The sequence below is a fragment of the Roseibium salinum genome, assembly GCF_026240905.1.
Lineage (GTDB): Bacteria > Pseudomonadota > Alphaproteobacteria > Rhizobiales > Stappiaceae > Roseibium > Roseibium salinum.
Genome location: NZ_JAPEVI010000003.1, coordinates 1 through 226129, shown reverse-complemented (window position 1 = coordinate 226129; position 226129 = coordinate 1). Strand labels below are relative to the sequence as shown.

Below are 226129 nucleotides of genomic sequence, written 5' to 3'. Positions count from 1 at the left end.
CGACGCTTCTGTCGGAACTGGGCCCTTTGATCTGGACAATCAGCGCGGCAGTCGGCGTCTTGTGCCTGGCGTCCTTCGCAATCGCGGCGATCATACTCTGGTTGGGGTACTACGATAAGGTCAGAACCAACCGGGACATTCACTATCTCGCCCATCACGACGCTCTGACCGGCCTTCCCAATCGCGCGGTCTTCAACGCCAGGCTGACGGAGGCACTGCGGCTGGCGCAGGCAAAGGCGTCCAACCTGGGCGTCATGCTGATCGACGTCGACAAGTTCAAGGAGATCAACGATACCCACGGTCACGGGATCGGCGATGTCTTTTTGCAGATCGTCAGTGAACGCCTGAAGGCCGTCTTCGACAACCATCTCGTGGCCCGCCTGTCGGGCGATGAATTCGCTGTCCTGATCACCACGATGTCCGATCCCGCGCGCATGACTCGATTGGCGGCGGATATGATCGCCGCGACGGGAGCTCCGTGCCTGATCGATGGAAGGGAAATCAAGCTTTCCCTATCCATCGGCATCGCCCGCGCCACGGACGGCTCCTGGCGCTCGTCCCGTTTGCTTCATTGCGCGGACCTTGCGCTCTACCGGGCAAAACACAGCGGCCGGTCGACCTTTTCCTGGTACACGCCGGAGCTGGACTCCGACGCCCAGAAGCGCAAGGAAGTGGAAGCCGGTCTGATCAAGGCCCTCAAATATGACCAGTTCAGGCTTCTCTACCAACCGCAATATTCCCTGAGAGACGGCGAACTGAAAGGGTACGAAGCGCTCATCCGCTGGGATCACCCGGAAAAGGGCACGATCAAGCCGGATGTCTTCATCCCGGTCGCGGAAGATACCGGACTTATTCAGGAGATCGGGACCTGGGTGCTTAACCGGGCCTGCCGGGAAGCGGCCATGTGGCAGGACCAGAACCGCCGTATTGCGGTAAATGTCTCGCCGGCACAATTCATCGCCGGCGAGACCCATAAACGGGTGGCCCAGGCGCTTCGCAATTCACGGCTCGACCCGGGACGCCTGGAGATCGAGATAACCGAAAGCCTGCTCATCTCCAACACGGAAGCCGTGATCGAAACGCTGCGCGAAATCCGCGACATGGGTGTCTCGATCGCGATGGATGACTTCGGAACCGGCTATTCTTCCCTGAGCTATCTGAGCCTCTTTCCCTTCGACAAGATCAAGATCGACAAATCATTCGTCCAGAACCTCGGCAAGGCCACGAGCACGGATGCGATCGTCACCTCGATCATCGGCCTTGGCCGCTCCCTCGATGTCACCATCACTGCGGAAGGCGTCGAAACGGAAGAACAGGCAATCCTCCTGAGAGCGGCAGGCTGTGATCTCGTACAGGGCTTCATGTTCGGCAGGCCCGACAGCGTCGAGAAACACGAGGCCAGCAGTCCGGTTTTCCCGTTTGACGGAACCGGCCGGAGCCGTATCTTGAGACCCCAGTCCCCCGACGCCTATCCGAAGAAGATAACGCTTTCACCGGAACTGGCCCGAAGCGCGCGAGCCATCGGCGCGCCCGCTCCTTCTTCAGATGAGTTGGCCGATATCCAGGATGAGGAGCAGGCGACCGTTCCTTATTCACAATATCCGTCGACAGGGTGAAAACCGCGAACCAACCCGGACGTCCGCCGGCTTGCCCCTGCCGTTGCCTCGCAACGAGCTCGCCCCGATGCCTCGGAGACTCCCTTGCCGGCGGAACTGCGCTCGGCGCCTGGATCGGGACCGGTGTCGAATTTAGCAACGAGCTCGCCCGCAGCGTCAGCTAGCAATGCTGCGGGCTGCTTCTGCCGGCAGCTGCTTTTCCCTTTCCGCCTTGCGCTCAGAATAACGGTCTACGAGATAATCCGAGCGCCCGCGCACAAGATAGGTGAACTTCATCAACTCCTCCATCACGTCAACGACGCGATCATAGTTCGGTGACGGCCTCATCCGGCCGTCGTCGTCGAACTCCTGATAGGCTCTCGGGACAGAGGACTGATTGGGGATCGTCACCATGCGCATCCAGCGCCCCAGAATGCGCATCTGATTGACCGCATTGAAGGATTGTGATCCGCCGGACACCTGCATCAGGGCGAGCGTCTTGCCCTGTGTGGGACGGATGGCGCCGACGCTCAAGGGAATCCAGTCGATTTGGGATTTCATGACCCCGGTCATGGCGCCGTGACGCTCGGGGGAACACCAGACCTGTGCCTCTGACCATGCGCACAGGTCCCTCAGTTCCACGACCTTGGGGTGATCAGACGGTTGGTCATCCGGTAGCGGCAGGCCGGACGGGTCGAAGATCCGGGTCTCGGCGCCAAAGGCCTGGAGCAAACGCTCGGCTTCCAGCGCCAGAAAGCGGCTGTAGGAGCGCTCCCGCAAGGATCCATAGAGCAACAGGACACGCGGCGGTGTTTGCAGCCGGTCGGCCGCGATGGGATTGAAGTCCTGCGCGCTCACATTGCGCAGGTCGTTTCCTGCGATATCCAGCTCAGCCATCCGATGCTCCGGAAGTCACCACTTCACCGTCTTCCTTGGTGAAGGATCCGATGTCGCCCCGCAGCAGATCAATGACCTCTTCGGAGGGCCGGCACAAGCGAACGCCTTTTTCCGATACGACGATCGGCCTGTTGATCAGGATAGGATGCTCGATCATGAAATCGATCAACTGATCGTCGGACCACTTGCCGTCCCCCAGGCCGAGTTCAACATAGGGTGTTCCCTTCTGGCGCAGAAGATCGCGGACCGGCACGTTCATCCGCTCGATCAACGAAACAAGCTCATCACGGCTCGGCGGAGTCTTCAGGTATTCGATGATCTGCGGCTCCACGCCGGATTTGCGGATCATTTCCAGCGTATTGCGGGACGTCCCGCATTTGGGATTGTGATAGATCGTGACGGTCATGGTTTGGAGTCCTGTCAAAGGCCTAGGTCTTGGTGAATTCGCCGCTGGCAAGATTGCAGACCGCGGGATTGCCGCCGCAGCAATCTTCCATCAGGAAGGTCAGGAGGTCCCTCATCCGTGCGTAATCGACCGCGTAGCGAATGTGCCGCCCTTCCCGCCGCGTGGTGAGCAGCCCCGCGCGCTCCAGCGCCGTCAGGTGAAAGGACATGCGGGTCGGTTGGATATTCAGCCGGTCGGCGATCGTTCCGGAAGGAAGCCCCAGCGGCCCCTCCATCATCAACAGGCGGAATGCGGCAAGGCGGTCCTCCTGAGCAAGCGCACCGAGCGCGGCAACGGCATCGTGATCCTTCATAATTCGATACTACAAGAAATTTTGCAATATTCAACACGAAACGGAGCAGGCCCCCTTGGCAATGCTCACATGGCGGCGGCGGCGCGGGCAGCCTGGTCGTAATTTCCGGAAACCAGCCGGAGCGTTGCTGCAAGACGGGAGAGCTCTCCCTCATCGAGGCCCAGCGCCTTCATGGGCTCCACGAGAAGGGCTTCACGCAGGCGCCTGTATTCAAGACAGGCCTTCTCGCCGCTGGCCGTGATCTCGGCCGTCTTTTCCTTGCGCCTGCGGCCGGACGAGATCAGCCCGGCCTTTTCCAGTTTCTTGAGGGCATAGGTCACCGTGTGGGTGTCTTCGATGTTCAGTACGAGGCAGATGTCTGATAATGTCTTTGCCCGGCCCCGGTGATTGACGGAATGCAGCACGAGCACATCCAACGGTCCCAGCCCTTCCGATCCGCTTGCCGCCATGCAGCGCACCATCCAGCGGTGATAGGCATTCACCATCATCGTGACCGCAAACTCGATCTCGGACAGAGCCGGCATCGCACCTGAAGCCAGGTGCGCCGCCGAGACGACCGGGCCGATGGGCGTCTCCGAATTCACGGGGGATTTCGGGTCAGGCTTTTCCGTCAATTCCAGACCTCCGGCACGGGCCACTCCATGGGCCCTGGGTTAATTGCTCAACATCGTCTGCGGCAGCCAAAGAGCCAAGCCGGGAAAGCTGACAATCAGGACAATAGCCAGGATCATCAACAGGAAGAACGGCAATGCCATCCGGGCCACCTTGAAGATATTGTGTCCGGTCATACCCTGGAGCACAAACAGGTTGAAGCCGACAGGTGGTGTGATCTGGCTCATCTCCACCACGAGCACCAGGTAAATTCCGAACCAGATAAGGTCAAGACCGGCCTGTTCCACCATGGGCAGGATCACGGAAGTCGTCAGAACGACAACTGAGATCCCGTCCAGAAAGCAGCCCAGCACGACAAAGAACAGCGTCAAGGCAACCAGGAGCGCATAAGGCGACAGGTTGAAGGAACCGATCCAGGCAGCCAATTCCCGGGGAATTCCCGTATATCCCATGGCGACCGTCAGAAACGAGGCGCCGGCCAGGATGAAGGCGATCATGCAGGACGTGCGGGTTGCCCCCATCAGCGCACTGGCGAAGCTGTCCCGGTTCAAGGTTCCCGAAACCCAGGACAGGACCAGCGACAGCATCACGCCGATGGCGGCAGCTTCGGTCGGCGACGCAAGCCCGGCATAGATGGAACCGATCACGCCGATGATGAGCCCGATAACCGGGAACAGCCGGCGGGTTGCCCTGAGCCGCTCAACGAAGGGGACCTCTTCCTCCTTCGGCGGCATCTTGTGCCGATTCAAAACCGCCCAGACAGCGACATACCCCATGAATAAAAGACACAGCATGGCACCGGGAAGAACGCCGGCCATGAACAGGCGCGCGATCGATTGTTCGGTCGCCGCGCCATAAACGATCAGGATGATGGAGGGCGGAATGAGAAGACCGAGCGTGCCCGAGCCAGCAAGCGTCCCGATCGCCATGCGCTCGTCATAGCCGCGCTGCTTCAACTCGGGCAACGACATGCGCCCGATCGTGGCGGTGGTCGCTGCGGAGGAACCGGAGACGGCGGCAAAAATTCCGCATCCCAGAATGTTCACATGCAGTATCCGGCCCGGCAAATTGCGCATCCAGGGCGACAGACCGGCAAACATGTCTTCCGACAGGCGCGAACGGAACAGGATCTCTCCCATCCAGATGAACATCGGCAGGGCGGTCAGGTCCCAGGAGTTTGCGGCTCCCCAGACCGTGGTCGCCAGGACCGGGCCGGTCGGAACGGAGACCAGCGCCATCATTGCGGCAAGAGCCATGGCAAACAGAGCGACGGCCACCCAGATGCCGGTGGCGAGCGCTGCCAGCATGCCAAGTCCGAGAACGAATGCGATCAACGAGAGATCCATTATTCCCTCCCCTCGATCGGATCGTCTTTGCTGGCGGTTTCAAAACTCGGTGCATCACCTGTCAACGCCGCGACCAGATCATCCAGAAGCGCGGCCGTGAATACCAGCAGTCCGAAGGTCATCACCGATTGCGGGAAGACAAGAGGGATCGGGATGATGCCGAAAGAGACTTCGTTGTAGAGATAGCTGTCATAGGCCAGCGCACCTGCATGCCAGGTGAAGTAGCCGGCAAGGGCCAGCGCCACGGCGATCGCCCAGACATTGAGATAGCGTGCAGCCCCTGGCGGGACCGCCTGCAGCAGGATGGATACCCGGATATGGTCGCCGTTGCGCAAGGTCCCGGCCAGCGCCAGGAACGAGGCCCCGACCAGCAGGAATCCGGCGATTTCGGCAAGTGATGGCACCAGCAGGCCAAGAGGTTCGAGGCCGATCATCTTTCTTGCCCCGTCGAGCATTCGCCCGAGCACCTGAAAGGCCACAAGACTTGCAATAACGACCAGACAACAGGCAGCCAGGACCGTTGACGCTTTATAAAGCGAATTAAGTGCCTTTCGCATCGGTTTCCCCTACCGGATATGCAGCTAGCTGAGCATGGAGCGCCGGGCGAACGAGCCCGGCGCCTTTGCTTTTTTAGTTCTTGTACGCTTCGAGAATAGCTGCGCCGGCGTCGCCGGCTTCCGCCTGCCATTCGGCGGCCATGGTCTCGCCGATAGCGGCCAGGCCCTGGATCAGTTCGCTGCTCGGCTCCACAACGGTTATGCCGTTTTCGGCAAGGACATCTGTCTGGGTCTTGGTTTCCACCTTGGAAGCCTCCCAGCCGCGCTGTTCAGCTTCGGCAGCAGCTTCCAGAACGGCCGTCTTCTCGGCGTCGCTCAGGGCGTCAAACGCGGTCTTGTTGACGAAGACCATGTTCTGCGGCAGCCAGGCCTCGGTGTCGTGATAATGGGTCAGGAAGTCCCAGGCCTTGGAATTTGCCCCGGTGGAGGGCGAGGTGATCATGGCTTCCACGCGGCCAGTGGAGAACGCGGTCGGGAGGTCCGGCACTTCGACCTGGGTCGGCACGGCACCGGCCAACTGGGCAAGCCGTTCCGTCGCGGCATTATACGCGCGGAATTTCAGGCCCTGCATGTCCTCGACCTTGGTGATTTCTTTCTTGGCATAGATCCCCTGCGGCGGCCACGGCACGGCGTAAAGCAGTTGCAGGCCCTGCTCGCCCAATTTTTCTTCCAACGCAGGTTTTGAAGCCTGATAGAGCTTCCAGGCCTGATCGTAGGACGGCGCCAGGAAGGGAACGGAGTCGACACCGAACACAGCATCTTCATTCGAAAGACGCGAGATCAGGATTTCGCCAATCGGCGCCAGGCCCTTGCGCACCGCATTCTTGATTTCCGGATGCTTAAAGAGTGACCCGGCAGAGTGGATCTGGATGGTAAGCGAACCATCGGTTCTCTCTTTCACATCTTCGGCAAAAGCGGCAATGTTCTGAGTGTGGAAGTTGCTGTCACCATAGGGCGTCGGCATATCCCACTTGGTTTGGGCGGAAACCGCGGTGAAACCGGCCACGCTGAAAGCGGCAGCGGCGGCCAGATGGAGTCCGGCCTTGGTCAGGAAACGAGATTGCAGCATGATTTGCTCCTCTTGGAAGGGGGATCTACCCCGTCGGGATGCGGCTTCGGGTAACGTTCTACGCGCACCATCTAAAAGCGCATCTGATCGACATTAGACTCAAAAATCAAAACATCAACATTTTGTCGATAAATTGTTATTTTAAGTCATCACGTAGAGCTTTAGAGGAATGACCGAACAGCACGTTATCGCACGCCATGGTGAGGTCCGGAGGTTCAGGCAACCTGCCGATCGGGATCGATTGGCCATTCAGCCACCTCGGGTCCACAATCGCTAATTTCAGCTATAAGGATTGAAACTCAACGCGTCAGAGACAATGCGAGAGGACAGGGACACGTGCAGCAAGACATCAGGCAAAGTAGCAGCGGCGAACTGGCACGGTTCGGTTTCTTGTTCATCATTCTTGCTGCGGCGACCCTTCTGCGTGCGTACGATCTGGACAGAACGAGCCTCTGGTACGACGAAGCGGTGACCTGGAGCCAGTCGACACGCTCATTCTCCGAAATGTTGTCCGCAGTTGCCCAGGACAACTATCCCCCGCTGCACAACATCATTTTATGGCTGAGCATACCGGTGTCAGGCGACAGCGAAGTCGCGCTTCGCCTTCCTTCCGTTCTTCTGGGTGTTGCCGCGGTGTGGCTGACCTATTTTGCAGGAAGCTTTCTGGGAGGAAGGTCTGCCGGCCTTCTTGCCGCCGCCCTGCTGGCCGTCTCTCCCTTCCACATCTGGTATTCCACCGAGGCTCGCATGTATGCGCTGCTGGCAGCCAGCGGTCTCGCCTTCCTGCTGTCCGTTTTCAAGGTTCTGGAAAAACCGTCCGGCATCCGATTGCTTGCGCTTGGCCTCAGCGGCACCCTATTCCTTTACAGCCATGTCTATGCGTTGCTCGGCTTCGCCGCCGTCGGGCTCGTCTGCGCCTTCTACGCCCTTGCCGATCTCGTCCGAACTAGAACTGTCCTGAAATCCAGCGCTGTCGCCGCCTGCCTCGCCATGAGCGTGAGCCTGATCCTGTTTGTGCCCTGGCTGATCATCCTGGCAATCCGGATCCGGTCCGTCGCCGCAACGGATTTCTGGATCGCCTATCCCGGTGCCGAGTTTCTGAAAGACATGGCGGGCAGCATGTCCGGTTCTCTTGCGCTCTTCTGGATATTGGCGGGCATGGCCCTGCTTTACGTGCTGCGACGCCTTGCCGGTTCTCTCCTGACTTCCGGGACGGCAACCATGACTATCCGTCGGGCAGCCGTGGTCTGCCTTGCCTATACGGCCGGACCGCTGGTGCTGGCCTATCTCTATTCCGTGTTCATGCAGCCGATCCTGTTCGACCGGTATCTGATCGCGGCCTGGACAGGCCTGCTCGTGCTCGCTTCCGCAAGCGCCAACTTGATCGTGCCGCGCGTCGGGCCGGCGATACTGTTCGTTGTAGCTCTGCTGCTAAGCTATCCTGAGCTGAAGTTCACGCTGCTGCACAAGACGAGACCGGAGTGGCGAAGCGTTGTTCAGGATTATTTGGCCGTCCGGTCATCTGACGATCGCCTGATTCTCTACAAGGGTTTTGCTGCGCCCGCGCTGGCCTATTATTTGCGGGAGCCTGGTGCCTTCAAAGCTGCCGAGAGCATCGAAGATCTGAACTCCCCGCCTCGTTTGCCGAATGACCGATGGCTGCTCCTCGTTCACAGCGGTCCACCGGAAATCAACGACGCTCTAAAAGCCTTTGGAGTTGATGGAACGGACCCCGTCGCCCAGCGCTTTGGCTGGGGAGCGAGCGGATTGAGCTTGTTTCGATCAGATCAAAGGTAATCGCCACGCCTCAATTGCTGTCGTCAGAAAAGGGCCGCCTTCCTCAGCGCAAGAAATGGACTGGAGAAATTGCAGGAATTTTTCTCCTCGACAATTTATCGATAAAATGTGAACATAAAATCACAGTACGCAGGAACGACACCGGCGATGAGTGGCGCTGCCGTTCGACGCTGTTACGACCAGAGGGAAGAAAATGACAGCCAAGTGGGATTTTTGGATCGACCGGGGTGGCACCTTCACCGACATCGTCGGCCGTGCGCCGGACGGAACGTTGCATCCGCATAAAGTCTTGTCGGAAAATCCGGAAGCTTATCGCGATGCGGCCATCCAGGGAATTCGCGAGTTGCTGGGCGTCGAAAAAGGCGCACCTATTCCCTCGGACAAGATCGCAACCGTGAAGATGGGCACCACGGTCGCCACCAACGCGCTGCTGGAGCGCAAAGGGGAACGCACGGCCCTGTTCATCACGAAGGGCTTTCGTGATGCTCTGGAAATCGGGTATCAGGCGCGCCCGAATATCTTCGCCAAGGAAATCATCAAGCCGGAACTGCTTTACGAGAGCGTTCACGAAATCTCGGAACGTGTCCGCGCAGACGGCACTCTGGAAACCGCTCTCGACGAGGCCCAGGCCCGCGGGGAGATGCAGGCCGCCTGGGATGCGGGCATCCGCTCCATCGCCATTGTTCTGATGCATGCCTACGCCTATCCGGCGCACGAGCAGGTCTTGAAGCAAATCGCCGAAGACGTCGGTTTTCCGCAGATCTCCGTCTCTCACGAAGTCTCGCCGCTGATGAAGCTGGTAGGGCGCGGTGACACGACAGTCGTCGACGCGTACCTGTCACCGATCCTGCGCCGATACGTCAGTCAAGTGCAGGAAGAGCTCGGCCTGGGGCCGCTGCTGATGTTCATGCAGTCCTCCGGAGGCCTTACGGCAGCGGATCTGTTCCAGGGCAAGGACGCAATCCTGTCCGGCCCTGCCGGCGGCGTTGTCGGCGCTGTGGAGACATCGCGCATGGCCGGGTTCGACAAGATCATCGGCTTCGACATGGGGGGCACGTCAACTGACGTGTGCCACTATGACGGCGACTATGAGCGTACCTTTGAAACCGAAGTCGCAGGCGTGCGCATGCGCGCACCGATGATGATGATTCACACGGTGGCGGCCGGCGGCGGCTCAATCCTTCACTATGCGGATGGTCGCTTTCAGGTCGGACCGGATTCGGCCGGCGCCAACCCGGGCCCGGCCTGTTACCGCCGGGGCGGACCGCTGACCGTGACCGATGCCAACCTGATGACGGGAAAGCTGGCACCGGACTTCTTCCCGAAGATCTTCGGCCCGAACCAGGACCAGCCGCTTGACGGCGACGTCGTTCGCCGGAAATTCGCGCAATTGGCTGAAAAAATCGGAGATGGCCGCACGCCGGAAGAGGTTGCCGACGGCTTCCTCAAGATCGCTGTCGAGAACATGGCCAACGCCATCAAGAAAATCTCGGTTCAGCGCGGCTATGACGTTACCGACTATGCACTGACCTGTTTCGGCGGCGCCGGCGGACAGACCGGTTGCCGCGTGGCGGACAGCCTCGGCATGAAGAAAGTCATCCTGCACCCGTTCTCAGGTATCTTGTCAGCCTATGGCATGGGCCTGGCGGACATCAGGGCAGACCGCCAGCAAGCGGTGGTCAAGACGCTGGACGAAGAACTGCTGCCGGAACTGAACGCCCTGCGCGACCAACTCGCCGAGCAGACGGAAGCGGAACTCGAAAAGCAGGACATTCCGGCGGAGGCCCGCCGGACCACCGCGACAGCCCATCTGCGTTTTGCAGGCACCGACACCCCGTTGCAGGTGCCGCTTGGCGGCGTCGCCGAAATGCGCGCCGCCTTCGAGGAAGCTCACCGCAAACAGTTCGGCTTTGCCTACGAAAACAAGCCGGTCGTCGTGGAAGCACTTGAAGTTGAAACCGGCGGCGGCGGTGCAGGACTGATTGAACCGGATTTGACGCTTTCCGCGGAAACCGCCGCCCCGGCAATCTCGACCCCGCTTTATTCCGAAGGCAACTGGCATGATGCGGGCATCTACAAGCGCGAGGCGCTCAGGCCGGGCATGAGGATTACGGGCCCTGCCATCATCATCGAACCCCATGCCACAATCGCCGTTGAAGACGGCTGGGCGGCGGAAATCAACGCCAAGGATCACGTCATCCTGAATCGGGTCGTTCCTCTGAACCGGGCAGAAGCCATCGGCACCCATGCCGACCCGGTGATGCTGGAAGTGTTCAATAATCTGTTCATGTCGATCGCCGAGCAGATGGGAGTGACGCTGCAGAACACAGCCTACTCGGTCAACATCAAGGAGCGGCTGGATTTCTCCTGTGCCGTTTTCGATGCCAATGGCGCCCTTGTCGCCAACGCTCCGCACATGCCGGTGCACCTGGGCTCGATGGACCGTTCCGTCGAGACCGTGATCAAACTCAACAAGGGCAAGATCAGACCGGGCGATGTCTTCGCGCTCAATGCGCCCTACAACGGTGGTACCCACCTGCCGGACATTACCGTCGTTTCCCCGGTCTTCGATGACGAGGGCAAGGAAATCCTGTTCTGGTCCGCCTCCCGCGGGCACCATGCGGATGTCGGCGGTTCGGCTCCGGGATCCATGACCCCGCGGGCCACCAATGTGGATGAGGAAGGCGTTCTGTTCGACAATTTCAAGATCGTCGATCAGGGGCGCTTCTGCGAGGAGGAACTTGTCAGCCTCCTGACCAACCATCCCTACCCGGCAAGAAATCCACACCAGAACGTCGCTGATCTCTCCGCGCAGATCGCCGCCAACGAAAAGGGTATCCAGGAACTGAGGAAAATGGTCGCCCATTTCGGACTGGATGTTGTCCAGGCCTATATGGGCCACGTTCAGGACAATGCAGAAGAAAGTGTACGCCGGGTCATCGAGGCTTTGAAGGATTCCCAGTACGAGTATCCGACGGACCAGGGATCGGTGATCAAGGTCAAGATTACGGTCGATAAGGAAAATCGCGAAGCCACCGTCGATTTCACCGGCACGTCCGACGTGAAGCCGAACAATTTCAACGCTCCCGAACCGGTGACCCGGGCTGCAATCCTTTATTGCTTCCGTGTCATGGTGGAAGGCGATATCCCGATGAATGCGGGTTGCCTGAAGCCGATCAAGATCATCATTCCGGACGGCTGTATGCTGCGGCCGTCTTATCCCGCGGCAGTCGTTGCCGGCAACGTTGAAACCTCACAGCATGTCACCAACGCTGTCTTTGCCGCGCTCGGGGCCATGGCCAATGCGCAAGGTACGATGAACAACCTGACCTTCGGCAATGACACTTACCAGTACTACGAGACCATCTGCTCCGGTTCACCGGCCGGGCCGGGTTTCAACGGTACCGATGGTGTGCACACCCACATGACCAATTCCCGCCTGACCGACCCGGAGGTGTTGGAATTCCGCTTCCCCGTTTTGCTGGAGGATTTCCACATCCGCAAGGAAACCGGCGGCAAAGGCAAATGGTCAGCGGGCGACGGCACCCGGCGAACGCTGCGCTTCCTTGAGAAAATGGACTGCGCCATTCTCTCCTCCCACCGCACGATTCCGCCGAAGGGTCTCGACGGAGGTGACGACGGCCAACTTGGCCGAACGGAAGTTCGCCGACTGGACGGAACCGTCCAGGTGCTAGAAGGCTGCGATCAGACAATCTTGGACGCGGGTGAAGCGGTTACCGTCATCACACCGACAGCTGGAGGCTGGGGTAAAGCCTGAGACCAGGCGCTGCAAACGGGACCAAGTGCCTTCGCTTCGCACCGGGTGTCCTGATCTGAAAAATGGCCGCTCAAGCGAGCGGCCATTTCGCAACACCTGTGACGCTGTTGTCGGCACCCAGAGCCTTGGGGCAACCGCTAGTCTGCTACGACAGGTTCTCTCCGCGGCCCGATCCGATCAACCGCCTGAGAATTCCCGAGGAGCCGCCTTCGTCTCTCGAGCTGAGTTCAACGGCGATTTCCGCCGGCAGCGGGCGTCTGACGACCTTGTCCGAAGCCTCTTGAACCCGAAACATTCCGTCCCGGAAGAGCCGGAGCACTTCTTTTCTGGGCAGCGCCAGGCCGTGCGCCAGCACCTGATCCAGACGAACGCGCGCGAGGTCCGGATTGCGAATGACAAGAAGGGTTTCCCCTGTGCAGGCCGGGCCTGTGCTGACGATCCGGGACATCAGTGAAAACGACCCGCAGTTGTCGGTTCGCCAACCACCAAGACTGCCACCTTCCCGGGCAAGTCTTTGGGCCAGAACCGGATCATTTTCCTGAAGTGCCTGCAACTGCCGGCGAGAAATGCTTTTGACGCGACGCCGCTCAAAAAGCGGTCTATTCCAACGAGCACCGCAAGCGCGACACCGATAGATCAGCCACGCATCCATGCGAGATCCGTTGGCGTTAAGCCGGAACTTGCCCGTGGAGGCAAAGGCGCCGATGGTTCTGCAGCCGCTACACGGCCGATAAACAGCGGGTTTTTCGTTGTATAAGACAGTCCATTCAATTTTCAGAAAAGACGACATTCCGCTGGTCTTCCTTTAAGGGAAGTCCGTCAACGGCTATCGGAACCGCCACGCGGCAGGGCCGCGGGCGCTCGGTCTGGCTAAGATAGAGATAAAGAACAGCAGCGTATCGGAAAGCTCAGATACGGTTTGGCAAAGCCACACCGGTCCCGATCCGCCACTTTGACGAACAAGTCAAACACTGAAGAGTGAAGAAGTGGGATCGAAGACCGGTTAGAACGTGGGCAAAGTAATCGTCCTGATTGCAGAATATGGAATGATCTATCGGTGCGCACCGGCAAGGACAAGTGCAATCCGGCCACAGTGTTGGAAGAATTCCCGCGGTGGCATCAGGCTTTGCGAGCCTTTTGCGCCAGTGTCACCAGAACCTGGCGCAGGTCCTGTGGGTCTTCCAGCAACTCGTCAAACCAAAGTCGCTCAACCCGGTCGCCGGCAACAAGATCCAACCCCTCCGGATCGAGGCAGGCCAACCGCCATTTTGCCTCTTCTGCCTTGCAAAGCACTTCTGCGTAGAGCTTTATCGCTTCCCGGTGATCCTCGTTCATGTGGGCAACAGCACTAACTTCCAATGCCGCCCAGCGCTCCGGATCGTCCACCGGCGACAACAGATCCTGCCGCGTGAGGTCAAAAGCCTTGCCGAAGCCGCCGTTCAGGCTGGCCCGGGCGAGGTCGAGCCTGAAAAAGGAAAAATCGCCAAAATCGACGTAGAGTTCCGCCTTGGGGTGACGGGCAAGATAGCGTGTCCGCAGGCGATCGTGCGCCGGATCGTCCCGCCCTATCCGAACGGCTTCGCAGAATAGCGAAATCCGTGGGTGCGCCAGTGGATCACCTTTGCCCGGCTCGCCGACAAGCAGCGAGCAGGATGGCGTTCCGAGAATGGCGGCGGTATGGCCGGAAAGCATGCTGGTCAGAATGACAGGTGTGCCGTCAAGATCAGTTGCAACGGCAACGCGGCTTGCGAGCGGATGACCGGTACCGGCTTCGAGCGCGGCAAGAGCGCCAAATCGCGATGTGCGGACAAGGCCTTTTGCAAGCAAACGCGCCTGGTCATCCGTTGGCCGGATGACAGGTTTCTCTTTCGCTGCTTCTACGCCCTTTTTCTTCATCTGACGTCCTTTTCCCGTCGAGCGTTGCGCCTGACAAACTACCGCCGTCTTTGTTGCCCAAACGCTTTAGCAGAAACCTGAACGCCAGATGAACAGGCACCTCAGAACAAGTTCAGGGCGTGTGTGTATTTTCTGATCATCAGCTACGGCGCCACTCAACAAAGGCGCGAGCGCTTGGAGAGAGATCGATGACTAACATGAGCAAACGCCTGATCGCCGCCGCCTTGGCGGGCACGCTCCTTCTGCCGACTGTGGTGACAGCGGAAGCCGGGTCGAGACACGGTTGGCGTGATTACCATAGCAACAATCACAGTTCCTACCGTAAGCACAAGCGCCACAGAAACAACGACAATGTTGGCGCAGCCGTCGCCGCCGGCGTAATCGGTCTTGCAGCTGGTGCGATTCTGCTGGGAACCACGAACCAGCCGCGCTACGCCGGTCCTCCGCCGGTCAACTATTACCGGCCGGCACCCTACCCCGGCCGTGTTCACGAAAACGTCAGCTATCAGCCCTGGAGTCCGGCCTGGTACCAGTACTGTTCCGCAAAATACCGGTCTTTCAATCCGTCTACCGGGACCTACACAACCTATCGCGGCGAGCAGCGTTTCTGCCAGTAAGGCGCATAACTCAATAAATTCCGGCTCTGGGCGAACCCACCGGCGTCAAACGATCCCAATCGTTCGCCCTTCGCCAGCGCCCGCCAACTTTCGGCGACAAGCGACAGGCCAGCCGAACTGGCCGCCCGCTTGTTGCCGTTTTTGTTTGAACGAACCTACCGTCTAATCCGCCATCGTCTCGATAGAGGCAAAGCTGTCCGGGGCGTCCCCTGCATCAAAGGGCGTACTGACTTCAATCACCTTGTCAGGATAAAAGCCGTTGAAGTGCGTCCGCAGCGACAGACTGTAGGCGCCGATATGGCCAATTTCTATCCAATCTCCCGTGTCCACGGTCTCGGGGAGCCAAAAGGGGCGGGAAAGAATATCGACGCTATCGCAGGTCGCACCGCACACCTTGAACGGCACGATCTTGTCCGCCTGGCCGGTCCGGGTTCTGCGGGCCGGGTCGGGAATGAACCGTGCCGGCAGAGTAATCTTGCCGGTCCAGCTGTCGGACAGCGAGGCCCAGATGCCGTCATTGATGTAAAGCCGCCGCCCCTTTTTCAGAAGCACTCTTACGATGAGGGAAATCGATCTGGCGACGATCACCCGACCAGGTTCAGCCACAAGCGGCAAATCGTCAAACTGCCATTCGACGATATCGGACTTGAGCTGTTCCATCAGTTCCACAAGCGAAGGCATTTCGGGAGCTTTCCTGCGCGGGTCATGGCCGTATACGGCTGGAAATCCGCCACCAACGTCAAGTTCGACGATCGGCACGCCGGCTCTCGACCTGATCCAGTCCGCTGAGGCCAGCGCCCTTTCATAGGTCTCCGGTTCTTCCACCTGACTGCCGACATGGAAACAGAGGCCGCATCTGAACCCGACCCTGTCGATACGCTGCAAAAGTTCAACCGCGTGACCGGGAGCCGCTCCGAATTTCTTGGAAAGCTCGTACGCTGCATGTCCCTTGGTGGCAATGCGGACAAACAGAGTGATCGTAGCAGGATCGATATCCAGGGCCCGCACAATGCGCAGAATCTTTGCGACTTCGTCCTCGTGGTCGAGGGAAAGAGTACGAATGCCATATTGTTCAAGTGCGAGCCGGATGTCGGACTGCGCCTTGACCGGATGCATGTAAAGCATCTCGGCCTCCGGCGCTGCCTGTCTGACTGCGGCAAACTCGGCGGGAGACGCAACGTCGAAACAGCCGATACCTGCTTTGGCGAGAGCCTCGAGCACAAAAGGCTCACCATTCGTCTTCACCGCATAGGCCGTTTTCCCCGGAAAAAGCGCTTGAAACTGCTGTGCATCCTCCCGAAGAACGTCAGGCCGGAAACAGTAGACCGGTTCATCGGGACGAAGTTGCAGGGCGGCGTCTACGGCAGTCTTGTATCGTTCCATGAGCGGTTCCAGCGTTGTATGTCTGCGATCTCAAGGGAACAAGCTTGCGGCGGATTTGCAAGCAGCGATTGGAGCCAGTGCTGTGAACTACTGGCAGATGACATAGGTACAAGCCTTGCCGTGGCATCCGATATCCAGATGAAAATGGGAACGGTGGCTGGAATCTGCGTCCGGGCCGAGTACGGTCGTAAAGCGTTCACACGCCGATGTATGGATCTCCTTCAGGAAACGGCCCTTCTTCGTTTCCGCTCCCCAGTCGTCTTCAATCGAGATCCGAGAGCCATCGTCCAGTTCGATGTGTGAAATATCGATCGCCATTCCCAGTGCGTGCTCAGATAATTTTCCATCCGGCAAATTGTTCCGGCGGCGGCATTGGTAGCCCGGCCCACTCGCGAGAACCGAGACCGGGCTGCCGAACTGTTCCTCTGCAGCAGGAAGGACATCGTCTCGCAGCCACTTTGTCAGGGTTTTGGCGAAGCGGCAGGAAACAGTCACAGGTGAAGGAAACTTGGCGGCGGCGGTTCCGACCACGACACCGTTCAGCCGGACCGGCTCAGCAATACCGCACGCCGCATCGCTGCCGGACTTTCCCGCAACCGGGTCGGCAAGTTTGATCAGTGCCCCGGGAACATCGCATTCGGTCAGTGGCTCCGGAGGGATTTCCACTGTCTCCTCCGCTGGCGCTGGAAGCGAAGGTTTCGCGGGTGGCGTGTCGACACCTTCAACGAACGGCTCGGAATCCTGTGCCACCAGCGGCTTTGCGTCCGGCACGGGATCCGATGCGGCGGGCGCTGGATGAACAATGAGAACCAGGCCGCAAAAGAAGCAACTCACGCTACCCACTATCCGCATTATCACGCATTCCGACACAACCATGACAGCAAGGTACATGATTGAACAACCCGCGCCAGTCATCTAAGTTCGCATACCTCATTCAGGATGGCGCCGATGACACTCGAACTCTATTTCGCCTATATTGTGGCCACGTTGATCGTGCTGGCCATACCCGGTCCAACGATCATGTTGGTCGTAAGCTACGCTCTGACCCACGGCCGCAAATCAGCATTCGCCACAGTGATGGGGGTCGGGCTGGGAGACGCAACGGCGGCGGCGGCTTCACTCATGGGACTGGGGGCGGTTCTGGCTGCATCAGCCACCGCATTTGCGGCGCTCAAGTGGGTCGGAGCAGTCTATCTGGTCTGGCTGGGTATTAAAATGTGGCGCAGCCGGCCCACTGCGCTCGGGCCCCATCAGGTCGCTGACGTTCCGGCTCGGAAAATCTTCTGGCACGCCTATCTTGTAACCGCGCTCAATCCGAAGGCCATTGTCTTCTTCATAGCGTTTCTGCCGCACTTTATAGCTCCAAGCGCACCCGTCGTGCCGCAGTTGGCAATACTCGGAACGACGTTCGTGGTGCTTGGCATTGTGAACGCAGCCGTCTATGCACTCGCGGCAGCCGCCGTGGGGCAGAAACTGCGCAGTCCGTCACTGCTGCGGCTTGTCAGCAAAATTGGCGGCGGCTTTCTGATTTCCGCTGCCGCCATGACCGCGTCCCTGCAGAGATCCGCCGGATAAAGCACCCGAGGCTTCAGCGGCTGGACGCAAAGGGTATATTTTTTTCGAACGCTTTTCCTCAGACGCAGTATCGACCTCGGTTTTCAACCCAAAAGCAGAGCCGGCCTGTTTCAGCGTCTCCAGCGACCGGCGGGCGCCCTCCTCGCTCAACGCTGCGTATCGCTGTATAGCTGCATTCAGCTCAAGACCGCCGATGCGCAGCCGCCGAGCCCGCATAGTGAGGATATCCTTGTAAGCGTCTGATGTGACCCCGTTGGCCTTGCAGAGAATGATCAACGGCTTGTCGCTGGCACTGAACAAGAGTTGGGAGACCGCACCGGGTGGAAGTCCGCTCACCCTGGCCAGCAGCATTCCCAGTTCCGCGGTCCGGTCGGCCCGTGCAAACAGGGTTACGGCATCATCGATCTTTGTTTTCTTGCTCACGACGTCCCTTATCAGCGCGTTCGACTGTTCACGGGCCTCATCAAGCTTCTGAGCACGGGCAGCAACTTCCGTGGCCGCCCGTTCCGCGAGCAACTGCACGAGGGTATTGTCTGCGCCCAGTGCCGTGATCCGCTCTTTCAGTTCCTCTGTCAAAAACGGCAACAGCGCCTGAGCTGCCTCCTCAGGCAGATCCGGACGCTTGATGAGAGCCGCCTGTATCGATACGTTGGACCGCGCTTTTTCGACCAGTTTCAGGAAGGCTGCATCGGCGAACTCGGCTCCCTGATTCTCGGCCACCTTGCTCAAGACCTTGGCGTCGCCGCGATCAACCAGTACGGAAGTGACGGCCTCATCCACCGACACGCGACCGGCGATCGCGCCCAGATGTTCCATTGAGGCCGTGGAAGCGATCGCGACGAGATCTTCCGACGTAAGCGCGGGTGAGTGCTCAAGTGCAGGTTCGGCCACAGCAATCGTATCCTGTGCCAGCCTCACCATCAGTTCATGCGGAGCAGCCTTTTCCCGGCACATCCTTTTGGAAAGAATGATGCGGGTTTCCTCCTCCAACTGTCCGAGAACCTTCAGAACGATATCGCCAAAAAGCAGACTGATCTGTTCATCGCGGTCATCGCCGGCACTTACAAAAAGGTCGGTCAGCGTCTTGATCAGGCTCTTGCGGCCCGCAGCGGTGTGATCTCTCGCCAGATCAGCAAGTTTCGCAAGATTGAACATTAGCACTCCGACGCAGTAATCGCGTTAAAGCGAAACTAGCAGGATCCTGTTAACATTACGCTACCTTCGGCCTTTCCGGTTCCCTCTGACTTGTCGGTCGACCGAATGACAGGCAAAGCCCGGGTTCAGGGACCTAACCGGAATTTTTTAGTACGGAGCCTGATACGGCCGACCGAAAGTGATCACGGATTGTTTCTTTTTCTTTCAATAGCTTAATTAACAATCCCTCAAGAGCAACAACCTTTAGGTGCAATTCCCACGTTGCAATGCAGCATCTTTTTTCTTCGTTTCCCATAACTGCTGTCTTAATATCGGCGGGTCAAACAGAGGTAATCGGGAGCGGACAGATGACCCTTGTACGGAACCTGAACATGATTGCCTTTCTCGCAGCTTTCGTTTTTTTGGCTGCCATCGTGGTTGGCGTAATCTAGTCCAACCATCGAAACCATAAACGAATAGAAGCCGCTAAACTGAAGTGCGGCCGGAAAACTCATCAGCGACAAAGAATAATAACAGCAGTTCGAGCTCGCCGCTCCAGAAGGTGCCGGCTGGTTTTCGGCTCAGTGTGACTGTTTGAGTTTACGGCAACTATAACAACTGGTTGGCAAGATAGCTGGCTACCAAAGGTAAATAGGGCTCGGCGCAACTGAGGAAGGAAGCACAATTTCTGATTGCGCCCAATCTCGTGCGAATCCTTTTTCATCGGAAAGTTGCGCGCGTAGGGAAGCTCGCTATCAACGCCGTCCCTTGATCCACGTGGTGTAAACCTTCGCCGCGATCTGAACGAGTAACCATAAGGTGCCGAGGATTGGCAAAACCAGCTGAGCCTCAGCAGCGATCCACTCAACAATCTTGTGAACCTGCGGCCAGGCAATAGCTCCCAGAGCAACAGGTGCCGTGACTATATCCTGTTTATTCATTCGGCCTCGCTTTCAAAACCGCTTTTGATTCTCTCATACCAACGGCTGCACCGCCGCACGCGGGCATTTGCGAGGCCAAGGGCCTGATCGGTCCGGATCAGGGCAACGTCCAATGGCTCCCCGATCCGGACACCGGATTTCTCTGTCTGCCGGCAGTCTTCCGGATAGTCCGGCAAGTATCGAGCCGCCTGCCTGAGCCCGGCCTGTGTTGCGGTCGCTTGCAGCCGATCATCAACGATTGTGCAGGCGGTCAATAAGGCCGGACCGCACAACGCAGCTATCCTCAACCGTCGAAACATAGCGTTCTAGCTCCTGCTCTGCGGCTTTGGCTTCCGCCTGAGCCTTCTGGACTTCGGAGTTGAAGTAGCCGCGGGCGGCATCTGCCACTGCCTGGCGGCGTCTGAGTTCTTCCAATTGGGCCCGCGTCGACGTCAGCTCCGCTTGGGTCACATAACCTTCCCGCGCGCGGCGGACCGCGCTGGATTTGTCGACCTTGTGCCAAACAAAAAAGCCGCCCAAAACGGCGGCAATGGCAAGAACCAAGGCAGCGGTTCGGCTGCGAAGAACAATATCAAGGAGTGCGATCATTCTGCCCCCTCGAGGCACAGCTTGTGCTCCGCAGAACGGCGGTTGACAAGGCCCTGACTTGTTCGGCCGCCGGCCTTGTCGAACCACCTCGCAGCATCGCAGGCGCCCCTGAGGTCTCCTCGATCGAGACGCTTCCGCGCCGTCGACCGGCAAAAAGCCCCTACCCCGATGTTATAGGTAAGGCTCACAAACGCGACATAGGAGCGAGTCGGAATGACATCCGGCCGTTTCAAGCATCGGCGCATGCCCGCCTCGTGCCTCCTCAGCGAAGCAAGCAGCTTTGCATCACATTCTTCCTTCGTGTACTGATCACCAAGCCTCACTCCATGCGTTTCGCCGAAGCAAACCGTCGGAACGCCGACGATGTCCGGATAAGCAACCAACCGGAGCCCTTCCCAGGCTCCAACCAGCGCAATCGCTGCGGCCCCCATGGCTCCGACCAGGCGGGTTCTATGTCTCATCTGCGAACATCCTTTTTTAAGAAGAAACGGGCGCCGAATGAGACCCAAGACGCCTCGGTGCACTGGAGGCTCCGGAAGGGCCTGGGCCACTTCAGCGCCGGATAGCAGCGCGGTAAGGAGCGGGAGGTTTACCCTCCAGGCAATAATTTGCAGGACCCGGCACCCGTTTCATGAAGGGCCATTCAGGTACAAAAAAGCCGCCTCTCGGGCGGCGCGTATTTCGGACTGCCGAAAGCCTCAGAGCTTCATGGCCTCCTGCCACAGCGTGTCAAATTCATCCTCTGTGAAACCGATCGAGGGTGCCAAGCTCACGACAAAGGGGGCCAGCCGCGAAAACTGAGTGGCATATTCCCATTCCACTAGGGCCCTGGCACGTTCGGTCTCATCTGAGATCGCGGCGATGGCGGCGTCAACCGCCTCGAGAGCACGGCTCGCATTGATCAGACCGAGACGAAACTGCCGTGCCGTCACAGGCGGCATTGCTTCACGCAGTTCTTTCAGTGTCGGAGGCGGCGGAGGTGTGTATATCCATGTGCCGTCGATCCATTCGTAATTGGCACCTGGCTTAATGGGGACCTCAACGGTTCCTGCTGGGTAGGACATCCTGATGGCGGCTGAGGGCTGGCTGACCGTCTGCCAATAACCGCGGTCTGGGTGAAAGAAACCTGTCTCCATTAGCATAGCTCCGACCAGTATGAGAAGTTACTGCTTACTTTGTAGTACCAATCGCTCGGGACTACGCCAGTGTGCGAGAGTATCTGATTAGCTCCAGCAGCCATCACTGTCACCCAAGTCGCGTTATCAGGCGAAACCTGCAGGTTGGATCCTTGTGCTCCCCTAACTGCTATGAAAATCGGCCTGCTGTTCGTATTGTGATACGCTGTGGCTAGCACCCGTAACCCCGTCACATCCTGCCACGTCTGACCGACGCCAATCAGTTGCGCTTCGGTTGCAGCAAGTTGGGCCTTCAGCGCTGCAATGTTGTTCTGCGCGGTAGCAAGGTCCTGCACCACCTGAACGGCGTTGAGTGTCACCTCATCGTCCATACCGTCGGCCACTTTGATAATCCAAGTACCGACGACCTCCTTGCCGCGTGTTTCATTCTCGGAGGTGCGAACGACGCGGGAAGCGTCGAATGCGATGCCGTCTGAAGGATCAGCGCCACTAGAGTTCGTGTAGTGCCACTTATTGCTGTCGTCCCTATAGAAGGCGCCGTGTTGAGTGTTGTTCTCCGTCCGATAACCAACCTCTCCCGTGATGTTCTGGATCGCATCCTCCTGCGTAATGCCGAGCACGCCGCCAGCGTCGACGTTGATCAGCGCCGACGGATCCCAACCGCGTATATAGCGGCCAGCAAGTTTCGGCAGGTTCGCCGTCGTGCTGCCGTCGCCGTTGCCATAGCGGAGCACCCTGCAGGTTGTTCCTGGTCCGGTCGCAACGGCGCTCAGCGTGACTTGCGTAGGACCATCAACGGAAAGGATCGTAGTGCCGTCCGGAATGTTCGTCCCCTCGACAGGCATACCGGGAGCAAGCCCCTGGTCAGAGCCAATCCCGGTGACCACTGCCAGGTTGCTCGTAATGGTAACGGTCCGTTCCGGTGCGAGTACATCAAGCAGCTGCGGGAACAGTGCCCGGCTGAACACCTGGTTCTGGTCCTTGATAATCAGCCAGTACTGGTTCGGCGCGACATCGCTGAACCACGGCATGATAGATCCTACCGGTATGCGGCCGGCGCCCACCACGGTCGCAGCATCCTCGGCCGCCTGCGCAGCAGCCGCCTCCGCATTCGCTTGAGCGGTTTCAGCCCCCGCCCGCGCGGTTTCCGTTGCTGTTTGTGCCTCTCCAGCCACCAGAGCTGCCGCCTCTGCCTCAGCCCTTACGTTTTCCGCAGTCGCCGCGTGCATTCCGGCGGTTGCTGCCGCAACTTGCGCACCCTCGTGCGCACCCTCCGCAGCCGCAACTGCGGTGGAAATCGCGGCGCTGTCAATGAGAGCCGGAACCAGCTGGTCTCCTTGGCGAACAAATCCGTAGCCGTCCGGGAGGTCCGGAACTTCCAGACTTGGCAATTGTCCTTCCAGGCTTGGCGACACCGAAAGGGACCGGCCCACCCGCGCGGCGATCGCCTGGACGGCAATGGCCGTCCGGTCCATCGCCCGTTCAAGCACGTCCGGGTCAATTTCCCCTCCGTCCAGCGTAAAAGGCTGCTCATAGGTGCTCACCAAGGTCACGGTGAGACGTTCGCCGGCCGACAGATCGGCGGCGGTGAAGAACACCGTTCCCGTGGCATAATCACCTCCTGTGAAATACCAATGTCCCGGCACCTGCTGATAAATCCATTTCGTATCGTTGCCGTTCGCATCGGTGTGAATCACCAGAAGGTCGTTTTGATCGACAAACTGAAATGGCAAGTCGACACGATCGGTTACGCCGTCACCCTGAACCTGGGCGCGGCCTTCCGTCAAGGCTGCTACTGTCATGAAATTTCCTGTTGGTTTTCAGCGCAATTATGCGCTGGATTGAGGTTAGATCTTCAGGAAATGCGTGTCTTCGTGGTTTTGCGCTCGCGTACCGGCACGGGTTTCCAGCTCCACACGGCTAAAGAAATAGCGTCGGCCGAATTCTCCAGGAGATCTCGGGCCGTGTCGGGAGACGATCTTCAAGAAGATGAACCCTGCACGGACAAAATCCGCGCTCTACCGACTACCGCCATACGCGGCGGCTGTCTCACACGGCGCCGTCAGGCAGAAACGGTATGATAGATCGGAGGACGCGAACTCAATTCAACGGACCAGGGCATCGGCGCAAAGAACAGGCCCGGGTGAAGACGCCAAGAACGCTGGAGCTTGCCCGCTTTTTCAGTCGTCCACGATCTCCGTCGCGGATGCGCACACACATTTGCCGTCTTCGAACCAGACTTCCAGAGCGAGATCGTCATACTCAAAGGGCGTCTGGACCGATCCGTCCTCATATTAGACGCTGGTGCCGATCTCATCAGGGTCTTGACCCATGTGAGCTATGAGTTCTTCTTCGGACATGCCGATCAGGTTTTTGCCTTTGTAACCCCAGAAATCATCACTTCGAACGCAAACAATTTTGCCTTCCTCAGTCCAGACTACCTTGTCTTCTCCCCCGATTTCGTATTCGCCACACCCGGTGATGCTGGAACCTTCCCGACGCACCAACTTCACGTCGTAGTGAGACATGTAGTCTTGGATAAGTGTCCCAAATCCGAACGGCCCCACGCCAACGCCTGGCGTCCAGTCCCACTCTGCACCGCTCATCGGGTCCCCTTTCCTCTTCTGCTATGATTCTCGCCGCGTTTCGCCTTTTTGTCCCTTACGTTCAACGTTTTCGATCTTCTTTTTCAATTTCTTTTTCTCCCGGCGGATCTTTTCTTCCGAAAGCTGGCATTCAATTCGTCGACTTGTTTTTCTGCTTTGGCTTTCGCCTTTCCACCATTTCCGTGTTGTTCATTCTTGCCGCTGTCAGAGGCTTTCTTGCCTCCTTGCTTTCCGCGTATTTCGTTAAACAGCACCGAGGAACGCGCTGCCGGATCCATCGGATTCAGCATCAGTCCCTGGTAGGGCTGTGCAGCGGCGGCGGCCTGATCGGGCGTATGCCCGCCGTAAAAGGCGGTGGGCTCGTCCGGATCAAGGCGTCCTATGATCGGCACGCCGCCGGGCCCTGAGACCGTTGACGCCGCCCGCCAACCTGATGTCGTCGTCTGGGCTGCGATGCAGGCGATCCCGGTCGATAAACTCGATACCACTTAGAAGTTCGTCTATGGGGACTTGGCCGTTGCGGTAGCCGAAACGCCAAGCCGGTCCAAAACCCACTCTTTGTCAATCTGCACCCCCTGCTTGCCGAACCGCCGGCTCCCCAGGCTCCGCTCAAGAGCCGTCCGCCGTTCAGTGTCATTGGCGATTGACAGTTTCTCGGCAGCTTCAGCCGGGCTCAACCCGTAATCGTCCGTGAGAACCCGCCATCTGGTGTTGGCTTTCTGCAGGTCCTGATCCTGCCTTCCCCACCGTTCTCCGCTTGAATTGACCAGATGAAGCGCGGACAGACTTAGATACGCCCTGCCAACTTCCCCAGGATCCTTGCTCTCCAGCCCCTTCCTGAGCGATTTGACATAAGCCCCCGGCAACACTCCTTTCGTGCGCAGGATCTCGCGCGCAATCACATCCCGATCGGCTTCGCCGTCAGTCAGATGAGAGAAGGCGCGGTTCGCCAGATCGCGATCCTCTGAGGAAGACGCGTCCCCCTTCTGCGGCGACAAAACCCAACTGACTGCCTCCAGGTTCTTGCTTTGTTCTTGCGTAGCATTTTTCAATGCGTTGATCAACTGCACCTTCTGGTGCGGGCCGAGAACCGGATTGCTCTCGATGTCCCTCGGATTGAACAGCCCGTGTGTATCTGCGATCCTGCCGGCAATTCGCTCGGCCTCCGCCGCGGCCGCTACAGTCTTTTTGCGCACGGCGCTGTCGTGAAGCCGTTTCAGCGTCGTGCCGGGCAGGAACTTGAGGTGATCAGCCATTCCTGCGGGATCCGGAGGATAGGCCTGCCTCTCGGCATCAGTGGCCGCGTCAGAAGCTTTTAAGTCTTTTTCCCGGAGCGCGCGCCCTTCGGTTTCCTTTGCAACCGCGCCCTCCGCGGCGGTGACACCTCCTGTCATACCCGCCGCCGGTGCAGTCCGGCCTGCTTCCGCCGCAGTCATTTCACGCCGTGCCAGCTCGCGTTCAAGAGCGGCAATCTGGTCGTCGACGGGACGGGTTTCCACAAAAGCTTCGGTAAGCTGCTCGTTCAGGGCCAGAAAGGCCTCCGCCTTTTCGTGCCGTGCCAACGGCATGGCTTCCAGAAGCGCCTCCCCCTCCCGCCGGGCCTCCAGGAGGCTATCGGGGTTGTCCCGGACTTCGGCGACGAGTTGCTCGGACGCTTCGAGAAACCCTTGCTGAAAGTATTTCCTGTTTTCAGCGTGCTCCTCTGCCGCAAAACGGCCGGCGTATTGGGGCCGCCTTGCCTCAACTTCGCGAGCGAATTCTGGACGTGCGGTTTCCGGCAGCTCCTTGAGAAGTTCGTTGCGCTCCTTTTCCAGTTTCGCCAGCATGGCTTCGGTATGGCCGATGGCCCCGGGTCGAAGCTTGTGCTGCTCTTCCGGTTGCATGCCAGTCAGCTTGCGCCGCAGCTTCAGGCCGGCGGCCACCACCGCAAATCGGTCCGCCTGTTCCTGTTGCTCACGCGCCAGGCGCGCCAGACGGGCTTGGCGCGCTTTGTGAGCGTCGTCGACCAGGCCTCCGATCTCGTCGGCCGATTGCCTTATCTGCCTGCCGAACCCTGCGGTTGCTGCACCCACCGCCGTATCCGCCACGACCTGCGGATTGCCGACACCCGGAAGGCTCTGGGCACCGCTGAATTTCTCAAGTCTTGCCATTTTCAAAGAACCGTATGTTCGCCAATAATCTAACGAGTACTTCCGCTGGGTGATCCTGCCGGATCCGCCATTTTGTAATAGGCGTTGCCGAGCGTCGTGAAGGCACTGGTTACGCCGCCGAGGATGGCGCCGGCAGCACCGATCCGCCCGGCCCTGCGGCTGGAACGGGCGCGTTCGCGGGCGCTGGCGGCCTCGAAGGTCAGATTGTCCCTCTGCCCTTCCGCCCGGTACCGGATCGCCTCGATCTGGTGAGCGGCCTCATAGGCATTGTCGTCCGCGACATCGCTGAGAGACCCTGTTTCCGACAGGCCCCGTTCCGCACCGGCGGCCCGGTTGTTGCCGAGCACCTTGTCGAGGCCTTCGAGCGTTCGCCGCCGCTCGAAGGATGCCTGCGTCTGATTGATTTCCTTCTGGCGGTCCGCAAGCTGCGCCCGGCGTTCTTCCGACTTTGCCTGGGCATCCGCCTGCTGGCGCATTCCCTGGGCTTGCACAACACCGCCGGCCAGCGACCCGACTGCGGAAACCGCTGCAAAAACTGCTGGATGACACATGGTTCAAGGCTCCGCGTCTCGGCCGAAATTAATGGCCAGGATGGTGCAGGGTTTGCCGCCGCCGGCTTCCAGCGTCAGCTGCCCCCCGTCTTCCCATCGGGTTTCGATTGCCTGGTCGAGCACACCGGTGCGCAGCGGCGCCGGCTTGCCTGCGGGATCGCCCGCCCGGTAGAAAATCAGCTCGTCCAGATAGGTCTCGTCGGATCCGGCCCTCAGCGTGCCGGTTTCCAGAACGGCGATGGAGCACCTGTCGACGCGCATCTTCCGGCCCATGGCCGAACCGTCCTGGGCATTCACTGGAAAGGGCAGCGTTTTCGCCCGCGCCTTCACGTCGAGACCGACCAGGATCCTGCTTGCCGTTTGCCCGTTCGGCAGGCTCACCTCCCCGCCCGTCACAACCGCCGGATAGTCCGTGCCGTCCGCATAGAGAACGACCTCCTCGCCTTCCAGGTAGTCGAGGCCGGAAAGCATGTTCGCCGGCGCGCCTTCATAGCGGGTCGCGCAATCCAGGTGCCAGGCATCCTCGATCGCGCCGCCCGCAAAGGGCCGCTGCATGATCTCGATGTAGCGTTTGGTCTGACCGTCGATGGTTCGCTTGACGATCATCCAGACCTCGTCCGACAGCGCTCCGGAGAGATCGGCCATGCATTCCACCTCTCCGCCGAAGTCGTGGCGCTGCATGCCGTAAACCTGCTGCTGGCGCTCATAGGTGAAGCCGATGCCCTGCCCCGTCCGGTCCCATTGCCAGATGATGCTGTCCGGATATTGCTGGTAGCAGGCGCCGGAAATGCCCTGCCGGAAAAGATGCGACTGCACCTCGCTCACCGATTGGGACTGGCGCCCGTCCGCGGCCAGGTCATAGGCCATCTCGCGCATGTCCGTGCCGTAGGACCCGAAATAGAGCAGGACGGACCCGACCTTGATCGGTTTCACGCTGTTGGCGCCGAAATTGGTTTCCGGCCGTTGGTCGACATTCTCCGGACCGTATGGATCCTGGTCCGTGGCCTTGCCGACCGCGCGCACGGCCCGTGTGGTTCCGACGATCAGATCGTTGTCGTCGACCAGCCACTGGATGCGGTTCACCTGACCGGAAAGAATGCCGGCCGTCACCGCGTCGGACGCCTGCAGCACATGCGAGACCGCGAAATTGGTGAAATCCTCCGTCCGGCTTTCCCAGATCTTCTGCGGTTCGTGCAGGGTTCCGGCAAAGGCGAGCCGGCTCTTGTGCCAGCCGATCGTCTCGGGCCAGCCGGTCGTGTCCGACCATGCGCCAAGCCGCCAGATGCTCTGCGCCTTGGTATTCTGCAGCGATTGCCCGAAAAGCTGGACCTTCACCACGGTTGCCGAGGAATAGCCGGTGATCTTGAACCAGCGCCAGAAACCGTCCGAGCCGCGAAAGCGGATATGGCGACCGACATCGGACGGCTTGAACCCGTCCCCGCCGTTGATCCCTGCGGTGTTCGATGCCGTCAGGTCGAACGGCGTCTGGTCCTGCCCGGCCTGATGAAAGACGATCTGCCCGATCGCCGAATTGTCGGAATTGGCCCCGCCGCCCTGGGTGAAGCTCAGCCTGTAGTACTGAAAGGCGGTCTCGTTATGGAAGGCATATTCGCGCCACTCGTTTGACGCCCAGGTGTCCTGCCCGTCCTGCGTGTCCAGTATCGTCCACGTCGAACCGTCATCCGAGGCCTCGATGTTCCATTGCCAGGGCATGTCGTCGTTCTGGCTGTTGTCGCTCGGCGCCTGCAGCATATAGCCGTCGATCACCACGGCACTCGGAAACTGATACTGCACCCAGCCGGATCCGCCGCCGGAAAGGACCGCCTTTCCCTCCGCCCGGTTGAACACCTGCCAGGCCGTCGAACTGCCGTTCGAGGCCGACACAGTCCCGCTCGGCGCCGTGTTGGACGTCATGTTCGGCACCGGGTTGCCGGTGCTGGCGGGCTTCAGATTGGTCGGCGAGATGTTGACGTCCAGATACGGCCCGTCCTTGAAGGACATCGGCTCCATCGTCCAGGAGGTTTCGCCAAGGCGTTTCAGGGCCTGCGGCGGCACACCGCCCCCGGTAATGAACAGCGTATCGGTCGACTGGACGAATTTCAGCTCCCCCAATACGGCTTGCGAATAGGGCGTCGCCACTTCCACACTGCCGACCCTCCCGCCACTGGTGAAGACGCGGAAATAGGCTTCCCCGAATTCCAGCATGTAATACTGGCCATTGCCGAACTCGAACGGGATCAGCCAGCCGCCGGTGGTACTGTTCTTCAGTTCGGCAATGAACTTGGTTCCGCCGCGCCGGCGCAGCCCGCCGCGCTTCAGCGTGATGAAATTCCGGCACTCCGCAAGCGACGACCGGAACAGCTCCAGGTCCGAACGGTAGACCAGCTCCGGGTCCAACTCGCCCCGGCTGAATGTGGCTTGAAGGTGATAGCTCATCGGTCCGTGATGATCTCGAGGTCAACCATTGGCAGGGGCGTTCCCTGCCTTGCGTCCAGACTTCCGGCCCTGTCGAAGGCCTCCCGTGCGGCCAGCCTCAGGGCCTCCGCCCGGCTGTTCTTGCCGGTGATGACATGGGCGCAGCCCGCCGCCAGGAACAGCGAGAAGCCGTGCACGAACAACGGTGCGAACTCCGCCTCCCGGGTCACCCGCCTGACGTAACGGAGTGGAAAAGGCGGCGGATGATCGGTCATGATGCGCTGGCCGACCACTTCGAACGAAATGATCCTGCCGCTCGCCTCGCCGTTCACGCTCTGCTGCGGGATGCGCAGGCAGTCCGCCGGTTTCATGTACTGGTAGGACCAGCGGAAGGGCGGCTTGCCCGCTTCCGCGGGAAGCCGCGTCAGCTGCGTGGCGAAGTCCCAGTCGTGCATGGCAAGATAGGCGTCGCGATGGGCCGCATAGTGGTTGCGGAACCAGCGCGAGGCGACGGAGGAGAAATCGAAATCGCGGATGGGAGCCTCTTTCAGATGCGCAAGCGCAAGGTTCGCCATCTCGACGGACGTATTGACCGTACCGGACATGAAATCTGCTTTCTTGGTAAGTTCACACCGGTCCGCTGTCGGGCCGGCAACCTGAAGGTGGAAATGGCCGTTTCAAGGTGCTGAAACGCTCTGCACGCAAGCAGCGCATGGCACAGTCTCACCGGAGCGACCCACAGTGAGAAGGCACGTGATGAAGAGACCTCTTGGAAAACATCCTTTGCGCAAGAGCCTCCTCACGAGGAAGCGCGCAGCGATTTGCCCTCGGCCGTCTGTGGCACGAGGCATCCGGTTCGCGCGCGTGTCTCGGCGAACACCGGCTGAAGCCTGTATCAGGCAGCCTCGCCGCCCTTGAGCCGCGCCTCATAGGCGGCAAGAGCTTTGACCGCCTCGTATTTGCTCGCCGCCTTGACGCCGGCATAATCCGCGGCAATCGCCTGCTGCGTCTTCCAGTGTTCCTTGCGCCAACCACTCGGAAGCGCTCTGGGCGGTACCGCAGAAACGGAAGTCTGGCGCTTGCCGTTCCAGTCGGCAGACAACGCGTCGGCCACCTCTTCCCGCCGCTTCTCCGCTTCCGCTGTGCCCACCCCGAGACGCTCCTGAAAGTCCTTTTCGTGGTTTTCCTCCAGCCACTGCAGATGCTTCAGGCGGCGCATGATGATTTCGTCCATGTCGGAACCTTTCTTCTCAAACAAAAAAGGGCGGCCAAAGCCACCCTCAAACTGATGACAAAGTCGCCCCTCTCCATCGCCATTCTGGCGCAGCGTCACACGCCGGGATCGGAGAGCCACAAGTCTCTGCCTTTCCGACAGACCCCGGCTCCCCAAGCCGGGATCTCCTCTGCGTACGCCAGGACAACCCGATGAATCGCGAATAGTCCTCTCAAACCCGTGAGATTACCGCCTGCCCCGTCGGCTTCGAAGTCGGCTTCGGGCTCGGCTTCGCCCGGGGCACCGGTATCGCCGCCCCCGTCTGCATTGCCCCTGTCTGCTTCGCCCCCGACAGCTTCGCCCTTGCCGCCGCAACCGGATCTTCAAAGCCGTAGTGCGCCGCCTGTTCACCGAGCGCCCGGTTATACGCATCCGTTTGCTTGAGGCGCGGTCCGCGTATGTCCGCCTGATAGCTGTCGGTTACGACGTGCTGCCCGCCGGTGTCGTCGTCATAGGCCAGGGTCATGCGCGGGCCATAGCCCTGATCGTCCATCCAGGCTTTCTTGCGGTCCCGGCCGGTCTTCTCGTTCGGGGTCAGATACCACCGGGCCGCCTTGATGCCTTGGGCTTCCAGGAAGGCTTCCACATCGCCGCGGATGTAGTCATGCCCGGCGTCCTCAAGCTCGGGATAGACCTTTTCCACCGGGTGCTTCAGCACCGTGCCTTCCGGCGCCTGCGCGAATGCCGACAGGCCCCAGTCGAAGGCGAACAGCCGCGCCGCAAGCAGCTGCGCCGCTTCCATGTCGCCGCCCATGTCCACATAGCTTTCCTTCACAAGCGCACGGAATTCCTCCACCGCCTGCGCCTCCTCCTCCGGCGTCAGGCCCAGGCGCCTGTAGGTGTCATAGGAGGTCCTGCGGGCGATGTATTCACTTTTTGTTCTTTCGGAAATTGCCTCGAACTCCAGCGTAGGGTCCTGACTTTCTGCAGCGGTTCTTCGGTGTTCGAACTCAACAGGTTCAGGATCTAGTCCTTGAGATCTCGACAGCGGGCTTGGCGGTGCGTGCGATTCCGCCGACAGATCGACGATACCGCCAGCCTTCCCTTCGAAGGACGCTTTCTTGTTTTGGTCGGGCACTACTCCAGGCTCGGGAAGGGTTTCGGCAGGCGGCCCGGACGGCTTTAGTTGCGGAGCGGGGGTGAGCTCCGGACCTAAAATTGGTGACGAACCAGGCACGGGCTGCAAGTTAGACAGTGGAACGTCGCTCGTTCCCGCCCACGCTGGCTCGAAACTGAGAACCGGAAACTCCTCCGGTTGCAGCCTGATACGGAGCTGTTTCGGCGAAAAGCTCAGGATGGGCGCAGCGTTTCCTGTTTCGTAAACAAAACCCTGTCCCTCGAACCAGGCTGGAGTGGGAAACTGCGATTGCTGAACGCTCAGCTCTACATCCTTCCCTTTCACTTGGACCTTGGGGTTCGTAGACCAAAATTGCGGGCTTGTTACCGCGATGGGAGGTATTACCAACTTCCCACCCTCAAGAACGATTTCCCCCTCCCGCGCTCTAAACGCATACGTCCGATTGAACCGAGAGGCATAATCATCGAAAGAACTTTCGCCGAACCATGAACCACTTTGAAGTTCCGTGTCTTGGTCAAACGCGATGCGAATGCCGTCGTCAGCACTGCGCCTCTTCCAGTTTTTGATCTGGTCGTAGTTGCCCTCGGTAAATGAGCCCACAATCGCAGCCCTCGAAAGTCTTACGATATCCTCCCAGCCACCCTTGTTGTCACGGACATGTTTTCCAATCTTCATGCCTATGGCGTTGTTCCACATGTCCAGACCATTGTCGGCCCCGCCCGTCTCATCGAGTTCATGATTGAACAAAATTCTGTAGGCCGCATCGGTCTCATAAAGTCGCACGAGTTCGGCTGCGAGCAATATATGCCTGTATGCATCTGCCGCACCGCCGTTTTGACGTCCGGGCAATTGGGAGGCTATCGATTCCCCGACAATTTTCTTCTCTACTTCTTCCTCAAATCTATCGGAACCATAGTAATCACCAATGAATTTTCTATCCCATACAGGTTTTCCATTCCTAATGTATTTTATAGTTCCTTTAAGATCCATCGGTATCTCTTTCCTCTTGCTTTGGAATAATCAGAGCCAATCAAAAATGTCATCACAGCCAGAATGACAACATGTGCAATCACCGTTTCCAAAATCGTTTCACCGAGCAGCTCACGCTCATCGATCGAAGAGACGAAAAATGGGGGAATCAAAAACAAAAGCTGCGCGGCAAGCACTGTGCAGACGAGAATAGTCGAGCGCAGATTTCCAAACACAACGACTTTCCTGAAGAAGAAGATCAAGAAAACTATGGGGCTTAGTGCAAAGACAAAAATCGCTGAAACATCATCAATGAAGCTGAGCAATGCATTTGCACCATAGTATGTTTCGGACCGTGCGAGCACACGTTCGAGTGGGACCCCTTGATCAAGTACTACAAAGGGCAAGACAAACAACAGAAGATACCGTGCCTGCGCCTGCAGATTTCGGCTCGGAAAACCCAGCCAACGCGACAACCTGCCTAGGTATCCAACATCAATTTTACCAAGACACCTGGCCCATACTCGTGCAAACCCGGCGCCTGTAGAACTGTCGTTTCTGTGGTTCTTTGCATTCCTATCAGCGGGAGTCCCGCCCCATTCCGGCAAGGTCAAACTGAACTTCTCGTTTCTTTTCGACTTCCAGACCCCCATAACGACAATGAACAGGGTCAGGCAGAGAACAAATTCGTTGCCAAATATTCTCTCCGGGCCGACGTGCTGCAGCGTGTCCCAGTAAAATATATATGACGCCTGAACGGATAAGATGTAGGAGGTCAGGTTAACAGCCAGAACATAAAATATTATTACATTTGAATACCAGTTTTTGAAAAGAACAACACTTCTGAAGAACAACAGAAATGCAAAAAGGATGTTTGTTTTGAACGCAACATCAAAAAAGAACTCCAAAATGACATAGGTCTGATAATCCGTAATCTGGTCGACACCGGAGAACAGCTCTGGCACGTCGCGATTCAAGGACCTGAGTGGAAAGGCCGTGAAAAACAGCAGAAAGAGGCAAAAGAGCCGTAGTTTCAAGACAAACACCTCGACAGGTAATTACTGGGTGAAAGTACACAGCCTCTGATCGCCTGTGACGGCCATGGCTCAAGTGCAAATCGCTTCGAATTGTTTTTCTTCCACTTTAGGTCGAAATTTTGTTCTCTAAATGTTCCACACCTGCATGCGACTTTCAACGGCTTTTTTTGCCACCGGCAATCCCGATCGTGACAGAGAGAGTCAGCGCCCGTTCCGGCGCTCCGGTCCTACTCCGCTGAACGATCTGCCTCAGAACGCCCCAATCAGGAATGATTATTTCCATCTATTCAAGTCGAACCCACAAACACATATTTTCAGTTTTCTGCTGATGAATTGACGGCTCCTTGGGAGCAATATCCTTGTTGTTCAGACAGGAAATTTCGAAAGGTTCCTTCTGATCAATCGCTTCATGGCCCCGCCCCGTTGTGCGTTTTCATGCGATCTTTATTCGCGCCGCCAAAGCTCCTCCCCGTTCGGGGAGGAGCAATCTGCGGAAAACCGCCGATAGCGGCCACAAGAAACCGAAATCAGATATTCACCTTCAGGCAGGCGAGTTTCACGTTCTTGCGGGTGTATTTGCGGTTCCAGTTGGCCGCATTGCGCAGCTCGGCCAGCGCGGCACCCTGGGATTTGGCCAGGGACGCCGCGGTGAAGTCCATGCCGGCCGGGTGGATCAGCTCGAAACGGCGGGTGGTCAGGTAGTCCGCGCCGCCGCCGTCGCCGATGTCCGGATCACGGGTGATTTCCGTGCCTTCGTTGCCGTAGATCGTCGTCCGGTTCGGCACCTCGTCGATATGCATGAAGGCGCCCGGGGCGAACAGGAAGCAGGAATATTCATCCGAATTGGTCCCGGCCGTCACCGGCATCATCTCCGAGTGCAGCACCATCATGCCTGCATAGTAAGGCACTTCGAACGGGGCTTCGGAGGGTTTCTTGAACTCGATCTTTTCATCGTCCAGCAGCGTGCCGTAGACGAAGCTGTGCATTGCAATGACGCGCAGGTCGTCCAGGTTCTCGCCCATGGTCAGCCGGGCGCGGTTGATCGCCTGGTAGCTGATGCGGTTTGCGGCCGTCGGCGAGCTGACGTCGGAATAGATCGAATAGACCATGTCGCCGCCGTCATTGGCCAGGTTGTCTGCGATAACGCCTTCCGCTGTCGCGATGATGCGCTCTTCCTTGCGCCGGCCCCAATAGGCGCCGATGCGCTCGGCCACCCGGTTCATGGCGCTGTCGCCCCGGCCGGTGGCGGCATAGCTCGCCACGGTCTTGGCACCGTATTTCTTGGCAAGGCGGTGCTTGTAGGCCTTCATGTCGCTGGCCGTGATCTTCGCGGCGCTGATCTTGTTGTCGCTGTCGTCGATCACCGTCGGTTCGGCATCATCGAGATCCTCCCAATAAGGCACCTCGATCTGGTTGCCGCCCGCCTTGAAGCGCTTGGCAATCTCGGGCGCGGGCGCCGCCAGGATGCCGGACTTTTCCAGCATGACCAGTTTCGCCGGCTTGTTCTCCGCCATATAGGGCGTGAAAACGCGCGGCACGACGATGTCGGAAATTGCAGAAGTCATTGATTGTCCTTTTGATTTTCGTGAAATTGATCCGGCGTGAAAGTGGATGTCGCTGACGGCACGCGCCGGTAGATGCGGCGCGTTGCTCCAATCGGTTTTTTCTGCCGGAAGGTCGCCTCTCTCTTTCAGGAGAGGCAGGAGCAATGCTCCGGGTAGGAAAGTGGAGAGCGGAGCGCTCCCCGCCGCCTCTCCCTCACCCAATCTCTCGCCTGACGGGAGAGAAATCGCTTGCGCGCTCATCGCGGCAGCCGCTCCGTTGAGGCGCCAGGCCAGCGCGCACGAAACATGTTGCCGAAGCGCGGGTCGCCCGGCGTCAATCTGGATTGATTTGGTGAGACGTCCCGGTCACCGACGTTGCCTACCCCACGGCAACGCTCCGAAAGGCCCTTTTGCCGCATTGATCGGAAAACCTGCCGCGTGCGTCCGGCTAGGCGAAGGCCTCTGAAAACCCGAACATCTCAGGGTCGCGTCCGGCCGCCAGAATAAGTTGCTTCGCCCTCACCGGATTGCGTTCCAGGAGAGTCGCCTGCTGTTTGAGATCGGGTTTGCGCGTGTCAAACGGATTGACGTGCTCCGGAACTTTCGGCTGAAGCAAAGAGCGGGTGCCATCGGGCTTGACCCTCGGTCAATACGGCCGATACCCCCGCGTGTTTTACTGCATTAAATTGATCCGGACTTAGCCGGAATCCTTTCGTGGCAGATCGAACGTCCCGCGTATAATCAGAGTTAAAACTACGAGGATCCAAATGAATATCTTTAGAACTTGCCATTCTAATTTGTTCCCCTTGACTTCAAGTATAAACTTCCATCTTCCCCGATTTTAGAAACGTAGATTTCTTCATCATTTTCCGCACACAAGTTGTTTCCGCTTTCTATGACGATCCAGCTTTCGTGTATTATTTCGACTTTCTCGGTTTCACCCTTCACAGTCCAAACTCGAAAATACTCTTCACTAAAATCCGGGTCCCACTTTTTCGTTGAAAACTTACTTATGAGAACCAAAGGGGAAATTATGCATAGTTTATCGTAGTTACTCGACGAAATTATACTGTTTCCAATCATAAATTCACCGTTCTTAATTCTATAAACAACGGGAGACGTGTCGTAGGCAGCCATTGTGTAGTAATCGTCGCAACCGCTTAAAAGAAATCCCAGAAACACGAATAGAACTATTCTTGAAGGCCCTGATGCTTTGATGCCCCCGGGAAAGCGGGCGCTTTGGCGACAGTCCTGTATTTGCGCAACGCTGCTCATCGGCAACCTCCACTCGAAGCCGGTGCCGAGTTTGCGAACACTCTGAAAATTCAAAACGCGGCGATCGGAACGGCAAAGTCAAAGACCCCGGCGCACGGCATGCATCCGCCGGGAACCGGCTTTCGGGTCAGTCTTCTACGATGGAGCCGTGCAGAAGCTTTCAATCATCCTTGCAGATTTTGCGCAGTCTGACAGGAGCCGGGAAACGAACCACTGCATGATGGAAAGCATGATTTGTCGATCCATACCTATTCGTCTGGCTTCCATACGCACCGCATCGACCAGTTCGTTCTGTTTAACTTTTAGAAGCTTGAATGCTCAAGATTGCAGTTGGAGTGATTTTGGGAGCGTCGGTGACTGCCGTTTAAACGAACCCAACGACGCCGCTTCCATGGTCTTCACTCATTCAGTTGCATTGCAATTTTCTTCGATAACCGGCGGCAACAGACATGTGAAAAGGGGAAAGCAGGACAACGCGGACCAGTCGTTTCTTCTGCCAACCTCGACAACGCCTGCTATACTCGTCGCATCAGGAACGTAGCGGTATTCCGTAAAAAACGGCGACCAATCCGCCTCAGTGCGCTTTTCGATTTCAAGCGGCCCGACCTGCCGCGAAAGTGCGGGACAATGTTCGGAAATATACTGAATGTCGTAATCTCGCATGTCTCGGTGAAGTCCGCCAAGAGCAAGGAAATAGATGACATAGACGGTACAAAGAGCCGGAACGACCAGAAATAAAAGCACCCGAATTCCCTTTAACATTCCGCCCCCTTCTAAAGATAACCAGACAGGGAAAACCTGAATCGTTTTCCTATCCTCATTTGCATTTCAAGCTCATGACTTCTTCAATTGGCGTCACTCTGGACACAAGGGAATCGATCCAAACTCGAAAATACTCTTCACTAAAATCCGGGTCCCACTTTTTCTTCGAGAATTCACTTATGAGGCCCGATGGAATGGCATTGATTGGCGACCGCGCGCACAGTACTGGGTTTCGAACGTCTAGACTAAAATCCGAACATTACGGGATCGCGCCCCACAGCCAGGATAAACTGCTTCGCCCTCGCCGGATTACGCTCCATAAGAGTGGCCTGCTGCTTGAGGTCGGGTTTTCTCACGTCAAACGGGTTGGCGTTTTTGAGAGCGTTCGGATCAAGTGAGCCACGCTTGTCTTCGACTTTCTGTTCATTGCCTGGAACTGTGTCCCGGCCTTCCCTTTTATGCTGCTCATGGAATGTAGGAGCTAAACGAGTGGGAGAAATCTCATTCTTGAGCAGCGACGGCGGTGTCTCTTGCTCGGTTTCTCTATTTTGATTCGGCTCTGCCGCTTGCCTGCCCACGTTCCCGAAGAGGCCAGCAAACACGTCCTTGTGATTGGAATAAGTCTCCTTTCCCCACAGGATCGGGGGCATTTTTGAGAATAGTTCTGGCTTGAATTCCGATGCGTTAACGCTGCCGGGTGAAACATATTTCTCACCCAACCGAGGTGCGTTTCCTCCGGACCATTGCACAATTCGGTCGACTAAGGTGTTGCTGTTGTTCGATCCCGCATTGTACTTGGTATTCTGCTCCGCAATTCCTTGCGCCATTCCCACCATTTTAAAAAATTTCCTGGAGAGATCAGGTCCTTCAAAAACAACTTCTCTTTGAACTTTTAAGGCTGCCTCTTCATTCTTCGGAGAAGACCTGAAAACACGAACTGACAAGTGGCCAAATTCTGCAAGGTCATTGGGTCCACTAGAGGCAAGTTCTTCGAATGGACTCCAGCCATAATCTCTCGAACCGTGACCATGGATCTGGAACGTCGTACCATCGGACCGCGTGTATAGAATGAACTTGTGATGCGCTAAATTACCAGTGACCGCGATAGGATTATAACCAACTTCTATTTTTTCCATATGACAACTCACTTCTTAAAGAAACCATTTCACGATAGAGGCGCCACCATATTTCAATTCACCATCTTTGAGCTCAAAGTAGATTGTAAGCTCCCGGTCAGGCAGTGGGAGCCTGGAAACGGCTCTTTCAAGATAGATCAAAGAACAACCACACTTTTCTTCCTTGCGAATTGAGATGTTGCTTGAAGAATTGGCGGCGATTTCAAACACTTTATAAGCGTCATCCGGCAGATGTCTTTTAACAAGCAAAGACACATCCTCCGGTGTGTTCATCAGAAGAGGTATTCGCTGCAGATCCGCAATATACGCCGGAGACGGGAGCATACTTCCCAGAAAATATCCAAGCATACACCCGCCCGCAGTAAGCAAAAGAGCCGTTGCTGCTTTTCCTGTTTGGAAAATCCTTTTCATAATCAACCTCACGGAGAATACAATTCTATTAAGGCAGCTCTCTGTGCAGAACGTTATGCACATTTTCGCAATTATTGCGCAGTTGAGCGGCGCAGCACAGGATGGACCTGCACTAACGACCGCTCATGCTGCTTCGTCGGTAGGGACGCTACGGGTCTGCGGGCATGGCGCAGTAGGTCCTGTGAAATACAACACCATAAAATCTGTCTTCACCGATGCGTATACTTTGTCCCACCGGCCATTGTTTGATCCTTATCTACATTTCGTCAGTCCAACCGCTTTTTTCGCAGTACCATCTGGGCTCTCGCACTTCTGCTGTGTCCGTCCGTTTCAGGATTAGACAGAGCCCGTCTGACCTGGACACCCTTTGTTCGGAATGCAGCGAAGGGAGGGGCGGGAAACTGGAAAGAAATCGAATTCATTCATCCGCCCATTCCTGATGAACCACAAAGTAAAAATCCTTCACCAAATCGCACTTCCTCATTATCTGGAAGTATTCCCAATACATTTTGGTAATATTTTTACTATATAAACTTATAATACTAACCTTCTTCTCACCGGCAAGCCTCTCCATGACGGCGCCCGGAGCGCAATTGTCAGCCATATGCACTCTTCCAGATGCACTGAACTGCTGGGATCGTTTGATGCGCAGGCGCTGAGAACCATTCCAATCAGCGCGGCGGCCACCTTTATCGCCCTCACGACTTCCTCCGTTCCAGCCATGTCGACCGAGAGTATGTTCCCCTTATGTTCCAATGCAACCAAAAAGTGAACAAGCTGCACTTGTTCTGCCGGCATGGCGGTTTCGCCGCCACACAAAGAAGAAGAAGGCGCTCTCAGCATGCCGCCGGCTCCTACAGCCGAAACAGCCTCGGATCCCGCCCCGCGGAGACGATCAGCTGCCGCGCTCGCGCCGGGTTGCTTTCCAGGAGCTCCGATTGCCTTTTCAGGTTGGGGTTGTCGGTGTCGAACGGATTGTCCCCGCCCGTCCCTTCATTCAGGCCGGAAAGGCCGTCCTCGGCAAAGGCCCTGTCGTGGATGAAGGCCAGCAGCTTGACTGCCGTCGGGTCCGCCACCTGCTGCAGGCCGCTGTCGTCCGCCGCCCTCAGGGCGCCCTTTCCGGCAAACCAGTCGGACAGGTCGACACCGGCGGCTTTCAGCCCGCTCAGGGCCCGGTCGGCCCTGGCCACCACGTTCTGGTAGCCGTCGCTTTCCGGCTCGCCATATTCCTTCACCAGCGCCCGGTGGGCCGCTTCCACGGCATCCGCCTGGCGCAAGGCACCCTCGCGGGAAGCCTCCTCGTGGGCGGCAAACTGCTCGGCCATCTTGCCGACCCACCTGTCATGCAGCTTTTGCGCCGCCTCCGGATGCAGGCCGGCCTCCTGAAACCAGCCGCCCGCCTCCCTGGCGAAGGCCTGGTCGTAGGGAAAGTTCTCCGGCAGGGCCTCCGGCATCTTGAACCGGTACCCGTCCTTGGGTGTCCAACTGCTTGAGACCTGCTCGTAGAAGGCCGCCTGTTCTTCCTCGCTGGCATTCCCGTCCGGGACGCTCACGGTCCCGGAAAGCTCCTGGCGGAGCGAGCGGTAGCTGTCCAGCACATTGTCCACCCCCTGCCAGCCGTTCTCCATCGCCAGCGCCCGGTCGTTGTCGCTCAAGGCGTTCCAGAAGCCGGCATCGCCGCCTCCCGCGCCATGGCTCCCGCCCAGGTCCTCGCCCTGCCCGTCAGCCCGTCCGTCAACCGGGCTGCTTGCGTCAAATTCGCTGTCCATCGTCAAAAGTCCTCGTCATTGTCAAAGTCGGGCAGGGTTTCCAGTCGCGCGGCCTCTTGAAGCGCGGCATGCTCTTCCGGCGGTATACGGATCATGGAAAGGATGCGGGCATAAAGCGCCTTGCGGCCGTCCAGATAGCCGCTCGCCCGCGGGCTGAGGTCCGCGGGCGGCGCCTGGTAGATCCCGCATTCGGCCGCTAGGTCGGCCAGCACGGTCTCGCCCTCGCCAGACAGGAAAACCGACCGATAGGCCCGTTCGATCGCCGCCGCCCTGTCCTTGCGCCGCCGCGCGGCGCGCTTCAGGCTATGCCACACCATCGAGGCCTCCCTGCCCGCCGATCGCCTTCAGAAGCGGCGCGCCGTCCTTGGCCATGCGGGCCATGCTTTCTCCGGCGGCAAGCTGCTGCTGCTGTTGTTGCTGCGCGGCCCGTTCGGCCCGCAGGGCCTCCACGTCCTCCGGCCGGCGCTTCAGCTTCGCCGGCAGGCCCAGGGCGCGGCGGGTCAGGTCGTATTCCGCCTCCCGGTCGTGCAGGTCGAGGATCGACGGATCGGCCCCGGCGGCAATGCCGAGGTAATCCTGGAAGCCCATGATCGCCTCGAAATGCCCGGCCTCGCGCATCTGGTCGATGGGCGCCGTCGACGTCAGGGTCACATCGCCGCCCAGCACGCTTTCCGGCGGCTCCAGGGGCGAGATCGGCGGCAAACGCGCCCCGGCGGCCCAGAATGCCGATTTCCCGTTCGAACAGCGCCTCGTTGCCCGCCATGATGTTGGTGGAGAACGGGCCGATCATGTCGGCCATTTCCTTGCGGCGGATATTGGCTTCCGTCGCCGTCCGTCCGTTGCCCTCAAGCAGCGTCTGCCACAGGTCGCCGTAAAGCCCGATCCGCAGTTTCTCGCGAATATTCTCGATCTGCGCATCCGCCGCGCCCGGATTGACGGTGTCGATCATCGGCCGGAACAGCGGCCGCCCCTGCTCGTCGATCAGGCCCGGGTTGGTCCGGCCCGGATTGAGATCGAGCTGCCGCTCTTCCCGGTGGGTGGCGATCGGCGGGCGCACCGCCTGGGAGCTGGCGATCAGCCCGTCCCTTGCAAGGCTCTGCAGACTCTTGATGTCGCTCATCAGCTTGGCCTGCGGCGGCGAACCATAGGGCGACAGGCCGTCACGATCCCAGCGGCTGATCACCAGCGGATATTCGAAGAACCCGCCCCTCCGGCAGATATGCTTGCTCTCGTCCTCGAAATGCAGGCTTTCATAGCGGGATTTTCGGATGTCACCGGCCTGCGGATGCCCGCCCTCGCGCAAGAAGCAGGCATGCACGAACTGGTGTTCGGCATTCTTGCGCTTCGGGTCGTCCGCTTCCTCCTTCACCTTTTCGGAAACGTTGCCGCCATATTCCTTCACCGCCTGCCACGCCTTCAGCGTGCGCACGCGGAAGAAACCGCAGTCGTTCCCCTGCGCATCCACGATCAGGTAGACCTCGTAGAGCGGCACATAGCGGTAATGGATCGGCGTGCGGATGTCGGCCAGGTTGCCGTCGTTTTCGACCGGAAACAGAACGCCGGTGCCGAGCTTGACGGTGGACAGCAGCCGCGAGCGGTTGGCGAGCGCAAAGCCCGACCGGCCGGAATAGCGCACGCGGAAGAGATGGTCGCGCACCAGCTCGAAGAATTCCTCGTCCGCCTGGGAGGGCTCGGGCGCAAAGGGGTCGCCGAAGCCGACCCCGTGCCAGTTGAAGCCCTCCGGCATGGTCAGCGAGCCGACGCCGGAGGCCAGCCTGTCGAGCAGCCACACCGCCGTCGGGTCGTAGAGCTTGCGCGAGCGTTCCCGCGCGGCGGACTGGCGCAAGGCGCTCATCCCGTCCGGCGCGCTCACCCCGCCCGGCCGGTTGAACGCCCGCTCCATGTCCGGCGCCGTATAGGTCACATAGTCCTGCCAGTCGGCTTCATACCACTGGCGCTCGGCCCTGGCGCTGTGCAGCTCGGATTTCAGATCGTCAACTATGCCCATCAGGCCCGCCCCAGAAGTGTGACGCCAGGCCGGGAGGCGCTGCCGTAATCGCTCACGCCCAGCGGACTGGTCAGGTTGGTTGCCCGCGTGCCATAGGCCGCGGCCCGGCGGCGCCGGTCGTTTTCCTGCAGGTTCTTCGCCTGCCGCTGCGGATCAGGTTCGCGCGGCGGCGGCGGCGTCGGTTCCGGAGCGGGCTGCTTCGAGCCCCCAAACATGCACATGGGTGGTCCCCTTTTCTTGAAATGTCTGAATTTCGGGAGGCGCGGCGGCACGCGGCGCAATTCGCGGCGACAAGCGCACACGCCCGCCGCTCCCGCCAGGCCGGAAGCCGGCTGTCATCGCCGCATTTTTTTGAAGAAGAAGAAGTCGCCGTTGGTCGTGCGGGTCCTGCCGGCGCCTGCCCGGATCAACCTGCATATGGAGCAAGCGGATCGCTACAGCCGCACTTTCCCAAGGTACCGTGATAGGACCTGTTTTAGCCTCGTTCTGACGAACGGTCCAGCACCCCGGGAACGTCTGAACTCATTGTTCAGACGCGACTTTTCGAAAACCGCTGGTTAATCAAGCGCTTCAGATCGGCGCGCCGTTGAGCGCTCTGGACACGAAAAATCGGCGGCCCCAGCGTACGGACCCGCCCGCTTCCCTGCCTGCGTCACATGCAGCGTTCCCCTGCAGGTGGCGGAAGGCAGACGCCTGGCGGTCCTGCCCGTCATCCCCCTTGGGGAGAAGGTCCGCCAAGCTCCTGGCCCAACGGCTTCGGGCTCGGATTCGCCCTGGGCACCGGCATCGCCGCCCCCGTCTGCTTTTCACCTGCCTGCTTTGCACCTGTCTGCTTCGCCCCCGACAGCTTCGCCCTTGCCGCCGCAACCGGATCGTCAAAGCCGTACGGCGCCGCCTGTTCACCGAGCGCCCGGTTATACGCATCCGTTTGCTTGAGGCGCGGCCCGCGTATGTCCGCCTGATAGCTGTCGGTCACGACGTGCTGCCGGCCCGTGTCGTCGTCATAGGCCAGGGTCATGCGCGGGCCATAGCCCTGATCGTCCATCCAGGCTTTCTTGCGGTCCCGGCCGGTCTTCTCGTTCGGGGTCAGATACCACCGGGCCGCCTTGATGCCTTGGGCCTCCAGGAAGGCTTCCACATCGCTGCGGATGTAGTCATGCCCGGCGCCTTCAAGCTCGGGATAGACCTTTTCCACCGGGTGCTTCAGCACCGTGCCTTCCGGCGCCTGCGCGAAGGCCGACAGGCCCCAGTCGAAGGCGAACAACCGCCCGGCAAGCAGCTGCGCCGCTTCCATGTCGCCGCCCATGTCCACATAGCTCTCCTTCACAAGCGCACGGAATTCCTCCACCGCCTGCGCCTCCTCCTCGGGCGTCAGGCCCAGGCGCCTGTAGGTGTCGTAGGAGGTCCTGCGGGCGAAAGGTTCTCTGTTTGTTCGCGCATCCACACCAGCGGAAGCCGGGGCTTGGGAACGTGCGCCATCCATCCGTCCGGCATCGGGGGAAAGACTGGCGGCGTCCGGCTGTGGCGCGCTCAGCGGTGTCTTTGCTGTTGCCATCGGCTCCGCCGACATAAGGCTGGACTGCACCGTGTCTCGCGTGAAGGACGGCTGCGGGAGCGGCGCCGATCCCGGCAGACCCGGCATGGCCGACATCGGAACGTGCTTTTCGTCCGAAAGAACCGTGTCGCCGGAAAGAGCGGCTGCATCCGGCCTTGGCGCGGTCAGTGGCGCATCGGCGGTTGCCGTCGGTTCCGCGGCGAACAGGCTTTGCTGCGCGGCCATGCGCTGCCGCAGGTCGAAGGTGAGCGTTTCGGCCAACTCCGCCTGCGTTGCGCCGCTATTGGCCGCCTGCTGCGCCGCGCCGCCTTCCTGCAGCGAGGCCCGCAGATGGGCCAGCGCCTCAGCGGTTTCTTCTTCGTCCCCGCTATCGCCCAGCATGCCGTCGATAACCCCGCCGACCGCTCCGGTCAGCGCATCGCGCCCGTAGACATAAGCTTTGAACGTCTCCGAGCCCTCGACGGTTGTCGCCAGTTCGGCCAGTTCCTGAATGACCGGGTTGTCCGGATAGGCCTCACCGTAAAGCTGCGTCACCGCAACGATATCGTCGATATTGCCCAGCACGTCCCAGGCCTTCTTGACGACGCCCACGGGCGTCAGCGACACCGCCAGATCGACCCCGACATCCGCCGCAAGCCCCTTCAGGTCGTCTTCGCTAAAGTCCAGCCCGAGTTCGCGTGCTGCCTGCGCAAACGGAATGCTCCTCTCCTCCGCCCGCGCCTTGACCATGCTGAAAACGGGCACGGCCGCAAGGCCGAGAACAAGCGCGGGAGCACCATTGCGAAAGAGCTTTGTGAACCGCTCTCCGACCTTGCGGTCTTGGGTGTCTTTTATGAATTTCTGTGCGTACTCGTAGTTTTTGGGGATCTCATACCGGTGCACCTCAAGCTCGTGCACTGCGCGCTCCGGAGACAAGTCGAATTTGCCAGCTTCGAGCCTGTTCGTCAGCGCCGTGAACTTGTCCCTTGGTAGCGGGACGTCCGGATGTGCGCTCAGCCACGTCAGTGCCGACCTCGTGCTCAATCTGTCGAACTTCAAGCCATTCAGCGGATGCCCTTCACCGACATTGTTATCCAGCAGATCGATGTCGCGGCCGATGACTTCGAATTCATACTTGACCCTGTTCACCCACATGAACTTGCGGATCGCCATATCCGCTCGCTCCTTTCCCCCACGGTTACTGTTCCGCTTTCCCTCGGGGTCGTAGAAATTCTCTTCTTTTTCACCTTCAACTGGATCAATTGACACGATGTGTTTGGAGTTATCTTCCAACCACTGCTGCAGACGTTGTCCCTTTTTACTTTCCCATTCTTGAGAGTCTATCAACTCTTGGGAGAAATCTTTGTTGAAGAAAAACTTGTCGCCCCGGTTTGTGAGGGCGTTCAGCCCTTGAAGCGGGTCAGATTTGGTGCCGGTTCTCTTAAGGATCGTCAGAATCTCGGAGGCGTCTAATATTATGACTTTTTCCATCATGAACGCCCCTAGTTAAGGAAGGCAATGTGCTTTGAATACTTTTTTCCCGCATAAGCTCTCGTCTCCGGAGCTGACAACGATGGAAGGGTACCGTTTGCCACTGCTTTAGCTAACGACGTTCCTGCGCCGTAATTGTTTTCGTCGTAGGGGAGCCGTACTTTCATCGCGTACCAACGCGCGAAGTCGTGGGTGGTTCTGTTATCCTCCCAGGGACAAAGCTCGTCGAAACCTTCGTCGTCCCGGCCGAAGTCCGGATTGGCGTCAAGATACGCCACCCACGCAGCTGATTTTTTCAGTGCTTCGTGAAGTTCAGGGTACTTGAAGTACAGCCCAGCCAGATGAATGGCCGTCTCGTAAGGCAGTTTAGGTGCCCTGTTTTTTGGGTCCCACGAACTATACTTGTTAAAAAAGGCCCTACCCTCATCTGTAGCCTCAAACGCCGCCAGCTCTTCCCGCCACCCTGTGATGTCTTCAAAATCTGCCATTGGCCCGCCCTCAGTTTCTCTCGATTTGTTCATGGATTGTTCCAGAATGCAACCAGCGTCATCGAGATTGCATTCAATCATCGAACCGAATTACCACCTGATCCCGCTCTTCGGATAAAGGTCAGAATTTCGGAGGCATCGGGGAGTATCACCTTCTCTCTCATTTCCCCTCCTCACCGGGAAACAGGATCTCCTTGGAGAATTCCTTTTCCGCATAGGCCCTGGTCTCCGGAGCTGTCAGAGACGGAAGCTCTCCGATCGCAACCTTGTAGGCCAGGCGCAGGCCTGGCCGAAGGTTCGAACTGTCATAAGGAACCTTGGTTTTCATTGCATACCAGTGCTCGAAGTAAAGCACGGTCTCGTTTTCCTCCCAGGGACAAAGTTCGTGGAAACCTTCGTCATCTCGTCCAAAGTCCGGATTGGCATTCAGATAATCGAGCCAGGCCTCTGACTTTTTCATCGCTTCAAGAATTTCCGGATGTCTGAAGTACAGTTCAGCAAATTGAATGACTGTTTCATAGGGCAGTTTGGGTGCCCTGCCTTTTGTGCGGTCCCACGAACTATACTTGTTAAAAAAGGCCCTACCCTCGTCTGTGGCCTCAAACGCCGCCAGCTCTTCCCGCCAGCCGGTAATGTCTTCAAAATCCGCCATTGGTCCCGCTCTCAGTCTCTCTCAAATTGTTCACGTATTGTTCTAACGCCGTTTCGCATCCGGTAAAAGCATCCTCCACGCAGTCCTGCTAAAATCTCTCGAGCCGGCACCTTCGCCTGGTTGCAATTTCCAGGCTACCGTGACAGCGCCCGTTTTAGCCTCGTTTTGGCGAAACGTCCAACGCGCGCACTTGTCTGCCCCCTGATCAGACGTGCCTTTTCGAAAACCTGCCTGCGTTCAAGGGCTTCACAGCCGGTCCCCGTTGAGCGCTTTGCTCCCGAAAATCCTGCTGCCCTGCGCGCTTGTCCAGACGCACTCGTGCTACTCCGGATGATGTCCCAGGAGGTGGTGTAGCTGGCGGGACGTCATCGCAATGCCTGTTCCAGCACACCTTCAGAACCCTGTCGAATAATTTGCGACAGGGCGCTCCAGTCCAGAATAATAGTTTCCATTCAATCGACACCGTAGAACCATGCAGAATCAATTAGTTTCCGCCGTATGAATTGCCGGGTTTCTTCAGAAGAAAGATCTTTGAGTTCTCCTTTCAGCATTGAAACAACAACCCTTTGAGCCAATTTCAGCGGCCCTATAAGCGGGCCGTCAGGATGCCCTTCAAAGCCTTGTTCTTTGCTAAATTCATAGCTGGCCCAATTCAGCTCGACTTGAATATCGCGAGCCCCCATCGGGTCGTCGTAGGCTATTTCCTCCTGCCGAAGCATCAGATTGCAAAGCTGCTCGTTACCGGCCAGCACCGTTGCATATTGGATGATCAGATCTTCCAGATCTTTGCCTTGAGGTATTTCTTTCATCTCGCAGTTCCTTTGAATGCTTCCGGAATGGAACCGGCGGCAAAGCTCTCGGCGGTTGGCCCCATCCAGCATCGAGGGCGTTCAGCCCCTGAACCGGATTGGCTTTGGTGCCTGTTCTCTTTATGATCGTTAGGATGCCAGAGGCGTCCAGGATTATGACTTTTTCCATCACAGGCGCCCCTCACCAGAGAAGCTGATGTCTTCCGAATGTTCTTTCTCCGCATAAGCTCTCGTTTCCGGAGCTGACAGCGAAGGAAGAACGCCGTTTACAACTGCTTTGGCCAACGCCGTTCCTGTGCCGTAATTGTTCCTGTCGTACGGGAACCGTACTTTCATCGCGTACCAGCGTGCAAAATCATGAATGGTTCTGTTGTCTTCCCAGGGACAAAGCTCGTCGAAACCTTCGTCGTCCCGGCCAAAGTCCGGGTTAGCATCCAGATACACGGACCAGGCAGCCGATTTTTTCAGTGCCTCGTGGATTTCAGGGTGTTTAAAATACAGTTCGGCCAGATGAATCGCTGTCTCGTAAGGCAGTTTAGGGGCCCTGTTTTTTGGGTCCCACGAACTGTATTTGTTGAAAAATGTATGGCCCTCTTCTGTGCGTTCAAACGCCGCCAGTTCTTCCCGCCAGCCGGTAATGTCTTCAAAATCCGCCATTGATCCCGGCCCCAGTTTTTTCAAGTGTTCATGGATTGTTCTAGCACCAACCTGCGGTTGGGAAAAGGGGTCCGTGTTGTGATCTGGAGAAACGGACCTGGCAGCCCCTGCTTGCGCTCCGCATGTCTGATACCAACCGTTCGCAGACAGGTTCACGAAAAGCCCTGTGCAACCAATCGATTTGCAGCGCTTGAACGTTTTCAGGCGGCTTTCCGGCAACTGGAAAGCCGCGCCGGCCATCGGTGGATCAGTATAGCCGGTACCGTTTGGCGATCTCGCGATCCCAGACCGGCTCGGGCGTCAAGCTCGCTGCCATGTGGTCGATCAGCTTCCTGACCCGCAGAGGCAGGGGCCGCGCCTCCGGGTAGACGAGGTAAGCCGCGTTGTCCGACCACACATGGTCGGCAAACAGGGGGACGAGACGGCCCTCAAGAATGCTCCTTGCGCTCAGAAAGGTCGGCTCCAGGCCGATGCCGAGGCCTGCTTGGACAAATTTCGTCAGAAGGTCGCCGTTGTTGCACAGCACCCGGCGTCCCGGCTGGACCCTGCCCTCCGTGCCGTCCGGCCGCAGGAAATTCCATTGGTTGCTTTGCTTCGTGGAGCGGTAGCGCAGGCAGGGAAAGCGGCCGAGATCCTCCGGGCTTTCCGGATGGCCCATCCGCTCCAGCAGCGCGCTGGCGGCGACCGGAACATGGCGGATCTTCGTCAGCCGCCGCGCCCGCAGGCTGGAATCGGGCAACTGGCCCAGGCGGAGCACGACGTCGTAGCCTTCTTCGATCACGTCGATCCGCCGGTCGTTCAGCTCGAGGTCCAGCTCCACACATGGGTAGCGTTCGAGGAATTCCGCCAGAATTCCGGAAAGATGCAGGTGTGTGAAGGAGACCGGCGCGCTCATCCGGATCCGGCCCTCAAGCTGCCGCGTCGTTTCCTTCAGCGACGTCTCGGCATCGTTCAGATCGGTCAGGATCTGACGGCACTGCAGATAGAAGTCGTGTCCGGGATCCGTCAGGCTGATCTTTCGCGTCGACCGGCGCACAAGCGTTGCTCCCAGGCGCTGCTCGAGCTCCTTGAGCCGCCTGCTGACGGCCGAAAGAGCAAGACCGGACCGGCGGGACGCCTCGCTCAGCGAGCCCGCCTCGATGATGGCGACGAATGTCTCGATTTCGCTGAGGCGCGACATACCTTCTCCAAACTGGAATAATCATTTGCTGTTCTAGCTCATTCCTCCTCCCAATGAGAAGCCTTATGTCAACTTTCATCTTGTCCAGGACAAAAAGGATCTGAAGACACATGAAAGTACTCCGCCTCGATACAAGCGCCCGGAAGGACAACTCGGTCTCACGCGCGCTCACCTCCCGCTTTCTCGCCGGGCTCCGGGCAGATGTTGAGATCATTCACCGCGACCTGTCCGACCCCGTGCCGCTCATCGGCGCCGACTGGGTCGCCGCCGCGTTCATGCCCGATACTGAGCGCACCGAGGCGCTGCGCGGCTCGCTCGCGGTTTCCGATGCACTGATCGAAGAACTGCAGGCGGCCGACCTGCTGGTCATCGGCCTTCCGGTCTACAATTTCACCATCCCGGCCAGCCTGAAGCTGTGGCTCGACCAGGTCTGCCGCGCCAACGTGACCTTCCGGCACACGGCTGACGGCCCGGTCGGCCTTCTGGAAGGCAAGCGCGCGGTCCTGATCTATGCCTCCGGCGGCACCCGGTTCGACTCGGAGGAGGACTTCGCCAGCGACTACATGCGCCACGTGCTTGGCTTCATCGGCATCGACGATGTGCGTTTTATCACGGACGAGAACCAGATTTCCGATGAAGCCGTGCTCGCAAGTGCCGAGGCTGACGCCGGCCGTCCCGGCCGTAACCTGGCCTCCGGCTCCTCTGCGGCCCTCGCCTCCTGAAGCCCGATTTCTCGTGCCGCGCGCTCCATGGCGCGCGGCCCGGGATCTCTCAACGTCCCGGCAACGGCGCCCGGAAAAGCCGCACGATCACACCGTCTGCAGATAGGTCTGCAATTTCGCCCGCTGCGGATAATCGACGTTGAGATTGCCGCTGTTCAGCTGAAGGGTCTCGCCGGGTATTCGCACGGTCCCGTCGCCGAAGAATTCGGCTGCGAACAGGAACGGCAGACCGGGTTTCTTCAGATTCCATTGCAGGAAACCGCCGCCGGCCGGATACTGGTCCTTCGGCGCCATGCCGCCGTCATGCGGCGTCGTCGGCAGGATCTTCACCAGCCGGTCACGGCCGGACACCTTGGTAACGCCCAGGCCGGCAGCCTGCAGCGCCGCATAACCCTCGGTTCCCCGGGTCGCCAGAACGTCATCATGGACGGCGCGCCGCATCCGGTCTTCCGCATCGCTTGCCGCGGGCAAACCGTATCGTCCGCCCGAACGCAGCGTCGTTCCCTGGAGTTCGAAATCATCCGGCTTCGGCAGGCTCTTCAAAAGCAGCAGCTTGAAGCCCTGCGACAGCCGTCCGGCGTGAAAGCCGACATTTCTCTCCGTGGCCCTGAAATCGGCCAGGATGACCGCTTTCAGCTGCGAAATATTGCCTGAAATCGCGGGTGTCATGGTGCCGAGCGTCAATGTCATGTCAAAAGGTCTCCGGTCGAAACTTTCCAAAACGCCTGCCGATCCGGTGAATCTATGGTCATGGCGCCGGATTGCAAAGTGTACCTTGCTGCTTGTTCGCCCCCAGTGCCCGCCGTCACAATCCTGCTGTTCCGTTTGACCGGATGCGATAGAACCCCAGAGCTTTGAGGGTGACGTGCCACTCCCGCAAACGGTTACCCCGGATGCAGCGAAGCGGAGATCCGGGGCCCACTCACTGGTCCGCTTGTCGAAGGGGAGAAACGTGCAAATGCGCATCCGAATTCGATCCCGACGTCTCTGGACATGAACAGGTCCCGGCTCGGCGCACCCAGGCATAGACGAAAAAATCCTCTCCGCCCCGGCCGTAGGAGCGCAAGAGCCCCTCGCGTTTTGCCCCCAGCGCCTCGATCCAGCCATGGGCAATGTCGTGGTCTTGGAGCGTGATGGCCTGCAGCCTGCGGCATTCCTGTTCGATCAGCGGGCGCAGGCTGGTGACATGGCGCGTGATCAGCGGCACGCAGCGCCGGAAGCGCTCCGTCCCGAACGCCCAGGCCTGCCAGTGGTCGGGATCGAAAGCCGAAGCCCGGCTGAAACCGTAGGCGGCCGCCGGCTGGCCGTCGTACCACACGGACCAGACCATCCCCGGCACCGCGGTTTCCATGGCGCAGACACCTAAGGCCCGCGTGTCCCAGTCCTTCCACAGGCAGGCGATCTCGCGGTGGTCCTCAGGGCGCATGTTGGCGGCGATGAAGCTGGCATCGCGCACGCACAGCTCCCGGATCAGAAGTCGCCGAGCGGATCGGCCAGGGCCGCCATCCGCCTCCGGCTTGTGGCCTGCACCACCTTCCTCAGCTCCGCTTTTTCCTTCCATCCCAATGCCTCGACAATCGCGTCCGCCTCGTCCGGGGACGAGCCGAGCCGTTCCTTGATCTCTTCCTTGCTCTCGATCAGGATCCTGCCGCCCTTCATCTTCCAGCGATGGGCCGTCAGCTGCGCCTTGACGCTCGCCGAGCGCCTGATCGCCAGACCCAGCCCGCTTTTCGGGTGCAGCGCTTCGCGCAGGCGCCAGTAGAGCTGCGCCCGCAGATTGTAGAAGGGGATCCTGCTGTCCTTCGCGCATTCCCCGGACTGGGCGGAGAACACGCATTTTTCCGCTGGGATGTTGTTTTCCCTGGTCAGGAAACCCACCGTGTCGCCGCCCCAGCCGCCGGTGCAGTCCACCACGATCAGCGCGTTGTCCCGCCGCTCGCGGATGATCAGCGAGCCGACATCCGAACCGTCCCGCGTGTCTGTGCCCCTGACGACGATGTTCTGTTCGAAGCGCCGTCCGTGCAGCGGTTGCAGGACCGTCCTGTCCTTGCCGCCCTGCGCCACGTCGACGCCCAGCACGCTCATCGGCTCGTCCCGGTCCACGCCCGCGTCATAGCGCTGGAAGGCCAGGTCCACCCATTCGGACGGGATCACCTGCCACTCGTGGTCCTGCCGTGCGGCCAGAAAGTCGCCGGTCTTCAGCGCCGTGCGCATCGGCTCCGGCATCTGGTCGAGCTGCGCATCGTAGTCCGCGCCCAGAAACCTGTTGTCCTGGCGCCTGGCGGGAATGAAGGTCCGGCTCTTGGGCGTGCGGATTTCGCCCTCGATCTCCACCGGCTCCGGCCCGTCCACCCACACGGTGCGGATGGCATCGCCGTCGTCGATGAATACCGCCCACAGCAGTTCCCCCGGCTTCACCCTGCCGTAAAGCGGGTGGAGCGGATCGAGCCAGGGCGCGAACCATTCGCTTAAAAAATCACCCTGCCCGCCGAGCGGCGGATTGGTGGCGATCAGCCCGCGGCAGCGCTGCCCCGCGCGCGTGGAGCGCAGCCAGCCCAGCACGAAGATGATCTTGCGCGGGTCCATCTGCGCGCCTTCATCGAAAGCCTTCAGGTCGTGGTCCCGCCCCTGCCAGTCCTCCTCCGATCCCGGCAGCCCCAGATGGCCGAACTCGATAATGCGCTCGTCCGGCCCCACCCATCGCGGCGGATTGCCGGAAATCTTGCCCATGCCCGCCTGGCGCATCAGCGTGTTCATCCGCTCGATCACGCCCTTGAGGGATTTCAGCGACTGGCGGAAGATCGCCGCCTTGTGGTGGGCAAAGAGCGCAAGGCCCGCGATCAGGTCCGTCTTGCCGCCCCCCGCCGCCCCGCCGTAAAGGGTGAGATCGGCCTCGGAAAAGTAGCCGTCCGTCTGCGGCCCCGGCTGCGGCCGCCAGACGCTGAACTGATCCAGCACGCCCGCTTCGTCCAGTTGCTTCTGCAGGGCGACACGCTCAGGTGCCGCCATCTTGTCGATATGCTCAATCAGCGTTTCGAGGGCCGTCGCCATCCTTGCGTGTGTCCTTTGCGGTCAGCAGCGCCATCACCCCCAGAGCGATTTCCTCCGAGCTGCGCGGCTTGAATTTCTCCAGTTTTTGCGCCTCGTCCGGTCCGCCCAGGATGCCCCAGGCCTCCACTTCCGACCGGTCGCGCCAGCCGGCGCGGTTCTTCATGTTGAAGGTCCAGGCGCTGGCATTGAACTTGGCGAGTTCGCCCCGCGCACCGTCCTTGCCGATCTTCTCCCACTCCAGCAGCCCGCGCCTTGCGGCCTCTTCCAGCTTTTCGGGCGGAAAGTCTTCTGGAAACTGTTCGGCGTAGTAGCGGATGGTCCTGCGGTCGGCGCCGGGAAAACTGTCGATCGAGTATCCGGCGGCCATATGCGCGCAAAGCGCCTCACACACCGCCTGCCGCGCCTTCCGCGTCTTCCACTTCAGCGCCTTTGCATCACTGCCCGTCAAAGACATGATGTGCCTTTCTGGTTTGATTGGATAAGGTCCGGGAGCCTGTCTGCCGCAAGCGAAATCACCGCCCAGCGGCCCTCCGTCGCGGCTCCTCGTCATCCCTGCACGTGCGGGGATCGGAAAACTTCTGAATTCATGATCGTTTCCAGCCGGTGACACTCGGAACACCGGCCCCCGAACCCCACCTCGCCGTTCCAGGCGTGGCTGGATCAGCCTGATGAAGAAAAATTTATGACTTCAGAGGTTTACCTACAAACACATCCTCATCCTGAGGAGGACCGTCAGGTCCGTCTCGAAGGATAGGCGACATCCTCCGGGCAAGCAGCCCATCCTTCGAGACGCCGCTTGCGCGGCTCCTCAGGATGAGGACGTGCGTGCGTCGTCACCGCCCAAAGCACTTCGAACGGATAAACGCGGATTAGATGCGCCCGGATACGACCTGACGGCGGTCAGGCAATGGACAAGTCGGAATTGGCACCGACTTCGTCTCCTCCTCTCGTCATCAAAGGGCTTGATCCATGACCCGTGCCGTTTCCCTCCGGAAATCGGCTAACTGGAGCGGGCACGGCGCGGTGCCGAGTGGCGAGGAAACCATGCCCAGACCGGGCCCGACCGGGTCGGCGATCCGGGCATCCAATCGGTTCCAGAGCAACTGCGTTCGAAACAACGCGTGCCGCAAATTCAGCCGCCGCTCCCTATCTGCCTGTCGGGCATCCCGGGGGCAGACCCTGCAAGCTCCCGCCCCAACGGCTTCGGGCTCGCCCTGGGCACCGGCATCGCCACCCCTGCCAGCTTCTCCCTTGCCGCCGCAACCGGATCTTCAAAGCCGTACTGCGCCGCCTCGTTCTCGAGCGCCCGGTTGTACGCTTCCGTTTGCTTGAGACGCGGCCCGCGTATGTCCGCCTGATAGCTGTCGGTCACGACGTGCTGCCGGCCCGTGTCGTCGTCATAGGCCAGGGTCATGCGCGGGCCGTAACCCTGATCGTCCATCCAGGCTTTCTTGCGGTCCCGGCCGGTCTTCTCGTTCGGGGTCAGATACCACCGGGCCGCCTTGATGTCCCGGGCCTCCAGGAAGGATTCCACGTCGCCGCGGATGTAGTCATGCCCGGCGCCTTCAAGCCCGGGATAGACCTTCTCCACCGGGTGCTTCAGCACGGTGCCTTCCGGCGCCTGCGCGAAGGCCGACAGGCCCCAGTCGAAGGCGAACAGCCGCGTCGCAAGCAGCTGCGCCGCTTCCATGTCGCCGCCCATGTCGAGATAGCTCTCCTTCACAAGCGCCTTGAACTCGTCCACCGCCTGCGCCTCTTCCTCCGGCGTCAGGCCCAGCTGACGGTAGGTGTCGTAGGAGGTCCTGCGGGCGAAGGGGGCGCCGCCACTCACCGCTCCGCCTGTGCCCAACGGATTGACCGAGGACGGCGCGCCGGCGGGATCGGGAACTGCATACCCCCGTGCCGGCCTGCAGCTCCGTCGTCGGGCTTGGGCGCAGGCACCGGGATCACACTTGCCGCAGCCGAGGGCCGTTCATCAGCCAGTGTGAAAGTGGGTGGCAGAGCCGGTGCGGAACCGGTTATTGCCGGCCAGTTGGACAGGGGAACGTCCTTGGCTCCTTCCAATGCACGCTCAGCGCTAAGAATTGCGAAATCCTCTGGCTGCAACTTGAAATCGAGCTGCGTCAGCGAAAAGGTAAGCTTAGGTGCAGCATTTCCAGTTTCGTAGTTAAAGCCCTTCCCCTCGAACCAGGCTGGCGTTGGAAACTGCGATTGCTGCACGCTCAGTTCCACGTCCTTACCCTTCACCTGGACCTTGGGGTTCTTTTTCCAATGTTGGGGGCTTGTTACCGCTATGGGAGGTATTTTTAGCTTTCCACCTTCGAGAACGATTTCACCCTCCCGCACTCTAAACGCATATTTCCGATTGAATTGATTGGCAAAATCAACAAACGAAAGCTTGCCGGACCTCGGAGGGTTGTGGATCGCTAAATGCTGCTCATATCCTATGCGAATGCCGTCGTCAGCGCTGCGCTTCTTCCAATTTCTGACTTGGCTGTAGTCGCCGACCGTGAACGAGCCCAACACAGCCATCCTCGCAAGTCGGACTACATCGTCCCAATCGCCGCCATTTTGACGGACATATTGTCCTATCTTCATTCCTACGGAGTTATTCCACATATCGAGGCCATTATCGGCCCCGCCAGACGATTCAAACTCGTGTTTTTCCAGAATGTGGTATGCTGGCCATACCCCGTAGTCCCGAACAAGTTCGGCAGAGAGCAGAACATGTCTATAGGCATCCGCCACGCCTCCGTCTTGGCGACCGGGTAGTTGGGACGCTATCGACTCGCCAATGGCCCTATCGGCAGCAGTAACAAGGTCGTTGGAAACTTTTGAATCTATTCCAAACTCAATAAATGCTTCTCCAAACCCAATAGCTGTTCCAATTGGGCCATCCTTTCCAAGCGGTTTTTTGAACTCATTTGTCACTATCCTCTTCTTTAGATCGAAAATAATTCGCTAGCAGAAGCAATGAAGTCAGGCTCACAACACTCAAATTCGACATAAACCTTGCAAGCTCGTTCCCAATAAACAAGTCCACATAATAATAACGAAGTGTGCTTATCGAAAGCAGCAGCCAAAGAACGTTCGGCATCAGAAGCAATGCAATAATGAGGTTTGAGTACCAGTTCCTGAAAAGAACAATTCTCCTCGAGAACACAACAGTGAGAAAAAGCACGTTGAATAACACTGTGACCTTTGAAAGAATACCCAATCCGAGCATATACATACCGCTGTTTGGCAATCTCGGAAGCAGTTCACCATTCACTGCATCTGCCCAGAGAGCCGCTGAAAACAGTGGAATCAGCACCACAATTCTAAAGTTCATCTCGCAGTCCCTGTGTTGCCTACTGAAAACCTGGACAAACGAAAGTCCTTATATTCAATCGATGCATCTCTGGCCTTCACTAAATGTTCTTCGCAACTTGAAGCCGGTCAAAACGTATTTCCAGGTTCGCGGCAACCAAGTTGTTCCCTTTTTGTTCCGAAGTCAATCCGAATGGCTCACCTCCTCGCGGACCCGATCGACAGCCACTAGGCGAATTGCGTTGTCTTTCAGCCACTGCTGGATAAGTTTTCCTTTTTTACTGTCCCATTCTTCAGCGCCTTCCAACTCTTCGATAAAATCATCGTTGAAGAAAAACTTGTCGCCCCGGTTGACGAGGGCGTTCAGTCCTTGAAGCGGGTGAGATTTGGAGCCGGTTCTCTTAAGGATCGTCAGGATCTCGGAGGCGTCTAAGAATAAGACTTTTTCCGTCATAGGCGCCCCTCACTAGAGAAGGAAAGATCTTTAGAAAATTTTCTTTCCGCATAAGCTCTCGTCTCCGGTGCGGAAAGCGAAGGAAGGATACCGTTCACGACTGCTTCGGCTAATGCTACACAGATGCCAAGTTTGGTTGCGTCGCACGGAATCCGCTTTTTCATCGCGTACCAGCGCGCAAAGTCATGACCGCTTCGATTGGCTTCCCAAGGACAAAGTTCCTCGAAGTCATCATCGTCCCGGCCAAAGTCTGGATTGGCATCCAGGTAGGCAACCCAGGCCGCTGATTTTTTCACTGCCTCGTGAATTTCAGGATGCTTGAAGTGCAGACCTGCCAGATGAATGGCCGTCTCGTAAGGCAGCTTCAGGGTCCTCGGTCCCACGCACTGTACTTGTTAAAAAGGCAGGCCTTCCTGTGTCCGCCTAAAAACCGCCAACTCTTCCCGCCATCCGGTAATATCTTCAAAATCAGCCACAGGTCTCGCCCTCGGTCTCTTTCAATCCGTTCATGTGTTGTTCTAACGCCGTTTCCCATCCGGTAAAAGCATCCTCCACGCGGTCCTGCTTAAACCTCTCGAACCGGCGCGTTCGCCTGGCTGCACTTTCCCAGGATATCGGAATAGCCCTGTTTTTAGCCGCGTTTTGGCGAAACGTCCAATGCGCCCGTTTGTCTGAATCCCTTGTTCAGACAAGGCTTTTCGAAAATTGGTTTGCAAACAACCGCTTCGCGGCACTTCGCCGTTGAGCGCTTCTGGACGGCCTGAAAAACCGGGCGACCGTCGCAAGGAAACCTGCTGGCAGCCGGACGGATTGGGGCATTGGCCTTTCCTCTGCAAGGGTGCAGGTTACATCCGCCAGCCCAGCAGCCGCCGCTCGATCAGGCCGATGACGCCGCTGACGATCACTCCCAGCAGCGACAGGATCACCACCCCGGCAAACAGCCGCTCCAGATCGTAGAGCGCCCCGGCCTCGAGGATATAGGCGCCGATGCCGTATTCCGCGCCGAGCATTTCCGCGGCCACCAGCAGGATGATGGCGATGGCAAGGCTGATGCGCAGGCCCGACAGAACGCCCGGCATCGCCCCCGGCAACACGATCTTGCGGACAATCGACAGCCAGGAAAGCCCGAAACTCTGCCCCATGCGGATCAGCGAGCGGTCGACGTTGTCCACCGCCCCATAGGTCGCGACCACCGTCGGCGTGAACGTTCCGAAGGCGATCAGCGCGTATTTCGAGGCTTCGTCGATGCCGAACCAGATCACGAACAGCGGCAGAAGCGCGATCTTGGGGATCGGGAAGAGCGCCGCCACCAGCGGCACCAGCCCGGCGCGCGCATAGGAGAACAGCCCGATCATCACCCCGGTGAATATGCCGAGGCTGACCCCGATCGCGGCGCCGACCACCAGCCGGGTCAGCGAGGGGTTGAGATGCTTGAACAGGAGCCCGCTTTGCCACAGCTCCCCGAACGTCGCCAGGACGTCCGTCGGTTTGGGCAGCGTCAGGGCTGAAATCCAGCCCGCTTCGGTGCCCCACTGGACCAGCGCGATCAGCAGGACGAAAACGACAACGCCCACCCAGCGCGGCGCTTTCGGCGCAAAGCCGCCGCCCCGGAACCGCACTTCGCTCGCGCCCGATGCGGTGGAAAGCTCCCTTTGCGATGCGGCGGTGTCAGCCATCGATCAGTTCCTCATCCGCGGCGCGCGCTTCCTCGCGCAGCAGTCCCCAAAGAAGGTCGTGTTTGTTCTGGCAGACCGGATCGCCCACGCTGCGCTCCTGGATCGGCGTGTCGATGGTGACGATCTCGCGGATTTTGCCCGGCCGGCGGGAGAGCACCACGATCTTGTGGCCCAGGCGCACGGCCTCGGCCAGGTTGTGGGTCACGTAGACGGCCGTGAACGGCTGGCGCGTCCACAGGCTAACGAGGTCGTCCATCAGAAGTTCGCGCGTCTGGCTGTCGAGCGCCGACAACGGCTCGTCCATCAGCATGACGGCCGGATTGACCGCCAGCGCCCGGGCGATCGCCACCCGCTGCTTCATGCCGCCGGACAGTTGCCTGGGCAGGGCGTCCGCGAAATCCGAGAGCCGGGTGCGCGCCAGCACGTCGTCGATGATGGCCCGTGCCTTCGCGCCGCCCATGCCGTGATCCTCCAGCACCAGCGAGACGTTGCCGCGCACGCTGCGCCAGGGCAGCAGGGCGAAATCCTGGAAGACGAAGGTCAGCGGATTGAGACAGCCTTCCGGCGCGCTGCCGAGCTGCAGCACGCGCCCCGTGTCCGGCCGCTCCAGGCCGCCGATGAACCTGAGAAGCGTCGACTTCCCGCAGCCCGACGGCCCGACCAGGCAGACGATCCGCCCGGCCGGAATGTCGAGCGAGATATCGCTGAGCACTTCGGTGTCGCCATATGAATGGCTGATCGAGTCCAGTCTTATGTCCATCGGGGGCTCTTGTCATTCATGGGAAACACCGAAGGCGGCAGCGCCCGCTTCCGGACGCTGCCGTGTCATCAGTGGCAAGCCGTCAAGGCAGCTCAGCCTTCGTAGGTCTCCACATAGCTGCTGTCGACCAGCGTATCGAGGGTCACGTCCTTGCTGACCAGGTCTTCGGCCTGGAACCATTCGAGCTGGTCGCGAATGGAGGCGATGTTCAGCTTCGCCCCTTCGTTCAGCCGCATGGTGCCGTTGATGATGCTGGGGGCGGCCTTTTCGCGCGGCTGGTCCGCGTAGACGTATTTGTGAATGAGGTCGACCATGGCGGCCTCGCCGTCATCGCCGCCGGTCTTCTCGATCATGGCGGCGTTGTAGTTCGCCACGCCCTTGCTGAAGGCCGTCAGGAAATCCTCCGTCTGCTGCCGCTCGTCCGTTGCGTTTTGCGTGGAGGTAAACACCGTCGTCACCTGATAGCCCGGCAGGTAGTCCGCGACATCGCCGATGATATGCACCGCGCCGGAACCGGCCAGCGGCTTGGCGATATGCGGCACGATCGTCCAGGCATCGATCTGCCCGGACTTCAGCGCCCCGATGACGGCGCCGACCTTCTGCAGGGGCTTGAACGTCATCTTGACGCCTTCGGCCTCTGCGATCTTGGAGCCCATGTAGTGGAAGGAGGAGCCGGCCGTGGTCATGCCGAAGGTCTTGCCGCCGAGCTGGGCCGGCGAGGTCAGCCCCGCCTGGAAGGCCGCGTCGGAGGCCAGGATCTTCTGCCCGTCAATGCCCTTTTCCTCCGTCAGGCCGCCGCCGATCACCTTGATCGCGCCCTTGTCGGCAAGCGAGATCAGCCCGCCGGAAATCGCGGTCACCGCATAGTCCACGTCGCCAGAGGCGATCGCGACCGCCATCGGCTGCGCCGCCTGGAAGAACTTCAGCTCCACGTCGAGGCCGGCATCGGCAAAATAGCCGCGCTCCACGGCCACGAAGCTGCCCGCATGCGAGGTGAAGCGCAGCGCGCCGACCACGATCTTCCTGTTCTGGGCGATGGCCGGGGCCGCAAGCGCCGAGGCGGCCGCGCCGCCCATCAGGCCGAGTGTCTGTCTTCTGCTCAGTTTCATCCTGTTGTCCTCCCTGAACGTCTTCTTCTTTGATAACTGCCCATGCGCGGATATCGGCCTGGCGGACCGGCGCACAGCCCGTGCGCCGAATTCTGTGCGGCCCTCCCGCTGGTCAATCGGCCCGAAGCGGCACGGCTGGCTCCAAACTCTGGACCCGTGTCTGGGGATATTGATTATTTTTCCGATCCTTGCACATCCCTTGTCAAGGCCGGACCGCAACGCAGCGGTCCCCGCCTTGCCCGCCCGGCGGCCTTCCGTTCAACTGCAAGAAGTTAACTTGACTATCATATTCATGTTAAATACGGTCCGCCAGCCGGAGCGCGCGGCGCCGGTTCGTCGCGCGGCCATCATGGCGGGAACCGCACCGGCGACAGCGGGAGGGAGCGTCATCCCTCACGCGACCATTCTTTTGACGCTGCATCGGAATAGATTTGATGACTTTGGAGACAGCCCCCCTCGCTGCCAATTTCGGGCTCAAGGACGAGATCTGCGACTACTGGTCCGGCCGCGCCGCCACCTTCGACGGCTCCGTTTCCCACCGGATCGAGAACCGCTTCGGCATGCCCGAGTGGCAGCGGCTGGTGCGTACGGCCTGCGGCGTCGGCAGGCATGACAGCCTCGAAGGATGGCAGGTTCTGGACATCGCCTGCGGCACGGGCGAGATCAGCCGCGTGCTCACCGGCCTCGGCGCCTCCGTCACGGGGCTGGACTTTTCCGAAACCATGCTGGCCCTGGCCCGCGCCAAGCTGGCGGGCCGGGACTGGCGCCCGGTCCTGAGCGATGCTCAATCGATGAGGCTTCTGGAAGATGCCGGCTTCGATTTCGCCATCACCCGGCACCTGGCCTGGACCCTCACCGATCCGCAGGCCGCCTACGGCGAATGGTTCCGGGTCCTCAAGCCCGGCGGGCGCCTCCTGATCGTCGACGGAGATTTCCGGGCTCCCAGGAGCGCGCTCCTGCGCCTGCGCCACTGGCTCGCCGACCGTCTCTCCGGACCGCAGCAGCCGCAAGGGGACCGGTCCCGCCACGAAGATATCCTCAGCCGCCTGCCCTATAGCGAAGGCCTCAGTGTGGAGCGGCTGATGTCGGACCTCAAGGCAGCCGGCTTCACCGGCTTCCACCAGCTTGCCGTCGCGCCGCTCTATGGCAGGGGCATGCGCGGCCACAGCCTCGCCGATCGCCTCCGCCAGAGCTCCGCCCACCGCTTTGCCCTGGCGGCGATCCGTCCCTGGGACTGAGCCCGGCACTGGACGTCCGGCCGAAACTGTGGTTTGAGCCCGATCAGAACAAGCTGCTGCCGGTTGACACGGATGACTCTGATTAGGGTATGGCCCCATAAAATGGAATGCACCGGGGCAGGATCCTTAGGAATACGCTTCGCTGCGAGTCAGACCTCATGCTGAGGAGGCGCGCAGCGCTGTCTCGAAGCATGGGCTCCATGCGCAGGAGCATGTCGTCCTCTTTCACGGCGCGCCCATGAGCAGCGCCGTCCTGGCTCTTTTCGGCGTCAGCTTCCTGGCCGCCACCCTGCTCCCGGCCCAGTCGGAACTCGGCCTCTCCGGCCTGATCTACCTGGGCGACGAGCCCGTGATCCTGCTGATCGCCGCCGCCAGTCTCGGCAACACGCTCGGATCCGTCGTGAACTGGGGGCTCGGCCGGGGAGCTGCGAAATTTTCCGAAGCCACGTGGTTTCCCGTCAGCGGCGACAAGCTGGAAAAGGCCACGACATGGTACCACCGCTACGGCCGCTGGAGCCTGCTGTTGAGCTGGGCGCCGATCATCGGCGATCCACTGACCCTGGCCGCCGGCGTCCTGAAGGAACCCTTCTGGAGCTTCCTGGTCCTCGTCGCCATCGCAAAGACCGGACGATACCTCATCGTCGCCCTCATCACCTTGAGCGCAATCTGACAGCTGCAACGGGCGCCGTTACCGGTGCCCTGTCAGGGCCGATGATGTCCGGCAGAGGCCACTCGCAAGGCTCAAAGGTGAACACGACCCCTCCCCCGCAACCAGGTTCGCAGGGCTGAAAAGACGGCAGCGGCAACCTGGTTGGCGGTAAAGACGGCTGGCAAGGCGTCCGGTCTGTCCTGATGAAGCTTCCGAGCGACAGCGCCCGCCAGGGCGGCTTCCAGTTTTTCACCGGTCGTGCCGAAAAGCAGCCGGCGCGCCTGGGGCCGGTGCTGCCAGATGTGATCGAGAACGGTTGTTACCTGGTTCTCCGCCGACGGACCGTCCGTTGTCTGCAGCAAGCCGTTCAGAACCCAGTCCATGTTGGCAAGCAGGATTGCATCCTTGTCGGGATAGTGCTGGTAGAGCGTTGACCGGCCGACATTGGCCACCGCCGCAATATCGGTCATGCGGATCTCGTCATACCGCTTCGAAAAAACCAGTTCGACAAAGGCTTCATGAATGGAGGCTTTGGTCTTTGCACTTTGCCGGCTCATTCTTCACCGTCCCCTTCGCTGCTGCGGACAATCGGCATTGATGTCCGAATGCGGACACATGGTCTCGAATGTCCGGGCCGCCGCCTTCCTCATTACATTAGCCTGCCCGCGGTTCAAACTACGAGGACACGGATATGGCAACCCTCAACGCACGCATCGGCGCGCTCGCATTGGCGACAGGCCCACTTGCGGGCCTCCTTCTGAGATTTCCTCCCGTCGATCTCATTGCCCTGAAACTTCTGGCATTGGGGATGACCACCTTTGGCGCCTGGGCCTTCGCGGATGAGATGGGGGTTTACAAGCCGCTCAACCGGGCGGGCCTCGTCTCGTTTGCGTTCGCGGCAATTGCGAGGATGATGGCGCTCTTGGCACCGGCGGGGCCCGAGCAGGCCCGCCTTCTGATCCTCTATGCTTTCGCCCTGCTTCTGGCCGTTCTGTTCTGGTCGGTCGCGTTCCTGCACAGAAGCGGTAATGTCAAAGTGATTGGCGCACTTGGAACGATCGGGACGGTTACACCGCTGCTAGCCCTGATCATCGGTCACCTCTTCCTTGGCGTTGGAGCCGCCCTCGGCGTAACTACGCTCTATGATCTTTCCACAACGTCGCGACCCGCCGACGCGGAAATTCTCACAGTTATTGAGTTTCTGCTGTTCGTCTGGGGGCTCCTGGCCGCAATACTTCTCTGGCGTGGCAACATCAGCTCAAGCGCTGCAGTGGGGCTCGAGATGTGATGATTCTGGAGTTCGTCCTGCCGGGCGCTTGAAACGGATCAGCGTTTTCCGACCGGTTGGCCCGTTCACTCCACGCCGTAGATCCGTTCGATATCCTGCAGCATCAGCCGGGCGGCGATGATGCCGCCGGCCGTGTTCCAGATCGCATCGCTGACCCGGTGGACATTGCCGGCCTTGACCGCCGACAGGGACTGCCACAGCGGATCGGACAGCACTTCCTCTTCCAGTGCGGACCCTTCGCCGTTCCCCGTCTCGTAGGTGAAATAGAAGATCCGGTCGCCGTCCATGTCCGGAATGCTTTCCTTGCCCGTGCGAATGGCGAATTCCTCGACATTCTGGTTCGCCGGACGGTTGAAGCCGATATCCTTCAGGAGAACGCCGGAAAAGCTGTCCAGCTGATAGATGCGGATCTGGCCCGGCACGAAGCGGATGACGGAGACTTCCTCGTTGAGATGGTCGCCGAGTTTTTCGCGCAGCGACGCGACGGCGGCGTCATAGTCGTCAATGGCCGCCTCGGCTTCCGCCTGCTTGCCGAGGGCTTCGGCATAAAGGCGGAAATTGATCTTCCAGTCGCCGCGCAGTTCCTGCGACATCACCGTCGGCGCAATGGCGGAAAGCTGGGCATGGATCTCCTCGTGGCGCTGCTTGTTGCCCAGGATCAGGTCCGGCTCGAGCGCCGCCACCATTTCCAGGTTCACCGCGCTTTCCTTGCCGACCGGCTCGGCCCCTTCCATCGCTTCGGAAATGTGATCCCACCAGGGATCGCCGTTCCAGGAATTGGCCGCGCCCACGGGCGTCACGCCCAAGGCCAGCAAGGCTTCCGTGCCTTCGTTCGTCAGCACGACAACGCGCTTGGGTTCATCGGGAACGGTCACGGTCCCCATGCTGTCGGTCACGTCCCGGGCGAGCGCGGGCGCGGCCCCCAGCATCGCGCAGAGCGGCAGAATACGCAGAACTTGCTTCAAGGCCTTCATTAGAACGACTCCAAAAAGTTGATAATTTGCCTCCACTATTAAACGCGTGTATGTGACGAAACCGGATCGATTGTCAAACCGGAGGGGAGATCGTTGGCGTGACGCGGCTGGTTATCGGACTTGGCGCTGCCCTTTGCGCTGCCGTCTTCCTGAGCCTTCATGCGGGACTGACGTTTTACAGCCCGCAAACGGTCTTCGCTGCGCTTGCCGGGGCTGAGGGAACCGATGCCCTCATCGTCACCACCCTGCGGCTGCCCAGGACCTTGATCGGGCTCTTTTGCGGCGCGGCCCTCGGCCTGTCCGGTCTCCTGATGCAATCCGTCACCCGCAATCCCCTGGCCGAGCCCGGCCTGCTCGGCCTCAATGCCGGCGCGGCGCTGTTCGTGACCCTCGGCATCACCGTCTTCGGTGTCTCGAGCCTTGCCGGGATCGGCGCCGCAGCCATCCTCGGCGCGCTGCTGACAACGGCTCTCGTCTTCTTCCTGTCGATCTCGGCCGGCGGCGCAGACAATCCGGCTACGACGCTACTGGCCGGTTTCACCGTCGCCTCACTGCTCGCCTCCTTCACGCAGACGCTTCTCCTGATTGACGAGTCGGCGCTCGAAACATTGCTGTTCTGGCTATCCGGCAGCTTCGCCAACCGGCCGCTCGATCTTCTGCTGCTCGGAATTCCGCTCCTCGTCGCCGGATGCGCGGGCAGCCTGTTCCTGGCCTCCTCGCTCGACGTCCTGCGCCTCGATGACGCCACGGCGCGCTCGGTCGGCGTCAATGTCGTCGCGGCGCGACTGGCAGCCCTCTTCTTCGCCGCGCTGCTGGCCGCCGGCGCGGTCGCCATGGCGGGGCCGGTGCTGTTCCTCGGTCTCGCCGCGCCGCATATCGCGCAGCGCCTCTCGGGCACGAACCTGCCGCCGACGCGCCAGCTCATCGTGGTGTCCATGCTCACCGGTGCAGTTATTGCAATTGCCGCGGACATTCTCGCCCGGATCATCGTTGCACCCGGAGAAGCCCCCATCAGCCCGGTTCTGGCGCTGGTCGGCGTCCCCCTGCTGATCCATCTCCTGCGGGAACGGAAGGGAGCTGCGATCCGATGAACGTCCTGTCCGCGTTGCCGAGGCTCGTTCCGCTGCTCGGCCTCCTGCTTCTGGTCACCATCGCCGCAACCGGCATCGGCTCCAGCTTCATGCCGCCGGAACGGGTGGTTTCCGCCCTTCTTGACCAGGGCGCGCGCATGGACGAGGTGATCGTCTGGACGCTCCGCCTGCCCCGCGTTACCCTTGCCATCCTGGCGGGCGCCGCCCTTGCGCTGGCCGGGGCAATGCTGCAGCGGGTCGTCCGCAACCCCATGGCCTCGCCGTCCGTGCTCGGCATTACCGACGGTGCGGCGGTCGGCGTGGTGCTGTTCCTGTGGCTGTTTTCCGACAGCGCCAACAACCTTCTGGTTTCCATCCACTGGCAACCGGTTGCCGCCGTCGCGGCCGCGGCGCTGTTCGGTTTCCTGGTCATGGCACTTGCGGCCGCGGACCGGGGCGGCAACAAGCCGCTGAAGATCATTCTCTACGGCATCGCCCTGGCCGCACTTGCCAAGGCCGCCGTCACGCTGCTGATCATCCTCGGTCCGGTCTACCGGGCCAATCAGGCGCTGACCTGGCTGACCGGCTCCATCGGCGCCGCCCACTGGCAGGATGTCTATGTCGTCGGCGCGGGTCTTGCCGCGATCACGCCCTTCCTGATGGCCCAGCGTCTGGCCGCACACCAGATGGCGCTCGACCCGCAAAGCGCCAGAACCACCGGGCTATCGCTGGAAAAGGCGCAATTCGCCCTGCTGGCCGCCGCGGTCTTCCTGACCGCCCTTGCCGCGGCCCATGTCGGCGCGATCGGCTTTGTCGGGCTGGTCGCCCCGCATGTGGCGCGGATCTTTCACGGCCAGTTCCGGCCGGGCTACCTGCTCTCCACCGCCCTCACCGGCAGCCTGATCGTTCTCCTGGCCGATACGCTCGCCCGAACGCTTGCACCGCCGCTGGAGCTTCCCGCCGGGGCCCTCACGGCCCTCGTCGGCGCTCCCTTGTTCCTGTACCTGCTGATCAAGGACGGCAACATCATGCCTGAACTCATGGCCCGCCTTGAAAACGTCACCGCGGCCTATGACGGCACGACCGCACTCGACGCGGTCTCCCTGAAGCTGCCCGACCACAAGATCATCGCCTTTTGCGGCCCGAACGGCAGCGGCAAGTCCACTGCGCTCAGAACCATGCGCGGCCTGCACAAGCCCCTCAGCGGGGAGGTCCGGATTGCCGGAAGACCGCTTCACGACTGGCCGGCGAAAGAACTTGCCCGCCAGGTGGCCATGCTGTCCCAGTCTCCCCACGCGCCGTCGGACCTCACCGTCGGCGACCTGGTGCTGATGGGCCGCTATTCCCATCGCGGCCGTTTCTCCGGCCCTTCGGCCGAGGACACCGCCGCCTGCGAAACCGCGCTTGCGATCACCGAAATGGCCGATCTCAGGGACCGCTCCCTCGCGCAGCTTTCCGGCGGTCAGCTTCAGCGTGCCTGGGTGGCGATGACGCTGGCCCAGAACGCGCCGCGCATCTTCCTGGACGAGCCGACCAATCACCTCGACATCGCCCATGCCTTCGAACTGCTCGACCTGATCAAGCACCTGAGCCGGGCGGAGAACCGGAGCTTCGTGATCGTCCTGCACGACCTCAACATGGCCATGCGCTACGCGGACCACGTCGTCCTGTTCGAACGGGGCCGCATTGCCGCGAGCGGGGCCACCGAGGAGGTGCTGACCGAGGAGAACGTCTCCAGCGTCTTCGGCATTTCCTGCCGGATCATGAAGCTGGAGGCACTGGAGCGTCCGGTGATCGTCTCCTGGGGAAAGGACACATCCCTGACGCCCTCCAGCACGGCCTGCCCGCCTTTCGAATTCGAAGATTGATTATCAGGGGCAGTGCCCCCAAGCCTTGCGTTTCGCCGGACTTGAGGGTCCGGCGAACGCTGTTCAGGCCGCGAGCGCCGGAATGGCGCCGATCGCGGTCAGGAGCTGCATCTCGTTGATCTGCAGCCAGGTCTCGGCAATCAGCCCGCGCTCCATCCGGTAGAGCACCATGCCGTCGAACGTGACCCGCCGGCCGTCCGCCTTCACCCCGGCAAAATCCCCGCTGAAGGTCGCGGTGATTTCCCAGCGGGCGCAGACATGGGTCTCGTCGGCGATCAGCGCATGCACCGTCCAGTCCATATCGGAAAAGGACTGCCGGAAGACCCGGAAAAAATTCTTGTAGCTCTCGTGATCCTCAATCACGAAGCCCGGGAACCCGTGGCAGGTGATCGTATCGGCAACGGTTTCATCGATGACGGCAACATCCTCGATGTTACGCGAATGGGTTCCGGTCAGGAACCGCTGGACGGTGCGGCGGTTGATGTCGGTTTGCGTGTGCATTTCAAGGTCCTTTCGTGGGTTGTCCGGCTTCCGCAGGCGAGGCTGCGGACAGACCGGGGGTGTTCCCGGCATCGCTTTCTGCCGGAAGGAAGCAGTCGCGGGACTGCGGATTTGTCGGGATTGGAGGCGCGCAGGCCGCTCAGCCGGCTTGCCTGTATCGGCGTCCGATTTCGCTGCGCGTGACGCCGATATCCTTCAGGAGATACTCGGGCATCCGCGCAAGCGCGAATTCATTGCGCCGGATCTCGGTCCGCCGGCGGAACTTCCGGGGGACGATCGTCAGTAAGCGATTCACGGTTCCATCCTTTTCCCAGAGCCGGTTTCCTCACGCGAAGGCGGCTTCGATATGCTCTATCGCGAGGGGATCGAGGTCTGAATTGGCGCCGCGGCAATAAGCGTTGGCGACATGATGCGTAAGCTGCCCCGCTCCCTTGCGGGCGAGCGGCAGGTGCCCTGAAAGAACGGCCTCCGGATCCAGCCGCTCGATGCTCTTTAAGGTGCGCCCGAGCGTTGCCTGGTCGACCGAAGTCAGCCAGGGCGCATCGATCGACGACCAGCCGACCAGTCCGTCCCGAAGGGTGTCGTCGGCAACCTCCCGGAGGTCGGCAACCGGTTCCGGCAGCAGGGCGCCGAAGGAATCGGCGGCAAAGAACATTCTGTCCCTGTCATCGAAGAAGCCGATCGTCTCCGGCGCATCGTAATAGGGCGGGCGAAGCGGCCTGAGCCTGCGGTCGGACAGCTCGAGACAGTCCCCAGGATTGAGCAGATGCACCCGCGAGACGTCCAGCCCGGCAAGGTTCATCTTGCCCATGCCGAGGAAATTCGTGACCACCTTCGCCTTCGGCGCAATCTCCAGGACGCGGGCGAGATTGCCGACATGGTCGGCATCCATGTGGCTCACCCAGATCCAGGAGAGCTCTTCGGGATCGATCTCGCTCTCCAGGGCCGTGACGAAAGCATCGCCCAGCATGCTAAGACCGGTATCGATGAGCAGTGGCTCGCTTCCCTTCAGGAGGAAGCTGTTGACGGGCAGGCCGCCCATGCCGGGCACGGGAAACCAGGAGGCAAGCACACTCCACTGGTCGCTGACGCGCTGCGCGCCGAGCATCGTGGGATGGTCAGACATGATGATGTCCTTTCATATTCAGTAAACAATCATGTTCATTTGAATTGAGTACCTAGACGCACGGAATTCTCTTGTCAACAATTAAGTGAACAGATATGTTTACTGAATGAAGAAAAACGGTCCTACAAGATGTCCGAGCGCGCGAAATCCCAGGCGGAAACGCGCCAGAAAATCGTTGAAGCGACGATGCACCTGCACGAGGAAATCGGGCCCAGAAACACCTCGATCAGCGCCATTGCGGAACGGGCCGGCGTGCAAAGGCTCACCGTCTACCGCCACTTTCCCGACGAGACGGCGGTCTTTCAGGCCTGCACCTCCCAGTGGCTGTCTCTCAATCCGCCGCCCGACCCGGCCGACTGGGCCGAAATCAGCGAACCGGTCGAGAAATTCCGCACGGCCGTCGCGGCGTTCTACGACTATTATTCCCGCACCCGGGCAATGTGGACGGTGTCCTTCCGGGACGTCTCGGAAGTGCCCGCCCTGCAGCAGCCGATGGCGGACGTCGCCGCCTTCCTGGGCACCATCGCAGACGACCTGATTGCGGCCTTCGACGATGCTGCCGACACGGACCACATCGGCCCGACCATCCGCCACGTTCTCCATTTTCCCACCTGGACGGATCTTGAGGACCAGGGCCTTTCCAATAAGCAGAAGCTGGATCTCGTGACCGGCTGGCTGCAGGCTTGAGCGCAATCAAGCACCAGTTTCGCCTCCCCACCCTCCTCATGCTGAGGAGGTCCGTCAGGACCGTCTCGAAGCATGGGCGGCATACTCGGAGCAAGCGGCCCATCCTTCGAGACGCGAGCAAGCTCGCTCCTCAGGATGAGGGTGGTTTTGCAGGACCGTATGAACTCCGCCTCTGGCTTGGATGTCCCTGACAAGACAAAAAAGCTTCCGGAATTCCTTGATCAGCCCTAAAAGTTTCCATAAACAGAAACTGTTTATTGACTCCCGCCTCCTGTCGAAATAGTTTCTGTCAACGGAAACCTTTTCTGATCAGAGGAAACCGCAGATGCTCGAACTCCACTACCACCCGCTCGCATCCTTCTGTCACAAGGTGCTCATCCCGCTCTATGAAGCCGGGACACCGTTCGAGGCGCATATCGTCGATCTGATGGATCCGGACGGCCGTGCGCGCTTCTACCAGCTCTGGCCGGTCGGCAAGATGCCGGTCCTGAAGGACCGCGAGCGCGGCAAGGTCGTTCCGGAAAGCTCGATCATTATCGAATATCTCGACCGCCATTATCCGGGAGCCACGCCGATGCTGCCCGACGACCCGGACATTTGCCTGGACGCCCGCCTGTGGGACAGGATCTTCGACCACTACGTCCAGGAGCATGTTCAGAAAATCGTGGTGGACCGGATCCGGCCGGAAGAAGCCCGCGATCCCGCCGGCGTGGAGGATGCCAGACGGCGGCTTGCCACCGCCTATGACATGATCGAGAAGCAGCTGGCGGGCGAGACCTGGATCACCGGCGAGGCATTCACCCTGGCCGATGCCGCCGCCGCCCCGGCTCTCTTCTATGCCGGCATCCTGGTGCCTTTTTCGGACCGGCACGGCAACCTTCAGGCCTATTTCGAGCGCCTGCTCGAACGCCCCTCCGTCCGCCGCGTGCTGATCGAGGCACGGCCCTATTTCGACATGTTCCCGTATCGCGATCAGATGCCTGCACGGTTCCTGGAGCTGAGCGATGCCTGATCTCGCCTCCTCTGCTGAGCCGGCCCGTCTCGATGCGATCTTCTTTGCCTTGTCGGACGCGCGCCGGCGGGACATGATCGAACGTCTGTCGGAGGGTGCACTGTCGGTCAAGGAAATCGCCGGGCCGCTTCACCTTGCCCTGCCCTCGGCGGTCAAACACCTCGGCGTGCTTGAGGACGCCCGCATCGTTCATTCGGAAAAGACCGGCCGGGTCAGGACCTTCCGTCTTTCCCCGACGGCCTTCCGGGATGTCGAGAAATGGGTGGCGGAGCGCAAGCGCGTCCTCAATCTGCAGTTCGACCGGCTGGACGAATTTCTTGCCAGGTCCGAAGGAGACGAAACGGAGGAACCGGATGCGCAGCGTTGACCATACCAGCTTCGTGATCCATCGGATGCTGAACGGCGAGCCGGCACGTTGCTTCCGTGCCTTCAGCCAGGCGGAGGCCAAACGGCAATGGTTCTCCTGTGACGAGCGTATGGAGACGGCCGAGTATTCTCTCGACTGCCGTCCCGGCGGATCGGAAATCAACCGCGTCCGCCTGCTCGGCGGCGAGGATCATCTCTACCTCGCCCACTATTTCGACGTCGTCCCCGATCACCGCATCCTCTTCGGCTACAGCATGCATGTCGGCGACAGGCGTCTGTCCGCGTCGCTCGTCACGATCACCTTTCAGCCGAGGGGCGAAAAGACCCTGATGACCTATACCGAACAGGTCGCCATGCTCGATGGCCTCCAGGAAGTCGAGGAACGCATCCGCGGCACGGAACTGGGCCTGGACAATTTGGAAAGGAAGCTGCCACAGCTCTGAGAGCCTCAGAATAAGCTGTTGGTCTTAAAAAGTTTTCTGTGAAGCCCTGATACCCACAACCCCTCATCCTGAGGAGGACCGCAAGGTCCGTCTCGAAGGATGGGCGGCATACTCAAGAGCAAGCGGCCCACCCTTCGAGAGAGCGCTCCGCGCTTCCTCAGGATGAGGGGGTGCCAGTGGCCAGGCGGCTCGGTCGCGTCTTTCTTCAGAACCGCTGAAAGCGCACCAATTCAGCGCTTACCGCCCGCGTCCACCCGCATTTCTGACGGCAAGAAAAACCGGCAGACCGTCCGTGCTGGACGGTCTGCCGGAAGGTGCCGCTCAAGCGGTCCGGGAGGATAACAGAGCCGGTTGATCGGCAAGCTGCTCGAAGAGGCGCGCAACGGCTTCGGCGCCCGGGTCGTTGTGGCCTGACAGGCTGGCCTCGGAGACGTAGGACGCCCTGCCCGCGCGCGCCCGGGTGATCCGGGCCGTGGCGTCGGCGCCCTGCCGGGCTTCCCGCGCCGCGGCCCCGATGCCATTTTCGAGGGCATTCAGCGCCGGCAGCAGGGCGTCGATCATGGTCCGGTCGCCCGGCTGGGCGCCGCCCACCTGCATGATCCGGTCAAGCCCGGCCTTGAGGGCGCCGATCGCATCCCGACCGCTGGACGAGGCATCGCCCGCGGCGGCAAAGAAGATTGCCAGCAGCACCCCGGACGATCCGCCCATGGTCTGGCTGAGTTCCAGGCCGATCGCCCGGTAAAGCTGGGTGAGATCGGCGAGCGGCAGACGGTCGAGGGCGCGGATCAGCGCACGCGCTGCCGTTGCCAGCGTGCTGCCGGTGTCCCCGTCCCCGGATTTCAGATCGAGCACATTCAGATCGTCTTCCGCCTCGATGAGGATGTTGCAACAGCGCTCGATGAAGGCGCGCGTCTCCGGGTCTTTCGACGGCAGCGGCCGGATCGGCGTCAGCCCGTCCGGCAGGGGCAGCACGGAGACCGGACCGAGCGCAAGGCAGCCTGGCCAGGCCCAGGGCGCCACCGGCGCCTGGAGGGCCGCCTCGTCCGCCTTGCTGACCGGCAACAGGGACACGGAGAAGCCGTGCATGTCGAGCGAGGTCATCAGCGCCGCCGGGCCGATCAGCCAGCGGATCCGCCCGCCGATCCGCGACAGGGTCAGTTCCTCGGCGAGCACCGCCATTTCCAGCGGCGTCGTGCCGCCGAGATTGTTGAGGATCGCCACATGGGGACCGGGTGAAAGATTCGGCTCTAGCCGGTCGACCACCATCGCCATGGCGGCCCGGGCATTGGAGAAGTCGACCTGCTCGACACCGGCCTCGCCGTGAATACCAAGGCCGAGTTCCGCCTTGCCCAGGCCGATCCGATCTTCCTTCGGTGCCCCCGGAATGGTGCAGGTGTCCAGCGACATGCCGATGGAAATCGCGCCGCCGATCACACGTTTGGCCGCTTCGGTGACGGTATCGAGATCCGCCCCCTGGTCGGCCAGCGCGCCGGCGATCTTGTGCACGAACAGCGTCCCGGCGACCCCGCGGGCCTGCGGCAGGTCCGGCAGGGCGACATCGTCATCGACGATCACCATGTTGACCTTCAGCCCGAAGGCCCGCGCCCGTTCCGCCGCCAGGCCGAAATTGAGCCGGTCGCCGGTGTAGTTCTTGACGATCAGCAGGCAGCCCGCCTTGCCCGTCACCGCCAGAATGCCGGCCAGCACCGCATCCACCGAAGGCGAGGCAAAGACCTCGCCGCACACGGCCGCCGTCAGCATGCCCTGGCCGACGAACCCGGCATGGCTCGGCTCGTGGCCGGAGCCGCCGCCGGAAACGAGGGCCACCTTCGATCTGTCCCAGTCGGCCCGGACGACCACCTTGATATGCGGATAGCCGTCGAGGCGCGCCAGCCGTCCGCCGGCGGTTCTCAGGGTTCCGTCGATCGCCTCGGTGACGAGTGTTTCCTTCGAATTGATGAACTGCTTCATGTCCCGTCTCCTCAGGCAATACGTGCGCCGGCGGCGTCGAAGAAAAGCGGATTGCGCGGCTGAATGGCGACCATGTCGCCCGGCTCGTAATCCTTGTTTGGGTCCGAAAATGTGACGATGTCATGTCCCTCCAGGGTCAGGTGCAGGCGGATCTGGTCGCCCAGGTGCTCCACCCGCTTCACAGTAGAGGACTTGCCCTCGCCTTGCGCGATATGTTCGGGCCGAAGGCCGATCGTCCTGGCACCGCCCGGCGCGCCGGCAAACATCTCCGCCGGCAGCACGTTGATGCGCGGTTGGCCGAGCCGGCCGGCCACATAGAGGTTGACCGGGTTCTCGTAGATCTCCCGCGGTGTGCCGAACTGTACCAGCCGGCCGTGATCGAGCACCCCGACATGGGTTGCCATGGTCATCGCCTCGATCTGGTCATGGGTGACATAGAGCAGCGTTGCGCCGAGACTTTCCTGTACGCGCTTCAGCTCGATGCGCAGGTCCGAGCGGAGTTTTGCATCCAGCGAACTCAGGGGCTCGTCCATCAGATAGATCGACGGATCGCGCACCAGGGCCCGGCCGATCGAAACCCGCTGCATCTCGCCGCCGGAAAGATTGGTCGCCTTGTTGTTGAGCTTGTGGGAAATCCTGAGGACTTCCGCGACCTCGTTCACCTTGCGCTCGATCTGCGCTTCCGGGGTTTTCAGCAAGGGCGAGCGCAGCGGAAAGGCCAGGTTGTCGCGCACGCTCATATGCGGATAGAGCGAATACTGCTGGAACACCATCGCCACGTTGCGCTGCGCCGGCGTCTCGTCGGCAACCGCCCGGCTGCCGATGAAGATCTCGCCCCGGTCGGCCTGCTCCAGCCCGGCGATCAGCCGCAGAATGGTGGTCTTGCCCGCCCCGGTCGGGCCGAGCAGCGTGACGAAAGCGCCGTTCGGGACGGTCATGCTCACCTCATCGACAGCAACGGTCTCCCCGAAGGTCCTGGTGAGATTGGACAGCCTGACCTCAGACATGCGCCAGCACTCCCATATTGAGGTCCGAGCGCAGGGCACGGCCCGATTGATTGTCGAACAGGGTGACTGCGGCGCCGTTGAATTCCAGGCCGACATGCTCGCCCGTGCGCACCGGCTGGTCCGACGGGATCCGGGCCTTGAGCTCGCCATTGCCGGCTTCCAGCGTGACGATCTGCGTGGTGCCGAGATATTCCGCCGCGATCACCTCGCCGCGGCAGGTGCCGCTGTCGCTCAGCGAAATATGCTCCGGCCGGATGCCGTAGACGAGGTCGCCCTCGAAGGGCTCCTGCTGCCGCGGCACGGCCAGGTCCTCATGATGCATTTTCACGCTGGTGGACCCGGGCTGGACCTGGCCATGGAACCTCAGGAAATTCATCGGCGGCGAGCCGATGAAGTCGGCGACGAACATGCTTGCCGGCTTGTCATAGATGTCCCGCGGCGTGCCGAACTGCTCGATCACGCCGTGGTTCATGACGACGATCTTGTCGCCCATCTGCATGGCTTCCAGCTGGTCATGGGTCACGTAGACGGTGGTTGCCCGCATCCGGTCGTGCAGGGCCCGCAGTTCCTCGGCCATGCGCTCGCGGAACTCCGCATCCAGCGCCCCCAGCGGCTCGTCCATCATGAAGGCCTTGGGGTCGCGGACGATCGCCCGTCCGAGCGCGACACGCTGCCGGTCTCCGCCCGAAAGCCCGCTGACCGGCCGGTCGAGAATGTCCCCGATGCCGAGAATGCGGGAAACCTCCTCGACCTTTTCCGCAACCTGCGCCCTGGGCATGCCCTGGCTGACCAGCGGATAGCTGATGTTCCTGCGCACGTTCATGTGCGGATAAAGGGCGAACATCTGGAAGACGAAGGCGATGTCGCGTTTGCTGGCCGGCTTCCGGCCGACCTCCTCGCCGTCGATATAGATCTCCCCCGAAGTGGGCAGTTCCAGCCCGGCGATCATGCGCAGGGTTGTCGTCTTTCCGCAGCCGGACGGACCGAGCAGCATGAAGAACTCGCCGTCCTCGATCTTGAAGGAGGAGGACTGCACGGCGGTGAAATCCCCGAACTCCTTCCTGAGGTTTCTGATTACGATCTCTGCCATGACAGTCACTCCGGAAAGTGGCTGACGACGATGAACATCACCGTTCCGGTCAGCGTGACGATGAAGGAATAGGTGTAGGCCCACAGGACCAGCGGCTGCATCAGCATGACCACGCCGACGGCGATCAGGATGGATGCCAGCATTTCCCAGGACCCGCGGCGGAGGTGGACAAGACCACTCAGGAACTCGCTCATTTGCGTACCGCTCCGAATGTGATGCCACGCAGAAGATGCTTGCGCAGCAGGATGGTGAAGACCATGACGGGCACGAGGAACAGCGTTGCGCCCGCCGCCACCGCCGGCCAGTCCTGGCCGCCGACGCCGATGATGGTCGGGATGAAGGGCGGCGCCGTCTGGGCCGTGCCGGATGTCAGCAGCACCGCGAACGCATATTCGTTCCACGAAAAGATCAGGCAGAAGATGGCGGTCGAGGCGATCCCCGTTGCCGCCTGCGGCAGCACGACCTTGTAGAAGGCCTGGAAGCGCGTGTAGCCGTCGATCAGCGCCGCTTCCTCGTATTCGCGCGGGATCTCGTCGATGAAGCCTTTCAAAAGCCAGACCGCCAGCGAGATGTTCACCGCCGTATAGAGCAGGATCATGCCGAGATGGGTGTCGGAAAGTCCCAGCGTGCGGAACATCAGGAAGATCGGGATGGCGACGGCGATTGGCGGCATCATCCGGGTGGAGAGGATGAAGAACAGTAGATCGTCCTTCAGCGGTATCTTGAACCTGGAAAAGGCATAGGCCGCCAGCGTTCCGAGGAAGACCGACAGGAAGGTGGAGCCGAAGCCGATGATCACGGAATTCAGGAACCGCTCGCCATAGCGCGACGGGCCGGCGATCACCATGTCGCGGTCGCGGACGATCTCTTCGTACCAGGTCGCCGGAGGCGGCAGGGCCTCGAGCTGCTCGGGCGTGACCCGTGTGCGCGTCGTAAAGAGGTTCACATAGCCTTCAAGCGAGGGCTCGAAAACGATTTTCGGCGGATAGGCGATGGCGTCGACCGGCGACTTGAAGCCGGTCGTCAGGATCCAGACCAGCGGCAGCAGGGTGATGACCGCATAGGCGATGACCAGCGTGCCGGCGGCCCATTTCTGCCGCGGAGACGGTTCGGTGATCGAATAACTGCTCATCTTTCTTTCACCTTGTTGAGGGCTTTGACGTAGATCGAGGCGAGGCCGAACACGGTCACGAACAGGACGATCGCGTAGGCCGAGGCATAGCCCGTACGCCACTTCTCGAATGCTTCCCGCTTGAGGTTGATGGAGGTGAGTTCGGTCACCGACCCCGGTCCGCCGCCGGTCAGCTGCACCACCAGGTCGAACATCTTGAAGTTCTCGATGCCGCGGAACAGGACGGCCAGCATCAGGAACGGCAGCACCATGGGCACGGTGATGGTCCAGAACTGGCGCCACTTGCTCGCCCGGTCGATCTCCGCGGCCTCGTAGATATAGTCCGGTATCGACCTCAGCCCGGCGAGGCAGATGAGCATCACGAAAGGCGTCCACATCCAGGTGTCGACGATGATGATCGCCCAGGGCGCCAGGTCGACATCGCCGATCATCTGGAAGGAGGACGGATCGATGCCGGTGAAAAAGGAAACGCCGTAATTGAACAGGCCGATCTGCGGCTGGTAGAGGAAGGTCCAGAAGTTGCCGACCACGGCCGGCGACAGCATCATCGGCAGCACGATCAGGGTGGTCCAAAGGTCGTTGCCCTTGAACTTCCGGTTGATCAGCCAGGCCAGCGTGAAACCGATCAGCACCTGCAGGACAATCGTCCAGAACAGGAAATGCGCCGTCGCCTGCATGGTCAGCCAGATGTCGCCGTCGGTCAGGATGCGCTGGTAGTTGCGCAAGCCGATATAGTCGACCTCGCGGCCCGGCCGGTTGGCGCGAAAATTGGTGAAGCTCAGGTTGATCGTCCAGAGCAGCGGAAAGATGTTCACCGCAAGCAGCAGGAAGATCGTCGGCGCGACGAAAAGCCAGGCGATCGTGCGATCGGAAAACCCTCGGATCTTCGCGGCCACGGAGGGCGGCGTCGCCTTTGCAACGCGGTCTATGGGGGTGTCGGACATGTGACGCTCTTTTGGAGAAACGGTTCCGGAAAGACGCGGGGCCAGGAGCCCGGGCCGGCCTTTCAGGGTGAGGCAGCCCGCCTGATGGACGGGCCGCCTGCTGTTTGCCGGTTGACCGGCTGCCTAGGGTACGGACCCTAGAGCTTGCCTTCGTCCTCGAAGACCTCGGTCCAGTCCTCGATCAGCTTGTCGAGCGCTTCCTGCGCCGTGCCCTGGTCGGCGACCACATAGTCATGCAGCCGTTTCTGCATCGCCAGCAGCAGCTCGGCATAGGCCGGCTCCTGCCAGAAATCCTTGACGTTCTCCATGGCCAGAAGGAAGTCGGGAGCGAAGGGGGCGCTCTCGGCAAAACCGGGATCGTTCAGCACGCTGAGGTGACAGGAATAGCCGCCGAGATCCCACCACTTCTTCTGAACCGAGGGCTGGGCGAACCACTTGACGTATTCCAGCGCCGCATCCTGCTTGTCGGAATAGGCGACCACCGAGATCCCCTGCCCGCCGAGCGTCGAGGCCGGCACGTTCTGCTCCGGATTGACGAAGAAACCGATCTTGTCGCCGCCGACATCCGGGTCGGCATAAAGGCCGGGGAAGAAGGCGAACCAGTTCATCGCCATGGCCACCTGGCCCGACTTGAACGCATCGAGCGACTGTTCCATGTAGCTGTCGGTGTAGCCGGGGGTGTCGCTGTCTTGTAGAGCTCCTTGTAGAACTCCAGGCCGGCCACGGCTTCCGCCGAGTTCACCGCGCCTTCCATGTCGTATTGGCCCGGCGTCATTTCGTATTTGAAGCCGAAGGGATACATGGCGCTGGTGGCGCCCATGGTGATGCCTTCCGAACCGCGCTCGGTGAAGATCGCCGCGCCGTAGCGGGTCTTGCCGTCGATCTCGCGGCCCTGGAAGAACTGGGCGACCTCAAGCAGCTCCGCCTGGGTCGTCGGCGGGGCGAGATCCCGGCCGTGCTTGTCCTTGAATTCCGCGCTCAGGTCCGGATTTTCGAACCAGTCCTTGCGGTAGAACCAGCCGTTCGCATCGCCCATGGCCGGCAATGCGTAATAGTTCGGCGATCCCTTCGGCCAGGTGGAATAGGCATGGACGGTCGCCGGGGCGAAATCGTCCATGCTGATGCCTTCCCTGTCGAAGAAGTCGTTCAGCTTGACATAATGGCCGTTTTCGGCGCCGCCGCCGATCCACTGGCTGTCGCCGATCAGAAGGTCGCACAGCTTGCCGCCGGAGTTCAGCTCGTTGAGCATGCGGGACGCAAAATTCGGCCAGGGCACGAATTCGAAATGCATCGTGTGGCCGGATTCGGCTTCAAATTCCTTGGACAGTTCAACCAGCGCATTGGCCGGATCCCAAGCGGCCCAGCACAGCGTCAGGTCGTCGGCCCGCGCATTCGACACGTTAAGTCCGCTCACCGCCACGAGAGCGGTTGCCGCGAGAAGTTTCGCAGTCTTCATGGGTGATTTCCTCCCGAAATGATCGCGCACCGGCGCCCGCCGGGCAGCAGCACTCCTCCAAGTGCAGGATCAACCTAATTGACATACGTATGTCTCGTCAATCCACAAATTGACATACGTATTTCTTTTTGAGAGTCAAAATTCTTACCAAAAAGCTGTGATCCAGCTTCAGGACATTGATTCAGATAGGAATTTACTGATTAACGTCTGTGCGAAACTTGTGCGAAAATCTGCTCAATAAAGGTTCTCGCGCAGGATGATCTCGATGCGGATCTGCTCCTGGGCCTCGAAAATGACCGTAGCGTCGCACTTGGCACGCATGACGCGCAGGGCGCTGCGGACGAGATGGCCGACATTCTGGGCGATCACCGCATCGATCTCGCCATCCGTGAGGCCCTGCCGCGTCACGGCGGTCAGGTCGTGGGCAATCACCACCAGGTCCTTCACATCCGCATTGTCCCGCAAGGCATCGAGCATCACCGCATTGCCCGAGCCCATGGAATAGACCGCCTTGAGGTCGGGATGGGCGGTGAGCGCATGCGCGAGGGTTTCCCGGATGCGCTGCGGGTCGTCGTAGAATTCGATCGTCGGCAGGGCTCTCAGGCGCGGGAAATCCCGTGACACCACCTCGTCCATACCATAGCGCCGCTCGATGCTGTCGCGGGCCACCATGGAATTGGTGACGACCAGGATGCTTCCGGTTTCGTTGCGCAGGAACTTTCCAAGCAGGGCTCCGGCCGTCTGCCCGGCGGAAAAGTTGTCGATGCCGACGAAGTGGTCGCATTTCGAGTTCGGAAGATCGGAGACGAAGGCGACGACGTGAATACCGGCTTCCCTGATATGCGCGATGGCATCGCGGACCTGCGGGGTTTCCGGCACCATGATCGCCACACCGTCCAGCGAGTGGAGATCGAGCGTTTGCAGGCGGGCGACGATCGCGTGCGGGTCGCCGGCATTGACGGGCATGATCGCCACATCCACCCTGTCGCTCGCCTGCGCATAGCCCGCCTCACGCACCGCGGCCACGATCGTCTCGACAAAATGATTGGGGCCCTCGGGAAGCACGAAGACGAATTTGTAACGCCGCTGCTTGGCGAGATTGGCGGCATGGGTGTCGCGCACATAGCCGAGCCTTTCGACCGCCGCCTTGACCCGTTCGGCATTCTTGGGCCTGACATCCGCCCGGCCGTTCAGGACCCTGTCGACCGTCGACAGGCTGACACCGGCCTCGCGCGCAATATCATGTACGGTCGGTTTGGCCATTCCACCTCCAGGGCAGGCTAATCTGCGCGGCGAACTGACATACGTCAATCAAAATGCAGCTCCCATCGCCCTCAAGCGAAATTTGTTCCAAGGATTTCAAGCGATTGAGAGTCAGTTTGCTCCAAGGCCGATGTAAGCCGATTCAGCAAAGGCCGCAACCGCCGAGGCAACGCACGGCGGCCGCTTGCAGTGTCGTCAGTCTTGTCCGAAGTGCTTTTCACCAAAGTTCAGGATTACATCACTTCCCGCGAAGGCGTGTGGCTGACGACAAGCGACGAAATCGCACAACGCGCCCACCAGTTGGGCAAACGCATAAAAAACCGGCACGGAGCGCGGCGGGATCCTTCCCGGGCAAGGCAAGGCGTTCAAATGCCAGCCGTTTACCCGGCGTCAGATGTCCCTCACCGGCATGGCACGATTATTGCGGATGACGGCCAAAACCAAAAACAGGGGATGACGCTTGTCCTTGCAGTTGAACTCATCCGGACGGCACCATGGCCGACCTTAGATTTTTCGAGATCTACCGTAATCATGAATATCTGTGGCTGCTCTTCAACGGAGCCCTGGTCAGCGCGGCGCTGACGGTCGGCGGCGGGCTGTTCGGATTTCTGTTCGCCGTCCTGATAGCCGCCGTGCGCCATCACAGGGTCCCGGTCCTGGCGCATGTGGCAACCGTCTATGTGGAACTCATCCGCAACACGCCGCTGATCGTGCAGATGTTCTTCGTCGCCTTCGGCCTGCCGCTGCTGCTGGGCTACCAGTGGCCGTTCTGGGCTCATGCGCTCCTGGCGCTGACGCTGAACTTTTCCGCCTATTTCGCGGAGATCCTGCGCGCCGGCCTTGCCTCCATCGGCTCCGGACAGACCGAGGCCGCCGACGCGCTCGGCCTGCCGCGCTGGCTCTGCTTCCTGAAGATCACCTTCCCGCAGGCAGCCGCCGCCATGTATCCCTCGCTCAACAGCCAGTTCATCTTTCTCTTCCTGACGACCGGCGTCATTTCGGAAATCAGCGTTACCGATCTCACCTGGGCTGGGCTCTTCATCGACAGCCGCAGCTTCCGTTCCTTCGAGGTATTCTTCACGCTGACGGTGATTTACGTTCTGATGTCGCTGACCTTCAAGACCGCCCTGGCGATGCTGCACGACCGGCTGTTCAAATGGAGGACCGTCCGGTGAAGGAGATCTTTACAGACGTTCTCGGCAAGCCCTTCGGCATCGTGCTGTTCCAGCTTCTGGAAGCCACGCAATTCACCATCTATCTGTCGCTGATCGCCTTTCTGGGCGGCGGTCTCATCGCCCTTGCCGTGACGGCCGCGCGGGTGTCGCCGCTCAAGCCGCTCAACCGGGCCTTTGCGGCCTATACCTGGCTGTTCCAGTCCGCCCCGCTCCTGATGCTGCTGTTCCTGTTCGGCCTCGGCGTGCCGCGGCTGTTCGACATCCAGGTCGACCCCTGGTACGCGGCCGGCATCGCGCTGACTCTCTATACCAGCGCCTATCTGGCGGAGGTCTGGCGCGGGGCGCTGACGGCGATTCCCGCCGGCCAGCATGAAGGCGGCAAGGCCCTGGGCCTCACCTTCGTGCAGATCATGGTCCTGATCATCCTGCCCCAGGCCGTCCGGCTGGCAATCGCGCCGACGGTCGGCTTCATGGTGCAGATCATCAAGGGAACGTCGCTGGCCTATATCATCGGCTTTCACGACCTGATGGCCATCGGCAAGCGCTGGGCGAATGCATCGGTCCCCGGCACGCAGCCCTTCATCATCTATCCGATCATGGCGATGATCTACTTTTCGCTCTGTTTCCCGTTGTCCGTGTGGTCCCGTCGCCTGGAAAAACGCCTCGGCTCCACATCGTCCAAGGGCCGCCCGACCGCGGCCGCCTGATTGTTCCCGTCTTTTGATGAAAGCAAGGAGTTAAGTGGAAATGTTCAAGAAAATAGCCGGTCTGGCGGGCGCGGCCCTGGCCGCCGCAATGCTGATGACCGCTCCGGCCTCGGCGGAACTCAAGGACATCCTGTCGGCAGGCAAGGTGCGCGTCGGCATCCCGGAAAACTTCCCGCCCTTCGGCTCGCTCGGCCCTGAGGGCGAATATGTCGGCTACGATGTCGACGTCGCCAAGATGATTGCCGAAGATCTCGGGGTCGAACTGGAACTCGTGCCGGTGACCTCCAAGCAGCGCATTCCGTTCCTGGAGACCGACCGGGTGGACCTCGTTGTCGCCACTCTCGGCGCCAATCCGGAGCGGGCCAAGTCCATCTGGTTCTCCCATGCCTATGCGCCGTTCTTCTCCGGCGCGTTTGCCAAGCCGGATGTCCTGGTCACCAGCATCGCGGATTTCGCCGGCAAGACCATCGCGGTGACCGGCGGCACGCTGGAAGACCTGGCCATCACCGATGACGCGCCTGAAGGCGCCGAAATCATCCGCTTCGGCGACAACGCGGCGACCATTGCCGCCTATGTCTCTGGCCAGGCGGATGTGATCGTCACCGGCAACATGGTGGCGCTGGGCATCACCAACGACAATCCGGACCTCAAGCTGGAAAACAAGTTCATCATTGCCAACTCGCCCTGCTATATCGGCGTGAAATCCGGCAACATCGACCTGCTCCAGTGGGTCAACGTCTTCGTTCTGCACAACAAGCTGAACGGCGCGCTGAACGGGTTGTCGGAAAAATGGCTGAACGCTCCCCTGACGCCCCTTCCGGCCCTGTAACGGTCATGCGCGCGGGCACCGGCCGCGCGCCGCCTAGGGTGCGCATCCTAGAGGTTCACGACAACCTTCCCGAACTGCGCGTTGCTCTCAAGATAGCGATGCGCCTCGATGATCTCTTCGAACCGGAAGGTCTTTGCGATGACGGGCCTCAAGGCTCCCGCTTCGACGGCGGCAAGAATGAACGCTTTCGCGGCCTGAAGTTTCTCAGGGTCGGCGATGATTTCGTGGACGAGATATCCCCGCATGGTCAGGCATTTGCTGAGCACGGCAAAAAGCGGAAATGGTGACGGCTCCGGACTGAGACCGCCATATCCGACAAGGATCCCGCCCCGGGACATGGCCCCGGTCAGGGGCTCCAGGATCGGGCCGCCGACTGCATCCAGCACCACCCGCACCTCGCCCGGACCGGCAATGTCCTTGAGCCGGGTCTCGACGTTTTCCTCGGCCGAAGCCACCACATAAGCAGCGCCTGCATCGTAGAGCGCCTGGCGTTTGCGCCCGGTGCGGGTGATGGCAACGGGGATTGCCCCGACATGGTTTGCGATCTGGATCGCCGCCAGGCCGACACTGCTGGATGCGGCGGTAATGGCGACGAACTCCCCTTTCGCGAGCCCGGCGAGATCGATCAGGCCGCCATAGGCCGTCAGGCCGGCCATCCAGAGCGCGGCGGCTTCCGTCCAGCCAAGCGACGGCGGATGCTTGACGATGTGACGGGCCGGAAAGGTGGCAAGGTCTCCATAGGCGGGATAACGCGCCATGGAGATCGGCGGAACGACGCTGACCGCATCGCCGGGCACCAGGCCCTCGACGCCGTCTCCAACGGCTTCGACGAGCCCCGCCGCCTCCAGCCCCAGGCCGGATGGCAGGTCCGGCGTTTCGATATAGGTTCCGGCCCGCATCAGCGCTTCCGCGCGGTTCAGGCCCAGCGCCCGGACGCGGATCCGGACCTCACCGGCACCGGGCGCTGGCATGTCCACTTCTTCCAGGCGCAAGACTTCCGGACCGCCATATTCATGAAAGCGAACCACACGTGTCATCGAGATCACTCCAAACCAGTTGAACTGAATGATCTATGACAGGCGCGGATTTGCTGATAAACACGCATAATCAGCAATCACTATAAACCAATGGTTTTGAATGGATCGTCTGACCAGCATGGCCGTCTTCGTCAAGGCTGCAGACCTTGGATCCTTCGCGGCCGCCGCGGAGGCGCTTGGACTGTCCGGGCCGATGGTCGGCAAGCATGTCCGCTTTCTGGAGGAGCGCCTGGGCGCGCGCCTGATCCATCGCACCACCCGGCGGCAGAGCCTGACAGAGTTCGGCAAGGCATATTACGAGCGCTGCCGGATCGTGCTTGCGGAAGCCGACGCCGCCGATGCGCTGGTCGCCGATCAGTTGAAGGAACCACGCGGCCGGCTGCGCGTCACCATGCCGATGCATTTCGGCCGCCGCTGCGTGACCCCGGTCCTGCTGGAGCTTGCAAGGCAACATCCCGGCCTCCAACTGGACCTGTCCTACAGCGACCGCATCGTCGACCTGGTTGAGGATGGCTACGATCTCGCCATCCGCACCGGCAGTCTCGATGACCGGGCGGGCGTAATCGCGCGCCGTGTCGCCCGCCAATGCATGACAGTCTGCGCCTCTCCGCAGTATATCGAACGGCATGGCGCGCCCGGTTCGCTCGACGATCTGGCTCGGCACCGCGCGGTTCTCTACCATCGCACCGGTCCCCAGCCGCCCTGGCTGTTTCCGCGGAAGGACGGGCCGCCCGCCCAGGTGTTCCCCGCCGCCGGATTGCGTGTCGATGACCTGGAAGCGGCCGCCGACGCCGCGGCCGCCGGAGCAGGCCCGGCCTGGCTTCCCTCCTGGCTGGTGCGCGACCGCATCCGTTCCGGCGAACTGGTCGAACTCCTCACCGGCACACCGGGCTATCTTTACGATGCCTTCGCCCTCTGGACGCAAACACCCTACATGCCGCCCAAACTGCGCGTTGCCATCGACGCGCTTGCGGCGCAGCTGCCCGGCTACATGATTTGCGACGAAACCGTTTTATCTGCCGCCGGCAGCGATTCAGATTAGCGAATTCCCAGACAATCCATGTAGCGCTCCACCTGCACCATGCAGGACTTCAAGGGCTCCGGGTCCTGGGCGGCCCTGGCCATTGCCATGGCACCGGAATAGGCCGAGACAATAAACATGGCGGCGTCCTCGGGGTCCGCCTTTCCAGCTGGCATGCCGTCGGACCGGATCTTCCTTGAGAGCGCGGCGCACCAGCGCTTGAAGATCCTGTCCACTTCGGTCCCAAAATCCGGGTCCATCAGAGCCATGTCACGGGCAAGATTGTTCAGCGGACATCCGGTGACGGACCCCTTGTCCTCAAGTGCGGCTATGATCGCGGCAAAGACGGCCAGGACCCCCACCCGCGCGGAGGGAGCGGATTGCACCGGCTTCATCCATGTTTCCTCGACAGCGCGGCTCACACGCTCGCGCAAAACCGACAGGCCGACATCTCTCTTGGCGGGGAAGTGATGGGCCAGCGCCCCGCCGGAAACGCCGCTCTTCTCGCGCAGATCCTGCATTGAGGTGGCGTGATAGCCATCGCTTACAAAGGCGTAAAAGGCGGCATCGATCACCTTGTCCCTCATCGCCTGGGGATCGTTCTTTCTGCCCGCTCGTCTGCTGCCGGGTGTCACGTTGGTAAATCCAGTTCCGCAAGGGTTTTGACATCCAAGAAATAGCATCTTGACAAAACAGGTCAATTATCCTGTTTATCGAAAACAGGATAATCGTCCTGTTTTAAGGAGCCATACCCATGAAAACCCAGACCATTGAACGGGAAGACTTCGCGCCGGCGGGCGTGATCGAACTGCGCCGCTATCGCCTTCAGCCGGGAACGCGGGAGACACTGATCAAGCTGTTCGATCGTGAATTCATCGAACCACAGGAAGAGGCCGGAATGCGGGTGATCGCCCAGTTCCGCGACCTCGACGACCCGGACTGTTTCGTCTGGCTGCGCGGATTTGAAGATATGGAAAAGCGCAGGAAGGCACTCGGTACTTTCTACGCAGGTCCGGTATGGGCCAGGCACAAGCACGAAGCCAACGGAACCATGGTGAACTCCGACAACGTTCTTTTGCTTCGCCCGGCATCTGCTCAGGCTACCTTGTTCCCGGTCCGGAAAACACGCCCACCCAGAACAGCCGGCGGTGATCGTACCGGACTGGTGATTGCCACCATCGCCTATCTCGCCCCGAGAAAAGAGGCCGATTTTGCCGGGTTTTTCCGTCAGTCGGTCGAACCGCTTCTTGCGGAAACCGGGGCCACGGTGCTCGCTGCCCTGGTTCCCGAGCGATCGGAAAACACCTTCCCGCGGCTTCCGGTCAGAGAAGGTGAAACCGTTTTCGTCTGGTTGTCGATCTTTCCCGATCAGGAACGATATGCCGACCATCTGGAAGCCTTGAACGCATCCCGAACCTGGATTGAAGACATCCGGCCGGAGTTGGACCGGCGGGTCTCGCGGCCCAACGAGGTTTCAAGGCTGGTGCCGACAGCCCGCTCACTCCTTCAGTGGGACTGATCCGAATTCAGACTTGACTCACCCATAACCGGATGGTTATCAGTTGAACCAATAACCAGGGAGTTATGAATTCAGATGCAGCACGCGCACGACATGCTTTTCAGGACGCTTGCCGACCCGACGCGGCGGGCGATTTTCGAGCGGCTGTGCAGCGAAGGGGAGCAGACGGTCGGCGCCCTGACGGCCCATGCCGGGGTGTCGCAGCCGGCAGTCTCCAAGCATCTTGGCGTACTCAAGCAGGCCGGCCTGGTGCGCGACCGGCATGAAGGACGCCGGACCCATTACAGCGCGCAAGTCGAGGCCCTGGCGCCTCTGACCGACTGGACGAAGCGGATGAACGGCTTCTGGCAGCGCCGCTTCGACGATCTCGAGGATCTGCTTAGAAGGATGGACCAATGACCGACACAGAGGCCGAAACGCTCTCCGTCATTGTCGAACGGGAAATAGCCTTTCCGCCGGAAAAGATCTGGCGCGCCCTCACCCAACCGCACCTGATCGAGGAGTGGCTCATGAAGAACGACTTCAGGCCCGTCATCGGCCACCAGTTCAACGTCAGCGCCGATTGGGGCATCGTCGACTGTGAGGTCCAGGCGATCGAGCCGCACAGGACGCTGTCCTACAGCTGGGACACCAAGGACCTGAGAAGCGTCGTCACCTGGACGCTGACGCCGACGGAAAACGGAACCGTCCTGCGCATGGAGCAGCAGGGCTTCCAGCCCCATCAGCAGCCGTATTACCGGGGCGCACAGGCCGGCTGGCCGCGGTTCCTGGACGCGATGGAAGACGTCCTGGCCAAGATGGACTGAACGCACCCGCAGGCGCCCCAAACGAAACCAGCACACGAGTTGCATGAACCATGAAGACTGCACCCGCACAAGCCCGGACGGACGCTCCGGGGCAGCAAGACCCGTCCCGTCTGATCGATGACAGGATCCGGGAACTGGGCGACTGGCGCGGCGAAACGCTTGCCCGCGTCCGCGCCATCATAAAAAAGGCAGAGCCCGAAGTGGTCGAGGAATGGAAATGGCGGGGCGTTCCCGTCTGGTCCTCCAACGGCATCATCTGCACGGGAGAGACCTACAAGAAGGCCGTGAAGATGACCTTTGCCAAGGGCGCCTCGCTTGACGACCCGAAGGGCCTCTTCAACGCCAGCCTCGAGGGCAACACCCGGCGGGCCATCGACATTCACGAAGGTGAGGCAATCGATGAAGAGGCGCTGACCGGGCTCGTCAGGGCCGCATCCGAGTTGAACGCGGCCACGGCGGCCCGAAGAGCCCAAAAGAAGAAGACGGCATCGCAAGCGAAAAGGAAAACATCATGAGCTTCAACGGATGGATACGGCAGATCCACCGCTGGCTGTCGATCGCCTTCACCCTGGCGGTGGTCGCAAATATCGTTGCCATGTTCACGCTCGGGGAAAGCGAGGCAGCGCTGTGGATCGGGTTTTCGGCCCTGATCCCGCTGATTCCCCTCCTGATCACCGGCCTCTACATGTTCGTGCAGCCCCATGCCGCCAGATGGCGCGGCACGCGCACGGCCGCCGCACGGGACTGATCCGCATTGACCGGACAGACGCTCCGGCTCTTCTAGAAACACCCTTGCAAGCGCTCACGACCGGACCTCATGCGCACCGGCCGGACATGCCGTTCCTTCGCCAAGGTGTGGCATTCAGGTTTCGGGGGAAGGAAAATTGTGCATGGCTCGAGTGTCGGGCTCAAAAACCTGGGTATCAGACTTCTGCAGGGGTTTTCACGTTTATTCTGTCCCGTTATGGTTCACCCGAACTTGGCGGATACGGCATCGTTCGGCGTAATACTCCTTACCGCTTTAAAACGAAAGCTTAGCGCTGGAAGAAGTGAGAGTTTAACTTCCGGTAGCATGAAGACGTGTGCGACATGGCATGCATCTTCAGAATATAAAGAGAGCGACATTGAAAGCGGTAATCTCTTTTTCCCTCGTTATAGGCTTGAGCCTCGGCTTTTACTCTCCGGTACATGCCGTCGGTGCCAGCAAATTCACGCCGCTCACACTGGACGACCGTCTGGTGAAATGGGGAAGCGCGAAGATCGGCACTCCTGCCCACGTGACCTATGCGTTTGTCGAGGGCCCGATCGTTCAACAGGACGCCCGCAATTGCCGGGCCATGGATAGCCTGGAGCGGATTGCGCGGCGCACCGGCCATTCGATCGACGAAATCAAGGCCGAGACCGCAGCGGCGTTTCAGCTCTGGGACGAAGTGAGCGGCATCACCTTCTCCGAAACCGAGAACGTGAGTGAGGCGGATATCCTGGTGGGCGCGCAATCCCTGCCAAGGGGCTACGCCTTCACCAACGTTCAATACGAGAAGGATGGGACAGACCTTCGCGAAAGAGCCGTGGGCGGCAATCGCGGTCTCAACAAGCCGGAACTGGAACCAGGCGAAATGCGAAGCAGGTCACAAGACCTCACCGTTGCGGGGATCACCCGCTCGGCCGTGTGCCTCAATCCGGCACATGACTGGAAGATCGGTTTCGACGGCAATCTGGACAACTACGATCTCCGGTACACCTTCGCCCACGAGATCGGACATGCGATCGGTTTCGACCACCATATACGGCACCGTTCGATCATGCATTTCAAGTACGCGGAAGGATTCCGCGGCCTTCAGCCGGGCGATATCGAAGGCGTCCAATGGCTTTATGGACCCGCGGCCGATTGACACCAATTCGACACGTTTATCGTGTATGGACGGCGTAATATTTTCGCGTAACTCGTTGATTTCTTTGCACCCATCGAAAGGTAGCCGAGTCCGGAAAAATCCTTTTTCGCGCCCTATGTAATTAGATGTGTCTCACTGAAGGAGCTCGTTTGCCCCTTGTAGGACGCAGATAACGAAGGGAGTGAATGATGACCAGCAAGTTTCTGACAACCGCTACTGCGGCCATTGCGCTGTCGTTAAGCCCCGCACTGGCACAGGAGGCAACCCAGCCTCAGACCGATGCCCCTCTCATCGAGGAAACGATGCCGGGCACTGAGGCTCCCGCCGAGATGGCGCCGGACACGTCCCAGAGCGACGAAATGACACCGGACGTGGCCCAGGGCGACCTTGAATTCCTGGCAACACAGAAAGACGGGACCTGGCTGACCAGCGACCTGATCGGTCAGGACGTCACCAACCCGGCCGGAGAATCCATCGGTGAAGTGGCTGCCCTCGAAATCGGCCAGGACGGCCGGATTACCACTCTCATCATCGACGCGGGCGGTTTCCTTGGCATCGGCGCCAAGCAGGTCGCCGTCCCCTTTGATGCCGTCGAGCATGTCAGGGAGGGTGCGGAAACTCAGAGCCTGGTGATCCAGGCTACGCTCGAGGAGGTTGAAAGCGCCCCGGAATACATGACGCTGCTGGACAAGCAGCGTGAAGAGGAAGCCGCACAGGCACAGATGGAAGCCGAACAATCGGTACCCTCGACAACCACTGAACCCATGACGGCTCAGTAAGCTCGACTAGGCCAGTGGCAGCCGCCGGCACCAGCCGGCGGCTCGCTCACGCGCAATTCCTTACCCGAAACTCTTCTCCTGATGCTCTGCGGCACGCTGCCGGCCATCGGCGGCGTCCGTCCGGCTTCGCAGTTCAAGATGGCGCTGACCGATCCCCTGTCCGGCCGTTCGATAGACTGGACATATTCAAGCTCGTCGCTTGAAATCGTTTCGTGATATCCCTCAGGTGAACCGTCTATTAAAGGGCCATACCAGAATGAGCGCACCGTTTCCCTGGAGTGTCGAAACCGTGGAAAGCCGGCTTGAAGATGCTCTTCAGCAAGCTTCCGGAGATCCGGCCGCAGCCGCCGTTTTCACCAGGCTTCTTGAACACAGGGCCAGGATCCAGGCCGGGGCGGCCGCAAATGCGGACAGCCCGCTGGCAGGTGCGCTTCTCAGCGTGAAGGCGCTTTTCGATGTCACCGGGATCACCACGACCTCGGCCACGAAGGTTCTGCGGGACGACCCGCCCGCACATGCCGATGCGCCGGCAATCGCCCGCCTTGATGCCGCGGGCGGTGTCTTTGTTGGCCTGACCAACATGTCCGAATTCGCCTATTCGGGCCTCGGGCTGAACCCGCATCACGGCACACCGCAAAACCCGGCTTATCCGGGCTGCACGCCCGGCGGCTCCACGAGCGGCGGCGCGGTCTCCGTCGCCCTCGGCCTGTGCGACATGGCCATCGGCAGCGACACGGGCGGGTCCCTGCGCATTCCGGCGGCCTTCACTGGCACCATCGGTTTTAAGCCGACCCAAGCCTCCGTTCCGCTCACCGGCGGCAAGCCCCTGTCGGACAGTCTCGACAGTTTCGGTCCGATCGCCAGAAGCGTCGCCGCCTGCGAACTGGTCTGGCAGGTCATGGCGGGTCTGCCGGCCATGGCCTCGCTGCCCGGCCCTGCCCGCCTTGTGGTTCCGGAGAATTTCGGCTTCGACGAGATCGATCCGCAAGTCGCCGCGGGCTTTTCCGCCCTCGTCCGCCATCTTCGCGCAAGCGGATATGAGGTGATCGAAAAGCACCTCGCTTCGCTTGATCTCTACAGCCACGTTCCCCCCTGGCACATGACCTCGGTGGAATCGCGCGCCCACTACGAACAGCATTTCCAGGCCTCGCCGGACCGGTTCGACCCGCGCGTTCACGCCCGCATGGCACGGGCAGACGAAATCACGGCCGTCGAATACCGCCAGACCCTGAACCGGCGGGCAGACTTCATCGCCGCCTTCCGCGAAGAACTCGGCGAGGACATGCTTCTACTGCCAACCACCCCGATCCTGCCGCCCGAGGTCAGCGCCCTGGCCGACGACGCCACCTTCAACCGGCTGAACCTGCTCGCCCTGCGCAATCCATCCCTCGCCAATGTCGCCGACGCCTGCAGCATCGCGCTTCCCTACCAGTACGAAGGCCTGCTCCTGAGCGTCATGCTGACCGCCGCCGGCGGGCGGGACAGCGCTCTGCTGGCCTGCGCGAAGACAATTGAGGAAGTACTGGGGGCTCTTTAGCCGGAGGAAACGGGACAAGCAGAACGACCGGCCGAGGGATCCGTCCATCCGGCCGGACGCTGTTGATAGCCGGACGTTTCGTGTATCTGTTATCCATTGGCGGATCGTCTTGGACCTTTTCCTGAAATGATTGACTTTTTCTTCGCAATGATCGGCAGCACTCCCATCGAATGGATTGCAGTGGCCTGCGGGTTATTCAATGTCATCCTGATCATTCGCCGATCGATCTGGAACTATCCGTTCGGTTTCGTGATGGTGTCGCTCTATTTCGTCATCTTCTGGGATTACAGGCTCTATAGCGACGCGCTGCTTCAGGTGTATTTTTTCCTGATTCAGATTTACGGCCTGCAGGTGTGGCTGAACGGCCGGGCCTCCGATGGGCGTGTTGTCGTGGCTCCTCTGTCGCAGCAGGCATTTCTGGGCTACCTCGCGGCCACCGCCGCGGCCTGGCTCGTTATCGGATGGTTCATGAGCACCTTTACCGACGCGGCCGCTCCCTACTGGGACGCTGCCGTGGCCGCCTTCAGCGTCACGGCACAGTTTCTCATGTCCCGTCGCTATCTGGAAAGCTGGATCCTGTGGATCTGCGTCGACCTGCTCGCGATCCAGCTCTTCTACAGCCGAGACCTCGCCCCGACGGCAGCGCTCTACACCGTTTTCCTGTGCCTTGCCATTGCGGGCCTGATGCAATGGTCCCGCGCACCGCGGGAAATGCGTGCACAATGACGAGAGGCTTTATCCTTGGCAAGTTCCTGCCGCCGCATGCAGGTCATCTGTTTGCCTGCGAGGTGGCGCGCAACCGTGTGGAAGAGCTGACGGTTCTCGTGTGCAGTCACGACGCCGAACCGATCCGGGGAGACCTGCGCGCCGAATGGATGCGGGAGTGCCTGCCTCAACCCGGTTGCCGTGTCGTCCACATGCACCGAGATATTCCACAAGAGCCGAAGGAGCACCCGGAGTTCTGGTCCATCTGGAAGAGCGCCATCCTTGAACATCACCCGGAGCCGATCGACTGGGTTTTCGGTTCGGAACCCTATATCCATCAACTCGCCGCAGAGCTGGGAGCCAAACCGTTTCTAGTGGACATCGAGCGGCATGCCGTTCCGGTGTCGGGAACCGATATTCGCAGCCGGCCTGACCGGCACTGGATGCATATCCCCCAGCCGGTTCGTCCCTATTACCAGACGCATGTGACGCTGCTCGGACCGGAAAGCGCCGGAAAATCGGTCCTTTGCACAGAGCTGGCAAACCACTTCGCCACCCTGGCCATTCCGGAATACGGCCGCGACTACGACGCTACCTTCAAACGCGGCGCGGACTGGACCACCGGGGATTTTCTGACCATAGCGGAAGGACAGAGATCACTGTCCCGTGCCATCAAAAGGCGGGCGGGGCCGGTGGTGTTCGAAGATACCGATCTCCTGCAGACCATCGTCTGGTCCGAAGCTCTGCTGGGCGCGGCTCCGCCCGGATTGGTGCAGCAACTGGAAATCCACTCGCTTCCGCAGTTATACTTGCTGCTCGGTCCCGAGATGGGCTGGGTGGATGACGGTACGCGGTATCACGCCGAGCCCGTGACAAGAACATGGTTCTTCAACCGGTTGCTGCATTGGCTGGAACGCATCGGAGCCGATTGGACGATTATCGCGGAAACGGCCTGGGACCAGCGTCGGCAACGGGCCACGCAAGCGGTCCGGGAGAGGCTGTCACAGGGACCGGACCACTCGTTCCGCCGAAAAACGGTACCGCAATCGGCATAGGCAACGCGGGCCGCCTTCCCGTTCTTCAGTCGTCACCCGTCAGCGTTCGAAACGCGTTCCGCCAGCCGCCTCAGCACCGCCCTGTTGCGGCTCGTCACCGTGGAGCGCTTCCAGCCGTATTTCTCGCAGACCCGGCTGAACCGGCCGCCGCCGGCCTTGCACATGACCTCGAATTGCAGCGCCCGCCGGGCGTCGGCATCCTCGATCAGCGAGAACCAGGTGATCGCCTCTTCCGCCCGGCTGATTTCGGCCGGCTGGAACACACGCCGTCGCCTGGCAAGCTGCCGCCGGTATTCCGGCCAGGCGGTCAGGATGGCGCGCGGTCCGTCGCCCTTGCCCGTAACTGCAATCACTTCAACGGCCTCGACCAGGCTGTTCATGATGTCTTCCGGCGTATCGGGAATCAATCGGAGCTCCTTTGAAACTCGTTCCGGATAATTTCGCACCGACGCGTTTTCAGGAAAGCCTGAAAACGCGTCGTTTCCGTTGCCGCGAGGCAAAGGCGAGCCGTCAAGCGGCACGTGCCTGCGCCCCGCCCTCCATCAGCCGGTCCAGCTCATAAGAGAGCAGGACCGACAGGGTGATCGTCGGGGCCGACGGGTTGATATGCCTGGCGCTCCTGAAAAGCCGGTCCAGGTCGACCCGGTCGAAAGTGTCCAGAAAGCCTGGGCGGTCCAGCCAGTCCGGCTTGCTGAGCACCAGCCACGACACCGCGGTCAGGCACGGCGCCGACCAGCTGCCGCGGTTGCGGGTGGAGTTGATCAACCCGAACACCAGCCGCAGGTGCTCCGGCCCGTGCTTCTTCAACAGCGTCTGGCAGGTCCGCCGTGCCTTGGACTGATGGCGCCCGTCGACCCGCCGGGTATGGCTGACAAAATGAACGCCGTATTCGGCGGCAATCCTGTCCAGGTTTGCGCCCGACGCCATCAGTCGTTTCCCTTCAGAGCTGGCGACGGCTCCTGCCGTGCAGGCTCGCGCTGGAGAGAGGAAAAGGCGGCCTCCGCCCGATCCCGTGCGGTCATCGATTTTTGTTCATGTTTTGTTCTGCTGACAGTTCCCGTTCGACGCGGGACGTCAGCGGAGCGCCCGACCCGCTGACCCGCCCCTGTCTGCCGGCTCGACGCCTGGATCGGCCCCTGGACCGGCACATGTTTACCTCCGCCGTTTTTCACCAGCCGCAGTTCCAGCGTAAGCAGCCGGTTGCGTGCCTTTTCCAGCGCGAACTCATCCTCCAGGCGTGCGCTCGGACGCTCCGCCCTGATCCGGTAATAGGCAACCTTCTCGCGCGCTTCCTCGATCTGATTCTTGAGCTCACTCATAAACGCTCTCCCTTGCGCTCGCCTCGCCGTTGCCATCTTGACCGAAGCACCCGGTCCCTCTTCCCTGCCGATGCTGCCCGCCGGCAGCCATTGCCGGGCCCGACAGGCGTTCAAGCTGTTCTGCAGCTCTGTCGCCCTGTTCCCCGGACATTGTTGCGTTTTCCATCAAATCTCCCGGTTTCAAACAATCACTTGCATTTTCGTACGCTTTATGCGTATGATTGTCAACGTGGAAATCATACGGACTTGTTGGTATCACGTATGCAAACAACAAACAGCACGGCTTGCACAGCATGGACGAGATCACACAATCTGCCGCATCCCGGCAACTTGCGGAACTGAAGGACCGTACGGGCCTGTCGATCCGCGCGATCGCGCGGGAGATGGGTTATCAGAACGCTTCCTCCATCCAGCGCTACTTCAGCCAGGACTATTCCAAACCCGCCCTTCCGTCGGATTTCGTCGCCAAGCTGCTGCCGGTTCTGGTGGGCAGGGGTGAACGGCCCGTGACGCGGGAAGAGGTGCTGGCTTTGGCCCCGGACTCCCTCACCGACCTGGAAGCGGCCGGCGTTCCGCAACGCGCCGCCACGCCGCTGGAAATCAAGGGTCAGGTGGCTGCCGGCCTCTGGATGGAAGCCGGCCTGTTCGAGACGGATGCCACCCGGGAAGCCACGCTGGCGGGCGATCTGCGTTATCCGGAAAAGTGCCAATACCTGTTGCAGATCAATGGCGAAAGCCTCAATCGCATTGCCCGCAACGGAGACTTCATTCTCTGCCTCGACTATCTGGAAGCCGGCATCGAGATCAAGTCCGGCGACCTGGTGGTGGTCGAACGCTCCCGGGACGGCGGGCACACGGTCGAGCGCACGGCCAAGCGCATCGTCCGTCGCAACGATGAAATTGAACTGCGTCCGGAATCCGACGACCCGCGCTTTCAGGAACCGGTGATTTTCAACGAGCATGATGAAGAGGCAACCGAGGTGCGCATCATCGCCAAAATCCTCACGGTGATCCGCCAGATCGACTGAACACCCCTGCCCTCGTCTTCACGATCACCCGGCGCCGGAGCCTGCCGGATGGCCGCCGCGCACCTGGGCGAAAGGCCGAAAAACTCGCGCCAATCGCGTTCCTGCCTCGCCTCTCCATACGTATGTCATTTGCGTACGACGGTGAACGATTGAGTTGACGCGTACGCATATTGCGTATACTCTTGATGCGTATTCAGGAGGGAACAACTTGATGCCATTGAACCTTGACGTGTCGTTCTTTTCAGTCGTTTGCGAGATGGGAAACAGCCTCTTTGTGCCGGAGACGGAATTGCAGGACATGGTCCTTGGCAGGATCATCGAGGATGTGCGCAACGGCCAGCTGGAAAATGTCCGGGCCGTCCTGGAGTTCAACCCCGCCGAAGGCTGGTGCACCGATGTCACCGGCGACGTCATGGCGGCAGCTTTCCCCGAAGAGGAGGGCCGCGAAGAGAGCGAAGACTGGTCCGACTACCGCAGCGAACGCCTGGATGGGCGCCTTGCCGGGGTTTCGGTGCGCGTGGCCGCGTAAGAATGCGCGGCCCGGCATCTTCTCTCGCAACAACCCTCCCGCCAGCTAGCGTCTGCCGTAGCGGGCGGAAGTCGAAGACAGTCTCGCCCCGGCGTCACCCCGGCCCGGCGCAGCGCAGAGCCGGGGCCTACTCGCTGGTCCACTCGGAAAAGCGTGTGAAGAGCTTGCGGGCATGTCTGGTGCACCAATATCAACCGCTCTGAAACCGAGCTGGTCCCGGGTCGCTCTTCGTTGGCCCGGAGTGACTCAGTGGTGTCATCGAGGCGCTCCGCCCGCGTCCGTTCATGCCGAACTCGGAAAACGAGCAAGCCCGGCGCCCCCCAATAGACAAGGACAACATCAAGCAGGAACTTCCGCTCGGAGACGCCCGATGTGACTTCCCCAACCTATCCCAGAACCAGTCTCGGAAAATAGAACGACACAACCCAGTTGGGCGCATCGACGATTTCCGAAATCCGCAGATCCCCGCACACCGATGACAGCATATATGCATCTTCGGCCGGCATTCCCGTCATGTGCGACAGCAGGTCGATCATGGCGCTGACGCTGTCCCGGGACGCCTGCATCAGGTCGTCGCCTATGCCGGTCGTGACAATGTAGCCTTTGCCGTCCAGGTGCCGCGAGCTGGAGCCGTCGGTAACGAAGCGCGGCGTCCTGGGGGCGGCATTCTTGATCACCTCCAGGCAGACCACCATGTCCATGGCGCTCTCGATCGCCGTGCCGCACACCTCGCCGTCGCCCTGCGCCGCGTGGGTGTCTCCGATGGAAAGCAGCGCTCCGGGAACTTCCACCGGCAGATAGAGCACGGCGCCGGCCGTCAGGTCGCGGATATCCATGTTGCCGCCGACCCGGCGCGGCGGGATCACCGAATGGCATTCCGGGGCCGCCGGCGCCACACCGATCGTGCCGACAAACGGCCTCAGCGGTACTTCCGCCATGTCGGAAAAGACGGCGGGTATCTTGCCGGAAGGCTCATAGGACCACAGTTTGAGGGCCGGTTCCTGAAACTGATCGGCCAGCAGCCCGAAGCCCGGAAGGATCGCGGTCCAGCCGAAGCCCGACGGGATGAATTCCTCGATCCGGATCTTGAGCGCGTCCCCCGGCTCGGCCCCTTCCACATAGACGGGCCCGGTGACCGGGTTCGCCGCATCCGGGTCCATCCGGGCAATGTCCGCCGTGGTGCTGTCTTTGTCGAAATGGCCTCCGGCCGCGTCGCGGCACTCGAACAACAGCCTATCGCCGCTCTTGGCGACCTGCACCGGCTCGATCGTCCTGTCCCAGCCAAGATGCGTGTGAGCCTTGTGGATGGTGTGGGCCAGATGCAGATGTTCGCTCATGGTTTCAGGTCTCCGGTTTGAGCCCCCGCCGCACCGCGCGTGCGCATGGCAGCCCGCTCCAGCATGTATTTCTCCGCGTCGGCCATGTGATCGCGCATGATCGTGCGGCAAAGCTCCGCATCGCCCGCCTTGATCGCTCTCAAGAGGCGCACCTGATAATGCAGGCCGGTTTCCCTTAAGGCAGGGTTTGGCTCCTTGTAGATCGACCGGCAGACGGTCATGTCCCGCAGGAGACTGAGCAGAAACGAACAGGTGAAGGCCAGCAGCGGATTGGCGCATTGGCGGGCAAGCTCTTCGTGAAAGTCGAGCTCGGCAAGGCGCTGCGCATATTCTTCCTCGGCCGTTTTCGGTTCGTCTTCATAGAGACGGATGCAGCCCTGCAGCACCTGAAAGGCCGTGACGCTGAGCCTGCCCGCGACGGAGGCCGCAAGCTCCGGCTCAAGTTGTTTGCGCAATGCATAGATGTCGGCGATCGACGGCGGGTCGAACAGGAAGAGGTTGTCCAGCAGCCGGATCGCTGCCCCCGGCTCGACCGACGCGACGAAGACGCCGCCGCCCGGGCCGCTTTTCGTGGAGATCAGCCCCTGGTATTCCAGAACCTTCAGGGCCTCGCGCAAGGTCCCGCGCGCGACCTTCACGGTTTCCGGCATCAGCCAGTCGTTCGGCACCCGGTTTCCCGGCTGAAGCCCGGCCTCGACGATCTGCTCGCGGATCTGCTGGGCCACCATGTCGGTACGCCGCAGGCGTTTGCGGGTCTGGGGATCGGTGGCGCCTTCTGGAATTCTCATAGCCGGATTTTCTTCAAGGATTTCAATCCGCCAGCCTATGCCTGCGCCAGCGGATGATAGCAAGCCGCGCAATGGGTCGCGCCCCGGCCCTGCGCTTCGTCCGGGGCCGGCCTCACCGCGACACAGATTTCCGTTTTCCGCGGGCAGCGCGCCGCAAACGCGCAGCCCACCGGCGGGTTATAAGGGTCGGGCAGTTCGGCCGACGCGTCCTCGGACATCAGGTCGTGACGCCCGGGCGCCGGCGCCGAGCGCATCAGCAGCTCCGTATAGGGGTGCAGCGGGCTCTTGAAGATCTCCCGCGCCGGACCGAGCTCGGCCATGCGTCCGAAATACATCACCGCCACGCGGTCGCTGACGCTCTCCACCACGGACAGATCGTGGCTGATGAAGATATAGGTCAGGCCGAACTGGTCCTTCAGCCGGTCCAGCAGATTGAGGACCTGCGCCTGAACGGAAACGTCCAGTGCCGAGACCGGCTCGTCCAGCACGATCAGCTCGGGACCGGCCGCCAGCGCCCGGGCAATGCCGATACGCTGGGCCTGACCGCCGGAAAACTCGTGCGGATAGCGCTCCAGGAATTCCGGCGCCAGATTGACGGCCTGCAGCAGCTCCTGCAGGCGCCGCTCCCGGCCCTTGGCATCGAGATCCGTCAGATGCTTCAGCGGGGCTTCCAGGATGGTGCGGATGGTCTTGCGCGGATTGAGCGAGGCAACCGGGTCCTGAAAAACATACTGAACCTTGCGCGAAAGGGCGTTGCGGTCTTTCCTGGCCAGCGCCGTCAGGTCCTCTCCCTCGAAGGTGATCGTGCCCGAGGTCGGCAGGTCGAGACCGACGACGAGGCGCGCCAGGGTGGACTTTCCGCAGCCGGATTCCCCGACGACGCCCAGCGTTTCGCCTTTGCGGACATCGAGGGTCAGGCTCTGCACCGCGTGGACGGCCGGTGTCCTGCCGCCGAAAAGCTTGCGCTCGCCGCCAAAAATCCGTTCCACCTCGGCAATGGACAACAGGACGTCGTCGCCCTGGCGCTGCGTCGCCATCTCGTTCATGGGGTCTCTCCCGTTTTGAGCGGATAAAGACAGCGCACGCCCCGCTCCTTCGACGACATCATCAGTTCGATTTCGCCCGAACGGCAGTTCGGCTGTACCCGGGGGCAACGGTCGGCGAAGGCGCATCCCTCCGGCAGATTGTTGACGACCGGCGGTCTGCCCTCGATCGCATCGAGCCGCCTTTCGGGCTCGCCCAGCACCGGCACGCATTCGATCAGCTTGGCCGTATAGGGATGCTGAGGATTGGCAAGCACCTCGTCGGTCCTGCCGGTTTCCACGATGCGGCCCGCATACATCACTCCCACCCGGTCGCAGAGCGCGGAGACCACGCCGAAATCATGGGTGATGAACAGGATCGCCGTATTCCGCTGCCGGCGCAGGCCGTTCATCAGCGTCAGGATCTGCGACTGCACGGTGACATCCAGCGCGGTCGTCGGCTCGTCGGCAATCAGCACCTTGGCGTCATTGGCCAGCGCCATGGCGATGCAGACCCGCTGGCGCATGCCCCCGGAAAGCTCGTGCGGATAGGCCGACAGTCTTTCCCTCGGATTGGGTATGCGCACCAGCGACAGGAGTTCGATCGCCCTTTCGCGAACCTGGGCCGAGGAAAGCGGCTGGTGGGTGCTGATGGCCTCCTTCAACTGGTACCCGACCGTGAACAGGGGATGCAGCGTCGACAAGGGGTCCTGGAACACATAGGCGACGACCCCGCCGCGCAGGTCGCGGATCCGCCGGTCGCTGGCGGCAAAGAGATCCTCGCCTTCCAGATAGGCGGCGCCCCCGGCGATCCGGCCCGGCGGCGTCGGCACCAGTCCCATGATCGACATGGCGGTGACGGATTTGCCCGACCCGGATTCGCCGACAATGCCGAGGCACTCGCCCTCCGCGAGATTGAGATCGACGCCGCCGACGGCCTTGTAGACCGCTCCGCCGATCCGGAACTCGGTGCGCATGTCCCGGACATCCAGCACGCCGTCGTCCTCGGAAGGCGGCGGAATGTCGGCCGGATCGCGCTCCACTGCGGTGCGGGCGACGGGACGCGTCAGCGAACCGGCGCGCAGGCGCGGGTCGAGAACGTCGCGGACGCCGTCGCCGAAGAGATTGATGCTCATCACCAGGACGAAGATCATCAGGCCCGGAATGATGGAAACATGCGGCGCGGTGAACAGGATCTTGCGCCCCTCTCCGAGCATGGACCCGAGGTCCGCCTGCGGCGGCTGTGCGCCGAGCCCGAGGAAGGACAGGCCTGCCGTTTCCAGGATCATCCAGCCGACGGTGGTCGACATGGTAATCACGATGACGGGCAGAACGTTAGGCAGGACCTCGATGAAGAGAATCTGCACCGGCGTCTTGCCGGACAGCCGGGCCGCATCCACGAATTCCCGGCGCGACAGGCCCAGCGTGATGCCGCGAATGTTGCGTGCAAAGAACGGGATGTTCACCAGGGCGATGGCGTAAAGCGCGTTCAGCAGCCCCGGCCCGAGCACGGCCACGATAGCCAGCGCCAGCAGGATATAGGGAAAGGCCATTACCATATCGATGCCGCGCATGATCAACGTATCGACCCGCCCGCCGGCATATCCGGCAACCAGCCCGAGCAGCGACCCGAAAAACGCGGCAATCGCGGTCGCCGAAAGTCCGACCGCCAGGGAGACACGGGTTCCCCAGATCAAACGGGACAGCAGATCCCGGCCGAGATGATCGGTGCCCAGAAGATGACCTTCGCTGAGAGCCGGCATCAGCCGGTCGGCGGGTGCGGTGACATCCGGGTTGGCAAGCGGCAGGATCGGAGCCGCAAGCGCAATCAGGCATATGGCGGCAAGAACGACCAGACCGCCCGTCGCCAGCGAGTTGTTGAGGAGCAGGGCCATGGTGCCCGGCCGTGCGGATTTCTGCTTCGGCTTGGCCGGTGCGTTGAGTGTCGTCTCCGCCATCAGCGCAACCTCGGGTCAAGAAGCGTCTGCATCACATCGGCAAACAGATTGAACAGCACATAGGCGGCGGCCACCACCAGCACCCCGCCCTGCACCAGGAGAAGATCGCGGGTGGAAATCGCCGTGACCAGCATGGTGCCGATACCGGGCCACTGGAAGACGGTCTCGATATAGACCGCGCCGCCGATGACGAACCCCGCCTGAATGCCGATCACCGGAACGACGCTGACCAGCGCGGATTTGAAGGCGTGCTTGTAGATCACCTTGCGCTCGGAAACCCCCTTGGCCCGCGCGGTGCGGATATAGTCCTGACGCAGCACTTCCAGCATCGCGGTGCGCGTCAGCCGGGCGATCACCCCGGTCGCGACCACCGACAGCGTCAGCGCCGGCAGCGTCAGGTGATGGATCAGATCCATCAGGTCGCCGCCGCCATAGATCGCGTACATGCCCGAGGCCGGGAACAGGCGCAGGTTGACCGCAAAGACCAGGATCAGCAGCAGCCCGAGCCAGAAGGACGGGGTGGAAATGCCGATCAGGACCAGCAGCGTGATGACCTTGTCCGCCCAGCCATACTGGCGCACGGCGGACACGATCCCGGCAAGCAGGCCGAAGATGGAGCACAGAACGAGAGAGGTGCCGGCCAGAATGAGCGTTGCGGAAAAGCGCTCCAGCACCTCGTCGAGCACCGGCCGGTTGAGCGTATAGGACCGGCCGAGATCGCCCTGGAGCAGGTTTCCGATCCAGATGAAATATTGCTCGACCAGGGTCTTGTCGAGACCCAGCTGCTTGTTGAGGCGTTCAACATTTTCCGGTGTGGCGTAGGAGCCGAGGATGGCCGTTGCCGGATCGCCCGGGATCATGGCCATGATCAGGAAGACGATGATCGTCAGTCCGAACAGGACCGGGATGGCGGCCAGCAGACGCTTGGCGATATAGGCGGCCATTGTTCTCTCCCTCCTTCATACGCAGCGCCTGGATCAGCTGGCGGTCAGGCGGGGTTGCCTGACCTTGCTTCCCTCCACGACCTCATCCTGAGGAGCGAGCTTGCTCGCGTCTCGAAGGATGGGCGGCACGTTCCGAGCAACCGGCACATCCTTCGAGGCAGCGCTTCGCGCTTCCTCGGGATGAGGTCGCCGTTGCAGCAAGCCTGCTCATCTGAGCCGTCCCCAGAGCAGACTGACGCGGTACGCCTCCAAGGCCTTTCATCCGGTCCGAACGGACAGTTGTCTCCAAACCCGCACCCGGGCCAGAAACGAAAACCCCGGCAGGCCGGACGGCCCGCCGGGGCGGTGTCTTTTGTTACTGGGGCTTCTTGACGTTCTGAAGCATCAGGAAGAAGGACGGCTGCAGCTTGAAGCCTTCCACCGATGCCTTGGTGACGGCATTCTGCTTCCAGTTGGCGACGAAGACCCAGGGCGCGTCCTCGTGGACGATTTCCTGCATCTCCTTGTAGAGCTCGGCGCGTTCGCCCTGGTCGGTCGCCTCACGGGCCTTTTCCAGCAGCTCATCCACCTTGGGGTTGGAATAGTAGCCGGAATTGAAGCCACCCTTGTCCGGCATGGCGTCCGTGCGCAGGGTCAGGAACGGCAGCGTGTCCGGATCGTTGGTCATCCAGGCCATTTCCGCCATGTCCGCCTTGCCTTCCAGGCCCGGGTTCACCTTGCCGAGGAAAGTGTTCCACTCGTAGGTCTCGATCTTGACGTTCATGCCGACTTCCTGAAGGTCCGCCTGAATGGCGGTGCCCATGGCCACGGGATCGAGCATGCCCGAACCGCCTTCGGTCACATAGAAGGTGAGCTCTTCACCGTCGTAGCCGGCTTCCTTCAACAGCTCCTTGGCCTTTTCCGGATCATGGGGATAAGGCTCCAGGCCCTCGTTGTGAGCCCAGGCAAAGGCCGGCGGCGTGGGGCCTGCGGCGACTTCCGCCGTGCCTTGCAGGATGTTCTCAACCAGCGCCTTCTTGTCGATGGCGTAGTTGGCGGCCTGACGGGCGGCCTTGTTGTCGAACGGCGCTTCCTTCGCGTTCAGGATCAGGAACCAGACGTGGGGCCCGGCCTGTTCCAGAACCTTGAAATCGTCGCCCGTGAACTGCTGCAGGCTGTCGGGCGGCACCTCGACCATCACGTCCAGCCCGCCGGCAAGCATTTCGGCGATACGCGTGTTGCCGTCGGTGATCGGACGGAAGACAACCGCTTCCAGTGCCGGTGCGCCGTCCCAGTAATCCTCGTTTCGGGTCACGACGACCTTGGCATTGGCTTCCCATTCCGCGAACTTGTAGGCACCGGTGCCCGAAGGCTGGCGGCCGAAATCCTTGCCGTGCTGCGTCACCGCTTCCGGCGAAACGATCAGGCCGGTCGGATAAGCAAGGTTGGACAGGAACGGCGCATAGGGCGCGCTCAGTTCGAACGTGACGGTCGTCTCGTCTTCCGCGATCACGTTGTCAACGGTGGAAAAGAAGAAGGACAGCGGGAACGGACCGGTGTCGTGATAGGGGTGCTCCTCGTTCAGCATGCGGTCGAAATTGAACTTCACCGCCTCCGCGTTGAACGGCGAGCCGTCATGGAATGTGACGCCCTCGCGTAGCTTGAACGTATAGGTCTTGCCGTCTTCGGAGATCGTCCAGCTTTCCGCCAGACCCGGCTCGACTTCCAGCGTGCCGTCCTTGTAGCGAACCAGCCCGTCATAGACGTTCATCAGGATACGGAAGTCGTTGACCGCCGTGACGGCATGCGGATCGAGCGATTTCGGCTCCGCGATCTGGCCGACGACCAGCACATTGGGTGGCGTTTGCGCCTGCGCCTGCGGTGCAAACGTCAAAAAGGCCGAGGCAAATGCCGCGGCTAGGAATTTTTTCATGACCATTCCCCTCGTTGTATTCTGAAAACAATTAATCATGATTAATTGCAATCCATCAACAATTATTTCATATTTATTTTCGCCTGCGGGTTGCAATCCCGGAGGCGGACACACGCTTACGTACTGATATTCAGGGAGAAATTCAGATGCCGCAGCCTGCTGCCAGCATCAATCCGGAGCGCCTGAAAACGCTCCTGGAAGGGGTCAACCGCTTCGGCTTCAATCCGGAGACGGGCGGTTACAACCGGCCGGGCTTCTCACGGGAGGACCTGGACTGCAGGGCCTGGTTCGCCGCCCAGATGCTGGACGACGGGCTGTCCGTCTGGAACGACGGCGCCCTCAACATCTTCGGCCGCTTCGGGCCGAGGGAGGGCCCGTGCATCATGGCCGGCTCTCACCTGGACACGGTCGTCAATGGCGGGGCCTTTGACGGATCGCTCGGCACTTGCGTGGCCCTGGAATGTGTCCGGGCGATGAAGGACGCCGGCCTCACCCCCCAAAAAGCCATCGAAGTCGCGGCGACCTCGGAAGAAGAAGGCCGCTTCGGCGGGATGCTGGGCTCGCAGGCGATCACCGGCGCCGTGACGGCGGACTGGATCGCACAGGCAACCGATGCCGAAGGCGTGCTCCTGACACAGGCCATGCGCTCTCACGGGCTCAATCCCACCGGCATTCTGGACGCCTCGCGCGCGGCAGGCTCGATCGCCGCCTTCCTGGAACTGCATATCGAACAGGGGCCGGTGCTCGAAGCCGAGCAGATCCCGATCGGTATCGCCGACCGGGTGTCCGGGGTCTGTTATCTGGAACTGGACTTTACCGGCACGGCGAACCATTCCGGCACGACACCGATGAACCTGCGGGCGGACGCCTTTGCCGGCCTGGCGGACCTGGCCGCGACGATCCCGGATCTCATCGGCGCCCACGGCACCGACCAGAGCCGGATCACAATCGGGCACGTCACCCTGACGCCCAACCATCCGCACACCATCCCCGGCGGCGCCAATTTCTCCGTGATCATCCGGGACACTTCGGAAGAGGTGATGCGCACGCTGCGCGAAGCGTTCCTGAAGAACGCACAAGCCGCCGCGGGCAGAAACGACCTCGAAACCGCCGTCACCGAACGCAGCTGGCTGTCTCCCGTCCTGCTCGACAGCGGACTTGCCGACCTTCTGGAAAACCTCGCCGGGCAGCACGGCCTTCCCGCCAGGCGCATGCCCTCGGGCGCCGGACACGACGCCCAGACCATGCAGGCCTTCTGCCCGTCCGCCCTGATCTTCGTCCCGAGCCGCGGCGGCATCAGCCATGCGCCGCAAGAGCACAGCGACTGGTCCGACATCGAAAAGGGCGCCAACCTGATGCTTCAGGCGATGATCGAGCTGTCGGGAGCAACGGGCTGACCGCGATTAAGGGTCGTTGCCGAGTACCGCACCCGCATCGGGGTGCGGTACTCGGTATTCCTACCTCCCAGTGATCCCCGGGAATGCGATCAGGATGATCACCGCGAGGATCTGCATGGCGATGAACGGCAGCAGCGAGCGGAAGATCGTCGCAAGGGAGATGCCCGGAGGCGCCACGCTCTTCAGGTAGAATGCGGCAGGCCCGAAGGGCGGCGACAGGAACGACACCTGCATGTTCATGCAGAACAGGACGCCGAACCAGACCGGATCGTAGCCGAGGGTTTTGATGATCGGCACGAAGATCGGCATGGTCAGGAGGGCGATCCCGACCCAGTCGAGGAACATGCCGAGCACGAACAGGATCAGCATCATGAACAAGAGGATGATGGTCGGGTTTTCCGAGATGCCGGAAATGAGTTCCGAGACGAAGTCGATGCCGCCCATCAGGTTGAAGACGCCGACCAGGGCGCTGGCACCGATGCCGATCCACACGATCATGCCGACGGTCTGCAGGGTCTGCAGGGCCGCCCCCTTCAGAAGGCCGAGCGTGAACTCGCGCCGCACGATCGTGGAAAGAAGCACACCGGCAACGCCGACCGCCGAGGCCTCCGTCACGCTGGCGATGCCTCCATAGATCGAGCCGAGCACGCCCGCCACGACCATAAGCGGCAGGATCAGCCCCTTCAGCAGCCTGACCTTTTCCGCGGTGGGAACATCGTCCTCCTCGGGCACCGGCGCCAGGGCCGGATTGAGATGGGCGCGGATAAGGACATAGGCCACGTAGAAGCCGGCCAGCATCAGGCCCGGCAGGAAAGCCGCCGTGAACAGGTCGCCCACCGAGACATTCGCCGTCAGGCCGTAGATGATCAGCACGATCGACGGCGGCACCATGGTGCCCAGCGCGCCGCCGGCACACACGACGCCGATCGCAAGATGCTTGTCGTAACCGAGCCGCAGCATCTGCGGCAGGGCGACCAGGCCGAGCAGAACCACCTCCCCGCCGATGATGCCGCTCATGGCCGCCAGAATGACCGCGACGGCGATCGTCTGAATGGCAACCCCGCCGCGCAGCCGGCCGCCGAGCAGGCGCATGGCGTCGAACAGGTCCCGCGCAATTCCCGACCGGTCCAGGATGGCGGCCATCAGCACGAACATCGGAACGGAGACGAAGACGAAGGAGGAGACGAAGGAATAGACGCGGCTGGTGATCAGCGGCACGACCATGGGGCCGAACCAGCCCAGGGCGAAGATCAGCGCAACCAGCAGCGTGACGAAGGCGAGCGGAATGCCGGTGACCAGAAGGCCGAGCAGCATGACGAACATGAGCAGAGTGCCGCTCTCGATGCCGAGCGCCTGAAAAGATCCGAAAAACTCAGTCACTTGCGCCCCCGGGCATAATTGTAGGCCAGTATCAGGAACTGGACGGCCATCACGGCCAGCACACAAAGAAGGAACACCTTGACGAGGCCCGGGAAAACCGGGTCCCAGGCGCTGCCCGAGCGTTCCAGCCGGAAGCTGCCGTCCGGGCGGAAAGCGGCGCGCTCGACCATCAGCCAGGCGGCCCAGGCGAAAATGGCGCTGGACAGGGCACAGATGATCGAGATGACGATGTCGAAGGCGCGCCTTACGGAGCGCGGCAAGGCGTCATAGATGAGCACGACGCGGATATGCCGGTCACGGGCGGCGCAATAAAGGCCGCCATAGATGAAGGCGATGCCGCACAGGAAAATGGTGGTTTCGTGCGCCCAGATCGTCGGCGCATTGAAGATGTAGCGAAGCAGCACCTCGTTGAGCAGAACCAGCATCGACACGACGATGCCGGCAGCAAATACCAGTCCGGTACGGTCGATCCACCGGCCGAGCAGGCCTGCTTGCGGGATGGCTCCCGGGGTCTCTTCCACCGGGGCGGTTTCTTTCAGGTCCGGCATGCGTCCTCCCTTCTTAAAAAACGGGCGCTGACGCGCCCGTTTCCTTTATCGGTTCGTTTCTGGCTGGCCAGGTTACTGCACAAGCCCCTGTTCCTTAAGGTAGGATGTCAGGACGTCGTAGACGCGCTGGGCGTTTTCGGACCGCTCGGCCACCTTTTCCCATTCACCCATGGCGATGGTTCTGAACTTGGCGCGCTCTTCCGCCGGCCAGTCGATCACGGTGATCTTGCCGCCGGCCTTGGCTTCTTCCACCGCCTTCAGGTCGTTCTCGGCGAGAGCTTCCACCTGGCTGCGGGAGAACTCGGCAACGCTTTCTTCAAGGACGGTCTGCAGTTCCGGCGGCAGGCTTTCCCACTTGTCCTTGTTCATCGAAATTTCGACGAGCGGCATGGAGTGGAAGCCAGGATAGACCGGGTACGGCGCAACGTCGTGCAGGCCCTGGGCATGGTTGGTCGAGAAGACGGAGTAGTCCGCCGCATCGATCACGCCCTTGTCGAGCCCGGTGAAGACTTCCGAGCCGGGGAGATTGACCGGCGCGGCGCCCGCCGCGGCAAAGACCTGCTGGACAAGACCTTCCGGCGCCCGCAGCTTCAGCCCGTTCAGGTCGTCGACGCCCTTTAGCTCGACCTTGGAGACGAAGGCTTCCAGGCCCGGCGTGGTCGCGCCGATGAAGTGCAGTCCATACGGCTCCAGAAGCTCGTTCATGAGTTCCTTGCCGCCGCCATCTGCCATGAAGTCGAACATTTCATCCGGCGACGACCAGGCACCGACCGGGTTCGCGATCAGGCCGAAGGCCGGGTCCTTGCCCGCGAAATAGGATGTATCGGTGATGTGGCCGTCGAGGATGCCGCCGGCAATCGCGTCCTGGGTTTCGTTATGGGCCACGATGGATCTCGACCGGCAACAGGTTGATCTCGACACGCCCGTCGGTCTTTTCCTTCACACTTTCGGCCCAGCCCTGCTGCAACTCGAAATTCGGGTTGCCGGACGGATCAGACGATTGAAAGCGGAACGAAAATTCCTGTGCGGCCGCAGAGGCCATCAGGCCGCCGACTGCGACGGCCGCCAGGGCGGTTCTGGTAAGAGTTTTCAGCATGGTGTCCTCCCATCAAGGTGTTATTCGCCGTCCGTGACGGTGACGGCGTCTTCCGCGGCCAGTTGATACTGCCGCAATTGATCCATTGCCTTTTGAACAAGCACGCCGACAGGCAATGAGATATCGAGCGTGAAGCCGGCCTCCCCCTTCTCGAGTGGCTCAAGGGTTTTCAGCTGGCTTTCGAGCAAGGCCTTGCCGACGAAGTGATCCTGCCGGTTGGCCAGGCGTTGCTCGATCAGGTATTTCGGTCCGGCCAGGTGAATGAAGACGCAGGACCTGAGCCCGGCGCGAAGCCGGTCGCGATAGTCCCGGCGCAGGGCCGAACAGGCGACGACGGCGCCACCGGTTTGCGCCACTTGCCGCTCGGCCGCGGCGGCAACCGCATCCAGCCACGGCCGCCTGTCGTCTTCGCTGAGCGCTATTCCGGCCGCCATCTTGCGCCTGTTTTCCTCGCTGTGGAAATCATCGGCCTCAACCATGCCGGTTCCGAGTGCGTCCGATAGTTGTCCGGCGAGCAGAGTTTTGCCGACGCCGCACACACCCATGACGACGATGGCCGTGCCTGCACCGATCTCTGCCTTTCGCGGTCCCATGTCCGTCCTCAACGCGTCTCCGATTGGCTGCATTCAATATGGTAGCGCTAACATTTGTCAACCCGATTTTTCTGGGTTATGATCTCCGAAACCACCAAATCCGGAGCAACTACCTGTAATGGCTTTATAATTTGCGACCAACACTTTCCGATGTGGCCCGCATTGCGGGTGTTAGCGCTATGACCGTTTCTAGGGCGTTGCGAAATCCTGACAAGGTGTCCGCCAAAACCCTCGACAAGATCCGGGAGGTGGTCGACAGGCTCGGCTATGTGCCCGACCCGGCGGCAAGCGCCCTGGCGGCGGGCAAGACCAACGTCATCGGCGTCATCGTCCCGTCCGTGACCAACAACGTTTTTTCCGACGTCATGCGCGGCATCTACGAGCGCTCGGAAGGGCTGAAATGGCAGATCCAGCTCGGCAATTCCCGCTATTCGCCGCTGGAGGAAGAGCGGCTGGTGCGCACGTTCCTGAGCCAGAAGCCGGCCGGATTGATCGTCTCCGGCCTGGACCAGTCGGAGACAACGGCAGCGCTCCTGACGGCCGCCGATTGCCGGATCGTGCAGATCATGGAATGCGGCCCCTCCCCCTACGACCTGATGATCGGCTTTTCCCATTCCGACGCTTCCGGGGCGGCCACACGCCACCTGCTGGAAGCCGGCTATCGCAGGCCGGGCTATATCGCCGCCCGGCTCGACCCGCGCAGCCAGCGCCGCCTGCAGGGCTTTCGCGACGCCGCCCGGCAGGCCGGCGTTCTCGATCCCGCCCGCATCGTCACCACCCCCGGCCTTCCACGGTCACGCTCGGCTGCGAACTGCTGGCCGATCTCCTGTCCAGGGCCCCGGACACGGATTCCATCCTGTGCAACAACGACGACCTGGCGCTGGGCGCCATGTTCGAATGCCGGCGGCGCGGACTGAACATCCCGCAGGACATCGGCATCTGCGGCTTCAATGATCTTGAAATGATGGCCGCCGCCAGCCCCTCGATCACCAGCGTCAGGACCTATCGCCTGGAGATGGGCCGCCAGTCCATGCAGATGATGCTGGATGCCCTGGCGGGGAGCGAACCGGACCGGCCGGTGATCGACCTCGGCTTCGAAGTCATTGCGCGTGAGAGCACCAGGCGGAGCGTGGGCTGAGGTTGCCGGGCCCTCGGACGCGGGCTCGCAAGCGGCGCCCCCTGACGCTGCCCATACACAGGATTGCGCCCGCGGCCCGGTTGCGATGAACCAGGTCAGCGGGTTTCAGGATCGGGCGCGAAAACACAACCACCTGGATTGTCACCAGGTGGCTGTCTTCCGGTTCAGTATTCGTCGTGCAGCCGGACCCAGTTCATGGTGCCGCCGGTCTCGTTGCGGCCCTTGGGCGTGAGGTCGAGCCAGTTGAATGCCCCCATCAGCAGTTCATTGCCGCGGTGGTAGGTCGAGTAGGTGTGGAATATATTGCCCTCCCCGTCCTTTGCAAAAATGCTGGTGCCGAACATGTCAGCGGCTTTCTCGATCACGGTCTTGCCGTAGTTGTAGGTTGCCCGGCCGGCGGCGCGGTCTTCCGGCGTGAACGACACGCCGAAATCGTAGTTGAAGTCGCTATCGCCGGAGGAAACCCAGGGAAACGTCCAGCCCATCCGCTTCTTCACGTCCTCGATCCGCTCAACCGGCGCGCGCGAGACCGCCGCGAAGGCGAGATCCGCATGCTCGAAATGCTGCCGCGCCGCGTCGATATTGTCGGCGATGAACGAGCAGCCAGGGCAGACATGGTCCGAGCCCGGTGCCAGCATGAAATGATAGATGGCAAGCTGGCTGCGGTCGCCGAACAGGTCGCCCAGCGAACATTTCCCCTCAGGACCTTCGAAGACATAGTCCTTCTCGATCCTGACCCAGGGCAACTGCCGGCGCTCGGCGCGAAGCGCATCGAGCTCGTGAGTGAGGGAAAGCTCTCTGGCAAGAAGCGCCTTGCGGGCGGCAAGCCATTCTTCGCGGGATACGACGGAGTGTGTCATGGTTGGTCTCCTTGAGTTTGGGGTTCGGTTTGGGTTGTGGGGTATTTGAACTGCCGCGGATGAGCGAAAGCGAGCTTCAGCCAGGGTGTGGCATGGAAAAGGCTCATCAGCAGGTACATCCAGGTCATGCCGTCAATCGGCAGGATGTCCGAAGCCGGAGAGCAGATGTGGAGTTGCGAAGCATCGTTCCAGGACATCCACGCCATCAGCGCGAATGTCGGAGAGGCCGCAAGACCCAGCCAGCCGGCCGCTCCCGGCGACTGCCGGGCCCGCCCATTCCATTTTCCGGTTTTGAATGACATGGTCATTTTCGGCTATCCGTTCGTTGTTGACCGCTTCCGGTCGCTGCAGAACCGAACCAAGATGTAAGGCGAGGAAAAAAGAAGCGTGAGTTACAAACGTGACGGGATTTGAATGGACTCGCTGATCACGGCGGCCGCGCGCGCCCTTGCGGCGGGCGAACCGCTTGCCGCGTTGAAACGGGTGGCGTTGCGCGACGACGCCCCGGCCCTGGCGCTGCGCGGCCTTGCGATGGCGCAGCTTGGCGACCTGGCGCGCGCCAGGGAACTGCTGCGGGCCGCAACGCGGGCATTCGGTCCGAAGGAACCTGTGGCCCGGGCGCGCTGCCAGGTCGCTGAAGCGGAGATCGCGCTCGTATTGCGCGATCTCGGCCGGCCCATGCAGATGCTCGATACCGCGCGGACAATGCTTGAAGCGCACGGCGACCGGACGAACGCGGCCCATGCGGGCTATCTCGATGCCCGGCGGCTTCTCCTCATCGGCCGGCTCGACCAGGCCGAACGGATGCTCGACGGTCTCGATACCGACGCGTTGCCACCGACGTCCAGAGCCGGATACTGGCTGGTGGCGGCAGGGATCGCGATGCGGCGCATCCGGACGCAACCGGCCAAGGCAGCGATTGACCAGGCAGCGCGCGCGGCACGCGAAACAGGAATCCCTTCACTGGCGGTCGAAGTCGATCGCGCATCGCAGGCACTGGCCGCCCCCGCCGCGCGTCTCACCGGGCGAAACGGCGAACAACTCCTGCCACTCGCCGAGGTCGAGGCGGTGCTGGCCTCGGATGCCCTGATCGTCGATGCCTGCCGCAATGCCGTACGAGCCGGTCCAACCGTCATTCCGCTCGTCAGCCGACCGGTGCTGTTCGCGCTCGCCCGTGTACTCGCCGAGGCATGGCCCGGGGATGCGGCGCGAGAAACGCTTCTCATCCGGGCCTTCGGCGCAAGGCACGCCGACGAGTCGCACCGCGCGCGCTTGCGCGTCGAGATCGGCCGGCTCCGCGTGGCGATCAGGCCCCTGGCCGGTTTGACGGCGACGAAACGGGGCTTCGCCCTGGAGCCTCGAGACGCAGGCTCGGTTGCCATCCTCCTTCCCCCCGAAGAGGATGATCATGCCGAGGTACTTGCCCTCTTGGCCGATGGCGAGGCCTGGTCAAGTTCCGCATTAGCACTGGCCCTCGGCGTCAGTTCGCGAACGGTGCAAAGGGCGCTTGACGCGCTTGCGGAAGGCGGCAAGGTCGAGTCCTTCGGCCGCGGCAGGGCTTGCCGCTGGATCGCGCGCAAGGAGCCGGGATTCCCGACAAGTTTGTTACTCCCCGCGCCGACGATTACGGGTTAGATTCAAACCATGAAACACGCACCCGCCGAAATCCTCCGTGAATATGGCCCCTTTCCCGGAGTAGATGGCGTCCACGGGGTCAGCTTCGACGGAAACCTGGTCTGGTTCGCAACCGGCGAACGGCTGAACGCGCTCGATCCCGAGACCGGGGAGACCATGAGATTGCTCGACGTCACCGCGGACGCGGGCACGGCGTTCGACGGGACCTATCTCTACCAGATCGCGGAAACCGTCATCCGCAAGATCGATCGCGAAACGGGCGACGTGATCGGCTCGATCCCGGCGCCCGGCAATGGCGGGGATTCAGGACTTGCCTGGGCGGAAGGATCGCTCTGGGTCGGCCAGCACCGCGACCGCAAGATCCATCAGGTCGATCCCGAGACGGGCGAGGTTCTCCGCACCCTTCAATCCGAACGGTTCGTCACCGGTGTCACCTGGATCGAGGGTGAATTCTGGCACGGCACCTGGCAGGACGACCAAAGTGACCTCCGGCGTATCGATCCCCAGACCGGAGAGGTTCTGGCAATTCTGGACATGCCGCCGGGAACGGGAGTCTCGGGCCTTGAGTCCGACGGCCGCGGCCGCTTTTTCTGCGGCGGCGGAAACAGCGGAACCGTGAGAGTCGTCCGCCGTCCCGGGACGCCTCCCCGGTCCTGACGATGACCGGCGCTGAGTGTCACTCGGTCTCGGAGAGCGCTTGGAAGCTCTGGCCGCGATAGTCCGTCGGCGTGACGCCGGTGAACCGGCGAAAGGCGCGCGTGAAGTGTTGCGGGCTCTCGTAGCCCGCCATCATCGCGACATCTATGACCTTTAGCGTAGGATCGTCGAGGCTCGTGCAGGCAAGCTCGAAGCGGGCCTCCTGAAGGATCTGCGAATAGGAACTTCCGCACAGCTTGAGCCGTCGCTGCAGTGTGCGCGTGCTGATCCCGGCCATCTCGGCGGCAAAGGCGACATCGATGCGACCGTCGTTCAGATAGGGCTGAACCATCTTTCGCAGCAACCCGACAAACTGCCACTCGTCCGCTCGGCCCTTTTGCTGATCTCCCGAAGCCACCGACGCGTTCGTCGACCGTGCGAGATATGCACGCTCGACGACAACAGATGTATGCGGTCGGCCCACCAGTATGCGCGTATTTGGAAACGCCTTGTGGACGGCCTCGGGCAGACGATGGGAAGATACGAAGCACAACTCGCTTGGGCACCACAACGGCCCCGCGACACTGCGCACCACCGAAATGACGGCCTGCAGGTTCAGCCATTCTGCAAAACACAGATGAGGATGGCCTGCAAATCCCGCCATGTCGCAGATAACGCGAACATCTTCCGCCTCCTGCCGGACGCTCATTTCAAGGACACTGTCCTCGGAGCGCGACAAGGCGACCAGCGCCTCCAGACGCCTCAGGCCGGTTTGCGCCGTCATGATGACGGCCTGCTGGACGGGACGCAAAGACGACAGAGAGGCATTACGTGCGCCGAGCAACCCCAGTTCCATGGGGTGAAGGTCGTGACCGGTGCGCGCGACCCACTCCATGGCGACGCGGACACTGACATATAGGTCCGGCGTCTCTTCAACATGTCTCGGCAGTTTCGAGTGCGCAAGGTCACGGTCGACTGGAGCGCCCACGGTGCGCAGTGCCGATATGTAGTTGATCAGGTGAGTCGCCCGGACGAGCGCAAGCCTGCTTTCCAAACGCAATCCTCTCGGCTCGCCCGCCTGAAATTTGGCGCGCAATGGTCTGAATTCATATTCCGAATAGGTCAAAGTGGTCAATGCGACAACCTTCAACTCAGGGTAACACGGATGCCCCGCCGAACGAAGGATTCCGAACAGGAGCTTGCCAGGATCAGCTCGGTGATCGCCGGGCTTGCTCTGACGGGCACGATATCACTCAAGTCGGCGGCAAATCATCTCGAAGTGAGCCCGCGAACGCTTCAGCGCAGATTGAACAGGTTTGGCATCAACTTCTGGGCACTCGTCGAACAAAGCCGTTTCCGGATTGCCGGTGCATTGCTGCGCGAAACGGACCTGCAGGTCCGGGAAATTGCCGCCAGCCTGGGCTACGGCACGCCGAGCACCTTCGGCCGAGCTTTCACCAAGTGGGCGGGCCGTTCGCCAAATGCCTACAGGAAAGCTCACACGGACGGGGCTCTCCGGAGCGGAACAATGGCGCGAAATGGGCAGCAGCGACACGTGACTGAGCGTAACCTTCGACGCTGAACGGGACCTGCCCAAAAGGAAACAACGGATGATACGCCTGACCGCCATGAGCGCTTTCGCACTCGCCGTCGCCATAACGCCAGCGACGGGGCAGGTCACGCCTGCTGAACTTGGTGCGATATCCATACCCGACAAGGTCGAAACATCAATCGGCACGCTCGAGTTCTTCGATGGCGTCCCCAGGGACGCGACAATTTCCAAGGTCTACGACAATCTCGACCGCATGCGCGGTATGGAGGTGTTTCTCGACAATATTGGCGCCGTGTCGATGTACAGCGTGCGCTTGGGTCTGGCCAATGCCGGAGCCAAGGGGGCCAACAAGATCGCCCTCTTCGAACAGTTGATGGATCTCGCAGACGCTGGTAGTTACGGCCAACACCTCCACGCTTTACGCCTATACCTACACGGATCTCGCCAAGGACGGTCCGACGGTAATCGAAGTGCCGCCCGGCATGCTCGGCTTTCTCAACGACGCCTGGCAGCGCTTTGCCGGCAATATGGGGGTCACCGGACCCGACAAGGGCAAGGGCGGGAAATATCTGGTGGTGCCGCCTGGCTACACGGGAGATGTCCCCGATGGATATTTTCTGCTCAAGCCGTCCACGAACAGGAACTTCATGTTCCTGCGTGGCTCCATCAAGAAGGGGCTGAAGCCCGCTGTAGAAAACATCACGTCGAAGCTGAGGGTCTACCCGCTGAAAGACGCAGCCAATCCCGCAATAACCGAATTCGTCAACGTGTCGAACAAGGCCTTCAACACCGTCTTCCCAAGCGATTTCAGCTATTTCGAGAACCTCGACGAGGTCATTCAGGAAGAGCCGCTCGACGCCATTAGCCCCGAAGTACGCGGTGAGATTGCCGCCATCGGCATCGTCAAGGGCAAGCCTTTCGCACCGGACGAGCGCATGAAGAAGCTGCTCACCGAGGCGGCAACGCTTGGAAACGCGACGTCCAGGGTCATCACTTACCAACCACGTATCGATGGCGTGAGGATTTACCCGGACGATCCCCAAAGCGTCTGGTCCACGGCCTTTGCCAACAAGAACACCAGTTTTGAGGCAGACGGCACGATGGGCCTCGACGCACGGGTCCTCTATTACTTCAACGCGGGTGGGGTCACTCCGGCCATGGCCGCCACACATCCGGGCCAGGGATCGGATTACGGGCTGGCGGTTCTCGATGCCAACCAGCAACCCTTCGATGGCTCGAATACCTACAGGCTGCACCTGCCCAAGGATGTTCCGGTGAACGATTTCTGGGCGCTCACGCTCTACGACACTCAGACCCGGTCTCAGCTTCAGACCGGGCAGAACTTCCCGACCGTCGGTAGCCAGAGCAAAGGCATGACCCAAAACGCCGACGGCTCCTATGACGTTTACTTTGCGCCCGAAGCGCCCGCAGGCAAGGAAGGCAACTGGCTGCAGACCGTTCCGGACAAGAGCTGGTTTACCATCCTGCGCATGTACGGCCCGCTGGAGCCATGGATCAACAAAACCTGGCGGCCGGGCGAAATCGAGCTGGTGAAATAGGGTTTTGGGAGAGGTCGCAGCACGACCGCGTAGCTAGTTATTGCAGGAAAAAGGAAATATATCATGCATCGGCTTTCAACGAGTTGGGGATTGGTTCTGGCCCTGTCGCTGTCTGGCACCTCACATGCCGAGGTCGCCAAGGAGGTCGTCCAGTCGCTCGGCGCGCCCGACCGCATCGAAACGAGCATCGGAACGCTGGACTTCCAGGATGGTGCACCGAGCGCCGAGACCGCGCAGAAGGTCTTCGATGCGCTGGACTTCACCCGCGCGCTGAATGTCTACAACAACAGTTTTCGCGGCGCCTCGGCGCTCGGCTTCCACAAGGGTTTCCAGAGCATCGGCGCCGACTACAACGACGTGATCATCACCTCCAAGCTTCTGGACTCCAAGTCGCTGTTCCTCACCGGCAATGCCGACACGGTCTATTACCTGTCCGTGGTCGACCTTTCCAAGGGGCCAATGGTAATCGAGCAGCCTTCCGACGGCGTGGGCACCATCAACGACATGTGGTTCTCGTGGATCATCGACGTCGGCGGTCCGGGACCGGATCGCGGCATGGGCGGCAGTTACCTGATCGTCGGCCCCGGCTACGACGGCCCGCTGCCTGAAGGCGGTTACTTCGTCGCCCACTCCAAGACGAACCGCATTCTCTATGCCTCGCGCGCCTACCTGGTCGACAACGATCCCAAGCCTGCTGTCGAGAACATCAAGACAAACCTCAAGATCTATCCCTACGCGGAGGGTGGCTACGGGACCAGCATTGCCCAGGCGCTGACTGGTGCGGTCCGCCTCGGGGCGAATGCCAAGATATCCGAAACAACCTTCGTCGAAGCAAGCGACCTGTCGTTCAACACCATCCCGCCAAGTGATTTCGGTTTCTACGAATGGATCAACGAGAACGTCCAGGCCGAACCCGCGACCAGCTATGACGTGGAACTTGCCGGACAGCTTGCCGCGATCGGCATTGTCAAGGGCAAGGAGTTCGCCCCGGACGATCGGATGAAGAAGATCCTTACCGATGCGGCCGCGGTCGGGCAGGCAGCAGGCCGAGTGCTGAACTGGCGCCCCTACAGCGTGCATCCGGACTGGGCCTACTACCCGGATTCCATGTGGGGCAGCATGCTCTGGGAAGGCGGCGCCTTCTTCGAGACCCCGCCGCCTGCCTTCAAGGACGGCATGTTCAAGCCGCTGCCGGCGACCGGCGCCCGCACGCTGGATTCGCGCACGGCCTTCTACTACGGCTACACGCTCGACAGCCCCGGCATGATCATGAACATCCCCGGTGTCGGATCGCAGTACCTGATGGGCTTCCTGGACTCAAGGGGGACCCGTATGATGGCGCGAAGACCTACAAGGTGACGCTGCCCAAGGACATTCCGGCGAAGGCCTTCTGGTCCTTCACCCTCTACGACAACCAGACCCGCTCGATGTTGCAGACGCCGCAGAAATATCCGCGCGCCGGATCCCAGAGCTATCCCTCGCCGGCAGCGACGGTCGCCGAGGACGGCTCCACAACGGTCTGGTTCAGCCCCGAGCAGCCCAATGGTGTCGATCGGGGCAACTGGATCCAGACCGACCCGGAAAAGGGCTGGTTTACCATCCTGCGCCTCTACAGCCCGCTGCCGTCCTTCTTCGACAAATCCTGGCAGCCGAGCGAGATCGAACTGGCGAAATAGGATTGCCCGGGAAGCACCGGCTCAACGCCGGTGCCTCTCATGTCCAGATTGATCAATAGGAACCAACCGGAATAAAACCTCGCTCCTCGTTTTCGCTGGTGGCAGCGATGGTAACTGCGGCCGGACGCTGGTGCGGTGCCCTTTGTCATAATTCCATAGCATTGATAACTTGTAGTTGACGATGCCGGGGAGTACCGTCCAGGTGTGCTTTGAAATTATTACGCTGATTGCAAGTGAACTGACGCAGGGTTTCCTTGAACCTTGAAACCACGTCGAACAGTCTGTGGCGGCACAGTCTGCATTGCGAAGCCGCTGGACGGCAGATCAAGACAGATTGCAAACCGCGGCTCGCGCGGCGTTTTGGAAGTGACCCTGTTCAGCAGGAGCTGAACATTTCGGGAGGACTATGCAGTGCGGAAATCAATTGGAAAATGGACGGCTGCATTTGCAGTGCTGTCGCTCGGGCTGGTTGCCGAGGTATCGGTGGAGCCGACGCCGGCGGCAAGCCAGCTCGCCCTGGTTCTGACCACCGGCCAGGCCTATGCCGCTCCACGGAATGTTGCGCGGCGAACGAGCCGCAGAACCACACGGCGCGTCGTGAACCGCACATCCGTCGCGGGCTGCAACGCTTACCGGGCCTATTACAATTGCGGCGGCGTCTACTACCAGCCTGTCGTTCAAAACGGCACGACAGTCTATGTCGTTGTCAACCCTTAGACCCTGGAAGGACGGCTGCCATGTTCTCTCATAGATTTGCGAAACTGACCGCAATTGCAATCACCGGCTTCCTGCTGTCGGTTCTCGGCTCCGCGTCACCGCAGGCTCAGGGTGTGCTGGAGGACTGCGCCTCTGACATCACCACCTATTGCGCCGAAGTCGAACCGGGCCACGGGCGCGTGCTCTCCTGCCTCTACGCCTACGAGGACAAGATTTCCGAGGCCTGTTACGCGGCAACAATCGACTTTCACGACGTCATGGATTTCATGTTTGCCTCGGTTCGCGACGCGCTGGCATCCTGTGCGGGGGACATCGACAAGCACTGCTCCGGAACCGAATTCGGGCACGGCCGCATACTGACATGCCTTTCGGAAACCAAGGCCGAAATAGCACCCGCATGCAAGCAGGTCGTCAACGGATTTGAGCAGGGGCTTGCTGCTTCCGAATGAATGCCTTCCCAAAGCAAAACCCCAAGACAGTTTCAAAAGTGCCGCAGAAAAGAGCACTGTTTTTCTCTTCATTACCAGCCCGCTCAAGGAACAAGAGTACTTAAAGCCAAAGGAGAAGTTGTATGAGATTTGCCGGTCTGCGAACGCTGTTCGCCATTGTTATCGTCGCCGGATTACCCCAGGTCGCGTCCGCACAAACCGTCGGTTTTGCCGACGCTATCAAGATCCTGGCCGCGAGCTGCGGCAAGGACATCACCGCCCATTGCGAATCTGCTTCTCTGGCGAATAACGGCATCATGCAATGCCTGGACCAGAACCAGGCGAAGGTCTCCCAGCAATGCAATGCCGACCGGGCTGTGGTCGCCGGGCTGATCCAGGCACGCCTTGCCGCCCAGGCGGAGGCGCCGAAGGTCTGTCAGCGCGATGCCGCCCAATACTGCAAGGGCGTCAAACCCGGTGCCGGGCACATTCTGCGCTGCCTGCTCAAGGCGGAGCCTTCGGTCAGCAAGAAATGCAACACGGCCATCGATCTGGCTGGCTACCGCTAATTCCGGTTTGGGAGATTTTCAATGAACAAGTTCATTCTGGCCGGTGTTTCGGCCGCGCTCGTGATGAGTGCTGCCGCCGGCAGCCAGGCCCAGACAAAACTGAGCCGCAACGAGATCATCAATTCGCTTCAGGGCGCCCAGCAGGAGGTCGACATCAATGCCGACCAGATCCAGAAGGCCGCGATCGAGAATATCGAGAAATATCCGGGAGCAAATTCGCCGCAAAGCCTGCCGCTGGCGGACAAGCTTGCCTCCCTGCGGCAGTTCAACATCGAAATCACATTCCATTTCGACTCCGCCACGATCGCTCCCGAATCCTATGAAGCCGTCGGCCTGATCGCGGATGCGCTTCACACGCCCTACCTGCAGGGACAGACCTTCGTCATCGTCGGTCACACCGATGCCAAAGGTGCCCGCGACTACAATCTGGAACTCTCCATCAAGCGGGCACAGGCCGTTCGCGAGGCGCTCGCCACCACCTTCCGCGTGCCGGGCGAGACCTTGGCCTCGGTCGGGCTCGGCGAAGAACAGCTCCGCGATCCGGCAAGTCCGGATGCCGCCGTCAACCGCCGCGTTCAGTTGATCAATCTCGGATACAAGTGATCAGTGAGGTCAGCCCTAAACAATTCCGTTCCCGGCGCGCTTGCCGGGAACGGCATTCCTGGCGCATGAACGCGCCTTGATCCTGTCTCAGAACTGCAATTTCAGCCCGAGCATCGGTCCCTGCTGGACCACATCGAACTCGAACCCGTCATTGCTGTAATCGACACCCAGGGCCCGGTATCCGGCAACCGCGGAAAACGTGTCGTTGAACGCGTATCCGACCGCGCCCGCGACATCCCAGTCCAGATCGGCCCCGCCCGCGCCGACGAAGCCCCAGCCGGTGAGAAAAATCCGGGGTGTGATCATGTACTCGCCGCGCAGGCCGATCAACGCGTCGGCCCATGTCGCGCCGTCGCTGCGTGACACGCCGTCCAGCGCGCCCCCGCTGAAGGACAGGTCGGTGTCGACCGACCACACCCTGACGCCGCCGCTGAGGTCGAGGCGCCCGGAAGGCGTGTTTATGATCGCATAGCCTGCGCCGGCCAGGCCCGCGAATGTTTGCGTCGTCACGTCGACACCGGTTGCAAGAATGCCCCTGGGTGTCGCGGACCCGACCGAGATCTTCGTATACATGAGATCGCCGAAGACGCTGAAGCGGTCGTAGCGCGCCTCCCCCATCGCCATGGCGGCAAAATCGAGATTGTTGAGGATATCGCCGAAATCGGCGTCAATTTCCGCAGCCGGCAATCCGAATGATGCGACGTCGCCAGACAGTCCGGCGCCCCAGAAATACGGGGCAACGGCAAATGTCCAGCCGCTCGCCGTCTCGACCTGCTCAACAATGGGCGTGATCGGCGAATAGATGTCAGCCGCCTCCGCGCCACCTGCAATCGCAAGACTTCCCGCAAGAACGAGGCCGGAAAAGGGTTTCAGTTTCATCGAATTCTCCGCTGTACGGAATGACATGTTTGGTTCATAGTATCCAAACCTTTTGAGAAAGACATCAATAAACAATTTTTTCGGAGGCACCTGTAGCCGCCGTAGAGGAATTTTTGCGCCTTCGTACCAACCACCTGCAAATTCGATACCGATCAGAGCTCCGAGCGCAAACCGTCACAGGCGGTAACAGCTTGTCTCAACAGCAGACCAGATCGGCGAATTACAGGCAAGATCATTTTGGGGAGATACTTATGTTCAGGACGTTTTTGAAACTGACGATGGTGTCGGGTCTGGCGCTTGGCCTGGGGTTGCCGGCGGTGGCGCAGGATACAGGGAGCCCCAGCGCCGAGGAGGCTGCAAAGCTGTATCCGGACAAGCCGATCTACTCGCGTTATGCCGGGCGCAACTTCCCGACACAGCCGTATTTCGGCGACACGCATCTTCATACATCGTTTTCGATGGATGCCGGTGCTTTCGGAACGCGGCTCGGACCGCGCGACGCCTACCGGTTCGCGCGTGGCGAGCAGGTGATTTCGAACACCGGTCAACCGGTAAAACTCTCCCGCCCGCTCGATTTCCTGGTGGTTGCCGACCATTCGGACAACATGGGTTTCTTTCCCGATCTGCTGGCCGGCAAGCCAAATCTGCTTGCCGATCCTACCGGCAAGAAATGGTACGATGAGATCCAGTCGGGAAAGGGCGCGAATGCCGCTATGGAGATCATTGTTGCCTTTTCGCACAATACATTTCCGAAGGATCTCATGTATTTCCCGGGGTCGCGTCCCTACAAGGGTGCCTGGCAGGAAACGATTGCGGCTGCAGAGGAATTCAACGATCCGGGACGGTTCACGGCATTCATCGGCTATGAATGGACGTCGAACACCGGAGGCAACAACCTGCACCGGAACGTGATTTTCCGGGACAATGGCGACAAGGCCAGCCAGGTCGAGCCGTTTACCGTTTACCCGCCGTACGGCAGCGACAATCCCGCCGACCTGTGGAAATGGATGGAATCTTATGAGCAGAAGACCGGCGGCAATGTGCTGGCCATCGCTCACAACGGCAATCTCAGCAACGGTCTGATGTTCCCGGTCGTCGAATCCTTCGGCAAGAAGCTCGACAGCGACTACGTCGAGACACGCGCGAAGTGGGAACGGCTCTACGAGGTGTCCCAGACGAAGGGAACCGGCGAGGCGCACCCCTACCTGTCGCCGAACGACGAGTTCGCGGATTTCGAACTCTGGGACAAAGGCAATCTCGACGGCAGCGTGGCCAAGAAAAACGAGATGCTCGAATTCGAATATTCCCGTGCCGCCCACAAGAACGGCCTGAAGCTGGAACAGGAGCTCGGCACCAACCCTTACAAGTTCGGCCTCGTCGGAAGCAGTGACGCGCATACGGCCCTGGCTGCGATGGAGGAAGACAATTTCTTCGGCAAGACCGCGCCGCAGGAACCGAGCGCGGAGCGCTTGTCGGCAGCCTTTATCGACAACAAGGAAACCGGCGTCACGGTCATGGACTGGGAAGTCGGCGCATCCGGCTATGCCGCCGTATGGGCAACGGACAACTCCCGTCATGCGCTCTGGGACGCCATGCAGCGCAAGGAGACCTACGCGACCACCGGCCCGCGGATGATGGTCCGCTTCTTTGGTGGCTGGGATTTCCAGAAGGCCGATGCCGAGGATCGGTTGCCCGCCCATATCGGCTACACAAAGGGCGTGCCGATGGGCGGTGACCTGAATGCGCCGCCGGAGGGCAAGGCACCGACCTTCCTGGTGGCGGCCCTGAAAGATCCCATCGGCGCCAACCTGGACCGCTATCAGATCGTCAAGGGCTGGCTGGACGCAAGCGGCGCGTTGCACGAGCAGGTCTACGACGTTGCATGGTCGGGCGAACGCACGCCGGACGCAAACGGCAAGGTTCCGGCGGTCGGCAATACGGTGGACATCGAAAACGCGAACTGGACCAATACCATCGGCGCTCCGGAACTGATTGCGGTCTGGAGCGATCCCGAATTCGACCCCGCGCAGCCGGCCTTCTACTATGGCCGCGTGATCGAAATTCCGACACCGCGCTGGACGGCCTATGATGCCAGGTTCTACGGCACAAAGCCTGAGCCGGACACGAGGATGACGGTGCAGGAACGCGCCTATACGTCGCCCATCTGGTACAATCCGGCGAAATAGGACGGCCCGCGAAACAAGGTCGAATGGGTGGTCGTGCGCCGGCCGGGGATGATTGCACTGGCCGCTCCCGACGTTGATTTCACATCTGTAACTGCAAAAGGTTCGGCATGAATGTCATGCGCCGTATCCTCGGCGAGCCGCTGGTCCAGTTCCTGCTGATCGGTCTTGCCGTTTTCGGAGTCTATGGTTTTGCTGCCGGCTGGCCGCAATCGTCGGATCCGGACGAACGCACGATCGAAGTCGGTCCCGGCCGGGTCTCGCAATTGCACGATACGTTCGAACGAACGCGCCAGAGGCCGCCGACGCGCGAGGAATTGAACGGCCTGATCGAGGCCTTCGTCCGTGAGGAGGTTTATTATCGCGAAGGCCGAAAGATCGGCCTTGATCATGACGATACCCTTCTTCGCCGCCGCATGCAGCAGAAGATGGAGTTCCTGATTGAGCCGAGCGCTGCAGAACTCAGCCCCTCGGACGCGGAACTTGAGGCCCATTTGCAGCAGAACGCCGCGGACTTCCGCGTTCCGGCAGCAATCGCCTTTCGCCAGGTTTTTCTCGACCCCGCGAAACACGGCGCGGACTTCCAAAAGGATGCCGCCGAACTGCTCGCGCGCCTTGAAGAAGGAACAAGCCCGGAGGAAGCCGGCGACCCGACCTTGCTTCCTCCCGGCCTGCCGATGACTTCCGTCGACCGGATCGCGCGTCATTTCGGCCCCGAGTTTGCCGAAGCGCTCGCGGATGCGGAGACTGGACGTTGGATCGGCCCGATTCCATCGGCTTTCGGCTCGCATCTGGTGCTGATCGAAGAGCGGCAGGAGACCCATGATCCGAAGCTGACGGACGTGCGCGACACCGTCTTCGAGCACTGGCTGTCGGCAAAGCGGCGGAACCTCATCGAAGAACGGTACCGCGCATTGCGCGATCTTTACGAGATATCGGTTCTCATGCCCGAGCCTGCGCCCGAGCTTTCGAAGCCTGCGGGCGAAGCGCTGGCAAAATGAAGCGCTCGGCTCTTGCAATTGTCCTGCTGTTCTGGTGTCTCACGGGCGCCACCGCCCACGAATTGCGACCGGCCTATCTCGAAATGACGGAGGGGCCCGGCGAGACGTTCAAGGTCCTGTGGAAGGTGCCGGCGCGGGGCGAGTTCAACCTCTCTCTCCATGTGCGGCTGCCCGGCAACTGCAGGAACGTGTCCGAGCCGGTTTCCCTGCCACAGGATGACTCGCTCCTGCGCCACTGGCAGGTTCAGTGTCCGGGAGGGCTTGCCGGTGGGACGATTTCGGTCGACGGCCTCGTGAGTACCTATACCGACGTCCTGGTGCGCGTCGAACGCCAGGACGGTACAGTACAGACGAGCCTGCTGACCCCGGACGCTCCGGCGTTTCAGGTGACGGCGTCGCCGACGACATTGGAGACCGCCTCGACCTATTTGGGCCTGGGCGTCGAGCATATCCTGCTCGGGATCGATCACCTCCTGTTCGTGTTGGCGCTGCTTCTTCTCATCGGCAACTGGCGCATGCTGATCGCCACGATAACGGCCTTCACGCTCGCACACTCCATAACCTTGGCCTTTGCAACGCTCGGCCTCATCTCCATCCCGCAACCGCCCATAGAAGCGCTGATTGCGCTCAGTATCGTGTTCGTCGCGGCCGAGGTTGTCCGCAAGCAGCAGGGTCGCAGTGACCTCTCCAGCCGCTATCCGTGGATCATCGCCTTTCTTTTCGGTCTTCTGCACGGGTTCGGCTTCGGCGGAGCGCTGCGGGATATCGGCCTGCCGCAGAAGGACGTGCCGCTGGCGCTGCTCACCTTCAATCTCGGCGTTGAAGCAGGGCAATTGATCTTCATAGCGCTCGTGCTTTTGAGTGTCTTGGCCCTCAAGCCGCTGGCATGGTCCACTCGGCCACAGGTGCCTGCCGCCTATTTCATCGGGTCGCTTTCGGCGTTCTGGTTCATTGAGCGCATGACGGCTTTTTGACGCGATAGGCGGCGGTTGTTGGCAGCTTCAAGGCGAGCTTCATGGATGCGGATGGATTGGTGGGTGAGGTCGTGCGGGGAACCGAAGCCGGCCGCGTGCCCGGCTTCGACGAACGCAAACAAGAGCCTTGGCCGGACTGACGCCCCCGCAACCGGTCGGGTTCGGCCGGCTGGTCTCAAACCCCTTCCGCACGCACTGCAATGTACCCAGGGATGTCATGACGCCTTGCGCCAGAGCTCCCCGCGCACGAACTCGATCAATTTGGCGGACGGCATCGGAGCCGCAAAGGCATATCCCTGCAGCGCGTCGCAGCCGAGGTCGCGCAGGATCGCCGCGTGCTCCATCGTTTCCACGCCTTCGGCGAGAACCTTGATGCCGAGCGACTGACCGATCTCGATGATAGAGGCAACCAGGCGGCGCTGGCTTTCGGAATGGGTGATCGGAATGACAAGCTGGCGATCGATCTTCAAGCGTGCCGGACGAAGATGGATGAGGCTGACGATGGACGCGTAACCGGTTCCGAAATCGTCGATCTCGATGTCGATCCCCAGCTCCCTCAGGCGCTCGAAATTGGCAGCGATGACTTGGTTCTGGTCGTCAAGGAAGATCGACTCCAGCAGTTCGAACGACAGAGAGCCCGGCTCGAAGGAAAGGCCGTCGAGGCTCTGTATCAGGTCGGCGTCGTTCAGCCGGCCCGCCGACACGTTGACCGACACTTTGGGAATCGCGATTCCCGCTGCCTTCCAGCGCGTGAACTGCCAAAGCGTCTGTTCCAGGATGATGCGGTCGATCAGCGGAACAACGTTGAGTTCATCGGCTGTCCTGAGGAAGATATCCGGCGTCAGGATACCCTCGTCGGGATGGTTCCAACGCGCCAAGGCTTCGACGCCAGTGATCTCCAGGGTCCTGGCGTCGAACTGGGGCTGGAAGAAGGGCAGGAATTCCTGCCGCTCCAGTCCGCTCAGGATGTCGTCCGCGACACGCTTGTTGCGGATGATCTCGGATTTGAGCGTGTCGGAAAAGAACTCGAAGCGATTGCGGCCATTGCTTTTGGCGCGGTAGAGCGCAATGTCGGCATCGACGAGGAGATGCCGGCCGTAATCACTCAAGGTGGTGTCGGCCATGGCAATGCCGATGCTGACGCCGATCCGGCACTGGTGGCTCTCGAAGGGAACCGGCTGGCGCATCTGCTCGATGATCCGGCCGGCCAGTCCGGCAAGCTTCGTCTCGTCCGTCGGCTCCGTGACGGCAATGACGAATTCATCGCCGCCGATGCGCGCGACGAAGTCGTCGGGACCGGCATTTTCCTGCAACACCGAGGCCGCGTGCGTGAGCATGCTGTCGCCCGCGGCATGGCCGAGCGTATCGTTGATGTGCTTGAAACGGTCGAGGTCGATATGCAAGAGGGCCGTCGGTTTTTGGGGGGACTGCTCTTCCAGAAGCTGCCGGTCAAGGAAGCGCCGGTTCGGCAGGCCGGTGAGACTGTCGTGAAGCGAATGGTGTTCCATCAGCGCACGCGCGTCTTCCAGCTCGCGGTTCCTTTCCTCGGCGTTCTGCTTGGCGTTCAGCAGCCGGGTTTTCAGCCGGATATCCGTCGATACGTCCCAGTTGACGCCGAGAATGTAGCGCTGGCCGCGGAGATTGGTGTGCACGGCGCCAATGGCCCTGATCCATCGCGTCGTGCCGTCCTGCAGGATCACCCGGAAGTCGGAATGATACGTGCCGCCGGTGTTAATGGCGTCCCAGTATTCCTTCTCGGCACGCTTCAGGTCTTCCGGATGCAGGGATTCGGCCCATACATCGTATTGCGATGTATCGCGCCCCGCCGGGATGTCGTACAGCTCGCACATGCGCTCGTCCCAGGTCAATTCCCCGGTACCGAGATTGAGTTCCCAGATACCGATCTTCGACGTGTCCAGTGCCAGCTTCAGGCGCTGCGACAGGCTTTCCATCTGGAGCTGGCGCCGCTTCAGTTCGCGAATATGCTCCCGGCGTTGATCGTAAAGCTGACCGGCAATGAATATCGGCAGCAGGACGAGCAGCCCGCCGGCCAGAAACAGCAGCCTGACCTGCCAGGTGTTGCCGGGCATGGCCGACCAGCCGCCGCGCGGGATGGCAGCGATCTGCCAGCGCCCGGTCGGCAGAACGACTTCCGACAGGACCGGGTTTTTGGAAAGGATTCTATCCTCGCCGAAGAAGAGGGTCTTGTCCTTCATCGTCGCATCGCGGCCGGAGAGTGCGATTTCGATCGGAAGATCCGGATCGAGAAGGCCGCTGTCGGCATAAAGGCGCTCGGCATCGACCACCGCCGCAACGAGGCCCCACAGGCCCCTGGTGCCATCGGCATTTTCCGTGAAGACGGGAAACCGTCCAACGAAGCCCGTGCCGCCCTGCAGCAGATTGACCGGCCCGGCCAGCACCATCTGCCCGGATCTGACCGCCCGCAGGGCCGCATCGCGTTGCTGTTCGTTCTTGCGGTAATCGAGCCCGATGGCCTTTTCGTTGCCCGCCATGGGATACATCAGGCTGACGACGAGATCCGGAGCCCCGGCAACATTGCGCAGTTGCGAGTGGTTGCCGATGAGACTGCTGGAAATGCGGCCGAACTGGTCCTGGTCGATGTCCGGCTGCGTGGCGATCAGCGCCACCAGGCCGCGCACCAATTGCAGATTGCTGTTGACGTTGCCCTCGAGCCGGGCCCGGACCATGCCCAGTTGTTCGCCGACATTCGTGCGCGCGCGTTGCAGATGAACCGACCGGTTCTGCACTTCCGCAAATACCCCCGCAACGACGGTTACCGCGAACGCGATACCGACGGCGGCAACGCTGACCAAACTCGGCCGCGTCAGGATATGGCTGGCGCCAAATCGGGAAAAGAATGACTTCGGCATTGCATCTCGCGGTCGAGAAATCTCCAACAACCCTCAGCTAAGGCGATCACGCCCTCGGGTTGAGCTCACAGTACCGGTCAAAACGAAACAAATGCCTAAAGGTCATCCTGCCGATTAGTCAATAGAACCTGCGCTGCAGCTACAACTCTCCCGACGGCAAACCAAGCGAGACAAAAATAGGAAAAAATGCAGGAAAATCAACACCCCGAAAGTGGAGTGGTGGGCCTGGAGGGACTCGAACCCCCAACCAATCCGTTATGAGCGGACGGCTCTAACCAGTTGAGCTACAGGCCCACGAACGGCGACCGTCGGATGAGACCGCCGTTGCTGCAGGTCTCCCTATACCATAGCGGCTTCCCGGAGCAAGTGCTTTGCAGATTCAGGCTCAAAATCGTATGGAAAAGCGGGTGGCCGGCCGGCGGCGGCACGTCGGCGAACCGGCAAAGGCAGTCGTTCGCGCCCGCCGGTTTCACCCGCCTGCGGCGTCCGGCAGGCCGGCTTGGCCGATCAGGCGGGTCGCAATCGTCGAGCATTGGTATAAGCTCCGGGCGACGTGAATTCTGCATATGTCATCTGCCGGAGCCTCCATGCGATCACCGCTTCTATCCGTCACGCTGAGCGTTCTGCTCGTTTGCCTGATCGGCTGGCTGCTGGTCGTCGGCCGCTCGCTGCTGCTGCCCTTCGTCATAGCGCTCATCGTCTGGTACATGATCAACGCGCTGTCGCATCTCTTCGCGCGGATCCCGATCGGCCGCTGGCGACTGCCGGGTTTTGTCAGCTTTTCGCTGGCGCTCCTGACGATTTTCGTGGTGAGCACAGTCGTTCTGGACATCGTCATGGCCAATCTCACGCAACTTGCCCAGGACGCCCCGACGTACCAGCGCCGCCTCGAAGAGCTGTTCGCCCAGATATCCACCCTTCTGCACCTGAACGATCCGATCGAACTGCGGGACCTTCTGCCGGACTCGATCGTGCCGCGCATGGTGACCGCCGGTGCCAGCCTGGTCACCACGATCGCGGGCTCGGCGAGCCTGGTCTTCATCTATGTGCTGTTCCTGATTCTGGAACAATCCACCTTCGACCGCAAGTTCGAGCGCCTGTTCGCCAGCCCGGCGCAGGCGGAGGCGGCCTTTGCGATTCGAGAGGAGATCAACCGCTCGATCATGCATTATTTCTCGATCAAGACCGCCGTCTCGGTTGTCACCGGCGTGCTGACCAGCCTGGTGCTGATCGCCATCGGCCTGCCCTATGCGGCGCTCTTCGGCTTCATCGCCTTTCTGCTGAATTACATTCCCACTATCGGCTCGATGATCAGCGTCGTCTTTCCAAGCGTTCTCGCCGCCGTCTATTACGACACCCTGGGGCCTTTCCTCGCCATTGCCAGCGGTCTCGGCGCCATCCAGTTCACGATCGGAAATTTCATCGAGCCGCGACTGATGGGCTCCAATCTCAACCTGTCGGGCCTGGTGATCATGCTGTCGCTGGCCTTCTGGGGAGCCATATGGGGCGTTGTCGGCGCGGTTCTGTGCGTGCCGCTGACGGTGATGATCGTCCTCGTCTGCGCCCGGTTCGAAAGCTCCCGGCCGATCGCGGTGCTGCTGTCGCAAACCGGCGAGGTCGGGTTGCCGCGGACGGGGCTCCAGGCGGAGCTGAAGTGACCCGCGTATCTCCTGCAAGCCCTTGAAAAATGAACGGAAGCTGAACCGGAAAGCCTTAACGCTGCCGCAATGGCAGATGATGTTGCGCCGGAAAAGCTGATTTCAAAAAAGGAACTGTCTCATGAAAACTTTGCCCGACCTCCTGCCCCGGCGCGGCCTGACGATTGTCCGCAACGCCGCGCTTGCCGCCGGCCTCACCGCGGCGCTCGCAATCACGGTACCGGCCGTGGCCCAGGAGGCCGCCCCGGCCGGCACGATCACCATGGAAGGTGAGGGAACGGTTGCCGTTGCCCCGGACATGGCCGTGATCACCGCCAGCGTGGTCACGACCGCCAAGACGGCGTCCGGCGCCCTGGCCGACAACTCGGCGGCCATTGCAAAGGCCATCGAGGCGATCAAGAGCCATGGCATCGAGCCAAAGGACATTCAGACACGCGGCTTCAACATTTCTCCGCGTTACGAGCGCAACGACAACGGCGGCGATCGCCAGCCGAACATTATCGGCTACGAGGTGCGCAACGGCGTGGAAGTCAATGTCCGCGATCTTGCCAGGCTCGGAGACCTGCTGACCCTGGTGGTCGAAAGCGGCGCGAATTCCGTCGACGGCATCCGGTTCGAAGTCAGCGATCCGGAAGAAAAGCTGGATGAAGCGCGCACGAAAGCCGTCGAGGCCGCCCGCCACAAGGCGGAGGTTTTCGCCGCGGCCGCCGGTGTGGACCTCGGCAATATCGACTCCATCATTGAGACCGGCATCCGGATGCCGCGGCCGCTGGGCATGCGCGCCGAAGGCATGATGATGGCCAGGGCCGACGCGGTCCCGATCGAGGCCGGCGAACAGTCCATCAGCGCCACCGTCACGATCCGCTGGACGTTGAAGTAACGCCCCTGCCCCGCTTTCCGGGCGCCCCGGCCGACCAGCCGGGGCGGGCCTCTCAAAGAGACCGGAACCAGACCTGCATCGGCTTTTCGGTTTCCCGCGTATCCCCGACATCCTTCCAGGGAAACCGCACGATCAGCCCGTCGAGTTTCTCGTAGCCGCGCTTGCGCCAGAACGTGTCGAGCGGCCGGTAGCTCTGTGGCCTGAGCGGGTGGTCGTCCGGCCTGACGACCGCGCAAAAGGCGGCCTTGCCGAAGCCGAGCTGTCTTGCATGGGCCTCGCGCGCGTCAAAGAAGCGGTGGCCGATGCCCTGCCCGCGCCAGGCCGGGTCGAGAACCGATTCCGCCATGTAAAAGATATCGCCGCAGGAAAACCCGCGCGCTTCGAACGGGGCGCGGAAGGCTTCCAGTTCCTTGCGGAGCGGTTCGCCGGTGGCGGCGCCGACAAGCTTTCCCCCGTCATAGGCGCCGACGATCACAGCGCCGTCGCTCTGCGCGTAGCGCTGAAGATACTTCGCCTCGTAGTCGGCAGAGCCGTCGTAAAGATAGGGCCAGTCCCGGAAGACCGATATCCTCAGATGAGCGAGATCGGCCAGCGCCGTTTTGAGCTCCTCTCCCGTCAAGGTCCTGATTTCGACGGCCATCGCTAACCCCCTCTTTTGGCGGAATGATTTGCTTTCAAGGCACAGCAGTCTCCGGTGCGGTAGGCATGGGGGCGATATTGCCAGAAAAAATTCGTGAAGTTACCCATTGAGATCAAAAAGCAATTTCTGTATGGAGGGCGCTCCGGAAAATCACCGGGTACATCTGCTGGTTTGGGAGAGCGATATGAAAGCCAACGCCCTCTTCGAACTGGGGATGGACTTGGAGGCTCGTGTAGCAGAAGGCGCAGGTTGCGTTGCCGAGCCAAGAAGCACCACCCAGAAGGAAGAAAACAATTCGGCCGCTGCATCTGTTTTTGCAGACGACCGCCTGGATCACTTCATCCAGAAGGAAGGGATCCACTGCGCTGGTGCGCATCTGATCATTGATCTTTACGACGCCGAGCGGCTCGACGATCTGCCCTATGTCGAACAGACATTGCGCACATGCGTCGAGGAAGCCGGGGCAACGCTGCTGCATATTCACCTTCACCCGTTCGAACCGAAAGGCGTGTCGGGCGTGGCCGTGCTGGCGGAGAGCCACATTTCCGTCCACACCTGGCCGGAAGCCGGCTATGCGGCCTTCGACGTGTTCATGTGCGGCGACGCGCGGCCCGAGAAATGCGTGGACGTTCTGCGCAAGGCGTTCAACCCGGGCAAGACGGCGGTTTCCGAACTGCTGCGAGGCCGGGAAGTCGCCTCTCAGCTGTCCAAACCGCATGCGATGGAAGCAGCGGAATGAGCGACGGCCTGCACTTCAACGAAACCCTCTATCCGGGGGTGCAGGTCAGCTACACCTGCGACGAGATCCTTTATCAGGAAAAAACGGAGCACCAGGATCTGGTGCTCTTTTCCAATCCGGTCTTCGGAAAGGTGCTGATGCTGGACGGCGTCACCCAGGTCACGACCGCGGACGAATTCATCTATCACGAGATGATGTCCCATGTGCCGATCCTCGCCCATGGCGCGGCCCGGGACGTGCTGATCGTCGGCGGCGGCGACTGCGGCCTTGCCGAAGAGGTGCTGAAGCATGCATCCGTCGACAAGCTGGTGCAGGTGGAAATCGACGGCTCGGTCGTCGATTTCTCCAGGGAGCATTTCGGCGACTTCAACCAGGGCGTCCTGGATGATCCGCGCTTCGAGCTGGTGATTGCCGACGGCATAAAGTTCTCCGCTGAAACGGAGCGCCGCTTCGACGTCGTGATCGTCGACAGCACCGACCCGCACGGGCCGGGCGCCGTGCTGTTCTCAGAAGCGTTCTATCGCAACATCCACCGCCTGCTGACACCGGGCGGCGTTCTGGTGACGCAGAACGGCGTGCCGTTCCTGCAAAAGCAGGAACTCGTCACCAGCATCGAGCGCTTCTCGCGGATCTTCAAGGATGCCGCTGCCTATGTCGCCGCGATCCCGACCTATTTCGGCGGCCACATGGCGCTGGGCTGGGCGAGCGACAATCCGGACCTGCGCCGGCAGGTCGTTTCGGTTCTGGAGGAACGCTTCAGGGCAGCCGATTTCACGACGCAATATTACACGCCGGACGTTCACGCGGCCGCCTTTGCGCTGCCGCGCTTCATTCTGGATGCGGTCGAGGAAGGCCGGGCGAAAGCCTGACCTTTCCTACTCCCTGTCGAGAGTGGCTGGCACGGACCGCCCCCAACCCCGGCCTTACCGGCTGATACCCGTGGTTACAAATCATTACATTAATCAGCTAGTTTCGAATCTGTGAATATGGCAGATTAATCCTGCGTTTTCCGTCACTTGTGGAGACCAGACCAGCCATGTCCAGGACAAATCCAGCTTCCTACAGCCCCCTTCATATCGCTCTTCACTGGCTTATCGCAGCCGCGATCCTGTTTCAGCTCATCTTCGGCGAGCGCATCAAGGATCTCGGACGAGCCCTGAAAGACGGCGGCACGCCGGATGCGATTACCGTTTTCATGGGCAACGCGCATATCTGGGTGGGCATCGCGGTTCTCGCGCTCACGATCGTCCGCCTGCTCGTGCGCGCCAGATACGGCGTCCCTGCGCCGCTGCCCTCGTCAAGGCCGCAGGAGCTTGCCGCCCGGGCTGTTCACGGCCTGCTTTACATCGCCATGGTATTGGTACCGATCACTGGCCTGGTGGCCTGGTACGGCGGAGTTCACACTGCCGGGGAAATCCACGAGCTTGCCAAGCCCTTGTTCATCATCCTGACAGCCCTGCACGTCCTTGGCGCCCTCTACCACCAGATTGCACTGAGGGACGGTGGTCTCATGAGAATGTTCTCGGCCCGTTGATGACGGGCAGGTGGCAGAAGGAGAACTGCGGACGACGAACCGCCGTTCGCTTCCTCAACTTGTGACGGTCCCGGTTCAATCCCTCGCTTCCAGCCATATGCGCGCGCGCTCGAAATCCTTTGAGACGACGCCCTCGGCCAGCTTCTGCCCGACCACCGCGCCGAACTTGTAGCCATGGCCGGAGCAGGCGGAGACGATGGTGGCCTTGTCTTGCGTGGTCGCAAAGAAATGCTCGTCGGATGTGAAGGTGTAGGCGCAAGTGACCACATCGTCGACGCGGTATTCTTCGATCCGCGCGAAGGGCGGCGAGAAGTGGTTGCGGAGCGTTTCCCCTTCGCCCGGTGCAGGCGTCCTGTCGCGGTTCGGCGGCGCCTTGTATTTGTGAATGCCGGCGCCGAACTTCAGGCCCGTTCCCGCGACGGGAGGAAGGACATAGCCGTCGATCGGACCGCCCGGATCCAGAATGGCGGGACAGCGCTCCCACGCTTCGCGCAGGTCTTCCGGCGGGGTAAGATAGACGACGGCCGTGCGATAGGTGGTTAGGCTCTGCGCGAGCCCGGGAAAGAGCCCCAGCGTCCAGGCACCCGCCGTCACCACCACATGATCGCCGGTCAGCGTGCTGCCGTCCGCCAGCGTGACGGCCCCGGCCGCGGCATCGACGGACGTAACCTCTGCGTTTTCCCGTACGTTCGCGCCATTGGCGATCAGCCAGTCGCGCAGATCGGCGGCGATTTTCTGGCAGAGAAGCACGCCGCCCTCCTGGCTGACCGCGCCATAGCGGATGGTCGCCGGATCGATGAACGGATAGCGCTGCGCCGTTTCGGCCGGAGAAAGCTCCTCGAAGGGATAACCGCCCACCGCAAGGCCGTCCCGATAGACCTCGCCGCCGTCGCCCGGCTGCTGGGACAGCAGCATGAATCCCGTCTCGACCAGGTGCTTTCGGCCAATGTCGTCCCACATTTCGTCCCAGGCGGCATAGGCATCGCCGATGCGGCGCTGATATCCGCCCTGCCCGCCATAGGCGCGGCGGATAATGCGGTGCTGATCGCCGGAGGCCGACAGGGGATTGGGAATCGGCCCCTGTTCCAGAAGCGTGACCGGAATGCCGCGTTTCGTCAGCGCCCAGGCGGTTGAAAGACCGGAAATGCCGGCCCCGGCAATGAGTATCGTCATGAGAATTATCCTGCGGTGTGGAGCGCCAGATTAACGTCGCCATTGCCGGGCGCAAGGGACGATCTGCCGCAAAGCGTACATGCCGGATATGTGTTTCCAGCCGGGCTGGTTTGTGAGCAGGTGCTAAAAATTAGGCTTGAGTTCCGACCTTGCGAAATCCGCACCTGCGCAGGAGGGAAGGCTGCGACTGTGACAACTCAGTTGCGCGGCTTTACGCTGCCGCCGCCTCCTGACTGATTTCACGCCGGATGGTGATCGCCGCCTTATCCAGCCCGTTCTCCGAAACCCACAGCGGTTCGGCCATCAGCTTTTCGCCGGACAGGCCGAGTTCGGGAAACGCGAGCCCCATGGAATGCGCGACGGCCACCCGGTCACCCGGCTTCGGGTTCAATCCGCAACGGATCGTGCGGGTGCCCATCTTCAGGTGATGGGCAATGTCCCATTCCAGCACCACGCCGTCATGGCGGGTCACCACCCAGCAATGCATGTCGTCGCAGCCGCCGTTCTTTTCTTCCGGAAAGAAATACCCGGTGATGTAGCCCGCCTCGAAACCGGCGGCTCTCAGAGAGGCGATCAGATAGGTGTTGATGTCGACACAGGAACCTTCCGTGAGACCGCAGGAAAGGTGAGGGATCTCCTCGCAGCCGTCGGTGAACCGCGCGTCCGGATGGGCGTAGCGGAATTTCTCCGCCGCCGCGTTGACGAGGGCCTGGATGGCGGCATGCCCGTCGGGCGAGTCCCCGGAAATTCGGATTGCATCTTCCGCAAGCGCATGGGCGGCCCGGGTGAAACGGTTGAGGCGCGGGGTGAAGGCGGCATCGGGATAACCCGGTCCGCCGTCCCGGTATCTGTAGCGGACCGTGATCGGCTGCCCGCGCTCCGGCGTCACAAGGGCCGGCATCTGCCCCGTGGCGCATTCCCCGGTGAGGCAGAACGCCCCGCCGGAAATCTCGAACCGTACCGGCATCTGGTGCGGGGTCGGGATGCCGGTCGGGACCAGCAGCTTCCGGCAAGCATCCGGATGCGGCGCAACCGTTACCGTGACCTGGGTCTGCATTGAGGGAACCTGCCTAGATGACGAGTTGGAACAGAAGGCCGGAAAGCACGGCGCCGAAAAAGCCCAGCCCGAGATAGACGGCAAAGACCTGCGGCCTGACAAGCGACCAGACCGCCGCCATTGCCGGAATGGAACTGACGGCGCCGGCAATCATGAAGGCCATGGCGGCACCTGCGCTCATGCCCTGGTCCATGAGACCGGCAAGCAGCGGCGGTGCTACATAGCTGTTGAGATAGGCCGGCATGCCGACCAGAGCGGAAATGACGATGGCGCCAATCCCGTCGCCCCCGACGGCACTTGCGATCATGTCCGCCGGCACATAGGTGACCAGGGCCGCCTCCAGGACGTAAGCGAGCGCCAGCCACTTGACGAGAAAGCCGGCATTGGCCCTCAGTTCGGCAACGAACTTCTCCCGGCGTGTCCCCTCGTGCCAGAACTGCCAGACCGGACGCCCGGTCTGCGGTGACGCCCCGCAGCCGCTGCCGCCGGCAGAGGACGGTACCTTGACCGGATTGGCAAAGGCACCTGCCCGCATGGCCAGGGCAACCGCGGTGCCGCCCAGGAGCCCCAGCGTGACGGCGAAGGCCGCCTTGCCGATCGCGAAGGACCAGCCCAGAGCCCCCGCGGTAATCAAAAGCGTCGGCGGATCGATCAGCGGCGAGGACAGCCAGAAAGCCATGATGGCGGAAAGCGGCGCGCCGACTGCAAGCAATCCCGCAATGAAGGGGATGACCTCGCAGGAGCAGAACGGCGCGAGCCCGCCGAAGAGAGCCGCAAGGACGATCGCCTGCCTCTCCCGCCCCGCGAACGCCCTGCCGACATAGGCTTCCGCCCCGGCGGCCTTCAGCCAGGCGATCAGGGCAACCGCGAAGGCGATATAGGGAAGCGTACCGGCAAAGGCCTTGACGGCGAAGGTGACGAAATTCAGCGCTTCCGGCCGGTCGAAGATCAACACCAGCAGCGGTCCACCAAGCACGGTCGCCCAAGTCGAGAACAGATACTTGCGTCCCGGGATCGTCTTCCACCACGACGGTCCGGACGCGGGCGCCGCGCAGCAGGCGGACTTGGGCGCGCAGCAACTCGCCTCACCGGCTCCACCCGACGGGCTGAGCGTTTCCAGTGCATCAGTCATTTGCAATCTCCCTTTCCACGCCGGCCGCACCACTGGTATCCGTGCAGGTCTTCTCCTCGGCACAGCATTCCTTCAGGATGTAGCCGGCAAGGCTTTCCAGGTGATCGAAGGCGGCCCGGTTGATCACCGTCCGCCCGTCCTTTTCCTGGCTCACCAGCCCCGCGGACGACAGGAACCTCAGGTGATGCGCGAGCGTCGAGGCGGCCATGCCGGTGCGCGACTGGATGTCTCCGACCGTCAGCCCCTTCTGCCCCGCCTTCACCAGCGTCAGCACCACTTGCAGGCGGGCCTCCGAGCCCAGCGCGGCGAACCCTTGTGCGGCTTCTTCCAGATCCATTGTCGCCTCGAGTATAATATAACTATATTTCTGGTTATATAGTTATTTAGTGACGTGTCAATGCCGCAACCGGCCGCGCTTTTCGGGAGAGCGGAAAAAGGCACCGACACGTCGGATGAATGTGGTTGGAAACGCGGTCAGGAAGTCCGCGCTGTTGCGGCTACCGGCTTTGGCAAACCGGATCTGAGGCGATCAAGTCAGCGACAGCATTGAGTTCGCGCACCGGCTCCGCAACACCCGCCTTCGCTCCCCGCCGCAGCCTGTTCCAGGGCCGGTTTGCAACGGGCACGCCCTTCAGCGAGATGAACGGCGACGACACCTTCTTCCAGCCGCGGTCCGGACAACTGGTATATGCGCAACCCGCTGTTGCCATGGGCGAATTCGACATGCATCGGGCACTCGGCCAGAGCCTTTACCCGGCGGATGCTTTGCCGGACGATCGCGGAAAACTTGCCGACGGCCATGTGCTCCTCGCCCTGGCCGTCCAGCAGCTGAAGCGAAGCCTCGTCCCACTGGGCAACACGCGCGCCGCAGTCGATGCTGGTGATCCGGGCGTGCTTGAGCTCCGTTACGTGGTAGCCGTCACCGATAGGCCCTGCCTCGGTGTGAAAAACCAGCGGGGCGTCCGCAGGGAGCGCATTCAGGGATTCAAGAAGCTGATTCGGGGTCATGACCCTCTCCTTTCATTTCAATGATTCTTGAAATATACGAGATGACACAGAACGCAAGACATTTCAAGAAAGTTTGAAATATGAACGAAGCAGAAGCCCTGGCGGCCTTTTCGTCTCTCTCCAGCGCAACGCGATTGCGAATCCTCAAGCGCCTTGTGGCGGCCGGACCGGAGGGTCTGCCTGCCGGGGAAATCGCCGAGGCCGTGGGGGCAACGCCCTCGCGCACCTCGTTCCACCTGTCCAACATGGCCGAGGCCGGCCTGGTCATTGCCAGCCGGCAGTCGCGCCAGATCAGTTACCGCGTGGATTTTACTGCCATCGGCACCCTTGTCCGCTACCTCATGCAGGACTGCTGCAACAACAACGAGATCGTCCGCTCGTGCTGCCTGTCAGGCTCGGGATGTTAAGTTACGGGCTCATAAAATCGGATGCACTCGCGGCTCTGGAGCCGACTGTATTCAAGGCGCGAAGGCGCCGGAAGCCGGGCAGAACCTGCCCGGGAAGAGGTCGCACGGAAGCCGATAGTTGGTATGTCCTAAACTGAAGCTTCTGGGTAAAACACAGACTAATTCGCCTCACGCCCACGCCACAAAACGAACAACCACAAGAATCACAAATATCTGCATCACTACCAGTAAGAAAATCCGGAGAAAAACTTCAATTTTAAGAATAAACTGGATATAATTTTCATTGCGCTTACAAACGCTTCCCGCACTGCAGCGCACTGAAGATTGCCGCGGCATTCGCGTTGTCAGAAAAATTTTGCAAAAAAATTTTCCATGTTCTTACAATTGCTTACGGCATATCCTGCGCGCAAAGCACCGTCTTTCCCGCGGCAGCTGTTGAAATGAACCTGCCTTTTGTTAAGGTTGCGCCACTTTCAGGCATGAGGGTGTGCGCCGATCACGGCGGTCCGGTGAGGCTTTAAAATCGATTTACCGGCCCCTTTGATAGCCATCGGCTATCGCTTGCACATCTGCTGCCTGGTCCGGCACCCGGCCCCGTTCATTGGGCGCCGTAGTTTCCACCCCCGTGCACCTCGCACGATCGCCGGACTCAAAACGAGACAAGATCAGTTTTTCGCCGCCCCCACCGGGCGGTGTGAGAGCGTGCGCGTTCGGTTGGGGCTACCCAAGGGGCCCTTTGAAATCCGGTTGACGCTGCGCCGAACAACTAAAGGAGAAGCATGCCATGCAGGCAAAGCACGCGTCTGTTAACGCCGAGTTGCAGTTGGACGAGCAGGCCTATGGTCAGGACCCGATCGCGAACCGTGAAACGGACCTTTATCGCGGTGAGTACATCATGTCCTTCGTCGAGAAGTGGGATGAACTGATCGACTGGGACGCGCGTGCCGACAGCGAGGGCCAGTTTTTCATTGATATCCTGCGCGCCCGCGGCAAGGAGACCGTTCTCGACGTTGCCACAGGCACCGGCTTCCACTCCGTGCGCCTCACCCGCGCCGGCTTCAACGTCACCTCCGCGGACGGTTCGGCGGCAATGCTCGCCAAGGCTTTTGAAAACGGCCAGAAGCGCAGCATGATCCTGAAGACCGTTCAGGCCGACTGGCGCTGGCTCAACCGGGACATTCAGGGCAAATACGACGCCATTATCTGCCTCGGCAACTCCTTCACGCACCTGCATGACGAAAAGGACCGTCGCCGGGCACTTGCCGAATTCTACGCCGCCCTGAAGCATGACGGCATCCTGATCCTCGATCAGCGCAACTACGATTCCATGTTGGATCATGGCTATTCGAACAAGCACAAGTATTATTATGCCGGCGAAAAGGTGAAAGCCGAGCCGACCTATATCGACGAAGGTCTCGCCCGGTTCAATTACAGCTTTCCGGACGGCTCCGAATACACTCTCAACATGTGCCCGATCCGCAAGAACTACATGCGCCGGCTTCTGTCGGAGGCCGGTTTCGAGCGGGTGCGCACCTATGGTGACTTCCAGGAGAGCTACGCCGAAAGCGAGCCGGATTTCTTCATCCACATCGCGGAAAAATCCAGCCTGCACCTTGTGCGCTGGGGTGGTGCGACGACGGAAGACGGCAAGCAGGACATCCGGGAAGTCGCAGAAACCTATTATGACAGCGATGATGCGGACACGTTCTACAGCCACGTGTGGGGCGGACAGGACCTGCATATCGGTCTCTATGACGACTCTACCGACATCCGCACCGCGTCCGATCTCACGATCGACGAAATGGTGAAGATGCTTCCCAACCTCAACCAAAACGCCACCGTGCTGGACATCGGCTCGGGCTATGGCGGGGCCATGCGCAAGGTCGTGCGTGAAACCGGCTGCTCGGCCGTCTGCCTGAACATTTCCGACGTTCAGAACGACACCAACCGGCACCGGAACATTCAGCAGGGCTTTGCGGACAAGATCCGCGTCGTGCATGGCGCCTTTGAGGATGTTCCGGAAGAGGCGGCGAAATTCGAGGTCGTCTGGAGCCAGGACGCGATCCTGCACTCCGACCAGCGCCAGAAGGTGCTGGAAGAGGTGTACCGCGTGCTGAAACCGGGTGGGTACTTCATCTTCACCGACCCGATGCAGGCCGACGATGCGGATCCGGCTGCCCTCAAGCCGGTGTACGACCGCCTGCAGCTCAACAGCCTCGGCTCCATGCGCTTCTACCGGGAAGCCGCGCAGACGCTTGGCTTTGAAGTTGTCGAGCAGCGGGAAATGACCCATCAGCTGCGCACGCACTATTTCCGGGTGCGTGAGGGCCTTCTTGCCCAATACGACAAGCTGCGCAGCGAAGGCGCTTCGGCGGAGTATCTCGACAAGATGTCCCAGGGCCTTCTGAACTGGGTCGAAGCGGCCGATGCCGGCCAGCTCTCCTGGGGAATCCAGATGTTCAAGAAGCCGGACTGATCCACCTTCATTCACCTCACGTCCGACAGAGCGCGGCGGCCACCGGCCGCCGTGTCCGGACGTACAATTTCCACCAACAAGGAACGTGCAATGACACAAAGAACCTGGCTGTTCACCAGTGAATCGGTCTCCGAAGGCCATCCCGACAAGGTCTGCGACCGTATTTCCGACACCATCCTGGACGCCTTTCTGGCGGAAGATCCCCAGGCACGCGTGGCCTGCGAAACCCTGACGACGACCAATCACGTCACCATCGCCGGGGAAGTGCGCGGCCCGCAGAAAGTCATGGACGGAGTTGAAGACCTGGTCCGCGCCGCGGTGCGCGACATCGGCTACGAGCAGGACGGATTTCACTGGAAGACGATGGAAGTCGTCAACCGCCTGCACCAGCAGTCCGCCGACATCGCCATGGGCGTCGACGAAGGCGACAAGGGCGAGGAAGGCGCAGGCGACCAGGGCATCATGTTCGGCTATGCCTGCAACGAGACCGAAGAGCTGATGCCGGCACCGATCCTGCTGTCGCACAAGATCCTGCGGACCATGGCCGAAGCGCGCAAATCCGGCGCTGAGCCCGGCCTTGGACCCGACTCCAAGAGCCAGGTCACGCTGAAATACGAAAACGGCCGCCCGGCCGGCATCGACGCGGTTGTCGTCTCGACCCAGCACGGGGAAGACGTCACCCAGGACAACGTGCGCGAGATCGTCCTGCCCTTCATCCAGAACGCCCTGCCAGCCGGCTGGACGGTTCCGGAGGACCGGATCTACATCAACCCGACCGGCCGCTTCGTCATCGGCGGACCTGACGGCGATGCCGGCCTGACCGGCCGCAAGATCATCGTCGACACCTACGGCGGCGCAGCGCCCCACGGTGGCGGTGCATTCTCCGGGAAAGACCCGACCAAGGTCGACCGCTCGGCAGCCTATGCGTCCCGCTATCTCGCCAAGAACGTGGTCGCCGCCGGCCTTGCCGACAAATGCCTGATCCAGCTCGCCTACGCCATCGGCGTTCCCGAGCCGGTTGCCGTCTATGTGGACACGCAAGGCACAGGCAAGGTGGATGAGGTCGCACTGGGCGAAACTTTGCGGGAGATGGTTCGCCTGACGCCGCGCGGCATCCGCGAGCAGCTTGACCTGTCCAGGCCGATCTACGCCCGCACCGCCGCTTACGGCCATTTCGGCCGTGAGCCGGAAAAGGACGGTGGTTTCGGCTGGGAACGCACGGACATCGCCGACGACCTTGCCCGCCACTTCGGCGCCCGGGCGGACGCTGCAGAGTAAGCGCCTGTCCGTGAAAAATAACAAAGCGGCCTGTATCTGCAGGCCGCTTTTTTTGTCTTGTGCTAGGTGCCCGCACACCCCGCCGATACCGGTCGTTATTGCGCGGCGAAAATCTTGGAGACGGCGCCGAACTCAGCCGCTCTCGGAAACGGCCTGGGCGCCACCGTTCACCTGATCAATCCAGTCCTGCAGGTTGTAGTAGGTGGTGATGCGGGCGATCTTTCCGTCGCGGATTTCGAAGAAACTCCCGGCGGGAACCTTGTAGGTCTGGCCGTTTGCGGGCGGCAGGCCCTCGTCCGTGGTCAGATAGGTGCCGTGAACCACGTATTCCGCCGCGGCGCGCGTGCCGTCTTCATTGACGAACAGCACGATGTCGGACAGCCGCTCCTTGTAGCAGCGCGACATGTGCACGTTGAAGGACCAGAACTTGTCCTTGCCGACCCGGCGCCTGCCCTGATTGACATCGTGGACGAGGTCCTCGGCCACCAGGCTTTCCATCTTCTTGGTGTCGCCTGCATTGAAGGCCGCAAGATAAGTATCGATCAGGAAGCGTGACTGTTTGCCGGGCATGGTAACTCGCTGGTACGGGACACGTTTTTCACGCCCGAGTTTGCCTTCACGTTGTGTGCGACGCAAGGGCCATGCCTGAACTGGTTTTGGGAACGTCACCGGAACGCGGGCAGTAACCGCTCTCTCAACAAGACCTGTATACTGCAGCCCGAACTGTTGCAGAAACGCAACGAACTGTAACCCAAAAACAACAAATCGGCACGGAACGGGAATTTCCGGTTGCCACGACCGCACGGCTTGACGTATTAGCTCCGCCACCGATCGCTATACCGGCGCAGACATCAACGGCTCGGCTGTTTTCTGCCGCCCACATGATCCGGCCCTGCCGACTTCATGTACGGATGCTGCACGGCAAGATCGGATGCCAGCGCATGAAGTTCAAAGGTTGAACGCCGGATATATTGCCCGGAGGCAACAGGTTCGAGTCCTGTCATGTGCACCATTGGATAGCTCAATTGGGTAGAGCATCGGACATTTAATCCGAGGGTCGCGGGTTCGATCCCCGCTCCATCGTGCCGGCCGTCAAACGCCGGTAAGGCCTGTAAAGCCGCCAGCTTTGGGAGCTGTTTCAATTGGGGATCTGAAGAGGCTTGCGGAAGCCGGTTGAGCTGCAAGGCGTTTGCCATGCGCTCGTCCTGCCGACGTCGGGCGCTCTTGCCCGGTCTTATGCCAAGGCCGCACCGCTGACCTGCCGGAGCCGCCGGTTTTCGAACGGGCGCAACCTGCCTGTCCGCCGTAACGCCCTCTGGTTCAGGACCCGGCCTGAGCACTTGTGCTCTCTTCAGGTCTCACTGTTTTCGCCCCGCTCGCTCCGCAAGTGAGCGGATTTCTCCGACCCCCAACCGACATCAACCACGAAAGGAAAATCCAAGTGCATTAGCGCAATGGAAGGAACATCGAAATGAAGACTTTTCTCGACAAGATCCGCGGGCGCACCCGCGTGCTGATTTCTGAAAACGAACGGGCGGTTCACCTGGCCAAGGGTGAACTCCAGGGTATCCTCGGACCAGGTGAACACAGCCTCGCGACCATGCGCGGCACACTGGTGATCGAGCGTCACAACCTGGCACAGCCGCAGTTCCGGTCCGATTACGAGAAGGCTCTTTTCGACAAGCTGCCCGAAGTTGCGGAAAGGCACCTGACGGTCGTGCGGACGAAGCCGGGCGAAGTCGCCGTGCTGGAACGGGACAACCGCGTTCACACGGTCCTTGGGCCGGATGAGCGGCTTGTCCTGTGGCGTGAAGCCGGCCCGTGGACCTGGGAGCTGTTCGACACGGAGGCGGACCCGGAGCTGTCGCCGAAGCTGATGCGCCGGCTGGGCGATGCCCGGCAGACGCAGCAGTTCGTGATCGTTCCGGTTACCGAGGGCAGCGTGGCGCTCCTTCACATGGACGGCGTGCTGACCAAGGTGCTGGAGGCCGGCCTCCACGCCTACTGGAAGGCGGGCCGGACCGTGACGCAGCGGATCATCGACCTGAAGCGGCAGAGCCTGGACGTCACCGGTCAGGAAGTGCTGACCCTCGACCGTGTCACGATCCGGATCAACCTGTCCGCGGAGTACCGCGTGGCTGATCCGGTGAAGGCCGCAACCGAGGTCAAGGACTTCGCCGACACGCTGTACCGGGCGCTGCAGCTGGTGTTCCGGCAGCACCTTGGCGCGCTGAAGCTCGACCAGATCCTTGAACGCAAGGGCGAGGTCAACGCCGAAGCCGCCGACAAGATCAGGGCCGACATGGCCATGATCGGTGTCGAGGTGTCCGACATCGTCCTGAAGGATGTCATCCTGCCGGGCGAAATGCGGGAAATCCTCAACAAGGTGGTCACGGCGGAAAAGGAAGCCGAAGCCAACGTGATCCGGCGCCGGGAAGAAACGAACGCAACCCGTTCGCTTCTGAACACGGCAAAGGTCATGGCCGAAAACCCGGTCATGCTCCGGCTGAAGGAACTGGAAGCGCTTGAATCCATCGCCGCAAAGGTGGATCGCCTGACGATCCACAACGGAACCGGCGGCCTGATGAACGACCTCGTCAGGCTGCGGGACGAAAGCGCGGCCTGAACAAGAACCGGACGGCGCGGACACCCTCCGCGCCGTTCACCTTTCTGGGCGGCAACATCCGCCACGGGAGCTTTGACGAATGGTCTTGTCAGGAGCGCGCCCTTGCTGGGTGCCCGACTGCCCAGCTCATCGCTTGAGCGCCTGTCCGAAGTATTTTTTAAGAACTGATGACCTTATGAAAACAGACATTTCCAAACGCATGTCTTTCTGGCTCCGCCACCGGCCGGAGGACGCCGGGATTGAACTCACGAAAGACGGCTGGGCCGACGTTGGCGAGCTATTGCGCGCTTTCAGGGAGACGGGTCTTGCCTGCCGCCGCGAACACCTTGAGCGGGTGGTCGAGACCAACGACAAGCAGAGATTCGAATTTTCAAAGGACGGCACGATGATCCGCGCGCGGCAGGGACATTCCGTCCGGATCGACCTCGGGTTGGAGCCTTCCGAGCCCCCCGCCCGCCTGTTCCATGGAACGGCTCACCGGGCTCTACCGCTCATCCTGAAGGAGGGTCTCAAACCCATGAACCGGCACCATGTGCATCTGTCGTCCGATTTCGAAACCGCAGTCAAGGTAGGAGCCCGGCACGGAAAACCCGTCGTTCTGCAAATCGCGACGTGCCCCATGGGGCTCGCCGGCCATGTCTTCTACCGAACGGAGAACGGCGTCTGGCTGACGGATGCCGTGCCGGCAAAGTATCTCACTCCCGCGCCGGAATGACGGCATTTGGGGCGCGACCGGAGCCAGCAGTCCGCCGGGCGGATCAGCCCCAGGACCGGCCCGCCGTTTTTTCCTTGCCGAAGAGCAGCCGCTCCAGGCTCAGCGGACCGGGGCCGGCCGCGGCCAGGAAGAGAAAGATGAAGCAATAGAGAATGGCTTCCGCACCGCCATTGAGCAGCGGATGGAAGCCTTGCGGTGCGTGGGCGAGGAAATAGGCGGCAGCCATGGTTCCGGATGCCAGGAACGCCGCGGGCCGCGTCAACAGGCCGACCGCGATCAGGGCTCCGGCGACCAGTTCGACCAGCCCGGCAACACCACCCATGCTCATCACGGAAGTCCCGGCAAAGTCGCTGGGCGGAAAACCCAGATACTTGGCCGTCCCGTGTTCGAGAAACAGAAGACCGCTCACAATGCGCAAAAGGCTTTGAAGGTAAGGTGCCACCTTGTTGTAAAAGCTCATTCTTTTCCTCGATCAAACTTATGGACAAGCCGCTTCGGATCACCACTTCAGATTGAAGAAGTTCGCCCACACTATACAAATCGTCATTGCTGACAAGACCATATACCTTCCCCGAGACACGCTTCCTGAGGGCCGAGCCAGCCTGGAACGGTCGCTCGCTCCTATCGGGAAACGCGAAAAGTGTGACGTAACAGCATTGACTAAAATTGCCCCACCCGTGAAGATTTTGCCCAGTGTTTCACAGGAGTTGGTCTTTCCATGAAGTTCCCTGCCGCCCGACTGACCGATATGCATACCTGCCCAAGCTGTGCGGGTGTGCCTGCGCCGATTGCTTACAAATGTGCCTATTCCGTGCTGACGGGCAAGATGCCTCAAGCCCGCGTCACCGACTTGTGCGTTTGTCTCGGCCCCCCGCCGCCGGTCGGCGGCGACCCGATCGTTACAGGAGCCTGGACCGTGCTGGTCGAAAAGCTGCCGGCGGCCCGCATGACTGACCTGACACTGAAGGGCGGGGCAATCGTTAGTGGATTTCCGACAGTGCTGATCGGAACATCCGGCTGAGGTGGCGCAGGTGCCGGTGGGCGGCCCGGCTGCCGGAGGCGGGCCAGCAACTCATTCGCGCAAAACCTGGGGCCCTACTATGGATCGGCGCCGGGTCCGGTCCGGCCTGCCATGTATCGACCTCACAAGCGCGCTTAAGAAGAGGCAGCTGCAATGTCATCGGTCACCAGTCAGAACAATGACATCACACTTACGGCACGGTTCACCGGGGAAGGCCATTCGCTCCTGCTCTCCTATCGGGTAACGAACGATACCGGCGGGACGGTCTACCTCTTCGACATGGTGCACGCGGACTATGACGGATCGGTTTATCCGCTGGTCGATCCGTGCTATGCCACGATCGAAGGCGGTCAGCTGGTTCTCAGCCGTCAAGTCATTCCCGTGCCCGACGGCATGCGGGTCGAGACGGTCAATATTCCCTTCGTAACCGCCATCAAGCCGGGCCATTCCGTCGACAAGACCGTCAGGCAAGTGCAGCCGGTTTTTCCCTGGACGCCCTACACCGACACTGACAACATCCCGCCGGCCCGGGGCACGCAACCCATGAACGCGTATTTCCGGATCGGCTATTTCGTCGGAGCGGACGGCACAAGCGCACTGGCAAAACCGGTCCCCACGGACCAGGGAACCCTTGCCTCGTTCGATTCCTTCCCCTTCGAATCCCAGAAAACCCTGATTACCGGCCCCCTCGGGACGCTTGACATCTATGATATGCCGTGAACAAGGGTTCGGTTTCTCCTTCCAGGTGAGCCGGACACCTCAGACGTCCGGTCAGAACCCCGACAGACCCCGCTCCGCCCATTCGCCGGGCGGGATCGGCTGTCCGATCCTGAAATCGAACTTCTGAACCCTGGTCACATCTCTGTCCGTCTCGCAGCGGAAGGCGACATCGTACCATCTGCCGCCGGAGCGGAACGCGGCCCTGGCCGGTTCCAGCACATTGCCGTTTCTCGGGCGGAAGGTCGGCAGGAGTTCGGGCGGTTGCGGACTGGTCACCGTCAGCTGCGCGCGCAGTTCCGTCATGCACAACAGGTTCAGCCTCTCGCCGGGCGGCATTCCCCTCATGGCGGTTTGCGCCCGTGGGTCACTCAGAATGTTCTCGGAAAAGAGTTCGCGCGCCGAGAGCATGCCTGCCGCCGCTCCGCCGCCACCCGGGCTTGCCGCTTCTTCAGTGGCCGGAGGCGCTGACGGCCGGGCGGGTTTCGGAGCAGGCCGGACCGCCGTCACGATCGGACCGACGGTGCCGAAATCCTGTGCCGGCGCCTCCCCATCCACGGGCCCCTCCTCCACCTGCTCGTCGGCAGTGTCCGCCTCTGCTTCCGTCTCCGCGCCGGATTGAAGCTCAGGGTTTTCCTCGGGTTCAGACACTTCGTCGGCAACGGCGACGTCCTGCCCGTCCGGCCGTGCCGGGTCAGGTTCTTGCGGGGCCGGTTCATCGGAAGTATCGGGCACAGCCTCCGCGATCACCTCTTCTTCGGCGGCCGGCACTTCCTCCGCCGTCTCTTCTTCGACCGTCTCTTCTTCGGGGGCCTGCGGTCCGGTGTCCTCTTCGCCGAACTCTTCCACCGGCTGCATCACCGGTGCCTCGCTTGGGGCCGGCGGCTCCTGAGCTTCGGCTTGCTCGGCCGGCGGGGGCGCCGGCACGGGTGCCTCCGGTTCGGCCTCTTCGGGCTGAACTTCTTCCGGCTCCGGGATTTCGGTCTCCTCGGTCCGCGGTTCCGTGTCGGGCACCAGTTCCACTTCGATCGGGTCGACCGGCGGCTCGGGCACCGAGAGCTGGAAATTGGTCACCAGCACCACGGCGACGAGGACGTGGAGCAACAGCGAGACGGCGAGACCCGCTGCCAGAAACCGCCGTTCGGAATAACGCGCCTCTTCCATCGGCTCTTGCTTAGCTGCGATTAGTGCCAAAATGGAGGCCTTGAATCTGAAAACGCCTGCCGTTCTAGAACAACAGGCCCCAATAAAAAACCCGGCAGAGGCGCCGGGTTTAACTTGCTGACGAAGGACTTCCTCTCCCTCTTCATCCCGGCCAAGCGCAGCGCGAGCCGGGATCGGAGAGCCAGGAAGTCTTCCTCTTCCATCTGACAGACCTCAGCTCACCGGTCCCGGATCTCCCGTCCGGAATGACGACCTGAAGGTTTCTAAGTAGCCTGAACCCGGCACTGGAGCCGGGTTCATTCTGTTTCTGTCTTGGCGTCCGGTCAGCGGCTTAGCTGTCCAAGAAGGAGCGCAGTTTGCGCGACCGGCTCGGGTGCTTCAGCTTCCTGAGCGCCTTGGCCTCGATCTGGCGGATACGTTCGCGCGTGACCGAGAACTGCTGGCCGACTTCCTCCAGCGTGTGGTCGGTGTTCATGCCGATGCCGAACCGCATTCTGAGGACACGTTCCTCGCGCGGGGTCAGCGATGCAAGCACGCGCGTCGTCGTCTCGCGCAGGTTCGACTGGATGGCCGCATCGATCGGCAGGACAGCGTTCTTGTCCTCGATGAAGTCGCCCAGGTGCGAATCCTCCTCGTCGCCGATCGGCGTTTCCAGGGAGATCGGCTCCTTGGCGATCTTCAGGACCTTGCGGACCTTTTCCAGCGGCATCTGCAGCTTTTCGGCCAGCTCTTCCGGGGTCGGCTCGCGGCCGATCTCGTGCAGCATCTGGCGCGAGGTACGCACGATCTTGTTGATCGTCTCTATCATGTGCACCGGAATGCGGATCGTGCGGGCCTGGTCGGCGATCGAACGGGTGATCGCCTGCCGGATCCACCACGTCGCATAGGTGGAGAACTTATAGCCGCGCCGGTACTCGAACTTGTCCACCGCCTTCATCAGGCCGATATTGCCTTCCTGGATGAGATCCAGGAACTGCAGGCCGCGGTTGGTGTATTTCTTGGCAATGGAGATCACGAGACGCAGGTTCGCCTCGACCATTTCCTTCTTGGCGATGCGCGCTTCGCGCTCGCCCTTCTGCACCATCGCGACGATGCGGCGGAACTCGGTGATTTCAAGGCCCGTCTCGGTCGCCAGCGTCTGGATGTCCTGACGCAGCTCGCGGACGGTTTCCTTTTCCTTGGCAATGAAGTTCTTCCACCCGCGGGTGGACAGGTTCGCCACCTTGCGCAGCCAGTTCGGGTCGAGTTCGGCCCCCTGATACTGCTTCAGGAAGTCGGTACGGTCGACATTGTAACTGTCGGCAAGACGCAGGAGACGGCCCTCATAGCCCATCAGCCGCTTGTTGATGTCATAGAGCTGGGCCACCAGAGCGTCGATACGATTCTGGTTGAGCGACAGGCTCTTCACATCGACGATGATGTCTTCCTTCAGCTTCTTGTAGCGGCGCTCCTGGCTGGGCGACAGCGTCTTGTTCGCCAGCTTGTTCTCCACCAGCTGGTCCTGCAGGCGGCGCAGCTTCTTGTAGTTGTCGGCGATATTGTCGAAGGTCAGCAGAACGCCCGGCTTCAGCTCGGCTTCCATGGCAGACAGCGAAACGTTGGATTCGAACTCGTCGTCATCCTCATCGTCCCCGTCCTCGGAGCTCTCGCTTTCATCCGGCATGTCGCTTGCCGCAGGCTCGGCGCGGGTGCCCGGCGCCACGTCGTCATTGGCAACGGCCGGGCCTGCCTTGGCATCGGGACCGGCATAGGTCGCCTCAAGGTCGATAATGTCGCGCAGCAGCACCTGTCCGTCATTCAGCTCGTCGCGCCAGATGATGATTGCCTGGAAGGTCAGCGGGCTTTCGCAGAGACCCGCGATCATCGCTTCGCGGCCGGCTTCGATCCGCTTGGCGATCGCGATCTCGCCCTCGCGGGAGAGCAGCTCGACGGAGCCCATCTCGCGCAGATACATGCGCACCGGATCATCGGTCCGGTCCGCCGGCTCCTTGGTGGTCGTGGTCTTGGCCACCGCGCTGGGGCTTGCCGCGACCAGCTCGCCGCCGTCGACCTCGTCCGGAACCTCATCGGCGTCTTCGGAATCGATCACGTTGATGCCCATGTCGGAGAGCATCGACATGGTGTCCTCGATCTTCTCGGAGGACACCTGTTCGGAGGGCAGAACTTCGTTCAACTCGTCATAGGTGACATAGCCGCGCTTCTTGGCGACCTTGATCATCTTCTTGACAGCGGCATCCGACAGGTCCAGCAGCGGACCATCCGGACCGTCCGCGCTCTGCTCCTGAGTGTCGTCTGCTTGTGTCGCTTTGGCTACCATTTCGTGCTCCAGTTCGCGGCCCGTGCGGCCGCGCAGCGCCCCTGATTTAGCTTCAATCCAATTCGATCCCGGCGCCCCGGCATCGCTTTCGCGGCGGCGTCCGAAAGAATCAACTTGCGATTGGTTTGTAAGCCGTGTCCCTTAAGTCCCAATTAACCGTACTCGAGTCGATATCGTGATTTTCAGCATCGACGAAGCACGCGGTCATTCTCATTCCCATTCGAAAAGCGAATACGGAAGCGATATTCAAACGGGTTCGCAGCTCTTTTTAGACTATTGGCCGCTAGCAGGCTTAAAGGCTACGGCGCGCGAGGCTGCAAACCTCCTATTTAGCTCGACGCCCACGATTCGCAAGAGCGATTCGTGATTGGTCAATTGGAAAACGCACTTTTTACCAGCCTGAGCACAGTTTAATCGTAAAAAATCCGGATGCTCAAGCTTTTCCGCCGATCCTGCGCGCCTGTTCGCGGTGAGAATTAAGCCTCTGGCGAAAAAAGGATCTCCGGTTTTGCCCGTAGCCCCCGCGATCTCAATGCACCGCGGCCGCCGCAGGCGGTGCCGTTCTGATCTTCTTTGCCCGTTCCGCAAGCTCGGCCTCGTCGCGCGCGCATTCCTCGCGCCGTCTGCTGAGGTCCTGCGTCAGCGCCTGAATGCGCCGCCATGAATGCTCGTCAAGCTGCTCATCGGCGCTGGCAAGCTCGGTGGAAAGCTCGGCCTCGAGCGCGTTCAATTCTAGAAGATCGAGAAAATGCAGGAAGGCCGCCTCGACGAAATCCTCCGGCGGATTGGACTTCAACAGCGGAAACCGGTGGTTCAGCACAAAGAACTCGGCTTTCTTCTGCTCCTGAAGGCCGATCGTTTCCAGCAGCATCTCATGCATGATGTCGCGCAGCGGCTCATCGAGGGAACTCGTCAGGTCGGCGACCGGCGTCGCTTCCAGGTCGTCGACGATCCGGCACAGCACGTCGCGCAGGCGCAGATGCAGTTCGTTGCCAAAGGGCAGCCTGGAAAAACGTTCGAAATTCCGGTCAAGCAGATGCGGATAACGCACGCTGAGACCGAGCAGCAGCCGCTCCATGCCGAAATCATCGCTCGCCGCGACCCGTTCGCGGGCGGTGCCGGGGAACGAAAGGTTTTCCGAGCCCTTTCTGCCGTCCCGCCTGGAAGACCGCGCCTGCTCGAAGAAGAGGTTCGACAGCTTGAAGCGCAGGTCGAGCTGATAGCGCCGGCGCACCCGTTCGTCGCGGATGGTGCCGATCAGATCGTCAAAGCGCTTTTCAAGAGCCGCCTTGCGTTCCGGCGTATCGAGCCGGGAAACGGAGATTTCCCGGTCCCACACCACGGCGAACAGCGACTGCGCCCTGCCAACCTCGGCGTGGAACCCCTCCAGCCCGCGCTGCCTGACGAGGTCGTCCGGATCCATGCCGTCCGGCAAAAAACAGAACTGGAAGGAATAGCCGCTCTTGAGGACCGGAAAGATCCGGTCGATTGACCGATGCGCCGCCGAAACACCCGCCGCGTCACCGTCGAAGCAGATCACCGGTTCGGGAGCGAATTTCCACAGCCGGACGACCTGCTCTTCGGTAAAGGCCGTGCCGAGCGAGGCGACCACATGGCGAATGCCCGCCTGCCACAGGGCAATGGCATCGAGATAGCCTTCCACGATGACCGCCTCACCGGTCTTGAAGGCAGGCTCCCGCGCCCGGTGGGCGTTGAACACCATGGCCCCCTTGTGAAACAGCGGCGTTTCCGGGGAGTTGAGGTATTTCGGCTGCCCGTCCGGCAGAAGCGTGCGCCCGCCGAAGGCCACCACCCTCCCCTTGTCGTCTTGAATCGGGATCATCAGCCGGCCGCGGAACCGGTCATAGGAGGGACGGCCGTCATCCGGCTTGATGAGGAGCCCTGCCTCGATCATTCCCGCTTCCGTCACATCCCTTGCGGCCAGATAGGATTTCAGGGCGTCCCGGCTGTCGGGCGCAAAGCCGAAGCGGAATTCGCCAAGGGTTTCCGGATCAAGTCCGCGCTTTGCGGCATAGGCCCGCGCCTCCGCCCCGCGCGGCCCGGCAAATTCGGCCTGAAAGAACCGCGCGGCCATTTCGCAGATCTCCGCGAGGCCGGCACGCCTTTTCTCCCGCCGCGCAGCTTGTGGATCCGGCGCCGGCAGCGCAACGCCCGCCTGCTCGGCAAGCCTTTCCACCGCTTCGGGGAAGCTCAGGCCTTCGGTTTCGCACACAAAGGTGAAATGGTCGCCGGAAGCACCGCAACCGAAGCACTTGTAGCGGTTGCGCCGGTCGTCGACGTGAAAACTCGGGCTCTTTTCCTGGTGAAACGGGCAGCAGGCCCAGAAATCGCCCTTGCCCGGTTGCGTCTTTCGCCGGTCCCAGTTTACCCGTCGGCCGACGATGTCCGACAGGGAGAGCCGGGCGCGGATTTCATCGAGAAGGCGCGGTTCGAAACGCATGGAACGCGGATGGCCCTTGATACTTCAGTGAATGGACAGATCACCTCGCAGCGTCGCCGCCGCCAGGAAGATCCGACAAAATAGAGCCTCTTGTCGGTCGGCGCCAGTCTCTCTCACCGGGCGAACCGCGATTGCCGCAAGACCTGTCAGGAAAGGTGGGCTGGCGCCGAAGCTCAACCCTTGCCCGCGTCGTCCGATCCCTCGGCGGACGGTCCGGCGCCTTCGCTGCGCAGCATGTCCTTGAGGAAGCAGGAAGCCTGGACAAAGTCCATTTGCCCCGGATAGCGCGTCTTCAGTTCACTCATGCACCGGCCGATATCGCGCAGGCCCCGGGCATTGATGTCGTTGACCGTCGCCTCGCAAATGGCCTTGGTTTCGTCCTCGCTGAACTGCGCCGGCAGGAACTCGCGGATGATTTCCTGTTCGGCACGTTCCTGTTCGGCCAGGTCGAGCTGGCCGCCGCTTTCGAACTCGATGGCGGAGCTTTCCCGTTGACGAACCATTTTCTGAAGGATTTCGACGACTTCGATTTCGTTGACGCCGTCCTTGCCGTTTTCCCTGGCAGCGGATTCACGATCCTTCACGGCGGTCTGGACCAGGCGCAATGTCGCGCACCGGCGCTTGTCGCCTTCATCCTGCGCCGCCTTCAAGGCAGCATTGATTTTCTCGCGCATAGCTTCGCGCATGATTATACTACCCCCTGCCGCACTGAGGCATGATGCACTGGGCACCTGTAGCTATCTCTCAGCCAAGCCATTGAATTTTAAAGAGCTTTTTTAAGCGGATCAATATTGACGATCCCAGTCGCTTCCCATAGAGTCCCGCGCTTGATGCAGACGGCCAATTGCGGGTTCATTCGCCCCGATCCAGGCGCCTTTCTGCAGCGCATGATGTCACCAACAAACTCTGGAAACAAGACATGACGACTGCAGACGCATGGTCACAGCCCCCGGCGACCGCCCTGCTTGTGCTCTCCGATGGCAGTATTATCGAGGGGCAAGGCCTCGGCGCCACCGGTCAAGCTGTTGGTGAGATTTGCTTCAACACCGCCATGACGGGCTATCAGGAGATCCTGACCGACCCGTCCTATTGCGGCCAGATCATTACGTTCACTTTTCCTCATATAGGCAATGTGGGCACCAATGACGAGGACATCGAAACCGTCAATATGGCTGCGGACAGCGGTATCCGCGGCGTGGTTCTGGCGGCAGAGATCACCGATCCGGCCAACTACCGGGCCGCGAAACATTTCGACGTCTGGCTGAAAAGCCGCAACATGATCGGCATCAGCGGCGTGGACACGCGCGCCCTGACCGCCCTGATCCGTGAGAAGGGTGTGCCCAACGGCGTGATCGCGCATGCGCCGGACGGCAAGTTTGATGTGGATAGCCTCAAAACGGCTGCCGCCAACTGGCCCGGGCTCGTGGGAATGGACCTCGCCAGGGAGGTCTCCACCACCCAGTCCTTTCCCTGGACGCAGACCACGTGGAAATGGGACCAGGGCTTCGCAGAGCAAACGGGCGGCAAATACAAGGTCGTCGCGATCGACTACGGCATCAAGCGCAACATCCTGCGCCTGCTGACGGAAGCCGGCTGCGATGTTACCGTACTTCCCGCCACCGCCACGGCCGAGGAAGTGCTGGGGCACAAGCCCGACGGCGTGTTCCTGTCCAACGGTCCGGGCGACCCGGCCGCAACGGGCGCCTATTCGGTCGGCACGATCCGCAAGGTCGTCGAGACCGGCGTGCCGACCTTCGGCATCTGCCTCGGCCATCAGATGCTGGCCCTGGCCCTTGGCGGCAAGACCGTCAAGATGCACCAGGGGCACCATGGCGCCAATCATCCGGTTTTCGACCACACGACCGGCAAGGTCGAGATCACCTCGATGAACCACGGTTTCGCCGTCGATGCCGACAGCCTTCCGGAAAATGTCCAGCAGACCCATGTCTCGCTGTTCGACGGGTCCAATTGCGGCCTCGCGATGAAGGACAAGCCGGTCTTTTCCGTTCAGTACCACCCGGAAGCCTCTCCGGGGCCGCGGGATAGCCATTACCTGTTCAAGCGGTTCACCGACATGATGGAGTCTGCCGACGCGGCCTGACGTGTTCCGCTGCAATAAAAGAAACCCCGGACTGCGGCCTGCAGTCCGGGGTTTCTTTTACGCTGTCCGTCTTTTCTGCTGATCAGCCGATCAGTTCATCGAAGTCCGACAGGATGTTTTCCACTTCCGCGAGTTGTTCGTCCAGCATCTGCTTTTGTTCAACAAGGATTTCCTGCTGACTTCTGCAGATTTCCTGGATTTCCCTGAACTGGTCCTGGCGATTTGCATTGCTTTCCACCAGTTTTATGACCCTGCGGATCTCCGCCAGCGTCAGGCCGATCTTCTTGGCCTGCAGGATGACGCGCATTCGCGAAACGTCCCGGGCGCCGTAGAAACGGCGAGCGCCTTTGCGCACGGGATTGAGGAGACCCTTCTCCTCATAGAAACGCAAGGTCCGCAGGGTTACATCGAACCGCTCGGACATTTCGGAAATCGCAAGAGCGCGATCATCCAGCACAACGTTCTGTCCCGGGCCGGCAATATCCGGCACCGCGACAATTTTGGCAGCTGTATTGTTCATGCTTTTAAGCCCGATCTTATCTTTATTTACTCCAAATCTGGCGTGTATTCTTGCGACGCTTCCAACGTCCTGGTCCCACTACCAGGCCGTCAGGTCCCACTAGCTCCGCAAAGCGACCTCTGTAGCTTCAAGCATAGTGCTCACGACTGCAGAAGCCCCGAACGCCAAACTCACATTGACACTAAGCGCTAGACTAATACACCGAATTGACAGTTAAAATCTACGCCAAAAACGGAATTATTATCCAGATTACGCAGAAGTTTGAGGTCCTATGAGCCGAAAACTCGAGAATCAGCAGCAAGATCGCACAACTATAAATAACTTTCGCAAGGCATTTACAATACACTCTTCTAGTAAGATTGATTATCGATAATTCAAGGCGAACAAATAGACTTGTAAAAAACACGCAATCGGTCAGCGGATTTTCCTATTCCGACAATATCGCTTGTTTTTCCTCCGACAGTTCCTGAAACTTATTGCAGAGCCTGCAAGGTCTATACGTCCCAGGTGTCACGGAGCACCTCAAATACTTTTCTCATGTTCATTTAAGTAGATAGAAAGCACCCCGGGAATTACACGCACTGCGTGTATCCGCCTTGCGCTAACCATGAGTCCGCATTTGGTTAAATCCACAGGCTGAAACCGGCCTGCAGACACGGACGTGAACACCGGGGCAAGACCGCCGACGCAACTATCGCACAAAAAGAGCACATTGTGCACTTCCCGATTGACAATCGGACATTCAGGTTATTTGTGTCTGGATCGTCGACGGGTGCTCTCCCGACCCGAACTGAAGGGAACCAAGGTATTCCGGAACAATAGTAAATGGCCGAATCAAAACCAAAGAACTCCGGGTCCGCCATGACCCCGCAGCAGTTTCGCCACTGGCGCCGGAAACTCGGATTGAAACAGAAGGACGCCGCCGAACAACTCGGATTGAAGAAGCGCATGATCCAGTATTATGAGAAGGGCAATCGCGACGGCCGGCCCGTCGAAATACCCAAGTCCGTGCGCCTGGCCTGCTATGCTCTGACCGAGGGCGTGGGCGATTTCGACGGTCAGACCACGATGCCGCTGGCCCTCGAATCGCCCGATAAGGAATAAACTGCGCATTGCGGCCAATAAAAACGCCGCCATGATGTCCGCCCGGGGTTTCCTAGCGCTTCGCTTTTCCCTATAAGACGCGCTCAGCCAATACTGTCATTCACTTCAACACCAGAGCCAAACCGAATAGCGGCCCCCGCTTATCCGGATTGGCCGCTGCGAGCCGCGAGCCGAGATGCCAAAACGCACAGATATCTCTTCCATATTGATCATTGGTGCCGGTCCGATTGTCATCGGCCAGGCCTGCGAGTTCGACTATTCCGGCACCCAGGCCTGCAAAGCTCTGCGCGAAGAAGGTTATCGCATCATCCTGGTGAACTCCAACCCGGCAACCATCATGACGGACCCGGAGCTCGCCGACGCCACATACATCGAACCGATCACGCCCGAACTCGTGGCGAAGATCATCGAAAAGGAACGCCCGGACGCCCTGCTGCCGACCATGGGCGGACAGACGGCGCTCAACTGCGCGCTCGATCTGCAGGAGATGGGCGTCCTGGAAGAGTTCGGTGTCGAGATGATCGGCGCGCGGGCCGACGCAATCGAAAAGGCCGAGGACCGGGAAAAATTCCGCGCCGCCATGGACGCGATCGGCCTGGAAAACCCGCGCGCCTTGATCGCCGCCTCACCACCCATCCGCGGCGCGAACGGCAAGATCACCGGCTACGACCGGAACGCGGGCTACCTGGAGGCCATGCGCGCCCTCGATGAGATCGGCCTGCCGGCCATCATCCGCCCGGCCTTCACGCTCGGCGGCACCGGCGGCGGCGTTGCCTACAACCGGGAAGAATACGAAACCATCGTCCGCTCCGGTATCGACGCCTCACCGGTCGGCCAGGTGCTGATCGACGAGAGCCTGCTCGGCTGGAAGGAATACGAGATGGAAGTGGTCCGCGACAAGGCGGACAACTGCATCATCATCTGCTCGATCGAAAACATCGATCCGATGGGTGTCCATACGGGCGATTCCATCACCGTCGCGCCGGCCCTGACGCTGACGGACAAGGAATACCAGATGATGCGCGACGCCTCGATTGCGGTGCTGCGCGAAATCGGCGTCGAAACCGGCGGATCGAACGTCCAGTTCGCGGTCAATCCGGAGACCGGCCGCCTCGTCGTGATCGAAATGAACCCGCGCGTCTCGCGCTCGTCGGCGCTCGCCTCCAAGGCGACCGGCTTCCCGATCGCCAAGATCGCGGCCAAGCTTGCCGTCGGCTATACGCTGGACGAGCTGGAAAACGACATTACCGGCGGCGCCACACCGGCCTCCTTCGAGCCGACCATCGACTATGTGGTCACCAAGATCCCGCGCTTTGCCTTCGAGAAATTCCCGGGCTCCGAAGCGACGCTGACCACTGCCATGAAGTCGGTCGGCGAAGTCATGGCCATCGGACGCACGTTCAAGGAAAGCCTGCAAAAGGCGCTGCGCGGCCTGGAAACCGGCCTCAACGGCCTCGACGAGACCGAGATCCCGGGCCTCGACCAGGGCGACGACAGGAACGCGTTGCGCGCCGCCGTGGCCATCCCGACGCCCACCCGTCTGCTCAACGTCGCCCAGGCCATGCGCCTTGGCATGAGCGTGGAGGAAATCAACCAGGCCAGCGGCATCAACACCTGGTTCCTGGATCAGATCGCCGATATCGTGGCCACGGAAGCCAAGGTGCGCAAGATCGGCCTGCCGCAGGATGCGGTAAACCTGCGCAAGCTGAAGGCCATGGGCTTTTCCGACGAACGCCTGGGAAGCCTCGCCGGCGTGGATGCGAACCATGTGGTCAAGCTGCGCAAGGAACTGGATGTTCATCCTGTCTACAAGCGCATCGACACCTGCGCCGCCGAATTCGCCTCCCCGACCGCCTACATGTATTCCACCTATGAAGCCCCCTTCATGGGCAAGCCCGCCTGCGAGGCCAATCCTTCCGACAGGAAGAAGGTCGTCATCCTGGGCGGCGGTCCCAACCGGATCGGCCAGGGCATCGAGTTCGACTATTGCTGCTGCCATGCCGCCTTCGCCCTCGAAGACGCCGGGTTCGAGACCATCATGGTCAACTGCAATCCGGAAACTGTTTCGACCGACTACGACACGTCCGACCGGCTCTATTTCGAGCCGCTGACGCCCGAAGACGTCCTGGAAATCATCCGCAAGGAAAACGAAAACGGCACGCTTCACGGCGTCATCGTGCAGTTCGGCGGCCAGACGCCGCTCAAGCTGGCCCAGGCCCTCGTCAAGGCCAACGTCCCGATCCTCGGCACCTCGCCGGACATGATCGACCTTGCCGAAGACCGCGACCGGTTCGCGAAACTGCTGGACAAGCTCGGCCTGAAGCAGCCGGAAAACGGCATTGCCTATTCGGTCGAACAGGGCCGCCTGATCGCCGGTCAGCTGGGTCTGCCGCTTGTTGTCCGCCCGTCCTACGTTCTGGGCGGCCGCGCCATGCAGATCATCCGCGACGAAGAAGGGCTGAACTCCTATCTGCTCGGCACCCTGCCGGAACTTGTTCCCGGCGAAGTGCGGGCCAAGTACCCGAACGACAAGACCGGCCAGATCAACACGGTCCTGGGCACCAATCCGCTGCTCTTCGACCGGTACCTGGAAGGCGCGATCGAGGTTGACGTCGACGCGCTCAGCGACGGCAAGGACGTTTTTGTCTGCGGCATCATGGAGCACATCGAGGAAGCCGGCATCCACTCCGGTGACAGCGCCTGTTCCCTGCCGCCCTTTTCGCTTTCCGAAGACCTGATCGAGGAACTCAGGCTCCAGACGAAGGCTCTGGCGCTGGCGCTGGAAGTCGGCGGTCTGATGAATGTGCAGTATGCCATCAAGGGCGGCGAGATCTATGTCCTTGAAGTGAACCCGCGCGCCTCCCGGACCGTGCCGTTTGTCGCCAAGACCATCGGCGCGCCGGTCGCCAAGATCGCGAGCCGGATCATGGCCGGGGAAAGCCTCGCTTCGTTCAATCTGTCGGAGAAGAAGCTGGACCACATCGCGGTCAAGGAAGCCGTCTTCCCGTTCGCGCGCTTCCCCGGCGTCGATACGATCCTCGGCCCGGAAATGCGCTCCACCGGCGAAGTGATGGGCCTCGACACCGCCTTCGGCAAGGCCTTTGCAAAGGCGCAGCTCGGGGCCGGTGTCAGTGTCCCGGACCACGGGACGGTCTTCGTCTCCATGCGCGACCATGACAAGGCCGGCGTGGTGGAGGCGGTGCGCAACCTGGAAGCCGCCGGTTTCAAGATCATCGCCACCGGCGGCACGCAGGAATTCCTCAAACAGAACGGCATTGCGGCAGAGAAAATCAACAAGGTGCTTGAAGGGCGCCCGCATATCGTCGATGCTATCAAGAACGGTGACGTCCAGCTTGTCTTCAACACGACGGAAGGCGCGCAGGCCATTGCCGATAGCCGGTCGATGCGTCGTGCAGCACTCCTCAACAAGGTGCCGTATTACACGACCCTTGCAGGATCTGTCGCCGCAGCAAAAGGTATCGCCGCACATAAGGCGGGGAGCCTTGAAGTAAGACCTTTACAATCCTACTTCGGCTAGGGCTATTATACACCTGACCGGCCGGGAAAGGGCGTCCTTTCCCGGTTGGTTTGTTTTTTGCAAAAGCGCGGTCCCAAAAAGGAGGACCCAATAAGCTGAAGGTCTGAGACCCATGGAAAAAGTTCCGATGACCTCCGCCGGTTACAAAATGCTTCAGGACGAACTGAAGACACGTACCACGGTTGAGCGTCCGCGCATCGTTGATGCCATTGCTGAAGCACGTGCGCATGGCGATCTGTCGGAAAACGCCGAATACCATGCCGCGAAGGAAGCCCAAAGCCTGAACGAGGGCCGTATTGCGGAACTCGAGGACAAGCTGTCGCGTGCTGAAGTCATCGACGTGACCAAACTGTCGGGCGACATTATCAAGTTCGGCGCCACCGTGCACCTGATCGATGAGGACACGGAAGAAGAAAAGCACTACACAATCGTCGGCGACGTCGAGTCCGATGTGAAGCAGAACAAGGTCTCAATCTCTTCACCAATCGCTCGCGCCCTGATCGGAAAGACCGTCGGTGACAGCGTCGAAGTGACCGCACCAGGCGGGGCCCGCTCCTACGAGATCGTGGCAGTCAAGTTCAACTGACTCCGGCCTGAGCATCCTTTCAAGCTTCAATCAGATGAGGCGCCTGCCTTCGTTTTCGCGACGAAGGCAGGGCAATTTCGTTCAGGCGATCGGCACCGCCGGCTCGTCCTTCGTCCGCCGGATGGTCAGCGCCGTGCGCACGCTGTCGACATTCTGCGCGGCGGTAAGTTCGCGGATGATGAAGTTCTGGAAGGTCTGCAGGTCGGGAGCGACGCATTTCAGGAGGAAGTCGACCTCGCCGGAAAGCATGTAGCTCTCCCGCACCAGCGGCCACTTTTGAACGGTCTCTTCGAAAGCAATCAGGTCCGCTTCGGTCTGGCTGTGCAGGCCGACCATGGCAAAGGCCGTGACGTCATAACCCAGCTGCTTCTCGTCCAGCAGCGTCCGGTATCCCAGAATAAGCCCGGCTTCTTCCAGTGCCCGCACGCGGCGCAGGCACGGGGGCGCGGAGATCCCGACCCGGCGGGCCAGCTCAACATTGGTCATCCGGCCGTCGTCCTGCAATTCCTTCAGGATCTGCCAGTCAATGGCATCAAGGCGCGCTTTCAAACCTGTCTCCTTCGAGCTTCGCCGACCGTCTCTTGATGGGGATGATTGCCACCGAACGGGGTATGGCGTCTTGCGGGACGGGGAAGTCCCGCGCTAACGTATCTGTCCGGTGCCGGATTATGATTTTTTGCGCGTTTGTGCAAGACTATAACAAAAATGCGCACTAATTCGAAAGATTGCGACAAGGGACTCTCCTCAAATGCATAGCCCGCTGGAGACGTTCCCCTCGTCGATCTGGATTCTCACGGACGGCAAAGCCGGTGATGTTGCCCAGTGCGTCGGCGTCGCACAGGCTTTGGACTGCCCGTATGAGACCCGCCAGGTCGCGCCCCGCGCGCCCTTTTCCTGGTGGCTGCCCTTTGGCCCGACCGACCCGGGGGAATGGGAAACGCGGCCCGGCAGCCCCATCGCCCCGCCCTATCCGGATATCGCCATCGCCTCCGGCCGCCGGGCGGCTGCCTACCTGCGCAGGATCAAGCGGCTCTCCGGGGGAGACACCTTTACCGTTTTTCTGAAGGACCCGCGCACGGGACCGGACGCGGCCGACCTCATCTGGGTGCCCGAACACGACAAGTTGCGGGGCCGCAACGTGCTCGTGACGCCAACCTCGCCGCACCGCTTCTCCGCAAGCAGGCTTGCTGAACTCAGAGGCGAGAAGGTGCCCGAGATCGACAGGCTGGCCCATCCCCGGGTTGCGGTGCTCGTGGGAGGCGACAGCCGCCACCACAAGTTTACCGAGGACGACCAGAGCCGGTTTCTCGCCGGCCTGCGCCGGATGGTGCGGGAGGACGGCGCGAAGCTCCTGATCACCGCCTCGCGGCGCACACCGGCGGGCCTGGCCTATTCTCTGTCCAGCCTCGCCAAGGCCGGCGGTCATCTCTACTGGACGGGCGCAGCGCCAAACCCGCTCGGGCTCTACCTGGCCAAGGCCGATGCGATCGTCGCAACGGCGGACTCGACCAACATGATCGGTGAGGCCACGGTGACCGGGAAACCGGTGCACGTCTTCAAACCCAGCGGCGGACATGACAAGATCACCCGGTTTTTGGGGAATTTGGAACACCTGGGTGTCATTCACCCCTTCCCAGGCCCGTTGAAAACCACTACCTACGAGCCGATAGACGCCACACCCATCATTGCGGAACGTATTTTGACGGATTTCAGAGCACACAGGCAGCGAGGTAGAAAGCCTTGAACGGTTGAACCGGGATCTTCCGCCCGCGACAGGTCGCGGACAAGATGCCCGCTACGCTGAGAACGGTCAGCTTCTCCGCATCCAGGTGGCCTTTGCCTGAATGCAGAAAATCTGATCTGGCAAATAGAAAAAGGTGCGCTTCATGAGCACGGAACACAGCAAGCTTTTGATCATCGGATCCGGTCCAGCCGGTTATACCGCGGCAATCTATGCCGCCCGGGCGATGATCGAGCCGACGCTGGTGGCCGGTATTCAGCCGGGCGGTCAGCTGACGATCACCACCGACGTTGAGAACTATCCCGGGTTTGCCGACCCGATCATGGGCCCGTGGCTCATGGAGCAGATGCAGAAGCAGGCGGAAAACGTCGGCACGAAGATCGTCTACGACACGATCGTCAAGGCCGACCTGTCGCAGCGTCCCTTCCGTCTGGAAGCCGACAGCGGCACCGTCTTCACGGCCGACACCCTCGTCATCGCCACCGGCGCCCAGGCCCGTTGGCTGGGGCTGTCGTCCGAGACCGATTTCATGGGCGCCGGCGTTTCCGCCTGCGCGACCTGTGACGGGTTCTTCTACCGCAACAAGGAAGTCGTCGTGGTAGGCGGCGGCAACACCGCCGTTGAAGAGGCGCTTTACCTGGCAAATATTGCCAGCAAGGTGACCCTGGTCCACCGGCGCGACAGCTTGCGGGCCGAAAAGATCCTCCAGGACCGCCTGTTCCAGAACCCGAAAATCGAGGTCATCTGGGACCATCAGGTCGACGAGATCCTCGGCGGCGGCGTTCCGAAGGCCGTCACCGGCATCCGCCTGAAAAACACCCAGACCGGCGTCATGCAGGACATTTCCACAGATGGCGTGTTCATCGCCATCGGCCATGCGCCGTCCGTCGAACTGTTCAAGGATCAGCTGGAGCTGAAATCGAACGGCTATATGGTCACCGCGCCGGACTCGACCAGAACATCCATCCCCGGCGTCTTTGCGGCCGGCGATGTTACGGACGACATCTACCGCCAGGCCGTCACGGCCGCGGGCATGGGCTGCATGGCCGCCCTCGAAGCCGAAAAGTTCCTGGCCGAACAGGAAACCACATCCACCCGGCAGGCGGCTGAATAAAGCCGTCTGACCGTCCTGCGGAGGGGCACCCATGGACTGGGACAAGTTGCGCATCTTTCATGCGGCCGCTCAGGCAGGCAGTTTCACCCATGCCGGCGACAGCCTGCACATGAGCCAGTCAGCGGTCAGCCGCCAGGTCAGCTCGCTGGAACACGATCTGGGCGTTCCCCTCTTCCACCGCCACGCCCGCGGCCTGCTTTTGACCGAACAGGGCGAATTGCTCTATCGCACGGCCAGCGATGTCCTGATGAAGCTGGATGCGGTACAGTCCAACCTTACGGACAGCAAGGACAAACCGTCCGGCATCTTGCGCGTGACGACCACGGTCGGGCTGGGTTCCACATGGCTGACCTCCCGCATCAAGAATTTCGTCGAACTTTATCCCGACGTGGATCTGCATCTGATATTCGATGATGACGAGCTCGACCTCGGCATGCGCGAAGCCGATGTCGCCATCCGGCTGCGCCAGCCGACCCAGCCGGATCTCATCCAGCGCAAACTGTTCACGGTGCATTTTCACGTTTACGCGGCGCCGGAATATCTGGAGCGCTTCGGCGCGCCGGTCGCGATCGACGATCTCGACAATCACCGCATCATCACCTTCGGCGAACAGACGCCCGCCTATCTGCGCTCGATGAACTGGCTCGAAACGGCGGGGCGCGCGCCCACCAATCCGCGACGCTCAGTCCTGAAGGTCAACAATCTTGTCGCCATCAAGCGCGCGGTACAGACCGGCGTCGGCATTGCCATGCTGCCCGACTACATCATCGATCCGGCTTCCAAGATCGTACCCGTGATGACCGACCAGGAAGACAAGGTGCCTTCCTTCGGCACATACTTCGTCTATCCCTCCGAACTCAAGAACACGGCCCGCGTCACCGCTTTCCGTGAATTTCTGCTGACCTACGCGGAAAAATGGGTCTATTAGAGTACGGCCTCTTAGCATTGACCGCGTGATTTCGCGCGCCGGCTGCCGGTTCCCGATCTGAAAAGCCTGCATCGCCGGACCCGCCCTGCCCGGCTGGACCAGGCAGGCAGCCCCTTCCCGAAAAGAAACGGAACAGCCGAAGACCCCTGTTCGTTCCCGCACGGTAACGATGCCCGTCGCCGCTGCTTGCGAGCCCGCTTCACGCCGGAACGCTGCCGCATGGCACGGCTCGCTCACAGTGCGGGCAGTCAATCGAAACGCCGAACACGGAGGTTCTAACCATGACGCCCAGGATCACACAATACGTGATCGCCCCCCTGGCCCTTGCCCTGGCGGCAGCTCCCGTCGCGTCTCCTGCCCAGGCCGTGCCGCAAGACTTCACCGAAATCGTGGAGAACATGAGCCCGGCCGTTGTAGCCATCACCGCCGAACGCCCGGTGGAAACGCAAAGGTCTCTGCAGGAAATGATCCCGCCAGAGCTCCGCGACCTGCTTCCCGAGCGATTTGGCTCGCCGGGCGAGCCCGACAGCCGGGCGCCACACCGGGGAAGCGCCCTCGGGTCCGGATTTTTCATCAGTGACGAGGGACACGTGGTCACGAACAACCACGTGGTCGAGGGCGCTGAGGAAATCGAGGTGCTGATGTCCGACCGGACCAGTTATACCGCAGAACTGGTCGGAGCCGACCCGGCGACGGATCTGGCCGTGCTGAAAATCGATCCGCCCGAGGATCTCACGATCGCCCGGTGGGGAGATTCCGCTGCGCTGCGGCCCGGCGCATGGACCATCGCCATCGGCAGCCCCTTCGGCCTCGGAGGCACCGTGACCGTAGGCGTGCTCTCGGCCCGCTCCCGCGATATCCGCTCCGGCCCCTATGACAACTTCCTCCAGACCGATGCCTCCATCAATCGGGGCAACTCGGGCGGGCCGCTGTTCAACGCGTCGGGAAAGGTCGTCGGCGTCAACACCGCGATCATCTCTCCCAGCGGCGCCAATATCGGCATCGGCTTTGCCGTGCCGTCCAGCACGGCCCGCGACGTGGTTTCCCAACTGGTCCAGACAGGAAAGGTCGAACGGGGCTTCATCGGCGTCAATCTGCAGCCCATCACCGATCTCGATGGCAAGGGCACTGCAGCTTGACTCCACCGACGGAGCCCTGGTGAGCGAGGTCCGGCCGAATACCCCGGCGTCCGAGGCGGGGCTTGAGCCCGGCGACGTGATTGTCGGGTTCGCTGGCGAGAAGGTCGAGGATCCGCGCCAGCTTTCCCGGGCCGTGGCCGCCCGTTCCCCGGGTGAAGACGTCTCGCTCTCGGTCCACCGTGACGGAAAGGACATCTCCATGGAGCTGACGCTTGCCACGCGGCAAATGCCTCAGGAAACCGCCGAAGTGCAGCGCGATGGTGCCGACGACGACCAGCGCCCGATGGGTCTCGCCGTAACCGAACTTCCCGAACCGGTCAGGCGAGAACTCGGATTGCGGGACGACCGGGGCGTGCTGGTTCAGGACGTCCAGCCCGGCTCTGCCGCGGAGGCCGGTATCCGGGAGGGCGATGTTATCCTGGAGGCGGGCGGCAACCCAGTCGAAGCGGAGGAAGATCTGTCGCGTGCATGGGACCAGGCCCGTGAGGAAAAACGGCCGCTGTTGCTGCGCGTCACCCGGAACGACTCGTCCCTGTTCATGGCAGTCGAGCCCGGTCAAGGATGATTCGACACCGGGACGGCCCGTGAAAGACGCAATCGCGGGCCGCCCGGACCGCAAGCATTCTGCGCTGCCGGCATTGTCCCAGGCCCGAAACTGTGACCAGGAGGACATTGGGCCGCAGGTTCAGGACGGTCTGTCTTCCGGGTCTGCGGCACGCCGGCATCCCGCAAGGCAAAAATTTAGCCGCCACTGCATCAAGCCGATGATTTTCATTGGCTTTTTGCCCCTGAAACTCGACCCGCAATGACACACACCGCGCAGAAGATTAACTTTTAGGCAGAAAAATATCTGAACTGATTTTGTGCGCTGGATGGTTCCAATTTGCGTTCCAAAATTTTTTTGAGCCCTGAAATAAAACTTTTCGCCACGGAAACCAACGAAGGCGCCGCACCTAACAGATTGTGATCAAAAGAACATCGTCCTGGCGTATGACCTCGTGGTCAAGCTTTGCGGTTTTTGCATAGCAGATCTGCACCCCTGCCTCTTGTTTATGCAGCTTGTGCACTGCATATAAGCAGCACTGTTGGTCGCCGGACATTGCATCCTCCTCCCAGCGATGTCCTGACCAGCTGTTCCCCTCTGGAAGGTGATTCCACTGTTTTCAGTGAATCAAACAAACTGCCGGGTCCATCAGGACCCGGCTTTTTTTCGAATAACCGAACTGCCAGGGGCGTTACATGAATAACGGTTCGTCGGTCAGGTCCTTGTACATTCCGGCAACCTGTTCCGCATAGCCGTTGTACAGCAGCGTATCGCGGCGCTCATCCGTACCGAGCACCTGTTCCGTCGATTGCGGCCACCGCTTGTGGGGAACCTCCGGGTTCACGTTTGCCCAGAAGCCGTACTCGCTCGACTGGATCTCCTCCCAGAAGCTGACCGGCCGCTGATCGGTGAACGAGATCTTGACGATCGACTTGATCGATTTGAAGCCGTATTTCCACGGCGTCACCAGTCGGATCGGCGCTCCGAACTGCTTTGCCAGCGGCTTGCCGTAGACACCGGTGGCAATGAACGCGAGCTCGTTGGTGGCTTCTTCCAAGGTCAGGCCTTCCACGTAAGGCCAAGGATACCAGCTCTGCTTCTGGCCGCTTGCGACGGAAGGATCAAGGAAGGTCTCGAAGCGCAGGTATTTGGCGCCCGCCTGCGGCCCCGCCAGCTTGACCAGCTCCGCCAGCGGGAAGCCGGACCAGGGCACCGCCATCGACCAGGCCTCGACGCAGCGGTGCCGGTAAAGCCGCTCTTCCAGAGGCATCCTGGCCAACAGATCGTCAATACCGAGCGTCTGCGGATTATCGATCATCCCTTCCAGCGCGACGGTCCAGGGCCGAATCTCGAGCTTCTGCGCCGCCGGCCAGATCTGCTTGTGCGATCCGAATTCATAGAAATTGTTGTATTTGGAAGCTATCTCTTCCTTTGTAATCTCGCGGTCCAGTTTGTAGGCTTCGTTGCGCGGCACCGGATACAGCCCGGCGCTCGGGTTCTCTTCGGCAAAGGCCGGCCGCATCCCCAGACCGCTGCCAATCAGCGCGCCGCTGCCGGCAAGCCCTGCCAGTATCTGGCGGCGGTTGAAAAACACATGTTCCGGCGTGGCCTCGCGCTCGGGAATTTCCCAGCTGCGCCTCTTCAAGATCTTCATCGCGTATCTCCCATGTCGCCTGAGAGAAGCCGAAAAGGTCTTCAATGGCAAATAACGCCCTGGTGACCACGCACACGCAAACCGTGATGGGCAACTGCCCGGCAAGGCACCGCCGTTCCTGCAGGTCGTTTTGCACTGTCTTCCAGATGTCCGGCGAGCCCACAAGAGGGGCACAAGTGCCCCTCCCTGCCCATGTGCCGGAACCGGCAGCCCGGCCTCAGGCGGCCTGCTGTTTCCCCGAACGCTGCATCGCCAGATCGGCAGCCTTGCCGGACAATTCCGCCATGTGGTCGAACTCGGACGTGTAGCTCGCCACACCGGCCGTCGCCGAGCGCAGCTCGATGATCAGATCGCCGATTTCCGCCTCGGGCATCAAGGCCTGCACCTCGTCCCAGCCCGGCCAGTCCGGCCGCGCATCGAAGCCGAGCAGCTGCCCGCGCCGTGTCGAGACGATGGCATTGACCTTGGCCGTGGTATCGCTCGGACAGGCAATCACGACCTTGTCGATCGGTTCGAGCAGCACCGGCTTGCACTCGGACAACCCGTCACGGATAGCCAGGATGCCGGCCATCTTGAAAGCCTGGTCGGAACTGTCGACTGAATGATAGGAACCGTCCGTCAGGCACACCGACACGTCCACGACCGGGAAGCCGAGCGGTCCGCGCTGCAGGGCGTCCATGACGCCGTCCCTGACAGAGGGAATATACTGCTTGGGAACGACGCCGCCCGTGATCGTATCGCTGAACTGGACGCCTTCGCCGCGCGGCAGCGGCGCGATTTCCAGAACGACATCCCCGAACTGGCCATGTCCGCCCGACTGCTTCTTGTGACGCCCGCGCACCCTGGTGCCGGAGCGAATGGTTTCAGCATAAGGCAGATGCGGCGTGTGGGCCGCGATATCAAGCCCGTATTTCCCCGAAAGCCGTTCCTGGGCAACCCGCAAATGCATTTCCCCCTGTCCGGCAAGCAGCGTCTCTGCCGTCACCTGGTTCTGGCTGATGGTGAGGGAGGGATCCTCTTCGGCAACTTTCGCGAGCGCGGCGGACAGACGGACCTCGTCCTTGCGCTGCGCGGCGGCAATGGCGGTCGCCAGAACCGGAGGCCGGGGTTCGGGAGTGTAGAGGCTCTTCATTTCGCCGGTATCCTGGGCGAGCAGATCTCCGGTCTGGACGCTGTCCAGCCGCCCGAGAGCCACCAGATCTCCCTTTCCCGCCGTGGCGATCTTGTTCGCCTGCTGGCCGAATATCGAGAACAGGCCGGAGACCTTGACCTCTTCGACGCCGTTGCGGAACAGGCTGTCCCCGTCGGATACCTGTCCTTCAAGGATGCGCGCAATCGAAAGCTTGCCGCCGTGCTGGGTGTGCAGCGTCTTGATCACCTGCAGCGACTGCCGTTCCTGAGAACCCAGCAGCCGCTGTGCAAGCCGGTCCACCTGCGGCACTTCGTGGCGCAGGGCCTTCAGCAGACGGCTGACACCGTTGCCATGCTCCGCGGAGCCGAAGAAGACGGGGCAGATCAGTCCGTCCTGCATTTCATTGACGAGATCGGCAAACACCCGGTCCCGGTCCGGCGCGATATCCTCCAGCAGTGCTTCCATCAGATCATCGTCATGATCGGCCAGATGCTCCAGCATGGTGAAGCGGGCTTCATGTTCGCGCGCCCGGTCCTCGTCGGACATGTCGATCTGCGTGCTCGGCTCCTTCTCGTGGTAGACATGGGCCCGTTCCAGGGCGAGATCGATAAATCCGGTCGCCTGGCCGCCTTCCCAGATGGGAATTTGGCGGAGGACCAGCGGCACGGCGGAAGCCGGCTGCAAAAGGCCCAGCACATCGCGCACCCGGCGGGTGCTCTTGTCGATCTTGTTCAAAAACAAAACCCGCGGAATGGCGCGGGCTTCAAGAGCTTTCAGGATCAGCTGCAAGGCCGGGACCTTACGCTCATCATCCTCAGCCACGACAACAGCCAGGTCTACTCCACTGAGGGCGCCGTCCATCTCGCTCAGGAATTCCACGGAGCCCGGGCAATCGACGAATACAAACCGGTCCCCCAGATAGGTCGCGTCCGCAATATTGAGTTCCACACTCATGCCATGGGCGCGCGCTTCCGGCGAAGCATCGCCAACCGTGTTGCCGTCCCCAACGCTTCCCTGGCGGGCCACTGTGTCCGTTCGCGCCAGCAAGGATTCCAGAAGACTGGTCTTGCCGCTGCCGAACGGACCGACTAGAGCGATGCAGCGCGGAGCACCGTCCGCGGCCGATCCCTTTCCGTTTGTACTGATTGCCATAGTGCGTCTCCCGTTTGTTCGAGGAATACCCCCGTAACAACGCGGCGCGGCCGGCGACAAACGACGCGGGCCTGCCGCGTCTCGCCCAGGATGGGATCGAGAGCCAAAAACCCGGCACTCTCAGGCGCCAGTCACCCAACTGCATGGCCCATCGACCAGGGGCGGTATGTCATCGTCGCGCCGAAAAAGGCCCCGACGCAAGGAATTCTTACGCCGCACCGCAGCAATTCTGTTCCTCCTGCGCTATGGCACGCAGGACAACATACGCTATGTTCTTTCATGGGAAGCAGGATTGCCTGCAACCGACGAAAGGCCGTCAAATGCAGACCAAGCGAACGCGCCCGACCTGCAGACGTCAGGCGGCAGGGGCGGCAGCAGCGGCAGCCGCGCTTCTGCTCATGTTGCCGCAAGCGTCCGCCGCGCAGACCAACCAGCTCCGCGGCATGCCGGAATCCGGCCGCTCCCGCCTGCCCTCCGCCGAGCAGCAGTTGCGGCAGAACCTCAACCGCCAGCAACAGGGTTTTTCCGTTCAGCAGCGGATCGAAGAAAGCAACCGTCTCAACCGGACGAACCGGATCAACCGCCAGAACATGCAACCGGACACCACGCCCGGCCCGTGCGCCGGGGCGAACACCAGCTGCCCGGAAAAGGAGGACTGAGCCCGGCAGCTTCAAGCACTTCTTCTCCACCTCGTCCTCCCGGACGGAGCGAAGCGGCGATCCGGGATCGGGGTGCCGGAGCCTGGCGCGTTGAGCGCGACGGCTTGCGGCGCATGACCGCTAGAGATGTTGGAGAGAAGTGGCCTGACAGCAGAAAGGGCGGCATATGCCGCCCTTCCCTGATTCCCCTGGGCTTTCCCGGCCTTATTTCAGATTGCCGCAGAACCGCTGAATGCGCGTGCAGGCTTCTTCCAGGGCGTCCGTGGAGGTCGCGTAGGAGATGCGGAAGTTGGGACCGAGGCCGAAGGCCGAGCCCTGCACCACGGCGACGCCCTCGGTCTCCAGAAGCTCGGTCACGAAATCCGTATCGTTTCCGATGACATTGCCGGAGGGGGCCGTACGGCCGATCGTGCCAGCGCAGGACGGAAACACGTAAAACGCGCCCTCGGGCACCGGGCAGGAGATGCCCTTGGCCTGATTGAGCATCGAGACCACCAGGTCGCGGCGCGCCTTGAAGATCTCGTTGTTTTTCGGAATGAAATCCTGCGGCCCGTTCAGCGCTTCGACCGCCGCCCACTGCGCGATGGAGCAGGGATTGGAGGTCGATTGGGACTGGACCTTGGCCATGGCCTTGATCAACTCCGCCGGGCCGCCTGCATAGCCGATGCGCCAGCCGGTCATCGCATAGGCCTTTGAGACGCCGTTCACCGTCAGCGTGCGCTCAAAGAGGCTCGGATTCACCTGGGCGGGCGTCGTGAACTTGAAGTCGTCATAGACCAGGTGCTCGTACATGTCGTCGGTCATGACCCAGACATGCGGATGCTTGGCCAGAACGTCGCACAGCGCCCTCAGCTCGCCGTCGGTATAGGCGGCGCCGGAGAGGTTGGACGGAGAGTTGAAGATCAGCCACTTGGTGCGCGAGGTGATGGCCGCATCGAGCGATTCCGGCGTGATCTTGAACGTGGTCTTGTCGGCTTCCACGATGACCGGCTGACCGCCGGCCATGAGCACCATATCCGGATAGCTCACCCAGTAGGGGGTCGGAATGATAACCTCGTCACCGGGGTTCAGCGTCGCCACAAGTGCATTGTAAAGCACCTGCTTGCCGCCCGTACCGACCGTGATCTGGTTGACGTCGTAGGCAAGGCCGTTTTCCCGTTCGAATTTCCGCGCGATCGCGGCCTTCAGCTCGGGAATACCGTCAACGGCGGTATATTTGGTCTTGCCCTCATTGATGGCCTTGATGGCTGCCGCCTTGATGTTCTCCGGCGTGTCGAAATCGGGCTCGCCAGCACCGAGGCCGATCACATCACGGCCTGCGGCTTTCAGCTCGCGAGCCTTGTTGGTGACGGCGATGGTCGCAGAAGGTTTAACACGCGCCAATGCGTCAGCAATAAAGCCCATAATGTCCTCCAGGGGAAACGGGAATAACAGCGCGCGGACCCTAGAACCGTGCGCCTTGGAAGACAAGTCCCTAGAGCGCCGGCAAGGCGGTTTTCTCGCGCCCTTGGGCCGCTGCTGCGCCGATCAGGCGTCGGGTGGCCGAGACTGCACTCAGGTCCGCGTTTCCAGGATCAGCTTCGGTTCTTTCTTGTCGGTGTCGAGCAGGCTGCATTTGAACCGCTTCTTCTTGGTCTGGCCGTTCAGCAGATTGACCGGAACGGAGACCGGAAGATCGGAGCCCTGCTCGGCTGCCTCCATCAACGAGGTGAAGCTGTTGGGATGCAGCAGCGTTTCGGAAATCGACTTGTTGTCGAGAATTTCAGCCGTCAGGTGAAAGGATTTCATGGCCGCGTTGTTGGCGGCAACGATGACCCGGGACTTTGCGTTCACGATCAGGATCGGCGCGCTGCAGATCTCGAATACCTTGGCGAAGTCGACATCTCCGCCCGCATGGCCTGCGGAGAACAGGACGCCGCCGACCGTGCCGCCAATGCGGAAATACATGGCGTCATAGCTGAGCTCGAGACTGTCGTTGCTGGCAAGCAGGAACTTGCCGCGCCCCGTCGCGCTCGCCCTGCGGGTCAGGGCGGCCAGGGCGAGCGAAACGATCGTCCGGCCGACCCTTTTCTGGATATGCGCGATATTGCGTCCGATGATCAGACGGGCATCCTCGATCTGGAAGGACTTGACGAAGCCTTCGCTGGCAAAGCGAACATAGCCGAAATTGTCCACCAGCAGCACCACCCGGTTGGAGGAGGCGACGAAGTGCTGGAGAATGGGCGCCAGCCCGAGGATGACACGGCCCGGATTGTCGTCATCCTCACCGATGGAAGGGAAACAGATCGCAATGATGCGGCCGTCCGGGAGCTCGTAACGGTGGGCGACGATCGGGATACCCGGAATGCGGTGATCCACGCCTCCACCCACATCGAACGGCCCTGCCCTTCCTTCGCGAATGGCACCTTGCACAAGATGAAGGATGGTTTTCCGGTCTTCCGGCGACAGGTGGCGCAAGGCCTCGTTGGAGGGCGCTTCCTGAAGGTCCTTGACCTCGCTGTTGAAACTCTGCGACCCGATCTCGTGCCAGAGAATTGTCTTCCGGCTGATATCGGCGATAAAGAACTGAAGTCCGGCCAGGGAAAGAGCCGGCGCTTCACCCTCTTTCTTTTGCGGCGCCTCTGTTTCCCGAGCCTCTGTTTGCGGCGCCTCTGAAGGCTTCACAGGTTCCAGTGGATGTGCGGCCATCGTGCTTTGCGCTGCGTTGCTTGTCATTCCGTGCCCGACCTGTCTTTCAAGAACTCATCCATTGCGAGCTCGCGACCGAATGTGCCCGCCAAAAGCAAACAAACATTAAAACCCTACTGTAAAATCAATGCAGACCGGAAAAACCTGCAAGTTTAAACGAGTGTATTTACCCATTTCATAGATACTTCATTGCTAATTTTACGTGCGGTTAATTATGCAAATGCTGATGCCGGCGCGATCCCGCTTGCCGCGGCAGGCAACCCGGGAAATCTGCTGCCGCACGACCGCCGGAAGTCGAGACGGGGCACAGATCTCTAAACCCAGAATTGTATCACTTAAACAGCAGCGTATTGCGTGCATTCCGTCCTCAAAGGAAGCCCGTGCAGGCCTGTCCGGAGCCTTGGAAATGTCCTGCATTTCCGGCCATTCGAACCGCCGCAAAAAAGTCACGAAAACACACGGCGGAAGCCTGAATCGCGTCTGCGTGATGGCGCAATTTTCCCGAAGAGTGGCAGCTATCGAGGATGACGGAGGCACCCATGCAGTCACCATATTCGCACGCCGTGTCCCAACGGACACTTGGCTCAAGCCTGCCGTCGGCATTGCTTTATATGCTGGCGAGCGGCGCTTTGATCCTGATGCTGCTTGCCCTGGAACCGGCGCTCGCGCTGCCGCTTACCGCTTTCGTCGCAATGGCAACGCTGACCTGCCGGCTCGGTCTGCGCGTGTTTGGAGATCTGTCCCGCGCGACAGGCCGCAACAACCGGATCACTCCGCTTTTCCCTGGCAACTCCTGAAATCAAACGCCTTGATCCAACCCTTAATGCCCTAACCGGACCTGCCATAGGTTTTACCGATTGTCGTTGAACATGCCCCGATTTGGAAAACAGAATAACCGCGCACCCGGTCCCTACAGGAGCGACTTGCGTGAAGCCCGCCCGCTTTTGCAGGCGATCTTTTTCGGCATGCTGCTTGCCACCGCTCTCGTCGTCGCCGCAGCCATGGCCAACCCCAACGATGAGAACGACTCCGGCCGCCGGATACGCCCGGGCACGGAAAAATCGATCCCGCATCCCGACCCCGCGTCGAACCTGCGCCAGCGCGCCGTCCCCGGAGAGCTGGACTGAACCTGTCGGCATGGCACCGGCAGGCTTCCCCCTTTTGAGGGTCTTCGACGCGCAATCGGGTCGTGATCCGCCCCGGCATCGCAAAAACCTGCGTTCCATGATGCCGGGCAGCCAAAATACCGCCTCAGGAAGACTCCCTTTCACTGCCTGAGCTTTTGCGCACTTCCTCTTCGTAGGCGGATTGCAGTTCCGCCAGAACCGACCGGCTGCCCGCGGACCGCTTCTTGCCGAGATGGATCTCGCGGAGCTCGCCCATGAAATCCTCCCACATCTCAGGTCCGCCAGCCGCCAGCACTTTCGCGCGGATCGCCAGTTCCGGCGACGGCGTCAGATACTGCACGCCCCAGACGCCGAGCTGCGCCATCACCGGCACGAGAGCGATGGCTTTTTCCGTCAGGCTGTAGACCTTGCGCTGCTTGTGCAGCGGATCCGATGCGATCGTCACCAGCCCTTCCGCCTGCAGATGTTTCAGCCTGGCCGCCAGAATGTTCGTGGCGATCCCTTCGAGCGAATTCGTCAGAAGCTCCCGGTAGCTGCGGAAATTGCCGAACATGATGTCCCGCAAGACGATGAAGCTCCAGCGATCCCCAAGGATCTCGATTGACTGATTGATCGGGCACCCGGAACGGCGGTCCATATGATACTCCCAAAAATTCTGCTTGCACTATGCACGCAGATCAGACAACAATTCAACCAGTTGCAAACTACAAGCGGATTGAGAGATGCGAAAACTTGTCATCTCGATGTTTCAGAGCCTGGACGGTTTCATCAATGTTGCCGGAGGCGAGTTCATCGGCCCGGACTGGTCGTCCGATCTCGATGAATGGACGGACCGGATGCCCGAAGCCTTCGACACGCTGATTTTAGGCCGGACGTCCTGGGAAAAGCTGGCCGAGTTCTGGTCCGCGGCCGGCATGAACGAAGACCTGCCCGCACCGATCAGGCGGGTCGCCCGTTTCATGAACACGAGCCGCAAGATCGTCTTCTCGCGGACCGTGCAGGATGTCTCGGGCTGGGAAAACTCGTTCCTCGCGGATGCGCCGCTGGAAGACCTGATTGCGCGCGAGAAACAGCGGCCGGGCAAGGACATTGTCCTCTTTGCCGGAGCCATCACCGCCCAATCAGCCCTGCGCAGCGGCCTTGTCGACGAAATGTGGCTGCTGACGCTGCCCGAGCTCTTCGGTCATGGATGCAGACTGTTCGAAGGCCATGCGCTCAAGACGAAATTGAAGCTTCTGGAGGTCAAGCCGATGGACACCGGAGCGGTTCTGACCCGCTACGCCTTCGGCTGACAGGAAGGTGACTATCACCGCCTGATTTCCTGCTTTGGCATCCGCGCCCGGCTTGTCTGCGCGGGGGCACGTTGACGGGCCTCCACAGGCCCCGTGAAACGAGGCCCGGCCTCATATGGTGTGTATGAGGCCGGGCCTCAGGTGCCCGGTCCGCCGCCGGTGAAAGAGGTCTGCCCACAGTTGCCCGGACGATATGACCTGCCAGCCGGAGCACAGGCAGACTGCTGCATTGACGTCGATGCCGGCCGCCGGCTCAGGCATCGGAAAACCAACGAATTCCCGGCCTTCAAATGACACCAGATGAAAGCCGGTTGATCCGGGTCAAGGACAGGAAGTGGTGCGTGCGACAAGTAAAGCGACAGGCCTCATCGATCGCAAGGTTGTTGATGCCTGACGACATGGAAAGCCGGTCGATTAACCCAAGCGCCGTTGATCGAACAAGAATACCGGGGAAAACCCCTGTCAAGACTTGAGCCGCGCGGAAACAGGATTTCGCATCATGACCATTGCCAATGACGCAAAGTGGATCGATAAAGAAACAACAGGTTTGTCGGAGGCAGCCATGGACGTCAACCTCACACTATCGGCAGACACGATCCGCCTGCTGGCGCAGAAAGCCCGCTCGGTCGCGTCCTCCCTTCAGGATGCGTTTGAAGACGGCCACGAAGGCGACGTGGAATTCGATGCCGATGCGCTGGAGCAGAGCCACAATCACGGCGGCCTTGCCGAAGAGGAAAACGACGACCTGTCCGACGAAGAGCTGCGCGAATTGATAGAGGATCTCAACGTGGACGAGGCGGCTGAACTGGTCGCGGTGACGTGGATCGGCAGAGGCGATTTCGACCCCGAGGATTTCGAGCAGGCCGTCGACGAAGCCCGTGAACGGGCGGTCGGCTCCACAGCCAAATACCTGCTCGGCATGCCGCTGCTGCCGGATCATCTGGAAGCGGGCCTCGACGCGCTGGATCTGTAGAGCATTTCATCGCTTTGCCAGTGCCAACCGGACGAAACCGGCGTTTTCCAGCGAGCCGCCGGCGCGCCCGGTGGAAGCCGGCGCGGTGCAATTAAAGGGCGAGATACTCCGCCCCCACAGCTTTTTTACCTAAAGTTCCAACAGGTTCGGCCCGTCAATACCCTATGGGCGACTTCACCGGCTACTCCACAACTTGATGATTTTCTTGGGAAAACGGGTTAAGAATTGATTTACCATCTTTTCGTTACACCCTGGTTGCAGCACTCTTTGCCAAATGATGGTGGGACCTATGGAGATTAGGGCATGCTGCAAGACCCGGCGAACCGCGATGTGTTTTCCGTCCACCGGCCATCCCCATGGCCATTCGTCGGCATCATGGTCGCCGCCACGGCACTGATCACCACACTGGTTGTCGCCTTCAGCAACTAGGGTCCGCACCCTATCCTTCCGCCGGGGCCGGCCGGTTCTCATCCGCCCCGGCGCAAAAAAGCCATTCAAATCAATTCTCATTGACTATTGACCCATCCGGCCGGGATGTCCGATCGTTCGGCGCCGCGCGCCGATGGGATAACGGTCAGGAAACGGAACGACGTCCATGAGAATTGATGCAATGCCGTCAGCACGTTTGGCCGTGCTTGACTTCGCCCGCGGCTTCGCCGTCGTGACCATGGCCGTCTATCACCTGTCATGGGACCTCTCCTGGTTCGGCTTTGTCGACTGGCAGGTGGCGCAGGGCATCGGCTGGCGCACATTCGCTGCCGCAATTGCCGGCAGCTTCCTTTTCCTTGCGGGCATCAGCCTGGACCTGGCCCACCACAAGGGCATCCGCTGGAAAGCCTTCCTGCGCCGGCTGGCGATCATCGTTGCCGCGGCCGGAGCCGTTTCTCTCGCCACCTATTTCACGTTCGGCGACAGTTTCGTCCGCTTCGGCATCCTGCATTCCATCGCCGCCTCCAGCCTGGTTGCCCTGCCCTTCGTCCGTGCACAGGCCTGGATCGCCGCGGCGGCGGCGGCCTTCGTCCTCACCCTGCCGCTCTGGGCGCGTTCCTTCGTTTTCAACGGCCAGCTCTGGCTCTGGACGGGCCTTGGCACCCCCGACTACGGCAGCGTCGATTACGTGCCGCTCACCCCTTGGGCCGGGGTTACGCTTGCCGGTCTTGCCGTGTCAAAGCTGTTTCGAACCTCAGGCATCTGGCAAAGGCTGTCGGTCTTCCAGCTGAGCGACCCGTTCGGCCGCTTCACCAGACTGGTCGGGCGCCATTCCCTGTCGATCTATCTGCTGCACCAGCCGGTGCTTTACGGACTTGTCTGGTCGGCAACGCTGGTAACGCCGGAGTTGGACCGGGCCGAGCGCGCCTTTTTCCGCAATTGCAAGGTCGCGTGCCAGGACAGTCTTGGCTCACCGGATATCTGTGAAGCCGCCTGCACCTGCACCCTCGCCCAACTCAAGGCCGACGACCTGTGGACCTCGCTCAACGAGGAGCCCGAGAACCAGGCCCTGCTCAGCCGCATGCGCACAGCCTATACTCAGTGCCTGGCGGACCCCGAGACGAGGCCCGGCACCGTCAATTGACCGCCTTGATCCGCGCAAGGGCCCGATCGCGGCGCCCCTGCGCGAAGGACAGGAACAGGTCCGCATCCCTCCCCCTTGCCGCCTGCGCGAAGGCCCAGAGCGCCGACACGGCATCGCATTTGGCCTTCATGGCTTCGAGCCGATCAGGCGGGGGGCATAGCGAAGCTGCCGCCGGGGTGGCGCGGCGATAGGCGCCGAGGAAGGCTCGCTCCTGCGCCTTTGAGAAACCATGTTCGAGAACGGCATAGGCCAGGTCCCAGGCGGGTTCCGCCATGGCCGAATATTCCCAGTCGATCAGCCGGATTCCGCCGGGTACGGCAAGACAGTTCCCCGGCGAGAGATCGCCATGGCTCGGCACGAGCCGCTCGGCGGAACCGCTGTTCGCGCCGCTCGCGCTCCACCGAAAGACCTGTTCGAGAAGATCGATCTCATCCCGGTACAGCTGATCCAGACCCTCCCGCTCAGCACGGAAGACCTTGTCCGCATGAAGCTCGCCGGCAAACGCGGCGCCCGAGGAATGAAGTCTTCCCAGGAGAGTACCAAGTTGCTGCGGCAGATCGGCAGGTGTCTCGGCCAGCACCTCCACCGCCCGGGTGACAAGGATACCAGTCTCGCGGTCAATGTAGACCGGTGGCAGCGCCAGACCGAGAGCCGCTGCCAGGGCAAGGTTCCGCGCTTCGGCTTGCCGGTCGATGCTGTCGGCGGTTTGTGCGCGCGGCAGGCGCAGATAATAGTCGCCGTTTCCGGCTTCCAGCCGGTAGACCTGATTTGTCAGGCCCGCCTGCGGAACCGCGTGCCGCGGCGGGCCGCAGATTGCCCGCAGGTCCGGATGGTCCCGGAAGGCTTCGCGAATGCGGATCGGCAAGTCGTCTGGAAAAGGGTCGGGTGATTGTGGCACAAGCGCAGGAGTTTGAAATGAGGAGCCAGGCGGCATGACGAGCGTTCCCACCCCCATATCATCATCACCTATTGCCGCCAATGCAATTGGCTGCTGCGCTCGGCATGGATGGCCCAGGAAATCCTGTCCAGTTTTTCGCAAGAAACCGGCGCAGTCACGCTGGTTCCGGGGACGGGCGGCATCTTTACCATCACCTGCGACGGTCAGCCGGTCTGGGACCGCAAGACGGACGGCGGCTTTCCCGAAGCCAAGGTCCTGAAACAGCGTCTGCGCGATCTGCTCTGGCCGGACAGGGATCTCGGTCACTCCGACCGGCCGGGAGGCTGAATAGATTTTACGCCAAACAAGATACCTTTCTTAAACACACGGGCTCTAGGGTCTGTGGACATATAGGATTCCCAGATCGTCATTTTTGTGATTCAAGCTTCCTTTTGAGGAGGCTCTCATGCGCAGCGAACGTTTTGTCATCTCGGATCGGAGCTGGGCGATCATAGAACCGTTGCTGCCCGGCAGTATCCGGGATCGAGGCCGGACAGCAAGGGACAACCGATTGTTTCTGGAAGCAGTGCTCTGGAAGGTGCGCGTTGGTGGCCCGTGGCGAGATCTCCCACCTGGGTTTGGCGAATGGAACAGTGTGTTTCGGCGTTTCCGCCGATGGGCCCAACGCGGTGTATTTCAGCGACTTTTCGAAGCTGTATCGGGCGATCCCGACTTTGAATATGTTCTTGTCGATGGCACGATCATCAGCGTCCATCAGAAAGCGAGTGGCGCAAAAGGGGGACTCTCAATCAGGCCATCGGGCGCTCGAAAGGCGGATTAACCACCAAGGTTCTGGCCCTCACCGATGCGTTAGGCAATCTGGTGCGCTTCAAGCTGCTGCCCGGCCAGCGCAGTGAAATCGTTGGTGTGCCAGACCTGATCGACAGTTTGGATTTTGGCGCCATGCTTGCCGACAAAGCATTCGATGCCAATTCTTTGCGTGAAAACCTCGATACTCGCGAAGCACAAGCCATCATTCCGGCAAAAACAAATCGTCGCGTCCACATCCCCCACGATGAAGAAACCTACAAGTGGCGTCATCTGATCGAAAACTATTTCAGCAAAATCAAAGAGTTCAGAGGGATCAATACAAGATACGACAAGACCGATGCCAGCTATCAAGCCTCATGGAACCTGGCAGCAACAATCATCGCATTGCGCTAAATGTCCACAGACCCTAGGGTACGGGCCAATAAAATTGAATGCACTGGCGTCAAAACGGCAAGGAGCGGGGAGGAAAAGTCCGCAGGTCGATGCTTGTGCATCGGCCAAGGGCTTTGACGCTGCCGCTCACAGCCGTTTTGCCGTCCTTCGGATCGCTCTGGGACGGACCGTCTCCTGCGTTGCGAAGTCTTGAATACCGGCCGGGTTTCCTGCGCCTTCGCGCCTTGAATACGGTCCGCCCCAGAGCGACCAGTGCACTAAATTTTATGGGTCCGTACCCTACGGTCTCCAAGAAGAAGAGAAGATTCCGGACGAAGCAACGTCGAAGAAAGGCGAACAGAACTTTCATGCGCATTCTCAAATACGTAGTTTTGACAGGAGCGCTGTTCTGCTCAGGCGTCCTTTTCCTAGCCCCGGCAAGGGCGGCACAACCGGAACTCGTTATCTACACGGAAAACTACAAGCCCTTCTATCATCTCGACGACAGCGGCCGGATTTCGGGCCGTGTCACCGATCTGGTCCGGAAACTTGCGGAAGATGCCGGTATCTCGATCGAACTGCGCCTGTGGCCGTTCAGGCGTGGCCTCATGAACGTGCGCAGCCATGCCGGCAGCTGCTTCATGGCGCTGTGGCGCACGACGGCCCGCGAGCCGGACTTCACCTGGGTCGGACCCCTGCAGATCGACGGCTTTGCGTTTTTCGCCCTGAAGGAAAGCAATATTTCCATCTCGTCGATGCAAGACAGCTTCAGGTTTCCCACCGGTGCAGTGGGCGGCTGGACCAGCACGCAGGAAGTGCAGAATGCCGGTCATCCCGCACTCGTGCTGGTGGACGATGATGACCTGAACCTGAAAGTGCTCAAGTCCGGCAACACCCGCTTGTGGCTGGGCGGACTGCTGTCCGCCCCCTATGTGGCGAAGCAGGAGGGCGTCGAGATCGAAAACGTCTACACGATCCGAGAAATCGACCTCTCCCTTGCCTGCAATCCGGCCACCGACAAGTCCGTAACCGGCCGCCTCCAGTCCGCGCTCGACAGCCATTTGTCCACCGTGGCAGGCAGGACGCCGGAGAGAAATCCCATGCACCTCACGCAGTAACGGCGGCATGTATCCGGGCAGGTGAATCTGCTCATCGGAATGGCGCCACTCAAGCGTATGCCCAATATTTCGGCTTGCCGCACAGGATTTCTCGGAAACCGCACAATATCTGGCCGTTTTTCTTGGCACCCCGTGCAACCTTTGATGCTTTCCTTTGGGAGTTCTTAAGCCTTCGACGTCATCATGCCTGCGGAAGAACAACGTCCGGAGAAGGCAAAAGATGAAGTTTCCAAAACTTCCTCTCGGAAAACGAGCAACTGCAAACCCAGGACCGGAAGCCGCCCGCAGGAGCGAGGCTTCACGCCAGCGATTTTTCTTCGACTGGCCGGTCAAGACCCAGTTGCGCATCGGCTTCGGCGCAATGCTGCTCTGCGCTGCCGGTGTCGGCGCCAGCGGATTGACGGCCGCTTCCAAAGTGCAGGACTCGGTCACGATCGCCAAAGCCGCGAATGAGCTTCTCGGCAACATTCCGGAGCTTCTGACCGACGCGCAGACCTTCAGCCGCGATGCTACGGGCGACGCGGCCGACGCCGTTCGTGCGGAGATTGCATCGATTTCTGAGGGAACACGCCGCCTTGCAAAAGAACGGCACGAGACCGGCGGGCCCCTGGCCGCCATCGTTGCCGATCTCGACACCAGTTTTGCCACTCTCGTGCAGCATCGCCGCGACCGTGACGGCGCGGTTGCCGGCCTTGACGAACTCACGGCGGGCCTTGTCGACACGACCAACAAGGCGTTCCAGGACTACAAGGCCCTTACCGCCTACCGCTCCGCGATTGCGATGACCAATGAAGGCAAGATGAACGAGCTTTCCAAGGTCGCTCCGCGGCTCAGCAACATGCATATCGCGGCGACCGTCCTGGATCAGGAAGCCCAAGCATTTGCCGCCAAGCCGGACGAGGCACAGGCAGAGAAGCTGAGCAAGAGGATCGACGCGCTGGACAAGGATGCGAAAGCCGTCCGGCGCGCGGTCAAGAACGACACGATCAAGGACGGTGTCAAGGATCTGGGCAAGGCCTCCAAGGCCTTCGAGAAACTCATCAAGGCCCACCTGAAGTCCGGTACCCCGGATGACACCGGCAAGGCCTGGGAAACCCTTTTCCAGCCCGCCGTTCAGGAACTGACCGGTCTTGCAAGCACCATCGTGAATGCCGCTGAAGCCCCGATTGTGGAGTTGCAGGACGAGCTGCGAAGCTTCGATCAGGCCACCACCGACATCGCGCTTCTGTCCAACTACACGCAAAGCGTCGCGCGAAGCGTTCTGGGCGTGCGCAGCGCCTATTCCGACTACCTGAACACGACCTCCGAAAAGGCTGCAGCGACGTTCCAGGTGTATCTGTCGGAAGCACAGGCGCAGCTCGCCGATCTCGACAAGATCAGGGTATCGGCCGCCAAATATACGTCCGACAAGGCGCTGGCGGACCTTCTGAACGGACCGCTGAAGACCCTCGTCTCCGCAGGCCATGACGCCTTGCCGAAGCTGGACACCACATTTGCGGATGTCGTCTCCACGACGGCGGAGCTGCGTGCCAGCGAGACCGCCTTCGCGCTTGCCGCCGAAGCATTGACGGAGGAGGCCGAAACCATCAGCGCGACTTCGGGTGAAACGGCTGTCCTCAGCGGCGAAGCGGCTCAGACGCAGATCGTCGTCACCTTCGGTCTCGCCCTTCTTCTGGGCATCGCCTTCGTGGTGCTGCTCTCCGGCGCGATCATCCGCCCGATCAAGGACCTGACCGACGCCATGCTCAAGTTGAAGGATGGCGACACCGATCTCTCCCTCCCCGCCGCGCGGCGCAAGGACGAGCTTGGTCAAATGGCGAAGGCGGTGGCGACTTTCTGCGACCGCGAACGCGAACGCCTGCGCCTCGAGGAAGAGACGCGGGCGGGCGAGGAACAGGTCCGCCGGCGGCAGCAGCAGGTCGACGCGCTTGTCGCCGAATTCCGCGAGGATATCGAAACCGCCCTTTCCAGCGTCACCGGCAACATGCAGCAGCTTGACCGGACCGCCGAACAACTGTCGCAGATCGCCAGGACGACGACGGGCAAGAGCGAGGACGTCAGCACCGCCTCCGGGCATGCCAGCCAGAACGTCCAGACCATCGCCGCGGCGACCGAAGAGCTTTCCGCTTCCGTGCGGGAGGTCGGCCGGCAGGTGAACGACACGCTGACCCGGGTTGAGGAGGCCGCGGATGCGACACGCACCTCAAACGATCAGATCAAGGGCCTGTCCGCCGCGGCCGAGCGCATCGGTGCGGTCGTCCAGTTGATCCAGGACATTGCCGAACAGACCAACCTGCTCGCCCTCAATGCCACCATCGAAGCGGCCCGGGCCGGCGAGGCGGGCAAGGGCTTTGCGGTTGTCGCCGGCGAAGTCAAATCGCTCGCCGGCCAGACGGCCAAGGCGACCGAGGAAATCTCCAGCCAGGTTTCCGAGATCCAGAACGCGACCAACGGCGCCGTCAACGCGATCAGCGCCATCATGGAAATGATGGAAGCCGTCAACGAGACCGCCGCCTCCATGGCCGCCTCGGTGGATCAGCAAACGGCGGCCACCTCCGAGATTTCGCTCGGCGTATCGCAGGCGGCCGGCCAGACGGCCAGTGTGACGGAAAACATCGGCGATCTCTCCAGAGGCTCCAGCGAGACCAGCCAGTCGGCCAGGGAACTCGAAGACATTACCGATGCCGCCACCCGGCAACTCTCCGATGTCACAACGCGGATCGACCGCTTCCTGCAGGATGTCGCCGCCGCCTGACCGGCACCGGTGTTGAAAAAAGCCCGATGACGGGGATCTTCCCCATCATCGGGCTTTCCCGTTCAGGCGGCCATATCCAGCGCCGAAAATACCTCGCGCGCGGCATTCAGCCCGTTGATCGCGGCCGGCAGGCCGCCATAGACCGCCATCTGCCAGATCGCCTCGATGATCTCTTCCCGGCCCGCCCCGGCGGCAAGCGTGTGCTCGATATTGACCTTCAGCTGCGGCCCGGTCTGCCCGCCCAGAACCGTCAGGGCCGCGATGGTGCAAAGCTGCCGCGTCTTCAGGTCCAGCCCCGGCCGGGCGTAGTGCCGGCCATAGGCCCACTCGATCAGGCTTTCGGCAAAATCGGGGAGCAGATCGTCATAGCGCTCGCTCAGAACCGTTTCCAGGTCGGGATTAAGCTTCCGTGTCAGGGCGCGTCCGCGCTCCAGTGCTGTACTCATGGATTGGACTTCCAGAACTTGGCGGCACACCGTGTTCGGTCCGGGCGCAGCTTTCGAGGGCCGGATCGACGGGTTCGCCCGCTTCCATCCTTCTGTAGAGATCGATCTTTTCGTCCAGAACATCCAGCGTCTCGGCAAGCCGGGCCAGATCGCCCGCCACCTTGACCCGGTGCACTTCCAGCAATTTCCTCCGTTCCGTCAGGGAGGAGTTCCCCTTTGAGCGCAGGTGCGCATAGCGCAGCCGGTCCCTGATGCCCATGCCGGTTGCCTTGAGGCGGTCCAGGAATTCAATCCACCTGAGGACGGCCGCGTCATAGACCCGCCGCCCGCCGCCGTCACGCAACGGGCGCGGGATCAGGCCGATTTTCTCGTAGTAGCGCAGCGTGTCGGCCGAAAGTCCCGACTTTTGCGCCAGTTCACCAATTCGCATGACTGTCTCCGAACAGGGCGATTTCCTTCACCTACAGGTTGGAGTGCACTCCAGGTCAAGAGGCAATTTCCACTGCCTCTCCGTCGTCCTCCCGGACGAAGCGAAGCGGAGATCCGGGATCGGGGAGCCGAGACCTCCCGGACAAAATGGAAAGCCCTGTGGCTCTCCGATCCCGGCTCGCGCTACGCTTGGCCGGGATGACGAAAAGGGTTGCCACATGACTGAGGGACCCGCAAAGCCGCGCCTCCCTCTGAGTTGCCGACAATGCACTACCCTTCCATCGTCCTCCCGGACGAAGCGAAGCGGAGATCCGGGATCGGGGGCGAGACCTCCCGGACAAAATGGAAAGCCCCGTGGCTCTCCGGTCCCGGCGCGCGCTGCGCTTGGCCGGGAGGACGAGGAGAAGGTCTGCCAAATGACGAAGGGGCGCGCAAAGCTGCACGCCCCTCTGATTTGAACGTCGATGTGACCGGGCGTCTCGCCTGTTACGCGAACCACCAGCGCTCAATGGCGCGGAAGCCGTCGAGGGTCCAGTTGGCGCCGACGGTTTCGGGATGCTGGACCTTGTCGTTGAGAGCCATCACGTAGCTGGCGAACATCGGAACGACCACGCCGCCCTCGGTGCGCACCAGGTTCTGCATCTCCCGGTACATCTCCGCGCGCTTGGCCTCGTCGAGTTCCGAGCGGGCCTTGATGAGAAGCTCGTTGAAGCGCTCGTGCTCCCAGAATGTGTCGTTCCAGGGCGCGCCCGAGGCGTAGGCGACGGAGAACATCCAGTCTTCCGTCGGCCGCCCGCCCCAGTAGACGGCGCTGAACGGCTTCTTCATCCACACGTCCGACCAGTAGCCGTCATTCGGCTCGCGCACCGGCTGGATTTCAATTCCGGCAGCTTCCGCGCTGCTGGAATAAAGCACCGCCGCGTCGACCGCGCCGCCGAAGGCCGCTTCGGCCGCCGACAGTTTCACCTTCAGCGAGTCGAGGCCGGCCTGCTTCAGATAGTATTTCGCCTTGTCCGGATCGTAGCTGGTCTGCTCCAGGTCTTCCGCATAGAAGCGGTTCGACGGGCTGATCGGGTGATCGTTGCCGATCGAGCCGTAGCCGAACAGGATCTTGTCGAGCAGTTCCTGGCGGTTGACCGCGTGCTTCAGGGCCATGCGGACGTTGTTGTCGTTGAAGGGCGCTGCGCGTGTGTCCATCGCGAACGTGTAATGCTGGGTGCCCGTGGTCGACAGGATCCTGACATTCGGCGACCGCTCGAACAGGCTGACGGTCTTCAGGTCGACCTGGTCGATGACGTCGACATTGCCGGTGAGAAGGGCCGACTGGCGCGCCGCGGGGTCGACGATGGTCAGAAGCTTGACGGCGTCGAAATGGGCCCGGTCCGTCTTCCAGTAATTGGGGTTGCGGGTCAGTTCGGCGATCACCCCCGGCTCGTAGTTCGTGACCTGGTAGGGGCCGCAGCCGTCGCTGCTCGTCGGGTCGATCTTGCCGTCCTGGGACTTCATGATCGGCAGGTGATAGTCGCTGACCACGTAGGGGAAGTCGGCATTGCCCGCTTCCAGCGTGACCACGACCGTTTCACCGTCAGCCTTGATGTCGGTGATCGGGCTGACGAAGGGCTTGGCGGCCGAGGTGCTCTGGTCGCCGCGGTGGTGGTTGATCGAGGCCACCACGTCGTCCGGCGTCACCGTGCCGCCGCTGTGATATTCGACACCCTGGCGGATCTTGAAGGTCCATTCCTTGGCGTCGGGAGAAGCCTCCCAGCTTTCCGCAACTTCGCCGACCAGCGAGCCGTCCGCGGCTATTTCCACCAGATAGCCGTGGCGGGCGGTGGCGAAGACCTGGACATAGACGTTGTCCCAGGTGCCCGGATCATAGTTCTCGTTGGTGTTTCCGGCGGCGATCCCGACGCGCAGGGTCCCGCCCTTTTTGGGCTGCGCCGCAGCCGGGCCCACCGCGAACGGACCTGCGAAGGCAGCGGCCCCGAGAGCCGTCGCGCCCTGCAGGATGCTGCGCCGGCTTATACCGGACTGTCTGGTTGGATGATGAAGAATGCTCATTTCCCTGTTCCCCTTCTTGTGGCTTCGCGTGTTGTGGCTTCGCGTGTGCTGAGGCTACGTCGCGTAAATTTATTGGCGGACAAAAAGATTATGCGTCCTCCTTGATGCCCGGCAACTGAAAACCTGATTTAACATAATGATTTTGATTGATTGCTCAATCAAAAAAAATACTCGTTGCCGCGAACAGTGGCCTGCCGGCACGATGAGGCACTCGTGATCGCACCGGAACACTCGCATCTTCTTGGGGAGCAACTGGGCGGAACTTGCGTCCGGACGGCCGGACAGACTGTCTTCATGTTCTTGACTTAAGGAACACTTTCGCCGCCCGGCCCGGTTCGGGTTATCGCCCGGCTTCGCCGCCCGCCCTGCGGCGGCAGGTCCGCAGGGGCAAGGTCGCATAAGCACCGGTTATACCTTGCATAACGAACTCTCTATGGAAAAGGCTGGTTTCCTGCGCGATGGCTACTGACAAACCGGCCTCTGCGCCTGGCCGGGCACAACTGAGGAAGGCCTCCATGACCAACCCGAAAAACATCCTGATCCTGATGGTGGACCAGTTGAACGGGACCCTGTTTCCCGACGGTCCGGCGGATTTTCTTCACGCACCCAACCTGAAGAAACTGGCGGACCGTTCGGTGAGGTTCGAGAACACCTACACGGCCTCGCCCCTGTGCGCGCCGGGTCGGGCGAGCTTCATGTCCGGCCAGTTGCCGCGCCGCACGGGCGTCTACGACAACGCGGCCGAGTTCGCCTCGGACATTCCCACCTATGCCCACCACCTGCGCCGCGCCGGCTACGCCACCTGCCTGTCCGGCAAGATGCATTTCGTCGGCCCGGACCAGTTGCACGGCCTCGAGGAACGCCTGACTACAGATATCTACCCCGCCGATTTCGGCTGGACGCCGGACTATCGCAAGCCGGGCGAGCGCATCGACTGGTGGTACCACAACATGGGCTCGGTCACCGGGGCCGGCGTCGCCGAAATCTCCAACCAGATGGAATATGACGACGACGTCGCCTTCCAGGCGGTGCGCAAGATCCACGATTACGGCCGGGGCAAATATGACCGGCCCTTCTGCCTGACCGTCAGCTTCACCCATCCGCACGATCCTTATGTGGCCCGCAAGCGGTACTGGGATCTCTACGAGGACTGCGAGCACCTGCTGCCTCAGGTTCCGGCTATGGACTATGAGGAGCACGACCCGCATTCGAAACGCATCTTCGACGCCAATGACTGGCGCAAGTTCAACATCACCGACGAGGACATCCGCGGCTCGCGCCGCGCCTATTTCGCCAACATCACCTATCTCGACGAAAAGATCGGCGAGATCCTGCATGCACTCGAGGCCATGGACCTTGCGGACGACACCACCATCCTGTTCGTGTCCGACCACGGCGACATGCTCGGCGAGCGCGGCCTGTGGTTCAAGATGAACTTCTTCGAGGGCTCCGCCCGCGTGCCGCTGATGGTCGCCGACAAGGACCTGGCGCCCGCGCATATCGCCACTCCCGTCAGTACGCTCGACGTGCTGCCGACCGTCTGCGACCTTGCCGGCATCGACATGAGCGAGATCATGCCCTGGACCGATGGCGAAAGCCTGGTGCCGCTGGCACGGGGCGAGGCGCGCGCCTCCCCGTCCTGATGGAATACGCGGCGGAAGCCTCCTACGCGCCGCTGGTCGGCATCCGCGAAGGCGACTGGAAGTACATCCATTGCGAACTCGACCCGCCGCTGCTTTTCAACCTGGCGGACGACCCGCACGAACTCACCAATCTCGCCGCCGACCAGGCCCATGCAGGGGTCGCCGCGCGCTTTGCCGATGCCGTCGCCGGCAAATGGGACATGGCCGGTTTCGACGCGGAGGTCCGACAGTCCCAGGCCCGCCGCTGGGTCGTCTACGAGGCGCTTCGAAACGGTGCCTATTTCCCCTGGGACTACCAGCCCCTGCAAAAGGCCTCCGAACGCTACATGCGCAACCACATGGACCTGAACGAGGTCGAGGCGAGCCAGCGATATCCGCGCGGGGAGTGAGCGGACGGCGGCTTTGGCAAGGGGTCATCCCGGGCGAACGAAGTGAGGCCCGGGACCCACTCGTTTCCAGAGCGCCGGTCTTTGAAAAGACGGCTCAACAATGAGTCCATCAGCGCCTGTCCGGAGTGACACATTGGTGAGCGCCTGGGAGTTAAGGTCCCACCCCGGCAGCCAACAGCCTCGGATCGGCACTCATCCCCGTCACGCGAACCCGGCGAACCGCTCCGCGAATTTCGCGCCGTTGCCGCTGGCGACGGTCAGGAAATAGCCGCGATTGCTGGTCGCTTCGTGGGGAATGGCCTTCACAAGGGTCCCGCGCTCGATGAGGCCGTCGACCAGCCCGTGCCAGCCGAGGGCCACGCCGATGCCCTCCGTGGCGGCCTGGATGACCAGGTCGTAGGTGTCCAGGCTGGTGACTTCCGTCGTCGCCCGGCCGCCGACACCGAAACCGGCAAGCCACTCCTTCCAGTTGAACCAGTTGGCATTGGCCGGCGCCTTCAGGGTCAGGAGCGGCACCTTGAGCAGGTCCTCCGGCCCCCTCAGATCCGGATGGCGCCTGAGGAAATCCGGGCTGCAGACCGCTGACACCGTTTCGTCGAACAGCTTGATGGACCGCGTGCCTTCGCTGCCTGCCTCGCCCATCCGGATGATCAGGTCGGCGTCGCGGGAGTTCTGTTCCGTCGGGTTCTGGGACGTGAGAACCGAAATGTCGAGGGGATGAAACGCTTCCCGCAGTTTTGCGATGCGCGGCAGCAGCCAGAAGGCGGCAAACGCGTAGTCCACCGAAACCAGCAGGCTGGGACTGGCCTTGCGGTGCTGGAACTCCTCGAATGCCTCGGCGAGCTGCGTGAGCGGCGGCGCGACGCTGGCGTAGAGATCCGCCCCGACCTCCGTCAGTTCCACGCCCCTGTGCACCCGCCTGAAGAGATCGGCGCCAAGCGATATTTCAAGGTTCCTGATCCGCTGGCTGAGGCCCGGCTGGGAAAGGTTCAGCGCCCTGGCCGCCGACGACAGCTGACCGTGCCTGGCAACCAGCACGAAGGCGCAAAGCTCGACGCTGTAGCGGCGCAGAGCTGCATAAGCTTTGCTTATGTCTTCCATGACATTGATCCCCGGGAACCATGGATTTTCCCGGCAAGTGATAGCCGATCCCCCAAGATAAGTGAATGGCTGGGCAAAAAGGCCCCCTGCCCCGGCAATCCGGACCCGTCTCAAGGCCGGACGGGATTTGCAGCCCGCGTCCCGTCCGCCCGGCCACGCAGCCGTTTTCCGCCCGCGCCCGCCGCACTTCCTGACAACCTTGTGTCAGGAGACTGACAGGAAGTGGCAAAAAGCGGAACAAAGCCGCAACCGGCCCCTTTCCTCGCGCGCGGAACCGGACCATATTGCGCCCATGAGCAAACGCCCCATCAGACAAGATCCCGACGACACCAGCACCGCAGACGGGTTCGGCGAAGCGCCGCAACGGCCGCTTTCCGGCACGCCGCTCACCGGCTCGATCAGCGACTGGGCGGCGGAGATCGCCGACGAGGCGGAGAAGCCCGCTGGTCAAGAGGGCGGCAAGGGAAAGGGCACTGCGAAGGCGCGTGCGGGCGCCGCCGCCAAAAAGGAAAAACCGGCCAGATCCGCCCGCGGCACGTCCATCGGCAAGGCGGACAGCGCCCGCGAACGCGCGGCCGGCGGGCTGAACCCGGTGGCCGGGCTCGACCTCTCGCTGGAGCAGGCGGAAAAGCTCGAGCAGCACCTGAAGGAAAACCGCAAGAAGAAGAAGACGGAAAGCAAGTTCGGCGAACTGACCGGCGATCAGGGCGCAACCGCGACTGTCGAGGCCCTGGCCGCGCTGATCGAATCCGGCAATCCGCTGCACAAGAACGGCGAATTGTGGGTGCCGCACCGGCCGGACCGGCCGGAAAAGTCCGAAGGCGGCGTGCCCATCAACCTGAAATCCGAATACGAACCCAAGGGCGACCAGCCGACCGCCATCGCCGAACTGGTCGAGGGTATCAACACGGGCGAGCAGACCCAGGTGCTGCTCGGCGTCACCGGATCGGGCAAGACCTACACCATGGCGCAGGTGATCTCGCGCACGCAGCGCCCCGCCCTGATCCTGGCCCCCAACAAGACCCTCGCCGCCCAGCTCTACGGCGAGTTCAAGTCGTTCTTCCCGGACAACGCGGTCGAGTATTTCGTGTCCTACTACGACTATTACCAGCCGGAAGCCTATGTGCCGCGCACGGACACCTATATCGAGAAGGAAAGCTCGATCAACGAGCAGATCGACAGGATGCGCCACTCCGCCACCCGCTCGCTGCTGGAGCGGGACGACGTCATCATCGTCGCCTCGGTGTCGTGCATCTACGGTATCGGCTCGGTGGAAACCTACACCGCCATGACTTTCGCCATCGAAGTCGGCGAGCGCATCGACCAGCGACAGCTGATCGCCGACCTGGTGGCCCTGCAATACAAGCGCAACGATGCCGCCTTCCAGCGCGGCACCTTTCGCGTCCGCGGCGATACGATTGAACTGTTTCCCGCCCACTACGAGGACACCGCCTGGCGCATTTCGCTGTTCGGCGACGAAATCGAGTCCATCACCGAGTTCGACCCGCTGACGGGCCAGAAATCCGGCGAGCTCAAAAGCGTCAAAGTCTACGCCAACTCGCACTATGTCACGCCCAAGCCGACGCTGAACCAGGCGATCAAGTCGATCAAGACCGAGCTCAAGCAGCGGCTCGAGGAACTGCACCAGCACGGCCGCCTGCTGGAGGCGCAGCGGCTGGAACAGCGCACCATGTTCGACCTGGAGATGCTGGAGGCCACCGGCTCCTGCGCCGGCATCGAAAACTATTCGCGCTACCTCACCGGCCGCAAGCCGGGCGAGCCGCCCCCCACTCTGTTCGAATACCTGCCGGACAACGCCATCGTCTTCGCCGACGAGAGCCACGTCACCATTCCGCAGATCGGCGCCATGTACCGGGGCGACTTCCGCCGCAAGGCGACTCTGGCCGAATACGGCTTCCGCCTGCCCTCCTGCATGGACAACCGCCCGCTGCGCTTCGAGGAATGGAACGCCATGCGGCCGCAATCCATCGCGGTCTCCGCCACCCCCGGCTCGTGGGAAATGGAGGAGGCCGGCGGCGTCTTCGCCGAACAGGTCATCCGCCCGACCGGCCTGATCGATCCGCCGGTGGAAATCCGCCCGGCCACGAGCCAGGTCGACGATCTGCTGGGCGAAGTCCGCGAGGTGGCGCAGAAGGGCTACCGCACGCTGGTGACCACGCTGACCAAGCGCATGGCCGAGGACCTGACCGAATACCTGCACGAAAACGGCGTGCGCGTGCGCTACATGCATTCCGACATCGACACGCTGGAGCGCATCGAGATCCTGCGCGACCTGCGCCTGGGCGCCTTCGACGTGCTGGTCGGCATCAACCTGCTGCGCGAGGGCCTCGACATTCCCGAATGCGCGCTGGTCGCCATCCTGGATGCGGACAAGGAGGGCTTCCTGCGCTCGGAAACCTCGCTGATCCAGACCATCGGCCGCGCCGCCCGCAACATCGACGGCAAGGTGCTGCTCTATGCCGACCGCATGACCGGCTCCATGGACCGCGCGATCGCCGAGACCAACCGCCGCCGCGAGAAGCAGCTCGCCTATAACGAGGAACACGGTATCACCCCGGAAACCGTCCGGCGGTCCATCGGCGACATCCTGCAAAGCGTCTACGAACAGGACCACGTCACCATCGATGCCGGCTTCGCGGAGGAAGGCAACCTCGTCGGCCACAATCTCAAGAGCCATATCGAGGACATGGAACGCCGCATGCGCGACGCCGCCGCCGATCTCGACTTCGAAACCGCCGCCCGCCTGCGCGACGAGATCAAACGCCTCCAGGAAACCGAACTCGCCGTCGCCGACGACGCCATGGCCCGCCAGACCGACGTCGACGGCCGCACCGGCGGCTATCGCGGCGACAAGAAATTCGGCGCCGGCGGCTCGAAGGAAGGCGCCAGCGGCATCTCAAAGCCGAAGAAAGGCTCCCACGGCCGTCCCGCAACCGCCATGCCGGCCCCGAGCGCGAAAGTGCGCAAGAACACGCTCGACGAAATGACCGTCGGCCGCACGGAAGTGCCGCTCGGCCGCGGCGACGATCCGGTCAAGCCGGTTGCCCGCAAGAAGATCGGCGCAGGGTCCTATGAGGATCCGGCGGAGGAGAAGCGCCAGCGAGGGCGGCCAAAGAAGAGCGGGCGGCCGGGGCGGTAAAGAAGCTCGTTTGCTCACGTCTCCTGACCGGGTTCGCGCGGGATGACCGCTTTCCGGGCAGGTTCGACCCTGCCTTAGTACGTCCGCTCTGGAAACGATCAGATGCCACGTCACGTCCGCGATGACCACCGGACATGTGGCACGGCCTCCCCCTCCGGTGTCATCCCGACTTGATCGGGGATCTAATCCACCCTTTCCACCGGCAGGAAGGCTAACCTGTGGCAGACCGTCCGGCCCTGCTCCCCTTCACCGGCTCTGGAATCCAATGGGTCCCCGATCGCGCTCCGCTTGTCGGGGATGACTGCTTCGGGGTTGGGTCGGCCGTGCCTTTGTACATCCGCTCTGGGAAACGATCAGATGCCGCGTAACGCCCTCCATGACCACAGGACATGCGGCACGGCCCCACCTCCGCTCCGGAGTCATCCCCGACTTGATCGGGGATCTAATCCACGCAACAAAACGATATGACGTTCTTTGTCTATATTCTGGCCAGCCGGCAACGGGGAACGCTGTATACCGGCGTGACCAATGATCTCGCCCGGCGGATTCATGAGCATCGTGAGAAGACCGCAAGCGGGTTCACCCGGCGGTATGATGTGACCCGGCTGGTTTACTACGAAAGCTTCGAGGCCCCCGACCTCGCCATTGCACGCGAAAAGCGCCTGAAACGCTGGCGGAGAGAATGGAAGATCCAGGCGATTGAAGAGTTCAATCCCGATTGGCGGGACTTGTACGAAGATCTTAACCGGTAGCTGTTTGCGGAAAAGTGGTTTGGATCTCCGATCGCGTTGCGCTGGTCGGGGATAACCGTTTCGGGGATGGTCGGGCTGTGCCTTAGTATGCGTCCACGCTGGTAGCGATGTGGCCGCGGAACTGGCCCCGGGATGTCCGCCCGCGTTTGTGACACAGCCTCGCGTATCCGCTTCCTCGAATTCCCGTTGCAGGCTACTCTCCCCAAAGGCACTTTTGCCGGGGAGGCTGTCATGCGGGTGGTTTGGGCTATTCTGGGTGCGGTCGCCGGGTTGGTGATCGGCTATATCGGCTCCGTGGTGGTTATCTACCCGATCGTCGTGGCGATCGACGGACCGGACCGCGACGGCGGTCTTGCCATGGGCGTCGCCTTTACGATCGCTCCCGCGCTGGCGGTGATCATCGCGGTCATCTGCTTTATCGTCAGCCTCCGACTGACCCGGCGGAAGAAGCCCGCGGCCGGTCCGGGTGGAAATTCCGGGATCTGAGTCACATCGCGGTGCAGCTAGGCTCTGAGCAACGCGCCTGTTGTGGTTGGAAGTTGAAGCCGCGCCTTCGGCGCGAATGATTTCTGGATCCCAGACGTCAGCGTGAGCGCAGCGAACACTCCATTCATTCGAACTGCACAGATCAGATGACGAAAAACCGCGCTGCCGTATGAGTGGCAGCGCGGTGCTTGTATCCTCCGCAAGGCCCCGGCGGTGGCTGGCACCGCCGAAGCTATCCATCGCCTACTGCTTTTTGGCGCTCAGCAGCGGTGTGATGTTGCGGAGCGTGACGCGGCGGTTGCGTTCGTCCGGGCCCTCTGTCTCGACCTTCAGATACTGCTCGCCATAACCCTGGATCACCATGTTTTCCGGCGGCACGTCATAGACGTCCGACAGGATCCGGCCGACGGTCTCGGCACGGCGGTCCGACAGGGCCAGGTTCGAGACTTCCGAACCGACGGCGTCGGTGTGGCCCTCGATCAGGAGAACGGTCGACGGATCCTGCTCGATCAGCGCGATCGAGGCGCGGGCAAGGTCTTCCAGGAGTGGGACCTGGCTTTCGCGGACCACGGCACTGCCCGAGCTGAAGGTGATCGTGTCGAGATCAACCCTGCGGACCATGTCGCGGACTTCCTCGCTCTCGCGAACCTGGCGCAGCGAATAGCCGTGATCGAGCTGGACCACCGGCGGTGCCGCGAAGGTCTCGTAGATCGTCTCGTAGCCCACCTGTCCGGCCGGAACGATGTAGTGATCGCGCGGAATATCCACCCTGTAGTCCGGCACATCGTAGTACCTGTCCCGCGGGTCGTAGTGCAAATTGTCGATCAGAACGTATTCCCGGCCATCCGGCAGGATGCGGGACCGGAAGAGGACATAGCCGGCGGTGTCGCGAGATCGTCACGACCTGGGTGCCGTCGACGCGGGTGACCGTTTCGCGCGTGCGCCCATGGCTCAGCCGTTCGACGCGGAATTCGGCTTCACCGTAGCGCAACAGGCTGCTTTCGTCCTTGTGGATGTAATAGCCGTCGTCACGCTCGACGATGATCCGGTCGCCCTGGTCCTCGACGACCCTGCCGCCGAGGGCCGGGATCAGCGCACCGACAGCCACGCCGACGGCCGCCGCGCCGAGAAGTTCCAGGCGATGGTCACGCGCATCTTCGCGCCTTTCCTCCTCCTGGGCCTGAAGCGTGGTCTGCTCCGCCTCGGTGAAGTCGTCGGACACCACGGCAGCGGGCTCCAACCGCTCCTCAACGGCCTGCGTTTGCATCGGCTGGCCGGTCTCTTCCTTCAGCGCCCTGGCCGGCTCGCTGAGCTCCTCGGGCTCCTTGACCTGCGTTTCTTCAGTGGGTGTTTCTTCGGCCGGCGCTTCTTCAGTCTGGGTTTCTTCGGTCTGGGTCTCGTCAACGGGCAACTCGTCGGCAGACTGTTCGTCCGTCGGGGCCGTGTCTTCCGCAGGAGCTTCTTCCGCCGCAGGCTCTTCGGCGGACTGCTCCGTCGTTTCCTCAGGGGCTTCCGAAGGCACCGGAACCTCTTCGGCCGCAGGCGCCGTTTCCTCGGCAGGAGCCTCGTCCTCCGGAGCGGCTTCGTCAGTGGCCGGCTCTTCGACGGCGGGCTTTTCAGCAGGTACCTCGTCGGTGACTGTTTCTTCCGCCGGAGCCGTTTCCTCAGGCGCCGGCTCCTCGGCAGGCTGCTCTTCCGCCGGCTGCTCCGTTTCGGGAGCCTCCAGCGTCGGCGGAGCTTCTTCCACCGGGGCTTCCTCCACCGGAGCTTCTTCCGCCGGCGTCTCTTCTACCGGGGCTTCTTCGGCGGGGGCTTCCTCTGCCGGAGCTTCCTCTGCCGGAGCGGCTTCGTCAGTGGCCGGTTCTTGGGCAGGAACCTCTTCGGCGGGAGCTTCCTCTACAGGTGCAGTTTCCTCAGGCGCCGGTTCCTCGGCAGGCTGCTCGACAGGCGGCGGCGCCGCTTCGGGGGCCTCCATGGTCGATGGGGCCTGTTCCGCCGGCGCTTCTTCTACCGGTGCTTTTTCGGCCGGGGCTACTTGCTCCGGCGCCGGTTGCACCGCTTCAGGCTTTTTGGCGGGCTCCTGGGGGACCGGCTTCCTGGCGGGCTCCTTGTCGGGCACCGCCGCCTCGGGGGCTTGCTCAGCCGCCGGGGGCGCCTCCTCGGCCGGCTTGCCTTTCGCGGGTGGGGTTTTCTCTGCAGGCGGAGCAGGCTGCTCGCAGGCTTCCGGATTGGCTTCGCAATCAACTTCCCTCTCCTGAGCGAAGGATGCGTTCGGCAGCATCTGCAGGGTCATGGCAAGGACCACGGCCAGTGCAGTTGAGTTTCGCAAGTGTTTCGTTTTCATTTTTCCCTCTTGAGGTGACCTCTTTAGTCCTGCCTCGTCCTGTTCGACCTAACCCTGCGACTGCGGCGATCCTTCGACGGCCGTGCGGCAGCCTCAGGGCAGTCCTGTGGGCAAACTTCGCGCAACGCGAAGAGCCGTCAGAACACACGCTCAGATCGAAGGCAGGTTCCGGACCGGTCTTCCGCTCACGCGTCAGTTCGCAAGAACAACGCGCGGGAAGGCATCCGGCTCCATCTTCATTGCTAAAAATCGCGCCCTTGAAGAAAAACAGGGCAAAATCCCGGTCCCGGTCCGGACGCGGCGAGCCGTTTTTCATCCCCTCGGCCCCGCTTTTCCGCCCAGGCCGCAGCCGCTCCAGATTAACCATAGCGGCAGATCCGGCAAAATGCAGGGGATATCTGTCTTCTGGGAGCACCGGTTCGCGTTGTATCGTGCCCACCGCTCTCCCTGGGTCGTTGAAACACCCGAGGCTTATGGGTTAATAAAGAGTTAACGTTTTGCGTATCTTTCACCGGTGCGGCGCCGGTGCGGAAGTCAGGAGACACGAATGGGCATTTTCTCGAAATCCTCGCGGCCGGGCGCTGACCAGGACCAGCGGGTCGAGACAGAGAGCGAAGCCGGCAGCCAGACCGGAGCGGACGAGACGGTCGAGGCGGACGAAACCATTGACACCTCATCCACGAGCAACGTGGAGCACCTGTCGCCCTTCGCCCTGAGAATGCAGGAGAAGCTGAACCAGCTGGACGGGCTGAAATCCCGGATCGGCGGGCTCAACCAGACCTTCGACCAGATGGCTGCCTTCGCCGCGGAAAGCCAGACCAGCATCCGCATGATCGCGGACTATCTGGAAGGCTCGCGCACCAGCGTCGAGACCGAAGTCCGGCTGAAATCGGAAAACGCCAAGATCTCCACGGATCTGCTCGATGCCCAGCACAGGATCAGGACGCTCACCAACCAGCTGGAAGACGCACAGGCGGAGGTGCACTCGCTGCGCAAGCGCTCGACGGAAACCCGCACTGCGCTGGAATCGGCCCGCAACGACATCGTCTCGATCCGCGACAACAACAAGAAGGTCAACGAAGAATACCGCCTGCAAAGCGCGAAGCTGGTGGAGGTCAACTCCCGGGCCTCCGAGCTCGGCGGTCAGCTCAACGACCTGAAGGCAAAGTTCGACACGCTGGAGAAGCACGCGGAAAACCTTGGCGCCGACCTGGAAGCGGTCAGGCACCGGGAAAAGGAACTGCAGCAGAACCTTTCCGAAAGCGCCAAGCTGCTGGAGGACGAGGTCCGCAAGAACAATCAGGCGACCAGCGAGCTGGAAGCTGGCCGGCGCGAGCTCGCCGAGTTCCGCAACGAGAATATCGACCTGAAATCCCACCTGGATGTCGCCAACCAGGAACTGGCCTATGCCAAGTCCCGGCTGGAAGAAGAGCAGCGCAAGCATGACAACGAAGTCTATGCGCTGAACTCGGAGGTGGAAAACCTGTCGTCCCAGCGGCGCATCGGCGCCCAGTCGCTGCAGGAGATGGCCCGCGAGAATTCAGCGTTGAAGGAGCGCAACCGCGATCTCCTGAAGCGCATGCAGGAAATCGAACACCTTCTGGACAGCGCCCAGAAGAACCACGAGAAGGACCGCAACGAGCTGATGGCGACCACGGCCAAGCTGCGGGAGATCAACCTACGCTACAATTCGGCCCTGACGGACCTGAACCATCAGCGCAACCAGAACCAGAAATACGCCGACAGCCTGGAAGACCTGATCGACGAGAACAAGCGCCTGCAGCGCTACAAGATCCAGATGGACACGGCCAACGAGCAGATCGCTCAGCTGAAGTCCGTGATCATCAATTACCAGATGGCGATGGAAGGCAAGGGTCCGGCGGAAGAGCTCGGCCTGACCGAGAATTACGACCCGGCGGCCGATCTCGGCATCACCGAACCGCTGCCGACGGAATACGAGCCGGTCGATCTGGATGACGGATCCGTCTCCGACGATGATGACGGCCCGGACGGCGATTCCCCGTCGGGCCGTGACGACAAGATCGTCAAGCTGCGCGACTGACCGGAGCAACAGGCACAACGGAAAACCCGGCCGCTGCGGCCGGGTTTTGCTCATCTGGGCCTTGTCTCCGGGATCGGCACCCGTCCCGGCTTATTCCGGCTCCACCGCGAACTGCAGCGGATAGCCGAGCTGGCCGGCAGCATCGATGGCCCGGGTCGCTTTCGTTTCCGCCACGTCCTTGGGATAGACGGACACGACGCAGGCGCCCTTCTGATGCGCGGTCAGCATGACGACCTCTGCCTGTGCCAGGTCCAGCCGAAACTCGGCCTTCAGGATGAGCACGACGAACTCCCGCGGCGTATAGTCGTCATTGAGCAGAATGACCTTGTAGAGCTTCGGCTTCTGAACCTTGGTCTGCTGCTTGATTTTGGGCTTCAGGTCGAAATCGCTCATGGCACTGGCCTAAGATACGGGCTCATAGAATTGAATGCACTGATCGCTCTGGAGCGAACCGGGCTCGGCTGTCGAAGACTGGTCACTTGAAGTTGCCGATCCCGTCGGCAGACGGTTCCGTTGTTTCGATCATTATAGTGCATGGCAAAGACGAAAAAAACATGGCGGAGGCGAACTCCTACCTCTAACTGAAATGCGGTCAGCATCTCAAAACAACTAACGTTTTACCAGATAGAAAATCAACATCGAGAAACCAACGAATGTAATTAGATATCCATCATATGGAAATGGAACTGTTGCGTATATTAATATACAAAAAATCACCGCAATTACTGCAAGTATAAATAGTTTGAACTCTTTGTGCATTGCACATTGCCCTTTTAGATAACTTCGTGCAACCGATGCCCCAAAATAATTTTGCTTACGAGGTCAATAAAAGCCATAATCAGATCGTCCAAAAATTTGACCACAAGACTCTGCCATAAGCAGTGCGAACCCTGTAAGTCCCCGGGAACAAAGTGATTTGGTTGATTTTCATACTATGCGCCCACATTTAGGCTAGGGGCTGGGAGCCGCCTCGACGAAACTTTCCGGCCCGGAGCGGATCTACGGGGGTGCAGACCGCGCCAGCTTGAACGGGCTCGCCCTGATCAACCCGGCTGTGGGACCATCCTGCTGTCCGTAAGCACAAAGAGCAAGTCCCCCTCTTCTGGAACGCCCATGTCCATCGTCCGCCCGCCCCGATCCGCCCGGGATACCGACAAGGATCCGCTCGCAGCAGCGCTGGAGCAGGAGATATTCAACGAGAAGGCGGCAACGCTTTCCCGGCTGAACAAGAAGCTGGAGACGGCGCTTGCCCGGCTCAAGGAGGCCCGCGAGGAACCCGGCCTGCCCGAGGACAGGCTGCGCCACCTTCAGGCTCAGGCCGGCGAAGCGCTCTGGCATGTCACCATTCAGCGCGAACTCTGCGGCCTGCGGCACCACAAGGCTTTCTACGACTTCCTGGCCGTTCCGGGGGAAGTCCGCCTGCTGATGGGGCCTGCCGGCAGCATTGCCCCGGCAAAGGTTTCACGGAAAACCTGAACCAGTGACCTGCATCACTTCTTTGTTGATGGCCCCCGCTTAAACGGAGGAAGCAGTTGCATCTTCCATGGCGGGGTGCTTTTTACTGGGGGCTTTTGGCAAAATGGGTTATTTGCAGTCGCGTTCAGCGGAAAGTGTGAAACCGCTGCGGATCAGCGGCGCGGGATTTCATCGCCAGCGCCTTGAAAACAACAATACCAGGCGCAGAGCGAACATGACACGCAGGAAGACAGGTCGGCTTTCAATGGGATCCAGGCTGGTGACGGGATGCCTCGCCCTCGGATTGCTGCTGAACCCCGTCCTGCCCGGTGTCTCATTCACCCAGCCTGCCCACGCCCAATCGGTCCGTGTCGTGCCGGAAGGCAACCGGCTTCGCTCGCAGCCGGATGTTCCCTTTGCCTCGGCGCGCCGGACGTCGGCCTCCAAATCCAGCTATGACGCGAAGTTCGAAAAGGTGCTGGGCGTTCTGCGGCGCGACCGCCGCCTGATTTCCTCGATCAAGCGGGTGGCCGGGCGCTACGGCATCGATCCGGTCCATATCATCGGCGCGATCGTCGGCGAGCATACCTATAATTACGACACGCTGGACAGCGCCCAGTCCTACTATGTCAAGGCGCTGGCCTATGCCGGCATCAACTTCAGCTTCGAGCTGAACGGCGAACACGTCGATGAATTCGTGGAGCGGCCCCAGTTCGACCGTTGCCGCAAGGAAGATATCCAGAAGAGCAGCAACCGCCGCTGGTCCTGTTATGAAAGCGTCTGGAACGCCAAGTATCGCGGCCGCACGGTGGATGGCGCCCGCTATCCCAGGAAGAACTTCAACGAAGCTTTCTTCCAGCCGCTCTTTTCCGGCCAAAGCTTTGGCCTGGGTCAGTTGAGCCCGCTGACCGTCCTGAAGATGAGCGATCTGGTCGCCAGGCAGAGCAACTTCCGCAAGCTCGATGCCGCCAACGCGGAAAGCGTCTACAAGGCGACCATGGACCCGAACGTCTCGCTGCACTACATGGCGGCGATCATTCAGGACGCCATTGCCGCCTACAAATCGGCCGGCAAGGTCGATATTTCCAAGAACCCCGGCCTCACCGCAACGCTCTACAATCTCGGCGACCCCTGGGATCGGGCGGCCAAATTCCGCCGCAGTGGACAAACCTGGCCCAAGGAGAACTACTACGGCTGGCTGGTCAACGACCGGATCGAAGATCTCAGGAGCTTGCTGTAAGGGGCCAACGCTCCGCGATCAGAAGCAGCTTCACGTCAGGAACGGATTGGTCTCGCGTTCGTGGCCGAGTGTCGAGGCCTGTCCATGGCCCGGCACGAAGGAGATATCGTCTCCGAGCGGCAGCAGCTTTTCCTTGATCGACCTGATCAGCGCGGCATGATCGCCCCCTGGCAGGTCCGTGCGGCCGATCGAACCGGCAAACAGGACATCGCCTGAAATCGCGAACCGCAATTCCTTTTCGACGAACACCAGATGTCCCGGCGAATGGCCCGGGCAATGGAGGACATCGAACATCCGGCCGGCGATCTCCACCTGGTCGCCTTCGGCCATCCACCGGTCGGGGGTGACCGGTTTCACGCCTTCCACGCCGAACTGCGCCGCCTGGTCGGCCACGCGGTCGATCAGCGGACGGTCGGCTTCATGCGGCCCCTCCACCGGAACGCCGAGGGCAGCGGCCAGATCGGCCGCACCGCCCACATGGTCGATATGGCCGTGGGTGAGCACGATCTTGTCGACGGTGACACCCTGCTTATCGATGGCCGCCTGAATACGGTCCACGTCACCGCCTGGATCGACCACGGCGCCGCGCATGGTCGCCGGGTCCCAGACCAGGGAGCAATTCTGCTGGAAAGGCGTAACGACGATGACCATCACCTGAATCGGCGGCGTGTCCTCATCGCCTCCGCCAGTCGTGTCTTCCCCGCCGGGATTTGAGGTCTCCTGCGTCACAGCCGTCTCCTTCCGAAACATTTGGCCCATAGTACAGCAAGAAATGCGGGACAACACCTATGTCCGGCATGTTTCTGCTTGCAAGCCGCTTCACCTTATCGCGCACATTTCGTACAAGAGTATAGGCCTCTGAGAAGAAGGCAAACTCAATCGAGTCACCGGACCTAATGACGCTGAGACTGCTTACATTTCTGATTTCCGCCGCAATGGCTCTCGCTGCCGCGTCCAGCGCAGTGGCGCAGCCCGGCCGGACCGCCCCCAGTTTCGACAGCTGGACGGCGGACTGCAGCAACACCGGGGTGTGTTTTGCGTCTTCCCTCACCCGCACAAAGTCCGTCTGGGTGGACCTGCGCATTATCCGCGACTGGCCGGCCGAGGCCCAGCCCCTCATGCGCCTGACCACCAACACCACGCTGCCCGTGGAAGGCACGTTGCGTTTCGATGTGGACGGAGCGGCGGTCGAGGCCTTGCCGCTCGAGCAACTGCGCGAAATGCAAGGCGCGGTGGTGCCTCCTGCAGGTTTCCGCCCTCTCGGCGGCGAAGGCTTCTGGTATCCGACCGGGCCGGCGACAGCAACACTTCTGAAAGCCCTGCAAGAGGGCAAGGAACTGACGGTCCGTCTGCCCGCGGCCGAGGACGGCGCGGATCCGATAAGCGTCCCCGTGTCCCTTCAGGGCCTGAAGGCCAGCCTGCTGTGGCTCGACAACCGGCAGAACCGCACGGGCACCGTTGCCGCCATCGTGGCGCCGGGCACCGCACCCGCCGAGGACGCGCCCCATGCGCTGCCGGTCATGAGTGCGCAGGAGTTGCCGCCGGAAGTCGCCGCGGTCTGGTCCGCCAACCGGCTGTGTTCGGAAATCGATCCCGCCATCTTCGCCAGCCTCAATGCCGTACGCGTGCCGCTGCCGGAAAACGCGTCGCTCTACATCATCCCCTGCGGCGCCCCGACCGCACATAACAGCCCCTATGTCGCGGTTCTGGCGAGCAAGGACGGCGCGGCCCGCCAGATCCACGTTGCCCGCATGTCCGACCAGGGACCGATCGCGACCGATCTGATCTACAACGCTCACTGGAGCCCTGCGGATCAGCAGCTTGTCAGCTATTTCAAGGGCTCGGGAGTCGGCGAATGCGGCCTGTGGAACCGATGGGTGTGGAACGGATCCGGCCTGGTGCTTCTTGAAGAGGCCACAAGGAACACGTGTGACGGTACGGAACCCGACTTGTCCAAATGGTCAAACTCCTGGCCCGCGAAAAACGCTTCGAATTAGCGCGCGGACCAAGGATTCTCTTGCGGTTTTGCCCTTCCCGCCCTTATGATGTTGACGCAGCGGCTGGATAGGGATGCAGCAGGATTGTTTCAACCCGAATTCAGAGTGTTGAACGGGCGCACCATGTGCGCCTATGGGAAGTAACTCGACTGTGAAGGCGGGTGAGAGTGGTCCTTATGTGCCGAAAGGGCGCAGCAGTTAAGGTGATTTGGTAATGCACGATGGAGATTCGGACCGGCGGTCGCGTGGTCGGCGCGGCGGCAAACGCGAGTTTGGCGGTCCGCAAGACTTCGGCAGTGATTTTGGCGGAAGCGGGTTCGGTGGAGACTACGGCGGTGGTCGGGACGGCGGCTACCGCGGTGGGCGCGACAACGACTTTGGTGGCGGCCACGGCCGCAACGAGAGAGACGGCGGTGGCCGTAGCGGCGGCTATGGCAATCGCGAAGGTGGATACGGCGGCGGTCGCGAAGCTGGCCCGGGCGGCGACAACCGGGGCGGTTACGGCAATCGTGAAGGTGGTGGCGGCGGTTACGGCGGCGCCCGAAGCGGCGGCTATGGCAACCGCGAAGGCGCACCAGGCGGCGGCTACGGCAACCGTGAAGGTGGCGGCGGCTACGGCGGCGCCCGAACCGGCGGCTATGGCAACCGCGAAGGCGCACCAGGCGGCGGCTACGGCAACCGTGAAGGTGGCGGCGGCTACGGCGGCGCCCGAACCGGCGGCTATGGCAACCGCGAAGGCGGCGAAGACCGCCCGCGCCGGGACATGCCACCGGTGGAACGCGGCCCGCGTCAGTCCGGCACCGTAAAGTTCTTCAAGACGGACAAAGGCTTCGGCTTCATCACGCCCGATGAAGGCGATGCGGATGTGTTCGTGCACATCTCCGCCGTAGAACGCTCCGGTCTTTCGGCACTCGACAGCGGCCAGCGGATCTCTTTCGAGACCGAGCCGGACCGTCGGGGCAAGGGCCCGAAGGCCGTCAATCTTCAAGTCCTTGAAGAGGGCGGCAGCCCGGCCGAGGAAGACGGCGCAGAGCAATAAGACCCGTATCAGCGGACGTTCGGCCGGTTCCGGTTGAGCGTCCGCTGATCGAGGTCATCGCATTGCCCTTTCGTGCGATCCCGGGCGCGGCTGTGCTGCGCCCTGTTTCTTTTACGCCCCACCTCTTTTGCGCCTTGGCTCCCTTACGGTGGCGCGAGAGACATTTCCGGCCCACACCTTTTCAAGGCTCGCCCCACCGCCTATAACGCGGCTCCAGAATCTTCTCAGGTGGTTTCATGACGTCCGAGCCGTCTTCCTCCCTTTCGACTTCATTCATCACCGCCCGCCCCTGCCGGCCGGGCGACCTGAGCAGGCTTCTGCAGCTGAACAATGCCGCCGTTCCCGCGGTCAATGAGCTGACGGCGGAAGAGCTTCTGGACCTCATCAATTCGGCGCTCATATGCCTGGTGGCCGAGGCCGGCGAAACAGCCGCAGGGTTCCTGCTGTGCATCGGCGACGGCACGGGATATGAAAGCCGCAATTACCGGTGGCTCAGCGAACGCCTGTCGAATTTCGCCTATACCGACCGTATTGCCGTTGACGAAACTCTTCGGGGGCAGAAGATCGGCGACGCGCTCTATGCCGCCCTTTTCCGGCATTTTGCCGGCACGCAGCGCTGCTTTGTCTGCGAAGTCAACGAACGCCCGCCCAACCCCGGCTCCGTGCGCTTTCACAAGCGGCTGGGGTTTGAGGAGATCGGCAGATCCGATCACGGCGACAAGGCGGTCGTATATATGAAGCGGGCGCCGGAACCGGCGGGTTCGGCATCATGAACTACCGGCACGCCTATCACGCGGGCAATATCGGCGACGTGCTGAAACATGTCGTTCTGACGCGGCTGATCGCGTATTTCCAGCGCAAGGACAAGGCTTTCCGCATTCTGGACACCCATGCCGGCACCGGCCGGTATGACCTGACGTCGGAAGAAACCCGGAAAACCGGCGAGTGGCAGCTGGGCGTCGGCAAGGTGCTTGCCAGTGATATCCCCCCGCCCGTCGCGGAGTTGCTGGAGCCCTGGCTGGCGGTCGTCCGCCGGATGAATCCCGGTGGCGAACTCAAATGCTATCCCGGCTCGCCCTGTGTTGCCCGTAGCCTGATGCGCAAGAGCGACCGGCTGACCCTGACCGAACTGCATCCAGCGGATTTCAAGACCCTGTCGGAGCTCTTTGCGGGCGATCATCAGGTCAAGGCCATCCATCTGGATGGCTGGCTGGCCATGGGAAGCTTCCTGCCGCCGAAGGAAAAGCGCGGCCTGGTTCTGATCGACCCGGCCTATGAGGCGACCGACGAATTCGAGAAAATGACCAATGCGGTCGTCAAGGGCTGGAAAAAGTGGTCCGGCGGCAGTTATGCGCTCTGGTATCCGATGAAGGACGCCTGGTCGATCCGACGCATGCATGCGGCCTTCAAGGAAGCCGGCCTGCGGGACGTTCTGACGCTGGAGCTGAATGTCGGCAGGAGCGGGCCGGACACGAGAATGCTCGGCTCCGGCATGACGCTGATCAATCCGCCCTTCACGCTGGCGGACGAGATGCGCGTGGTTCTGCCATGGCTGTGCAACGTCCTGCATCAGGGACCGGGGGCAAGCTGGGATGTGCAGCAACTGATCGGCGAATAACGGCACACCATGTCAATTTTTGCGGGGATCAGCGCTTGACCTCCGGACCGGCCTCCCGCATCGTCATCGTCACAGTTTGCATACCGGAGATCTTGTCGTGCATCTTGCCCGTTCCGCCAGCCTGTTTCTGTCCGCACTGATCCTCTCTGCCGCTCTTTCCGCCCCGGCTTCGGCCCGGGACGACCGCGTCTACTTTTCCTTTGCTGGTGAAAACCGCCTGCCGGAATGCACTGCCGCTTCCGTGCAAAGCGCCGTTGCCGGATCCGTTGCCAGAGCTCGCAAGGATTATTACGGCGGGCGCACCATTCTCGGCATCGATCAGGTTCAGGAAGTCGGCTACCAGATAAACGGCATCAGCCCTGTGGCACGCCGCTATTGCCGCGGCAAGGCCAGCCTTTCCGACGGCAGCTACCAGTCCGTGCACTACCTGGTCGAGGAACATGCCGGCTTTGTCGGCGTGAGCTGGAATGTGGAGGCCTGTCTGGCGCCGCTCGACAAGTGGCGGGTCTATGGCGCGCATTGCAGCACCACGCGGCCGCACTAAGCACATATATTCCGGAAGGTCCTTTCGATGGCATTAGCGAGCCGCGCATGGAGACTGGCTGTCGGCCTTCTGATGTCCGTGTTTTCCGCGCCGGTCCTGGCGGATCAGCCCGGCGACTTCGACTTCTATGTTCTGTCGCTTTCCTGGTCGCCGACCTACTGCAAACAGGAGGGCGAGGACGCCAGCCGCTACCAATGTGGCGTGCACGAACCCTTCCGCTTCATCGTCCACGGCCTTTGGCCGCAATATGAAAGAGGCTACCCGGAATCCTGTGAGGGCCCACCGCAGCGCATTGACCGTCAGATCGCGGTCGACATGGAGGACATCATGCCGAGCCACGGCCTTGTCTTCCACCAATGGCGCAAGCACGGCACCTGCTCCGGTCTCGACCCGCAGGATTATTTCTCGCTGACCCGCAAGGCTTTCGAGAAAATCGCCATTCCAGGCGTGTTTTCAGCCTTGGAAACCCGCGGCAAGGCCAGTCCGGCCACGGTCGAACGGGCGTTCCGCCTCGCCAATCCGGGCCTGGAGGACGATGCCATGGCCGTCTCCTGCGTTGACGGTGAACTGGAGGAGGTCCGTATTTGCCTGACCAGGGACCTGGCGTTCAGATCCTGTCCCTCCGTCGATCGCGCCGCATGCCGGGCCGCCAGCCTCGCCGTTCCCCCACCGGTTGCCCGCTAGCAACCGGCGCACCCGAATTCCCTCTGCCTGGAGTTAGGATCATGACGAAACTGCGCTCGTCTCCACCCTCGCCTTTCGGCCGCAAGGTGAAAATCGCCATGGCCATCCTGGGACTCAAGGACCGGATTGAAGTCGTGGACGCAAACACGGCCGATCCGTCCGACAGCCTGCGCGGTCAGAATCCGCTCGGAAAGATACCGGCCCTGATCCTCGAAAACGGCGATGTGCTTTACGACAGCGCGGTGATCGTCGAATATCTCGATTTCCTGGCCGGCGGCGGCAGGCTCATTCCGGCCGGCGAGGCCCGGTTTGCAGTGCTGCGCGACCAGGCGCTCGCGGACGGCATCATGGATGCGGCCCTGCTGCGGGTCTATGAGAAGCGGTTCAAGGAACCGAAATACCGGGACCCCGCCTGGGACGCCTATCAGGCAGCCAAGGTCGATCGTGGCCTTGCCCATTTCGAAGCCGACACGCCTCCGGTTCCCTCGAGCGACAAGGACGTCGACGCCGGCATGATCACCCTCGCCTGCGCTCTGGGATACCTGGACCTGCGCTTTGGCGGCGAGTGGCGCGGCGACCACCCCAGGCTGGTTGCCTGGCTCGACGCCTTCGAGGCCTGTGTTCCGCTCTACACGGCCACCAGACAGCCGCCGGCGCCCCTGCCGGACAATGCCCCCGCCCCGCTGCAGTAGGCTGGAAAGAAAAAACCCGGCGCCTTGCGGCGCCGGGTTGATTTCACGAGGGACATTCGTCCAATCAGAATTTGTAGCCGAGACCGAAGCGAACCTGGGAATTGCTGAAGTTCGAGCTTACGGCCGTGCCGTTCAGGTTGAAGTCTTCTTCGCCAAAGTCCTGATACACATACTCAAGCTTTGCGCTGACATTGTTGGTGATTGCAGCCTCACCACCGGCGCCCAACGTCCAGCCGAGAGCCGTCTTGCTGTCGCTGTCGCCGTTGCCGTTGACTTCAACATCGGCCAGTGCGAGACCACCGGCGCCGTAGATCATGTACCGGTCGAACGTGTAACCCAACCGTGCGCGGATATTGGAGTTCCAGTCCGACTTGGACTGAACGGTCAGGCCGCCGCTGGTCGTGCTGTCTTCCAGGTCGGTCAGGCTGAAGTCGGCTTCCGCACCGACGACGACATTCGGCGTTATCTGGTAGTTGTAGCCGGTATAAAGCCCGCCGGTGACGCCGTTGGTGCTGACGTCCAGGTCGGAGATGCCGCCCGAGCGGTTTTCGAAATTGCCGAAGGCCCAGCCGAGATTGGCACCCAGATAAATGCCGGTCCAGTCAATGGTCTGTTGTGGGGCCGGAACAACCTCATAGCTGCCAGGTGCCGGCGATTGCGGCAGATCCGCAGCCCAGACAGGAACTGCTCCGGCCGTCAATACCAAGCCTGCAAGTGCAAGACGTTTCATCTTAGATACTCCAGATCCACTTAATTCAAACTGAGATGGCCAAGGGACTTGGCCAGTAATGAGTTGGACGCACATAGCCGCGTCCCCACACTCCCACACAATGGTATGGACCGTGTTTGTGGCGGATCGGAATTTAGAATTGGGAGTTTTGATGACAAAAGGCGGCAATATTCTGACAGGATGAATGGCCTTTTAATAAAATTGCAATTTGCAACGCCGCCGGGCCATTCGGGCCTGTCAGGCAAAAGGTGCTTGCACCCGGCTTCCCCCATACCAATCTATTGCGTATAAGGCGCCCGGGTGCAATCCGTCCTCCTCCAGGCAAAGCGCTCGACGATCACAATTCGGCCGAACCGGAAATCATAAATGCTCTTTGACTACTTAAGCCTCGCAGGCGGATTGGTTGTTCTGATTATCGCCGGTGATGTCTTGGTCAGGGGGTCTGTGGGGATCGCTCAACGCCTGGGAGTTCCCAACCTCATCATCGGCCTGACCATCGTTGCCTTCGGAACGTCCGCCCCGGAGCTGGTGATTTCGCTGAAGGCCGCCCTCAGCGGTTCGGGCGGCATTGCCATAGGCAACGTGGTCGGCTCCAATATCGCCAACGTCCTGGCGGTGCTCGGCCTGCCTGCGCTGATCGCGGCAACCCCTTGCGGCGAAAACGGCGCCACGCGCAACGCGGTCTTCATGGTGGCCGTGACCCTCGTCTTCATCGCCCTGTGCTTTCTCACCCCCATCGGCCTGGCCGGTGGCGTCGTTCTTCTGGCTCTCCTCGGTCTCTTCCTGGGCGCTTCCGCCATGGTCGCCCGCAATCACCGCAGGGAACAGAAGGGCATTGCAGCCGCCGCGGCCGGCGCTGCGGTGGCCGTGAACGAACTGGAAGGAGACGATGGGATCCTGGAGGACGTGGAAGACGTTCCCGAGTCCGCCTGGATTGCGGTCGTCTATGTCCTGCTTGGTCTCGTCGGCCTACCGCTTGGCGCGCATTTCACCATCAGCGGGGCCACCTCGATCGCATCGGCCTGGGGCGTCAGCGAGGCCGTCATCGGCCTCACCGTCATCGCGCTCGGCACCTCGCTGCCGGAACTCGCAACCACGCTGATGGCCGCCATACGCCAGCATGGTGCAGTGGCGATCGGCAACGTCATCGGCTCCAATATCTTCAACCTCCTGGCGATCATCGGCATCACCGCCGTTGTCGTGCCGATCGATGTCCCGCCGGAAGTGATGAATTTCGACATATGGGTGATGCTGGCATGTGCGCTGCTGCTCACCGCGCTTGCCGGATTCCGCATCTGCCTCGGCAAGATGGCCGGCCTTGCCATGACTGTGGCTTATTGCACCTACATCGCCTCGGTCTACATGCTCGGAAAGGTCGTCTGACCCGGGGTCCGTACCCTGAACCGGCCGCAACGAGTGCAGCCGCCCCTCTTTCCCCGGATGCAATACGCGCTTAAATGACTGTCATGCAGGACAGCTCCGATTCTCAAAACCCAGTCAATGAAACGGCCGCCCGCGAGACCGCTCCCGTGAAGAAGGGGGTGGACGTGATCGCCGACGAGGTGAAACGCCTGCCCAACGGGCCCGGCGTCTACCGGATGCTGGATGAGAACGGCGAGGTTCTTTACGTCGGCAAGGCACGGAGCCTGAAAAAGCGGGTGACCAGCTACACGCGCCTGCAGGGTCAGTCCAACCGGATCATGCGCATGATCCTGTCGACGGCGGCCATGGAATTCGTCGTCACCCAGACGGAAACGGAAGCCCTGCTGCTGGAAGCCAACCTGATCAAGAGGCTGCGCCCGCGCTTCAACGTCCTGCTGCGCGACGACAAGTCCTTTCCCTATATTCTGGTGACCGGCGACCACGCCTCACCGGCGATCGTCAAGCACCGCGGCGCGCGCAAGCGCAAGGGCGAATATTTCGGCCCCTTCGCATCCGCCGGCGCGGTGGACAGGACGATCAACGCCCTGCAGAAGGCCTTTCTGATCAGGACCTGTTCGGACAGCTACTACGAGAACCGGACCCGTCCGTGCCTGCAATACCAGATCAAGCGCTGCGCCGGCCCGTGTACCGGCGAAATCGACCCTGACGACTATGCCGGCCTCGTTTCGGAAGCCAAGGCGTTCCTGTCCGGCCGCAGCCAGCTGATCAAGAAACAGCTCGCCCAGCAGATGGAAGCGGCTTCCTCGAACCTGGAATTCGAGCGGGCCGCCATTTACCGGGACCGCCTGACGGCTCTGTCGCACATCCAGTCTCATCAGGGCATCAATCCGCAATCGGTGGAAGAAGCCGACGTCTTCGCAATACATCAGGAGGGCGGACAGACCTGCGTGCAGGTGTTCTTCTTCCGCACACGCCAGAACTGGGGCAACCGGGCCTATTTCCCGAAAGCCGACAAGTCCCTGGAGGAAGCCGACATTCTGGAGAGCTTCCTCGCCCAGTTCTATGACGACAAACCGGCCCCCAAACAGATACTCCTCTCTCACGAAATCGCCGAGCAGGACCTGCTCGCGCTGGCTCTCAGCGAGCGGACCGGCCGCAAGGTCGAGGTTGCAACGCCGAAGCGCGGCGAGAAGAAGGACCTGGTGGACCACGCGCTCACCAATGCGCGCGAGGCCCTCGGCCGCCGCCTCGCCGAAACCTCCAGTCAGGCCCGGCTCCTCAAGGGCGTTGCCGAAGCCTTTGGCCTTGAAGAAGCTCCGCGCCGTATCGAGGTCTACGACAACTCCCATATCATGGGCACCAACGCGGTCGGCGGCATGATCGTCGCCGGCGTGGAAGGCTTTGCCAAGGGCCAGTACCGGAAGTTCAACATCAAATCCGAGGAGCTCGTACCCGGTGACGACTACGGCATGATGCGCGAGGTGCTGACCCGCCGTTTCTCTCGCCTGCTCAAGGAGCATGCCCGCGAGGAACCGCCCGCCCCCGCGGAAGAGCCGGATCCCGAAACCCTCGAGGACGGCGGCCAGGAGGCGGCTCCGGCGGCCGGCGACATGCCCGCCTGGCCAGACCTGGTGCTGATCGACGGCGGCCAGGGGCAGCTTACGGCTGCGCGCGAAACGCTGGAAGGCCTGGGCATCACGGACGTGCCCCTTGTCGGCATTGCAAAGGGTCCGGACCGGGATGCGGGCCGGGAGAAATTCTTCATGCCCGGCCGCCCGTCCATCATGCTTCCCGAACGTGACCCGGTGCTCTATTTCGTCCAGCGCCTGCGCGACGAAGCCCACCGCTTCGCCATCGGCAGCCACCGAGCCCGCCGCAAGAAGGACATCGCCAGGAACCCGCTGGACGAGATCGCCGGCATCGGCCCCACGCGCAAGAAGGCGCTGCTGCGCCATTTCGGCACCGCCAAGGCCGTCTCCCGGGCCGGCATGGAAGACCTTGCCGCTGTGCCCGGTATTTCGGAGGCCATCGCAAAGCTGGTCTACGACCACTTTCACGAATAGGCCGGGGAATGTTCGCGGCGCTGCTCGGTCCCGCCTGTCACCGGGCACGATCCGTCCGCACAGATTCCCCGGGCAGTTGCATCCAGAGTGTGCTATGGCTGCGCTCAGCCCCTGCAACTGAATATTGCCATTGAATGCTGTTCCGAAGTTCCCGCCCCCGGCGTCCCCTGCTCGTCTCGCTGTTGTCCCTCGTCTGCTGGTGCGGATGTCTTGGCGCATTGGCGGTTTCCGCCTTTGGGCTGATGAGTTTTGCCGCGCCGGACTACTGGGTTGCGGACAACATGAGCTTCTTTTTGAGGCAGTTTCTGGCGGCCGGGCTTGCCGGATGCCTTGCCGGAGCCGTCGGGCTCCTGCTCCGCCACCGCTTTGCCATGCTCTACAGGACACTCTGGTTCTGCGCCTTCCTCGCCTTTCTCGGCCTTGCCGGACTGACTGCGGCGCGCACGATGGCCAATACGGTCGATACGGCTGCGCAGCAGGAGGGCAGACGTCCGGTCAAGGTCATCTCCATCAACATCGAGCATCTGTTCCTGGGCGACGCGGTCCTGCAGGCGTTTCTCGAAAGAGAAAACCCTGATGTCGTCGTCATGCAGGAAGTGCTCTGGGGTCTGCAGAAATTGCGCTGGGAACGGCTCGGCCTGCCCGCAGGCGGCGCGGGGAAGAACGGTTTCCCGGCCCATCTGAAAATCGGTGAGCTTGGCGGCCTTGTCGTCTACTCGCGCTTTCCCGTCCTGAAGGAGGACTCGAGGGTCATCCAGGGCGAGCTGCCATCGGGTTCCACTGTCTATTACGACGCGGACCGGGAACTGCTCGCGCTCACCCTCGACACCGGCGCAAAGCCGCTGCACCTCGTGGCCATTCATCCGGACAGCCCGAGAAGCGAGAGCCGCTGGAAGAACAAGCGCCGCTATTTCGATGAAGTCGACCGGCTCGTCCGGAGCCTTCAGACTGAAAACTCCGGCAACATTCTGGCCATCGGAGATTGGAACAGCGCGCCGTGGTCCGCACGTTTTCAGCAAACGCTGGAAGAAAACGGCCTTAGCACCGCTTATCCCGGCGGTTTTCCGCAGACCACGCGGTTCTTCTTCCATTATCGCCTGCACTGGATTCTGGGGGCTCCCGTCGACCAGTTTGCCGTCTCCGGCGGCGTTCAGGTGACCGATGTCTCGCTCGGCCCGCATATCGGCTCGGATCACCTGCCGCTCATCGTCGAACTTGCACTGGAAGACGTCCAGCAGCCGGCCGCCGATCCTGACCCGCAATCTCCGGCGGACCCGGAGACGGGCGAATCTGTCGACTAGAGTATCCCTCTTGGTCAAGGAAGGGATGGCGCCCATTTCCGGTCGTTCCTGAGCAAGGCGGATACTCTAGCCTGTGACTTCAACCCCAGGCTGTTTGAGCCTGCCGGGCGGATTGGAAACACTGCGCCCAGTTTTTACCGATTCCCGATCAGGACGCATGGCCAAGCTCTATTTCAACTACTCCTCCATGAACGCCGGCAAGTCGACCGTGTTGCTGCAGGCCGCCTACAACTACAAGGAACGCGGCATGAACGCGCTCCTGCTGATTGCCGCATTCGACGACCGCGGCGGCAAGGGCCGGATCGCCTCACGGATCGGGCTGTCTGCGGATGCCGACATCTTCGCCGCCCAGGACGACATCTACGAACATGTTCGCGGATCGCATCACTCCAAACCCGTCGATGCCGTCTTTGTCGACGAGGCGCAGTTCCTGACGGAAAGCCAGGTCTGGCAGCTCGCCAAAGTCGCCGATCAGCTTCGCATTCCGGTGATGTGTTTCGGCCTCAGGACCGATTTCCAGGGAAAGCTCTTCCCAGGCAGCGCCGCCCTCCTGGCCCTCGCCGACAACCTGAAGGAAATCAAGACGATCTGCTGGTGCGGCCGCAAGGCCACCATGGTCGCGCGCCTGGACGCCGAAGGCCGCATTGTCGAGGAAGGCGACCAGGTGGTGATCGGCGGCAACGAGCGCTACGTACCGCTGTGCCGGAAACACTGGACGCACGGGAAGCTTGGTTAGGCTACGCGGGTAGATTTGATCGAGTTGACGGCTGTGCCGATTGCGATCGGACCAGACATGTTCAGGCTGTTTTCAGCGCCAGAGGTAGTTGATTTGCGTGAACACCAGGGTGAACTGGACAAGAACTCAACTGCCTACCCAAAATCAGCCCACATTGGCGAGAAGCAAGAAATAACATATCTGAATTTTTTATTTTGACTTGGAAAGCAATCACATAACAATCGGATCATCAACTTGTTCAACATATCCTGATTTGACGAAACCAGTTCTACGGCGATATACATATCAGTGATCTGCCGACCGCGTTTATTTGCAAACTCGCTCGCCGTCAGCATAAGGCGACCTCGGAGTGACCGGATGTGGTCGGTCCGCCCGTGCATTTTGCACGAAACCAGCGTTGCATCGCCTGCTTGTCTGCCTGCGCTGGAAGCAACGCCGATCGTCTGCGACAGGACCTCGATCCCACGAAGGACGAAAACGGTTCACTCTCAGACATACAAGTCATCAGCTGAATCAGGAGAAACCCGTGAGTTTCCAATCCCAGAAGATTACGCCGCTTTTGATAACCGTTCTGGCGACATCGTTCTTCGCAGCCCAGGCCACCGGCCAGGAAAAATCGTACAATTCGGTTCGCGACTGCATGCGCACCGTCACGAAAGTGGAGAACAGCGTCAAGACTGAGGACGGTGCGGTGGCCCAGGCCGACAAGACCTTCTTTAACAGGGCCCGCGACTTGTGCATGCAGGTCCGCTACGAGATGGTAACCGACATGCTTGAAACGGTATCCGGCGAGGACAAGTCCTAGGATCGGTCCCCCTGCCGTTCCCTCGGCCAGGGGTAGCTGGCCCAGACCGGGCAAGCGAAACAGGATGCGCGTGAAGCTCCAGGATCTGAAGGACGTAGACAGCCCCCGCGCTCTTGTGAACGCGGGGGCTCCAACGCGGCCGGGTGGCCGTCAGCAGAGATTTAGGCAGTTGCCGAGATTTTCCGGATCTCTCCGGATTTCAGTTTGCCGAAATACTGCTCAACCTCCTGCTTCACGACCGGCATGAGGATATAGAGGCCGACGATGTTTGCGAGCGCCATGGCGAAGATCATGGAATCGGAGAAGTCGATGACCGGACCAAGGCTCATGGAAGCGCCGATCACCACGAAGACGCAGAAGATCAGCTTGAACAGGGTTGCCGTCCGCTGCCCTTCGCCGAACATGTAGGTCCAGGCCTTGAGGCCGTAATAGGACCATGACAGCATGGTGGAAAAGGCAAACAGCAGCACCGCCAGCGCCAGGATGTACGGAAAGAAGGCCACCTGGGCGCCAAAGGCCGCGGAGGTCAGTTCCACGCCGGTGAGGCCCGTGTCGAGTACGCCGGTGAAGATGATCACCAGGGCAGTCATCGTGCAGATGACGACCGTATCGATGAACGGCTCCAGCAGGGAAACGACACCCTCGGTCGTCGGCTCTTTCGTGCGCACCGCCGAATGGGCAATCGCCGCCGATCCGATCCCGGCCTCATTGGAGAAGGCCGCGCGTTTAAAGCCCTGTATCAGGGCGCCGACCGCTCCGCCGGCAATTCCCTCCGGCGAAAACGCCCCACCGATGATTTCGCCGAACGCCCAGCCGAGCCTATCGAAGTTCATGGCAATCACGATGAGTGCTGTTCCCACGTAGAGAATGGCCATCAGGGGCACGATCTTTTCCGTCACCCGTGCGATGGACTTGATACCGCCGATGATCACGCTGCCGACCAGCACCGCCATCACCAGGCCGAACAGCCAGCCGAACCCGGCAAGCGGGCTGGCCGCGCCACCCGTCACGTTGACGACCTGCTGGAACGCCTGGTTGGCCTGGAACATGTTGCCGCCGCCAAGCGCACCGCCCACGCAGCAGATGGAGAAGAAGATCGCGAGGAACCGGCCGAGCCCCGCCTTGCCCTTTTCCGCAAGCCCCTTGGAAAGATAATACATCGGGCCGCCGGAGATCGTGCCGTCCGGAAGTTCATTGCGGTATTTCACCCCCAAGGTGCACTCGGTGAATTTGGAAGCCATCCCGAGGAGACCGGCAAGGATCATCCAGAACGTCGCCCCGGCCCCGCCGATGGATACGGCGACGGCGACGCCGGCAATGTTGCCGAGCCCAACGGTCCCCGAAAGTGCCGTGGCAAGTGCCTGGAAGTGCGACACCTCGCCGGCGTCCTCCGGGTCGGAATAGTCGCCCTTGACCAGCGATACCGCATGGCCGAAGGCGCGGAACTGAATGAAGCCGAAATAGATGGTGAAGATGGCCGCGGCCAGCACCAGCCAGCCGACGATCAACGGAAACTGTGTCCCGGCGACAGGGACAGAATAGAAGATCGTCGAGGCCACGATGTTGGATATGGGAGCGATTGCGTTGTTGATCGCTTCATCGACACCGGCAAACGCATGCACGGGGGCAAACGGCAGGCCGAAGGCCGCCGCGCAAAACAGCTTTTTCATGGATTGAACCTTTCAGGAAAACAACTTGATGCGGACGACCCGCTTAAGGAACGACCGTCACCGGCACGGGTGAGGCTTGGACCAGCGTGATCGCCAGTCCGCCCAACAGACGCTCCGCCAGCGTTCCGGAGCCCTTGCGGCCAATGAAGATCTGGCTGTCGCCGATCTTTTCCGCAATCCCGCAGAACAGTTCACCCGCATGGCCATAGCGGGCTTCGCTCGTTGCCTGAAGGCCCTTGGCCTCCAGTTCCTTCGCCGCCGGTTCGAGCAGGCTCTCCGCCCGTTTCAGCTCCTCTGCGCGCCGCTTGTGCCGCTCGGCAAGTTCCTCCTGGGTCAGGAAGCTGTAAGGCGACCATTCCAAAACATGCACGAGATGGATCCGCGCGCCGGACGATTTCGCAAGGCTTGCCGCAAGCGCGACCGCCCGATGCGAGGCGTCGGTCCCGTCGTAACCGACAATATAAGTACCTGACATCCACATATTCCCTCTGTGGCCGGATGCGGCCAACCCCGAGACGGAAGGCTTTTCTGCCGGGTTTCGGCGCTCGGGGCACAGTGTTTCGCTGCATCCGAATTCTGTTTTAGTCCTTCCACCTCCAATATCAGTCGTTTTGCCTAGGAAAAGGCTCCAAACTTCGCCATTTATAGTGTAGAATGGCCTAATTATGGCAAAAATATAGGAAATATGGCTGGTGAAGCTGGATCGCATCGACCGAAGCATACTGCGTGAGCTCCAGGAAAATGGTCGTCTGCCGATCGTCGAGCTGGCCAATCGGGTCAATCTCACCAAGACCCCGTGCGCCCAACGCGTGAAACGTCTGGAAAAAGCCGGCATTATCCGCGGTTACCGAGCGGATCTCGACCCCGAACAGCTTGGCGCCGGCCATGTGCTGATCGTCATGGTGACACTGGACCGAACCAGTGACGACGCCCTTGAGCGCTTCAACAGCGCGGTGCGTCTCATTCCGGAAGTCCAGAGCTGCCTGATGGTGGCCGGCAATTTCGATTACCTGCTCAAGGTCCGGACGCACGACATTGCGCATTACCGTGCGGTTCTCGGCCACCGGATCGGCAAACTGCCCTTCGTCCACCAGACCCACTCCTTTGTGGCCATGGAACTGGTGAAGGACGAGGTTACAGTTCCGGTGCCACTTGAGTGAGAGGTGCGGTCTCGGCCGCCCGGTCCGGAACCCGTGCCTTGCTATTCGGCGGCCGCAACGTCGTCCGAGCGCCGGCACAGCCTGGCATAGAAGTCCGCAAACCTGTCGTCCGGGGCCACAGCGAGGCAATCGTTCACGAGTGCCTCGATTTCGGCGCCGTGCGCGCCTTGCGCGCGCCTGGCCATCAGCTTGATGTGACGGCCTTCCAGGATCTTCCATTCATCCGTCCGGGCGAGGCTTTCATCGCCGGCCAGGGCGTAAAGGACCGCCGGTTTGCTCTTGCCCTTGAGCGCCAGCCTTCCGGCCTCCAGCATGGCGAAGTCCCGGCAGGCCCGGGCCGTGGCGTCCGATAGCAGGATCGGCCAGCCGATCTCCTTGCAGGAGCTTTCGATTCTTGCCGCCATGTTGACCGCGTCCCCGACCACCGAATAGTTGAAGCGCGTCGTCGACCCCATGTTACCCACGCAGCCCGGCCCGCTGTTGAGGCCGATGCCGATTTTTACGTCCCCCACGCCGTTTTCCGCCTGCTTGAAGCCGAATGCGTCGGTTCTGTTCAGCTCCTTCACGATCTCGACCATCTCGAGCGCCGCGCGCGCGGCCTTGACCGGATGGTCCGCCACGTCCAGCGGGGCGTTCCAGAAGGCCATGATGGAGTCGCCGATATATTTGTCGATGGCGCCCTGCCGCCTCTGTATGGCGTCGGACAGCGGAGACAGCAGACGGTTGAGAAAGGAGACAAGCTCCTCCGGCGTCAGTTTCTCCGATAGCGGCGTGAAGCCGCGCACGTCCATGAACATCAGCGTCATCTCCCGGATTTCACCGCCCAGTTTCAGCGACTCGGGATGCGCCTCGAGGGTCTTGAGGAGGTCGGGAGCAAGGTAGCGCTGGAAGGCGCCCCGAATGAAGCGCCTCTCCCGCTCCGAGACGGCGAAAATGATGATCGTCGTCAGCAGGAAAATGAGACCGGAGACCATCATGGGAAAGACCGGATCGAGCAATATGCCGTAGCGGGAGAAGGCGACCCAGCTGCCGCCGAACACCGCGAAACTCAGGAGCGCTCCGATGCCTGCCGAGACATAGGCTCCCGCGGCGGGCAGCACCGCGGCGATGATGAGGGTGACCACGAACAGGGCGGCTATTTCGGCACCGGTCGCCCAGTCGGGACGGTTGAGAAAAACGCCGGAGAGGATCTGGTCGATGATCTGATGGTGCATGAAAACACCCGGCACGCTCTCGCCAAGGGCCGTCAGCCTGATGTCGCGCAGGCCAGAGGCCGAGGCACCGAAGAGGATGATGTGCCCCCCGATCAGGGCCGCAAGGTCTTCATCCGGCAGCGTCAGGACATCCTTCGCCGACAGGTAGAGCGACGGGTCGTTGTAGGAATAGTAGATCAGAAGCTGGCCGTCGGCGGTGACGGGCACGACGAACTGCCCCGCCTTGAATTCGGTCATTGCCTGCGTTCCGGCGCTGAATTCACCACTTGCCTGGGTCGTCTTCAGAACATAGGTGCCCGCGTCCTGGACCACACGCAGTGTTTCGAGCGCCATGGCCGGATATTTCTGATTTTCGCCATCGGCAATGAACATCGGCACCCGCCGCACGACACCGTCCGCGTCGCCGTGCCCGAGCGAAATTGTCCCGCTGCCCGCCGCTGCCTCCCGAAAGGGCGGCAGGCTCATGACACTGCTGCGGATCTGGCTCAGGAGCGGTGCCGGATCCTCGCCGAGCACCACGAAGCCCGCCTTGGGGGCGGCCAGCCCCATCTGCGATCGTGGCTCGTTGAAGAAGCCCAGGACGGTCGGCACCCTGGCCATCGACTGCGCAAGAACAAGGTCGTTGTCGGGAATTGCGGACAGAAAGGCCTTGATTTCGGCACGCCCGGGCCAATCGGATTCCTCCAGTTCGCGAAAAAAGCCGGTCGGGCCGGTCCGGTCGGGCTCGGAAAAGACCATGTCGAAGGCGACACAGGCGGCCCCCAGTGCCTGGATACGGTCGAGCAGCCTGGCAATATACGTGCGCGGCCACGGCCACTGGCCGAGTTCGGCGATCGACTCCTCGTCGATATCGATGATGCGGATCGGCTGGCCGAGCGGCTCACGCGGCTTGAGGCGCTGATAGGCATCGAAGGTCAGCGAACGCAGTGAAGCGATGAATGCCGGGTCGTACACGCGCACTTCGCGGGCGCCAATCAGCAGCATCAACGTCAGAAGCATGACGAATACGCGCGTATTGCGCAGCAGGTTAAACAGTTTTCGGCCCATCAGCAGGCTCCCGACCGGCACAGATCAACGCCCGGCACCTGGATTTATGCCACACAATTGCCATCATCCGGAAAATTTTTCCCGACACGCCGGACGGGGGCCGAGATGGGGCCCGGGATTCGTTTGGTGATTTGGTTAACGAAGTGTTATAATTTCCAATTGATTGAAATAAGGAGGGAGCGGGCATGAGACTGGCGCCGGTTGCTGTTGCAATCTCTCTTTCCGCTATCCTTTCAACCGCCGCGGTCGCGGGCAAGGTCGGTGTTACCGTCGACGCAGCCCGGACCGTAAAGGCGACGGGGGGCGCCTCGGCGCGAACCGTTCGGATTCACACCGACATTTTTGAAAATGACCGGCTGCGCGCCGATGCGAGCGGCAACGCTCAGATCCGGCTCGTTGATGGCACCAAGATCGTCGTCGGTCCCAATGCCGACGTGAAGATCGACGAATTCGTGTACAGCAGCAGTTCGAGCGTGGAAAAGCTGACGGTCAGTGCCACGCGCGGCGCGTTCCGGTTCATCAGCGGCAGCAGCGGCAGTGCTGCCTACAGCATCAAGACCCCCAACGGCACGATCGGCGTGCGCGGTACCGCTTTCGACGTGACCATCACGCCGCAGGGAACGAACATCGCCTTGCTGCGCGGTGCGTTGACGGTGTGCGACCGCGCGCAAAACTGCCGCGAGGTGCGGAACCGCTGTGACTACGTCCTGGTCGGACGGGGAGGCGTTTCGCAGGGCCGGCTCAATTCCGACGCGGTCAGGGGCCGGACCAAAACCCTCTTCCCGCTCCTTGAGGACGAAACCGGATTGCAGCCGCAATTCAAGCAATACAGCGCGGGCTGCACCACCGTGCGCACCAGGAACTCCCCGGACCCGGTAGAGCGACCGGCCACGGTACCGATCAACGCACCTCCAGGCCTTCCGGCTGCAGAGCCTGCACCGGCCGCCGCCAACGTTCCCAACAATCCCGGCAATGGCAGGGCGGTTGGCAATGCCGGAGAAAAATTCAATGACGGCGCGCGCGGCAACAGCGTGAATGCACCGGGGCGCAACAAGTAGACTTCCGGCGTGTCCTCGAAACCTTCGGCCGGCCCGCAAGAGGCCAGGCCGGTTCCCGCGCGGCAATCGGAGTTACCGGCCCGGCCACGCGTTCGAGCACACGGGTTGCTTATTTCACCAGCCAACACCCTTGAAGCTCCAACCTCCCGCCCGTAAAAGAGATGCAAACAGGTGAGCAACGGGTTTCAGGATGATCGGCAAGATGTTCAAGTCCCTCTTCGGTGGGTCCGGCGAAGGCGCGAAGACAAAGTCGGAGGCGATGACAGTGGCTTATCAGGAGTACCTGATCATCGCCGAACCTCGGCCGGCAAACGGCCAGTGGCAAGTGTCGGGCCGGATCGAGAAACAGGTCGGCGACACCACCAGGACGCATACCTTCATTCGCGCAGACACCCTGCCGGATGAGACAGGTGCGGCAAACGAGATGGTGCGCAAGGCTAAAATGATGATTGACCAGCAAGGCGATAGCATATTCGATTGACGGTGGCCGTTACTGCGTCGGAGCTGGAAATTCTCCTGAATGAGCTGACGTTCGATCGATGGCGGTTGAACGCTGTATGATACAAATAGCGTTAGAGCATCTTGCGTCCAGCCGGACGCGGAATGATCTAGAGGGCGACGAGAAACGTTGCGGACCGGCGGCCGGAAGGGCTGCCGAAAACGGTTCCCGGATGCATTGCGTGAATTCTGAAAGCCGACATGACACGAGACGTTGTTCTGAGCCTGCCCAATATTCTGACCTATGGGCGCATCCTGGCGGTTCCGGCCGTTGCGATCTGCTTTTACTTCGAGGGCAATACGCCGCGCTGGATCGCCCTCGGCCTGTTCGTCGTGGCGGCAATCACCGATTTCTTTGACGGCTACCTTGCCCGGGCCTGGCAACAGCAATCGGCGCTCGGACGCATGCTGGATCCCATCGCCGACAAGTTGCTGGTCTCCGTCAGTCTGCTTGTGCTGGCCGGAGACGGAACGATTGGCGGCTGGTCGATGATCGCGGCGATCATCATCCTGTGCCGGGAAATCCTGGTCTCGGGCCTGCGCGAGTTCCTGGCCGAACTGCAGGTCAGCGTTCCGGTCACGAAGCTGGCGAAATGGAAGACCACCGTGCAGCTGGTCGCGGTTGCCTTCCTGCTGGCGGGACCTGCGGGCGAAACTGTCGTGCCCGGCACAACCCTTGCCGGCTTGATCGCCCTTTGGCTCGCTGCCACACTGACCCTATATACGGGCTACGACTATTTCCGGGCCGGGATAGGCCATCTCATCACCGAGTAGAGTGCCGGATCGCTCCCGCGCGGGGCGCCGGATCAACGAGAGGTTTTCATGAATATCCGCTATTTCGCCTGGGTCCGCGAACGGGTGGGCGTCGAAGAAGAAACGATCGAGGTGCCGGGCGGCGTCAATACGGTTGCCGACCTCATCTCGCACCTGAAGACGCTGGACGAGAACCACGCCGCCGCCTTTGAGGAAGACGACGCCATCCGCATCGCTCTCGATCAGATGCATGTGGAAACCGATGCCAGCCTCGGCAACGCCAGGGAGATCGCGTTCTTCCCGCCGATGACGGGCGGCTGAACCATGCAGGTGAAACCACTCGTCAGGGTTCAGGCGGAGGATTTCGACGCCGGCGAGGAATCCCGCCGCCTGACCGAAGGCCGCAAGGACGTCGGGGCGCTGGTCACCTTCACCGGACTTTGCCGGGACGAGGCCGGTACGTTGAGCGCCCTGGAACTGGAACACTATCCGGGCATGGCCGAGGCCGAGCTCGGCCGGATCGCCGCGGAAGCCATCGGCCGCTGGCCGCTGACCGGCCTCACCGTGATCCACCGGTTCGGCAGGATCGCGCCGGGCGAAAACATCGTCCTCGTCGTTACCGCCTCCAAACACCGCCGGGCCGCATTCGAGGCCGCCGATTTTCTGATGGACTTCCTGAAAACACGCGCACCTTTCTGGAAAAAGGAACATCGCGTGTCGGGCGACGCCGGTACCTGGGTCGACGCCAAGTCGGGTGACGACAAGGACGCCGCGCGCTGGACCGCCGATCCTATCAGCTCACGTTGACTGGACCTGGCCCGTTCGGGGCGGCGGCCGCAGCGTGCAAGATTTACACCCTCAGGATGTATCGCTCGGAAATTCTCTCTTCTATACTCCCCCGCTCCTTTGACAGCCCGCCACCTGAACCGGTTCCGATCCCCGTGAAAGACACAAGCGAAACGTCCGCCGCCCCCTATCACGCCCAACAGCAGGCCCGGTCCGCGCCATACAAGGAAGACGTACGCGAGCCGGGCATCCCCTTTGCCGAATTCGTGGCCATCATCGCCATGATCATGGCGCTGAACGCGCTCGCCATCGACGTGATGCTACCGGCCCTGCCGGCCATCGGCGATGCGCTCAACATCATCGAGGACAACGACCGGCAACTGGTGCTGCTGTCCTATCTGATCGGTTTCGGCGGCGCCCAGCTGTTTTTCGGCCCGGTGACAGATGCGGTCGGGCGGAGGAAGGTTCTTGTCGGCGGGCTTGCGCTCTACAGTCTTGCCAGCGTCGCCGCCATATTTTCAACGGATCTCGAACAGTTGCTGATCGCCCGGGTGGTTCAGGGCATCGGCTGTGCCGCGGCCCGGGTCACGGCGCTGTCCGTCGTACGCGACTGCTACAGTGGCAGGCGCATGGGCAAGGTCATGTCCCTCGTCATGATGGTGTTCATGTCCGTGCCCATCATCGCGCCGTCGATCGGCCAGGCCATTCTGCTGGTGGCCGGCTGGCACTGGATCTTCGCAATGCTGCTCTTCGCAGGCGTCGCCATGATGCTCTGGTCGGCCATGCGCCTGCCGGAAACCCTGACGGCGGAGCGGCGGCGGCCGATGGTTGTTGCCAAGATCGTCAGCGCCTACAAGACGGCGCTGACCACGCGCGTCAGCGTCGGATACACGTTTGGCACGGCATTCATTTTCGGCGGTCTGTTCTCGTTCCTGGCCATGTCGCAGCAGATCTTCGTCGACATATTCGGTCTCGGTAAGCTCTTCCCCGTCGTCTTTGCCGCGATCGCCCTCACCATGGCCGGCTCGTCCTTCCTGAATGCCCAGCTGGTCGAGGCCATCGGCATGCGCCGCCTCTCCCACGTGGCGGCCCTGGTCTATACGCTTCTCGGACTGGTGATCTTCGTGCAGTCCAGTCTCGGCTATGAGAACTTCTGGCTGTTCCTGGGCCTGGCGACGCTCATCATGACGTCCTTCGGCTTCATGGGAGCGAATTTCAACGCCATGGCAATGGAACCGCTCGGCGCCATCGCGGGCACCGCCTCGTCCGTCATCGGCACCATCAGCACGCTCGGCGGCGCCATTCTGGGCTATGTCATGGGCCAGTTCTTCGACGGCACGACCCAACCCTTAGGCCTCGCCTACACCGTCTACGGCCTGTGCGCCATCGGCTGCATCCTCTTTGCCGA

The 226129-nt window shown here is 61.2% G+C and carries 218 protein-coding genes, 2 tRNA genes and 5 pseudogenes (1 of these 225 cut by a window edge); 105 read left to right on the top strand and 120 right to left on the bottom strand.

The features are described from left to right. Positions 1-1616: the 3' portion of a putative bifunctional diguanylate cyclase/phosphodiesterase gene (locus ON753_RS05510; RefSeq protein WP_265961571.1), read on the top strand. It extends 580 nt beyond the left edge of the window; 1616 of the gene's 2196 nt are visible here — the last part of the coding sequence; the start codon falls outside the window, past its left edge; the stop codon is at positions 1614-1616. A gap of 156 nt (positions 1617-1772) precedes the next feature. Here ON753_RS05510 and arsH read toward each other — a convergent pair whose 3' ends face one another. From arsH to ON753_RS05475, 7 genes are all read right to left on the bottom strand, one after another. After that, a complete protein-coding gene (gene arsH, locus ON753_RS05505) occupies positions 1773-2492 on the bottom strand; it encodes an arsenical resistance protein ArsH (protein WP_265961570.1) in 720 nt (239 codons plus the stop codon). Next, a complete protein-coding gene (arsC, locus tag ON753_RS05500; RefSeq protein ID WP_265961569.1) occupies positions 2485-2898 on the bottom strand; it encodes an arsenate reductase (glutaredoxin) in 414 nt (137 codons plus the stop codon). The genes arsH and arsC overlap by 8 nt, the downstream gene beginning before the upstream one ends. 22 nt (positions 2899-2920) lie before the next feature. Further along, positions 2921-3250 carry an ArsR/SmtB family transcription factor gene (locus ON753_RS05495; RefSeq protein WP_265961568.1) on the bottom strand — a complete coding sequence of 110 codons (330 nt, stop codon included), beginning with the start codon at positions 3248-3250 and terminating at the stop codon, positions 2921-2923. A gap of 65 nt (positions 3251-3315) precedes the next feature. Then, on the bottom strand, positions 3316-3864 hold the full coding sequence (locus tag ON753_RS05490; protein ID WP_377047261.1) for a winged helix DNA-binding protein: 549 nt from the start codon (positions 3862-3864) through the stop codon (positions 3316-3318). 39 nt (positions 3865-3903) lie between these two features. After that, a complete protein-coding gene (locus ON753_RS05485) occupies positions 3904-5208 on the bottom strand; it encodes a TRAP transporter large permease (RefSeq protein WP_265961567.1) in 1305 nt (434 codons plus the stop codon). After that, the gene (locus ON753_RS05480; RefSeq protein WP_265961566.1) at positions 5208-5765 is read right to left on the bottom strand and encodes a TRAP transporter small permease; all 558 of its coding nucleotides are present in this window, start codon (positions 5763-5765) and stop codon (positions 5208-5210) included. The genes ON753_RS05485 and ON753_RS05480 overlap by 1 nt, the downstream gene beginning before the upstream one ends. Positions 5766-5838: 73 nt before the next feature. After that, entirely contained in the window at positions 5839-6834 is a 996-nt protein-coding gene (locus ON753_RS05475; protein ID WP_265961565.1) for a TRAP transporter substrate-binding protein, read from the bottom strand. 336 nt (positions 6835-7170) lie between these two features. Here ON753_RS05475 and ON753_RS05470 point away from each other — a divergent pair, with 336 nt between their 5' ends. Both ON753_RS05470 and ON753_RS05465 read left to right on the top strand, forming a co-directional pair. Then, positions 7171-8631, top strand: a complete 1461-nt coding sequence (locus ON753_RS05470) for a glycosyltransferase family 39 protein (RefSeq protein ID WP_265961564.1) — start codon at positions 7171-7173, stop codon at positions 8629-8631. Between the two features lie 193 nt (positions 8632-8824). Further along, positions 8825-12409, top strand: coding sequence for a hydantoinase B/oxoprolinase family protein (locus ON753_RS05465; RefSeq protein ID WP_265961563.1), 3585 nt, complete (start codon positions 8825-8827; stop codon positions 12407-12409). 145 nt (positions 12410-12554) lie between these two features. Here the strand turns inward: ON753_RS05465 and ON753_RS05460 are convergent, their stop codons facing one another. After that, positions 12555-13199, bottom strand: coding sequence for a DUF1062 domain-containing protein (locus ON753_RS05460; protein ID WP_265961562.1), 645 nt, complete (start codon positions 13197-13199; stop codon positions 12555-12557). Between the two features lie 329 nt (positions 13200-13528). Then, positions 13529-14305 (bottom strand): HugZ family pyridoxamine 5'-phosphate oxidase, encoded by a 777-nt coding sequence (locus tag ON753_RS05455; protein ID WP_265961561.1) that lies wholly within the window; start codon positions 14303-14305, stop codon positions 13529-13531. Positions 14306-14493: 188 nt separating this feature from the next. Here ON753_RS05455 and ON753_RS05450 point away from each other — a divergent pair, with 188 nt between their 5' ends. After that, positions 14494-14922 carry a BA14K family protein gene (locus tag ON753_RS05450; protein WP_265961560.1) on the top strand — a complete coding sequence of 143 codons (429 nt, stop codon included), beginning with the start codon at positions 14494-14496 and terminating at the stop codon, positions 14920-14922. A 162-nt stretch (positions 14923-15084) separates the two neighbouring features. Here the strand turns inward: ON753_RS05450 and ON753_RS05445 are convergent, their stop codons facing one another. Both ON753_RS05445 and ON753_RS05440 read right to left on the bottom strand, forming a co-directional pair. Further along, complete coding sequence (locus tag ON753_RS05445) at positions 15085-16305, bottom strand: alanine racemase (RefSeq protein ID WP_265961559.1); 1221 nt, start codon at positions 16303-16305, stop codon at positions 15085-15087. A gap of 87 nt (positions 16306-16392) precedes the next feature. Next, positions 16393-17220, bottom strand: coding sequence for an extensin-like domain-containing protein (locus ON753_RS05440; RefSeq protein WP_265961558.1), 828 nt, complete (start codon positions 17218-17220; stop codon positions 16393-16395). Positions 17221-17253: 33 nt separating this feature from the next. Here ON753_RS05440 and ON753_RS05435 point away from each other — a divergent pair, with 33 nt between their 5' ends. After that, positions 17254-17880 carry a LysE family translocator gene (locus tag ON753_RS05435; RefSeq protein WP_265961557.1) on the top strand — a complete coding sequence of 209 codons (627 nt, stop codon included), beginning with the start codon at positions 17254-17256 and terminating at the stop codon, positions 17878-17880. On the opposite strand, the gene ON753_RS05430 is transcribed toward ON753_RS05435, so the two are convergent. The 30 genes from ON753_RS05430 to ON753_RS05285 all read right to left on the bottom strand — a co-directional run bounded on the left by ON753_RS05430 (position 17791) and on the right by ON753_RS05285 (position 49474). Continuing rightward, a complete protein-coding gene (locus ON753_RS05430; protein ID WP_265961556.1) occupies positions 17791-19035 on the bottom strand; it encodes a DUF2336 domain-containing protein in 1245 nt (414 codons plus the stop codon). The genes ON753_RS05435 and ON753_RS05430 overlap by 90 nt on opposite strands. A gap of 734 nt (positions 19036-19769) precedes the next feature. Continuing rightward, complete coding sequence (locus tag ON753_RS05425) at positions 19770-19955, bottom strand: hypothetical protein (RefSeq protein ID WP_265961555.1); 186 nt, start codon at positions 19953-19955, stop codon at positions 19770-19772. 231 nt (positions 19956-20186) lie between these two features. Further along, positions 20187-20543 carry a hypothetical protein gene (locus ON753_RS05420; RefSeq protein ID WP_265961554.1) on the bottom strand — a complete coding sequence of 119 codons (357 nt, stop codon included), beginning with the start codon at positions 20541-20543 and terminating at the stop codon, positions 20187-20189. Next, a complete protein-coding gene (locus ON753_RS05415; RefSeq protein WP_265967066.1) occupies positions 20540-20974 on the bottom strand; it encodes a lysozyme in 435 nt (144 codons plus the stop codon). The genes ON753_RS05420 and ON753_RS05415 overlap by 4 nt, the downstream gene beginning before the upstream one ends. Before the next feature lie 267 nt (positions 20975-21241). Continuing rightward, entirely contained in the window at positions 21242-21679 is a 438-nt protein-coding gene (locus ON753_RS05410; protein WP_265961553.1) for a hypothetical protein, read from the bottom strand. Continuing rightward, positions 21679-23481: a hypothetical protein gene (locus tag ON753_RS05405; RefSeq protein WP_265961552.1), complete on the bottom strand. Its 1803-nt coding sequence runs from the start codon at positions 23479-23481 to the stop codon at positions 21679-21681. Before ON753_RS05405 ends, ON753_RS05410 begins: the two co-directional genes overlap by 1 nt. Before the next feature lie 492 nt (positions 23482-23973). Continuing rightward, a complete protein-coding gene (locus ON753_RS05400) occupies positions 23974-24285 on the bottom strand; it encodes a hypothetical protein (protein ID WP_265961551.1) in 312 nt (103 codons plus the stop codon). Between the two features lie 83 nt (positions 24286-24368). Continuing rightward, positions 24369-24773, bottom strand: coding sequence for a hypothetical protein (locus tag ON753_RS05395; RefSeq protein ID WP_265961550.1), 405 nt, complete (start codon positions 24771-24773; stop codon positions 24369-24371). 12 nt (positions 24774-24785) lie between these two features. Continuing rightward, a complete protein-coding gene (locus ON753_RS05390; RefSeq protein ID WP_265961549.1) occupies positions 24786-26435 on the bottom strand; it encodes a hypothetical protein in 1650 nt (549 codons plus the stop codon). Between the two features lie 29 nt (positions 26436-26464). Next, a complete protein-coding gene (locus ON753_RS05385; protein WP_265961548.1) occupies positions 26465-26986 on the bottom strand; it encodes a virion core protein, T7 gp14 family in 522 nt (173 codons plus the stop codon). 3 nt (positions 26987-26989) lie between these two features. Then, the gene (locus ON753_RS05380; protein WP_265961547.1) at positions 26990-29422 is read right to left on the bottom strand and encodes a phage tail protein; all 2433 of its coding nucleotides are present in this window, start codon (positions 29420-29422) and stop codon (positions 26990-26992) included. Continuing rightward, positions 29419-30006 (bottom strand): phage connector family protein, encoded by a 588-nt coding sequence (locus ON753_RS05375; RefSeq protein ID WP_265961546.1) that lies wholly within the window; start codon positions 30004-30006, stop codon positions 29419-29421. The genes ON753_RS05380 and ON753_RS05375 overlap by 4 nt, the downstream gene beginning before the upstream one ends. Positions 30007-30296: 290 nt before the next feature. After that, on the bottom strand, positions 30297-30734 hold the full coding sequence (locus ON753_RS05370) for a hypothetical protein (protein ID WP_265961545.1): 438 nt from the start codon (positions 30732-30734) through the stop codon (positions 30297-30299). Positions 30735-30846: 112 nt separating this feature from the next. Further along, a complete protein-coding gene (locus ON753_RS05365) occupies positions 30847-32742 on the bottom strand; it encodes a hypothetical protein (protein WP_265961544.1) in 1896 nt (631 codons plus the stop codon). Next, positions 32721-33758, bottom strand: a complete 1038-nt coding sequence (locus ON753_RS05360) for a hypothetical protein (protein WP_265961543.1) — start codon at positions 33756-33758, stop codon at positions 32721-32723. The genes ON753_RS05365 and ON753_RS05360 overlap by 22 nt, the downstream gene beginning before the upstream one ends. A gap of 527 nt (positions 33759-34285) precedes the next feature. Further along, the gene (locus ON753_RS05355; protein ID WP_265961542.1) at positions 34286-35323 is read right to left on the bottom strand and encodes a hypothetical protein; all 1038 of its coding nucleotides are present in this window, start codon (positions 35321-35323) and stop codon (positions 34286-34288) included. Positions 35324-36094: 771 nt separating this feature from the next. Then, complete coding sequence (locus tag ON753_RS05350) at positions 36095-36577, bottom strand: hypothetical protein (RefSeq protein ID WP_265961541.1); 483 nt, start codon at positions 36575-36577, stop codon at positions 36095-36097. Positions 36578-36979: 402 nt separating this feature from the next. Further along, on the bottom strand, positions 36980-37339 hold the full coding sequence (locus tag ON753_RS05345; RefSeq protein ID WP_265961540.1) for a hypothetical protein: 360 nt from the start codon (positions 37337-37339) through the stop codon (positions 36980-36982). Between the two features lie 245 nt (positions 37340-37584). Continuing rightward, positions 37585-38475, bottom strand: coding sequence for a hypothetical protein (locus ON753_RS05340; RefSeq protein ID WP_265961539.1), 891 nt, complete (start codon positions 38473-38475; stop codon positions 37585-37587). Between the two features lie 15 nt (positions 38476-38490). After that, positions 38491-38886, bottom strand: a complete 396-nt coding sequence (locus ON753_RS05335; RefSeq protein ID WP_265961538.1) for a hypothetical protein — start codon at positions 38884-38886, stop codon at positions 38491-38493. Between the two features lie 854 nt (positions 38887-39740). After that, positions 39741-40655 (bottom strand): hypothetical protein, encoded by a 915-nt coding sequence (locus ON753_RS05330; protein WP_265961537.1) that lies wholly within the window; start codon positions 40653-40655, stop codon positions 39741-39743. Between the two features lie 2 nt (positions 40656-40657). Then, positions 40658-40972 carry a Bbp19 family protein gene (locus ON753_RS05325; RefSeq protein ID WP_265961536.1) on the bottom strand — a complete coding sequence of 105 codons (315 nt, stop codon included), beginning with the start codon at positions 40970-40972 and terminating at the stop codon, positions 40658-40660. After that, positions 40954-42663, bottom strand: coding sequence for a portal protein (locus tag ON753_RS05320; RefSeq protein WP_265961535.1), 1710 nt, complete (start codon positions 42661-42663; stop codon positions 40954-40956). The genes ON753_RS05325 and ON753_RS05320 overlap by 19 nt, the downstream gene beginning before the upstream one ends. Further along, entirely contained in the window at positions 42663-42884 is a 222-nt protein-coding gene (locus tag ON753_RS05315) for a hypothetical protein (RefSeq protein ID WP_265961534.1), read from the bottom strand. Before ON753_RS05315 ends, ON753_RS05320 begins: the two co-directional genes overlap by 1 nt. A gap of 488 nt (positions 42885-43372) precedes the next feature. Then, entirely contained in the window at positions 43373-45370 is a 1998-nt protein-coding gene (locus ON753_RS05310; RefSeq protein WP_265961533.1) for a hypothetical protein, read from the bottom strand. Between the two features lie 329 nt (positions 45371-45699). Beyond that, positions 45700-46209, bottom strand: coding sequence for a hypothetical protein (locus tag ON753_RS05305; protein ID WP_265961532.1), 510 nt, complete (start codon positions 46207-46209; stop codon positions 45700-45702). Positions 46210-46336: 127 nt separating this feature from the next. Further along, positions 46337-46828: a hypothetical protein gene (locus tag ON753_RS05300; RefSeq protein WP_265961531.1), complete on the bottom strand. Its 492-nt coding sequence runs from the start codon at positions 46826-46828 to the stop codon at positions 46337-46339. 452 nt (positions 46829-47280) lie between these two features. Beyond that, positions 47281-47637 (bottom strand): hypothetical protein, encoded by a 357-nt coding sequence (locus ON753_RS05295; protein WP_265961530.1) that lies wholly within the window; start codon positions 47635-47637, stop codon positions 47281-47283. A 168-nt stretch (positions 47638-47805) separates the two neighbouring features. Further along, positions 47806-48534, bottom strand: coding sequence for a hypothetical protein (locus ON753_RS05290; protein ID WP_265961529.1), 729 nt, complete (start codon positions 48532-48534; stop codon positions 47806-47808). A 7-nt stretch (positions 48535-48541) separates the two neighbouring features. After that, the gene (locus ON753_RS05285; protein ID WP_265961528.1) at positions 48542-49474 is read right to left on the bottom strand and encodes a LysR family transcriptional regulator; all 933 of its coding nucleotides are present in this window, start codon (positions 49472-49474) and stop codon (positions 48542-48544) included. A gap of 110 nt (positions 49475-49584) precedes the next feature. On the opposite strand from ON753_RS05285, the gene ON753_RS05280 reads away from it, so the two are divergent. Then, complete coding sequence (locus ON753_RS05280; protein WP_265961527.1) at positions 49585-50196, top strand: FMN-dependent NADH-azoreductase; 612 nt, start codon at positions 49585-49587, stop codon at positions 50194-50196. A gap of 87 nt (positions 50197-50283) precedes the next feature. Here the strand turns inward: ON753_RS05280 and ON753_RS05275 are convergent, their stop codons facing one another. From ON753_RS05275 to ON753_RS05220, 12 genes are all read right to left on the bottom strand, one after another. Further along, positions 50284-50886, bottom strand: coding sequence for a hypothetical protein (locus ON753_RS05275; protein ID WP_265961526.1), 603 nt, complete (start codon positions 50884-50886; stop codon positions 50284-50286). A gap of 232 nt (positions 50887-51118) precedes the next feature. Next, positions 51119-51652, bottom strand: coding sequence for a hypothetical protein (locus ON753_RS05270; protein ID WP_265961525.1), 534 nt, complete (start codon positions 51650-51652; stop codon positions 51119-51121). Between the two features lie 14 nt (positions 51653-51666). Continuing rightward, the gene (locus ON753_RS05265) at positions 51667-53247 is read right to left on the bottom strand and encodes a hypothetical protein (RefSeq protein ID WP_265961524.1); all 1581 of its coding nucleotides are present in this window, start codon (positions 53245-53247) and stop codon (positions 51667-51669) included. After that, on the bottom strand, positions 53219-53701 hold the full coding sequence (locus ON753_RS05260; RefSeq protein ID WP_265961523.1) for a hypothetical protein: 483 nt from the start codon (positions 53699-53701) through the stop codon (positions 53219-53221). Before ON753_RS05260 ends, ON753_RS05265 begins: the two co-directional genes overlap by 29 nt. 678 nt (positions 53702-54379) lie before the next feature. Then, positions 54380-55078, bottom strand: coding sequence for a hypothetical protein (locus ON753_RS05255; RefSeq protein ID WP_265961522.1), 699 nt, complete (start codon positions 55076-55078; stop codon positions 54380-54382). Then, positions 55075-56178, bottom strand: a complete 1104-nt coding sequence (locus ON753_RS05250; protein ID WP_265961521.1) for a hypothetical protein — start codon at positions 56176-56178, stop codon at positions 55075-55077. Before ON753_RS05250 ends, ON753_RS05255 begins: the two co-directional genes overlap by 4 nt. Next, positions 56168-56578: a hypothetical protein gene (locus ON753_RS05245; protein WP_265961520.1), complete on the bottom strand. Its 411-nt coding sequence runs from the start codon at positions 56576-56578 to the stop codon at positions 56168-56170. Before ON753_RS05245 ends, ON753_RS05250 begins: the two co-directional genes overlap by 11 nt. A 162-nt stretch (positions 56579-56740) precedes the next feature. Next, positions 56741-57010, bottom strand: a complete 270-nt coding sequence (locus ON753_RS05240) for a hypothetical protein (protein ID WP_265961519.1) — start codon at positions 57008-57010, stop codon at positions 56741-56743. Next, a complete protein-coding gene (locus ON753_RS05235) occupies positions 57007-57393 on the bottom strand; it encodes a hypothetical protein (protein WP_265961518.1) in 387 nt (128 codons plus the stop codon). Before ON753_RS05235 ends, ON753_RS05240 begins: the two co-directional genes overlap by 4 nt. A 462-nt stretch (positions 57394-57855) precedes the next feature. Further along, entirely contained in the window at positions 57856-58686 is an 831-nt protein-coding gene (locus ON753_RS05230) for an ABC transporter permease (RefSeq protein WP_265961517.1), read from the bottom strand. Next, the gene (locus tag ON753_RS05225; RefSeq protein WP_265961516.1) at positions 58679-59446 is read right to left on the bottom strand and encodes an ABC transporter ATP-binding protein; all 768 of its coding nucleotides are present in this window, start codon (positions 59444-59446) and stop codon (positions 58679-58681) included. The genes ON753_RS05230 and ON753_RS05225 overlap by 8 nt, the downstream gene beginning before the upstream one ends. 92 nt (positions 59447-59538) lie before the next feature. Beyond that, positions 59539-60555, bottom strand: coding sequence for an ABC transporter substrate-binding protein (locus ON753_RS05220; protein ID WP_265961515.1), 1017 nt, complete (start codon positions 60553-60555; stop codon positions 59539-59541). 434 nt (positions 60556-60989) lie between these two features. Here ON753_RS05220 and ON753_RS05215 point away from each other — a divergent pair, with 434 nt between their 5' ends. Together ON753_RS05215 and ON753_RS05210 are read left to right on the top strand one after the other, a co-directional pair. Further along, positions 60990-61793, top strand: a complete 804-nt coding sequence (locus ON753_RS05215; RefSeq protein WP_265961514.1) for a class I SAM-dependent methyltransferase — start codon at positions 60990-60992, stop codon at positions 61791-61793. 238 nt (positions 61794-62031) lie between these two features. Beyond that, on the top strand, positions 62032-62463 hold the full coding sequence (locus ON753_RS05210; protein WP_265961513.1) for a YqaA family protein: 432 nt from the start codon (positions 62032-62034) through the stop codon (positions 62461-62463). A 71-nt stretch (positions 62464-62534) separates the two neighbouring features. Here the strand turns inward: ON753_RS05210 and ON753_RS05205 are convergent, their stop codons facing one another. Continuing rightward, on the bottom strand, positions 62535-62999 hold the full coding sequence (locus ON753_RS05205; RefSeq protein ID WP_265961512.1) for a TetR/AcrR family transcriptional regulator: 465 nt from the start codon (positions 62997-62999) through the stop codon (positions 62535-62537). Between the two features lie 134 nt (positions 63000-63133). Between ON753_RS05205 and ON753_RS05200 the strand changes: the two genes are divergently transcribed. Next, positions 63134-63730: a hypothetical protein gene (locus ON753_RS05200; protein ID WP_265961511.1), complete on the top strand. Its 597-nt coding sequence runs from the start codon at positions 63134-63136 to the stop codon at positions 63728-63730. Between the two features lie 65 nt (positions 63731-63795). Here the strand turns inward: ON753_RS05200 and ON753_RS05195 are convergent, their stop codons facing one another. Beyond that, complete coding sequence (locus ON753_RS05195) at positions 63796-64704, bottom strand: ABC transporter substrate-binding protein (RefSeq protein ID WP_265961510.1); 909 nt, start codon at positions 64702-64704, stop codon at positions 63796-63798. 98 nt (positions 64705-64802) lie between these two features. Here ON753_RS05195 and ON753_RS05190 point away from each other — a divergent pair, with 98 nt between their 5' ends. After that, positions 64803-65795: a FecCD family ABC transporter permease gene (locus ON753_RS05190; RefSeq protein ID WP_265961509.1), complete on the top strand. Its 993-nt coding sequence runs from the start codon at positions 64803-64805 to the stop codon at positions 65793-65795. Beyond that, positions 65792-67642, top strand: a complete 1851-nt coding sequence (locus tag ON753_RS05185; RefSeq protein WP_265961508.1) for an iron chelate uptake ABC transporter family permease subunit — start codon at positions 65792-65794, stop codon at positions 67640-67642. Before ON753_RS05190 ends, ON753_RS05185 begins: the two co-directional genes overlap by 4 nt. A gap of 63 nt (positions 67643-67705) precedes the next feature. Here the strand turns inward: ON753_RS05185 and ON753_RS05180 are convergent, their stop codons facing one another. From ON753_RS05180 to ON753_RS05170, 3 genes are all read right to left on the bottom strand, one after another. Continuing rightward, positions 67706-68143: an ester cyclase gene (locus ON753_RS05180; protein ID WP_265961507.1), complete on the bottom strand. Its 438-nt coding sequence runs from the start codon at positions 68141-68143 to the stop codon at positions 67706-67708. 139 nt (positions 68144-68282) lie between these two features. Then, the gene (locus ON753_RS05175; protein WP_265961506.1) at positions 68283-68438 is read right to left on the bottom strand and encodes a YjiS-like domain-containing protein; all 156 of its coding nucleotides are present in this window, start codon (positions 68436-68438) and stop codon (positions 68283-68285) included. A 30-nt stretch (positions 68439-68468) separates the two neighbouring features. After that, positions 68469-69269 (bottom strand): oxygen-binding di-iron domain-containing protein, encoded by an 801-nt coding sequence (locus ON753_RS05170; RefSeq protein ID WP_265961505.1) that lies wholly within the window; start codon positions 69267-69269, stop codon positions 68469-68471. A 129-nt stretch (positions 69270-69398) separates the two neighbouring features. On the opposite strand from ON753_RS05170, the gene ON753_RS05165 reads away from it, so the two are divergent. The 4 genes from ON753_RS05165 (at position 69399) to ON753_RS05150 (ending at position 71777) form a co-directional block, all read left to right on the top strand. Continuing rightward, a complete protein-coding gene (locus ON753_RS05165; protein WP_265961504.1) occupies positions 69399-69956 on the top strand; it encodes a TetR/AcrR family transcriptional regulator in 558 nt (185 codons plus the stop codon). Positions 69957-70281: 325 nt separating this feature from the next. After that, positions 70282-70968 (top strand): glutathione S-transferase family protein, encoded by a 687-nt coding sequence (locus ON753_RS05160; RefSeq protein ID WP_265961503.1) that lies wholly within the window; start codon positions 70282-70284, stop codon positions 70966-70968. Next, positions 70961-71335 (top strand): ArsR/SmtB family transcription factor, encoded by a 375-nt coding sequence (locus tag ON753_RS05155; protein ID WP_265961502.1) that lies wholly within the window; start codon positions 70961-70963, stop codon positions 71333-71335. Before ON753_RS05160 ends, ON753_RS05155 begins: the two co-directional genes overlap by 8 nt. Then, positions 71322-71777 (top strand): SRPBCC family protein, encoded by a 456-nt coding sequence (locus tag ON753_RS05150; RefSeq protein ID WP_265961501.1) that lies wholly within the window; start codon positions 71322-71324, stop codon positions 71775-71777. The genes ON753_RS05155 and ON753_RS05150 overlap by 14 nt, the downstream gene beginning before the upstream one ends. 321 nt (positions 71778-72098) lie before the next feature. On the opposite strand, the gene ON753_RS05145 is transcribed toward ON753_RS05150, so the two are convergent. The 8 genes and pseudogenes from ON753_RS05145 to ON753_RS05110 form a co-directional block, all read right to left on the bottom strand. Further along, positions 72099-73748 carry a dihydroxyacetone kinase subunit DhaK gene (locus ON753_RS05145; RefSeq protein WP_265961500.1) on the bottom strand — a complete coding sequence of 550 codons (1650 nt, stop codon included), beginning with the start codon at positions 73746-73748 and terminating at the stop codon, positions 72099-72101. An 11-nt stretch (positions 73749-73759) separates the two neighbouring features. Then, complete coding sequence (locus ON753_RS05140) at positions 73760-74755, bottom strand: ABC transporter ATP-binding protein (RefSeq protein ID WP_265961499.1); 996 nt, start codon at positions 74753-74755, stop codon at positions 73760-73762. Continuing rightward, positions 74748-75845, bottom strand: coding sequence for an ABC transporter ATP-binding protein (locus ON753_RS05135; RefSeq protein WP_265961498.1), 1098 nt, complete (start codon positions 75843-75845; stop codon positions 74748-74750). Before ON753_RS05135 ends, ON753_RS05140 begins: the two co-directional genes overlap by 8 nt. Before the next feature lie 5 nt (positions 75846-75850). Further along, positions 75851-76039, bottom strand: a complete 189-nt coding sequence (locus ON753_RS05130; RefSeq protein ID WP_265961497.1) for a hypothetical protein — start codon at positions 76037-76039, stop codon at positions 75851-75853. Continuing rightward, entirely contained in the window at positions 76036-76977 is a 942-nt protein-coding gene (locus tag ON753_RS05125; protein WP_265961496.1) for a carbohydrate ABC transporter permease, read from the bottom strand. The genes ON753_RS05130 and ON753_RS05125 overlap by 4 nt, the downstream gene beginning before the upstream one ends. Further along, positions 76974-77921: a carbohydrate ABC transporter permease gene (locus ON753_RS05120; RefSeq protein WP_265961495.1), complete on the bottom strand. Its 948-nt coding sequence runs from the start codon at positions 77919-77921 to the stop codon at positions 76974-76976. Before ON753_RS05120 ends, ON753_RS05125 begins: the two co-directional genes overlap by 4 nt. A 137-nt stretch (positions 77922-78058) precedes the next feature. Then, positions 78059-79377 (bottom strand): annotated as a pseudogene (locus ON753_RS05115) (ABC transporter substrate-binding protein). Between the two features lie 234 nt (positions 79378-79611). Further along, a complete protein-coding gene (locus tag ON753_RS05110) occupies positions 79612-80640 on the bottom strand; it encodes a LacI family DNA-binding transcriptional regulator (protein ID WP_265961494.1) in 1029 nt (342 codons plus the stop codon). Positions 80641-81134: 494 nt separating this feature from the next. On the opposite strand from ON753_RS05110, the gene ON753_RS05105 reads away from it, so the two are divergent. The 3 genes from ON753_RS05105 to ON753_RS05095 are packed head-to-tail and all read left to right on the top strand — an operon-like array spanning position 81135 to position 83351. Next, positions 81135-81815 carry an amino acid ABC transporter permease gene (locus tag ON753_RS05105; protein WP_265961493.1) on the top strand — a complete coding sequence of 227 codons (681 nt, stop codon included), beginning with the start codon at positions 81135-81137 and terminating at the stop codon, positions 81813-81815. After that, positions 81812-82522 (top strand): amino acid ABC transporter permease, encoded by a 711-nt coding sequence (locus ON753_RS05100; protein WP_265961492.1) that lies wholly within the window; start codon positions 81812-81814, stop codon positions 82520-82522. The genes ON753_RS05105 and ON753_RS05100 overlap by 4 nt, the downstream gene beginning before the upstream one ends. A gap of 40 nt (positions 82523-82562) precedes the next feature. Then, positions 82563-83351, top strand: a complete 789-nt coding sequence (locus ON753_RS05095) for a transporter substrate-binding domain-containing protein (protein WP_265961491.1) — start codon at positions 82563-82565, stop codon at positions 83349-83351. Positions 83352-83398: 47 nt separating this feature from the next. Here ON753_RS05095 and ON753_RS05090 read toward each other — a convergent pair whose 3' ends face one another. Next, positions 83399-84388 carry a zinc-dependent alcohol dehydrogenase family protein gene (locus ON753_RS05090; protein WP_265961490.1) on the bottom strand — a complete coding sequence of 330 codons (990 nt, stop codon included), beginning with the start codon at positions 84386-84388 and terminating at the stop codon, positions 83399-83401. Positions 84389-84488: 100 nt separating this feature from the next. Here ON753_RS05090 and ON753_RS05085 point away from each other — a divergent pair, with 100 nt between their 5' ends. Then, positions 84489-85430 (top strand): LysR family transcriptional regulator, encoded by a 942-nt coding sequence (locus tag ON753_RS05085; protein ID WP_265961489.1) that lies wholly within the window; start codon positions 84489-84491, stop codon positions 85428-85430. Here ON753_RS05085 and ON753_RS05080 read toward each other — a convergent pair. Further along, positions 85427-86044, bottom strand: coding sequence for a TetR/AcrR family transcriptional regulator (locus ON753_RS05080; protein WP_265961488.1), 618 nt, complete (start codon positions 86042-86044; stop codon positions 85427-85429). The two genes, ON753_RS05085 and ON753_RS05080, sit on opposite strands and share 4 nt — an antisense overlap. A gap of 119 nt (positions 86045-86163) precedes the next feature. On the opposite strand from ON753_RS05080, the gene ON753_RS05075 reads away from it, so the two are divergent. The 11 genes from ON753_RS05075 (at position 86164) to ON753_RS05025 (ending at position 93702) form a co-directional block, all read left to right on the top strand. Beyond that, positions 86164-86928, top strand: coding sequence for an NIPSNAP family protein (locus ON753_RS05075; protein ID WP_265961487.1), 765 nt, complete (start codon positions 86164-86166; stop codon positions 86926-86928). A gap of 75 nt (positions 86929-87003) precedes the next feature. After that, entirely contained in the window at positions 87004-87327 is a 324-nt protein-coding gene (locus tag ON753_RS05070) for an ArsR/SmtB family transcription factor (protein WP_265961486.1), read from the top strand. Then, a complete protein-coding gene (locus tag ON753_RS05065) occupies positions 87324-87734 on the top strand; it encodes an SRPBCC family protein (RefSeq protein WP_265961485.1) in 411 nt (136 codons plus the stop codon). Before ON753_RS05070 ends, ON753_RS05065 begins: the two co-directional genes overlap by 4 nt. 50 nt (positions 87735-87784) lie before the next feature. Then, on the top strand, positions 87785-88249 hold the full coding sequence (locus ON753_RS05060) for a DUF1801 domain-containing protein (RefSeq protein ID WP_265961484.1): 465 nt from the start codon (positions 87785-87787) through the stop codon (positions 88247-88249). Further along, positions 88246-88482: a hypothetical protein gene (locus ON753_RS05055; protein WP_265961483.1), complete on the top strand. Its 237-nt coding sequence runs from the start codon at positions 88246-88248 to the stop codon at positions 88480-88482. Before ON753_RS05060 ends, ON753_RS05055 begins: the two co-directional genes overlap by 4 nt. A 376-nt stretch (positions 88483-88858) precedes the next feature. Continuing rightward, entirely contained in the window at positions 88859-89626 is a 768-nt protein-coding gene (locus ON753_RS05050) for a matrixin family metalloprotease (RefSeq protein ID WP_265961482.1), read from the top strand. Positions 89627-89814: 188 nt separating this feature from the next. Next, a complete protein-coding gene (locus tag ON753_RS05045) occupies positions 89815-90405 on the top strand; it encodes a PRC-barrel domain-containing protein (protein ID WP_265961481.1) in 591 nt (196 codons plus the stop codon). Between the two features lie 81 nt (positions 90406-90486). Beyond that, the gene (locus tag ON753_RS05040; RefSeq protein ID WP_265961480.1) at positions 90487-90621 is read left to right on the top strand and encodes a DUF2848 family protein; all 135 of its coding nucleotides are present in this window, start codon (positions 90487-90489) and stop codon (positions 90619-90621) included. A 40-nt stretch (positions 90622-90661) separates the two neighbouring features. Then, positions 90662-91942: an amidase family protein gene (locus ON753_RS05035; RefSeq protein ID WP_265961479.1), complete on the top strand. Its 1281-nt coding sequence runs from the start codon at positions 90662-90664 to the stop codon at positions 91940-91942. 126 nt (positions 91943-92068) lie between these two features. Then, entirely contained in the window at positions 92069-92668 is a 600-nt protein-coding gene (gene pnuC / locus ON753_RS05030; RefSeq protein ID WP_265961478.1) for a nicotinamide riboside transporter PnuC, read from the top strand. Further along, complete coding sequence (locus tag ON753_RS05025; protein ID WP_265961477.1) at positions 92665-93702, top strand: AAA family ATPase; 1038 nt, start codon at positions 92665-92667, stop codon at positions 93700-93702. The genes pnuC and ON753_RS05025 overlap by 4 nt, the downstream gene beginning before the upstream one ends. 32 nt (positions 93703-93734) lie before the next feature. Here the strand turns inward: ON753_RS05025 and ON753_RS05020 are convergent, their stop codons facing one another. The 3 genes from ON753_RS05020 to ON753_RS05010 form a co-directional block, all read right to left on the bottom strand. Further along, entirely contained in the window at positions 93735-94109 is a 375-nt protein-coding gene (locus tag ON753_RS05020) for a DUF6362 family protein (protein WP_265961476.1), read from the bottom strand. Between the two features lie 103 nt (positions 94110-94212). After that, on the bottom strand, positions 94213-94629 hold the full coding sequence (locus ON753_RS05015; RefSeq protein WP_265961475.1) for a hypothetical protein: 417 nt from the start codon (positions 94627-94629) through the stop codon (positions 94213-94215). Continuing rightward, on the bottom strand, positions 94629-95021 hold the full coding sequence (locus tag ON753_RS05010) for a hypothetical protein (RefSeq protein ID WP_265961474.1): 393 nt from the start codon (positions 95019-95021) through the stop codon (positions 94629-94631). Before ON753_RS05010 ends, ON753_RS05015 begins: the two co-directional genes overlap by 1 nt. Positions 95022-95314: 293 nt before the next feature. Here ON753_RS05010 and ON753_RS05005 point away from each other — a divergent pair, with 293 nt between their 5' ends. Both ON753_RS05005 and ON753_RS05000 read left to right on the top strand, forming a co-directional pair. Next, positions 95315-96049 carry a LexA family protein gene (locus tag ON753_RS05005; protein WP_265961473.1) on the top strand — a complete coding sequence of 245 codons (735 nt, stop codon included), beginning with the start codon at positions 95315-95317 and terminating at the stop codon, positions 96047-96049. Between the two features lie 211 nt (positions 96050-96260). Next, positions 96261-96578: a hypothetical protein gene (locus tag ON753_RS05000; protein ID WP_265961472.1), complete on the top strand. Its 318-nt coding sequence runs from the start codon at positions 96261-96263 to the stop codon at positions 96576-96578. A gap of 386 nt (positions 96579-96964) precedes the next feature. Here ON753_RS05000 and ON753_RS04995 read toward each other — a convergent pair whose 3' ends face one another. The 6 genes from ON753_RS04995 to ON753_RS04970 form a co-directional block, all read right to left on the bottom strand. Then, positions 96965-97915, bottom strand: coding sequence for an acetamidase/formamidase family protein (locus tag ON753_RS04995; RefSeq protein WP_265961471.1), 951 nt, complete (start codon positions 97913-97915; stop codon positions 96965-96967). After that, positions 97912-98703 (bottom strand): FadR/GntR family transcriptional regulator, encoded by a 792-nt coding sequence (locus tag ON753_RS04990; protein WP_265961470.1) that lies wholly within the window; start codon positions 98701-98703, stop codon positions 97912-97914. The genes ON753_RS04995 and ON753_RS04990 overlap by 4 nt, the downstream gene beginning before the upstream one ends. A 35-nt stretch (positions 98704-98738) precedes the next feature. Beyond that, complete coding sequence (locus ON753_RS04985; protein WP_265961469.1) at positions 98739-99749, bottom strand: ABC transporter ATP-binding protein; 1011 nt, start codon at positions 99747-99749, stop codon at positions 98739-98741. Next, positions 99746-101683 carry a dipeptide/oligopeptide/nickel ABC transporter permease/ATP-binding protein gene (locus tag ON753_RS04980; RefSeq protein ID WP_265961468.1) on the bottom strand — a complete coding sequence of 646 codons (1938 nt, stop codon included), beginning with the start codon at positions 101681-101683 and terminating at the stop codon, positions 99746-99748. Before ON753_RS04980 ends, ON753_RS04985 begins: the two co-directional genes overlap by 4 nt. Then, a complete protein-coding gene (locus ON753_RS04975; RefSeq protein ID WP_265961467.1) occupies positions 101683-102627 on the bottom strand; it encodes an ABC transporter permease in 945 nt (314 codons plus the stop codon). Before ON753_RS04975 ends, ON753_RS04980 begins: the two co-directional genes overlap by 1 nt. Positions 102628-102982: 355 nt before the next feature. Further along, positions 102983-104539, bottom strand: coding sequence for an ABC transporter substrate-binding protein (locus tag ON753_RS04970; protein WP_265961466.1), 1557 nt, complete (start codon positions 104537-104539; stop codon positions 102983-102985). 146 nt (positions 104540-104685) lie between these two features. On the opposite strand from ON753_RS04970, the gene ON753_RS04965 reads away from it, so the two are divergent. Beyond that, the gene (locus tag ON753_RS04965; protein WP_265961465.1) at positions 104686-105936 is read left to right on the top strand and encodes a Zn-dependent hydrolase; all 1251 of its coding nucleotides are present in this window, start codon (positions 104686-104688) and stop codon (positions 105934-105936) included. A 60-nt stretch (positions 105937-105996) separates the two neighbouring features. On the opposite strand, the gene ON753_RS04960 is transcribed toward ON753_RS04965, so the two are convergent. The 5 genes from ON753_RS04960 to ON753_RS04940 form a co-directional block, all read right to left on the bottom strand. Beyond that, the gene (locus ON753_RS04960; protein ID WP_265967065.1) at positions 105997-107259 is read right to left on the bottom strand and encodes a TRAP transporter large permease; all 1263 of its coding nucleotides are present in this window, start codon (positions 107257-107259) and stop codon (positions 105997-105999) included. A gap of 53 nt (positions 107260-107312) precedes the next feature. After that, positions 107313-107864 carry a TRAP transporter small permease subunit gene (locus ON753_RS04955; RefSeq protein ID WP_265961464.1) on the bottom strand — a complete coding sequence of 184 codons (552 nt, stop codon included), beginning with the start codon at positions 107862-107864 and terminating at the stop codon, positions 107313-107315. Positions 107865-107936: 72 nt separating this feature from the next. Beyond that, positions 107937-108749 carry a TRAP transporter substrate-binding protein DctP gene (dctP, locus tag ON753_RS04950; protein WP_265961463.1) on the bottom strand — a complete coding sequence of 271 codons (813 nt, stop codon included), beginning with the start codon at positions 108747-108749 and terminating at the stop codon, positions 107937-107939. Beyond that, a complete protein-coding gene (locus ON753_RS04945; RefSeq protein ID WP_265961462.1) occupies positions 108739-108960 on the bottom strand; it encodes a hypothetical protein in 222 nt (73 codons plus the stop codon). Before ON753_RS04945 ends, dctP begins: the two co-directional genes overlap by 11 nt. 20 nt (positions 108961-108980) lie before the next feature. After that, positions 108981-109553 carry a gluconokinase gene (locus ON753_RS04940; protein ID WP_265961461.1) on the bottom strand — a complete coding sequence of 191 codons (573 nt, stop codon included), beginning with the start codon at positions 109551-109553 and terminating at the stop codon, positions 108981-108983. Between the two features lie 179 nt (positions 109554-109732). On the opposite strand from ON753_RS04940, the pseudogene ON753_RS04935 reads away from it, so the two are divergent. Then, positions 109733-110691: pseudogene (locus ON753_RS04935) on the top strand (LacI family DNA-binding transcriptional regulator). Positions 110692-110855: 164 nt separating this feature from the next. Here ON753_RS04935 and ON753_RS04930 read toward each other — a convergent pair. Together ON753_RS04930 and ON753_RS04925 are read right to left on the bottom strand one after the other, a co-directional pair. Then, positions 110856-111551: a DUF899 domain-containing protein gene (locus ON753_RS04930; RefSeq protein ID WP_265961460.1), complete on the bottom strand. Its 696-nt coding sequence runs from the start codon at positions 111549-111551 to the stop codon at positions 110856-110858. Continuing rightward, a complete protein-coding gene (locus tag ON753_RS04925; RefSeq protein WP_265961459.1) occupies positions 111548-111853 on the bottom strand; it encodes a hypothetical protein in 306 nt (101 codons plus the stop codon). Before ON753_RS04925 ends, ON753_RS04930 begins: the two co-directional genes overlap by 4 nt. A 112-nt stretch (positions 111854-111965) precedes the next feature. Between ON753_RS04925 and ON753_RS04920 the strand changes: the two genes are divergently transcribed. Together ON753_RS04920 and ON753_RS04915 are read left to right on the top strand one after the other, a co-directional pair. Next, on the top strand, positions 111966-113186 hold the full coding sequence (locus tag ON753_RS04920; protein WP_265961458.1) for an HTH domain-containing protein: 1221 nt from the start codon (positions 111966-111968) through the stop codon (positions 113184-113186). Between the two features lie 9 nt (positions 113187-113195). Then, a complete protein-coding gene (locus ON753_RS04915; protein ID WP_265961457.1) occupies positions 113196-113843 on the top strand; it encodes a DUF6923 family protein in 648 nt (215 codons plus the stop codon). 19 nt (positions 113844-113862) lie between these two features. Here the strand turns inward: ON753_RS04915 and ON753_RS04910 are convergent, their stop codons facing one another. Beyond that, positions 113863-114810 carry an AraC family transcriptional regulator gene (locus tag ON753_RS04910; RefSeq protein ID WP_265961456.1) on the bottom strand — a complete coding sequence of 316 codons (948 nt, stop codon included), beginning with the start codon at positions 114808-114810 and terminating at the stop codon, positions 113863-113865. Between ON753_RS04910 and ON753_RS04905 the strand changes: the two genes are divergently transcribed. From ON753_RS04905 to ON753_RS04870, 7 genes and pseudogenes are all read left to right on the top strand, one after another. Then, a complete protein-coding gene (locus tag ON753_RS04905; protein ID WP_265961455.1) occupies positions 114778-115404 on the top strand; it encodes a helix-turn-helix domain-containing protein in 627 nt (208 codons plus the stop codon). The two genes, ON753_RS04910 and ON753_RS04905, sit on opposite strands and share 33 nt — an antisense overlap. Before the next feature lie 347 nt (positions 115405-115751). After that, complete coding sequence (locus tag ON753_RS04900; RefSeq protein WP_323054795.1) at positions 115752-116933, top strand: DUF1254 domain-containing protein; 1182 nt, start codon at positions 115752-115754, stop codon at positions 116931-116933. A gap of 63 nt (positions 116934-116996) precedes the next feature. Beyond that, positions 116997-118609, top strand: a pseudogene (locus tag ON753_RS04895) (DUF1254 domain-containing protein). A 411-nt stretch (positions 118610-119020) separates the two neighbouring features. Beyond that, positions 119021-119326, top strand: coding sequence for a hypothetical protein (locus ON753_RS04885; RefSeq protein WP_265961452.1), 306 nt, complete (start codon positions 119021-119023; stop codon positions 119324-119326). Between the two features lie 20 nt (positions 119327-119346). Further along, the gene (locus ON753_RS04880) at positions 119347-119775 is read left to right on the top strand and encodes a cysteine rich repeat-containing protein (protein ID WP_265961451.1); all 429 of its coding nucleotides are present in this window, start codon (positions 119347-119349) and stop codon (positions 119773-119775) included. 122 nt (positions 119776-119897) lie between these two features. Further along, on the top strand, positions 119898-120323 hold the full coding sequence (locus ON753_RS04875; RefSeq protein WP_265961450.1) for a hypothetical protein: 426 nt from the start codon (positions 119898-119900) through the stop codon (positions 120321-120323). A gap of 21 nt (positions 120324-120344) precedes the next feature. Next, positions 120345-120926 carry an OmpA family protein gene (locus tag ON753_RS04870; protein WP_265961449.1) on the top strand — a complete coding sequence of 194 codons (582 nt, stop codon included), beginning with the start codon at positions 120345-120347 and terminating at the stop codon, positions 120924-120926. A gap of 87 nt (positions 120927-121013) precedes the next feature. On the opposite strand, the gene ON753_RS04865 is transcribed toward ON753_RS04870, so the two are convergent. After that, the gene (locus tag ON753_RS04865) at positions 121014-121805 is read right to left on the bottom strand and encodes a hypothetical protein (RefSeq protein ID WP_265961448.1); all 792 of its coding nucleotides are present in this window, start codon (positions 121803-121805) and stop codon (positions 121014-121016) included. A gap of 251 nt (positions 121806-122056) precedes the next feature. Here ON753_RS04865 and ON753_RS04860 point away from each other — a divergent pair, with 251 nt between their 5' ends. The 3 genes from ON753_RS04860 (at position 122057) to ON753_RS04850 (ending at position 125963) form a co-directional block, all read left to right on the top strand. Continuing rightward, complete coding sequence (locus ON753_RS04860) at positions 122057-123991, top strand: DUF3604 domain-containing protein (RefSeq protein WP_265961447.1); 1935 nt, start codon at positions 122057-122059, stop codon at positions 123989-123991. A 107-nt stretch (positions 123992-124098) separates the two neighbouring features. Then, positions 124099-124989: a peptidylprolyl isomerase gene (locus ON753_RS04855; protein WP_265961446.1), complete on the top strand. Its 891-nt coding sequence runs from the start codon at positions 124099-124101 to the stop codon at positions 124987-124989. After that, positions 124986-125963, top strand: a complete 978-nt coding sequence (locus ON753_RS04850; protein WP_265961445.1) for a HupE/UreJ family protein — start codon at positions 124986-124988, stop codon at positions 125961-125963. The genes ON753_RS04855 and ON753_RS04850 overlap by 4 nt, the downstream gene beginning before the upstream one ends. Before the next feature lie 215 nt (positions 125964-126178). Here ON753_RS04850 and ON753_RS04845 read toward each other — a convergent pair whose 3' ends face one another. Together ON753_RS04845 and ON753_RS04840 are read right to left on the bottom strand one after the other, a co-directional pair. Next, entirely contained in the window at positions 126179-128854 is a 2676-nt protein-coding gene (locus tag ON753_RS04845) for a bifunctional diguanylate cyclase/phosphodiesterase (protein WP_265961444.1), read from the bottom strand. 217 nt (positions 128855-129071) lie between these two features. Then, positions 129072-129148 (bottom strand) — tRNA-Ile (locus ON753_RS04840). Between the two features lie 293 nt (positions 129149-129441). Between ON753_RS04840 and ON753_RS04835 the strand changes: the two genes are divergently transcribed. Both ON753_RS04835 and ON753_RS04830 read left to right on the top strand, forming a co-directional pair. After that, positions 129442-130512: an AI-2E family transporter gene (locus ON753_RS04835; protein WP_265961443.1), complete on the top strand. Its 1071-nt coding sequence runs from the start codon at positions 129442-129444 to the stop codon at positions 130510-130512. A gap of 121 nt (positions 130513-130633) precedes the next feature. Next, the gene (locus ON753_RS04830; protein ID WP_265961442.1) at positions 130634-131392 is read left to right on the top strand and encodes an SIMPL domain-containing protein; all 759 of its coding nucleotides are present in this window, start codon (positions 130634-130636) and stop codon (positions 131390-131392) included. Positions 131393-131444: 52 nt separating this feature from the next. On the opposite strand, the gene ON753_RS04825 is transcribed toward ON753_RS04830, so the two are convergent. Further along, positions 131445-132032 carry a GNAT family N-acetyltransferase gene (locus ON753_RS04825; RefSeq protein ID WP_265961441.1) on the bottom strand — a complete coding sequence of 196 codons (588 nt, stop codon included), beginning with the start codon at positions 132030-132032 and terminating at the stop codon, positions 131445-131447. Positions 132033-132216: 184 nt separating this feature from the next. Here ON753_RS04825 and speD point away from each other — a divergent pair, with 184 nt between their 5' ends. The 3 genes from speD to ON753_RS04810 all read left to right on the top strand — a co-directional run bounded on the left by speD (position 132217) and on the right by ON753_RS04810 (position 134305). Further along, positions 132217-132771 carry an adenosylmethionine decarboxylase gene (gene speD / locus ON753_RS04820; RefSeq protein WP_265961440.1) on the top strand — a complete coding sequence of 185 codons (555 nt, stop codon included), beginning with the start codon at positions 132217-132219 and terminating at the stop codon, positions 132769-132771. After that, complete coding sequence (gene speE, locus ON753_RS04815; protein WP_265961439.1) at positions 132768-133640, top strand: polyamine aminopropyltransferase; 873 nt, start codon at positions 132768-132770, stop codon at positions 133638-133640. The genes speD and speE overlap by 4 nt, the downstream gene beginning before the upstream one ends. A gap of 167 nt (positions 133641-133807) precedes the next feature. Further along, positions 133808-134305 carry a cytochrome b gene (locus ON753_RS04810; RefSeq protein ID WP_265961438.1) on the top strand — a complete coding sequence of 166 codons (498 nt, stop codon included), beginning with the start codon at positions 133808-133810 and terminating at the stop codon, positions 134303-134305. A 75-nt stretch (positions 134306-134380) separates the two neighbouring features. On the opposite strand, the gene ON753_RS04805 is transcribed toward ON753_RS04810, so the two are convergent. From ON753_RS04805 to ON753_RS04785, 5 genes are all read right to left on the bottom strand, one after another. Beyond that, positions 134381-135478 (bottom strand): NAD(P)/FAD-dependent oxidoreductase, encoded by a 1098-nt coding sequence (locus tag ON753_RS04805; protein ID WP_265961437.1) that lies wholly within the window; start codon positions 135476-135478, stop codon positions 134381-134383. A 211-nt stretch (positions 135479-135689) separates the two neighbouring features. Next, the gene (locus tag ON753_RS04800; RefSeq protein ID WP_265961436.1) at positions 135690-136535 is read right to left on the bottom strand and encodes a transglutaminase-like domain-containing protein; all 846 of its coding nucleotides are present in this window, start codon (positions 136533-136535) and stop codon (positions 135690-135692) included. A gap of 13 nt (positions 136536-136548) precedes the next feature. Next, positions 136549-137667 carry a permease gene (locus tag ON753_RS04795; RefSeq protein WP_265961435.1) on the bottom strand — a complete coding sequence of 373 codons (1119 nt, stop codon included), beginning with the start codon at positions 137665-137667 and terminating at the stop codon, positions 136549-136551. Continuing rightward, positions 137660-138004 carry an ArsR/SmtB family transcription factor gene (locus ON753_RS04790; RefSeq protein ID WP_265961434.1) on the bottom strand — a complete coding sequence of 115 codons (345 nt, stop codon included), beginning with the start codon at positions 138002-138004 and terminating at the stop codon, positions 137660-137662. Before ON753_RS04790 ends, ON753_RS04795 begins: the two co-directional genes overlap by 8 nt. Before the next feature lie 197 nt (positions 138005-138201). Beyond that, positions 138202-138675 (bottom strand): DUF6428 family protein, encoded by a 474-nt coding sequence (locus ON753_RS04785; protein ID WP_265961433.1) that lies wholly within the window; start codon positions 138673-138675, stop codon positions 138202-138204. Positions 138676-138755: 80 nt separating this feature from the next. Between ON753_RS04785 and ON753_RS04780 the strand changes: the two genes are divergently transcribed. The 3 genes from ON753_RS04780 (at position 138756) to metK (ending at position 142836) form a co-directional block, all read left to right on the top strand. Beyond that, complete coding sequence (locus tag ON753_RS04780; RefSeq protein WP_265961432.1) at positions 138756-139082, top strand: ArsR/SmtB family transcription factor; 327 nt, start codon at positions 138756-138758, stop codon at positions 139080-139082. 784 nt (positions 139083-139866) lie between these two features. Beyond that, entirely contained in the window at positions 139867-141558 is a 1692-nt protein-coding gene (locus ON753_RS04775; protein ID WP_265961431.1) for a glycine/sarcosine N-methyltransferase, read from the top strand. Positions 141559-141648: 90 nt separating this feature from the next. Next, positions 141649-142836: a methionine adenosyltransferase gene (gene metK, locus ON753_RS04770; RefSeq protein ID WP_265961430.1), complete on the top strand. Its 1188-nt coding sequence runs from the start codon at positions 141649-141651 to the stop codon at positions 142834-142836. Positions 142837-142968: 132 nt separating this feature from the next. Here metK and ON753_RS04765 read toward each other — a convergent pair whose 3' ends face one another. Then, entirely contained in the window at positions 142969-143406 is a 438-nt protein-coding gene (locus tag ON753_RS04765) for a ketosteroid isomerase-related protein (protein ID WP_265961429.1), read from the bottom strand. A gap of 367 nt (positions 143407-143773) precedes the next feature. On the opposite strand from ON753_RS04765, the gene ON753_RS04760 reads away from it, so the two are divergent. From ON753_RS04760 to ON753_RS04750, 3 genes are all read left to right on the top strand, one after another. Then, positions 143774-143848 (top strand) — tRNA-Ile (locus ON753_RS04760). Between the two features lie 459 nt (positions 143849-144307). Then, positions 144308-145462 (top strand): slipin family protein, encoded by a 1155-nt coding sequence (locus ON753_RS04755; protein ID WP_265961428.1) that lies wholly within the window; start codon positions 144308-144310, stop codon positions 145460-145462. A gap of 175 nt (positions 145463-145637) precedes the next feature. Further along, positions 145638-146177, top strand: a complete 540-nt coding sequence (locus tag ON753_RS04750) for an RNA 2'-phosphotransferase (protein WP_265961427.1) — start codon at positions 145638-145640, stop codon at positions 146175-146177. A 43-nt stretch (positions 146178-146220) separates the two neighbouring features. On the opposite strand, the gene ON753_RS04745 is transcribed toward ON753_RS04750, so the two are convergent. Beyond that, the gene (locus ON753_RS04745) at positions 146221-146637 is read right to left on the bottom strand and encodes a DoxX family protein (RefSeq protein ID WP_265961426.1); all 417 of its coding nucleotides are present in this window, start codon (positions 146635-146637) and stop codon (positions 146221-146223) included. Positions 146638-146895: 258 nt separating this feature from the next. On the opposite strand from ON753_RS04745, the gene ON753_RS04740 reads away from it, so the two are divergent. Together ON753_RS04740 and ON753_RS04735 are read left to right on the top strand one after the other, a co-directional pair. After that, entirely contained in the window at positions 146896-147198 is a 303-nt protein-coding gene (locus tag ON753_RS04740; protein ID WP_265961425.1) for a PAAR domain-containing protein, read from the top strand. A gap of 153 nt (positions 147199-147351) precedes the next feature. Next, positions 147352-147918 (top strand): hypothetical protein, encoded by a 567-nt coding sequence (locus ON753_RS04735; RefSeq protein ID WP_265961424.1) that lies wholly within the window; start codon positions 147352-147354, stop codon positions 147916-147918. Between the two features lie 51 nt (positions 147919-147969). On the opposite strand, the gene ON753_RS04730 is transcribed toward ON753_RS04735, so the two are convergent. The 4 genes from ON753_RS04730 to ON753_RS04715 form a co-directional block, all read right to left on the bottom strand. Continuing rightward, positions 147970-149079: a DUF930 domain-containing protein gene (locus ON753_RS04730; RefSeq protein ID WP_265961423.1), complete on the bottom strand. Its 1110-nt coding sequence runs from the start codon at positions 149077-149079 to the stop codon at positions 147970-147972. A gap of 331 nt (positions 149080-149410) precedes the next feature. Beyond that, a complete protein-coding gene (gene rpoD, locus ON753_RS04725; protein ID WP_265961422.1) occupies positions 149411-151396 on the bottom strand; it encodes an RNA polymerase sigma factor RpoD in 1986 nt (661 codons plus the stop codon). 529 nt (positions 151397-151925) lie between these two features. Then, complete coding sequence (gene dnaG / locus ON753_RS04720; RefSeq protein WP_265961421.1) at positions 151926-153857, bottom strand: DNA primase; 1932 nt, start codon at positions 153855-153857, stop codon at positions 151926-151928. 173 nt (positions 153858-154030) lie between these two features. Continuing rightward, on the bottom strand, positions 154031-154543 hold the full coding sequence (locus ON753_RS04715; RefSeq protein WP_265961420.1) for a GatB/YqeY domain-containing protein: 513 nt from the start codon (positions 154541-154543) through the stop codon (positions 154031-154033). 233 nt (positions 154544-154776) lie between these two features. On the opposite strand from ON753_RS04715, the gene carA reads away from it, so the two are divergent. Then, on the top strand, positions 154777-155958 hold the full coding sequence (gene carA, locus ON753_RS04710) for a glutamine-hydrolyzing carbamoyl-phosphate synthase small subunit (protein ID WP_265961419.1): 1182 nt from the start codon (positions 154777-154779) through the stop codon (positions 155956-155958). Between the two features lie 82 nt (positions 155959-156040). Here the strand turns inward: carA and ON753_RS04705 are convergent, their stop codons facing one another. After that, positions 156041-156478: a MerR family transcriptional regulator gene (locus ON753_RS04705; RefSeq protein WP_265961418.1), complete on the bottom strand. Its 438-nt coding sequence runs from the start codon at positions 156476-156478 to the stop codon at positions 156041-156043. Between the two features lie 825 nt (positions 156479-157303). On the opposite strand from ON753_RS04705, the gene ON753_RS04700 reads away from it, so the two are divergent. The 3 genes from ON753_RS04700 to greA all read left to right on the top strand — a co-directional run bounded on the left by ON753_RS04700 (position 157304) and on the right by greA (position 161706). After that, entirely contained in the window at positions 157304-157582 is a 279-nt protein-coding gene (locus ON753_RS04700) for a helix-turn-helix domain-containing protein (RefSeq protein WP_265961417.1), read from the top strand. Between the two features lie 175 nt (positions 157583-157757). Further along, positions 157758-161120 carry a carbamoyl-phosphate synthase large subunit gene (gene carB, locus ON753_RS04695; protein WP_265961416.1) on the top strand — a complete coding sequence of 1121 codons (3363 nt, stop codon included), beginning with the start codon at positions 157758-157760 and terminating at the stop codon, positions 161118-161120. Between the two features lie 112 nt (positions 161121-161232). Then, on the top strand, positions 161233-161706 hold the full coding sequence (gene greA / locus ON753_RS04690; RefSeq protein WP_265961415.1) for a transcription elongation factor GreA: 474 nt from the start codon (positions 161233-161235) through the stop codon (positions 161704-161706). 81 nt (positions 161707-161787) lie between these two features. Here the strand turns inward: greA and ON753_RS04685 are convergent, their stop codons facing one another. Then, positions 161788-162255 (bottom strand): Lrp/AsnC family transcriptional regulator, encoded by a 468-nt coding sequence (locus tag ON753_RS04685; protein WP_265961414.1) that lies wholly within the window; start codon positions 162253-162255, stop codon positions 161788-161790. A 199-nt stretch (positions 162256-162454) separates the two neighbouring features. On the opposite strand from ON753_RS04685, the gene ON753_RS04680 reads away from it, so the two are divergent. From ON753_RS04680 to ON753_RS04660, 5 genes are all read left to right on the top strand, one after another. After that, positions 162455-163450, top strand: coding sequence for a mitochondrial fission ELM1 family protein (locus ON753_RS04680; protein WP_265961413.1), 996 nt, complete (start codon positions 162455-162457; stop codon positions 163448-163450). Between the two features lie 142 nt (positions 163451-163592). Next, positions 163593-164561: a thioredoxin-disulfide reductase gene (gene trxB, locus ON753_RS04675; RefSeq protein WP_265961412.1), complete on the top strand. Its 969-nt coding sequence runs from the start codon at positions 163593-163595 to the stop codon at positions 164559-164561. A 31-nt stretch (positions 164562-164592) separates the two neighbouring features. Further along, complete coding sequence (locus tag ON753_RS04670; RefSeq protein ID WP_265961411.1) at positions 164593-165489, top strand: LysR family transcriptional regulator; 897 nt, start codon at positions 164593-164595, stop codon at positions 165487-165489. Between the two features lie 281 nt (positions 165490-165770). Then, positions 165771-166628: a trypsin-like peptidase domain-containing protein gene (locus ON753_RS04665; protein ID WP_265961410.1), complete on the top strand. Its 858-nt coding sequence runs from the start codon at positions 165771-165773 to the stop codon at positions 166626-166628. A gap of 19 nt (positions 166629-166647) precedes the next feature. Then, positions 166648-167193, top strand: a complete 546-nt coding sequence (locus tag ON753_RS04660; protein WP_265961409.1) for a PDZ domain-containing protein — start codon at positions 166648-166650, stop codon at positions 167191-167193. Between the two features lie 670 nt (positions 167194-167863). Here ON753_RS04660 and msrP read toward each other — a convergent pair. Both msrP and ON753_RS04650 read right to left on the bottom strand, forming a co-directional pair. After that, positions 167864-168826 (bottom strand): protein-methionine-sulfoxide reductase catalytic subunit MsrP, encoded by a 963-nt coding sequence (msrP, locus tag ON753_RS04655; RefSeq protein ID WP_265961408.1) that lies wholly within the window; start codon positions 168824-168826, stop codon positions 167864-167866. 217 nt (positions 168827-169043) lie between these two features. Next, complete coding sequence (locus ON753_RS04650; protein ID WP_265961407.1) at positions 169044-171110, bottom strand: elongation factor G; 2067 nt, start codon at positions 171108-171110, stop codon at positions 169044-169046. Between the two features lie 320 nt (positions 171111-171430). On the opposite strand from ON753_RS04650, the gene ON753_RS04645 reads away from it, so the two are divergent. Next, the gene (locus ON753_RS04645; RefSeq protein ID WP_265961406.1) at positions 171431-171769 is read left to right on the top strand and encodes a hypothetical protein; all 339 of its coding nucleotides are present in this window, start codon (positions 171431-171433) and stop codon (positions 171767-171769) included. A 204-nt stretch (positions 171770-171973) separates the two neighbouring features. On the opposite strand, the gene ON753_RS04640 is transcribed toward ON753_RS04645, so the two are convergent. Continuing rightward, positions 171974-173173: a pyridoxal phosphate-dependent aminotransferase gene (locus ON753_RS04640; protein WP_265961405.1), complete on the bottom strand. Its 1200-nt coding sequence runs from the start codon at positions 173171-173173 to the stop codon at positions 171974-171976. A gap of 150 nt (positions 173174-173323) precedes the next feature. After that, positions 173324-174457 carry a hypothetical protein gene (locus ON753_RS04635; protein ID WP_265961404.1) on the bottom strand — a complete coding sequence of 378 codons (1134 nt, stop codon included), beginning with the start codon at positions 174455-174457 and terminating at the stop codon, positions 173324-173326. 539 nt (positions 174458-174996) lie between these two features. Here ON753_RS04635 and ON753_RS04630 point away from each other — a divergent pair. Next, positions 174997-175254, top strand: coding sequence for a hypothetical protein (locus ON753_RS04630; protein ID WP_265961403.1), 258 nt, complete (start codon positions 174997-174999; stop codon positions 175252-175254). Between the two features lie 126 nt (positions 175255-175380). Beyond that, on the top strand, positions 175381-175584 hold the full coding sequence (locus ON753_RS04625) for a hypothetical protein (protein WP_265961402.1): 204 nt from the start codon (positions 175381-175383) through the stop codon (positions 175582-175584). 124 nt (positions 175585-175708) lie between these two features. Here ON753_RS04625 and ON753_RS04620 read toward each other — a convergent pair whose 3' ends face one another. Further along, complete coding sequence (locus ON753_RS04620; RefSeq protein WP_265961401.1) at positions 175709-176221, bottom strand: winged helix-turn-helix transcriptional regulator; 513 nt, start codon at positions 176219-176221, stop codon at positions 175709-175711. An 85-nt stretch (positions 176222-176306) separates the two neighbouring features. Between ON753_RS04620 and ON753_RS04615 the strand changes: the two genes are divergently transcribed. The 4 genes from ON753_RS04615 to ON753_RS04600 all read left to right on the top strand — a co-directional run bounded on the left by ON753_RS04615 (position 176307) and on the right by ON753_RS04600 (position 179422). Then, on the top strand, positions 176307-176876 hold the full coding sequence (locus ON753_RS04615; RefSeq protein ID WP_265961400.1) for a dihydrofolate reductase family protein: 570 nt from the start codon (positions 176307-176309) through the stop codon (positions 176874-176876). A 499-nt stretch (positions 176877-177375) separates the two neighbouring features. After that, entirely contained in the window at positions 177376-177849 is a 474-nt protein-coding gene (locus ON753_RS04610; protein ID WP_265961399.1) for a DUF3775 domain-containing protein, read from the top strand. A 303-nt stretch (positions 177850-178152) separates the two neighbouring features. Next, the gene (locus ON753_RS04605; RefSeq protein ID WP_265961397.1) at positions 178153-178278 is read left to right on the top strand and encodes a hypothetical protein; all 126 of its coding nucleotides are present in this window, start codon (positions 178153-178155) and stop codon (positions 178276-178278) included. A gap of 166 nt (positions 178279-178444) precedes the next feature. Beyond that, positions 178445-179422, top strand: a complete 978-nt coding sequence (locus ON753_RS04600) for a heparan-alpha-glucosaminide N-acetyltransferase (RefSeq protein ID WP_265961396.1) — start codon at positions 178445-178447, stop codon at positions 179420-179422. Here the strand turns inward: ON753_RS04600 and ON753_RS04595 are convergent. Further along, positions 179415-180287 (bottom strand): phosphotransferase, encoded by an 873-nt coding sequence (locus ON753_RS04595; RefSeq protein WP_265961395.1) that lies wholly within the window; start codon positions 180285-180287, stop codon positions 179415-179417. The two genes, ON753_RS04600 and ON753_RS04595, sit on opposite strands and share 8 nt — an antisense overlap. Positions 180288-180377: 90 nt before the next feature. On the opposite strand from ON753_RS04595, the gene ON753_RS04590 reads away from it, so the two are divergent. From ON753_RS04590 to ON753_RS04575, 4 genes are all read left to right on the top strand, one after another. Then, positions 180378-180647 (top strand): Rdx family protein, encoded by a 270-nt coding sequence (locus ON753_RS04590; protein ID WP_265967062.1) that lies wholly within the window; start codon positions 180378-180380, stop codon positions 180645-180647. Positions 180648-180765: 118 nt separating this feature from the next. Continuing rightward, a protein-coding gene (locus ON753_RS04585; RefSeq protein ID WP_265961394.1) for an IS5 family transposase occupies positions 180766-181523 on the top strand; the annotation gives its coding sequence in 2 pieces (ribosomal slippage) (positions 180766-181108 and positions 181108-181523; 759 coding nt in all). 347 nt (positions 181524-181870) lie between these two features. After that, positions 181871-182620: a substrate-binding periplasmic protein gene (locus ON753_RS04580; protein WP_265961393.1), complete on the top strand. Its 750-nt coding sequence runs from the start codon at positions 181871-181873 to the stop codon at positions 182618-182620. Positions 182621-182840: 220 nt separating this feature from the next. Then, positions 182841-185375, top strand: coding sequence for a methyl-accepting chemotaxis protein (locus tag ON753_RS04575; protein WP_265961392.1), 2535 nt, complete (start codon positions 182841-182843; stop codon positions 185373-185375). Positions 185376-185437: 62 nt separating this feature from the next. Here the strand turns inward: ON753_RS04575 and ON753_RS04570 are convergent, their stop codons facing one another. From ON753_RS04570 to ON753_RS04560, 3 genes are all read right to left on the bottom strand, one after another. Further along, complete coding sequence (locus tag ON753_RS04570; protein WP_265961390.1) at positions 185438-185821, bottom strand: carboxymuconolactone decarboxylase family protein; 384 nt, start codon at positions 185819-185821, stop codon at positions 185438-185440. Then, positions 185775-186251, bottom strand: coding sequence for a MerR family transcriptional regulator (locus tag ON753_RS04565; RefSeq protein ID WP_265961389.1), 477 nt, complete (start codon positions 186249-186251; stop codon positions 185775-185777). The genes ON753_RS04570 and ON753_RS04565 overlap by 47 nt, the downstream gene beginning before the upstream one ends. 485 nt (positions 186252-186736) lie before the next feature. After that, the gene (locus tag ON753_RS04560; protein WP_265961388.1) at positions 186737-188311 is read right to left on the bottom strand and encodes an ABC transporter substrate-binding protein; all 1575 of its coding nucleotides are present in this window, start codon (positions 188309-188311) and stop codon (positions 186737-186739) included. A 515-nt stretch (positions 188312-188826) separates the two neighbouring features. On the opposite strand from ON753_RS04560, the pseudogene betC reads away from it, so the two are divergent. After that, positions 188827-190343: pseudogene (gene betC / locus ON753_RS04555) on the top strand (choline-sulfatase). 201 nt (positions 190344-190544) lie between these two features. Here betC and ON753_RS04550 read toward each other — a convergent pair. Beyond that, on the bottom strand, positions 190545-191444 hold the full coding sequence (locus tag ON753_RS04550) for a LysR substrate-binding domain-containing protein (protein ID WP_265961387.1): 900 nt from the start codon (positions 191442-191444) through the stop codon (positions 190545-190547). Between the two features lie 703 nt (positions 191445-192147). Between ON753_RS04550 and uvrB the strand changes: the two are divergent. From uvrB to ON753_RS04535, 3 genes and pseudogenes are all read left to right on the top strand, one after another. Further along, positions 192148-194604: pseudogene (uvrB, locus tag ON753_RS04545) on the top strand (excinuclease ABC subunit UvrB); the annotation flags it as partial. 464 nt (positions 194605-195068) lie between these two features. Then, positions 195069-195356 (top strand): GIY-YIG nuclease family protein, encoded by a 288-nt coding sequence (locus ON753_RS04540; RefSeq protein ID WP_265961384.1) that lies wholly within the window; start codon positions 195069-195071, stop codon positions 195354-195356. A gap of 231 nt (positions 195357-195587) precedes the next feature. After that, positions 195588-195842 carry a hypothetical protein gene (locus tag ON753_RS04535; protein WP_265961383.1) on the top strand — a complete coding sequence of 85 codons (255 nt, stop codon included), beginning with the start codon at positions 195588-195590 and terminating at the stop codon, positions 195840-195842. Positions 195843-196085: 243 nt separating this feature from the next. Here ON753_RS04535 and ON753_RS04530 read toward each other — a convergent pair whose 3' ends face one another. Both ON753_RS04530 and ON753_RS04525 read right to left on the bottom strand, forming a co-directional pair. Further along, positions 196086-196463: an OmpA family protein gene (locus ON753_RS04530; RefSeq protein ID WP_265961382.1), complete on the bottom strand. Its 378-nt coding sequence runs from the start codon at positions 196461-196463 to the stop codon at positions 196086-196088. Then, positions 196447-198186 (bottom strand): hypothetical protein, encoded by a 1740-nt coding sequence (locus ON753_RS04525; RefSeq protein ID WP_265961381.1) that lies wholly within the window; start codon positions 198184-198186, stop codon positions 196447-196449. Before ON753_RS04525 ends, ON753_RS04530 begins: the two co-directional genes overlap by 17 nt. Positions 198187-198733: 547 nt before the next feature. Between ON753_RS04525 and ON753_RS04520 the strand changes: the two genes are divergently transcribed. Next, positions 198734-200248: a coiled-coil domain-containing protein gene (locus ON753_RS04520; protein WP_265961380.1), complete on the top strand. Its 1515-nt coding sequence runs from the start codon at positions 198734-198736 to the stop codon at positions 200246-200248. A 90-nt stretch (positions 200249-200338) separates the two neighbouring features. On the opposite strand, the gene clpS is transcribed toward ON753_RS04520, so the two are convergent. Then, positions 200339-200641 carry an ATP-dependent Clp protease adapter ClpS gene (clpS, locus tag ON753_RS04515; RefSeq protein WP_265961379.1) on the bottom strand — a complete coding sequence of 101 codons (303 nt, stop codon included), beginning with the start codon at positions 200639-200641 and terminating at the stop codon, positions 200339-200341. Between the two features lie 720 nt (positions 200642-201361). Here clpS and ON753_RS04510 point away from each other — a divergent pair. Together ON753_RS04510 and ON753_RS04505 are read left to right on the top strand one after the other, a co-directional pair. Continuing rightward, a complete protein-coding gene (locus ON753_RS04510) occupies positions 201362-201724 on the top strand; it encodes a DUF6665 family protein (RefSeq protein ID WP_265961378.1) in 363 nt (120 codons plus the stop codon). 214 nt (positions 201725-201938) lie between these two features. Then, positions 201939-202943 carry a DUF1402 family protein gene (locus ON753_RS04505; protein ID WP_265961377.1) on the top strand — a complete coding sequence of 335 codons (1005 nt, stop codon included), beginning with the start codon at positions 201939-201941 and terminating at the stop codon, positions 202941-202943. Between the two features lie 30 nt (positions 202944-202973). On the opposite strand, the gene ON753_RS04500 is transcribed toward ON753_RS04505, so the two are convergent. Further along, positions 202974-203594, bottom strand: coding sequence for an MBL fold metallo-hydrolase (locus ON753_RS04500; RefSeq protein WP_323054794.1), 621 nt, complete (start codon positions 203592-203594; stop codon positions 202974-202976). Between the two features lie 245 nt (positions 203595-203839). On the opposite strand from ON753_RS04500, the gene ON753_RS04495 reads away from it, so the two are divergent. The 7 genes from ON753_RS04495 to ON753_RS04465 all read left to right on the top strand — a co-directional run bounded on the left by ON753_RS04495 (position 203840) and on the right by ON753_RS04465 (position 209517). Then, positions 203840-204940, top strand: a complete 1101-nt coding sequence (locus ON753_RS04495) for a DUF1176 domain-containing protein (protein ID WP_265961376.1) — start codon at positions 203840-203842, stop codon at positions 204938-204940. A 214-nt stretch (positions 204941-205154) separates the two neighbouring features. After that, positions 205155-205979, top strand: a complete 825-nt coding sequence (locus ON753_RS26665; RefSeq protein WP_323054681.1) for a cold-shock protein — start codon at positions 205155-205157, stop codon at positions 205977-205979. Positions 205980-206215: 236 nt separating this feature from the next. Then, positions 206216-206752 (top strand): GNAT family N-acetyltransferase, encoded by a 537-nt coding sequence (locus tag ON753_RS04485; protein WP_265961374.1) that lies wholly within the window; start codon positions 206216-206218, stop codon positions 206750-206752. After that, positions 206749-207597 carry a 23S rRNA (adenine(2030)-N(6))-methyltransferase RlmJ gene (locus ON753_RS04480; RefSeq protein ID WP_265961373.1) on the top strand — a complete coding sequence of 283 codons (849 nt, stop codon included), beginning with the start codon at positions 206749-206751 and terminating at the stop codon, positions 207595-207597. The genes ON753_RS04485 and ON753_RS04480 overlap by 4 nt, the downstream gene beginning before the upstream one ends. A gap of 97 nt (positions 207598-207694) precedes the next feature. Next, on the top strand, positions 207695-208141 hold the full coding sequence (locus ON753_RS04475; protein WP_265961372.1) for a cytoplasmic protein: 447 nt from the start codon (positions 207695-207697) through the stop codon (positions 208139-208141). Between the two features lie 27 nt (positions 208142-208168). Continuing rightward, positions 208169-208825, top strand: coding sequence for a ribonuclease T2 family protein (locus ON753_RS04470; RefSeq protein ID WP_265961371.1), 657 nt, complete (start codon positions 208169-208171; stop codon positions 208823-208825). A gap of 41 nt (positions 208826-208866) precedes the next feature. After that, positions 208867-209517 (top strand): glutathione S-transferase family protein, encoded by a 651-nt coding sequence (locus tag ON753_RS04465; protein ID WP_265961370.1) that lies wholly within the window; start codon positions 208867-208869, stop codon positions 209515-209517. A gap of 64 nt (positions 209518-209581) precedes the next feature. Here the strand turns inward: ON753_RS04465 and ON753_RS04460 are convergent, their stop codons facing one another. After that, positions 209582-210247 carry an outer membrane protein gene (locus ON753_RS04460; protein WP_265961369.1) on the bottom strand — a complete coding sequence of 222 codons (666 nt, stop codon included), beginning with the start codon at positions 210245-210247 and terminating at the stop codon, positions 209582-209584. A 366-nt stretch (positions 210248-210613) separates the two neighbouring features. Between ON753_RS04460 and ON753_RS04455 the strand changes: the two genes are divergently transcribed. From ON753_RS04455 to ON753_RS04435, 5 genes are all read left to right on the top strand, one after another. After that, positions 210614-211630 (top strand): calcium/sodium antiporter, encoded by a 1017-nt coding sequence (locus ON753_RS04455; protein WP_265961368.1) that lies wholly within the window; start codon positions 210614-210616, stop codon positions 211628-211630. Between the two features lie 83 nt (positions 211631-211713). Further along, entirely contained in the window at positions 211714-213693 is a 1980-nt protein-coding gene (uvrC, locus tag ON753_RS04450; protein ID WP_323054793.1) for an excinuclease ABC subunit UvrC, read from the top strand. A gap of 134 nt (positions 213694-213827) precedes the next feature. Next, the gene (locus ON753_RS04445; RefSeq protein ID WP_265961367.1) at positions 213828-214994 is read left to right on the top strand and encodes an endonuclease/exonuclease/phosphatase family protein; all 1167 of its coding nucleotides are present in this window, start codon (positions 213828-213830) and stop codon (positions 214992-214994) included. Positions 214995-215151: 157 nt separating this feature from the next. Further along, positions 215152-215730 (top strand): thymidine kinase, encoded by a 579-nt coding sequence (locus ON753_RS04440; RefSeq protein WP_265961366.1) that lies wholly within the window; start codon positions 215152-215154, stop codon positions 215728-215730. Between the two features lie 526 nt (positions 215731-216256). Further along, the gene (locus ON753_RS04435; protein WP_265961365.1) at positions 216257-216535 is read left to right on the top strand and encodes a hypothetical protein; all 279 of its coding nucleotides are present in this window, start codon (positions 216257-216259) and stop codon (positions 216533-216535) included. A 161-nt stretch (positions 216536-216696) separates the two neighbouring features. On the opposite strand, the gene ON753_RS04430 is transcribed toward ON753_RS04435, so the two are convergent. Further along, positions 216697-218205 carry an alanine/glycine:cation symporter family protein gene (locus tag ON753_RS04430; RefSeq protein ID WP_265961364.1) on the bottom strand — a complete coding sequence of 503 codons (1509 nt, stop codon included), beginning with the start codon at positions 218203-218205 and terminating at the stop codon, positions 216697-216699. A 43-nt stretch (positions 218206-218248) separates the two neighbouring features. Beyond that, the gene (locus ON753_RS04425; RefSeq protein ID WP_265961363.1) at positions 218249-218680 is read right to left on the bottom strand and encodes a universal stress protein; all 432 of its coding nucleotides are present in this window, start codon (positions 218678-218680) and stop codon (positions 218249-218251) included. A 217-nt stretch (positions 218681-218897) separates the two neighbouring features. Between ON753_RS04425 and ON753_RS04420 the strand changes: the two genes are divergently transcribed. After that, the gene (locus ON753_RS04420) at positions 218898-219365 is read left to right on the top strand and encodes an Lrp/AsnC ligand binding domain-containing protein (protein ID WP_377047233.1); all 468 of its coding nucleotides are present in this window, start codon (positions 218898-218900) and stop codon (positions 219363-219365) included. 41 nt (positions 219366-219406) lie between these two features. On the opposite strand, the gene ON753_RS04415 is transcribed toward ON753_RS04420, so the two are convergent. After that, positions 219407-221626, bottom strand: coding sequence for a CHASE2 domain-containing protein (locus ON753_RS04415; RefSeq protein WP_265961362.1), 2220 nt, complete (start codon positions 221624-221626; stop codon positions 219407-219409). 185 nt (positions 221627-221811) lie between these two features. On the opposite strand from ON753_RS04415, the gene ON753_RS04410 reads away from it, so the two are divergent. The 6 genes from ON753_RS04410 to ON753_RS04385 form a co-directional block, all read left to right on the top strand. Further along, positions 221812-222684: a FecR family protein gene (locus ON753_RS04410; protein WP_265961361.1), complete on the top strand. Its 873-nt coding sequence runs from the start codon at positions 221812-221814 to the stop codon at positions 222682-222684. A gap of 190 nt (positions 222685-222874) precedes the next feature. After that, positions 222875-223165 (top strand): HlyU family transcriptional regulator, encoded by a 291-nt coding sequence (locus ON753_RS04405; RefSeq protein WP_265961360.1) that lies wholly within the window; start codon positions 222875-222877, stop codon positions 223163-223165. Positions 223166-223383: 218 nt separating this feature from the next. Continuing rightward, a complete protein-coding gene (gene pgsA, locus ON753_RS04400; protein ID WP_265961359.1) occupies positions 223384-223956 on the top strand; it encodes a CDP-diacylglycerol--glycerol-3-phosphate 3-phosphatidyltransferase in 573 nt (190 codons plus the stop codon). A 48-nt stretch (positions 223957-224004) separates the two neighbouring features. Next, positions 224005-224256, top strand: a complete 252-nt coding sequence (moaD, locus tag ON753_RS04395; protein ID WP_265961358.1) for a molybdopterin converting factor subunit 1 — start codon at positions 224005-224007, stop codon at positions 224254-224256. Between the two features lie 3 nt (positions 224257-224259). Then, positions 224260-224742 carry a molybdenum cofactor biosynthesis protein MoaE gene (locus ON753_RS04390; RefSeq protein ID WP_265961357.1) on the top strand — a complete coding sequence of 161 codons (483 nt, stop codon included), beginning with the start codon at positions 224260-224262 and terminating at the stop codon, positions 224740-224742. Between the two features lie 134 nt (positions 224743-224876). After that, a partial coding sequence (locus tag ON753_RS04385; protein ID WP_265961356.1) for a multidrug effflux MFS transporter occupies positions 224877-226129 on the top strand: 1253 nt, incomplete at its 3' end.

What these genes read in the sequence shown, in the direction of transcription:
- ON753_RS05025 (WP_265961477.1), top strand. Translation starts at nt 92,665, where the DNA reads ATGACGAGAGGCTTTATCCTTGGCAAGTTCCTGCCGCCGCATGCAGGT.
- ON753_RS05430 (WP_265961556.1), bottom strand. Translation starts at nt 19,035, where the DNA reads ATGTTCAATCTTGCGAAACTTGCTGATCTGGCGAGAGATCACACCGCT.
- ON753_RS04425 (WP_265961363.1), bottom strand. Translation starts at nt 218,680, where the DNA reads ATGTCAGGTACTTATATTGTCGGTTACGACGGGACCGACGCCTCGCAT.
- ON753_RS04800 (WP_265961436.1), bottom strand. Translation starts at nt 136,535, where the DNA reads ATGCAGACCCAGGTCACGGTAACGGTTGCGCCGCATCCGGATGCTTGC.
- ON753_RS05000 (WP_265961472.1), top strand. Translation starts at nt 96,261, where the DNA reads ATGCCATTGAACCTTGACGTGTCGTTCTTTTCAGTCGTTTGCGAGATG.
- ON753_RS04465 (WP_265961370.1), top strand. Translation starts at nt 208,867, where the DNA reads ATGACGAAACTGCGCTCGTCTCCACCCTCGCCTTTCGGCCGCAAGGTG.
- ON753_RS05445 (WP_265961559.1), bottom strand. Translation starts at nt 16,305, where the DNA reads ATGGAACGATACAAGACTGCCGTAGACGCCGCCCTGCAACTTCGTCCC.
- ON753_RS05245 (WP_265961520.1), bottom strand. Translation starts at nt 56,578, where the DNA reads ATGAACTTTAGAATTGTGGTGCTGATTCCACTGTTTTCAGCGGCTCTC.
- ON753_RS04485 (WP_265961374.1), top strand. Translation starts at nt 206,216, where the DNA reads ATGACGTCCGAGCCGTCTTCCTCCCTTTCGACTTCATTCATCACCGCC.
- ON753_RS04875 (WP_265961450.1), top strand. Translation starts at nt 119,898, where the DNA reads ATGAGATTTGCCGGTCTGCGAACGCTGTTCGCCATTGTTATCGTCGCC.
- ON753_RS05210 (WP_265961513.1), top strand. Translation starts at nt 62,032, where the DNA reads ATGAGCAGCGCCGTCCTGGCTCTTTTCGGCGTCAGCTTCCTGGCCGCC.
- ON753_RS05295 (WP_265961530.1), bottom strand. Translation starts at nt 47,637, where the DNA reads ATGAAAGAAATACCTCAAGGCAAAGATCTGGAAGATCTGATCATCCAA.
- ON753_RS04510 (WP_265961378.1), top strand. Translation starts at nt 201,362, where the DNA reads ATGTCCATCGTCCGCCCGCCCCGATCCGCCCGGGATACCGACAAGGAT.
- ON753_RS05060 (WP_265961484.1), top strand. Translation starts at nt 87,785, where the DNA reads ATGAAGACTGCACCCGCACAAGCCCGGACGGACGCTCCGGGGCAGCAA.
- ON753_RS05380 (WP_265961547.1), bottom strand. Translation starts at nt 29,422, where the DNA reads ATGAGCTATCACCTTCAAGCCACATTCAGCCGGGGCGAGTTGGACCCG.
- ON753_RS04980 (WP_265961468.1), bottom strand. Translation starts at nt 101,683, where the DNA reads ATGGCGGAGACGACACTCAACGCACCGGCCAAGCCGAAGCAGAAATCC.
- ON753_RS04415 (WP_265961362.1), bottom strand. Translation starts at nt 221,626, where the DNA reads ATGGGCCGAAAACTGTTTAACCTGCTGCGCAATACGCGCGTATTCGTC.
- ON753_RS04505 (WP_265961377.1), top strand. Translation starts at nt 201,939, where the DNA reads ATGACACGCAGGAAGACAGGTCGGCTTTCAATGGGATCCAGGCTGGTG.
- ON753_RS05300 (WP_265961531.1), bottom strand. Translation starts at nt 46,828, where the DNA reads ATGGCGGATTTTGAAGACATTACCGGCTGGCGGGAAGAGCTGGCGGCG.
- ON753_RS04990 (WP_265961470.1), bottom strand. Translation starts at nt 98,703, where the DNA reads ATGAGAATTCCAGAAGGCGCCACCGATCCCCAGACCCGCAAACGCCTG.
- ON753_RS04995 (WP_265961471.1), bottom strand. Translation starts at nt 97,915, where the DNA reads ATGAGCGAACATCTGCATCTGGCCCACACCATCCACAAGGCTCACACG.
- ON753_RS05040 (WP_265961480.1), top strand. Translation starts at nt 90,487, where the DNA reads ATGCTCTGCGGCACGCTGCCGGCCATCGGCGGCGTCCGTCCGGCTTCG.
- ON753_RS04955 (WP_265961464.1), bottom strand. Translation starts at nt 107,864, where the DNA reads ATGCCGGACCTGAAAGAAACCGCCCCGGTGGAAGAGACCCCGGGAGCC.
- ON753_RS04535 (WP_265961383.1), top strand. Translation starts at nt 195,588, where the DNA reads ATGCGGGTGGTTTGGGCTATTCTGGGTGCGGTCGCCGGGTTGGTGATC.
- ON753_RS05160 (WP_265961503.1), top strand. Translation starts at nt 70,282, where the DNA reads ATGCTCGAACTCCACTACCACCCGCTCGCATCCTTCTGTCACAAGGTG.
- ON753_RS04580 (WP_265961393.1), top strand. Translation starts at nt 181,871, where the DNA reads ATGCGCATTCTCAAATACGTAGTTTTGACAGGAGCGCTGTTCTGCTCA.
- ON753_RS05265 (WP_265961524.1), bottom strand. Translation starts at nt 53,247, where the DNA reads ATGGCGACGGCCCTCGAAACGCTGATTGAGCATATCGACAAGATGGCG.
- ON753_RS05305 (WP_265961532.1), bottom strand. Translation starts at nt 46,209, where the DNA reads ATGAACAAATCGAGAGAAACTGAGGGCGGGCCAATGGCAGATTTTGAA.
- speD (WP_265961440.1), top strand. Translation starts at nt 132,217, where the DNA reads ATGAAAGCCAACGCCCTCTTCGAACTGGGGATGGACTTGGAGGCTCGT.
- arsH (WP_265961570.1), bottom strand. Translation starts at nt 2,492, where the DNA reads ATGGCTGAGCTGGATATCGCAGGAAACGACCTGCGCAATGTGAGCGCG.
- ON753_RS05005 (WP_265961473.1), top strand. Translation starts at nt 95,315, where the DNA reads ATGGACGAGATCACACAATCTGCCGCATCCCGGCAACTTGCGGAACTG.
- ON753_RS04575 (WP_265961392.1), top strand. Translation starts at nt 182,841, where the DNA reads ATGAAGTTTCCAAAACTTCCTCTCGGAAAACGAGCAACTGCAAACCCA.
- ON753_RS04670 (WP_265961411.1), top strand. Translation starts at nt 164,593, where the DNA reads ATGGACTGGGACAAGTTGCGCATCTTTCATGCGGCCGCTCAGGCAGGC.
- ON753_RS05415 (WP_265967066.1), bottom strand. Translation starts at nt 20,974, where the DNA reads ATGGGGGCCGCAGCGATTGCGCTGGTTGGAGCCTGGGAAGGGCTCCGG.
- ON753_RS05085 (WP_265961489.1), top strand. Translation starts at nt 84,489, where the DNA reads ATGGATCGTCTGACCAGCATGGCCGTCTTCGTCAAGGCTGCAGACCTT.
- ON753_RS05120 (WP_265961495.1), bottom strand. Translation starts at nt 77,921, where the DNA reads ATGTCCGACACCCCCATAGACCGCGTTGCAAAGGCGACGCCGCCCTCC.
- ON753_RS04460 (WP_265961369.1), bottom strand. Translation starts at nt 210,247, where the DNA reads ATGAAACGTCTTGCACTTGCAGGCTTGGTATTGACGGCCGGAGCAGTT.
- ON753_RS04495 (WP_265961376.1), top strand. Translation starts at nt 203,840, where the DNA reads ATGACGCTGAGACTGCTTACATTTCTGATTTCCGCCGCAATGGCTCTC.
- ON753_RS04645 (WP_265961406.1), top strand. Translation starts at nt 171,431, where the DNA reads ATGCAGACCAAGCGAACGCGCCCGACCTGCAGACGTCAGGCGGCAGGG.
- ON753_RS05345 (WP_265961540.1), bottom strand. Translation starts at nt 37,339, where the DNA reads ATGTTAAAGGGAATTCGGGTGCTTTTATTTCTGGTCGTTCCGGCTCTT.
- ON753_RS04730 (WP_265961423.1), bottom strand. Translation starts at nt 149,079, where the DNA reads ATGGAAGAGGCGCGTTATTCCGAACGGCGGTTTCTGGCAGCGGGTCTC.
- ON753_RS04525 (WP_265961381.1), bottom strand. Translation starts at nt 198,186, where the DNA reads ATGAAAACGAAACACTTGCGAAACTCAACTGCACTGGCCGTGGTCCTT.
- ON753_RS05465 (WP_265961563.1), top strand. Translation starts at nt 8,825, where the DNA reads ATGACAGCCAAGTGGGATTTTTGGATCGACCGGGGTGGCACCTTCACC.
- moaD (WP_265961358.1), top strand. Translation starts at nt 224,005, where the DNA reads ATGAATATCCGCTATTTCGCCTGGGTCCGCGAACGGGTGGGCGTCGAA.
- ON753_RS05195 (WP_265961510.1), bottom strand. Translation starts at nt 64,704, where the DNA reads ATGAAGGCCTTGAAGCAAGTTCTGCGTATTCTGCCGCTCTGCGCGATG.
- ON753_RS04975 (WP_265961467.1), bottom strand. Translation starts at nt 102,627, where the DNA reads ATGGCCGCCTATATCGCCAAGCGTCTGCTGGCCGCCATCCCGGTCCTG.
- ON753_RS04410 (WP_265961361.1), top strand. Translation starts at nt 221,812, where the DNA reads ATGAGACTGGCGCCGGTTGCTGTTGCAATCTCTCTTTCCGCTATCCTT.
- ON753_RS04630 (WP_265961403.1), top strand. Translation starts at nt 174,997, where the DNA reads ATGCAGTCACCATATTCGCACGCCGTGTCCCAACGGACACTTGGCTCA.
- ON753_RS05110 (WP_265961494.1), bottom strand. Translation starts at nt 80,640, where the DNA reads ATGGCCAAACCGACCGTACATGATATTGCGCGCGAGGCCGGTGTCAGC.
- ON753_RS04960 (WP_265967065.1), bottom strand. Translation starts at nt 107,259, where the DNA reads ATGTTCGTCATGCTGCTCGGCCTTCTGGTCACCGGCATTCCGCTCGCC.
- ON753_RS04985 (WP_265961469.1), bottom strand. Translation starts at nt 99,749, where the DNA reads ATGAACGAGATGGCGACGCAGCGCCAGGGCGACGACGTCCTGTTGTCC.
- ON753_RS04615 (WP_265961400.1), top strand. Translation starts at nt 176,307, where the DNA reads ATGCGAAAACTTGTCATCTCGATGTTTCAGAGCCTGGACGGTTTCATC.
- ON753_RS05035 (WP_265961479.1), top strand. Translation starts at nt 90,662, where the DNA reads ATGAGCGCACCGTTTCCCTGGAGTGTCGAAACCGTGGAAAGCCGGCTT.
- ON753_RS05455 (WP_265961561.1), bottom strand. Translation starts at nt 14,305, where the DNA reads ATGAAGAAAAAGGGCGTAGAAGCAGCGAAAGAGAAACCTGTCATCCGG.
- ON753_RS04445 (WP_265961367.1), top strand. Translation starts at nt 213,828, where the DNA reads ATGCTGTTCCGAAGTTCCCGCCCCCGGCGTCCCCTGCTCGTCTCGCTG.
- ON753_RS05480 (WP_265961566.1), bottom strand. Translation starts at nt 5,765, where the DNA reads ATGCGAAAGGCACTTAATTCGCTTTATAAAGCGTCAACGGTCCTGGCT.
- ON753_RS05320 (WP_265961535.1), bottom strand. Translation starts at nt 42,663, where the DNA reads ATGGGCATAGTTGACGATCTGAAATCCGAGCTGCACAGCGCCAGGGCC.
- ON753_RS05155 (WP_265961502.1), top strand. Translation starts at nt 70,961, where the DNA reads ATGCCTGATCTCGCCTCCTCTGCTGAGCCGGCCCGTCTCGATGCGATC.
- ON753_RS05325 (WP_265961536.1), bottom strand. Translation starts at nt 40,972, where the DNA reads ATGGTGTGGCATAGCCTGAAGCGCGCCGCGCGGCGGCGCAAGGACAGG.
- ON753_RS04765 (WP_265961429.1), bottom strand. Translation starts at nt 143,406, where the DNA reads ATGCCCGGCAAACAGTCACGCTTCCTGATCGATACTTATCTTGCGGCC.
- ON753_RS04855 (WP_265961446.1), top strand. Translation starts at nt 124,099, where the DNA reads ATGAATGTCATGCGCCGTATCCTCGGCGAGCCGCTGGTCCAGTTCCTG.
- ON753_RS05375 (WP_265961546.1), bottom strand. Translation starts at nt 30,006, where the DNA reads ATGTCCGGTACGGTCAATACGTCCGTCGAGATGGCGAACCTTGCGCTT.
- ON753_RS05335 (WP_265961538.1), bottom strand. Translation starts at nt 38,886, where the DNA reads ATGAAAAGGATTTTCCAAACAGGAAAAGCAGCAACGGCTCTTTTGCTT.
- ON753_RS05365 (WP_265961544.1), bottom strand. Translation starts at nt 32,742, where the DNA reads ATGGATCTTAAAGGAACTATAAAATACATTAGGAATGGAAAACCTGTA.
- ON753_RS04440 (WP_265961366.1), top strand. Translation starts at nt 215,152, where the DNA reads ATGGCCAAGCTCTATTTCAACTACTCCTCCATGAACGCCGGCAAGTCG.
- ON753_RS05390 (WP_265961549.1), bottom strand. Translation starts at nt 26,435, where the DNA reads ATGGCAAGACTTGAGAAATTCAGCGGTGCCCAGAGCCTTCCGGGTGTC.
- ON753_RS05055 (WP_265961483.1), top strand. Translation starts at nt 88,246, where the DNA reads ATGAGCTTCAACGGATGGATACGGCAGATCCACCGCTGGCTGTCGATC.
- ON753_RS04810 (WP_265961438.1), top strand. Translation starts at nt 133,808, where the DNA reads ATGTCCAGGACAAATCCAGCTTCCTACAGCCCCCTTCATATCGCTCTT.
- ON753_RS04825 (WP_265961441.1), bottom strand. Translation starts at nt 132,032, where the DNA reads ATGGCCGTCGAAATCAGGACCTTGACGGGAGAGGAGCTCAAAACGGCG.
- ON753_RS05350 (WP_265961541.1), bottom strand. Translation starts at nt 36,577, where the DNA reads ATGAGCAGCGTTGCGCAAATACAGGACTGTCGCCAAAGCGCCCGCTTT.
- ON753_RS05440 (WP_265961558.1), bottom strand. Translation starts at nt 17,220, where the DNA reads ATGACTGGCGCGGGTTGTTCAATCATGTACCTTGCTGTCATGGTTGTG.
- ON753_RS04715 (WP_265961420.1), bottom strand. Translation starts at nt 154,543, where the DNA reads ATGCGCGAAGCTATGCGCGAGAAAATCAATGCTGCCTTGAAGGCGGCG.
- ON753_RS04865 (WP_265961448.1), bottom strand. Translation starts at nt 121,805, where the DNA reads ATGAAACTGAAACCCTTTTCCGGCCTCGTTCTTGCGGGAAGTCTTGCG.
- ON753_RS04390 (WP_265961357.1), top strand. Translation starts at nt 224,260, where the DNA reads ATGCAGGTGAAACCACTCGTCAGGGTTCAGGCGGAGGATTTCGACGCC.
- ON753_RS05070 (WP_265961486.1), top strand. Translation starts at nt 87,004, where the DNA reads ATGCAGCACGCGCACGACATGCTTTTCAGGACGCTTGCCGACCCGACG.
- ON753_RS04560 (WP_265961388.1), bottom strand. Translation starts at nt 188,311, where the DNA reads ATGAGCATTCTTCATCATCCAACCAGACAGTCCGGTATAAGCCGGCGC.
- pnuC (WP_265961478.1), top strand. Translation starts at nt 92,069, where the DNA reads ATGATTGACTTTTTCTTCGCAATGATCGGCAGCACTCCCATCGAATGG.
- ON753_RS05135 (WP_265961498.1), bottom strand. Translation starts at nt 75,845, where the DNA reads ATGGCAGAGATCGTAATCAGAAACCTCAGGAAGGAGTTCGGGGATTTC.
- ON753_RS05130 (WP_265961497.1), bottom strand. Translation starts at nt 76,039, where the DNA reads ATGAGCGAGTTCCTGAGTGGTCTTGTCCACCTCCGCCGCGGGTCCTGG.
- ON753_RS05075 (WP_265961487.1), top strand. Translation starts at nt 86,164, where the DNA reads ATGAAAACCCAGACCATTGAACGGGAAGACTTCGCGCCGGCGGGCGTG.
- ON753_RS04620 (WP_265961401.1), bottom strand. Translation starts at nt 176,221, where the DNA reads ATGGACCGCCGTTCCGGGTGCCCGATCAATCAGTCAATCGAGATCCTT.
- rpoD (WP_265961422.1), bottom strand. Translation starts at nt 151,396, where the DNA reads ATGGTAGCCAAAGCGACACAAGCAGACGACACTCAGGAGCAGAGCGCG.
- ON753_RS04860 (WP_265961447.1), top strand. Translation starts at nt 122,057, where the DNA reads ATGTTCAGGACGTTTTTGAAACTGACGATGGTGTCGGGTCTGGCGCTT.
- ON753_RS04790 (WP_265961434.1), bottom strand. Translation starts at nt 138,004, where the DNA reads ATGGATCTGGAAGAAGCCGCACAAGGGTTCGCCGCGCTGGGCTCGGAG.
- ON753_RS05485 (WP_265961567.1), bottom strand. Translation starts at nt 5,208, where the DNA reads ATGGATCTCTCGTTGATCGCATTCGTTCTCGGACTTGGCATGCTGGCA.
- ON753_RS04735 (WP_265961424.1), top strand. Translation starts at nt 147,352, where the DNA reads ATGTCATCGGTCACCAGTCAGAACAATGACATCACACTTACGGCACGG.
- metK (WP_265961430.1), top strand. Translation starts at nt 141,649, where the DNA reads ATGACACAAAGAACCTGGCTGTTCACCAGTGAATCGGTCTCCGAAGGC.
- ON753_RS05140 (WP_265961499.1), bottom strand. Translation starts at nt 74,755, where the DNA reads ATGTCTGAGGTCAGGCTGTCCAATCTCACCAGGACCTTCGGGGAGACC.
- ON753_RS04455 (WP_265961368.1), top strand. Translation starts at nt 210,614, where the DNA reads ATGCTCTTTGACTACTTAAGCCTCGCAGGCGGATTGGTTGTTCTGATT.
- ON753_RS05460 (WP_265961562.1), bottom strand. Translation starts at nt 13,199, where the DNA reads ATGTCGTCTTTTCTGAAAATTGAATGGACTGTCTTATACAACGAAAAA.
- ON753_RS05315 (WP_265961534.1), bottom strand. Translation starts at nt 42,884, where the DNA reads ATGTGCATGTTTGGGGGCTCGAAGCAGCCCGCTCCGGAACCGACGCCG.
- ON753_RS04565 (WP_265961389.1), bottom strand. Translation starts at nt 186,251, where the DNA reads ATGCGAATTGGTGAACTGGCGCAAAAGTCGGGACTTTCGGCCGACACG.
- ON753_RS04785 (WP_265961433.1), bottom strand. Translation starts at nt 138,675, where the DNA reads ATGACCCCGAATCAGCTTCTTGAATCCCTGAATGCGCTCCCTGCGGAC.
- ON753_RS04755 (WP_265961428.1), top strand. Translation starts at nt 144,308, where the DNA reads ATGAAGACTTTTCTCGACAAGATCCGCGGGCGCACCCGCGTGCTGATT.
- speE (WP_265961439.1), top strand. Translation starts at nt 132,768, where the DNA reads ATGAGCGACGGCCTGCACTTCAACGAAACCCTCTATCCGGGGGTGCAG.
- ON753_RS05170 (WP_265961505.1), bottom strand. Translation starts at nt 69,269, where the DNA reads ATGTCTGACCATCCCACGATGCTCGGCGCGCAGCGCGTCAGCGACCAG.
- ON753_RS05275 (WP_265961526.1), bottom strand. Translation starts at nt 50,886, where the DNA reads ATGACATTGACGCTCGGCACCATGACACCCGCGATTTCAGGCAATATT.
- ON753_RS05450 (WP_265961560.1), top strand. Translation starts at nt 14,494, where the DNA reads ATGACTAACATGAGCAAACGCCTGATCGCCGCCGCCTTGGCGGGCACG.
- ON753_RS05180 (WP_265961507.1), bottom strand. Translation starts at nt 68,143, where the DNA reads ATGCACACGCAAACCGACATCAACCGCCGCACCGTCCAGCGGTTCCTG.
- ON753_RS05420 (WP_265961554.1), bottom strand. Translation starts at nt 20,543, where the DNA reads ATGATCGCACTCCTTGATATTGTTCTTCGCAGCCGAACCGCTGCCTTG.
- ON753_RS04700 (WP_265961417.1), top strand. Translation starts at nt 157,304, where the DNA reads ATGGCCGAATCAAAACCAAAGAACTCCGGGTCCGCCATGACCCCGCAG.
- ON753_RS04600 (WP_265961396.1), top strand. Translation starts at nt 178,445, where the DNA reads ATGAGAATTGATGCAATGCCGTCAGCACGTTTGGCCGTGCTTGACTTC.
- ON753_RS04680 (WP_265961413.1), top strand. Translation starts at nt 162,455, where the DNA reads ATGCATAGCCCGCTGGAGACGTTCCCCTCGTCGATCTGGATTCTCACG.
- ON753_RS04405 (WP_265961360.1), top strand. Translation starts at nt 222,875, where the DNA reads ATGATCGGCAAGATGTTCAAGTCCCTCTTCGGTGGGTCCGGCGAAGGC.
- ON753_RS05205 (WP_265961512.1), bottom strand. Translation starts at nt 62,999, where the DNA reads ATGAGCCGGCAAAGTGCAAAGACCAAAGCCTCCATTCATGAAGCCTTT.
- dnaG (WP_265961421.1), bottom strand. Translation starts at nt 153,857, where the DNA reads ATGCGTTTCGAACCGCGCCTTCTCGATGAAATCCGCGCCCGGCTCTCC.
- ON753_RS26665 (WP_323054681.1), top strand. Translation starts at nt 205,155, where the DNA reads ATGCACGATGGAGATTCGGACCGGCGGTCGCGTGGTCGGCGCGGCGGC.
- ON753_RS05045 (WP_265961481.1), top strand. Translation starts at nt 89,815, where the DNA reads ATGACCAGCAAGTTTCTGACAACCGCTACTGCGGCCATTGCGCTGTCG.
- ON753_RS05340 (WP_265961539.1), bottom strand. Translation starts at nt 38,475, where the DNA reads ATGGAAAAAATAGAAGTTGGTTATAATCCTATCGCGGTCACTGGTAAT.
- ON753_RS04870 (WP_265961449.1), top strand. Translation starts at nt 120,345, where the DNA reads ATGAACAAGTTCATTCTGGCCGGTGTTTCGGCCGCGCTCGTGATGAGT.
- ON753_RS04540 (WP_265961384.1), top strand. Translation starts at nt 195,069, where the DNA reads ATGACGTTCTTTGTCTATATTCTGGCCAGCCGGCAACGGGGAACGCTG.
- uvrC (WP_323054793.1), top strand. Translation starts at nt 211,714, where the DNA reads ATGCAGGACAGCTCCGATTCTCAAAACCCAGTCAATGAAACGGCCGCC.
- ON753_RS04520 (WP_265961380.1), top strand. Translation starts at nt 198,734, where the DNA reads ATGGGCATTTTCTCGAAATCCTCGCGGCCGGGCGCTGACCAGGACCAG.
- ON753_RS04965 (WP_265961465.1), top strand. Translation starts at nt 104,686, where the DNA reads ATGCCGCAGCCTGCTGCCAGCATCAATCCGGAGCGCCTGAAAACGCTC.
- ON753_RS05150 (WP_265961501.1), top strand. Translation starts at nt 71,322, where the DNA reads ATGCGCAGCGTTGACCATACCAGCTTCGTGATCCATCGGATGCTGAAC.
- ON753_RS04745 (WP_265961426.1), bottom strand. Translation starts at nt 146,637, where the DNA reads ATGAGCTTTTACAACAAGGTGGCACCTTACCTTCAAAGCCTTTTGCGC.
- ON753_RS05405 (WP_265961552.1), bottom strand. Translation starts at nt 23,481, where the DNA reads ATGACAGTAGCAGCCTTGACGGAAGGCCGCGCCCAGGTTCAGGGTGAC.
- ON753_RS05385 (WP_265961548.1), bottom strand. Translation starts at nt 26,986, where the DNA reads ATGTGTCATCCAGCAGTTTTTGCAGCGGTTTCCGCAGTCGGGTCGCTG.
- ON753_RS04665 (WP_265961410.1), top strand. Translation starts at nt 165,771, where the DNA reads ATGACGCCCAGGATCACACAATACGTGATCGCCCCCCTGGCCCTTGCC.
- pgsA (WP_265961359.1), top strand. Translation starts at nt 223,384, where the DNA reads ATGACACGAGACGTTGTTCTGAGCCTGCCCAATATTCTGACCTATGGG.
- ON753_RS04500 (WP_323054794.1), bottom strand. Translation starts at nt 203,594, where the DNA reads ATGGTCATCGTCGTTACGCCTTTCCAGCAGAATTGCTCCCTGGTCTGG.
- ON753_RS04605 (WP_265961397.1), top strand. Translation starts at nt 178,153, where the DNA reads ATGCTGCAAGACCCGGCGAACCGCGATGTGTTTTCCGTCCACCGGCCA.
- ON753_RS05185 (WP_265961508.1), top strand. Translation starts at nt 65,792, where the DNA reads ATGAACGTCCTGTCCGCGTTGCCGAGGCTCGTTCCGCTGCTCGGCCTC.
- ON753_RS05105 (WP_265961493.1), top strand. Translation starts at nt 81,135, where the DNA reads ATGGCCGACCTTAGATTTTTCGAGATCTACCGTAATCATGAATATCTG.
- ON753_RS04640 (WP_265961405.1), bottom strand. Translation starts at nt 173,173, where the DNA reads ATGGGCTTTATTGCTGACGCATTGGCGCGTGTTAAACCTTCTGCGACC.
- ON753_RS05260 (WP_265961523.1), bottom strand. Translation starts at nt 53,701, where the DNA reads ATGTCTTTGACGGGCAGTGATGCAAAGGCGCTGAAGTGGAAGACGCGG.
- ON753_RS04530 (WP_265961382.1), bottom strand. Translation starts at nt 196,463, where the DNA reads ATGGTCCGCAGGGTTGATCTCGACACGATCACCTTCAGCTCGGGCAGT.
- ON753_RS04945 (WP_265961462.1), bottom strand. Translation starts at nt 108,960, where the DNA reads ATGCTGAAAACTCTTACCAGAACCGCCCTGGCGGCCGTCGCAGTCGGC.
- ON753_RS04805 (WP_265961437.1), bottom strand. Translation starts at nt 135,478, where the DNA reads ATGACGATACTCATTGCCGGGGCCGGCATTTCCGGTCTTTCAACCGCC.
- ON753_RS04795 (WP_265961435.1), bottom strand. Translation starts at nt 137,667, where the DNA reads ATGACTGATGCACTGGAAACGCTCAGCCCGTCGGGTGGAGCCGGTGAG.
- ON753_RS04880 (WP_265961451.1), top strand. Translation starts at nt 119,347, where the DNA reads ATGTTCTCTCATAGATTTGCGAAACTGACCGCAATTGCAATCACCGGC.
- ON753_RS05015 (WP_265961475.1), bottom strand. Translation starts at nt 94,629, where the DNA reads ATGGCGTCGGGCGCAAACCTGGACAGGATTGCCGCCGAATACGGCGTT.
- ON753_RS05095 (WP_265961491.1), top strand. Translation starts at nt 82,563, where the DNA reads ATGTTCAAGAAAATAGCCGGTCTGGCGGGCGCGGCCCTGGCCGCCGCA.
- ON753_RS05065 (WP_265961485.1), top strand. Translation starts at nt 87,324, where the DNA reads ATGACCGACACAGAGGCCGAAACGCTCTCCGTCATTGTCGAACGGGAA.
- ON753_RS04940 (WP_265961461.1), bottom strand. Translation starts at nt 109,553, where the DNA reads ATGGGACCGCGAAAGGCAGAGATCGGTGCAGGCACGGCCATCGTCGTC.
- ON753_RS04970 (WP_265961466.1), bottom strand. Translation starts at nt 104,539, where the DNA reads ATGAAAAAATTCCTAGCCGCGGCATTTGCCTCGGCCTTTTTGACGTTT.
- ON753_RS05495 (WP_265961568.1), bottom strand. Translation starts at nt 3,250, where the DNA reads ATGAAGGATCACGATGCCGTTGCCGCGCTCGGTGCGCTTGCTCAGGAG.
- ON753_RS05355 (WP_265961542.1), bottom strand. Translation starts at nt 35,323, where the DNA reads ATGACTTCTGCAATTTCCGACATCGTCGTGCCGCGCGTTTTCACGCCC.
- ON753_RS05240 (WP_265961519.1), bottom strand. Translation starts at nt 57,010, where the DNA reads ATGACGGAAAAAGTCTTATTCTTAGACGCCTCCGAGATCCTGACGATC.
- ON753_RS05220 (WP_265961515.1), bottom strand. Translation starts at nt 60,555, where the DNA reads ATGAAACTGAGCAGAAGACAGACACTCGGCCTGATGGGCGGCGCGGCC.
- msrP (WP_265961408.1), bottom strand. Translation starts at nt 168,826, where the DNA reads ATGAAGATCTTGAAGAGGCGCAGCTGGGAAATTCCCGAGCGCGAGGCC.
- ON753_RS04430 (WP_265961364.1), bottom strand. Translation starts at nt 218,205, where the DNA reads ATGAAAAAGCTGTTTTGCGCGGCGGCCTTCGGCCTGCCGTTTGCCCCC.
- ON753_RS04470 (WP_265961371.1), top strand. Translation starts at nt 208,169, where the DNA reads ATGGCATTAGCGAGCCGCGCATGGAGACTGGCTGTCGGCCTTCTGATG.
- ON753_RS04480 (WP_265961373.1), top strand. Translation starts at nt 206,749, where the DNA reads ATGAACTACCGGCACGCCTATCACGCGGGCAATATCGGCGACGTGCTG.
- ON753_RS05310 (WP_265961533.1), bottom strand. Translation starts at nt 45,370, where the DNA reads ATGGCGATCCGCAAGTTCATGTGGGTGAACAGGGTCAAGTATGAATTC.
- ON753_RS04635 (WP_265961404.1), bottom strand. Translation starts at nt 174,457, where the DNA reads ATGGCCGCACATCCACTGGAACCTGTGAAGCCTTCAGAGGCGCCGCAA.
- ON753_RS04750 (WP_265961427.1), top strand. Translation starts at nt 145,638, where the DNA reads ATGAAAACAGACATTTCCAAACGCATGTCTTTCTGGCTCCGCCACCGG.
- trxB (WP_265961412.1), top strand. Translation starts at nt 163,593, where the DNA reads ATGAGCACGGAACACAGCAAGCTTTTGATCATCGGATCCGGTCCAGCC.
- ON753_RS05200 (WP_265961511.1), top strand. Translation starts at nt 63,134, where the DNA reads ATGGCAACCCTCAACGCACGCATCGGCGCGCTCGCATTGGCGACAGGC.
- ON753_RS05475 (WP_265961565.1), bottom strand. Translation starts at nt 6,834, where the DNA reads ATGCTGCAATCTCGTTTCCTGACCAAGGCCGGACTCCATCTGGCCGCC.
- carA (WP_265961419.1), top strand. Translation starts at nt 154,777, where the DNA reads ATGACGACTGCAGACGCATGGTCACAGCCCCCGGCGACCGCCCTGCTT.
- ON753_RS04570 (WP_265961390.1), bottom strand. Translation starts at nt 185,821, where the DNA reads ATGAGTACAGCACTGGAGCGCGGACGCGCCCTGACACGGAAGCTTAAT.
- ON753_RS05230 (WP_265961517.1), bottom strand. Translation starts at nt 58,686, where the DNA reads ATGGCTGACACCGCCGCATCGCAAAGGGAGCTTTCCACCGCATCGGGC.
- ON753_RS05410 (WP_265961553.1), bottom strand. Translation starts at nt 21,679, where the DNA reads ATGGAGACAGGTTTCTTTCACCCAGACCGCGGTTATTGGCAGACGGTC.
- ON753_RS05225 (WP_265961516.1), bottom strand. Translation starts at nt 59,446, where the DNA reads ATGGACATAAGACTGGACTCGATCAGCCATTCATATGGCGACACCGAA.
- ON753_RS05290 (WP_265961529.1), bottom strand. Translation starts at nt 48,534, where the DNA reads ATGGCCGGCGCGGCTTTCCAGTTGCCGGAAAGCCGCCTGAAAACGTTC.
- ON753_RS04830 (WP_265961442.1), top strand. Translation starts at nt 130,634, where the DNA reads ATGAAAACTTTGCCCGACCTCCTGCCCCGGCGCGGCCTGACGATTGTC.
- ON753_RS04780 (WP_265961432.1), top strand. Translation starts at nt 138,756, where the DNA reads ATGAACGAAGCAGAAGCCCTGGCGGCCTTTTCGTCTCTCTCCAGCGCA.
- ON753_RS05215 (WP_265961514.1), top strand. Translation starts at nt 60,990, where the DNA reads ATGACTTTGGAGACAGCCCCCCTCGCTGCCAATTTCGGGCTCAAGGAC.
- ON753_RS05330 (WP_265961537.1), bottom strand. Translation starts at nt 40,655, where the DNA reads ATGGACAGCGAATTTGACGCAAGCAGCCCGGTTGACGGACGGGCTGAC.
- ON753_RS04550 (WP_265961387.1), bottom strand. Translation starts at nt 191,444, where the DNA reads ATGGAAGACATAAGCAAAGCTTATGCAGCTCTGCGCCGCTACAGCGTC.
- ON753_RS05145 (WP_265961500.1), bottom strand. Translation starts at nt 73,748, where the DNA reads ATGAAGCAGTTCATCAATTCGAAGGAAACACTCGTCACCGAGGCGATC.
- clpS (WP_265961379.1), bottom strand. Translation starts at nt 200,641, where the DNA reads ATGAGCGATTTCGACCTGAAGCCCAAAATCAAGCAGCAGACCAAGGTT.
- ON753_RS05010 (WP_265961474.1), bottom strand. Translation starts at nt 95,021, where the DNA reads ATGAGTGAGCTCAAGAATCAGATCGAGGAAGCGCGCGAGAAGGTTGCC.
- ON753_RS05165 (WP_265961504.1), top strand. Translation starts at nt 69,399, where the DNA reads ATGTCCGAGCGCGCGAAATCCCAGGCGGAAACGCGCCAGAAAATCGTT.
- carB (WP_265961416.1), top strand. Translation starts at nt 157,758, where the DNA reads ATGCCAAAACGCACAGATATCTCTTCCATATTGATCATTGGTGCCGGT.
- ON753_RS04845 (WP_265961444.1), bottom strand. Translation starts at nt 128,854, where the DNA reads ATGCCGAAGTCATTCTTTTCCCGATTTGGCGCCAGCCATATCCTGACG.
- ON753_RS05435 (WP_265961557.1), top strand. Translation starts at nt 17,254, where the DNA reads ATGACACTCGAACTCTATTTCGCCTATATTGTGGCCACGTTGATCGTG.
- ON753_RS04705 (WP_265961418.1), bottom strand. Translation starts at nt 156,478, where the DNA reads ATGAACAATACAGCTGCCAAAATTGTCGCGGTGCCGGATATTGCCGGC.
- ON753_RS04740 (WP_265961425.1), top strand. Translation starts at nt 146,896, where the DNA reads ATGAAGTTCCCTGCCGCCCGACTGACCGATATGCATACCTGCCCAAGC.
- ON753_RS04850 (WP_265961445.1), top strand. Translation starts at nt 124,986, where the DNA reads ATGAAGCGCTCGGCTCTTGCAATTGTCCTGCTGTTCTGGTGTCTCACG.
- ON753_RS04920 (WP_265961458.1), top strand. Translation starts at nt 111,966, where the DNA reads ATGGACTCGCTGATCACGGCGGCCGCGCGCGCCCTTGCGGCGGGCGAA.
- arsC (WP_265961569.1), bottom strand. Translation starts at nt 2,898, where the DNA reads ATGACCGTCACGATCTATCACAATCCCAAATGCGGGACGTCCCGCAAT.
- ON753_RS05125 (WP_265961496.1), bottom strand. Translation starts at nt 76,977, where the DNA reads ATGAGCAGTTATTCGATCACCGAACCGTCTCCGCGGCAGAAATGGGCC.
- ON753_RS05285 (WP_265961528.1), bottom strand. Translation starts at nt 49,474, where the DNA reads ATGTCGCGCCTCAGCGAAATCGAGACATTCGTCGCCATCATCGAGGCG.
- ON753_RS04835 (WP_265961443.1), top strand. Translation starts at nt 129,442, where the DNA reads ATGCGATCACCGCTTCTATCCGTCACGCTGAGCGTTCTGCTCGTTTGC.
- ON753_RS04610 (WP_265961399.1), top strand. Translation starts at nt 177,376, where the DNA reads ATGACCATTGCCAATGACGCAAAGTGGATCGATAAAGAAACAACAGGT.
- ON753_RS04775 (WP_265961431.1), top strand. Translation starts at nt 139,867, where the DNA reads ATGCAGGCAAAGCACGCGTCTGTTAACGCCGAGTTGCAGTTGGACGAG.
- ON753_RS05280 (WP_265961527.1), top strand. Translation starts at nt 49,585, where the DNA reads ATGAAAGTACTCCGCCTCGATACAAGCGCCCGGAAGGACAACTCGGTC.
- ON753_RS04925 (WP_265961459.1), bottom strand. Translation starts at nt 111,853, where the DNA reads ATGTCATTCAAAACCGGAAAATGGAATGGGCGGGCCCGGCAGTCGCCG.
- ON753_RS05425 (WP_265961555.1), bottom strand. Translation starts at nt 19,955, where the DNA reads ATGAATAAACAGGATATAGTCACGGCACCTGTTGCTCTGGGAGCTATT.
- ON753_RS04650 (WP_265961407.1), bottom strand. Translation starts at nt 171,110, where the DNA reads ATGGCAATCAGTACAAACGGAAAGGGATCGGCCGCGGACGGTGCTCCG.
- ON753_RS05400 (WP_265961551.1), bottom strand. Translation starts at nt 24,285, where the DNA reads ATGAGCGGTGCAGAGTGGGACTGGACGCCAGGCGTTGGCGTGGGGCCG.
- greA (WP_265961415.1), top strand. Translation starts at nt 161,233, where the DNA reads ATGGAAAAAGTTCCGATGACCTCCGCCGGTTACAAAATGCTTCAGGAC.
- ON753_RS04915 (WP_265961457.1), top strand. Translation starts at nt 113,196, where the DNA reads ATGAAACACGCACCCGCCGAAATCCTCCGTGAATATGGCCCCTTTCCC.
- ON753_RS04930 (WP_265961460.1), bottom strand. Translation starts at nt 111,551, where the DNA reads ATGACACACTCCGTCGTATCCCGCGAAGAATGGCTTGCCGCCCGCAAG.
- ON753_RS05090 (WP_265961490.1), bottom strand. Translation starts at nt 84,388, where the DNA reads ATGACACGTGTGGTTCGCTTTCATGAATATGGCGGTCCGGAAGTCTTG.